The 227,498-nt window shown below is 59.9% G+C and carries 219 protein-coding genes, 4 tRNA genes, 1 rRNA gene and 3 pseudogenes; 143 read left to right on the top strand and 84 right to left on the bottom strand.

The genetic code is table 11. From position 1 onward, the window contains the following. From rrf to bfr, 50 genes are all read left to right on the top strand, one after another. Positions 1-94 (top strand): 5S ribosomal RNA (rrf, locus tag AC1D1M_RS17915); the annotation flags it as partial. 135 nt (positions 95-229) lie between these two features. Then, positions 230-1,189, top strand: coding sequence for a bifunctional biotin--[acetyl-CoA-carboxylase] ligase/biotin operon repressor BirA (gene birA, locus AC1D1M_RS17920; protein WP_046041607.1), 960 nt, complete (start codon positions 230-232; stop codon positions 1,187-1,189). Next, a complete protein-coding gene (locus AC1D1M_RS17925) occupies positions 1,179-1,928 on the top strand; it encodes a pantothenate kinase (RefSeq protein WP_477776697.1) in 750 nt (249 codons plus the stop codon). The genes birA and AC1D1M_RS17925 overlap by 11 nt, the downstream gene beginning before the upstream one ends. 7 nt (positions 1,929-1,935) lie before the next feature. Next, complete coding sequence (locus tag AC1D1M_RS17930; RefSeq protein ID WP_477776698.1) at positions 1,936-2,376, top strand: hypothetical protein; 441 nt, start codon at positions 1,936-1,938, stop codon at positions 2,374-2,376. 143 nt (positions 2,377-2,519) lie between these two features. Next, positions 2,520-2,604, top strand: a tRNA-Tyr gene (locus AC1D1M_RS17935). A 24-nt stretch (positions 2,605-2,628) separates the two neighbouring features. Then, positions 2,629-2,702, top strand: a tRNA-Gly gene (locus AC1D1M_RS17940). A 26-nt stretch (positions 2,703-2,728) separates the two neighbouring features. Continuing rightward, a tRNA-Thr gene (locus AC1D1M_RS17945) sits at positions 2,729-2,804 on the top strand. A gap of 174 nt (positions 2,805-2,978) precedes the next feature. Beyond that, a tRNA-Trp gene (locus AC1D1M_RS17950) sits at positions 2,979-3,054 on the top strand. A gap of 45 nt (positions 3,055-3,099) precedes the next feature. Then, entirely contained in the window at positions 3,100-3,468 is a 369-nt protein-coding gene (gene secE / locus AC1D1M_RS17955; RefSeq protein ID WP_007984402.1) for a preprotein translocase subunit SecE, read from the top strand. 9 nt (positions 3,469-3,477) lie between these two features. Then, positions 3,478-4,011 carry a transcription termination/antitermination protein NusG gene (gene nusG, locus AC1D1M_RS17960; protein WP_007984405.1) on the top strand — a complete coding sequence of 178 codons (534 nt, stop codon included), beginning with the start codon at positions 3,478-3,480 and terminating at the stop codon, positions 4,009-4,011. 117 nt (positions 4,012-4,128) lie between these two features. Further along, positions 4,129-4,560 carry a 50S ribosomal protein L11 gene (gene rplK, locus AC1D1M_RS17965; RefSeq protein ID WP_007933726.1) on the top strand — a complete coding sequence of 144 codons (432 nt, stop codon included), beginning with the start codon at positions 4,129-4,131 and terminating at the stop codon, positions 4,558-4,560. After that, the gene (gene rplA / locus AC1D1M_RS17970; protein WP_003186095.1) at positions 4,560-5,255 is read left to right on the top strand and encodes a 50S ribosomal protein L1; all 696 of its coding nucleotides are present in this window, start codon (positions 4,560-4,562) and stop codon (positions 5,253-5,255) included. The genes rplK and rplA overlap by 1 nt, the downstream gene beginning before the upstream one ends. A 198-nt stretch (positions 5,256-5,453) precedes the next feature. Next, positions 5,454-5,954 (top strand): 50S ribosomal protein L10, encoded by a 501-nt coding sequence (rplJ, locus tag AC1D1M_RS17975; RefSeq protein ID WP_007970413.1) that lies wholly within the window; start codon positions 5,454-5,456, stop codon positions 5,952-5,954. 75 nt (positions 5,955-6,029) lie between these two features. Next, a complete protein-coding gene (gene rplL / locus AC1D1M_RS17980) occupies positions 6,030-6,395 on the top strand; it encodes a 50S ribosomal protein L7/L12 (RefSeq protein ID WP_095059512.1) in 366 nt (121 codons plus the stop codon). A 220-nt stretch (positions 6,396-6,615) separates the two neighbouring features. Continuing rightward, positions 6,616-10,689 carry a DNA-directed RNA polymerase subunit beta gene (gene rpoB, locus AC1D1M_RS17985; RefSeq protein ID WP_108218341.1) on the top strand — a complete coding sequence of 1,358 codons (4,074 nt, stop codon included), beginning with the start codon at positions 6,616-6,618 and terminating at the stop codon, positions 10,687-10,689. Positions 10,690-10,753: 64 nt separating this feature from the next. Beyond that, on the top strand, positions 10,754-14,953 hold the full coding sequence (gene rpoC / locus AC1D1M_RS17990; RefSeq protein WP_056728978.1) for a DNA-directed RNA polymerase subunit beta': 4,200 nt from the start codon (positions 10,754-10,756) through the stop codon (positions 14,951-14,953). Between the two features lie 216 nt (positions 14,954-15,169). Continuing rightward, positions 15,170-15,541, top strand: coding sequence for a 30S ribosomal protein S12 (gene rpsL, locus AC1D1M_RS17995; protein ID WP_003186084.1), 372 nt, complete (start codon positions 15,170-15,172; stop codon positions 15,539-15,541). 108 nt (positions 15,542-15,649) lie between these two features. Then, positions 15,650-16,123 (top strand): 30S ribosomal protein S7, encoded by a 474-nt coding sequence (gene rpsG, locus AC1D1M_RS18000; protein WP_007994653.1) that lies wholly within the window; start codon positions 15,650-15,652, stop codon positions 16,121-16,123. A gap of 30 nt (positions 16,124-16,153) precedes the next feature. Next, positions 16,154-18,259 carry an elongation factor G gene (gene fusA / locus AC1D1M_RS18005; protein WP_007994652.1) on the top strand — a complete coding sequence of 702 codons (2,106 nt, stop codon included), beginning with the start codon at positions 16,154-16,156 and terminating at the stop codon, positions 18,257-18,259. Between the two features lie 30 nt (positions 18,260-18,289). Further along, positions 18,290-19,483, top strand: a complete 1,194-nt coding sequence (gene tuf, locus AC1D1M_RS18010; RefSeq protein WP_008053875.1) for an elongation factor Tu — start codon at positions 18,290-18,292, stop codon at positions 19,481-19,483. A 157-nt stretch (positions 19,484-19,640) separates the two neighbouring features. Then, positions 19,641-19,952, top strand: a complete 312-nt coding sequence (gene rpsJ / locus AC1D1M_RS18015; RefSeq protein WP_003186070.1) for a 30S ribosomal protein S10 — start codon at positions 19,641-19,643, stop codon at positions 19,950-19,952. A gap of 80 nt (positions 19,953-20,032) precedes the next feature. Beyond that, positions 20,033-20,668 (top strand): 50S ribosomal protein L3, encoded by a 636-nt coding sequence (gene rplC, locus AC1D1M_RS18020; RefSeq protein WP_003186059.1) that lies wholly within the window; start codon positions 20,033-20,035, stop codon positions 20,666-20,668. A gap of 12 nt (positions 20,669-20,680) precedes the next feature. Beyond that, positions 20,681-21,283 carry a 50S ribosomal protein L4 gene (gene rplD, locus AC1D1M_RS18025; RefSeq protein ID WP_003228735.1) on the top strand — a complete coding sequence of 201 codons (603 nt, stop codon included), beginning with the start codon at positions 20,681-20,683 and terminating at the stop codon, positions 21,281-21,283. Next, positions 21,280-21,579, top strand: coding sequence for a 50S ribosomal protein L23 (gene rplW / locus AC1D1M_RS18030; RefSeq protein WP_002555488.1), 300 nt, complete (start codon positions 21,280-21,282; stop codon positions 21,577-21,579). Before rplD ends, rplW begins: the two co-directional genes overlap by 4 nt. A 14-nt stretch (positions 21,580-21,593) precedes the next feature. Next, complete coding sequence (gene rplB / locus AC1D1M_RS18035; protein WP_008018194.1) at positions 21,594-22,418, top strand: 50S ribosomal protein L2; 825 nt, start codon at positions 21,594-21,596, stop codon at positions 22,416-22,418. A 16-nt stretch (positions 22,419-22,434) separates the two neighbouring features. Then, positions 22,435-22,710, top strand: a complete 276-nt coding sequence (gene rpsS / locus AC1D1M_RS18040) for a 30S ribosomal protein S19 (RefSeq protein ID WP_002555486.1) — start codon at positions 22,435-22,437, stop codon at positions 22,708-22,710. A gap of 11 nt (positions 22,711-22,721) precedes the next feature. Beyond that, the gene (gene rplV / locus AC1D1M_RS18045; protein ID WP_003103908.1) at positions 22,722-23,054 is read left to right on the top strand and encodes a 50S ribosomal protein L22; all 333 of its coding nucleotides are present in this window, start codon (positions 22,722-22,724) and stop codon (positions 23,052-23,054) included. Positions 23,055-23,067: 13 nt separating this feature from the next. After that, positions 23,068-23,754: a 30S ribosomal protein S3 gene (gene rpsC / locus AC1D1M_RS18050; RefSeq protein WP_008065719.1), complete on the top strand. Its 687-nt coding sequence runs from the start codon at positions 23,068-23,070 to the stop codon at positions 23,752-23,754. Between the two features lie 12 nt (positions 23,755-23,766). Continuing rightward, positions 23,767-24,180, top strand: a complete 414-nt coding sequence (rplP, locus tag AC1D1M_RS18055) for a 50S ribosomal protein L16 (protein ID WP_003228729.1) — start codon at positions 23,767-23,769, stop codon at positions 24,178-24,180. Continuing rightward, positions 24,180-24,371, top strand: a complete 192-nt coding sequence (gene rpmC / locus AC1D1M_RS18060; protein WP_002555481.1) for a 50S ribosomal protein L29 — start codon at positions 24,180-24,182, stop codon at positions 24,369-24,371. Before rplP ends, rpmC begins: the two co-directional genes overlap by 1 nt. Positions 24,372-24,373: 2 nt before the next feature. Beyond that, entirely contained in the window at positions 24,374-24,640 is a 267-nt protein-coding gene (gene rpsQ, locus AC1D1M_RS18065; RefSeq protein WP_003176419.1) for a 30S ribosomal protein S17, read from the top strand. A 23-nt stretch (positions 24,641-24,663) separates the two neighbouring features. Continuing rightward, entirely contained in the window at positions 24,664-25,032 is a 369-nt protein-coding gene (gene rplN / locus AC1D1M_RS18070) for a 50S ribosomal protein L14 (RefSeq protein WP_002555479.1), read from the top strand. A gap of 11 nt (positions 25,033-25,043) precedes the next feature. Next, positions 25,044-25,358 (top strand): 50S ribosomal protein L24, encoded by a 315-nt coding sequence (gene rplX, locus AC1D1M_RS18075; RefSeq protein ID WP_003186046.1) that lies wholly within the window; start codon positions 25,044-25,046, stop codon positions 25,356-25,358. Between the two features lie 20 nt (positions 25,359-25,378). Continuing rightward, a complete protein-coding gene (gene rplE, locus AC1D1M_RS18080) occupies positions 25,379-25,918 on the top strand; it encodes a 50S ribosomal protein L5 (RefSeq protein ID WP_003210069.1) in 540 nt (179 codons plus the stop codon). 13 nt (positions 25,919-25,931) lie between these two features. Next, positions 25,932-26,237 carry a 30S ribosomal protein S14 gene (rpsN, locus tag AC1D1M_RS18085; RefSeq protein WP_003176414.1) on the top strand — a complete coding sequence of 102 codons (306 nt, stop codon included), beginning with the start codon at positions 25,932-25,934 and terminating at the stop codon, positions 26,235-26,237. Between the two features lie 209 nt (positions 26,238-26,446). Further along, on the top strand, positions 26,447-26,839 hold the full coding sequence (gene rpsH / locus AC1D1M_RS18090) for a 30S ribosomal protein S8 (protein WP_003186040.1): 393 nt from the start codon (positions 26,447-26,449) through the stop codon (positions 26,837-26,839). Between the two features lie 12 nt (positions 26,840-26,851). Further along, positions 26,852-27,385 (top strand): 50S ribosomal protein L6, encoded by a 534-nt coding sequence (gene rplF, locus AC1D1M_RS18095; RefSeq protein ID WP_003176412.1) that lies wholly within the window; start codon positions 26,852-26,854, stop codon positions 27,383-27,385. Between the two features lie 10 nt (positions 27,386-27,395). Next, positions 27,396-27,746 carry a 50S ribosomal protein L18 gene (rplR, locus tag AC1D1M_RS18100; RefSeq protein WP_003186037.1) on the top strand — a complete coding sequence of 117 codons (351 nt, stop codon included), beginning with the start codon at positions 27,396-27,398 and terminating at the stop codon, positions 27,744-27,746. Between the two features lie 3 nt (positions 27,747-27,749). After that, on the top strand, positions 27,750-28,250 hold the full coding sequence (gene rpsE, locus AC1D1M_RS18105; protein WP_003186035.1) for a 30S ribosomal protein S5: 501 nt from the start codon (positions 27,750-27,752) through the stop codon (positions 28,248-28,250). A 2-nt stretch (positions 28,251-28,252) separates the two neighbouring features. After that, positions 28,253-28,429, top strand: a complete 177-nt coding sequence (gene rpmD, locus AC1D1M_RS18110; protein ID WP_003176408.1) for a 50S ribosomal protein L30 — start codon at positions 28,253-28,255, stop codon at positions 28,427-28,429. Positions 28,430-28,432: 3 nt separating this feature from the next. Further along, on the top strand, positions 28,433-28,870 hold the full coding sequence (gene rplO, locus AC1D1M_RS18115; protein WP_003228720.1) for a 50S ribosomal protein L15: 438 nt from the start codon (positions 28,433-28,435) through the stop codon (positions 28,868-28,870). Then, complete coding sequence (gene secY, locus AC1D1M_RS18120; RefSeq protein WP_003228718.1) at positions 28,871-30,199, top strand: preprotein translocase subunit SecY; 1,329 nt, start codon at positions 28,871-28,873, stop codon at positions 30,197-30,199. 24 nt (positions 30,200-30,223) lie between these two features. Then, positions 30,224-30,340, top strand: coding sequence for a 50S ribosomal protein L36 (gene rpmJ / locus AC1D1M_RS18125; RefSeq protein WP_002555468.1), 117 nt, complete (start codon positions 30,224-30,226; stop codon positions 30,338-30,340). Between the two features lie 130 nt (positions 30,341-30,470). Beyond that, positions 30,471-30,827, top strand: coding sequence for a 30S ribosomal protein S13 (rpsM, locus tag AC1D1M_RS18130; protein WP_009045849.1), 357 nt, complete (start codon positions 30,471-30,473; stop codon positions 30,825-30,827). Positions 30,828-30,857: 30 nt separating this feature from the next. Next, positions 30,858-31,247: a 30S ribosomal protein S11 gene (gene rpsK, locus AC1D1M_RS18135; protein ID WP_002555466.1), complete on the top strand. Its 390-nt coding sequence runs from the start codon at positions 30,858-30,860 to the stop codon at positions 31,245-31,247. Positions 31,248-31,265: 18 nt separating this feature from the next. Further along, positions 31,266-31,886: a 30S ribosomal protein S4 gene (gene rpsD, locus AC1D1M_RS18140; RefSeq protein ID WP_003176404.1), complete on the top strand. Its 621-nt coding sequence runs from the start codon at positions 31,266-31,268 to the stop codon at positions 31,884-31,886. A gap of 22 nt (positions 31,887-31,908) precedes the next feature. Further along, a complete protein-coding gene (locus AC1D1M_RS18145) occupies positions 31,909-32,910 on the top strand; it encodes a DNA-directed RNA polymerase subunit alpha (RefSeq protein ID WP_007970428.1) in 1,002 nt (333 codons plus the stop codon). Positions 32,911-32,952: 42 nt separating this feature from the next. Then, complete coding sequence (gene rplQ, locus AC1D1M_RS18150) at positions 32,953-33,339, top strand: 50S ribosomal protein L17 (RefSeq protein WP_007970429.1); 387 nt, start codon at positions 32,953-32,955, stop codon at positions 33,337-33,339. Between the two features lie 238 nt (positions 33,340-33,577). Next, a complete protein-coding gene (locus tag AC1D1M_RS18155; RefSeq protein WP_477776699.1) occupies positions 33,578-35,032 on the top strand; it encodes a catalase in 1,455 nt (484 codons plus the stop codon). Between the two features lie 148 nt (positions 35,033-35,180). Beyond that, positions 35,181-35,645, top strand: a complete 465-nt coding sequence (bfr, locus tag AC1D1M_RS18160) for a bacterioferritin (RefSeq protein WP_008053867.1) — start codon at positions 35,181-35,183, stop codon at positions 35,643-35,645. A 65-nt stretch (positions 35,646-35,710) separates the two neighbouring features. On the opposite strand, the gene uvrA is transcribed toward bfr, so the two are convergent. Further along, positions 35,711-38,545: an excinuclease ABC subunit UvrA gene (uvrA, locus tag AC1D1M_RS18165; protein ID WP_057713101.1), complete on the bottom strand. Its 2,835-nt coding sequence runs from the start codon at positions 38,543-38,545 to the stop codon at positions 35,711-35,713. 191 nt (positions 38,546-38,736) lie between these two features. Here uvrA and AC1D1M_RS18170 point away from each other — a divergent pair, with 191 nt between their 5' ends. Together AC1D1M_RS18170 and AC1D1M_RS18175 are read left to right on the top strand one after the other, a co-directional pair. Then, positions 38,737-40,134, top strand: a complete 1,398-nt coding sequence (locus AC1D1M_RS18170) for an MFS transporter (RefSeq protein WP_477776700.1) — start codon at positions 38,737-38,739, stop codon at positions 40,132-40,134. Positions 40,135-40,143: 9 nt separating this feature from the next. Further along, a complete protein-coding gene (locus AC1D1M_RS18175; RefSeq protein WP_413426437.1) occupies positions 40,144-40,662 on the top strand; it encodes a single-stranded DNA-binding protein in 519 nt (172 codons plus the stop codon). Positions 40,663-40,765: 103 nt separating this feature from the next. Here the strand turns inward: AC1D1M_RS18175 and AC1D1M_RS18180 are convergent, their stop codons facing one another. After that, positions 40,766-41,314, bottom strand: coding sequence for a cysteine hydrolase family protein (locus AC1D1M_RS18180; RefSeq protein WP_477776701.1), 549 nt, complete (start codon positions 41,312-41,314; stop codon positions 40,766-40,768). Positions 41,315-41,415: 101 nt separating this feature from the next. On the opposite strand from AC1D1M_RS18180, the gene AC1D1M_RS18185 reads away from it, so the two are divergent. From AC1D1M_RS18185 to AC1D1M_RS18195, 3 genes are all read left to right on the top strand, one after another. Continuing rightward, positions 41,416-42,408, top strand: coding sequence for a GlxA family transcriptional regulator (locus AC1D1M_RS18185; RefSeq protein ID WP_477776702.1), 993 nt, complete (start codon positions 41,416-41,418; stop codon positions 42,406-42,408). 198 nt (positions 42,409-42,606) lie between these two features. After that, positions 42,607-43,716: a DUF3182 family protein gene (locus AC1D1M_RS18190; RefSeq protein ID WP_477776703.1), complete on the top strand. Its 1,110-nt coding sequence runs from the start codon at positions 42,607-42,609 to the stop codon at positions 43,714-43,716. Next, positions 43,706-44,464 (top strand): alpha/beta hydrolase family protein, encoded by a 759-nt coding sequence (locus AC1D1M_RS18195; RefSeq protein ID WP_477776704.1) that lies wholly within the window; start codon positions 43,706-43,708, stop codon positions 44,462-44,464. Before AC1D1M_RS18190 ends, AC1D1M_RS18195 begins: the two co-directional genes overlap by 11 nt. A 135-nt stretch (positions 44,465-44,599) precedes the next feature. Here the strand turns inward: AC1D1M_RS18195 and AC1D1M_RS18200 are convergent, their stop codons facing one another. The 4 genes from AC1D1M_RS18200 to AC1D1M_RS18215 form a co-directional block, all read right to left on the bottom strand. Continuing rightward, positions 44,600-45,586, bottom strand: coding sequence for a lysylphosphatidylglycerol synthase domain-containing protein (locus AC1D1M_RS18200; RefSeq protein ID WP_477776705.1), 987 nt, complete (start codon positions 45,584-45,586; stop codon positions 44,600-44,602). Beyond that, the gene (gene clsB / locus AC1D1M_RS18205; RefSeq protein WP_477776706.1) at positions 45,573-46,865 is read right to left on the bottom strand and encodes a cardiolipin synthase ClsB; all 1,293 of its coding nucleotides are present in this window, start codon (positions 46,863-46,865) and stop codon (positions 45,573-45,575) included. Before clsB ends, AC1D1M_RS18200 begins: the two co-directional genes overlap by 14 nt. Further along, positions 46,862-47,626 carry an endonuclease/exonuclease/phosphatase family protein gene (locus AC1D1M_RS18210; protein ID WP_477776875.1) on the bottom strand — a complete coding sequence of 255 codons (765 nt, stop codon included), beginning with the start codon at positions 47,624-47,626 and terminating at the stop codon, positions 46,862-46,864. Before AC1D1M_RS18210 ends, clsB begins: the two co-directional genes overlap by 4 nt. Before the next feature lie 186 nt (positions 47,627-47,812). Then, a complete protein-coding gene (locus AC1D1M_RS18215; RefSeq protein ID WP_477776707.1) occupies positions 47,813-49,024 on the bottom strand; it encodes an MFS transporter in 1,212 nt (403 codons plus the stop codon). 205 nt (positions 49,025-49,229) lie between these two features. Between AC1D1M_RS18215 and AC1D1M_RS18220 the strand changes: the two genes are divergently transcribed. Continuing rightward, a complete protein-coding gene (locus AC1D1M_RS18220; protein WP_477776708.1) occupies positions 49,230-51,353 on the top strand; it encodes a mechanosensitive ion channel family protein in 2,124 nt (707 codons plus the stop codon). A gap of 145 nt (positions 51,354-51,498) precedes the next feature. Here the strand turns inward: AC1D1M_RS18220 and AC1D1M_RS18225 are convergent, their stop codons facing one another. Beyond that, positions 51,499-55,815: a DNA glycosylase AlkZ-like family protein gene (locus tag AC1D1M_RS18225; RefSeq protein ID WP_477776709.1), complete on the bottom strand. Its 4,317-nt coding sequence runs from the start codon at positions 55,813-55,815 to the stop codon at positions 51,499-51,501. A 309-nt stretch (positions 55,816-56,124) separates the two neighbouring features. Between AC1D1M_RS18225 and AC1D1M_RS18230 the strand changes: the two genes are divergently transcribed. Both AC1D1M_RS18230 and AC1D1M_RS18235 read left to right on the top strand, forming a co-directional pair. Continuing rightward, on the top strand, positions 56,125-57,009 hold the full coding sequence (locus AC1D1M_RS18230; RefSeq protein ID WP_223461694.1) for a sugar nucleotide-binding protein: 885 nt from the start codon (positions 56,125-56,127) through the stop codon (positions 57,007-57,009). Beyond that, positions 57,002-57,931, top strand: coding sequence for an NAD-dependent epimerase/dehydratase family protein (locus tag AC1D1M_RS18235; protein WP_477776710.1), 930 nt, complete (start codon positions 57,002-57,004; stop codon positions 57,929-57,931). The genes AC1D1M_RS18230 and AC1D1M_RS18235 overlap by 8 nt, the downstream gene beginning before the upstream one ends. Positions 57,932-58,118: 187 nt before the next feature. Here the strand turns inward: AC1D1M_RS18235 and AC1D1M_RS18240 are convergent, their stop codons facing one another. The 5 genes from AC1D1M_RS18240 to AC1D1M_RS18260 form a co-directional block, all read right to left on the bottom strand. Beyond that, positions 58,119-58,817, bottom strand: coding sequence for an OmpW/AlkL family protein (locus tag AC1D1M_RS18240; protein WP_477776711.1), 699 nt, complete (start codon positions 58,815-58,817; stop codon positions 58,119-58,121). Between the two features lie 264 nt (positions 58,818-59,081). Next, complete coding sequence (locus AC1D1M_RS18245; RefSeq protein WP_477776712.1) at positions 59,082-59,600, bottom strand: DUF3299 domain-containing protein; 519 nt, start codon at positions 59,598-59,600, stop codon at positions 59,082-59,084. A gap of 11 nt (positions 59,601-59,611) precedes the next feature. After that, on the bottom strand, positions 59,612-60,877 hold the full coding sequence (locus tag AC1D1M_RS18250) for an ABC transporter permease (protein WP_477776713.1): 1,266 nt from the start codon (positions 60,875-60,877) through the stop codon (positions 59,612-59,614). A 1-nt stretch (position 60,878) separates the two neighbouring features. Then, the gene (locus AC1D1M_RS18255) at positions 60,879-61,589 is read right to left on the bottom strand and encodes an ABC transporter ATP-binding protein (protein ID WP_477776714.1); all 711 of its coding nucleotides are present in this window, start codon (positions 61,587-61,589) and stop codon (positions 60,879-60,881) included. A gap of 130 nt (positions 61,590-61,719) precedes the next feature. After that, positions 61,720-62,310, bottom strand: a complete 591-nt coding sequence (locus AC1D1M_RS18260) for a DUF2796 domain-containing protein (protein WP_477776715.1) — start codon at positions 62,308-62,310, stop codon at positions 61,720-61,722. A gap of 135 nt (positions 62,311-62,445) precedes the next feature. Between AC1D1M_RS18260 and AC1D1M_RS18265 the strand changes: the two genes are divergently transcribed. Further along, entirely contained in the window at positions 62,446-62,787 is a 342-nt protein-coding gene (locus AC1D1M_RS18265) for a hypothetical protein (protein ID WP_477776716.1), read from the top strand. A gap of 36 nt (positions 62,788-62,823) precedes the next feature. On the opposite strand, the gene trxA is transcribed toward AC1D1M_RS18265, so the two are convergent. The 3 genes from trxA to AC1D1M_RS18280 are packed head-to-tail and all read right to left on the bottom strand — an operon-like array spanning position 62,824 to position 64,853. Further along, entirely contained in the window at positions 62,824-63,696 is an 873-nt protein-coding gene (gene trxA / locus AC1D1M_RS18270; protein WP_477776717.1) for a thioredoxin, read from the bottom strand. Positions 63,697-63,735: 39 nt separating this feature from the next. Continuing rightward, positions 63,736-64,392, bottom strand: coding sequence for a class I SAM-dependent methyltransferase (locus AC1D1M_RS18275; protein ID WP_477776718.1), 657 nt, complete (start codon positions 64,390-64,392; stop codon positions 63,736-63,738). Further along, positions 64,389-64,853: a YbaY family lipoprotein gene (locus tag AC1D1M_RS18280; RefSeq protein WP_477776719.1), complete on the bottom strand. Its 465-nt coding sequence runs from the start codon at positions 64,851-64,853 to the stop codon at positions 64,389-64,391. Before AC1D1M_RS18280 ends, AC1D1M_RS18275 begins: the two co-directional genes overlap by 4 nt. Positions 64,854-64,980: 127 nt before the next feature. On the opposite strand from AC1D1M_RS18280, the gene nrdR reads away from it, so the two are divergent. From nrdR to AC1D1M_RS18340, 12 genes are all read left to right on the top strand, one after another. Further along, the gene (gene nrdR, locus AC1D1M_RS18285) at positions 64,981-65,445 is read left to right on the top strand and encodes a transcriptional regulator NrdR (protein WP_003228656.1); all 465 of its coding nucleotides are present in this window, start codon (positions 64,981-64,983) and stop codon (positions 65,443-65,445) included. Then, entirely contained in the window at positions 65,442-66,575 is a 1,134-nt protein-coding gene (gene ribD, locus AC1D1M_RS18290; RefSeq protein ID WP_477776720.1) for a bifunctional diaminohydroxyphosphoribosylaminopyrimidine deaminase/5-amino-6-(5-phosphoribosylamino)uracil reductase RibD, read from the top strand. The genes nrdR and ribD overlap by 4 nt, the downstream gene beginning before the upstream one ends. Before the next feature lie 47 nt (positions 66,576-66,622). After that, complete coding sequence (locus tag AC1D1M_RS18295; RefSeq protein ID WP_046815884.1) at positions 66,623-67,288, top strand: riboflavin synthase; 666 nt, start codon at positions 66,623-66,625, stop codon at positions 67,286-67,288. Positions 67,289-67,319: 31 nt separating this feature from the next. Continuing rightward, positions 67,320-68,411: a bifunctional 3,4-dihydroxy-2-butanone-4-phosphate synthase/GTP cyclohydrolase II gene (gene ribBA / locus AC1D1M_RS18300; RefSeq protein WP_007984459.1), complete on the top strand. Its 1,092-nt coding sequence runs from the start codon at positions 67,320-67,322 to the stop codon at positions 68,409-68,411. Between the two features lie 91 nt (positions 68,412-68,502). Continuing rightward, a complete protein-coding gene (ribH, locus tag AC1D1M_RS18305) occupies positions 68,503-68,979 on the top strand; it encodes a 6,7-dimethyl-8-ribityllumazine synthase (protein WP_003228649.1) in 477 nt (158 codons plus the stop codon). After that, entirely contained in the window at positions 68,976-69,476 is a 501-nt protein-coding gene (gene nusB / locus AC1D1M_RS18310) for a transcription antitermination factor NusB (RefSeq protein WP_008053839.1), read from the top strand. The genes ribH and nusB overlap by 4 nt, the downstream gene beginning before the upstream one ends. 178 nt (positions 69,477-69,654) lie before the next feature. Continuing rightward, the gene (thiL, locus tag AC1D1M_RS18315) at positions 69,655-70,620 is read left to right on the top strand and encodes a thiamine-phosphate kinase (protein ID WP_477776721.1); all 966 of its coding nucleotides are present in this window, start codon (positions 69,655-69,657) and stop codon (positions 70,618-70,620) included. Next, a complete protein-coding gene (locus AC1D1M_RS18320; RefSeq protein WP_008018154.1) occupies positions 70,617-71,120 on the top strand; it encodes a phosphatidylglycerophosphatase A family protein in 504 nt (167 codons plus the stop codon). The genes thiL and AC1D1M_RS18320 overlap by 4 nt, the downstream gene beginning before the upstream one ends. Before the next feature lie 52 nt (positions 71,121-71,172). Then, positions 71,173-71,928 carry a substrate-binding periplasmic protein gene (locus tag AC1D1M_RS18325; protein ID WP_477776722.1) on the top strand — a complete coding sequence of 252 codons (756 nt, stop codon included), beginning with the start codon at positions 71,173-71,175 and terminating at the stop codon, positions 71,926-71,928. Between the two features lie 149 nt (positions 71,929-72,077). Continuing rightward, positions 72,078-72,695 (top strand): GTP cyclohydrolase II, encoded by a 618-nt coding sequence (gene ribA / locus AC1D1M_RS18330; protein ID WP_150726901.1) that lies wholly within the window; start codon positions 72,078-72,080, stop codon positions 72,693-72,695. Further along, the gene (locus AC1D1M_RS18335; RefSeq protein ID WP_477776723.1) at positions 72,692-73,111 is read left to right on the top strand and encodes an MFS transporter; all 420 of its coding nucleotides are present in this window, start codon (positions 72,692-72,694) and stop codon (positions 73,109-73,111) included. The genes ribA and AC1D1M_RS18335 overlap by 4 nt, the downstream gene beginning before the upstream one ends. Beyond that, complete coding sequence (locus AC1D1M_RS18340) at positions 73,111-73,911, top strand: cobalamin-binding protein (protein WP_477776724.1); 801 nt, start codon at positions 73,111-73,113, stop codon at positions 73,909-73,911. The genes AC1D1M_RS18335 and AC1D1M_RS18340 overlap by 1 nt, the downstream gene beginning before the upstream one ends. A 150-nt stretch (positions 73,912-74,061) precedes the next feature. Here the strand turns inward: AC1D1M_RS18340 and AC1D1M_RS18345 are convergent, their stop codons facing one another. The 5 genes from AC1D1M_RS18345 to AC1D1M_RS18365 form a co-directional block, all read right to left on the bottom strand. Next, the gene (locus tag AC1D1M_RS18345; RefSeq protein WP_477776725.1) at positions 74,062-75,921 is read right to left on the bottom strand and encodes a TonB-dependent receptor domain-containing protein; all 1,860 of its coding nucleotides are present in this window, start codon (positions 75,919-75,921) and stop codon (positions 74,062-74,064) included. 157 nt (positions 75,922-76,078) lie between these two features. Next, entirely contained in the window at positions 76,079-77,977 is a 1,899-nt protein-coding gene (gene dxs / locus AC1D1M_RS18350) for a 1-deoxy-D-xylulose-5-phosphate synthase (protein WP_477776726.1), read from the bottom strand. 91 nt (positions 77,978-78,068) lie between these two features. Beyond that, positions 78,069-78,956: a (2E,6E)-farnesyl diphosphate synthase gene (gene ispA, locus AC1D1M_RS18355; RefSeq protein ID WP_477776727.1), complete on the bottom strand. Its 888-nt coding sequence runs from the start codon at positions 78,954-78,956 to the stop codon at positions 78,069-78,071. After that, a complete protein-coding gene (locus AC1D1M_RS18360) occupies positions 78,953-79,195 on the bottom strand; it encodes an exodeoxyribonuclease VII small subunit (protein ID WP_007970180.1) in 243 nt (80 codons plus the stop codon). The genes ispA and AC1D1M_RS18360 overlap by 4 nt, the downstream gene beginning before the upstream one ends. Positions 79,196-79,285: 90 nt before the next feature. Further along, positions 79,286-80,437: a Fic family protein gene (locus AC1D1M_RS18365; RefSeq protein ID WP_477776728.1), complete on the bottom strand. Its 1,152-nt coding sequence runs from the start codon at positions 80,435-80,437 to the stop codon at positions 79,286-79,288. Between the two features lie 278 nt (positions 80,438-80,715). Here AC1D1M_RS18365 and AC1D1M_RS18370 point away from each other — a divergent pair, with 278 nt between their 5' ends. Genes AC1D1M_RS18370 through AC1D1M_RS18395 form a run of 6 tightly spaced genes read left to right on the top strand, consistent with a single transcriptional unit; the run spans position 80,716 to position 90,887 of the window. Next, entirely contained in the window at positions 80,716-81,507 is a 792-nt protein-coding gene (locus tag AC1D1M_RS18370) for a YfaP family protein (protein WP_477776729.1), read from the top strand. Between the two features lie 39 nt (positions 81,508-81,546). Then, positions 81,547-83,259: a DUF2138 domain-containing protein gene (locus AC1D1M_RS18375; protein ID WP_477776730.1), complete on the top strand. Its 1,713-nt coding sequence runs from the start codon at positions 81,547-81,549 to the stop codon at positions 83,257-83,259. Beyond that, positions 83,256-83,894, top strand: a complete 639-nt coding sequence (locus AC1D1M_RS18380; protein WP_057713137.1) for a DUF1175 domain-containing protein — start codon at positions 83,256-83,258, stop codon at positions 83,892-83,894. The genes AC1D1M_RS18375 and AC1D1M_RS18380 overlap by 4 nt, the downstream gene beginning before the upstream one ends. After that, positions 83,891-88,450 (top strand): alpha-2-macroglobulin family protein, encoded by a 4,560-nt coding sequence (locus AC1D1M_RS18385; RefSeq protein ID WP_477776731.1) that lies wholly within the window; start codon positions 83,891-83,893, stop codon positions 88,448-88,450. The genes AC1D1M_RS18380 and AC1D1M_RS18385 overlap by 4 nt, the downstream gene beginning before the upstream one ends. Then, a complete protein-coding gene (locus tag AC1D1M_RS18390; RefSeq protein ID WP_477776732.1) occupies positions 88,428-90,071 on the top strand; it encodes a DUF2300 domain-containing protein in 1,644 nt (547 codons plus the stop codon). Before AC1D1M_RS18385 ends, AC1D1M_RS18390 begins: the two co-directional genes overlap by 23 nt. A 3-nt stretch (positions 90,072-90,074) precedes the next feature. Continuing rightward, complete coding sequence (locus AC1D1M_RS18395) at positions 90,075-90,887, top strand: YfaP family protein (RefSeq protein WP_477776733.1); 813 nt, start codon at positions 90,075-90,077, stop codon at positions 90,885-90,887. Between the two features lie 68 nt (positions 90,888-90,955). Here AC1D1M_RS18395 and AC1D1M_RS18400 read toward each other — a convergent pair whose 3' ends face one another. Beyond that, positions 90,956-91,198 carry a hypothetical protein gene (locus AC1D1M_RS18400; RefSeq protein ID WP_477776734.1) on the bottom strand — a complete coding sequence of 81 codons (243 nt, stop codon included), beginning with the start codon at positions 91,196-91,198 and terminating at the stop codon, positions 90,956-90,958. 239 nt (positions 91,199-91,437) lie between these two features. Here AC1D1M_RS18400 and AC1D1M_RS18405 point away from each other — a divergent pair, with 239 nt between their 5' ends. Further along, positions 91,438-92,451, top strand: a complete 1,014-nt coding sequence (locus AC1D1M_RS18405) for a PDDEXK nuclease domain-containing protein (protein WP_477776735.1) — start codon at positions 91,438-91,440, stop codon at positions 92,449-92,451. A 305-nt stretch (positions 92,452-92,756) separates the two neighbouring features. Here the strand turns inward: AC1D1M_RS18405 and AC1D1M_RS18410 are convergent, their stop codons facing one another. From AC1D1M_RS18410 to exaC, 9 genes are all read right to left on the bottom strand, one after another. Further along, positions 92,757-93,503: a LexA family transcriptional regulator gene (locus tag AC1D1M_RS18410; protein ID WP_477776736.1), complete on the bottom strand. Its 747-nt coding sequence runs from the start codon at positions 93,501-93,503 to the stop codon at positions 92,757-92,759. Positions 93,504-93,731: 228 nt separating this feature from the next. Next, the gene (gene ppa, locus AC1D1M_RS18415; protein WP_007894323.1) at positions 93,732-94,259 is read right to left on the bottom strand and encodes an inorganic diphosphatase; all 528 of its coding nucleotides are present in this window, start codon (positions 94,257-94,259) and stop codon (positions 93,732-93,734) included. Positions 94,260-94,372: 113 nt separating this feature from the next. Then, complete coding sequence (locus AC1D1M_RS18420) at positions 94,373-95,185, bottom strand: M90 family metallopeptidase (protein ID WP_477776737.1); 813 nt, start codon at positions 95,183-95,185, stop codon at positions 94,373-94,375. A 4-nt stretch (positions 95,186-95,189) separates the two neighbouring features. Then, positions 95,190-95,846 carry a DedA family protein gene (locus AC1D1M_RS18425; protein WP_477776738.1) on the bottom strand — a complete coding sequence of 219 codons (657 nt, stop codon included), beginning with the start codon at positions 95,844-95,846 and terminating at the stop codon, positions 95,190-95,192. Between the two features lie 225 nt (positions 95,847-96,071). Beyond that, on the bottom strand, positions 96,072-96,533 hold the full coding sequence (locus tag AC1D1M_RS18430) for a GNAT family N-acetyltransferase (protein ID WP_007990572.1): 462 nt from the start codon (positions 96,531-96,533) through the stop codon (positions 96,072-96,074). A 114-nt stretch (positions 96,534-96,647) separates the two neighbouring features. After that, a complete protein-coding gene (eutC, locus tag AC1D1M_RS18435; protein ID WP_477776739.1) occupies positions 96,648-97,472 on the bottom strand; it encodes an ethanolamine ammonia-lyase subunit EutC in 825 nt (274 codons plus the stop codon). A gap of 8 nt (positions 97,473-97,480) precedes the next feature. Further along, a complete protein-coding gene (locus AC1D1M_RS18440) occupies positions 97,481-98,875 on the bottom strand; it encodes an ethanolamine ammonia-lyase subunit EutB (protein ID WP_477776740.1) in 1,395 nt (464 codons plus the stop codon). Positions 98,876-99,070: 195 nt separating this feature from the next. Next, positions 99,071-100,444, bottom strand: coding sequence for an ethanolamine permease (gene eat, locus AC1D1M_RS18445; protein ID WP_477776741.1), 1,374 nt, complete (start codon positions 100,442-100,444; stop codon positions 99,071-99,073). Between the two features lie 273 nt (positions 100,445-100,717). After that, positions 100,718-102,238 (bottom strand): acetaldehyde dehydrogenase ExaC, encoded by a 1,521-nt coding sequence (gene exaC / locus AC1D1M_RS18450; protein ID WP_150672672.1) that lies wholly within the window; start codon positions 102,236-102,238, stop codon positions 100,718-100,720. 299 nt (positions 102,239-102,537) lie between these two features. Here exaC and AC1D1M_RS18455 point away from each other — a divergent pair, with 299 nt between their 5' ends. The 4 genes from AC1D1M_RS18455 to AC1D1M_RS18470 all read left to right on the top strand — a co-directional run bounded on the left by AC1D1M_RS18455 (position 102,538) and on the right by AC1D1M_RS18470 (position 106,868). After that, entirely contained in the window at positions 102,538-104,454 is a 1,917-nt protein-coding gene (locus tag AC1D1M_RS18455; protein WP_477776742.1) for a sigma-54-dependent Fis family transcriptional regulator, read from the top strand. A 158-nt stretch (positions 104,455-104,612) separates the two neighbouring features. Next, positions 104,613-105,962 carry a UDP-N-acetylmuramate:L-alanyl-gamma-D-glutamyl-meso-diaminopimelate ligase gene (mpl, locus tag AC1D1M_RS18460; protein ID WP_477776743.1) on the top strand — a complete coding sequence of 450 codons (1,350 nt, stop codon included), beginning with the start codon at positions 104,613-104,615 and terminating at the stop codon, positions 105,960-105,962. Then, positions 105,959-106,591: a flavin prenyltransferase UbiX gene (ubiX, locus tag AC1D1M_RS18465; RefSeq protein ID WP_477776744.1), complete on the top strand. Its 633-nt coding sequence runs from the start codon at positions 105,959-105,961 to the stop codon at positions 106,589-106,591. The genes mpl and ubiX overlap by 4 nt, the downstream gene beginning before the upstream one ends. Beyond that, a complete protein-coding gene (locus AC1D1M_RS18470) occupies positions 106,584-106,868 on the top strand; it encodes a YceK/YidQ family lipoprotein (protein ID WP_477776745.1) in 285 nt (94 codons plus the stop codon). Before ubiX ends, AC1D1M_RS18470 begins: the two co-directional genes overlap by 8 nt. A gap of 132 nt (positions 106,869-107,000) precedes the next feature. On the opposite strand, the gene AC1D1M_RS18475 is transcribed toward AC1D1M_RS18470, so the two are convergent. The 3 genes from AC1D1M_RS18475 to AC1D1M_RS18485 form a co-directional block, all read right to left on the bottom strand. Continuing rightward, positions 107,001-107,642: an oxidoreductase gene (locus tag AC1D1M_RS18475; protein WP_477776746.1), complete on the bottom strand. Its 642-nt coding sequence runs from the start codon at positions 107,640-107,642 to the stop codon at positions 107,001-107,003. A 27-nt stretch (positions 107,643-107,669) separates the two neighbouring features. After that, entirely contained in the window at positions 107,670-109,388 is a 1,719-nt protein-coding gene (locus tag AC1D1M_RS18480; protein ID WP_477776747.1) for a C13 family peptidase, read from the bottom strand. Between the two features lie 115 nt (positions 109,389-109,503). Further along, positions 109,504-109,959, bottom strand: a complete 456-nt coding sequence (locus tag AC1D1M_RS18485) for a MaoC family dehydratase (RefSeq protein ID WP_477776748.1) — start codon at positions 109,957-109,959, stop codon at positions 109,504-109,506. 193 nt (positions 109,960-110,152) lie between these two features. On the opposite strand from AC1D1M_RS18485, the gene AC1D1M_RS18490 reads away from it, so the two are divergent. The 4 genes from AC1D1M_RS18490 (at position 110,153) to AC1D1M_RS18505 (ending at position 112,110) form a co-directional block, all read left to right on the top strand. Next, positions 110,153-110,515, top strand: a complete 363-nt coding sequence (locus tag AC1D1M_RS18490; protein WP_150726950.1) for a CidA/LrgA family protein — start codon at positions 110,153-110,155, stop codon at positions 110,513-110,515. After that, positions 110,512-111,228 (top strand): LrgB family protein, encoded by a 717-nt coding sequence (locus AC1D1M_RS18495; RefSeq protein ID WP_477776749.1) that lies wholly within the window; start codon positions 110,512-110,514, stop codon positions 111,226-111,228. The genes AC1D1M_RS18490 and AC1D1M_RS18495 overlap by 4 nt, the downstream gene beginning before the upstream one ends. A gap of 10 nt (positions 111,229-111,238) precedes the next feature. Next, the gene (locus AC1D1M_RS18500; RefSeq protein WP_477776750.1) at positions 111,239-111,829 is read left to right on the top strand and encodes an LON peptidase substrate-binding domain-containing protein; all 591 of its coding nucleotides are present in this window, start codon (positions 111,239-111,241) and stop codon (positions 111,827-111,829) included. A 113-nt stretch (positions 111,830-111,942) separates the two neighbouring features. Further along, on the top strand, positions 111,943-112,110 hold the full coding sequence (locus AC1D1M_RS18505; protein WP_477776880.1) for a hypothetical protein: 168 nt from the start codon (positions 111,943-111,945) through the stop codon (positions 112,108-112,110). 81 nt (positions 112,111-112,191) lie between these two features. Here AC1D1M_RS18505 and AC1D1M_RS18510 read toward each other — a convergent pair. After that, positions 112,192-112,537 (bottom strand): annotated as a pseudogene (locus AC1D1M_RS18510) (phosphatase PAP2 family protein); the annotation flags it as partial. On the opposite strand from AC1D1M_RS18510, the pseudogene AC1D1M_RS18515 reads away from it, so the two are divergent. Together AC1D1M_RS18515 and AC1D1M_RS18520 are read left to right on the top strand one after the other, a co-directional pair. Then, a pseudogene (locus tag AC1D1M_RS18515) lies at positions 112,538-112,705 on the top strand (LON peptidase substrate-binding domain-containing protein); the annotation flags it as partial. Positions 112,706-112,925: 220 nt separating this feature from the next. After that, the gene (locus tag AC1D1M_RS18520; RefSeq protein WP_477776751.1) at positions 112,926-113,294 is read left to right on the top strand and encodes a hypothetical protein; all 369 of its coding nucleotides are present in this window, start codon (positions 112,926-112,928) and stop codon (positions 113,292-113,294) included. 194 nt (positions 113,295-113,488) lie between these two features. Here AC1D1M_RS18520 and AC1D1M_RS18525 read toward each other — a convergent pair whose 3' ends face one another. Continuing rightward, positions 113,489-114,805, bottom strand: a complete 1,317-nt coding sequence (locus AC1D1M_RS18525; protein WP_477776752.1) for a bifunctional DedA family/phosphatase PAP2 family protein — start codon at positions 114,803-114,805, stop codon at positions 113,489-113,491. A gap of 191 nt (positions 114,806-114,996) precedes the next feature. Beyond that, complete coding sequence (locus tag AC1D1M_RS18530) at positions 114,997-115,695, bottom strand: DNA-3-methyladenine glycosylase (RefSeq protein ID WP_477776753.1); 699 nt, start codon at positions 115,693-115,695, stop codon at positions 114,997-114,999. Between the two features lie 189 nt (positions 115,696-115,884). Between AC1D1M_RS18530 and AC1D1M_RS18535 the strand changes: the two genes are divergently transcribed. The 13 genes from AC1D1M_RS18535 (at position 115,885) to AC1D1M_RS18595 (ending at position 128,476) form a co-directional block, all read left to right on the top strand. Further along, positions 115,885-117,156: a glutamate-5-semialdehyde dehydrogenase gene (locus AC1D1M_RS18535; protein ID WP_477776754.1), complete on the top strand. Its 1,272-nt coding sequence runs from the start codon at positions 115,885-115,887 to the stop codon at positions 117,154-117,156. 1 nt (position 117,157) lies between these two features. Next, positions 117,158-117,847 carry a nicotinate-nucleotide adenylyltransferase gene (gene nadD / locus AC1D1M_RS18540; RefSeq protein WP_477776755.1) on the top strand — a complete coding sequence of 230 codons (690 nt, stop codon included), beginning with the start codon at positions 117,158-117,160 and terminating at the stop codon, positions 117,845-117,847. A gap of 73 nt (positions 117,848-117,920) precedes the next feature. Beyond that, on the top strand, positions 117,921-118,415 hold the full coding sequence (rsfS, locus tag AC1D1M_RS18545) for a ribosome silencing factor (RefSeq protein ID WP_008022922.1): 495 nt from the start codon (positions 117,921-117,923) through the stop codon (positions 118,413-118,415). Positions 118,416-118,424: 9 nt separating this feature from the next. Further along, positions 118,425-118,892: a 23S rRNA (pseudouridine(1915)-N(3))-methyltransferase RlmH gene (rlmH, locus tag AC1D1M_RS18550; protein ID WP_003185785.1), complete on the top strand. Its 468-nt coding sequence runs from the start codon at positions 118,425-118,427 to the stop codon at positions 118,890-118,892. Positions 118,893-118,902: 10 nt separating this feature from the next. Further along, entirely contained in the window at positions 118,903-120,798 is a 1,896-nt protein-coding gene (mrdA, locus tag AC1D1M_RS18555; protein WP_477776756.1) for a penicillin-binding protein 2, read from the top strand. Between the two features lie 31 nt (positions 120,799-120,829). After that, entirely contained in the window at positions 120,830-121,933 is a 1,104-nt protein-coding gene (rodA, locus tag AC1D1M_RS18560) for a rod shape-determining protein RodA (protein WP_477776876.1), read from the top strand. 17 nt (positions 121,934-121,950) lie between these two features. Beyond that, positions 121,951-122,961 (top strand): lytic murein transglycosylase B, encoded by a 1,011-nt coding sequence (mltB, locus tag AC1D1M_RS18565; RefSeq protein WP_477776757.1) that lies wholly within the window; start codon positions 121,951-121,953, stop codon positions 122,959-122,961. Next, positions 122,961-123,968: a septal ring lytic transglycosylase RlpA family protein gene (locus tag AC1D1M_RS18570; protein WP_477776758.1), complete on the top strand. Its 1,008-nt coding sequence runs from the start codon at positions 122,961-122,963 to the stop codon at positions 123,966-123,968. Before mltB ends, AC1D1M_RS18570 begins: the two co-directional genes overlap by 1 nt. 194 nt (positions 123,969-124,162) lie before the next feature. Then, positions 124,163-125,320, top strand: a complete 1,158-nt coding sequence (locus tag AC1D1M_RS18575) for a D-alanyl-D-alanine carboxypeptidase family protein (RefSeq protein WP_108231160.1) — start codon at positions 124,163-124,165, stop codon at positions 125,318-125,320. Positions 125,321-125,407: 87 nt separating this feature from the next. Next, on the top strand, positions 125,408-125,683 hold the full coding sequence (locus AC1D1M_RS18580) for a DUF493 domain-containing protein (protein ID WP_007990615.1): 276 nt from the start codon (positions 125,408-125,410) through the stop codon (positions 125,681-125,683). Then, positions 125,683-126,330, top strand: a complete 648-nt coding sequence (lipB, locus tag AC1D1M_RS18585) for a lipoyl(octanoyl) transferase LipB (protein WP_477776759.1) — start codon at positions 125,683-125,685, stop codon at positions 126,328-126,330. The genes AC1D1M_RS18580 and lipB overlap by 1 nt, the downstream gene beginning before the upstream one ends. Before the next feature lie 25 nt (positions 126,331-126,355). Beyond that, positions 126,356-127,354 carry a lipoyl synthase gene (lipA, locus tag AC1D1M_RS18590; RefSeq protein ID WP_162130289.1) on the top strand — a complete coding sequence of 333 codons (999 nt, stop codon included), beginning with the start codon at positions 126,356-126,358 and terminating at the stop codon, positions 127,352-127,354. A 174-nt stretch (positions 127,355-127,528) separates the two neighbouring features. Beyond that, entirely contained in the window at positions 127,529-128,476 is a 948-nt protein-coding gene (locus AC1D1M_RS18595; RefSeq protein ID WP_477776760.1) for a S66 peptidase family protein, read from the top strand. Between the two features lie 20 nt (positions 128,477-128,496). On the opposite strand, the gene AC1D1M_RS18600 is transcribed toward AC1D1M_RS18595, so the two are convergent. From AC1D1M_RS18600 to leuS, 5 genes are all read right to left on the bottom strand, one after another. Continuing rightward, the gene (locus tag AC1D1M_RS18600) at positions 128,497-129,819 is read right to left on the bottom strand and encodes a lytic murein transglycosylase (protein WP_477776761.1); all 1,323 of its coding nucleotides are present in this window, start codon (positions 129,817-129,819) and stop codon (positions 128,497-128,499) included. Between the two features lie 62 nt (positions 129,820-129,881). Further along, a complete protein-coding gene (arfA, locus tag AC1D1M_RS18605) occupies positions 129,882-130,046 on the bottom strand; it encodes an alternative ribosome rescue factor ArfA (RefSeq protein ID WP_008052393.1) in 165 nt (54 codons plus the stop codon). Positions 130,047-130,176: 130 nt separating this feature from the next. Beyond that, positions 130,177-131,214 carry a DNA polymerase III subunit delta gene (holA, locus tag AC1D1M_RS18610; protein ID WP_477776762.1) on the bottom strand — a complete coding sequence of 346 codons (1,038 nt, stop codon included), beginning with the start codon at positions 131,212-131,214 and terminating at the stop codon, positions 130,177-130,179. Positions 131,215-131,253: 39 nt separating this feature from the next. Then, the gene (locus AC1D1M_RS18615) at positions 131,254-131,859 is read right to left on the bottom strand and encodes an LPS-assembly lipoprotein LptE (RefSeq protein WP_477776763.1); all 606 of its coding nucleotides are present in this window, start codon (positions 131,857-131,859) and stop codon (positions 131,254-131,256) included. 87 nt (positions 131,860-131,946) lie between these two features. Beyond that, a complete protein-coding gene (gene leuS, locus AC1D1M_RS18620) occupies positions 131,947-134,553 on the bottom strand; it encodes a leucine--tRNA ligase (RefSeq protein WP_477776764.1) in 2,607 nt (868 codons plus the stop codon). Positions 134,554-134,834: 281 nt separating this feature from the next. Here leuS and AC1D1M_RS18625 point away from each other — a divergent pair, with 281 nt between their 5' ends. Then, positions 134,835-135,155 carry a hypothetical protein gene (locus AC1D1M_RS18625; RefSeq protein WP_477776765.1) on the top strand — a complete coding sequence of 107 codons (321 nt, stop codon included), beginning with the start codon at positions 134,835-134,837 and terminating at the stop codon, positions 135,153-135,155. Between the two features lie 104 nt (positions 135,156-135,259). After that, a complete protein-coding gene (locus tag AC1D1M_RS18630; RefSeq protein ID WP_477776766.1) occupies positions 135,260-136,021 on the top strand; it encodes a YdcF family protein in 762 nt (253 codons plus the stop codon). Between the two features lie 35 nt (positions 136,022-136,056). On the opposite strand, the pseudogene lnt reads toward AC1D1M_RS18630, so the two are convergent. The 5 genes and pseudogenes from lnt to miaB all read right to left on the bottom strand — a co-directional run. Next, positions 136,057-137,493, bottom strand: a pseudogene (gene lnt, locus AC1D1M_RS18635) (apolipoprotein N-acyltransferase); the annotation flags it as partial. An 8-nt stretch (positions 137,494-137,501) separates the two neighbouring features. Next, positions 137,502-138,341: an HlyC/CorC family transporter gene (locus AC1D1M_RS18640; protein WP_027924283.1), complete on the bottom strand. Its 840-nt coding sequence runs from the start codon at positions 138,339-138,341 to the stop codon at positions 137,502-137,504. Between the two features lie 5 nt (positions 138,342-138,346). Further along, positions 138,347-138,841, bottom strand: coding sequence for an rRNA maturation RNase YbeY (ybeY, locus tag AC1D1M_RS18645; protein WP_477776767.1), 495 nt, complete (start codon positions 138,839-138,841; stop codon positions 138,347-138,349). Further along, positions 138,834-139,841 (bottom strand): PhoH family protein, encoded by a 1,008-nt coding sequence (locus AC1D1M_RS18650; protein ID WP_008022966.1) that lies wholly within the window; start codon positions 139,839-139,841, stop codon positions 138,834-138,836. Before AC1D1M_RS18650 ends, ybeY begins: the two co-directional genes overlap by 8 nt. Positions 139,842-140,044: 203 nt before the next feature. Next, on the bottom strand, positions 140,045-141,373 hold the full coding sequence (gene miaB, locus AC1D1M_RS18655) for a tRNA (N6-isopentenyl adenosine(37)-C2)-methylthiotransferase MiaB (protein WP_477776768.1): 1,329 nt from the start codon (positions 141,371-141,373) through the stop codon (positions 140,045-140,047). 133 nt (positions 141,374-141,506) lie between these two features. On the opposite strand from miaB, the gene AC1D1M_RS18660 reads away from it, so the two are divergent. Then, complete coding sequence (locus AC1D1M_RS18660; RefSeq protein WP_003185742.1) at positions 141,507-141,836, top strand: DUF1820 family protein; 330 nt, start codon at positions 141,507-141,509, stop codon at positions 141,834-141,836. Positions 141,837-141,976: 140 nt separating this feature from the next. Here the strand turns inward: AC1D1M_RS18660 and AC1D1M_RS18665 are convergent, their stop codons facing one another. The 4 genes from AC1D1M_RS18665 to AC1D1M_RS18680 all read right to left on the bottom strand — a co-directional run bounded on the left by AC1D1M_RS18665 (position 141,977) and on the right by AC1D1M_RS18680 (position 145,520). Continuing rightward, positions 141,977-142,531: a tetratricopeptide repeat protein gene (locus AC1D1M_RS18665; protein ID WP_477776769.1), complete on the bottom strand. Its 555-nt coding sequence runs from the start codon at positions 142,529-142,531 to the stop codon at positions 141,977-141,979. A gap of 224 nt (positions 142,532-142,755) precedes the next feature. Further along, the gene (hemL, locus tag AC1D1M_RS18670; protein ID WP_477776770.1) at positions 142,756-144,039 is read right to left on the bottom strand and encodes a glutamate-1-semialdehyde 2,1-aminomutase; all 1,284 of its coding nucleotides are present in this window, start codon (positions 144,037-144,039) and stop codon (positions 142,756-142,758) included. Positions 144,040-144,067: 28 nt separating this feature from the next. Continuing rightward, complete coding sequence (thiE, locus tag AC1D1M_RS18675) at positions 144,068-144,691, bottom strand: thiamine phosphate synthase (RefSeq protein ID WP_150726971.1); 624 nt, start codon at positions 144,689-144,691, stop codon at positions 144,068-144,070. Positions 144,692-144,722: 31 nt separating this feature from the next. Further along, complete coding sequence (locus tag AC1D1M_RS18680) at positions 144,723-145,520, bottom strand: hydroxymethylpyrimidine/phosphomethylpyrimidine kinase (protein WP_477776771.1); 798 nt, start codon at positions 145,518-145,520, stop codon at positions 144,723-144,725. Between the two features lie 282 nt (positions 145,521-145,802). Here AC1D1M_RS18680 and AC1D1M_RS18685 point away from each other — a divergent pair, with 282 nt between their 5' ends. The 4 genes from AC1D1M_RS18685 to AC1D1M_RS18700 all read left to right on the top strand — a co-directional run bounded on the left by AC1D1M_RS18685 (position 145,803) and on the right by AC1D1M_RS18700 (position 152,235). Next, the gene (locus tag AC1D1M_RS18685) at positions 145,803-148,187 is read left to right on the top strand and encodes a 7TM diverse intracellular signaling domain-containing protein (protein WP_477776772.1); all 2,385 of its coding nucleotides are present in this window, start codon (positions 145,803-145,805) and stop codon (positions 148,185-148,187) included. Between the two features lie 74 nt (positions 148,188-148,261). Then, positions 148,262-149,911: an acyl-CoA dehydrogenase family protein gene (locus AC1D1M_RS18690; RefSeq protein ID WP_477776773.1), complete on the top strand. Its 1,650-nt coding sequence runs from the start codon at positions 148,262-148,264 to the stop codon at positions 149,909-149,911. A gap of 117 nt (positions 149,912-150,028) precedes the next feature. Further along, positions 150,029-151,528, top strand: a complete 1,500-nt coding sequence (gene amn, locus AC1D1M_RS18695; RefSeq protein ID WP_477776774.1) for an AMP nucleosidase — start codon at positions 150,029-150,031, stop codon at positions 151,526-151,528. Between the two features lie 71 nt (positions 151,529-151,599). Then, on the top strand, positions 151,600-152,235 hold the full coding sequence (locus tag AC1D1M_RS18700) for a pseudouridine synthase (protein WP_347909298.1): 636 nt from the start codon (positions 151,600-151,602) through the stop codon (positions 152,233-152,235). Here the strand turns inward: AC1D1M_RS18700 and AC1D1M_RS18705 are convergent. Together AC1D1M_RS18705 and AC1D1M_RS18710 are read right to left on the bottom strand one after the other, a co-directional pair. Continuing rightward, positions 152,230-152,439 carry a DUF2788 domain-containing protein gene (locus AC1D1M_RS18705; protein ID WP_003228500.1) on the bottom strand — a complete coding sequence of 70 codons (210 nt, stop codon included), beginning with the start codon at positions 152,437-152,439 and terminating at the stop codon, positions 152,230-152,232. The genes AC1D1M_RS18700 and AC1D1M_RS18705 overlap by 6 nt on opposite strands. 199 nt (positions 152,440-152,638) lie before the next feature. Then, positions 152,639-153,118 carry an Lrp/AsnC family transcriptional regulator gene (locus tag AC1D1M_RS18710; protein WP_007937367.1) on the bottom strand — a complete coding sequence of 160 codons (480 nt, stop codon included), beginning with the start codon at positions 153,116-153,118 and terminating at the stop codon, positions 152,639-152,641. A gap of 437 nt (positions 153,119-153,555) precedes the next feature. Here AC1D1M_RS18710 and AC1D1M_RS18715 point away from each other — a divergent pair, with 437 nt between their 5' ends. Continuing rightward, positions 153,556-154,605, top strand: a complete 1,050-nt coding sequence (locus AC1D1M_RS18715; RefSeq protein WP_477776775.1) for a DUF6515 family protein — start codon at positions 153,556-153,558, stop codon at positions 154,603-154,605. Here the strand turns inward: AC1D1M_RS18715 and AC1D1M_RS18720 are convergent. Together AC1D1M_RS18720 and AC1D1M_RS18725 are read right to left on the bottom strand one after the other, a co-directional pair. Further along, positions 154,599-155,495, bottom strand: coding sequence for a cation diffusion facilitator family transporter (locus AC1D1M_RS18720; protein ID WP_477776776.1), 897 nt, complete (start codon positions 155,493-155,495; stop codon positions 154,599-154,601). The genes AC1D1M_RS18715 and AC1D1M_RS18720 overlap by 7 nt on opposite strands. Before the next feature lie 41 nt (positions 155,496-155,536). Next, positions 155,537-155,956, bottom strand: a complete 420-nt coding sequence (locus AC1D1M_RS18725) for a polyribonucleotide nucleotidyltransferase (protein ID WP_116263892.1) — start codon at positions 155,954-155,956, stop codon at positions 155,537-155,539. Between the two features lie 109 nt (positions 155,957-156,065). Here AC1D1M_RS18725 and hrpB point away from each other — a divergent pair, with 109 nt between their 5' ends. Next, positions 156,066-158,582, top strand: a complete 2,517-nt coding sequence (gene hrpB, locus AC1D1M_RS18730) for an ATP-dependent helicase HrpB (RefSeq protein WP_477776777.1) — start codon at positions 156,066-156,068, stop codon at positions 158,580-158,582. Positions 158,583-158,591: 9 nt separating this feature from the next. Here the strand turns inward: hrpB and AC1D1M_RS18735 are convergent, their stop codons facing one another. Next, positions 158,592-159,521: a LysR family transcriptional regulator gene (locus AC1D1M_RS18735; RefSeq protein ID WP_477776778.1), complete on the bottom strand. Its 930-nt coding sequence runs from the start codon at positions 159,519-159,521 to the stop codon at positions 158,592-158,594. A 226-nt stretch (positions 159,522-159,747) separates the two neighbouring features. Between AC1D1M_RS18735 and AC1D1M_RS18740 the strand changes: the two genes are divergently transcribed. From AC1D1M_RS18740 to AC1D1M_RS18760, 5 genes are all read left to right on the top strand, one after another. Continuing rightward, on the top strand, positions 159,748-161,238 hold the full coding sequence (locus tag AC1D1M_RS18740) for an aldehyde dehydrogenase (RefSeq protein ID WP_477776779.1): 1,491 nt from the start codon (positions 159,748-159,750) through the stop codon (positions 161,236-161,238). Positions 161,239-161,259: 21 nt separating this feature from the next. Then, a complete protein-coding gene (locus AC1D1M_RS18745) occupies positions 161,260-162,630 on the top strand; it encodes an aspartate aminotransferase family protein (RefSeq protein ID WP_477776780.1) in 1,371 nt (456 codons plus the stop codon). Positions 162,631-163,010: 380 nt separating this feature from the next. Then, entirely contained in the window at positions 163,011-163,997 is a 987-nt protein-coding gene (locus tag AC1D1M_RS18750) for an ABC transporter substrate-binding protein (protein ID WP_477776781.1), read from the top strand. A gap of 8 nt (positions 163,998-164,005) precedes the next feature. Beyond that, positions 164,006-164,809 (top strand): ABC transporter permease, encoded by an 804-nt coding sequence (locus AC1D1M_RS18755; RefSeq protein ID WP_007990681.1) that lies wholly within the window; start codon positions 164,006-164,008, stop codon positions 164,807-164,809. Further along, entirely contained in the window at positions 164,797-165,630 is an 834-nt protein-coding gene (locus tag AC1D1M_RS18760; protein WP_477776782.1) for an ABC transporter ATP-binding protein, read from the top strand. The genes AC1D1M_RS18755 and AC1D1M_RS18760 overlap by 13 nt, the downstream gene beginning before the upstream one ends. A gap of 47 nt (positions 165,631-165,677) precedes the next feature. Here the strand turns inward: AC1D1M_RS18760 and AC1D1M_RS18765 are convergent, their stop codons facing one another. Both AC1D1M_RS18765 and AC1D1M_RS18770 read right to left on the bottom strand, forming a co-directional pair. Further along, positions 165,678-166,757 (bottom strand): endonuclease/exonuclease/phosphatase family protein, encoded by a 1,080-nt coding sequence (locus tag AC1D1M_RS18765; protein ID WP_477776783.1) that lies wholly within the window; start codon positions 166,755-166,757, stop codon positions 165,678-165,680. 66 nt (positions 166,758-166,823) lie between these two features. Further along, positions 166,824-167,498 (bottom strand): YciC family protein, encoded by a 675-nt coding sequence (locus tag AC1D1M_RS18770; protein WP_116264107.1) that lies wholly within the window; start codon positions 167,496-167,498, stop codon positions 166,824-166,826. Positions 167,499-167,677: 179 nt separating this feature from the next. On the opposite strand from AC1D1M_RS18770, the gene AC1D1M_RS18775 reads away from it, so the two are divergent. The 3 genes from AC1D1M_RS18775 (at position 167,678) to AC1D1M_RS18785 (ending at position 169,685) form a co-directional block, all read left to right on the top strand. Then, on the top strand, positions 167,678-168,457 hold the full coding sequence (locus tag AC1D1M_RS18775; protein ID WP_477776784.1) for a DUF2076 domain-containing protein: 780 nt from the start codon (positions 167,678-167,680) through the stop codon (positions 168,455-168,457). A 120-nt stretch (positions 168,458-168,577) separates the two neighbouring features. Next, positions 168,578-169,057 (top strand): LabA-like NYN domain-containing protein, encoded by a 480-nt coding sequence (locus tag AC1D1M_RS18780; protein WP_007990686.1) that lies wholly within the window; start codon positions 168,578-168,580, stop codon positions 169,055-169,057. A gap of 22 nt (positions 169,058-169,079) precedes the next feature. Beyond that, a complete protein-coding gene (locus AC1D1M_RS18785; RefSeq protein WP_477776785.1) occupies positions 169,080-169,685 on the top strand; it encodes a 3'-5' exonuclease in 606 nt (201 codons plus the stop codon). Between the two features lie 136 nt (positions 169,686-169,821). On the opposite strand, the gene AC1D1M_RS18790 is transcribed toward AC1D1M_RS18785, so the two are convergent. Further along, positions 169,822-170,274, bottom strand: coding sequence for an Lrp/AsnC family transcriptional regulator (locus AC1D1M_RS18790; protein WP_007990688.1), 453 nt, complete (start codon positions 170,272-170,274; stop codon positions 169,822-169,824). Between the two features lie 165 nt (positions 170,275-170,439). On the opposite strand from AC1D1M_RS18790, the gene yedA reads away from it, so the two are divergent. Further along, complete coding sequence (gene yedA, locus AC1D1M_RS18795; RefSeq protein ID WP_477776786.1) at positions 170,440-171,372, top strand: drug/metabolite exporter YedA; 933 nt, start codon at positions 170,440-170,442, stop codon at positions 171,370-171,372. A gap of 78 nt (positions 171,373-171,450) precedes the next feature. Beyond that, positions 171,451-172,791, top strand: a complete 1,341-nt coding sequence (locus AC1D1M_RS18800) for an RNA helicase RhlE1 (protein ID WP_150726987.1) — start codon at positions 171,451-171,453, stop codon at positions 172,789-172,791. Between the two features lie 57 nt (positions 172,792-172,848). Here AC1D1M_RS18800 and AC1D1M_RS18805 read toward each other — a convergent pair whose 3' ends face one another. Both AC1D1M_RS18805 and AC1D1M_RS18810 read right to left on the bottom strand, forming a co-directional pair. Further along, positions 172,849-174,096, bottom strand: a complete 1,248-nt coding sequence (locus AC1D1M_RS18805) for a TIGR03862 family flavoprotein (RefSeq protein ID WP_477776877.1) — start codon at positions 174,094-174,096, stop codon at positions 172,849-172,851. A 280-nt stretch (positions 174,097-174,376) separates the two neighbouring features. Continuing rightward, positions 174,377-175,297 carry a histone deacetylase family protein gene (locus AC1D1M_RS18810; protein ID WP_477776787.1) on the bottom strand — a complete coding sequence of 307 codons (921 nt, stop codon included), beginning with the start codon at positions 175,295-175,297 and terminating at the stop codon, positions 174,377-174,379. 79 nt (positions 175,298-175,376) lie between these two features. Between AC1D1M_RS18810 and AC1D1M_RS18815 the strand changes: the two genes are divergently transcribed. The 3 genes from AC1D1M_RS18815 to AC1D1M_RS18825 all read left to right on the top strand — a co-directional run bounded on the left by AC1D1M_RS18815 (position 175,377) and on the right by AC1D1M_RS18825 (position 177,510). Continuing rightward, positions 175,377-175,946 carry a GNAT family N-acetyltransferase gene (locus AC1D1M_RS18815; RefSeq protein WP_477776788.1) on the top strand — a complete coding sequence of 190 codons (570 nt, stop codon included), beginning with the start codon at positions 175,377-175,379 and terminating at the stop codon, positions 175,944-175,946. A 104-nt stretch (positions 175,947-176,050) separates the two neighbouring features. Next, positions 176,051-176,920: an acyl-CoA thioesterase II gene (gene tesB / locus AC1D1M_RS18820; RefSeq protein WP_477776789.1), complete on the top strand. Its 870-nt coding sequence runs from the start codon at positions 176,051-176,053 to the stop codon at positions 176,918-176,920. Further along, positions 176,917-177,510 carry an HAD family hydrolase gene (locus tag AC1D1M_RS18825; protein ID WP_477776790.1) on the top strand — a complete coding sequence of 198 codons (594 nt, stop codon included), beginning with the start codon at positions 176,917-176,919 and terminating at the stop codon, positions 177,508-177,510. Before tesB ends, AC1D1M_RS18825 begins: the two co-directional genes overlap by 4 nt. Before the next feature lie 142 nt (positions 177,511-177,652). Here AC1D1M_RS18825 and AC1D1M_RS18830 read toward each other — a convergent pair whose 3' ends face one another. From AC1D1M_RS18830 to AC1D1M_RS18845, 4 genes are all read right to left on the bottom strand, one after another. Then, positions 177,653-178,612: an alpha/beta fold hydrolase gene (locus AC1D1M_RS18830; RefSeq protein ID WP_477776791.1), complete on the bottom strand. Its 960-nt coding sequence runs from the start codon at positions 178,610-178,612 to the stop codon at positions 177,653-177,655. Continuing rightward, a complete protein-coding gene (gene ypfJ, locus AC1D1M_RS18835) occupies positions 178,613-179,506 on the bottom strand; it encodes a KPN_02809 family neutral zinc metallopeptidase (protein ID WP_477776792.1) in 894 nt (297 codons plus the stop codon). Between the two features lie 226 nt (positions 179,507-179,732). Next, complete coding sequence (locus tag AC1D1M_RS18840; protein WP_477776793.1) at positions 179,733-180,566, bottom strand: aldo/keto reductase; 834 nt, start codon at positions 180,564-180,566, stop codon at positions 179,733-179,735. Continuing rightward, a complete protein-coding gene (locus AC1D1M_RS18845) occupies positions 180,550-182,298 on the bottom strand; it encodes an FAD-dependent oxidoreductase (protein ID WP_477776794.1) in 1,749 nt (582 codons plus the stop codon). Before AC1D1M_RS18845 ends, AC1D1M_RS18840 begins: the two co-directional genes overlap by 17 nt. A gap of 175 nt (positions 182,299-182,473) precedes the next feature. On the opposite strand from AC1D1M_RS18845, the gene AC1D1M_RS18850 reads away from it, so the two are divergent. From AC1D1M_RS18850 to AC1D1M_RS18865, 4 genes are all read left to right on the top strand, one after another. Further along, positions 182,474-183,250 carry an IclR family transcriptional regulator gene (locus tag AC1D1M_RS18850; RefSeq protein WP_477776795.1) on the top strand — a complete coding sequence of 259 codons (777 nt, stop codon included), beginning with the start codon at positions 182,474-182,476 and terminating at the stop codon, positions 183,248-183,250. Positions 183,251-183,491: 241 nt separating this feature from the next. Continuing rightward, a complete protein-coding gene (locus AC1D1M_RS18855) occupies positions 183,492-184,547 on the top strand; it encodes a Gfo/Idh/MocA family protein (RefSeq protein WP_477776796.1) in 1,056 nt (351 codons plus the stop codon). Between the two features lie 2 nt (positions 184,548-184,549). Beyond that, on the top strand, positions 184,550-185,365 hold the full coding sequence (locus tag AC1D1M_RS18860) for a sugar phosphate isomerase/epimerase family protein (protein WP_056728770.1): 816 nt from the start codon (positions 184,550-184,552) through the stop codon (positions 185,363-185,365). Between the two features lie 109 nt (positions 185,366-185,474). Beyond that, positions 185,475-186,353: a DMT family transporter gene (locus AC1D1M_RS18865; RefSeq protein WP_477776797.1), complete on the top strand. Its 879-nt coding sequence runs from the start codon at positions 185,475-185,477 to the stop codon at positions 186,351-186,353. Positions 186,354-186,416: 63 nt separating this feature from the next. Here the strand turns inward: AC1D1M_RS18865 and AC1D1M_RS18870 are convergent, their stop codons facing one another. Next, positions 186,417-187,754: an MFS transporter gene (locus tag AC1D1M_RS18870; RefSeq protein ID WP_477776798.1), complete on the bottom strand. Its 1,338-nt coding sequence runs from the start codon at positions 187,752-187,754 to the stop codon at positions 186,417-186,419. A 268-nt stretch (positions 187,755-188,022) separates the two neighbouring features. Between AC1D1M_RS18870 and quiC the strand changes: the two genes are divergently transcribed. Together quiC and AC1D1M_RS18880 are read left to right on the top strand one after the other, a co-directional pair. After that, positions 188,023-189,924: a 3-dehydroshikimate dehydratase QuiC gene (gene quiC, locus AC1D1M_RS18875; protein ID WP_477776799.1), complete on the top strand. Its 1,902-nt coding sequence runs from the start codon at positions 188,023-188,025 to the stop codon at positions 189,922-189,924. Between the two features lie 102 nt (positions 189,925-190,026). Continuing rightward, positions 190,027-190,704, top strand: a complete 678-nt coding sequence (locus AC1D1M_RS18880; RefSeq protein WP_057713206.1) for a TetR/AcrR family transcriptional regulator — start codon at positions 190,027-190,029, stop codon at positions 190,702-190,704. Positions 190,705-190,783: 79 nt separating this feature from the next. Here the strand turns inward: AC1D1M_RS18880 and AC1D1M_RS18885 are convergent, their stop codons facing one another. From AC1D1M_RS18885 to AC1D1M_RS18895, 3 genes are all read right to left on the bottom strand, one after another. Continuing rightward, positions 190,784-191,638: a shikimate dehydrogenase gene (locus AC1D1M_RS18885; protein WP_477776800.1), complete on the bottom strand. Its 855-nt coding sequence runs from the start codon at positions 191,636-191,638 to the stop codon at positions 190,784-190,786. 5 nt (positions 191,639-191,643) lie between these two features. Beyond that, positions 191,644-192,084 carry a type II 3-dehydroquinate dehydratase gene (aroQ, locus tag AC1D1M_RS18890; RefSeq protein ID WP_102672596.1) on the bottom strand — a complete coding sequence of 147 codons (441 nt, stop codon included), beginning with the start codon at positions 192,082-192,084 and terminating at the stop codon, positions 191,644-191,646. Positions 192,085-192,224: 140 nt separating this feature from the next. Beyond that, entirely contained in the window at positions 192,225-193,136 is a 912-nt protein-coding gene (locus AC1D1M_RS18895; RefSeq protein ID WP_477776801.1) for a LysR family transcriptional regulator, read from the bottom strand. Positions 193,137-193,362: 226 nt separating this feature from the next. Here AC1D1M_RS18895 and AC1D1M_RS18900 point away from each other — a divergent pair, with 226 nt between their 5' ends. Both AC1D1M_RS18900 and AC1D1M_RS18905 read left to right on the top strand, forming a co-directional pair. Continuing rightward, positions 193,363-193,791, top strand: a complete 429-nt coding sequence (locus AC1D1M_RS18900) for a DUF4160 domain-containing protein (protein WP_477776802.1) — start codon at positions 193,363-193,365, stop codon at positions 193,789-193,791. After that, on the top strand, positions 193,788-194,234 hold the full coding sequence (locus AC1D1M_RS18905) for a DUF2442 domain-containing protein (RefSeq protein WP_477776803.1): 447 nt from the start codon (positions 193,788-193,790) through the stop codon (positions 194,232-194,234). The genes AC1D1M_RS18900 and AC1D1M_RS18905 overlap by 4 nt, the downstream gene beginning before the upstream one ends. A 54-nt stretch (positions 194,235-194,288) precedes the next feature. Here AC1D1M_RS18905 and trmA read toward each other — a convergent pair whose 3' ends face one another. Both trmA and AC1D1M_RS18915 read right to left on the bottom strand, forming a co-directional pair. Beyond that, entirely contained in the window at positions 194,289-195,368 is a 1,080-nt protein-coding gene (gene trmA / locus AC1D1M_RS18910; protein ID WP_477776804.1) for a tRNA (uridine(54)-C5)-methyltransferase TrmA, read from the bottom strand. Beyond that, a complete protein-coding gene (locus AC1D1M_RS18915; protein ID WP_477776805.1) occupies positions 195,365-196,660 on the bottom strand; it encodes an NCS2 family permease in 1,296 nt (431 codons plus the stop codon). Before AC1D1M_RS18915 ends, trmA begins: the two co-directional genes overlap by 4 nt. 223 nt (positions 196,661-196,883) lie before the next feature. On the opposite strand from AC1D1M_RS18915, the gene AC1D1M_RS18920 reads away from it, so the two are divergent. Together AC1D1M_RS18920 and AC1D1M_RS18925 are read left to right on the top strand one after the other, a co-directional pair. Next, the gene (locus AC1D1M_RS18920) at positions 196,884-197,330 is read left to right on the top strand and encodes a DUF4879 domain-containing protein (protein ID WP_477776806.1); all 447 of its coding nucleotides are present in this window, start codon (positions 196,884-196,886) and stop codon (positions 197,328-197,330) included. 68 nt (positions 197,331-197,398) lie between these two features. Next, positions 197,399-197,950, top strand: coding sequence for a DJ-1 family glyoxalase III (locus tag AC1D1M_RS18925; RefSeq protein ID WP_477776807.1), 552 nt, complete (start codon positions 197,399-197,401; stop codon positions 197,948-197,950). Between the two features lie 5 nt (positions 197,951-197,955). Here the strand turns inward: AC1D1M_RS18925 and AC1D1M_RS18930 are convergent, their stop codons facing one another. Next, on the bottom strand, positions 197,956-199,206 hold the full coding sequence (locus tag AC1D1M_RS18930) for an MFS transporter (protein ID WP_477776808.1): 1,251 nt from the start codon (positions 199,204-199,206) through the stop codon (positions 197,956-197,958). Positions 199,207-199,598: 392 nt separating this feature from the next. Between AC1D1M_RS18930 and AC1D1M_RS18935 the strand changes: the two genes are divergently transcribed. From AC1D1M_RS18935 to AC1D1M_RS18945, 3 genes are all read left to right on the top strand, one after another. Beyond that, the gene (locus AC1D1M_RS18935; protein WP_477776809.1) at positions 199,599-201,035 is read left to right on the top strand and encodes a cytochrome ubiquinol oxidase subunit I; all 1,437 of its coding nucleotides are present in this window, start codon (positions 199,599-199,601) and stop codon (positions 201,033-201,035) included. Positions 201,036-201,038: 3 nt separating this feature from the next. Next, positions 201,039-202,046: a cytochrome d ubiquinol oxidase subunit II gene (gene cydB, locus AC1D1M_RS18940; RefSeq protein WP_477776810.1), complete on the top strand. Its 1,008-nt coding sequence runs from the start codon at positions 201,039-201,041 to the stop codon at positions 202,044-202,046. Positions 202,047-202,132: 86 nt separating this feature from the next. Continuing rightward, on the top strand, positions 202,133-202,300 hold the full coding sequence (locus tag AC1D1M_RS18945) for a DUF2474 domain-containing protein (RefSeq protein ID WP_477776811.1): 168 nt from the start codon (positions 202,133-202,135) through the stop codon (positions 202,298-202,300). Between the two features lie 64 nt (positions 202,301-202,364). Here the strand turns inward: AC1D1M_RS18945 and AC1D1M_RS18950 are convergent, their stop codons facing one another. Together AC1D1M_RS18950 and AC1D1M_RS18955 are read right to left on the bottom strand one after the other, a co-directional pair. After that, positions 202,365-203,489 (bottom strand): methyltransferase, encoded by a 1,125-nt coding sequence (locus tag AC1D1M_RS18950; RefSeq protein ID WP_477776812.1) that lies wholly within the window; start codon positions 203,487-203,489, stop codon positions 202,365-202,367. Positions 203,490-203,664: 175 nt separating this feature from the next. Further along, complete coding sequence (locus AC1D1M_RS18955) at positions 203,665-204,378, bottom strand: autoinducer binding domain-containing protein (RefSeq protein WP_477776813.1); 714 nt, start codon at positions 204,376-204,378, stop codon at positions 203,665-203,667. A 303-nt stretch (positions 204,379-204,681) separates the two neighbouring features. Between AC1D1M_RS18955 and AC1D1M_RS18960 the strand changes: the two genes are divergently transcribed. Further along, positions 204,682-205,458, top strand: coding sequence for a ferredoxin--NADP reductase (locus tag AC1D1M_RS18960; protein ID WP_477776814.1), 777 nt, complete (start codon positions 204,682-204,684; stop codon positions 205,456-205,458). A gap of 42 nt (positions 205,459-205,500) precedes the next feature. Here the strand turns inward: AC1D1M_RS18960 and mscL are convergent, their stop codons facing one another. Beyond that, entirely contained in the window at positions 205,501-205,914 is a 414-nt protein-coding gene (mscL, locus tag AC1D1M_RS18965; protein ID WP_477776815.1) for a large-conductance mechanosensitive channel protein MscL, read from the bottom strand. Between the two features lie 643 nt (positions 205,915-206,557). On the opposite strand from mscL, the gene radA reads away from it, so the two are divergent. Next, entirely contained in the window at positions 206,558-207,925 is a 1,368-nt protein-coding gene (radA, locus tag AC1D1M_RS18970) for a DNA repair protein RadA (RefSeq protein WP_103396481.1), read from the top strand. Positions 207,926-208,054: 129 nt separating this feature from the next. On the opposite strand, the gene AC1D1M_RS18975 is transcribed toward radA, so the two are convergent. Further along, the gene (locus tag AC1D1M_RS18975) at positions 208,055-208,423 is read right to left on the bottom strand and encodes a PilZ domain-containing protein (protein WP_477776816.1); all 369 of its coding nucleotides are present in this window, start codon (positions 208,421-208,423) and stop codon (positions 208,055-208,057) included. 160 nt (positions 208,424-208,583) lie between these two features. On the opposite strand from AC1D1M_RS18975, the gene AC1D1M_RS18980 reads away from it, so the two are divergent. The 3 genes from AC1D1M_RS18980 (at position 208,584) to yjiA (ending at position 211,997) form a co-directional block, all read left to right on the top strand. After that, the gene (locus AC1D1M_RS18980; RefSeq protein WP_477776817.1) at positions 208,584-210,650 is read left to right on the top strand and encodes a carbon starvation CstA family protein; all 2,067 of its coding nucleotides are present in this window, start codon (positions 208,584-208,586) and stop codon (positions 210,648-210,650) included. Between the two features lie 15 nt (positions 210,651-210,665). Continuing rightward, complete coding sequence (locus AC1D1M_RS18985) at positions 210,666-210,863, top strand: YbdD/YjiX family protein (RefSeq protein ID WP_007895266.1); 198 nt, start codon at positions 210,666-210,668, stop codon at positions 210,861-210,863. A 162-nt stretch (positions 210,864-211,025) separates the two neighbouring features. Continuing rightward, complete coding sequence (yjiA, locus tag AC1D1M_RS18990; protein ID WP_477776818.1) at positions 211,026-211,997, top strand: GTPase; 972 nt, start codon at positions 211,026-211,028, stop codon at positions 211,995-211,997. A 102-nt stretch (positions 211,998-212,099) separates the two neighbouring features. On the opposite strand, the gene AC1D1M_RS18995 is transcribed toward yjiA, so the two are convergent. From AC1D1M_RS18995 to AC1D1M_RS19015, 5 genes are all read right to left on the bottom strand, one after another. After that, the gene (locus tag AC1D1M_RS18995; RefSeq protein ID WP_477776819.1) at positions 212,100-212,789 is read right to left on the bottom strand and encodes a GntR family transcriptional regulator; all 690 of its coding nucleotides are present in this window, start codon (positions 212,787-212,789) and stop codon (positions 212,100-212,102) included. Positions 212,790-212,814: 25 nt separating this feature from the next. Then, positions 212,815-213,519 (bottom strand): FadR/GntR family transcriptional regulator, encoded by a 705-nt coding sequence (locus tag AC1D1M_RS19000; protein ID WP_477776820.1) that lies wholly within the window; start codon positions 213,517-213,519, stop codon positions 212,815-212,817. A gap of 69 nt (positions 213,520-213,588) precedes the next feature. After that, the gene (locus tag AC1D1M_RS19005; protein ID WP_108216408.1) at positions 213,589-214,902 is read right to left on the bottom strand and encodes a C4-dicarboxylate transporter DctA; all 1,314 of its coding nucleotides are present in this window, start codon (positions 214,900-214,902) and stop codon (positions 213,589-213,591) included. 273 nt (positions 214,903-215,175) lie between these two features. After that, positions 215,176-216,429: a serine hydroxymethyltransferase gene (glyA, locus tag AC1D1M_RS19010; protein ID WP_223461054.1), complete on the bottom strand. Its 1,254-nt coding sequence runs from the start codon at positions 216,427-216,429 to the stop codon at positions 215,176-215,178. A gap of 249 nt (positions 216,430-216,678) precedes the next feature. Further along, positions 216,679-220,527: a sensor domain-containing protein gene (locus AC1D1M_RS19015; RefSeq protein WP_477776821.1), complete on the bottom strand. Its 3,849-nt coding sequence runs from the start codon at positions 220,525-220,527 to the stop codon at positions 216,679-216,681. A 276-nt stretch (positions 220,528-220,803) separates the two neighbouring features. On the opposite strand from AC1D1M_RS19015, the gene ettA reads away from it, so the two are divergent. Together ettA and gdhA are read left to right on the top strand one after the other, a co-directional pair. After that, positions 220,804-222,468, top strand: coding sequence for an energy-dependent translational throttle protein EttA (gene ettA / locus AC1D1M_RS19020; RefSeq protein WP_477776822.1), 1,665 nt, complete (start codon positions 220,804-220,806; stop codon positions 222,466-222,468). Positions 222,469-222,771: 303 nt separating this feature from the next. After that, entirely contained in the window at positions 222,772-224,109 is a 1,338-nt protein-coding gene (gene gdhA, locus AC1D1M_RS19025) for an NADP-specific glutamate dehydrogenase (RefSeq protein ID WP_477776823.1), read from the top strand. Between the two features lie 7 nt (positions 224,110-224,116). On the opposite strand, the gene AC1D1M_RS19030 is transcribed toward gdhA, so the two are convergent. From AC1D1M_RS19030 to AC1D1M_RS19045, 4 genes are all read right to left on the bottom strand, one after another. Further along, positions 224,117-224,611 (bottom strand): GreA/GreB family elongation factor, encoded by a 495-nt coding sequence (locus AC1D1M_RS19030; protein WP_477776824.1) that lies wholly within the window; start codon positions 224,609-224,611, stop codon positions 224,117-224,119. 70 nt (positions 224,612-224,681) lie between these two features. Then, complete coding sequence (locus tag AC1D1M_RS19035; RefSeq protein ID WP_477776881.1) at positions 224,682-224,846, bottom strand: hypothetical protein; 165 nt, start codon at positions 224,844-224,846, stop codon at positions 224,682-224,684. Positions 224,847-224,897: 51 nt separating this feature from the next. Beyond that, positions 224,898-226,751, bottom strand: coding sequence for an Lnb N-terminal periplasmic domain-containing protein (locus AC1D1M_RS19040; protein WP_477776825.1), 1,854 nt, complete (start codon positions 226,749-226,751; stop codon positions 224,898-224,900). A gap of 227 nt (positions 226,752-226,978) precedes the next feature. Then, on the bottom strand, positions 226,979-227,467 hold the full coding sequence (locus AC1D1M_RS19045) for a DUF3015 domain-containing protein (RefSeq protein ID WP_007970900.1): 489 nt from the start codon (positions 227,465-227,467) through the stop codon (positions 226,979-226,981). Positions 227,468-227,498: the final 31 nt, after the last annotated feature.

The raw sequence follows: 227,498 nt of genomic DNA on the forward strand, positions 1-227,498 counted from the left end.
AACCACCTGATCCCATCCCGAACTCAGCAGTGAAACGATGCATCGCCGATGGTAGTGTGGGGTTTCCCCATGTGAGAGTAGGTCATCGTCAAGATTAAATTCCGAAACCCCAATTGCGAAAGCAGTTGGGGTTTTGTTTTTGTCCGCAGAAAAGCCATGGCTACTGGATTTCTATGCAATCGCTCGGTGCGTGGATATCATGCGGGCCTCATTGTGAGGCGAGACCTGCATGCTGACGTTGTTAAAGCTTCTTAAAGATGGCCGATTCCATTCGGGTCAAGCATTGGGCGCTGCCCTTGGCGTCAGTCGTAGCGCTGTGTGGAAGCAGCTTCAGCATTTGGAAGCTGAGCTGGGTTTGTCTATTCATAAGGTTCGTGGACGCGGCTATCAATTGTCCGCGCCATTAGCGCTGCTCGATCCTGCCGAGATAAGCGCTCAGGCGCATTCTTGCGCCTGGCCCGTCCAGGTTTACGATTCAATCGACTCCACGAATGCCGAGGCACTGCGCGCTATCGAGCGGGGGCAGGCGGCACCGTTTGTGGTGCTTTCGGAGCGGCAGACAGCCGGACGCGGGCGACGTGGTCGCAAGTGGGTCAGTCCATTCGCAGAAAACGTCTATTACAGCCTGGTGCTACGCATTGATGGTGGGATGCGTCAGCTGGAGGGCTTGAGTCTCGTCGTTGGACTCGCTGTCTTGCAGACGTTGCGTGAGCTCGGTATTGCAGCCGCTGGCTTGAAATGGCCTAACGATGTCCTTGTAGGTCAGAAAAAGATCGCGGGAATACTGCTCGAGTTGGTTGGTGATCCTGCTGATGTGTGCCACGTGGTCCTAGGGGTGGGAATCAATGTGAACATGCAGTCCGCTGATGAGGTGGACCAGCAGTGGACATCCCTGCGGCTCGAGTCGGGCAAATTGTTTGATCGCAACCAATTGGTTGCGATGCTGGGGGAGATGCTGCAGCGATACCTGGCTCGTCACCAGGCGGGTGGTTTTTTGGCCATCCAGTCGGAGTGGGAGCAAAATCACCTGTGGCAGGGGCGAAGCGTGTCGTTGATTGCCGGCGTCAATCAAATTGATGGTGAAGTGCTTGGTATTGATGGCCAGGGCGCTTTGCGCCTGAAGGTGGATGGTGTGGAGAAAGTCTTCAGTGGTGGTGAGTTGAGCCTGAGGTTGCGTGATGATTCTTGAGCTCGATTGTGGGAATAGTTTCATCAAGTGGCGTGTGCTTGCCGCTAATGCGGGGCAGGTGCTGGGTGAAGGGGTCGTCGATTCCAATCCTGGATTGCTGGAGGGGTTGGGGGCGCTCAAGGGGCTTGCCCTCACGTTTTGCCGGTTGGTGAGCGTCAGGACCGCGGAGGAAACCGCTGCGCTGACGTCTTTGCTCGGCGATACCTTTGATGTGCCGGTTGTGTGTGCAACGCCTGCGCGCGAAATGTCAGGCGTGCGCAATGGGTATGACGAGTTTGAGCGGCTGGGGCTGGATCGGTGGCTCGCAATGCTCGGAGGCTTTCATCTGGCTTCAGGTGCGTGCCTGGTGCTCGATTTCGGTACGGCCGTGACCGCTGATTTTATCGCGGGGGATGGAGAGCACCTGGGTGGTTTCATCTGTCCGGGGATGCCGTTGATGCGCAACCAGTTGCGAACCCATACCCGCAAAATTCGTTATGGGGATCTGGCGGCCGAGCAGGCTCAGGAAAGTCTTGTTCCTGGTCGCGCGACTGTCGAGGCTGTAGAGCGTGGCTGTCTGTTGATGTTGCGCGGCTTCGTGCTGACCCAGCTCGAATTGGCGCGAAGTTACTGGGGGGAGGACTTTGTCGTGTTCCTCACCGGGGGGGATGCGAGCCTGGTTGCTGAGGTCGTGCCTCAGGCCAGGGTTGTTCCGGACTTGGTGTTTGTCGGATTGGCCATGGCCTGTCCCTTGTCCTGAGGTTTTTATGCGTTGGTTGTTTCTGCTGCTGCTTGTCCTCAATGGCTTCTACTACATCTGGCATCAACAAGAGGCTCCTCTGCGCGCGAAGGATGTCACGCCTTTGAGTCTCTATCGCGGGTCTCAACAAGATATCCGCTTGTTGAGCGAAGCAAGTGACGTATCCAGGGACAAGGGTAAAGCTGTCACGACAGACAATGGCTGTCTTTATCTGGGCGGCTATACGCGCCAGGAGGCCGCGCAGGCGGTTGAGCGTCGTTTGAGCGGGATGGAGGTCAAGTTTCAGCCCCTGCCGAAAGCTGCGGCTGAAGGGGCAGGGTATTGGGTGCGTATCGCACCGGAAAGCCGGCGTCGGCTGGACGATTTGCAGCTGCAAAACCTTTCTAAAGAATTCAATGAGTTAAAACATAAAATAATGCCGTGCGAGGGGGTTGCACCCACCGAATAGTTTGCATAGAATGGCGCCCGCTCCACAGCGAACACCGGAAACGGTTAACGGTGTGAAGCAAGGTCAACGCAGCTAAGCTCAGGTTTTTAATGAGAAAAATGCTTGACAGAAGGCTGGCATGATGTAGAATGCCGGCTCGCTTAGGAGGGGTTCCCGAGCGGCCAAAGGGATCAGACTGTAAATCTGACGTCTACGACTTCGAAGGTTCGAATCCTTCCCCCTCCACCATTTTTAGCGAGAGCTGTAAGCCTCGCGGGTATAGTTTAGTGGTAGAACCTCAGCCTTCCAAGCTGATGATGCGGGTTCGATTCCCGCTACCCGCTCCAAGTTTACAGGTTTTGCACAGTGTTACGCTCTTGTAGCTCAGTTGGTAGAGCACACCCTTGGTAAGGGTGAGGTCAGCGGTTCAAATCCGCTCAAGAGCTCCATATAACAAGGCAGATATGAAAATATCTGCCTTTGTTTTAGGTGGTAGTGGTTGCGCCTGATGGTGTTTCTGAAGGTTGCCGGTGTCGTGAATGCCGGTGTTGCAGCCAAGGTTGCCTGGTAAGTGTTGTAAAGTCTTTTTCGGGTCGGCATAATGGTCGGCCTGATTTTGTTTTAGGTCAGTAGCTCAATTGGCAGAGCGACGGTCTCCAAAACCGTAGGTTGGGGGTTCGATTCCCTCCTGACCTGCCAGATTCACTCGGTGTGTCTGGCTTTCTTTTCACAGGATCTTCATAGATGACTCCTAAAGCTGAAGCTCAAGGCTCTCGTTTCGACCTCCTCAAGTGGCTTGTAGTAGTCGCTCTGGTGGTTGTTGGCGTTGTTGGCAATCAGTACTTTTCTGCTTCGCCGATCCTGTACCGCGTACTCGCATTGCTTGCCATTGCTGCCGTAGCTGCCTTTGTAGGCCTGCAGACGGTCAAGGGCAAGTCTTTCTTTGTACTGGTTAAGGAAGCGCGCACCGAAATTCGTAAAGTCGTTTGGCCAACTCGCCAAGAAACCACGCAGACCACGTTGATCGTTGTGGCTGTTGTCCTGGTTATGGCGTTGCTGTTGTGGGGGCTTGATTCCCTGCTCGGCTGGCTTGTTTCCTTGATCGTCGGCTAAGGGTGTCCCGTGGCTAAGCGTTGGTATGTTGTGCATGCTTACTCCGGTTACGAGAAGCATGTAATGCGCTCGCTGATCGAGCGCGTAAAGCTGGCCGGTATGGAAGATGGCTTCGGCGAGATTCTGGTTCCCACTGAAGAAGTGGTTGAAATGCGCAATGGCCAGAAGCGCAAAAGCGAACGCAAATTCTTCCCTGGCTATGTGCTGGTGCAGATGGATATGAATGAGGGTACTTGGCACTTGGTCAAGGACACTCCTCGGGTGATGGGTTTCATCGGCGGTACTGCCGACAAGCCTGCGCCAATCACCGATAAAGAAGCAGAAGCGATTCTGCGCCGCGTTGCCGATGGCAGCGACAAACCGAAGCCGAAGACGTTGTTCGAGCCGGGTGAGTCGGTGCGTGTCAATGACGGTCCGTTCGCAGACTTTACCGGTGTTGTTGAAGAAGTTAACTACGAAAAGAGCCGGATCCAGGTCGCAGTGCTCATTTTCGGTCGCTCTACTCCGGTGGAGCTCGAGTTCAGCCAGGTCGAAAAGGTCTAGTTGAACAAAAATCCCAACCCCGCAGCCGTAGGCTGTGGGGTTTTGTCGTCACTGGGATAAACGCGCAAGTAACCGGGGAGCCTCTCGAGGCGTTCGAACCCGTAATTGGAGTGCCTCATGGCCAAGAAGATTACCGCTTACATCAAGCTGCAAGTGAAGGCCGCTCAGGCTAACCCAAGCCCACCTGTTGGTCCTGCTCTGGGTCAGCACGGCGTGAACATCATGGAATTCTGCAAGGCTTTCAACGCCCGTACTCAGGGTCTTGAGCCAGGTCTGCCGACTCCAGTGATCATCACTGTCTACAGCGACCGTAGCTTCACTTTCGAAACCAAATCCACCCCTGCTTCGGTTCTGCTGAAGAAGGCGGCCGGTCTGACCAGCGGTTCCGCTCGTCCGAACACCGTTAAGGTTGGCACCGTGACTCGTGCACAGCTGGAAGAAATCGCGAAAACCAAAAACGCGGATCTGACTGCAGCTGATATGGAAGCAGCCGTGCGTACTATCGCCGGTTCTGCTCGTAGCATGGGCCTTAACGTGGAGGGTGTGTAATGGCTAAGCTGACCAAGCGTCAAAAGGCTATCGCCGGCAAAATCGAAGCAGGCAAGGCCTACAACTTTGTAGACGCCGCTGCCCTGCTGGCTGAGCTGTCGACTGTCAAGTTCAGCGAGTCGTTCGACGTAGCTGTAAACCTGGGTGTTGACCCGCGTAAATCCGACCAGGTCGTTCGTAGCGCTACCGTGCTGCCACACGGCACTGGCAAGACCGTTCGCGTTGCTGTGTTCACTCAAGGTCCAGCTGCTGAAGCCGCTCTGGCTGCCGGCGCTGACCGTGTAGGCATGGACGACCTGGCTGCCGAAATGAAAGGCGGCGACCTGAACTATGACGTAGTGATCGCATCCCCGGATGCAATGCGCGTTGTAGGTCAGTTGGGTCAGATCCTCGGTCCACGTGGCCTGATGCCTAACCCTAAAGTCGGCACCGTAACTCCAGACGTAGCTACCGCGGTTAAAAACGCCAAGGCTGGTCAGGTTCGTTATCGCACCGACAAAAACGGCATCATCCACACTTCCGTTGGCAAGATCGGCTTCGATGCCGTCAAGCTGAAGGAAAACGTTGAAGCCCTGATCGCTGATCTGAAGCGTATCAAGCCAGCTTCCTCGAAAGGTATTTACGTCAAGCGCGTTACCCTGAGCACCACTATGGGCCCAGGTCTGGTCATCGACCAAAGCTCGCTCGACGCGTAAGACACAGATTGGCGCAAGCGATTGCGCCAATTGAAAAATTGGGGTCCCTGCCTGGCGGGGGCTATCCAAGACCGTAGGCGACGCAAGTCTTAAACCTCAAGCCTACGCAGATGGTGCTCCCGGTTCCTTACCGAATCAGACACCAAAACGACATCCGGTTTCGACCAGATGAAACGGTAACAAGCAGGAGTTAAACCCGTGGCAATTAAACTCGAAGACAAGAAGGCCATCGTCGCTGAAGTCAACGAGGCTGCCAAAGTCGCTCTGTCCGCTGTCGTGGCTGATGCCCGTGGCGTAACAGTAGGCGCGATGACCGGACTCCGTAAAGAGGCTCGTGAAGCTGGCGTTTACGTACGTGTTGTACGTAACACCCTGCTCAAGCGCGCTGTTGCTGACACTGAATTCAGTGTCCTCAACGACGTGTTCACTGGCCCTACCCTGATTGCGTTCTCCAAAGAACATCCAGGCGCTGCTGCCCGGATCTTCAAGGAATTCGCAAAGGGTCAGGACAAGTTCGAGATCAAGGCAGCTGCGTTCGAGGGCAAGTTCCTCGCAGCTAACCAAATCGACGTACTGGCAACTCTGCCGACCCGTGACGAAGCAATTTCTCAGCTGATGAGCGTGATTCAAGGCGCTACCAGCAAGTTGGCTCGTACTCTGGCGGCAATTCGCGACCAGAAAGAAGCTGCTGCAGCCTAAGGCTCGTCAACTTCTCGCGTTTTTTGTTTTTTTCGATGGTCGCGTAGGCCGTCCCCAATATCAGGAATTAGATTCATGTCTATCTCTCAGAACGATATCCTTGAAGCAGTTGGCAACATGTCCGTAATGGAAGTTGTTGAGCTGATCAAAGCTTTCGAAGAAAAATTCGGTGTTACCGCTGCTGCTGCATCGGCTGGTCCAGCTGCTGCTGCCGCTGTTGTTGAAGAGCAAACTGAATTCAACGTCATGCTGCTGGAAGCTGGCGAGAAGAAAGTTAACGTGATCAAGGCAGTACGTGAACTGACCGGTCTGGGCCTGAAAGAAGCCAAGGCTGTAGTTGACGGCGCTCCTGCCATGGTTCTGGAAGCAGTGACCAAAGATGCAGGCGACAAAGCCAAAGCAGCTCTGGAAGAAGCAGGCGCTAAAGTCGAGCTGAAGTAAGCATCGACTTTGCTCCTCCAGCCCGAGCGTTAAGCGACAGGCTGATGGCTGGTGGCTCTTGCCACCGGCCTTTTTCCGTTATTGGCAGCCGACTGGGTCGGTGCCGATAACGTGCTGTAACCACCCGATGCGGTGGCGCAAACCATGGGGTTTGCACGATTTTCTGGCTGCTCCCGTCGGGAGGGGCCAAACAAGCAGGTGACCAAGCTGGGGAACGCTGATGGCTTACTCATATACTGAGAAAAAACGTATCCGCAAGGACTTTAGCAAGTTGCCGGACGTCATGGATGTGCCGTACCTCCTGGCCATCCAGCTGGATTCGTATCGTGAATTCTTGCAAGCGGGAGCGACTAAAGATCAGTTCCGCGACGTGGGCCTGCATGCGGCCTTCAAATCCGTTTTCCCGATCATCAGCTACTCCGGCAATGCTGCGCTGGAGTACGTCGGTTATCGCCTGGGCGAACCGGCATTTGATGTCAAAGAATGCGTATTGCGCGGTGTAACTTACGCCGTACCTTTGCGGGTAAAAGTGCGCCTGATCATTTTCGACAAAGAGTCGTCGAACAAAGCGATCAAGGACATCAAAGAGCAAGAAGTCTACATGGGTGAAATCCCCCTGATGACTGAAAACGGTACCTTCGTAATCAACGGTACCGAGCGTGTAATCGTTTCCCAGCTGCACCGTTCCCCGGGCGTGTTCTTCGACCACGACCGTGGCAAGACGCACAGCTCCGGTAAACTGCTGTACTCCGCGCGCATCATTCCTTACCGCGGTTCGTGGCTGGACTTCGAGTTCGACCCGAAAGACTGCGTATTCGTGCGTATCGACCGTCGTCGCAAGCTGCCTGCATCGGTACTGCTACGCGCGCTGGGCTATACCACTGAAGAAGTGCTGGACGCGTTCTATACCACCAACGTATTCCATGTGAAGGGCGAGACCCTGAGCCTGGAGCTGGTGCCTCAGCGCCTGCGCGGTGAAATCGCTGTCCTCGATATTCTGGATGACAAAGGCAAGGTTATTGTCGAGCAGGGTCGTCGTATCACCGCTCGCCACATCAACCAGCTGGAAAAAGCCGGGATCAAAGAGCTGGATGTGCCTCTGGACTACGTCCTGGGTCGCACAACCGCCAAGGTCATCGTGCACCCGGCAACCGGCGAAATCCTGGCAGAGTGCAACACCGAGCTGAACACCGAGATCCTGGCCAAAATCGCCAAGGCTCAGGTTGTTCGCATCGAAACTCTGTACACCAACGATATCGACTGCGGTCCGTTCGTCTCCGACACCCTGAAGATCGACTCCACCAGCAACCAATTGGAAGCGCTGGTCGAGATCTATCGCATGATGCGTCCAGGCGAGCCGCCAACCAAGGACGCTGCCGAGACCCTGTTCAACAACCTGTTCTTCAGCCCTGAGCGCTATGACCTGTCTGCGGTCGGCCGGATGAAGTTCAACCGTCGTATCGGTCGTACCGAGATCGAAGGTTCGGGCGTGCTGTGCAAGGAAGACATCGTCGCGGTACTGAAGACCCTGGTCGACATCCGTAACGGTAAAGGCATCGTCGATGACATCGACCACCTGGGTAACCGTCGTGTTCGCTGCGTAGGCGAAATGGCCGAGAACCAGTTCCGCGTTGGCCTGGTACGTGTTGAGCGTGCGGTCAAAGAGCGTCTGTCGATGGCTGAAAGCGAAGGCCTGATGCCGCAAGACCTGATCAACGCCAAGCCAGTGGCTGCGGCGGTGAAAGAGTTCTTCGGTTCCAGCCAGCTGTCCCAGTTCATGGACCAGAACAACCCGCTGTCCGAGATCACCCACAAGCGTCGTGTTTCCGCACTCGGCCCTGGCGGTCTGACTCGTGAGCGTGCCGGCTTCGAAGTGCGTGACGTACACCCGACTCACTACGGTCGTGTATGCCCGATTGAAACGCCGGAAGGTCCGAACATCGGTCTGATCAACTCCCTGGCCGCTTATGCGCGCACCAACCAGTACGGCTTCCTGGAAAGCCCGTACCGTGTGGTGAAAGACGCTCTGGTCACCGACGAGATCGTGTTCCTGTCCGCCATCGAAGAAGCCGATCACGTGATCGCTCAGGCCTCGGCCACGATGAACGACAAGAAAGTCCTGATCGACGAGCTGGTAGCTGTTCGTCACTTGAACGAATTCACCGTCAAGGCGCCGGAAGACGTCACCTTGATGGACGTATCGCCGAAGCAGGTAGTTTCGGTTGCTGCGTCGCTGATTCCGTTCCTCGAGCACGACGACGCCAACCGTGCGTTGATGGGTTCGAACATGCAGCGTCAAGCTGTACCAACCCTGCGCGCTGACAAGCCGCTGGTAGGTACCGGCATGGAGCGTAACGTAGCCCGTGACTCCGGCGTTTGCGTCGTGGCTCGTCGTGGCGGCGTGATCGACTCCGTCGACGCCAGCCGTATCGTGGTTCGTGTTGCCGATGACGAAGTTGAAACCGGTGAAGCCGGTGTCGACATCTACAACCTGACCAAATACACCCGCTCCAACCAGAACACCTGCATCAACCAGCGTCCGCTGGTGCGTAAGGGTGATCGGGTTCAGCGTAGCGACATCATGGCCGACGGCCCGTCCACCGACATGGGTGAACTGGCACTGGGTCAGAACATGCGCATCGCGTTCATGGCATGGAACGGCTTCAACTTCGAAGACTCCATCTGCCTGTCCGAGCGTGTTGTTCAGGAAGACCGTTTCACCACGATCCACATCCAGGAACTGACCTGTGTGGCTCGTGACACCAAGCTTGGGCCAGAGGAAATCACTGCCGACATCCCGAACGTGGGTGAAGCGGCACTGAACAAGCTGGACGAAGCCGGTATCGTTTACGTAGGTGCTGAAGTTGGCGCAGGCGACATCCTGGTTGGTAAGGTCACTCCGAAAGGCGAGACCCAGCTGACTCCGGAAGAAAAACTGCTGCGTGCGATCTTCGGTGAAAAAGCCAGCGACGTTAAAGACACTTCCCTGCGTGTACCTACCGGTACCAAGGGTACTGTCATCGACGTACAGGTCTTCACCCGCGACGGCGTTGAGCGTGATGCTCGTGCCCTGTCGATCGAGAAGTCCCAGCTGGACGAGATCCGCAAGGACCTGAACGAAGAGTTCCGTATCGTTGAAGGTGCTACTTTCGAACGTCTGCGTTCCGCTCTGGTCGGCCACAAAGCCGAAGGCGGCGCCGGTCTGAAGAAAGGCCAGGACATCACCGACGAAGTCCTCGACGGTCTTGAGCACGGCCAGTGGTTCAAACTGCGCATGGCTGAAGATGCTCTGAACGAGCAGCTCGAGAAGGCTCAGGCCTACATCGTTGATCGTCGCCGTCTGCTGGACGACAAGTTCGAAGACAAGAAGCGCAAACTGCAGCAGGGCGATGACCTGGCTCCAGGCGTGCTGAAAATCGTCAAGGTCTACCTGGCAATCCGTCGTCGCATCCAGCCGGGCGACAAGATGGCCGGTCGTCACGGTAACAAAGGTGTGGTCTCCGTGATCATGCCGGTTGAAGACATGCCGCACGATGCCAATGGCACCCCGGTCGACGTTGTCCTCAACCCGTTGGGCGTACCTTCGCGTATGAACGTCGGTCAGATCCTTGAAACCCACCTGGGCCTCGCGGCCAAGGGTCTGGGCGAGAAGATCAATCGCATGATTGAAGAGCAGCGCAAAGTTGCCGAGCTGCGCAAGTTCCTGCACGAGATCTATAACGAGATCGGCGGTCGTCAGGAAAGCCTCGATGACTTCTCGGACCAGGAAATCCTGGACCTGGCTCAAAACCTGCGTGGCGGCGTTCCAATGGCCACTCCAGTGTTCGACGGTGCCAAGGAAAGCGAAATCAAGGCCATGCTGAAACTGGCGGACCTGCCAGAAAGCGGCCAGATGCAGCTGACCGACGGCCGTACCGGCAACAAGTTCGAGCGCCCGGTTACCGTTGGCTACATGTACATGCTGAAGCTGAACCACTTGGTAGACGACAAGATGCACGCTCGTTCTACCGGTTCGTACAGCCTGGTTACCCAGCAGCCGCTGGGTGGTAAGGCGCAGTTCGGTGGTCAGCGTTTCGGGGAGATGGAGGTCTGGGCACTGGAAGCATACGGTGCCGCTTACACTCTGCAAGAAATGCTCACAGTGAAGTCGGACGATGTGAACGGCCGTACCAAGATGTACAAAAACATCGTGGATGGCGATCACCGTATGGAGCCGGGCATGCCCGAGTCCTTCAACGTGTTGATCAAGGAAATTCGTTCCCTCGGCATCGATATCGATCTGGAAACCGAATAACACGTGACGCGAATCGAGAGCGGGGCAGGATTGCCCGCTCTCTGCTCCGCCAGGAGGAAAGGCCTTGAAAGACCTACTGAATTTGCTGAAAAACCAGGGTCAAGTCGAAGAGTTCGACGCCATCCGTATCGGATTGGCATCGCCTGAGATGATCCGTTCGTGGTCGTTCGGTGAAGTTAAAAAGCCGGAAACCATCAACTACCGTACGTTCAAACCTGAGCGTGACGGCCTGTTCTGCGCCAAGATCTTTGGCCCGGTAAAGGATTACGAGTGCCTGTGCGGTAAGTACAAGCGCTTGAAGCACCGTGGTGTGATCTGCGAGAAGTGCGGCGTTGAAGTCGCGCTGGCAAAAGTTCGTCGTGAGCGCATGGCGCACATCGAACTGGCCTCGCCAGTTGCCCACATCTGGTTCCTGAAATCGCTGCCGTCCCGTATCGGCTTGCTGATGGACATGACCCTGCGTGATATCGAGCGCGTTCTCTACTTCGAGAGCTACGTCGTTATCGATCCAGGCATGACCACCCTTGAAAAAGGTCAGCTGCTGAACGACGAGCAGTACTTCGAAGCGCTGGAAGAGTTCGGCGACGATTTCGATGCCCGCATGGGTGCCGAAGCTGTCCGCGAACTGCTGCACGCTATCGACCTGGAACACGAGATTGGCCGCCTGCGTGAAGAAATTCCGCAAACCAACTCCGAAACCAAGATCAAGAAGCTGTCCAAGCGTCTGAAGTTGATGGAAGCCTTCCAGGGTTCCGGCAACCTGCCAGAGTGGATGGTGCTGACCGTTCTGCCGGTTCTGCCGCCAGATCTGCGTCCACTGGTCCCGCTGGATGGCGGTCGCTTCGCGACTTCCGACCTCAACGATCTGTATCGTCGAGTGATCAACCGTAACAACCGCTTGAAGCGCCTGCTGGATCTGTCCGCTCCGGACATCATCGTGCGCAACGAAAAGCGTATGTTGCAGGAAGCTGTCGACGCACTGCTCGACAACGGTCGTCGTGGCCGCGCTATCACCGGTTCCAACAAGCGTCCTCTGAAATCCCTGGCTGACATGATCAAGGGTAAGCAGGGTCGTTTCCGTCAGAACTTGCTCGGTAAGCGTGTTGACTACTCTGGCCGTTCGGTAATTACCGTAGGTCCGACCCTGCGTCTGCACCAGTGCGGTCTGCCGAAGAAAATGGCTCTCGAGCTGTTCAAGCCGTTCATTTTCGGCAAGCTTGAAATGCGTGGTCTCGCTACCACCATCAAGGCTGCCAAGAAGATGGTCGAGCGCGAGCTGCCAGAGGTTTGGGACGTTCTCGCTGAAGTGATTCGCGAACACCCGGTTCTTCTCAACCGTGCACCGACCCTTCACCGTCTGGGTATCCAGGCGTTTGAACCGGTACTGATCGAAGGTAAGGCTATCCAGCTGCACCCTCTGGTCTGCGCCGCGTACAACGCCGACTTCGACGGCGACCAAATGGCCGTGCACGTACCGCTGACGCTGGAAGCCCAGCTCGAAGCGCGTGCGTTGATGATGTCGACCAACAACATTCTGTCGCCAGCCAACGGTGAGCCAATCATCGTTCCGTCGCAGGACGTTGTATTGGGTCTGTACTACATGACTCGTGAAGCGATCAACGCCAAGGGCGAAGGTCGTGTGTTCGCGGATCTGCAGGAAGTTGACCGTGTGTTCCGTGCCGGCGAAGCCGCACTGCACGCCAAGGTTAAAGTCCGGATCAACGAAACCGTCAACGACCGTGATGGCGGCAGCGTGAGCAACACCCGTATCGTCGACACCACTGTCGGCCGTGCGCTGTTGTTCCAGGTTGTGCCAAAGGGGCTGTCGTACGACGTCGTCAACCTGCCGATGAAGAAAAAGGCGATCTCCAAGCTGATCAACCAGTGCTATCGCGTGGTTGGTCTGAAAGAGACTGTGATCTTTGCTGACCAGTTGATGTACACCGGTTTTGCTTATTCGACCATTTCCGGCGTTTCCATCGGTGTTAACGACTTCGTTATCCCGGATGAAAAAGCCCGCATCATCAATGCTGCTACTGATGAAGTGAAAGAGATCGAAAGCCAGTACGCCTCCGGCCTGGTAACCCAGGGCGAGAAGTACAACAAAGTGATCGACCTTTGGTCGAAAGCGAACGACGAAGTTTCCAAGGCGATGATGGCCAACCTCTCGAAAGAGAAAGTCATCGACCGTCATGGCGTCGAAGTTGATCAGGAATCCTTCAACTCGATGTACATGATGGCTGACTCGGGTGCGCGGGGTTCCGCAGCACAGATTCGTCAGCTGGCCGGTATGCGTGGCCTGATGGCCAAGCCGGACGGTTCCATCATTGAAACGCCGATTACTGCGAACTTCCGTGAAGGTTTGAGCGTACTCCAGTACTTCATCTCCACTCACGGTGCTCGTAAGGGTCTTGCGGATACCGCGTTGAAAACGGCTAACTCCGGTTACCTGACTCGTCGTCTGGTAGACGTTGCACAAGATCTGGTTGTAACCGAGATCGATTGCGGCACCGAACACGGTCTGCTGATGACTCCGCACATTGAAGGCGGTGACGTTGTAGAGCCGCTGGGTGAGCGCGTATTGGGTCGAGTTATCGCCCGTGACGTATTCAAGCCGGGTACCGAGGACGTCATCGTTCCTGCCGGCACCCTGGTAGACGAGAAGTGGGTCGAGTTCATCGAGCTGAACAGCATCGACGAAGTGATCGTGCGTTCGCCGATCAGCTGCGAAACCCGCTTCGGTATTTGCGCCAAGTGCTACGGCCGCGATCTGGCTCGTGGTCACCAGGTGAACATCGGTGAGGCGGTCGGCGTTATCGCTGCCCAGTCCATCGGTGAGCCGGGTACCCAGCTGACGATGCGTACGTTCCACATCGGTGGTGCGGCAAGCCGGACCTCCGCAGCCGACAGCGTTCAGGTGAAGAATGGCGGTACCGTCCGTCTGCATAACCTGAAGCACGTTGAGCGAGTGGATGGTCACCTGGTGGCTGTGTCTCGTTCCGGTGAGCTGGCCATCGCTGATGACTTCGGTCGTGAGCGTGAGCGTTACAAGCTGCCGTACGGTGCCGTGATTTCGGTTAAAGAGGGTGACAAGGTCGAAGCTGGCGCTATCGTGGCCAAGTGGGATCCGCACACTCACCCGATCGTTACCGAAATGAAAGGTACCGTGACCTACGTGGGCATGGAAGAAGGCATCACGATCAAGCGTCAGACTGACGAATTGACCGGTATGACCAACATTGAAGTACTCGACGCCAAAGATCGTCCAGCTGCCGGTAAGGACATCCGTCCTGCCGTGAAGATGGTCGACGACAACGGCAAGGATCTGTTGCTGCCAGGTACTGACGTTATCGCTCAGTACTTCCTGCCAGCCAACGCCCTGGTCGGTGTAGCGGATGGTGCGAAGATCGCGATCGGTGATGTTATCGCTCGTATCCCGCAAGAGACTTCGAAAACTCGCGACATCACCGGTGGTCTGCCGCGTGTTGCCGACTTGTTCGAAGCTCGTCGTCCGAAAGAAGCGTCGATTCTGGCTGAGGTCAGCGGCACCATTGCGTTCGGTAAAGAGACCAAAGGCAAGCGCCGTCTGGTTATCACCCCGAACGACGGTACCGATCCGTACGAAGAGCTGATTCCGAAGTGGCGTCACCTGAACGTGTTCGAAGGCGAACAGGTAAACCGCGGCGAAGTTATCTCCGACGGTCCGAGCGATCCACACGACATCCTGCGTCTGCTGGGTGTGAGTGCGCTGGCCAAGTACATCGTTAACGAGATCCAGGACGTTTACCGTCTGCAAGGCGTGAAGATCAACGACAAGCACATCGAGACCATCCTGCGTCAGATGCTGCGTAAAGTTGAGATCGCTGAATCCGGCGATTCCAGTTTCATCAAGGGCGACCAGATGGAATTGACTCACGTACTGGTAGAGAACGAGCGTCTGAGCGGCGAAGACAAGTTTGTCTCCAAGTTCACTCGCGTTCTGCTGGGTATCACCAAGGCGTCGTTGTCCACCGAATCGTTCATCTCGGCGGCTTCCTTCCAGGAAACCACTCGCGTACTGACCGAAGCGGCGGTAACCGGCAAGCGCGATTACCTGCGCGGCCTGAAAGAAAACGTGGTCGTGGGTCGTCTGATCCCGGCCGGTACCGGTCTGGCTTATCACAGCGAGCGTAAGCGCCGCCGTGATGCAGACAAGCCGTTGCGCGTAAGCGCCAGTGAAGTGGAAGCTGCACTGACCGAAGCGCTGAACTCGAGCGGTAACTGAGTTCTGCGGTAAATGAGTGTGAGGCCCTGGTCACTCCGTTCATCGAATCGAGACAATTTGTCGAGATTGGATGAGCGGGGAGGGCGGGGCCTTGCCTTGACTGGGGACAAGATCCTCTTTAGACTCTTGTACCCCTAAATTTGGCGGGAACTCGTTCCTGCCATTTTGCTTTTCTTGCAAGACAATAGCGTCGCAAGACAACAGTGGAGCTAGTAGATGGCAACTATCAACCAGCTGGTACGTCAGCCGCGTAAGCGTATCGTCGAGAAATCCGACGTGCCTGCGCTGCAGAACTGCCCGCAACGCCGTGGCGTGTGCACCCGTGTGTACACCACCACGCCGAAAAAACCTAACTCGGCACTGCGTAAAGTATGCCGTGTGCGTCTGACCAACGGTTTCGAGGTTTCCTCGTACATCGGCGGTGAAGGCCACAACCTGCAAGAGCACAGCGTGGTACTGATCCGCGGCGGTCGTGTAAAAGACTTGCCAGGTGTTCGTTACCACACCGTTCGCGGCTCCTTGGATACTTCCGGCGTTAAAGGCCGTAACCAGGGTCGTTCGAAGTACGGTACCAAGCGTCCGAAGTAATCGGCCGTTTTGCAGTTTTTAATTTTATTGAGTCGATAAGAGTAAGGTCGGGCACGTATCCACAGGATCTGTCCCGGGCTAACCTGAAGACCGTTTGAGGGCTTATCAATGCCAAGACGTCGCGTAGCAGCCAAGCGTGAGATTCTGGACGATCCGAAATACGGAAGCCAAATCCTCGCCAAATTCATGAACCACGTAATGGAAAGCGGCAAGAAAGCCGTTGCCGAGCGTATCGTTTATGGTGCCCTGGATACCGTGAAGGCTCGTAAGGCCGGCACCGATCCCCTGGAACTCTTCGAAAAAGCACTCGACGCCATCGCTCCGCTGGTCGAAGTGAAGTCGCGCCGCGTTGGTGGTGCTACTTACCAGGTTCCGGTCGAGGTTCGTCCTTCCCGTCGTAACGCTCTGGCAATGCGCTGGTTGGTAGACTACGCCCGCAAGCGCGGCGAGAAGTCTATGGCTCTGCGTTTGGCTGGCGAGCTGTTGGACGCCGCCGAAGGTAAAGGTGCTGCAGTTAAGAAGCGTGAAGACGTGCACCGTATGGCTGAAGCCAACAAGGCTTTCTCGCACTACCGCTTCTAATTTTAGCGTCACTAATTTTGCGAGGGCTTTATGGCTCGTACAACACCGATTAATCGCTACCGTAACATTGGTATCGTTGCACACGTGGATGCTGGTAAAACCACCACCACTGAGCGCGTCCTTTTTTACACTGGCAAAAGTCACAAAATGGGCGAGGTGCATGACGGCGCCGCGACCACAGACTGGATGGTGCAGGAGCAGGAGCGTGGTATTACCATTACTTCTGCTGCCATTACCGCCTTCTGGCAGGGTTCTGCGAAGCAGCACAAGGACCAGTACCGTTTCAACGTCATCGATACCCCGGGCCACGTAGACTTCACTATTGAAGTTGAGCGTTCCCTGCGCGTACTCGACGGCGCGGTCGTTGTGTTCTGTGGTACTTCCGGCGTTGAGCCTCAGTCCGAAACCGTATGGCGTCAAGCCAACAAGTACGGTGTTCCGCGTATCGTTTACGTGAACAAGATGGACCGTGCCGGTGCGAACTTCCTGCGCGTGATCGCTCAGATCAAGCAGCGTCTGGGTCACACTCCGGTGCCTATCCAGTTGGCTATCGGTTCCGAAGACAACTTCCAGGGTCAGATCGATCTGATGACCATGGAAGCGGTTTACTGGAACGATGCCGACAAGGGTATGACCCCTCGTCGTGAAGCCATCCCTGCTGAACTGCAGGAACTGGCTGAAGAGTGGCGCAACAACATGGTTGAGGCTGCGGCCGAAGCCAGCGAAGAGCTGATGAACAAGTACCTTGAAGGTGAAGAACTCACCATCGAGGAAATCAAGGGTGCTCTGCGTCAGCGTACTATCGCTGGTGAGATCGTTCTGGCTGTTTGCGGTTCTTCCTTCAAGAACAAGGGTGTTCCCCTGGTTCTCGACGCCGTTATCGACTACCTGCCGGCTCCAACCGACATTCCTGCCATCAAGGGTACTGACCCGGATGACGAGGAAAAGCAAATGGAGCGTCATGCAGACGACAACGAGCCGTTCTCGGCTCTGGCGTTCAAGATCGCTACCGACCCATTCGTGGGTACCTTGACTTTCGTCCGTGTTTACTCGGGCGTGTTGGCCTCCGGCGACGGCGTGATCAACTCGGTCAAAGGCAAGAAAGAGCGCGTGGGTCGTATGGTGCAAATGCACGCAAACGCCCGTGAAGAGATCAAGGAAGTACGCGCTGGTGACATCGCGGCCCTGATCGGCATGAAGGACGTCACCACTGGTGAAACCTTGTGCAACGCTGACAAGCCAATCATCCTGGTTCGCATGGACTTCCCGGAGCCGGTTATTTCGGTTGCCGTTGAGCCTAAGACCAAGGATGACCAGGAAAAAATGGGTATCGCTCTGGGCAAACTTGCTCAGGAAGACCCGTCTTTCCGCGTCAAGACTGATGAAGAGACTGGTCAAACGATCATCTCTGGCATGGGCGAGTTGCACCTGGACATCCTGGTTGACCGGATGCGCCGTGAGTTCAACGTCGAAGCCAACATCGGTAAGCCTCAGGTTTCGTATCGTGAGCGCATCACGAAGAATTGCGAAATCGAAGGCAAGTTCGTTCGTCAGTCCGGCGGTCGTGGCCAGTTCGGCCATTGCTGGATCCGTTTTGCTCCTGCTGACGAAGGTCAGGAAGGTCTGCAATTCGTGAACGAAGTAGTGGGTGGTGTGGTTCCTAAGGAATACATCCCGGCTATCCAGAAGGGTATCGAAGAGCAGATGAAGAACGGCGTAGTTGCCGGCTATCCGCTGATCGGCCTGAAGGCTACCGTGTTTGATGGTTCTTACCACGACGTCGACTCGAACGAGATGGCGTTTAAGGTGGCTGCTTCCATGGCGACCAAGCAACTGGCCCAGAAGGGTGGTGGTGAGTTGCTCGAGCCGATCATGGCGGTAGAGGTTGTTACGCCTGAAGACTATATGGGTGACGTGATGGGCGACCTTAACCGTCGTCGCGGCATGATTCTGGGTATGGAAGACACGGTCTCCGGCAAGGTGATCCGTGCTGAAGTTCCGTTGGGCGAGATGTTCGGTTATGCGACCGACGTTCGTTCGATGTCCCAGGGTCGCGCAAGCTACTCTATGGAATTCAAAAAATACAATACAGCTCCGTCGCACATCGTCGAAACTGTAACCAAAAAACAAGGCTGATTCAGTCCTTTAGGCAAGGAGTTAATTGTCGTGGCTAAAGAAAAATTTGATCGTTCCCTACCGCACGTCAACGTTGGCACCATCGGTCACGTTGACCACGGTAAAACCACTCTGACCGCAGCTCTGACTCGCGTTTGCTCCGAAGTTTTCGGTTCTGCAATCGTTGATTTCGATAAAATCGACAGCGCGCCAGAAGAAAAAGCTCGTGGTATCACCATCAACACCGCGCACGTCGAGTACAACTCGAAGATCCGTCACTACGCTCACGTTGACTGCCCAGGTCACGCTGACTATGTGAAGAACATGATCACCGGTGCTGCCCAGATGGACGGCGCGATCCTGGTTTGCTCGGCCGCTGATGGTCCGATGCCACAAACCCGTGAGCACATCCTGCTGTCCCGTCAGGTAGGCGTTCCGTACATCGTGGTTTTCCTGAACAAGGCTGACCTGGTAGACGACGCTGAGCTGCTGGAACTGGTCGAGATGGAAGTTCGCGACCTGCTGTCCACCTACGACTTCCCGGGCGATGACACTCCAATCATCATCGGTTCGGCTCGTATGGCGCTGGAAGGCAAAGACGACAACGAAATGGGCACTACTGCCGTTCGTAAGCTGGTTGAAACTCTGGACAGCTACATCCCAGAACCAGAGCGTGCTATCGACAAGCCATTCCTGATGCCAATCGAAGACGTATTCTCGATCTCCGGTCGTGGTACTGTTGTGACTGGTCGTATCGAGCGCGGTATCGTTCGCGTTCAAGATGCACTGGAAATCGTTGGTCTGCGTGACACCACCACCACCACCTGCACCGGTGTTGAAATGTTCCGCAAGCTGCTCGACGAAGGTCGTGCTGGCGAGAACTGCGGCGTTCTGCTGCGTGGTACCAAGCGTGACGACGTTGAGCGTGGCCAGGTTCTGGTTAAGCCGGGTTCGGTTAAGCCGCACACCAAGTTCACCGCAGAAGTTTACGTTCTGAGCAAGGAAGAAGGCGGTCGTCACACTCCGTTCTTCAAAGGCTACCGTCCACAGTTCTACTTCCGTACTACTGACGTGACTGGTAACTGCCAGCTGCCAGAAGGCGTTGAAATGGTAATGCCAGGTGATAACATCCAGATGGAAGTTACCCTGATCAAGACCATCGCAATGGAAGACGGCCTGCGTTTCGCTATCCGTGAAGGCGGTCGTACCGTCGGCGCTGGCGTCGTAGCCAAAATCATCGAGTAAGCATCTCTTTTGAGATAGCTTCGATGCTTTGAAAGGCCCCCGCTCAGCGGGGGCTTTTTTATTGGGTTGACACCCATCTGGGGCGTCTATAGAATTGCGCCTCCTTTTAACGGGCGTATTGCGCCCGGTGGGAATAGCAGCCGGAGTCTGAAATCCAATGCAAAATCAGCAAATCCGTATCAGGTTGAAGGCTTTCGACCATCGCCTGATCGACCAATCAACCCAGGAAATCGTGGAAACCGCGAAACGTACTGGTGCTCAAGTGCGTGGTCCAATTCCACTGCCTACCCGTAAAGAGCGGTTCACCGTTCTGGTCTCCCCGCACGTCAACAAAGACGCGCGTGACCAGTACGAGATCCGTACTCATAAGCGCGTTCTGGACATCGTCCAGCCAACGGATAAAACCGTTGATGCTCTTATGAAGCTTGATCTTGCGGCCGGTGTGGAAGTGCAGATCAGCCTCGGCTAAGACTCGGTCTTAGTCGTGTAACGCTCTGAAATGGGCGGCCATAGCGGGTGAAAGCCCCGTACACTCATGAGGTTTACAACATGACTATTGGTGTAGTCGGTCGTAAATGCGGTATGACCCGTATTTTCACCGAAGAAGGTGTCTCCATTCCGGTCACGGTCATTGAGATCGAACCGAATCGCGTCACCCAGTTCAAAACTGAAGAGACCGATGGCTATCGTGCAGTGCAAGTCACTGTCGGCGAGCGTCGTGCTTCGCGTGTAACAGCAGCTCAGGCTGGCCACTTCGCTAAGGCGAACGTTGCCGCTGGTCGTACCGTAATGGAATTCCGCCTTGAAGAAGGCGAGTACCAGGCCGGCGATCTGATCAACGCTGAAATCTTCGCCGCTGGTCAACTGGTTGATGTAACCGGTCAGTCCAAGGGTAAAGGCTTCCAGGGTACGATCAAGCGTTGGAATTTCCGCGGGCAAGATAACACCCACGGTAACTCCGTATCCCACCGCGTTCCAGGCTCTATCGGCCAGTGCCAGACTCCTGGTCGTGTATTCAAGGGCAAAAAAATGTCCGGTCATATGGGCGCTGAGCGCGTGACCGTGCAGTCCCTCGAAGTAGTGCGCGTGGACGCTGAACGCAATCTGTTGTTGGTCAAGGGCGCTGTTCCTGGCGCTACTGGCGGCAACTTGGTTGTACGTCCAGCAGCCAAGGCTCGCGGTTAAGGGGAAGCTGACATGCAATTAAATGTAAATGACGCTCAAGCGATCGAAGTTTCCGAACTGACATTTGGCGGCGAATTCAACGAGACGCTGGTTCACCAAGCAGTCGTAGCCTACATGGCTGGCGGTCGTCAGGGTTCCAAGCAGCAAAAGACCCGTTCCGACGTTCGTGGTGGCGGTAAGCGCCCATGGCGTCAGAAAGGTACTGGCCGTGCTCGTGCCGGTACTATCCGTAGCCCAATCTGGCGTGGCGGCGGTACCACTTTCGCAGCTCGTCCTCAGGATCACTCCCAGAAGCTGAACAAGAAGATGTACCGCGCAGCAATGCGTTCCATCCTTGCTGAGCTGGTGCGTACTGATCGTCTGGTCGTGGTTCAGGATTTCGCCGTTGAAACGCCGAAAACCAAAGACCTGCTGGGCAAACTGAACAACATGAGCCTGACCGACGTTCTGATCGTGTCCGACGCTGTTGATCAGAACCTGTACCTGGCTGCTCGTAACCTGCCACACGTAGATGTACGTGACGTGCAAGGTTCCGATCCAGTTAGTCTGATCGCATACGACAAGGTGTTGATCACCGTGTCGGCCGTGAAGAAATTCGAGGAGCTGCTGGGATGAACCAGGAACGCGTATTTAAAGTTCTGCTTGGCCCGCACGTTTCCGAGAAGGCTACGGTTCTGGCAGACAAGAAAGGCCAGTTCGTTTTCAAGGTTGCTACCGACGCAACCAAGCTGGAAATCAAGAAGGCCGTCGAAAGCCTGTTCAGCGTGAAAGTAGAGCGTGTTACTACCCTGAATGTTCTGGGTAAGAGCAAGCGCACTGCTCGCGGTCTGGGCAAGCGTAATGACTGGAAGAAGGCAGTTATCTCCCTTCAGCCAGGCCAAGATCTCGATTTCAGCAGCAGTGCTGAGTAAGGAAGGGGTGCATCATGGCAATCGTTAAATGCAAACCGACTTCCCCTGGCCGCCGTTTTGTGGTCAAGGTGGTCAACCAGGAGCTGCATAAAGGCGCTCCTCACGCACCGCTGCTCGAGAAGAAATCGAAGACTGGTGGTCGTAACAACAATGGTCGTATTACCACTCGTCACATCGGTGGTGGCCATAAGCAGCATTACCGTATGGTCGATTTCCGTCGCAACGACAAAGATGGCATCGTCGCCACTGTCGAGCGTATCGAATACGATCCAAACCGTACTGCTCACATCGCACTGCTCTGCTACGCAGACGGCGAGCGTCGCTATATCATCGCCCCTAAAGGCGTGAGTGCTGGCGACACGCTGATCGCAGGTGCCCTGGCTCCAATCAAGCCAGGTAACGCTCTGCAACTGCGCAACATTCCAGTGGGTTCCACTGTACACGGCATCGAATTGAAGCCAGGTAAAGGCGCTCAGATCGCTCGTTCCGCTGGTGCTTCGGCTCAGCTGATCGCTCGTGAAGGCGTGTACGTTACCCTGCGTCTGCGTTCCGGTGAAATGCGTAAAGTCCTGGCTGAATGCCGTGCGACCCTGGGCGAAGTCTCGAACTCCGAGCACAGCCTGCGTTCGCTGGGTAAAGCTGGTGCCAAACGCTGGCGTGGCGTTCGCCCAACCGTTCGTGGTGTTGCCATGAACCCGGTTGACCACCCACATGGTGGTGGTGAAGGTCGTACCTCTGGTGGTCGTCATCCGGTATCGCCATGGGGCTTCCCGACTAAGGGCGCGAAGACTCGTGGTAATAAGCGTACCGACAAAATGATCGTCCGTCGTCGCAAGTAAATAGAGGGATACGACAGTGCCACGTTCTCTGAAAAAAGGTCCTTTTATCGATCTTCACCTACTGAAGAAGATCGAAGTGGCGGCGGAAAAGAACGATCGCAAACCGGTGAAAACCTGGTCGCGTCGTTCGATGATCCTGCCACAAATGGTCGGTCTGACCATCGCAGTACACAACGGTCGTCAGCACGTCCCAGTTCTCGTGAACGAAGACATGGTCGGCCACAAACTGGGCGAGTTCGCCGGTACCCGCACTTATCGCGGGCACGTGGCAGACAAGAAAGCCAAGCGTTAAGGGGTTAGGAAATGGAAGTAGCCGCTAAGTTGTCGGGCGCTCGAATCTCCGCCCAGAAAGCCCGCTTGGTCGCCGACCAGATCCGCGGGAAGAAGGTGGGCGAAGCGCTCAACCTGTTGGCTTTCAGCAGTAAGAAAGCCGCCGAGATCATGAAGAAAGTGCTGGAGTCGGCCGTAGCCAACGCCGAGCATAACGAAGGCGCAGACGTTGATGACCTGAAGGTCAGCACTGTTTTCGTCAACGAAGGGCGTTCGCTGAAGCGCATCATGCCACGTGCCAAAGGCCGTGCTGATCGCATCGTCAAGCGGTCTTGCCATATCACTGTCAAGGTTGCTGACAAGTAACGGAGTCGAAGAGATGGGTCAGAAAGTACATCCCATTGGCATTCGCCTGGGAATCGTCAAGGAGCACACCTCCGTCTGGTACGCAGACGGTCGGACTTATGCGGACTATTTGCTCGCAGATCTGAAGGTGCGTGAGTATCTCCAAGACAAACTAAAAAGCGCGTCCGTAAGCCGTATCGATATCCATCGTCCGGCCCAAACTGCACGTATCACCATCCACACCGCTCGTCCAGGTATCGTTATCGGGAAGAAAGGTGAAGATGTTGAGAAACTGCGTCAGGACCTGACCAAGCAAATGGGTGTGCCTGTGCACATCAATATCGAAGAGATCCGCAAGCCGGAGCTCGACGGTATGCTGGTTGCGCAGAGCGTAGCTCAGCAGCTGGAGCGTCGCGTAATGTTCCGTCGTGCTATGAAGCGCGCCGTACAGAACGCCATGCGCATTGGTGCCAAAGGCATCAAAATCCAAGTGAGCGGTCGTCTCGGCGGTGCTGAAATCGCACGTACTGAATGGTATCGCGAAGGTCGTGTGCCATTGCACACCCTGCGTGCCGACATCGACTATGCCAACTACGAAGCTCACACCACTTACGGTGTGATCGGTGTAAAGGTTTGGATCTTCAAAGGCGAAGTAATTGGTGGTCGCCAAGAAGAACTGAAACCACAAGCACCAGCGCCTCGTAAAAAAGCTGCTAAGTAAGGGGTACGCCAAATGTTGCAACCAAAGCGTACGAAGTTCCGCAAGCAAATGACTGGTCACAACCGTGGCCTGGCATTGCGCGGTAGCAAAGTCAGCTTCGGCGAGTTCGCGCTGAAGTCTGTTGCTCGTGGTCGTCTCACCGCTCGTCAGATCGAGTCAGCGCGTCGTGCTCTGACCCGTCACGTAAAACGTGGCGGCAAGATCTGGATCCGTGTATTCCCGGACAAGCCTATTTCCAAGAAGCCACTCGAAGTTCGGATGGGTAAAGGTAAGGGTAACGTCGAATACTGGGTTGCCCAGATTCAGCCAGGCAAAGTCCTGTATGAAATCGAGGGTGTTTCTGAAGAGCTGGCGCGTGAGGCTTTCGCCCTGGCTGCTGCAAAGCTGCCGCTCGCCACCTCCTTTGTTAAACGGACGGTGATGTGATGAAAGCGAATGAACTTCGTGAAAAATCCGCACAGCAGCTGAACGAGCAACTGCTCGGCTTGCTGCGCGACCAGTTCAATCTGCGTATGCAGAAAGCAACTGGCCAGTTGGGGCAGTCTCATCTGCTCTCGCAAGTTAAGCGTGACATCGCTCGCGTGAAGACTGTGCTCAACCAGCAGGCAGGTAAGTAATCATGGCTGAAGCCGAAAAAACTGTCCGTACGCTGACTGGCCGTGTTGTCAGCGACAAGATGGACAAAACCATCACCGTTCTGATCGAGCGTCGCGTTAAGCACCCGATCTACGGTAAATACGTTAAGCGTTCGACTAAGCTGCACGCGCACGACGAAACCAATCAGTGCCACATTGGCGACAAAGTCACTATTCGTGAAACTCGTCCTTTGGCCAAGACCAAGTCTTGGGCGCTGGTTGATGTTCTCGAACGCGCTGTGGAAGTCTAAGGACTAGGGGTCGGAGAAATTATATGATTCAGACTCAATCCATGCTCGATGTGGCCGATAACAGCGGCGCTCGCCGCGTTATGTGCATCAAGGTGCTGGGTGGCTCCCATCGTCGTTACGCTGGTATCGGTGACATCATCAAAGTTACCGTCAAGGAAGCAATTCCTCGCGGTAAAGTGAAAAAAGGCCAAGTGATGACTGCTGTTGTAGTCCGCACTCGTCACGGCGTACGTCGTGCTGATGGCTCCATTATCCGCTTTGATGGCAACGCTGCTGTTCTGTTGAACAACAAGCAAGAGCCGATCGGCACCCGTATCTTTGGGCCAGTGACCCGTGAACTTCGTACTGAGAAGTTCATGAAGATCGTCTCGCTCGCCCCAGAAGTGCTGTAAGGAGATCCGACATGCAAAAGATTCGTCGTGACGACGAGATCATCGTGATCGCCGGCAAAGACAAAGGTAAGCGCGGTAAGGTGCTGAAGGTTCTTGCTGACAACCGTCTGGTTGTTGGTGGTCTGAACCTGGTCAAGCGTCATACCAAGCCTAACCCGATGTCGGGCGTACAGGGCGGTATCGTCGAGAAAGAAGCGCCACTGCACGCTTCCAACGTCGCCATCTTCAACGGCGAAACCAACAAGGCTGACCGCGTTGGTTTCAAAGTAGAAGACGGTAAGAAAATTCGTGTCTTCAAGTCGACCCAAAAAGCGGTTGATGCTTGAACACTGCTAGGTAGAAGACCATGGCACGACTAAAAGAGATTTACCGGAAGGAAATCGCTCCGAAACTTAAGGAAGAACTTAAGCTTTCGAACGTGATGGAAGTTCCGCGCGTTACCAAAATCACCCTGAACATGGGTCTGGGCGAAGCGATCGGCGACAAAAAAGTCATCGAGCACGCTGTTGCTGACCTGGAAAAGATCACCGGCCAGAAAGTCGTTGTGACCTACGCTCGCAAATCCATCGCTGGCTTTAAAGTCCGTGAAGGTTGGCCGATCGGCGTCAAAGTGACCCTGCGCCGTGAGCGTATGTACGAGTTCCTGGATCGTCTGCTGTCGATCTCCCTGCCTCGGGTTCGCGACTTCCGCGGCCTGAATGCCAAGTCCTTCGATGGTCGTGGCAACTACAGCATGGGCGTGAAAGAGCAGATCATCTTCCCGGAAATCGACTACGACAAGATCGATGCTCTCCGCGGTCTGGACATCACCCTGACCACCACTGCCAAGAACGATGATGAAGGCCGCGCTCTGCTGCGTGCGTTCAAATTCCCGTTCCGCAACTGATTGGAGTAGGACCATGGCCAAGATGAGCATGAAAAACCGCGAGCTGAAGCGTCAGCTCACGGTTGCCAAGTACGCCAAGAAGCGTGCAGCACTGAAAGCTATCATCGTTGATCTGAACGCAAGTCCAGAAGCGCGTTGGGAAGCTACAGTAGCCCTGCAGAAGCAGCCACGTGACGCAAGCGCCTCGCGCATGCGTAACCGCTGCCGCCTGACCGGTCGTCCACACGGCGTTTACCGCAAGTTCGGCCTCGGCCGTAACAAGCTGCGTGAAGCTGCCATGCGTGGTGACGTACCGGGTCTGGTTAAAGCCAGCTGGTAAGTACTGTCAAAGTCTCGGTGTCCAGGATCGCAAGATCCTGACCACCGGTGGCCTTGAATCTGGATCAAGCCCCTTTTGGGGCTTGATTCATTTCCGGGGTGTGTCTAGAATACCCGGCTCGCCTGAGCCCGTGTTTTTCATGCTCGGAGATTCTCGGCGACACGTAATAGCCGCAAGGCTAATTTTTTTGTATTAGGAGCGTCTAGCCCATGAGTATGCAGGACCCGTTAGCGGACATGCTAACTCGTATCCGTAATGCCCAGATGGCTGAAAAGTCCGTCGTAAGCATGCCATCTTCCACGTTGAAGGTAGCTGTTGCCAAAGTCCTGAAGGACGAAGGTTACATTGCGGGTTATCAGATCAGCAGCGAAATCAAACCACTGCTGTCCATCGAGCTGAAGTACTTCGAAGGCCGTCCGGTTATCGAAGAAGTGAAGCGCGTTAGCCGTCCAGGCCTGCGTCAGTACAAGTCCGTCGATGATCTGCCAAAAGTTCGTGGCGGTCTCGGTGTGTCTATCGTCTCCACCAACAAAGGTGTGATGACGGATCGTGCTGCGCGCGCTGCCGGTGTCGGCGGCGAAGTTCTTTGCACTGTGTTCTAAGGGGGGATAAGCATGTCTCGCGTCGCTAAGAACCCCGTTAAGCTGCCAGCCGGTGTCGAAGTAAAATTCGCAGGCCAACAGCTTTCGGTGAAGGGTGCCAAGGGTACTCTTGAACTGAACATCCATTCGTCCGTTGAGATCGTTGAAGAGGCTGGTGAGCTGCGTTTCGCTGCTCGCAATGGCGATCAACAAACTCGCGCAATGGCCGGTACCACGCGTGCGTTGGTAAACAACATGGTCCAAGGCGTAAGCCAAGGCTTCGAGCGCAAGCTCCAGCTGGTCGGTGTTGGTTACAAGGCGCAAGCAAAAGGCACGGTTTTGAACCTGGCCCTTGGCTTCTCGCACCCAGTGGATTACGAACTGCCGGAAGGCATCACCGCTGAGACTCCTAGCCAGACCGATATCCTGATCAAGGGCATCGACAAGCAGCTGGTAGGTCAAGTGGCCGCTGAGATCCGCGACTTCCGTCCACCAGAGCCGTACAAAGGCAAAGGTGTGCGCTACGCGGACGAAGTCGTCCGTCGTAAAGAAGCCAAGAAGAAGTAGGGCATAGCAAATGACCGACAAAAAAGTTACTCGACTGCGTCGCGCTCGCAAAGCACGCCTGAAAATGCACGAACTCGAAGTCGTGCGTCTCTGCGTGTTCCGCTCGTCGCAGCACATCTACGCCCAGGTCATCTCGGCCGACGGCAACAAAGTCCTGGCAAGCGCCTCGACTTTGGATAAAGAACTGCGTGATGGTGCCACCGGCAACATCGACGCGGCCACAAAGGTTGGCCAGCTGGTCGCTACGCGTGCTAAGGCCGCTGGCGTCTCGCAAGTGGCTTTCGACCGCTCTGGCTTCAAGTACCACGGCCGCGTTAAAGCGCTGGCTGATGCTGCTCGTGAAGCTGGGCTGGAGTTCTAAGTTATGTCAAATAACGACCAAAAGCGCGACGAAGGCTACATCGAGAAGCTGGTTCAAGTTAACCGCGTAGCCAAAACCGTTAAAGGCGGCCGTATCTTCACTTTCACCGCGTTGACCGTGGTTGGTGATGGTAAGGGCCGTGTTGGCTTCGGCCGTGGCAAGTCGCGTGAAGTGCCTGCTGCGATCCAGAAGGCAATGGAAGCTGCTCGCCGCAACATGATCCAGGTTGATCTGAACGGCACCACTCTGCAGTACGCAATGAAGTCCGCTCACGGCGCTTCGAAGGTGTACATGCAGCCTGCTTCTGAAGGTACCGGTATCATCGCTGGCGGCGCTATGCGTGCTGTCCTCGAAGTTGCTGGCGTTCAGAACGTTCTGGCCAAGTGCTACGGCTCGACTAACCCGGTAAACGTGGTTCACGCCACTTTCAAGGGTTTGAAAGCAATGCAGTCTCCTGAATCCATTGCCGCCAAGCGTGGCAAAAGCGTCAAGGAGATCTTCTGATCATGGCTACCGTAAAAGTAACGCTGATCAAAAGCATGACCGGCCGTATCCCTAACCACAAACTGTGCGTTAAGGGTCTGGGTCTGCGTCGCATCGGTCACACTGTAGAAGTCCAGGATACTCCCGAGAATCGCGGGATGATCAACAAGGCTTACTACATGCTGCGTGTCGAGGGTTAATCGATGAAACTCAATGATCTGAGTCCAGCGCCGGGTTCCCGTCGCGAAAAGCATCGTCCGGGCCGTGGTATCGGTAGCGGTTTGGGTAAGACTGGTGGCCGTGGTCACAAAGGTCAGACCTCTCGCTCCGGTGGCACCATTGCTCCAGGCTTTGAAGGCGGTCAACAGCCGCTGCATCGTCGCCTGCCGAAGTTCGGTTTCGTTTCCCTGAAGGCCATGGACCGCGCAGAAGTGCGTCTGTCCGAGCTGGCTAAAGTGGAAGGCGACATCGTCACCGTGCAGTCCCTGAAAGATGCCAACGTGATCAACGTCAACGTACAGCGTGTGAAAATCATGCTGTCCGGTGAAGTGACTCGCGCTGTCACTATCGGCAAGGGAATCGGCGCCACCAAAGGTGCGCGTGCGGCTATCGAAGCAGCTGGCGGCAAGTTCGAGGAATAAATGGCTAAGCAAGGTGCTCTCTCTGCGCTCGGCAAAGGCGGTATGTCTGAACTCTGGGCTCGTCTGCGTTTTCTGTTCCTGGCGATTATCGTCTACCGAATAGGCGCACACATCCCGGTTCCAGGTATCAACCCGGACCGACTCGCGGACCTGTTTCGACAGAATGAGGGGACCATTCTTAGCTTGTTCAACATGTTTTCCGGCGGCGCGCTGGAACGGATGAGCATCTTTGCACTGGGGATCATGCCGTACATCTCGGCATCGATCATCATGCAACTGATGACCGCCGTCAGCCCGCAGCTGGAGCAGTTGAAGAAGGAAGGTGAAGCTGGCCGTCGCAAGATCAGCCAGTACACCCGCTACGGCACTGTCGTCCTCGCTCTCGTCCAGGCCATTGGCATGTCCATTGGTCTGGCGGGGCAGGGCGTTGCGTTCACTGGTGACTTTGGCTTCCATTTCGTCGCGGTATCCACGTTTGTGGCTGGTGCGATGTTCATGATGTGGCTGGGTGAGCAGATTACTGAGCGTGGTGTTGGCAACGGTATCTCGATGTTGATTTTTTCGGGTATCGTCGCCGGTCTTCCGAGAGCGATCGGGCAGTCTTTCGAGTCTGCACGTCAGGGTGATATCAACATCTTCGCCCTGGTTGCCATCGGTTTGCTGGCAGTAGCGATTATCGGTTTCGTGGTGTTCATTGAGCGTGGTCAGCGTCGTATTGCTGTTCACTACGCCAAGCGTCAGCAGGGCCGCAAGGTCTTCGCTGCGCAGACCAGCCACTTGCCGCTGAAGGTGAACATGGCCGGTGTTATTCCGGCTATTTTCGCGAGCAGCATTTTGCTGTTCCCGGCTTCGTTGGGTGCCTGGTTCGGTCAGTCTGAAGGTATGGGCTGGTTGCAGGACATCTCGCAGTCGATCGCTCCTGGTCAGCCGTTGAATATTCTGCTGTTTAGTGCAGGGATTATTTTCTTCTGCTTCTTCTATACGGCGTTGATGTTCAATCCGAAAGACGTAGCGGAAAACCTGAAGAAGTCCGGTGCCTTTATTCCGGGCATCCGTCCAGGTGAGCAGTCAGCGCGCTACATTGATGGCGTTCTGACTCGCTTGACCATGTTCGGTGCTCTTTACATGACGGCCGTCTGCCTGTTGCCCCAGTTTCTGGTGGTTGCAGCCAACGTACCGTTCTACCTTGGCGGGACCTCGTTGCTGATCGTCGTCGTGGTTGTGATGGACTTCATGTCCCAAGTACAATCGCACCTCGTTTCGCACCAGTACGAATCCCTGATGAAGAAAGCCAACCTGAAGGGTTACGGCAGCGGCATGCTGCGCTGACCCATAAGGTTCGAGGAGTTGGTGATGAAAGTTCGTGCATCGGTGAAAAAGCTGTGCCGTAACTGCAAGATTATTCGCCGCGAAGGTGTTGTTCGAGTAATTTGCAGCGCGGAACCGCGTCACAAACAGCGCCAAGGCTGAGTGTGATTGTGCTTCAAGCCCGGCAGCTAGTGCGCTGCCGGGTTGATTATTTGTTATTACAGCGATATTATCTCGCGCCCTATTTCTTGGCTTCCGGGGCGTAGGTAGCTGTCAATTGGAGTCCCACTGAATGGCCCGTATTGCAGGCGTTAACATTCCAGATAACAAGCATACTGTTATCTCGCTGACCTACATCTATGGTGTTGGTCGCACTACTGCACAGAAAATTTGTGCAGAGACTGGGGTAAACCCAGCAGCAAAGATCAAAGATCTGAGCGACGAGCAAATTGAACAGCTGCGTGGCGAAGTGGCGAAGTTCACCACTGAAGGTGACCTGCGTCGCGAAATCAACATGAAAATCAAGCGCTTGATGGACCTCGGTTGCTATCGCGGTCTGCGTCATCGTCGCGGTCTTCCAGTACGCGGTCAGCGTACCAAGACCAACGCGCGTACCCGTAAAGGTCCGCGTAAGCCGATCCGCAAGTAATCGCCCCAGCGAATCGACAGGAATTTAATCATGGCAAAACCTGCTGCTCGTCCTCGTAAAAAAGTTAAAAAGACAGTGGTTGATGGCATCGCCCACATCCATGCATCTTTTAACAACACCATCGTGACCATCACCGACCGTCAAGGTAACGCTCTTTCCTGGGCTACCTCCGGTGGTTCGGGTTTCCGCGGTTCCCGCAAGTCCACCCCGTTTGCTGCTCAAGTAGCTGCTGAACGTGCTGGTCAAGCTGCGCTGGAATACGGCCTGAAAAACCTCGACGTCAACGTCAAAGGTCCAGGTCCAGGTCGTGAATCCGCAGTCCGCGCTTTGAACGGCTGTGGCTACAAGATCGCCAGCATCACCGACGTGACGCCAATCCCGCACAACGGGTGCCGTCCGCCGAAGAAGCGCCGCGTGTAATCCAGGAGATTGTAAAGAATGGCTCGTTACATTGGTCCAAAATGCAAACTCGCTCGTCGCGAAGGCACCGATCTCTTCCTGAAGAGCGGCGTGCGCGCGATCGAATCGAAGTGCAACATTGAAGCAGCACCTGGTATCCACGGCCAGCGCCGCGGTCGCCAGTCCGACTACGGCACCCAACTGCGTGAAAAGCAGAAGGTCCGTCGTATCTACGGCGTTCTCGAGCGTCAATTCAGCGGCTACTACAAAGAAGCTGCTGGCAAGAAAGGTGCAACCGGTGAAAACCTGCTGCAACTGCTCGAATGCCGTCTGGACAACGTTGTATACCGTATGGGCTTTGGTTCGACTCGTGCCGAATCCCGTCAGCTGGTATCGCACAAGTCGATCAGCGTAAACGGTCAGACCGTTAACGTTCCGTCCTACCAGGTTCGTGCTGGTGACGTGGTCGCTGTTCGCGAGAAAGCAAAAAATCAACTTCGCATTGTCCAAGCTCTCGATCTGTGTGCCCAACGTGGCCGCGTAGAATGGGTAGAAGTAGACACTGAGAAGAAGTCGGGCGTTTTCAAGAACGTTCCAGCTCGCAGTGATCTGTCCGCCGACATCAACGAAAGCCTGATTGTCGAGCTCTACTCCAAGTAAGGGCTAGAAAATAGGTGCATCCATGCAGATTTCGGTAAATGAGTTCCTGACACCCCGCCACATTGATGTGCAGGTTGTCAGTCCAACCCGCGCCAAGATCACTCTCGAGCCTCTCGAGCGTGGCTTTGGCCATACCCTGGGCAACGCGCTGCGCCGCATCCTGTTGTCCTCAATGCCCGGCTGTGCAGTAGTCGAGGCCGAGATTGACGGTGTGCTCCACGAGTACAGCGCCATCGAAGGTGTACAGGAAGACGTAATTGAAATCCTGTTGAACCTTAAAGGTCTGGCTATCAAGCTGCACGGTCGTGACGAAGTTACGCTGACCTTGTCGAAGAAGGGTTCGGGGGTGGTTACCGCTGCCGATATTCAGCTGGATCATGATGTCGAGATCGTTAATCCCGATCACGTAATCGCTAACCTGGCGTCTAACGGCGCCCTGAACATGAAGCTCGTAGTAGCTCGTGGTCGTGGTTATGAACCGGCAGACTCGCGTCAGAGCGATGAAGACGAAAGCCGCAGCATCGGTCGCTTGCAGCTTGACTCTTCGTTCAGCCCGGTTCGCCGTATCGCATACGTGGTGGAAAACGCCCGTGTCGAGCAGCGTACTAACCTGGACAAGCTGGTTATTGATCTGGAAACCAACGGTACTCTGGATCCTGAAGAGGCAATTCGCCGCGCTGCAACCATCCTGCAACAGCAGTTGGCTGCGTTCGTCGACCTCAAGGGTGACAGTGAGCCAGTGGTTGTCGAGCAGGAAGACGAGATCGATCCGATCCTGCTTCGCCCGGTTGACGATCTGGAACTGACTGTACGTTCGGCTAACTGCCTTAAGGCGGAAAACATCTACTACATCGGCGACCTGATTCAGCGTACCGAAGTAGAGCTGTTGAAGACTCCGAACCTGGGCAAGAAATCCTTGACTGAAATCAAGGACGTTCTGGCCTCCCGCGGTCTGTCCCTCGGCATGCGCCTCGACAACTGGCCGCCTGCAAGTCTTAAGAAGGACGACAAGGCGACTGCCTGATCGTCGTAATCACCGAACGTAGTGTTTGGTAAGGAATGAACCATGCGTCATCGTAAAAGTGGTCGTCATCTGAGCCGCACCAGCTCGCACCGCAAGGCCATGTTCCAAAACATGGCGGTGTCGCTGTTCGAGCACGAGCTGATCAAAACTACTCTGCCAAAAGCTAAAGAACTGCGCCGCGTTGCTGAGCCGCTGATCACTTTGGCCAAGACAGATAGCGTTGCTAACCGCCGTCTGGCTTTCGACCGTACTCGTTCGAAAGCTATCGTTGGTAAGCTCTTCAACGACCTGGGCAAGCGTTACGCTACCCGTGAGGGTGGCTACCTGCGCATCCTCAAGTGCGGTTTCCGCGCTGGCGACAACGCGCCTATGGCGTACGTCGAGTTGGTTGATCGTGCTACTGCTGGCGAAGCTGTATCTGCCGAGTAAGACGTCAGTCTGAAACAAAGAACCGGGCCTAGTGCCCGGTTTTTTGTGCCTGTAAGAAACGCGCCTTTTGTACAAGCGTCTCCTTCGTCTGTGTCGTCATCATGTGATGGGGATGATCATTAGTATTTTTCTATCGATGTCTGCAAGTTAATGAATTTGTAGGTGTCATATTGATGATCAATACTCCTTCTCAGCCGATTAGCCGGCAGTTCAAGACCGACAGAGGAAGGAAGATCGCATGAGCCAAAACACAACGCTTACCACCGCCAGTGGCGCTCCTGTTGCCGATAACCAGAATTCCCGCTCCGCCGGCCCTCGCGGCCCGCTGCTGCTCGACGACTTTCACCTGATCGAGAAGCTTGCCCACTTCAACCGTGAAAACATCCCTGAGCGCCGTGTACACGCCAAAGGCTCGGGTGCCTACGGTACGTTCACCGTGACGCGCGATATCACTCAATACACCAGCGCGAAGCTGTTTGAGGCAGTCGGTAAGCAAACCCCGACTTTCCTGCGGTTTTCCACCGTGGGTGGAGAGCGTGGTTCGGCCGATACCGAGCGTGATCCGCGTGGCTTTGCCTTGAAGTTTTACACCGAGGAAGGCAACTGGGACATCGTTGGCAACAACACCCCTGTGTTCTTCATTCGCGATCCACTGAAGTTTCCGGACTTTATCCACACCCAGAAACGTTTGCCGCAAAGTAACCTGAAGAGTGCCCAGGCGATGTGGGACTTCTGGTCGCATTCGCCCGAGGCGCTGCACCAGGTCACCATCCTGTTCTCCGACCGGGGTATTCCTGACGGGTACCGACACATGCACGGCTTTGGCAGCCACACTTACAGCCTTATCAACGCTCAAGGTGAGCGTCACTGGGTGAAGTGGCACTACAAGACCAAACAAGGGATCAAGAACCTTGCTCCTGCCGAGGCGGCGCGCCTGGCGGGTACTGATCCGGATTACGCCCAGCGCGACTTGTTCAATGCCATCGAGCAGGGTGATTTCCCGAAATGGCGCGTGTGCATTCAGATCATGAGCGAGGCTCAGGCGGCGGCGCACTACGAGAACCCGTTTGATGTCACCAAGACCTGGTCGCAGAAAGAGTTTCCACTGATCGAAGTCGGAGAACTGGAGCTCAATCGCAATCCGCAGAACTACTTCGCGGAAGTCGAGCAAGCGGCGTTCGGTCCCAGCAACATGGTCCCTGGCGTTGGTCTGTCGCCGGATCGTATGCTGCAAGGGCGGGTCTTCGCCTATGCGGACGCTCATCGCTACCGTGTCGGTACCAATCACCAGCAGTTGCCAGTCAACGCTCCGCGGAGTCCGGTCAACACTTACCAGCGCGATGGTTCGATGGCTTTTGGCAGCAATGGCGGCTCGACGCCGAACTACGAGCCGAACAGCTACGTCGAGTCGCCGAAGCAGGCGCCTCGTTACGCAGAGCCGGCGTTGGCCCTCAGTGGTGCCGCCGATCGTTACGACCACCGTGAAGACACGGATTACTACAGTCACGCCGGCGCGTTGTTCCGCTTGATGACTGAAGAGCAGAAATCACTGCTGGTCAGCAACATCGCCGGTGCGATGGCAGGTGTGTCGAGTGATGTGGTTGACCGTCAGTTGCAGCATTTCTACAAGGCTGACCCGGCGTATGGAGAAGCAATCGCAAAGCTGCTCAACGTACAGCTTAACGAAGTCTAAATGAGAAGCAGAACCGCCCTTGTTTGGGTGGTTTTTGCGTTATTTTGGCCGGTTTTCTCAGAATATCTTCGCTTTTATTGCGTCTTCAGAGTGACGATAAGGGCATGTTGGTTCAAACTACAACTTTCAAGCAGGGAGATGTAGGGCGATGCAAGGCCACCCAGATGTGATCGATTACCTCAATACGTTGCTGACCGGCGAGCTGGCCGCGCGTGATCAATATTTCGTGCATTCGCGGATGTATGAGGACTGGGGTTTCACCAAGCTCTACGAACGAATCAACCACGAGATGGAAGAGGAAGCAGGGCACGCCGATGCCCTGATGCGCCGGATTCTGATGCTCGAAGGCACGCCGCGCATGCGTCCGGACGATCTCGATGTCGGCACCACGGTGACAGAGATGCTCGAAGCGGATTTGCGCCTGGAATACAAGGTCCGTGCTGCGCTGTGCAAGGGCATCAAGCTCTGCGAGCAGCACAAGGACTATGTCAGCCGCGAAATGCTGCGGGTTCAATTGCATGACACTGAAGAAGATCACACCTACTGGCTCGAGAAGCAGTTGGGTCTGATCAAGTTGATCGGGCTTGAGAACTACCTGCAATCCCACACCTGATTGCTGCGAATACAAAAAAGCCCCTGTCACTGATGAAGTGACAGGGGCTTTTTCATGGGGCCCGGTTAAGCCCGATCGCGCTCCAGCAGCGGCTTGAGGTAGTAACCGGTATGGGATTGCTTCATCTCTGACACTTCTTCCGGTGTGCCGACGGCAATGATCTGCCCGCCCTTGGAACCACCCTCCGGACCCAGGTCCACCAGCCAGTCAGCGGTCTTGATCACGTCCAGGTTGTGTTCGATCACTACCACTGTGTTGCCGTGGTCGCGCAGGCGATGCAACACGTCCAGCAGTTGCTGGATATCCGCGAAGTGCAGCCCGGTGGTGGGTTCGTCGAGGATGTAAAGGGTCTTGCCGGTATCGCGCTTGGACAGCTCGCGGGACAGTTTCACCCGCTGGGCTTCACCGCCAGACAGCGTGGTCGCCGATTGCCCCAGCTTGATGTACGACAGGCCGACGTCCATCAACGTTTGCAGCTTGCGCGCCAGGGCCGGTACGGCATCGAAGAACACCCGCGCTTCCTCGATGGTCATCTCGAGGGTTTCGTGGATGCTCTTGCCCTTGTACTTGATCTCCAGGGTCTCGCGGTTGTAACGCTTGCTCTTGCACACGTCGCAGGGCACGTAGATGTCCGGCAGGAAGTGCATCTCGACCTTGATCAGGCCGTCGCCCTGGCAGGCTTCGCAGCGGCCGCCCTTGACGTTGAAGGAGAAGCGCCCCGGCCCGTAGCCCCGGGAGCGGGACTCCGGTACGCCGGCGAACAACTCGCGGATCGGTGTGAACAATCCGGTGTAGGTCGCCGGGTTGGAACGCGGTGTACGGCCGATCGGGCTCTGGTCGATGTCGACGACCTTGTCCAGGTGCTCCAGGCCCTTGATGCTGTCGTGGACGGCCGCTTCAAGGGTAGTGGCGCCATTCAGCGCTGTGGCGCTCAAAGGGAACAGGGTGTTGTTGATCAGCGTCGACTTGCCGGAGCCGGACACGCCAGTCACGCAAGTCAGCAGACCAATCGGAATCTCCAGGTCGACATTGCGCAGGTTGTTGCCGCGCGCGCCCTTGAGCGAAAGCGTCAGCTTCTTGTTGCGCGGCGTGCGCTTGGCCGGGACTTCGATCTTCACCCGGCCCGACAGGTATTTGCCCGTCAGCGAGTCCGGGTGCGCCATGACCTCGGCAGGCGTGCCTTCGGCGACGATATGCCCGCCGTGCACGCCAGCGCCCGGGCCGATGTCCACCACGTAGTCGGCCAGACGGATCGCGTCTTCGTCGTGCTCGACCACAATCACAGTGTTACCGATATCGCGCAGGTGCTTGAGGGTGCCCAGCAGCCGGTCGTTATCGCGCTGATGCAGGCCGATGGAGGGTTCGTCGAGGATGTACAGGACGCCCACCAGGCCGGCGCCAATCTGGCTGGCCAGACGAATACGCTGCGCTTCACCGCCGGACAAGGTGTCTGCACTGCGATCCAGCGACAGATAGTCAAGGCCGACGTTGACCAGGAACTGCAGGCGTTCGCGGATTTCCTTGAGGATCTTGTCGGCAATTTCGCCACGCCGACCGGTGAGCTTCAGTCCGCCAAAATAATCGGACGCATCGCCGATCGGCAGGTTGGTCACTGCCGGCAGGGTTTTCTCGCCGACCCACACGTGCCGCGCTTCACGCCGCAGACGGGTGCCACGGCAATCCGGGCACGATTGGGTGCTGAGGAACTTGGCCAGTTCTTCGCGCACCGATGCCGATTCGGTTTCGCGGTAACGGCGTTCCAGGTTCGGCACGATGCCTTCGAACGGGTGCGAGCGTTTGACGATATCGCCACGGTCGTTCAGGTATTTGAAGTCGACGTTTTGCGAACCGCTGCCGTGCAGGATGAATTTCTGCTGATCGGCTGGCAGTTCGTTGAACGGCACTTCCAGGCTGAACTTGTAGTGCGAGGCCAGTGAGCCGAGCATCTGGAAGTAATAGACGTTGCGCCGGTCCCAACCACGAATCGCTCCTTCGGCCAGGGTCAGTTCGCCGTTGACCAGGCGCTTGATGTCGAAGAACTGCTTCACCCCCAAACCATCACAGGTCGGGCAAGCGCCGGCCGGGTTGTTGAAGGAAAACAGCTTGGGTTCCAGTTCGCTGATCGCGTGGCCGCAGATCGGGCAGGCGAAGCGTGCGGAGAAGATCATCTCTTCACCCGGTTCGTCGTCCATCGGCGCCACCAGGGCAATGCCGTCCGCCAGTTTCAGTGCGGTCTCGAAGGATTCGGCCAGGCGTTGTTGCAGGTCGGCGCGGACCTTGAAGCGGTCGACCACGACATCGATGGTATGTTTTTTCTGCTTGTCGAGCTTGGGCGCTTCGTCCAGTTCATAGAGCTTGCCATTGATTCGGGCGCGGACGAAGCCTTGTGCGCGCAGCTCTTCGAAAACCGACAGGTGTTCGCCTTTGCGCTCGCGGATGACCGGCGCCAACAGCATCAGCTTGCTGCCCTCCGGTTCGGCGAGGACCAGGTCGACCATCTGGCTGACGGTCTGCGCTTCCAGCGGGATATCGTGATCCGGGCAGCGGGGAATACCCACGCGTGCATAAAGCAGACGCAGGTAGTCGTAGATTTCGGTGATGGTGCCGACCGTCGAGCGCGGGTTGTGCGAGGTCGACTTCTGTTCGATGGAGATCGCCGGCGACAGGCCTTCGATGGTGTCGACGTCGGGTTTTTCCATCATCGACAGGAACTGCCGGGCGTAGGCCGACAGCGATTCGACGTAGCGGCGCTGACCTTCGGCGTACAGGGTGTCGAAAGCCAGGGACGACTTGCCGGAGCCAGACAAGCCGGTGATGACGATCAGCTTGTCCCGTGGCAGGGTCAGGTCGATGTTCTTCAGGTTGTGGGTTCGAGCCCCACGAATCAGGATCTTGTCCAAGGTGGCCTCGCTTGGCGGGCGTCGAAAACGTAGGAGTATACGGCCAAATACTGGATGGATGCACACTATCAAGCGAGTGGGCTAGTGTCTTACATGAAGAGTGTGTCAGCAATGCGCGTCAAAGCGTCGCGATATACCCTGCCAATCGATGGGACTGGTAGAATCGCCGCCGGTTCACATGAGGTTTTTCCATGCACGATCCCCACAGCGAGCGCATGAGTGGTAGCGAGACCCGCGCGGCAAGCGGTCTGGCCCTGGTGTTCGCCTTCCGTATGCTTGGCATGTTCATGGTGTTGCCGGTACTGGCGACCTATGGGATGGATCTGGCCGGAGCCACGCCGGCCCTGATCGGTCTGGCGATTGGCGCTTATGGCTTGACCCAGGCAGTATTCCAGATTCCGTTCGGTTTCATTTCCGACCGCATCGGTCGTCGCCCGGTGATTTACCTGGGCCTGATCGTGTTTGCCCTCGGCAGTCTGCTGGCAGCCAATGCCGACTCGATCTGGGGCGTGATCGCCGGCCGGATCCTGCAGGGCGCCGGAGCGATTTCCGCGGCGGTCATGGCCCTGCTGTCCGACCTGACCCGCGAGCAGCACCGGACCAAGGCCATGGCCATGATCGGCATGACCATCGGCCTGTCGTTTGCGGTGGCCATGGTGGTCGGCCCGCTGCTGACCCGCGCCTTCGGACTGTCCGGATTGTTTCTTGCTACCGGAGGCATGGCGCTGTTCGGCATCGTGATCGTAATGTTCATGGTGCCGCGCTCCACCGGCCCGTTGCAGCACCGCGAGTCCGGTGTCGCGCGCCAGGCGCTGATCCCGACGCTCAAGCATCCGGACCTGCTGCGCCTGGACCTGGGCATTTTTGTCTTGCACGCGATGTTGATGTCCAGCTTCGTCGCCTTGCCGCTAGCGCTGGTCGAGAAAGCCGGGCTGCCTAAAGAGCAGCACTGGTGGGTGTACCTGACCGCGTTGCTGATTTCTTTCTTCGCCATGATCCCGTTCATTATCTACGGCGAGAAGAAACGCAAAATGAAACGAGTTTTACTCGGCTCCGTCGTGACGCTGATGCTCACTGAGCTATTCTTCTGGCAGTTCGGCGACAGCCTGCGGGCTCTGGTGATCGGTACGGTGGTGTTCTTCACCGCGTTCAATCTCCTGGAAGCTTCGTTGCCGTCGCTGATCAGCAAGGTTTCACCGGCAGGTGGCAAGGGCACGGCGATGGGGGTTTATTCCACCAGCCAGTTCCTTGGGTCGGCATTGGGCGGCATTCTTGGCGGCTGGCTGTTCCAGCATGGCGGTCTGTCGGTTGTGTTCCTCGGATGCGCCGGTCTGGCTGCCCTCTGGCTGGCCTTTGCTGTTACCATGCGCGAACCTCCCTACGTCACAAGCCTGCGCTTGCCGTTGTCGCCCGAGGCGATCCGCGAAGCGGGTCTGGTCGAGCGCCTGAAGGCGGTCGTAGGGGTAACAGATGCAGTCATCGTCGCAGATGAGGCGGCGATTTACATCAAACTGGACACCGAACTATTGGATCGCACCACCCTTGAGTGCCTGGTGAACAACCCGGCCGGGGCAGCGTGCGTAGCCTAGGAGAACGTTATGGCCCGTGGGGTTAACAAAGTCATATTGGTCGGCACTTGCGGCCAGGATCCCGAAGTTCGCTACTTGCCTAACGGTAATGCCGTGACCAACCTGAGTCTGGCGACCAGCGAACAGTGGACCGACAAGCAAACCGGTCAGAAAGTCGAAAAGACCGAATGGCACCGTGTTTCGATGTTCGGCAAAGTGGCTGAGATCGCCGGCGAATACCTGCGTAAAGGTTCGCAGGTTTACATCGAAGGCAAGCTGCAGACCCGCGAGTGGGAAAAAGACGGTATCAAGCGTTACACCACCGAAATCGTGGTCGACATGCAAGGCACCATGCAACTGCTGGGCGGCCGTCCACAGGGTGACCAGCAGGCTCAGGGCGGCGGTAACAACTACCAGCAGTCCGCGCCACGCCAGCAGGCTCCACGTCCACAGCAGTCGGCGCCGCAACAGTCGCGCCCGGCTCCACAGCAGGCCGCTCCTCAGCCGGCTCCGGATTTCGACAGCTTTGATGACGATATTCCGTTCTGAAGCAGCTGCCAGCCTCAAGCTACAAGCGGCAAGCTGAAACACAAAACCCGCACTTCGCTTGGAAGTGCGGGTTTTTTATGGGCGGTGGAATTTAATCGCAGACTCAGGCCGCGAGGAAGTCGTTGGTCGACATCACGCTGGCATATGCAAACGCCAGGGCCGCCATGAACGCCGCATGAACCTGCGCCGCTGGAACCGTCACGCCATTGAATTCCAGGTCACGGGTGGCACAGGCGTCGTGGATCACGGTCACCGTGTAGCCAAAGTCCGCTGCCGCACGGGTGATGCCGTCGACGCACATGTGGCTCATGCTGCCCACGACCACCAGTTCCTTGATGCCTTGCTCGTCGAGGATCGATTTCAGCTCGGTTTCGCGGAACGAGTTGACGAAGTGCTTGAGCACCACCGGTTCGTCGTCGCGGTTGATAACTTTGGGGTGCAGCTTCGCGCCTTCGGAGTTCGGGGTGAAAAACGGCGCCTCTTCGGAGGTGAATTCGTGGCGGATGTGCACCACCGAATCACCGGCGTCACGGAAGGCCTCGATCAGGCGTGCGGCGTTGTCCGCGGCGGCGTCGGCACCGACCAGCGGCCACTTGCCTTGGGGGAAGTAGTCGTTCTGGATATCGACTACGATGAGCGCTTGCTTGGCCATGACTGTTTCCTCGAAGTGTGTGTTGGTGTGGAATGAAGTATTGGCTCTGGCAGGCGATCCGAGGATTGGCCGCACCGACAATAGAAGGGGGAAAACTGACAATGGACGCAGAAAGGGCAATCGCCGAACTCGGTGTGCCGATCTATCCCGGCGCGCAGATGGCGGCGGTGCATGGGTTGACGGATTTGTTCGGGGTGGCCAACCGGATCGCCGCCGAGCATCAGTCTGCGCAGTTGCCGCTGTTGCGGGTCAGCCATTGGCAGGTCGAAGGCGATCAGCCACCGGTTCGGATCTTCGACAGCCATCCTGGCCCGGAGCGTGCTCTGGTGGCTGTGTTGATTCCGCCGTCGATCGGCGGTTTTTCCGAAGGCCAGGCGCCACAGGGATTGATCCGCTGGTTGCGCGAGCAACATGCCAGCGGCGCGACACTGGGCGGGGTTTGCGTGGGTTCTATCCTGTTGGCCGAAAGTGGTCTGCTCGACGGTCGCAGCGCCACCACTCACTGGACCTCGGCCAAAGCCTTCGCTGAACGTTATCCGGCGATCAGGCTCAAGGCCGACACACCGATTGTCGATGACGGCGACCTGATCACCACCGCCGGGCTGATGGCCTGGTCCGAACTGGGTTTGCGCCTGGTCAACCGGTTGCTGGGACCGAGCATTGCCACCAATACCGCACGTTTTCTGGTGGTGGAGCACAGCGACAGCGCCAGCGAGTGCGGCAGCAACTTTGCGCCGATCCTCAGCCATGGCGATGCGGCGATTCTCAAGGTGCAACACTGGCTGCAAAGCACCGGGGCGACCGATGTATCGCTGGCGGCGATGGCCGAAAAGGCAGGCCTGGAAGAACGCACCTTCCTGCGACGATTCCGCGCGGCCACCGGGCTCAAACCCACCGAGTACTGCCAGCATCTGCGAGTCGGCAAGGCCCGGGAAATGCTCGAGTTCACCAACGGCACCATCGACCACATCGCCTGGACCGTGGGTTATCAGGACCCCGGGGCGTTTCGTGCGACGTTCAGGAAAATCACCGGGCTGGCGCCGAGTGATTATCGGACGCGGTTCGGGGTGACGCCGGGGGCCGCAGCACGGTAAGTGGTGTACTGCAAATCCAGTGTGGGAGTCGTGCAAAATGCCGGAATCCCGAAGGGTGTCGTGCAGAATAAAACAGGCCACATGCCATCACTTCTAACGCAACAGGCTGACTTCAAAGACGTTTCCCCTTAGGACGTCTTGGCCTGATCCCTGCACCCCTTCAACTACATTCAGCAAGCGTCGATTGAAGGGGGATGCATGACCCCAACAAACCGCAAGAAACTGGTGGTTGCCCATTCGGTGCTCGCCGACGCGCCACTGCATGAAGTCGAAACCAACCGTGCGCTGGCCCGCTGGCTGGCGCAGATTTTGGGGCTCAAGTACGGCGGCAGTTACGACCCGCAGTTGCACGACGGGCGGGACCTCTACCTGTTGCCGACCCAGACCCTGGTGGGCGCTGCGGCTGCCCGGCAACTGGGGGTCAAGGGGCCGGAGGATTTGTGGGGCGGTTATGTCGACCACGACTTCATATGCACCAAAGCCATCAGTCACGGATTGCTCAATCGCCACGCCCATGCGCCGCCAGGCTGGGCTCCGTTGTTTTCCGAGCGGGTGCGCAGCGTGGTGCTCGACGGTCTCAGCGTATTCTCCCTGAAGGATGCGCGCCCGGCGGCGGAGCATCTGTTGTACACCGGGCCGATCCGCCTGAAACCGATTCATGCCTGCGCCGGACGTGGTCAGGAAGTGATCAATAGCCTCGACGAGTTCGATGAAGTGCTTGCCAGGCCAGAGGCTGAGGCGACGTTCACTGAAGGCGTGGTGCTGGAACAGGATCTGGACCAGGTGATCACCCACAGCGTCGGCCAGAGTTTTATCGGCGGCAAGGTACTCAGTTACTGCGGTGATCAATACTTGACCGAGGACGCTCAGGGTGAGCAGGTGTATGGCGGGTCCAACCTGCTGGTGGTGCCGGGTGACTACGACGAATTGCTGAAGCTGGATCTGCCGGAAGACGTGCGCCTGGCGATCCATCAGGCACAGGTGTTCGATAACGCGGCGGATGAAGCCTATCCCGGCTTTTATGCCTCGCGGCGCAATTATGACATCGCCCAAGGCCTGGACAGTAACGGCCAGTCGCGCAGTGGTGTGCTCGAACAGTCCTGGCGCATGGGCGGTGCCAGCAGCGCCGAGGTGGCAGCCTTGCAGAGTTTCGTCAACGATCCGGGGATGTGCGCGATTCGTGTGTCTTCGGTGGAAACCTACATCGATCAGTCGTTGCCGGCAGACGCCATCGAGGTGTACCGCGGGCCGGCGCAGACCAGTGACTTTCTCCTCAAGTACGTGACGGTCAAATCCCATGACGGCTAGAAGCGAATCCATTCAGATCGACATCGACGACGAACAGATGAGCGGGACTTTTCTGAGCCCCAAATCGAAAGTCCCCGGCGTGCTCTTCGTGCACGGTTGGGGCGGCAGTCAGGAGCGGGATCTGGAGCGCGCCAAAGGCATCGCCGGGTTGGGCTGTGTCTGCCTGACCTTCGACCTGCGCGGGCACACTGGCGGCACCGGCATTCCATTGTCCCGGGTGACCCGCGAAGACAACCTGCGCGACCTGCTGGCAGCCTATGACCGCTTGCTCGCGCACCCGGCCCTCGATACCTCGGCGATTGCCGTGGTCGGCACCAGTTACGGGGGTTATCTGGCCTCGATCCTGACCTCGCTGAGGCCGGTGCGCTGGCTGGCGCTGCGGGTGCCGGCGCTGTATCGCGACGAGCAATGGCTCGCACCGAAACGCGACCTGGACAAGCTGGATCTGCGTGATTACCGAAGCACCCTGGTGCGTGCCGACAGCAATCGTGCCTTGCATGCCTGCTCGCAATTCACCGGGGATGTCCTGCTGGTGCAGTCCGAGACCGACGACTACGTGCCCCATTCGACAATCATGAGTTACCGCGCGGCCTGCCAGCAGACGCACTCACTGACCCATCGCATCATCGACGGCGCCGACCACGCCTTGAGCGACCCGGTTTCACAGCAGGCGTACACCTCGATCCTTGTCGGCTGGATTACCGAGATGGTGGTGGGGGAGCGGTTGAGCATTATTCAATCCCGGTGATTTGCGGTGTGCTTGCGGACGCCATCGCGGGCAAGCCCGCTCCCACAGTGTCCGAGTCGTACACAAAATATATGTATACCGCTAAACCTGTGGGAGCGAGCTTGCTCGCGATGGCGGTCTTGGAAGCACCACAAATTATTTGGGTTTTTTCTCGATTCGCAACGCCTTGGCCTTGGCCTCCACCAGCAAATACATCACCAGGGCAATCAACAGCGGCAGGATGAAATAAATCGCCCGATAGGCCAGCAGTCCCGCCACCAGGCTGCCCCGCGAAACCTCGTGTTGCAGCAGCGCCACGAACACCGCCTCGAGCACGCCGAGCCCTGCGGGGATGTGTGTGATGACCCCGGCGATGGCGCTGATCAACAGCACGCCCAGTACCAGTGGATAATCCAGTTTGCTCGGTAGCAAGGTGAAAATCACCGCCGCCATCAGCGACCAGTTCAGTGCACCGAGGGCCAGTTGCAGCACCGCCATGCGCAGCGATGGCAAGTCAATCTCCATGCCGCGAATCGCCCACTCCCGACGTTTGCCAAACCGGCACGCCGCCAGGTACCCGGCGCTCAGCAGCAATAACAAAACCCCCACGCCTTGCAGCGCACTACTGCTGAGTTTCCAGCCCGGAGGCATGTGCACCAGCCCGCTGCTGAACACGGCGCCGGCAATTATCATGTAGCCGAACCAGTTGGTCGCCAGGCTCAGGCCAAGGATTTTCGCGATGTTGCTCTTGCTGACCCCGAGCCGCGAATACAATCGGTAGCGCATGGCGATGCCGCCGACCCAGGCGCTCAGATTCAGATTGAAGGCGTAGCTGATGATCCCCACGGGCAGGATCTGCTTCCACGTCAGGTTCTGGCGGATGTAGGTGCGGCCAATCAGGTCGAAGCAGGCGTACACCAGAAAACTCACCAGGGTCAGCCCCGAGGCAATGATCAGCGTGCGTACTTTGAAATCGGCCAGGTTATCGAACACTTCGTTCCATTCGATGCGCTGGGCGAGCGTCGCGAACAGCACGATCAGCATCAGGAAAAACAGCATCGTCAGCGGTCGTTTCCAGCGACGCCAGTGGGACTTGCCGGAGCTTTTGCCGTGAGAGGCCGCGTGGGTCTCAGCGCGGTTCATGGTCAGCGCTCCAGGTTGGCGGGTGGAAGGGTTTCAGGCGAGGTTTATGCGCCGGCAACCAACCGGCCCACGCCGGAAAATGCCGCAGGAAGTGAAACACCAGAAAACCGATGGTCATGTGCCAGACACGACCTCGTGGCGCGATGTCGGCAGACATGGCCTTGCAATGGTTATCGCTGAGGTCTTCCAGGCGATCGAACAGATGACGATTGAAGGCTTGGTCGCGGATCAGCAAGTTGGCTTCGAGATTCATCGACAGGCTCAACGGGTCGAGGTTGCTGGAACCGACGGTGCTCCAGTCTTCGTCCACCAGCGCGACTTTGCCGTGCAGCGGTCGGTCGCAGTATTCGTAGATTTTCACCCCTGACTTGAGCAGGTAGTCATAGGTCATGCGTGCGGCGAGCCTGGCCACCCGCATGTCTGGTTGACCCTGCAGGATCAGCCGCACATCCACGCCTCGGCGGGCCGCGTTGCGGATCTCGCGCAGCAAGCGGAAACCGGGAAAGAAGTAGGCGTTGGCGATCACCACTCGGCGCTGTGCCTGGCGCAACACCTGGCGGTAAACCTCTTCGATGTCGGTCGGGTGTTCTCCGTTGTCGCGGTACACCAGCCGCACCTGGCCATCGTGATCACTGAAGGCCAGTTCCGAACGCCGCTGCCGACGGCGTTGCCACCAGTATTTGGCGTGCACCGGGCGACCGCATTGCAGCAGGGCAAAGTGATGGATATCGGCAACGGCCGGACCCTGAACTTCTACGGAATAGTCCTGCTTGGCCTCGGGGCCGAAGTCGGCCAGGTGATCGGCGGAAAAATTGATCCCGCCGACGAACGCGACGCTGCCATCCACCACCACGATTTTGCGGTGCAGGCGCCGGAACCAGTTGGTGCGGAGGCCCAGGCGTTTCGGTGCCGGGTCGAATATTTGCAGGTGCACGCCGGCGGCAGTCAGGGCGGTGAGGAAGCCGGTACTCAGTTCGCCGCAGCCAAAGCCGTCGATGCTGACGGTAGTGCGTACGCCACGCTGAGCGGCTTCGATCAGGATCTGTTGCAGCTCATTGCCGACCTTGTCCTCGAACAGAATGAAGGTTTCCAGCAGGATTTCACTTTGCGCCCGGCGCAGGGCTTCAAACACCCGGGGAAAATACGCCTCGCCATTTTCCAGCAACTCGACCCGATTGCTGCCTTGCCAGCCGTATTCGACATCGACCGCTGTCGGCTCGCGGGTGGGCGGAGCGGGGATGTGATCCAGCGTGGTTTTTTCCATAGACTGGCTGCTCATAGCTCGATCTCCACCGACAGCGGAACGTGGTCGGAAAGGTGCGACCAGGGTCGGGTGGTCAGCACGCGCGGATGGCTGGCCTTGAGGTTGCGCACGTAGATGCGGTCCAGGCGCAATGCCGGCAAGCGCGCGGGGAAACTGCGCGCCGGTTTGCCATGCTGCGCGGCGAAGACTTCATGCAGACCGATGGGCTTGAGCAACGCATCGGCGCGCTGGCGCCAGTCGTTGAAGTCCCCGGCGACAATCACCGGGGCGTCGTCGGGCAGGGCCTCCAGGCGTTGGGCGAGCAACTTCAGTTGCGCTGTGCGGTGGGTTTCGCGCAGCCCCAGGTGCACGCAAATCGCATGCACTTCCTGGCCATCGCCGGGCAAGCGCAACACGCAATGCAGAATTCCGCGGTTCTCGTGGCCGCTGATGGACACATCGAGGTTGTCGTGGCGGATGATCTGGAACTTCGACAACAGTGCATTACCGTGATCGCCCGTCGGATACACCGCATTGCGGCCATAGGCGAACTGCGGCCACAGGCTGTCGGCGAGGAATTCGTATTGCGGCATCGCCGGCCAATTGGTGTAGCGCTTGGGGTGCTGTTCGTGGGTGCCGTGGACTTCCTGCAAAAACACCACATCGGCAGACACACTGCGCACCGCTTCACGCAGTTCCGGCAGGATGAAACGCCGGTTGAGCGCGGTGAAACCTTTATGGGTGTTGACCGTCAGCACCGTGAAACGACAAGTGACGGACGAACCCTGTACCCGCATGTCGGTTGCGTTTGAGTGTGCGGGAATATCGGTGTGATTCGCTGTCATGTCGCCTCCCGCCTGACGGCTCCTGTCTTTGGATGACTCTGGGGCGGCGACGAAAGTTTCGATGGGGCGGCGGACGGTAGATTTTCTACAGTGCACCACTGAACAACTGTGGGAGCAAGCTTGCTCCCACAGGGTTTATCAGTGGCCAGTGATAACGCGGGCAGGGCCATCAGCCGGTTCGGCATAGACCGGGCCGAGGCGATCAAGACGTCCACTCCACGCGGTCAATGCCAGTGCCAGCAACACCACCAGACCACCGATCCACGCGGTGTGAATCAAGCCCATGTGGGCGACGATCAGGCCACCGCCCCAGGCGCCACCGGCAATGCCGAGGTTGAACGCCGCGATGTTCAGGCCGGATGCTACGTCCACCGCCTGCGGGGTGTGATGCTCAGCCTGACGCACCACATACACCTGCAACCCCGGCACGTTGCCGAATGCCACGGCGCCCCAGACCAGCACGGTGGCCAGCGCGAGCCAAGGATTGCCGGCAGTGAAGGTCAGCACGAACAACACGGCGGCGAGCAGGGCGAAGATGATTTTCAGGGCGCTGATCGGGCCGCGCTTGTCCGCCAGTTTGCCGCCCCAGATGTTGCCGACGGCCACGGAGATGCCGTAGACCAGCAACACCAGGCTGACGGTGCTGGCACTGAAACCGGAGAGGTCCTGAAGAATCGGCGCGAGGAAGGTAAAGGCAATGAACGAGCCGCCGTAGCCGACGGCCGTCATGGCATACACCAGCAACAGGCGCGGCTGCTTGAGCACCTGCAATTGTTGCAACAACGATGCGGGTTTGCTGTGGGCGATAGTGTTCGGCACGTAGATCAGGCTGCCAACGAAGGCGATGACACCCAGTGCCGAAACGGCGAGGAAGGTTTCACGCCAGCCGAAATGCTGACCGATGAATGTCCCCAGCGGCACGCCGGTGACCAGCGCCACGGTCAGGCCGGTGAACATGATGGCAATCGCGCTGGCGGCTTTTTCCTTCGGCACTAGACTGGTGGCGATGGTCGAACCGATCGAGAAAAACACCCCATGGGCCAGGCCGGTGACGATCCGGGCGAGGATCAACGACTCGTAGCTCGGTGCTTGCCACGCCAGCAGGTTGCCGAGGGTGAACAGCACCATCAGCGACAACAACAGTAATTTACGCGGAACCTTGCCGGTGAGGGCGGTCAGCACCGGCGCGCCGACGGCAACGCCAAGGGCATACAGGCTGACCAGCAGGCCGGCGGATGGCAGGCTGACACCGAGGTCAGCGCCAATGGTGGGTAACAGGCCAACGATGACGAACTCGGTCGTCCCGATGGCAAAAGCGCTGAGGGTCAGCGCGAGCAGGGCAATGGGCATGGCTGCAACTCCGGTGCAATGATGTGATGGAGCGCAGTGTCGGGATTTGGCTCGTTCAGAAAAATACAGGGATGGACATTTGATATTTGCCTTGGGCGCAAAGATCGCGAGCGCGGGTGTTAGTCTGTGGCGAGGGAGCTATATCCGAACTTGCCCGGCATTTCTCGATCAGTTCCATACAGACACAGCCAAAGGAGCGGGTGCTTTGATCAGGCTCAAGACCGCGATACTGCTGGGAGCGTTGCTGTTTCTGGGCAGCGAGCAACTGGAAGCCGCCGCGATACCGGTGCTGCCGGCCACCGCGACCGCCGCGACGCCGCTGGCACACCCCGAACCGCTGGTGCAAGGCGGGTTACTGGGGGCCATCAGTTCAAGCATCGACGAGGTCCAGACCAAACTCGATCTCAACGAAAACCTCGTCGACGCCTGGCGCCTGCGTGCCGACCGCGCGGCCGATGAAATGGATCAGTTGGTCAATCAGCCTTCGGCCCGTTCGCCGTGGAGTGTCGCCGGCGATTTTCTGCTACTGACCTGCGTGTGGGCAGCCGTGTTTGCCTGTCTTTGGCTGTTCGGGCGATTGTTGGCCAAACGCCTGTGCAAGCATCGCCTGCTGCTCAGCCGCGAGCGTGGCCAGGCCCTGCTCGGTTACGTATTGCCCTATACCCTTCCCGCGGTGGTCAGCCTGCCCCTGACGATTTATGCCAGCCAGTTTTTGCCGGTATCGGCCGGTCGGGCGCTGGCGCTGTGTTTGGCTTATGCCGCAAGCGCGGGGATATTTTCCGCGTCATTGGTGATGTCGCTGATGGTGGTGTTCAATGCCGGCCACAAGCGCCGGGCGGTGCAGATCATCCGTGAGAAGAGCCCGCGACCGCTGTTCGGTATCGGCTTTCTGGTGGCCTTGAGCGATGCCCTGACCAGCCCGCAGATCGCCCATCAACTGGGCAACAATCTCACCAGCAGCATCGCCGTGTTCACCGGCTTGGCAGCGTCGATATCCTTCGGCTTGCTGGTGATCCGCATGCGTCGTCCGGTAGCTCATGTGATCCGCATCCTGCCGCTGGCCCAGCGCCTCGGTCAGCCGGCGTTGCGTGAAACACTGCGGATATTTTCCGGGCTCTGGTATTGGCCGATCCTGTTGATGGTACTGGTTTCGATCATCAACCTGATCGGCGCCGGGGCGGACAACCAGAGAGTGCTGCGTAGCGCCTTGTTCACCACGGTATTGCTGATTGCCACGGTGTTTCTCAGCACCACGCTGCACCATCTGTTCAAGGCGCGCAGCGAAGCGGACCTGCGCCGCAGCGGCGCCTACAAGGAGCGTTTTCTCAACTTGTCCCATGCCTTGCTGCGCATCGGCATGGCCGTCGTGTTCATCGATATCCTTGGGCGGATCTGGGGCGTGTCGCTGTTCGAGTTTGCGGTGAGCAATGCCGTGGGCCGGGCGATCAGTGATTCCCTGAGCCACATCGGTCTGATCCTGCTGGTGACCTGGATGGTCTGGGTGGTGCTCGACACTGCGATTCAGGAAGCCCTGAAACCACCCACCAACAAGCGCTCGGCGCGTCAGCCGAGTACGCGGGTGAAAACCATCCTTCCGCTGCTGCGCAACGCGATCAAAATCATCCTGGTGGTGATTTGCGCGATCACCACCATGGCCAACCTGGGGATCAACGTCGCACCGTTCCTGGCCGGTGCCGGGGTGATCGGCCTGGCGATCGGTTTCGGTTCCCAGCAGCTGGTGCAGGACGTGATCACCGGGCTGTTCATCATCATCGAAGACACCCTGTCCATCGGCGACTGGGTGGTGCTTGATTCCGGGCATGCCGGCACGGTCGAAGGTCTGACCATCCGCACCTTGCGCTTGCGCGACGGCAAGGGTTTCGTGCACTCGGTGCCGTTCGGGCAGATCAAGGCCGTGACCAACCAATCGCGGCAATTCGCCTATGCGTTTTTCTCGGTGCAATTCACCTATGACACTGATGTCGACAAGGCCATCGAACTGATCCGCGAGGCCGGGCATTCCATCAGCAACGACCCATTCCTGCGCTACAACCTGCAAGGACCGCTGGACGTGTTTGGCGTCGACAAGATGGACCTCAACGGTGTGGTGCTGACCGCGCAATTCCGCACGGTATCCGGTGGTCAATACGCGGTGAGCCGCGCCTTCAACCAGCGTTTGAAAAAGCTTGTGGATAACTGCCCATGGGTGAACTTTGCGCAGACTTATCCACAGCAGGCGCTGGTGCCGAGGCATCCGGTCGAAGCGCCGCTGGAGATCGAGCCAGAGCATGCTGCTGTGCTGATGCCGGATCGGCCGCGTTCTCAGTAAGTCTGAGAGATTTTTGGTGGCTGTAATGGCCCCATCGCGAGCAAGCTCGCTCCCACAGGGTTTTGTGCTGGCACATCAATCTGTGCCCTTGCCCAGATCAACTGTGGGAGCGAGCTTGCTCGCGATGAGGGCAGACCAGACACCGTCAATGCCGGATCAATTTGCCGCGCACCTCGGCACTGAGTTGCTGATCCAGCTCCCCCCAAAACTGTTGATTGCCGGCAATCTCGGCAGCAACCGGCAAACCATCGCGATACACCAGCCGATTGCTCGCCAGTGCCGGGACTTTTGCACCGGGCAATAGCGTGCCGGCGAGGTTCAGCGGATCGACTCCGCACACCGCGACCAGGCTGCCGTCATGGGGCCGACGCCGAACTTCGCGCAACAACGGAATCGCCTCGGGCAGGGCGAATTGCTCGCCCGCCAGGCCACTGACAAACCGCCCGCCGCGAATCTCGCCCCGGGCCTCCAGGCGATGGAACGTGCGCAGCAGTTCGCGCCAGCTCGGCAGCCAGTCCGCCTCACGTTCCAGCAAACGCCAGAACACCACGCCGTAGCGGCGCAGCAAGGTCATGGCGATGTGTTCAAGGGTTTCGGCAGGCGTCAGCGCGGGACGCTGGTTTTCCAGCACGGGCTCGGCAGGTGCGCGTCGCAACAGGGCCCAGCGTCCGGCGTCGTCCATGCCACCGAAGAATGCCCCACGTCCACGCCGACTGTTGCGCGGCTGGCGCTTGCTGGCCGGGGTGATCAGTGCGCGCAATCCGGCGAAGCTGTCGGCGTTCACCAGCCCCGCGCCCACCAGTTCCTGCAGGGCGATTTCCAGCTCCGAACGCAGCAGGTGGGCCTCATGGATCAGCTCATCGAAAAACAGCGCGCCATGCTGGCTGAGGGCGGCGTGGACCTTTTGCGTTTTCGGCGACAGTTCGCTGACCGGCGTCTGTTCGGTCAAGCCGCTCCAGAGGCTGACCCGGTTGCGCGGCAGCAACACAATCGGCGTGCTGCGCAGCGCGGTGCTGGCGCTTTTGTTGTGCGCAGTCAGGCGCGTCCACACCAGTCTGCCACTGCGGCACAGTTCATCGAGCCAGGTCGCCGAGTAGTCCTTGATCCGTGCAGGCAGGATGTCGCTGTCCCAGGCTGAAGCGGCGGCGGGGTAGCCTTCGAATTGCGCAATAACGGTCGGCAAAACCGCCGCGCCCTGGCCCTGGCTTGCGCTCGACACATGCTGCCAGTCGAACAAAAATCGCATGAAATCCTGCAACGCCACCGGTTCGATTTCCCGACGCAGGCGCTTGACCGTATAGCGGTGAATCCGCGCCAGCAAATGTCGCTCGCACCATTCTTCCCGGGTGGTGCCCGGGGTGAAGCGACCACGCAGCACGTAGCCTTCGCGTTCCAGTTGCGCCAGGGCTTGATTAACTTGCGTAGCGGGCAAGCCGAGTGGTTTGGCAATGCGATCGAGCGCTAGCGGCCCGAAGGCGCTGAGCCGTGCGCGGATCAGTTCGAGGATGGCATCGTCGGGTTCCCAGGCCTCGTCGAAGTCCGGCAGCGCTTGCAGCAGTGGCGTCAATTCGGCCTGTGGATAAATCGCCCGCAGGCAGGTCAGGCGCTCCAGCGCCAGCCACAACGATTGCCCGGCGTTGATCTGCAAACGGCTCGCGCGCCCGCTGTCGGCCAGGGTTGTGAGCCAGTCGAGCCACTGCGGATTGGCGCCGGCTTCGGCATCGGTGATGCACGCCAGGCTCATCAAGGCCTCGTGCATTTCATCGACAGCGGAGGGTGCCGGCCAAGCTTCGTCGCTCACGGCGGCAATCGCCTCGGCGTCCAGCGCCCCGAGATCGTCGGTGGATTGCGGATCGCTCCAGCGCCGATTGAGCACCGCTTGGGTGCGGCGCTCCTCCAGCGGCGCGTCGTCGAGAAAGGTGTAAGGCCGAGCGCTGAGAATCTCCGCTGCCAGCGGCGAAGGCGCCGGCAAGTCGCGGCTGATCAGGTGAATGTCACCGCGTTCCATGCGCCGCAACAAGGCCAGCCAGCCTTCAGTGTCCATGGCTTCGTGCAGGCAATCGTCGAGGGTTTGTTCCACCAGCGGATGGTCGGGAATCTCCCGTTCGCCGGCGAGGTTTTCCACGCAGGCGATCTGATCGGGAAACACACTGGCGATCAGGTCTTCGCTTTTCATCCGCTGGATCTGCGGCGGGACTTTGCGTCCGCCGCTGTAGCGCGGCAGCGCCAGGGCCACGCCGGCATTCCAGCGCCAACGCACGCCGAACAGCGGTGCGTCGAGCACGGCCTGGATCAGGATGTGCTCGGCGCTGTTACTGTGCAGGTAGCGCCAGACATCGTCCAGTTCAAAACTGTGGCTGGTGGACAGCGACAGCACGATGGCGTCTTCGCTGGCGGCGGCCTGCAATTCGAAGTTGAAGGTGCGGCAGAAACGCTTGCGCAGGGCCAGGCCCCAGGCACGGTTGATGCGGCTGCCGAACGGCGTGTGAATGACCAGTTGCGTGCCGCCGGACTCGTCGAAAAAGCGCTCCATCAGCAGTGTGTCTTGCGATGGCAGGGCCCCCAGCGTTTGCCGCGCACGGGCCAGGTAATCCACCAGTTGTTCGGCGCTGGCGACGTTCAAACCCAGGGTACCGGTCAGCCAGTCGAGCGCTGGCTGCACATTGCCTGGCGCAGCCCCCAGCAGGTCGTCGAGTTGTGCCTGCAAGCGTGCCACCGCCGAGGACAATTCGGCGCTGCGCCCCGGTGCTTCACCGAGCCAGAACGGAATGGTCGGCGGCTGGCCCTGGGCGTCCTCGACCCGGACTTTGCCGGTTTCGACCCGCAGGATTCGATAGGACGTATTGCCCAGCTGGAAGACATCCCCGGCGATGCTTTCCACCGCGAAGTCTTCGTTGACGCTGCCAATGTTCAGCCCTTGAGGCTCCAGCAGCACGCTGTAGTCGGCGTTGTCCGGAATGGTCCCGCCACTGGTCACCGCCGTCAGTTTCGCGCCCCGGCGACCGCGCAGGGTCCGGCTCACGGCGTCGCGGTGCAGGTAGGCACTACGGATGCCCTGACGCCCGTTGTAGCCCTCGGCGAGCATGTGCAGCAGCGCTTGATAGTGTTTGTCGTCGAGTGCGGCGTAGGGCGAGGCGCGGCGCAGCATCTCCAGCAGCGCTTGCTCCGACCATTCCTGGCAACTGACCTCGGCGATGATCTGTTGCGCCAGCACGTCCAGCGGCGCTTGCGGGATCAGCAAGGTATCGAGTTCGCCCCGGCGCACGCAGTCGAGCAGCGCGGCGCATTCGATCAGGTCGTCGCGGGTGGTGGCGAACAAACGGCCCTTGGGCGTGCTGCCCACCTGGTGCCCGGAGCGGCCGACCCGTTGCAGAAACCCGGTAATCGAACGTGGCGAGGCGATCTGGCACACCAGGTCGACGTCGCCGATATCGATCCCCAGTTCCAGCGACGCCGTGGCGATCAGCACTTGCAGGTCGCCGCGCTTGAGCCGCTGCTCGGCGTCCAGGCGAAACTCCTTGGCCAGGCTGCCGTGGTGGGCCGCGACGGCGTCCTTGCCCAGGCGTTCGCTCAGGTGACGGCTCAGGCGTTCGGCCAGGCGCCGGGTGTTGACGAAAATCAGCGTGGTCCGGTGTTCCCGGGCGAGGGCGGCGAGACGGTCATAGACCAATTCCCAGACATCATTGGCCATCACTGCCGATAGCGGCACGGGCGGCACTTCGATGTCCAGGTCGCGGGGGCGGGCGTGGCCGATGTCGACGATCTCGCACGGGCGATCGCGGCCGACCAGAAAACGCGAGACGGCTTCGACGGGTTTCTGCGTGGCTGACAGACCGATGCGCAGCAGCGGCTCGGGGCAGAGTGCTTGCAGGCGTTCGAGGCTCAGGGCCAGGTGGCTGCCGCGTTTGCTGGCGGCCATGGCGTGGATCTCGTCGACGATCACCGTCTGTGCGGTGCCGAGCATCTGCCGGCCAGAGTCGGAACCGAGCAGCACATACAGGGATTCCGGCGTGGTCACCAGAATGTGCGGCGCTGTTTTGCGCATTGCCGATCGGTCTTTTTGCGGTGTGTCACCGGTGCGCACGGCGGTGCTGATCTGCAATTGCGGCAGGCCCATCTCGCGCAATTGCTTGGTAATGCCGGCCAGCGGGGTTTGCAGGTTGATCTGGATGTCGTTGGACAGCGCCTTGAGGGGCGAGACGTAGACCACCAGGGTGGCGTCGGGCAAGCCTTCGGGGCTTTCCAGGCCGCGGTGCACCAGGTCGTCGATGACGGCGAGAAACGCGGTGAGGGTCTTGCCGGAGCCGGTGGGCGCGGCGACCAAAGTCGAGCGGCGCTGGCGGATCAACGGCCACGCCCGGGCCTGGGCGGCGGTGACCGCTGCGAACGTGTGACTGAACCAGGCGCTGACGGCAGGGTGGAAGCCGCTCAGGGCACTGTCTGCGGGGATGGGCAGGTTCATGCAGCAATTTATGCGGGTGAGGGGCGCAAGATGCAAGTACCACTCAAGATCTTCACCGCCTTCCAGTGCCTCATCGCGAGCAAGCTCGCTCCCACAGGGGATCTTCGGTTCACATAAATCCAATGTGGGAGCGAGCTTGCTCGCGATGAGGCCAGTCCAGGCACCGCAAAAGTCGGACATCTACACTTTACGGGTGACGGTTGCGCACTAAACCCGCAAAATGCAACGATTCCGGCAATTACCAACGACATCGCCTGGGGGCGTTGTCGATAAAGCCATCGTTCCAATCAGACTGGGCCTGCTGACTCTATGCGAATGCGCCTTATGTTACTGGGCGGCGGAAATGCCCTTGGGCAGGCGCTGATTCGCCTCGGTGCGGAGGAAGACATCGGTTTCCTCGCACCCCGCCCGCCCGAAGACGGCTGGGATGCCGCGAGCCTGACACAACTGCTCGACGACACCCGTCCCGATGCATTGATCAACCTTGCCTACTACTTCGACTGGTTTCAGGCAGAGGCGGTGAGCGAACAGCGTCTGGCCGGCCAGGAGCGTGCGATCGAGCGTCTGGCGGAACTGTGCCAGCACCACAACATCGTTCTGCTGCAACCTTCGAGCTATCGAGTGTTCGACGGCTCCCGTGCCACGGCTTACAGCGAAAAAGACGAACCCGTTCCACTGGGCTTGCGCGGTCAGGCGTTGTGGCGGATCGAACAAAGCGTTCGCGCCACCTGCCCGCAACACGTGTTGTTGCGTTTCGGCTGGCTGCTGGACGACAGTCCGGATGGCACCCTTGGCCGCTTCCTCGCCCGTGCCGAACAACCCGAAGAACTGCTGATGGCCGACGACCGGCGCGGCAATCCGACGCCGGTCGACGATGCCGCCCGCGTGATCATTTCAGTGCTCAAGCAACTCGATTGTGCCGCGCCGCTGTGGGGCACCTACCACTACGCCGGGCATGAGGCGACCACGCCGCTGGCGCTGGGGCAGGCGATTCTGACCGAAGCCCGCAGCCTGCATCCGCTGGCCATCGAAGCCCCGACCGCCCAGGCCCACGCCGCGCGTCCGGATGCTGCCGAAGAGCCGCAACACGCGGTATTGGCCTGCAAAAAAATTCTGCACACCTTCGGGATCAAACCACGCGCCTGGCGTGCGGCGCTTCCCGGTCTACTGGACAGGTTCTATCGCCATGGCTGACGGCCCCGTTTTGATCACCGGTGGTGCCGGTTTCATTGGTTCACACCTGACTGACGCCCTGCTTGCCAAGGGCCACGCGGTGCGGATTCTCGATGACCTGTCCACCGGCAAGCGCAGCAATCTGCCGCTGGACAATCCCAGGGTCGAACTGATCTTAGGCGACGTGGCCGATGCGGCTTTGGTTGCCCAGGCGATGGCCGGATGCAGCGCCGTGGCGCACCTGGCGGCCGTGGCTTCGGTGCAGGCCTCGGTGGACGATCCGGTGCGCACGCACCAGAGCAACTTCATCGGCACGCTTAACGTCTGCGAAGCCATGCGCCAGGCCGGGGTCAAACGCGTGCTGTTTGCCTCCAGCGCAGCGGTGTATGGCAACAATGGCGAAGGTGAGTCGATCGACGAAGACACGCCCAAGGCGCCGTTGACGCCTTACGCGGTGGACAAACTGGCCAGCGAGCATTACTTCGACTTCTACCGCCGCCAGCATGCGCTGGAGCCGGTGATTTTTCGCTTCTTCAACATCTTCGGCCCGCGCCAGGATCCGTCCTCGCCGTACTCCGGGGTGATCAGCATTTTCAGCGAGCGCGCGCTAAAGGGCTTGCCGATCACCGTGTTCGGCGATGGCGAGCAGACCCGGGATTTTGTCTACGTCGAAGACCTGGTCGACTTGCTGGTGCAGGCCATCGAGAAGCCCCAGGTCGAAGTCGGTGCGGTCAACGTTGGCTGGAACCAGGCGACGACCCTCAAGCAAATGCTCGAAGCGCTGGAAGCCGTGGTCGGCAAGCTGCCACCGGTGAGCTACGGCCCGGCGCGCTCCGGTGACATTCGTCACTCCCGGGCGAACAACCGGCGTCTGTTGGAACGCTTCAGTACCACAGAGCAGACACCGATGCGTGTGGGGCTGGCGCGCTTGCTGGGGCGATAGATCGCTTCCATGCGGACATGAAAAAGGCGCCTTTTTACAGGCGCCTTTTTCACGGCCGGAATTTACCTTACAGCTTGTGCAATTCCTGTGGCGAGGGAGCTTGCTCCCGTTCGACTGCGTAGCAGTCGCCGTCAGATTTTGAATCTACTCACCACCAAGCCTCATTCACCACCACGTGAACGTTCGTTTAGAACTTGTAGCCAAGACCCACCATGTACACAAACGGATCGACGTCGACGTTGACCTTGGCACGGGTGCCCGGTGCAATGGCGTTGTTTTCCACGGTGGCGCGGGTGTCGATGTCGATGTAGCGCACCTGGGCGTTGAGCATGACATGTTCGGTCAGCATGTAGTCGGCACCGACCTGCCAGGCCAGACCCCAGGAGTTCTTCGCGTTGAAGTTGCTGAAGCCGGCGGACTTGGCTTCGCTGCTGAGGCTTTCGTCGTAGATCCAGGTGTAGTTGATGCCACCGCCGACGTACGGCTGGAAGGCCGACTTCGAGTCCAGCGGGTAGTACACCACGCTCAGGGTTGGCGGCAGGTGTTTCAGGGAGCCGAGTTTGCCGTTGGCGGCAGGCAGGGCGGTACCTTTGAGTTTCACGTCATGCTCGAACGGAGTGGCGGCGAGCAGTTCGATCCCCCAATTGTTGGTGAGCATGTAGGCGAAGTTCAGGCCCAGCTGCGTGTCGCTGTCCATGGTCGCCTTGCCGCCCAGGTTGGTACCGGCCAGCGGACCCTGATCGACCTTCACGCTGGAGCTGTCGGCTTTCGGGTTAACGGTAATGGCGCCCGCACGAAGGATGATGTCACCGGCCTCATGGGCGTGGGCGAGCGGGGCTGCGAGCGCGAGGGCAACCAGCGAAGCGCTGAGCATGGACTTGTTCATGGGGGGCTCCAAAGGACGTTAAAAATGTTCGATGTCCAATGGTAAGGTGCCTAACGAATCGGTCTTTTGATGCAGCTCAATGAAAGTGGGGTGGGAGTGATTTTTGTGGTGTCGCTGATGGCCTCATCGTCGGATCGCCGCCCGGAGCAAGCTCGCTCCCACAAGGAATTGTGGAGTGCTGAAGATTTGTGTTTCAGCACCTTACCCTGTGGGAGCGAGCTTGCTCGCGATGGCGGACTGACAGTCGATACAAAACCACCGGACTCACTCCGGCAGTTCATACAGGTAAATCTTGTCCGCCTCCATCTGATACCCGGCATCCGCCAGCTCGCTGGTGGACGCCTTGACCTGCAACGCGCCTTCGATCCAGTAAGGCTGATACAACTCGTCGAGCTTCACGCCGACTTCGCTTTTGACGTGCACGATCTGGTTCGACGGCGGTGGCGGCACATGGATGCAGGCGCCGAAATACGGCACCAGCAGAAAATCTGTGGTACGTCCTTCCTCGCTCACTTCCAGCGGCACGATGTAGCCTGGCAAGCGAATGTTCTGGCCATCGAGGGCCTTGACCACCGGTGCGTTGGGCAGGTCTTGCTTGGCGGCGGGTGCCGACTCGGCCGACAGTGCATTGCTCATCTGCGAGAGATCATGCAGCGGCGTCATGTTCGGCACTTCTTTCGGCGCATCCGGCGGGATCATCTCCGACCAGGTCAGGTCTTTTGGCTGTGCCGCCCACAGGGGCAGGGCGACCAGCATCAACAGCGCAAGTACAGCGCGGGGCATGTTCAACGTCCTCATAAACGGATCGACAGGCCATCGGCCAGGGATTGGCGATAGGCGCGCCAGGCCGGCACGCTGCCCATCAGCAGCGCGGCGATCAGGATGCCACCGAGCAGCGTCCATTCATATTCGCTCGGCCAGGACAGTGGCAGGAACAGGCCGTAGTTGGCTTGCACATAACCCTGGGCCGCGGCGATACACACGTACAGCAACGCCACACCGGCGATCACGCCCGACAGCGCCAGGGCAAAGGCTTCGAGCACCAACAGCGTCGCGATGTGCCACGGTCGCGCACCCACCGAGCGCAGGATCGCCATTTCCCGGCGTCTTTCATTGAGGCTGGTGAGAATGGCCGTGAGCATGCCGATCAACCCGGTCAGCACCACAAACAGCGAGACCACGAACAAGGCTTTTTCTGCGGTGCCCATCAGGCTCCACAGCTCTTGCAACGCCACGCCCGGCAGGATCGCCAGCATCGGCTCACCGCGGAATTCGTTGATTTCCCGTTGCAGGGCAAAGGTCGAAATCTTGTTGTTGAGGCCGAGCATGAACGCGGTGATCGCTTGCGGCGTGAGGTCCATGTTGCGCGCCTGATCGGCCGTGATGCGACCCTCACCCCGGGCCGGCACGCCGTTGTGCCAGTCGATGTGAATCGCTTCCATGCCACCAAGGCTGATGTGCAGCGTGCGGTCCACCGGTGTGCCGGTGCGTTTGAGAATGCCGACCACGGTGAACGGCTTGTCGTCGTGTTTGACCAGGCTGATCGCCGCCACGCCGTGGGCCAGCACCAGTTTGTCGCCGAGTTTGTAGTGCAGCGCATCGGCCACTTCGGCGCCGAGAACCACTTCGAACGGGTCGGTGGCGAAGGCCCGGCCATCGGCCAGTTCCAGGCGTTGCTGGCGTCCATACTGGTAATGCTCGAAGTAGGCTTCGGTGGTGCCCATCACCCGGTAGCCGCGATGGGAGTCGCCGAGGGACATCGGGATTGCCCACTTCACTTTCGGGTTGCTGGCGAAGTGTTCGAAGCTGTCCCAACGAATGTTGTTGGTGGCATTGCCGATGCGGAACACCGAATACAGCAACAGGTTCACCGAGCCGGAGCGGGCGCCGACGATCAGGTCGGTGCCGCTGATGGTGCTGGCGAAACTGGCCTTGGCTTCGGTGCGCACGCGCTCCACCGCCAGCAACAGGCACACCGACAAGGCAATGGCGAACGCTGTGAGGATCGCGGTGAAGCGGCGGTTAGCCAGGCTGGCCATGGCTAGACGAAACAGATACATCTCAGACCTCGGACGGGGTGGCGGCGCGATTGAGTTCGGCCAGCGACAGGTTGTGGTCGAACAGCGGTGCCAGGCTCTGGTCGTGGCTGACGAACAACAGGCTCGAGCCGGCTTCGCGGCATTCGGCGAACAACAGGCGAATGAAGTTCTCGCGGGCGTCGTAGTCGAGGGCCGAGGTTGGCTCGTCGGCGATTACCAGTTCCGGTTGACCGATCAAGGCGCGGGCGGCGGCGACCCGTTGCTGCTGGCCGATGGACAACGAATCGGCGCGGCGACCGAGGATGTTTGCATCCTTCAGACCCAAGTGGGCGAGCAGCGTCGCTGCCGCTTTGTCGACGCTGCCGTGGCGTTGTTTCGCCCGTTCGGCGCGCAGTTTCGAGAAGTGGCAGGGCAGTTCGACGTTTTCACGCACCGACAGAAACGGCAGCAGGTTGAACTGCTGGAAAATGTAGCCGGTGTGATCGACACGGAAGTGGTCGCGGGCGCCGGCCGAGAGTTGCGTCAGCTCCTGGCCGAGCAGGCGGATGCTGCCGTGATCAGGTTTTTGCACGCCGCCGAGCAAGCCGAGCAGGGTGGTCTTGCCACTGCCGCTGGGGCCTTTGAGGAACAGGGTTTCCCCGCGCTCCAGGCGAAACGCCGGGATGTCCAGCAGTGGCGGGTGACCGGGCCAGCTGAAGCCCAGGTCGGACAGTTCGATGAGTGCTTGGGTCATTTAGCCGATTTCATGGGTGTTGATTGACCTGTGTAGGAGCTGCCGCAGGCTGCGATCTTTTGATCGTTGAAGGTCAAAAGATCGCAGCCTCGTTTCACTCCGCAGCTCCTACAGGGGGGCTTCAGTGAATTCAGAATTTCAGCGCAGCAGCTTTGGCCGTCACTTCAACCCCTTGCTGCCCGCTCGGGCCGATCAGTTGTACCTGAATTTTTTGGGTGGCCGGGAAGCTGGTGAAAATATTCGTCAGGTCCAGGGTCTTCAACGCATCTGGCGTGGCGCAGGTGAACTGATAATGAGCGTGGATTTCGCTGTGATCATGGTGATGTTCGTGACCGTCTTCGTCCTTGGCGTCTTCATCATGGTCATCGTCGACATCGGGCTCGTCACCGAACAACGGGCTTTCCAGTTCCTGGTTTTCCACCACGCAACCGGCGGCTTTCGGCAAGTTGAACAGGGCCAGTGGTTTTTCCAGCTGAGCACGTGTGGCGGCGACTTTGGCTTTGTCGGCATCGCTGGTGGCGACATGCTCGAAACCCACCAGGTTCATGGCCGGACTTTCCAGTTCCAGCGACAGGGTCTGCCCGTCCAGCGCAGCGTTCAGACGTCCCACGCCATGTTCGTGGGCACCCAGGCTGCCATGCTCATGATCGTGCTCGTCGGCGGCATGGGCGACAGCCAACGGCAACATGGCAAACGGCAGAGCGAGAAGCAGACGACGCATGGCGAGTCTCCGAAAAGTAAAATGAAGAAAATGTTATGTAATCTTATAACGTAAGTGCGGAGAGTTTGACTGCCTGCTTGGCGTTGCACAAGTCCCATGGGAGCATGCGGGGAAGAAAAGTGCGGGAGCAGACCTATGTTGCGAATTCGCGGAAGCATCGGCGACTGGCCGGTGGATTTGACCCTGGAGATGGACGACGTGGACTGGGCGCGATTCGGGGCACATTTGCAGGTGGAAAAATCCGAGGTCAACGCGCCAGCGGCGAAACCGCTGAATCAGGATGATGCGCTGTGGCAGATCGCCAGGGATTTGCTGCGCAAGGCCGGGCAGCTCAGCGGACCGGATCTGCTCGATCAACTGGAAGGATTGACCGGCAGCGCGGCGGCGGGCAAGCGCCTGTTGGTGCGCCTGCGCCACAGTCCGGACGTGAAGGTGGTGAGCGGCGGGGATACGCCGCTCTACAGCTGGATCGAGTAGACCGTAAAAAGATCGCAGCCTGCGATCTTTTGATTTTTAATAGAGAGCCGCAAACAACTTGCGGCGGTACGTGCTGACCAGCGGGTGGTCATTACCCAGCAACTCGAACACCTGCAGCAAGGTCTTGTGCGGCAAGCCTTCGCTGTAGCTGCGGTTGCGGATGAATAACTTCAGCAAAGCATCCAGCGCGGCATCGTACTGCTGACGGGCCAGTTGCTGGATCGCCAGTTGATAGACCGCCTCATCGTCCAGCGGGTCTTTCGCCAAGCGGGCTTTCAGGTCGGCGGCATCCGGCAAGTCCTTGGCCAAACCGAGAAACTTGATCTGTGCCTTGGCGCCGGCCAGCGCGGCCTTGTGCTCGTCGCTCTTGACCGCATCGAGCACGGCTTGCGCTTCGCCCAGTTCACCGCGCTCGGTCAGGCAGCGGGCGTACAGGATCAGCGCCTTGGCGTTGGTGTTGTCTTCACCCAGCAGCACTTTGAGCAGGGCTTCGGCGTCGGCAAAACGACTTTCGTCGAACAACGCCTGGGCCTGTTCGAACGGATCGGCGGCGGCTGGCGGCGGCATCTGCACATGGGGTTCGAGCAGGGCGCGGACAGCGGATTCCGGCTGGGCACCGGCAAAGCCGTCGACAGGCTGGCCGTCCTTGAACAGCACCACGGTCGGCAGGCTGCGGATGCCGAAGCGGGCGACGATGTCTTGCTCGATGTCACAGTTGACCTTGGCCAACAGCAACTCACCCTGATAGCTCTCGGCAATGGTCTGCAACATCGGCATCAGCACTTTGCAGGGCGCGCACCATTCGGCCCAGAAATCCACCAGCACCGGTTTGTGGAAAGAGTTCTCGATCACCGACTGGTCGAAATCGGCAGTCGTGGCGTCGAAGATGTACGGCGTTTCCTGACTCATGGGGGATCTCGTAAAAGCGTGAATGGGGCAACTATACGGTCAGGCGCGGGCAGCGTGGTAGAGGCTCACATGCCGAAACTCGTGGGGCTCGGCCAGGTCCGGCAGGGTCATGGCTTCGAGCATTTCGATGCGCCGGTACAACGGATGGCGAAAATCCCGCACTCGGGAATCCGCCACCAGCGCCTCTCGGCCGCGGCTGAGGAACTGGTCGAGCAGTGGCAGGTTGGCCCGGTCGTACAGCACATCCGCCACCAGGATCAGATCGAAGCGATCAGCCTCGGCGAAAAAATCCGTCGAGTAGTTGAGCTCTACGTCATTGAGCTCGGCATTGGCCCGACAGGCGGCAATCGCCAGCGGGTCGAGGTCGCAGGCCAGCACTTCCAGCGCGCCGGCCTTGGCAGCGGCAATACCCGCCACCCCGGAACCGGCACCGAAATCCAGCACCCGCTTGCCTTCGACCCAATGCGGGTTTTCGGCCAGATAGCGGGCCACGGCCAGGCCGCTGGCCCAGCAGAAACTCCAGTACGGTGGCTCGTGCAGGATGCGCCGGGTTTCTTCCGGGCTGAAGGCGCGGTCCATGTTGTCGCCGTCGATCAGCCACAGTTTTAAATCGGTTGCCGGCAACGGGCAGGCCACCAATTGTGCATCGCCGAGCAATTCAGCCAAGGCCCGTTGCAGGTCGAGCGGTGCACTCATGGGGCTTTGACGAATTGCAGTTGGCCAAGGGCCTGGGTGGTCGGCTGGGTAATCAGCTGCGACGGCAGGTGCAGGATCAACTGGCCGGACTGACTGGCGCGGCCGCGCAGTTCCACGCGGGCACCGGCCGGGAAGGCTTCCGGATTGAATCGCAGGTGAAACGGCAGCACCTGGTTGTTGCCGATCAGGCTGGAGCTGGCGAGCAATTGTTGCGGACGGTCTTTATCGTCGATCACCAGCAGCGCCAGCTCGACTTCGGCGCCGGCCGGCACACCCTGCAACGTGCCGCTCAATTCGCGCTGATACGCGGGCAGCGGGCCAAGTTCGGCGGCCTCCCGGGCTTTCTTCTGCGCTTGCTGCGGCGCCGGGCCTGGCGTTGGCGGCTGGGGCTTGGGTGCGTCGCTGCCGCAAGCCACCAGCAGGCTGAAAACACTGAGCAAAATGAGCGGACGTAACGACATTGGTGACTCCATAAACCTGAATTCCATGGATCAAGTGATCATCCCGTCTGTATACCGCAAACCCTATGGCTTGTCTTGCCACCGGGATGCGCTACCATGGCCCTCCCTTTTTTTGTTGCCTGCCACCATGCACTGTCCCTTCTGCGGTGCCAACGACACCAAGGTCATCGACTCGCGTCTGGTCGCCGAGGGCGAACAGGTGCGCCGCCGGCGTGAATGCCTGGCCTGCGGCGAGCGTTTCACGACGTTCGAGACGGCTGAGCTGGTGTTGCCGCGCCTGATCAAAACCGACGGCAGTCGCCAGCCGTTCGACGAAGAAAAACTCCGCGCCGGCATGCAGCGTGCGCTGGAAAAGCGCCCGGTGAGCGTCGAGCGCCTCGAATCGTCGCTGGTGCACATCAAACACAAACTGCGCGCCACCGGCGAACGCGAGGTCAAATCCCTCGTGGTCGGCGAACTGGTGATGGCCGAGCTGCAGAAGCTCGACGAGGTCGCCTACATCCGCTTCGCTTCGGTATATCGCCGCTTCCAGGACCTCAACGAGTTCCGCGAAGAGATCGATCGCCTGGCCCGTGAACCGGTGAAAGAATGACCACGCCCGCAGAACTTGCCATCCTCGACGCCCATTTCATGGCCCGTGCCCTGGAACTGGCGCGCAAGGGGCATTACACGACGCACCCCAATCCGCGGGTCGGTTGCGTGATCGTGCAGGGCGGGCAGATTGTCGGCGAAGGCTGGCACGAGCGCGCCGGTGAACCCCATGCCGAAGTCCATGCCTTGCGTGCTGCCGGTGAGTTGGCCCGTGGTGCCACTGCCTATGTGACGCTTGAACCTTGCAGCCACCACGGCCGCACGCCGCCCTGTGCCGATGCGCTGGTGAATGCCGGTGTGGCGCGGGTGGTCGCGGCGATGCAGGACCCGAACCCGGAAGTCGCCGGTCGCGGTCTGCAACGCCTGGCCCAGGCCGGTATCGTCACCGAAAGCGGCGTGCTGGAAGGCGAGGCGCGCCAGCTCAATCAAGGTTTCCTGAAACGCATGGAACACGGCTTGCCGTTCGTGCGGGTCAAATTGGCGATGAGCCTCGACGGTCGCACGGCGATGGAAAGTGGCGAAAGCCAGTGGATCACCGGTCCGGCCGCACGTTCGGCGGTGCAACGCCTTCGTGCCCAGGCCAGCGTGGTACTGACCGGCGCCGACACGGTACTGGCGGACAACGCGCGGTTGACCGTACGCGCCGATGAGCTGGGTCTGGACGCCGAACAAACGGCACTGGCCATGAGCCGTCTGCCGCTGCGGGTGCTGGTCGACGGTCGCCTGCGGGTGCCGCTGGATGCACCGTTCTTCAAGGCCGGCCCGGCGCTGGTCGCCACCTGCGTGGCGGTGGAGGAACAGTACGCCAACGGCCCGGAATGCCTGATCGTGCCGGGCTATGACGGCCAGGTCGATCTGCGTCAGTTGCTGGTAGAGCTCGCCGCCCGTGGGGCCAACGAAGTGTTGGTCGAGGCCGGTCCGCGTCTGGCAGGCGCGTTTGCCCAGCTCGGGCTGGTGGACGAGTTCCAGATTTTCATCGCCGGCAAGTTTTTGGGCTCCTCGGCGCGGCCGCTGCTGGACTGGCCGCTCGCGCAAATGAAGGATGCGCCGGAGCTCAAAATCACCGAAATTCGTGCCGTTGGCGATGACTGGCGAGTCATCGCCATTCCTTTGCCAGCAGCAAGCGTATAATTTCCGGCCATCGCGCAAGCTTTGGCTTTGTTCTCGAGGAGAACCTCATGTTTACCGGCATCATCGAATCCATCGGCAGTATTCGTGCATTGACCCCAAAGGGCGGTGATGTGCGGGTACACGTCGAAACCGGCAAGCTCGACCTGAGCGACGTCAAACTGGGCGACAGCATCGCGGTCAACGGCGTGTGCCTGACCGCCGTTGAGTTGCCGGGCAATGGCTTCGCTGCCGACGTCAGTCGCGAAACCCTCGACTGCACGGCCATGAACGACCTGAAAAGCGGCAGCCCGGTCAATCTGGAAAAAGCCCTGACCCCGACCACTCGCCTCGGCGGGCATCTGGTCAGCGGTCACGTCGACGGCGTGGGCGAAGTGGTTGCCCGTACCGAGAACGCGCGCGCCGTGGAATTCCGCATCCGCGCGCCGAAGGACCTGGCCAAGTACATCGCTCATAAAGGCTCGATCACCGTCGACGGCACCAGCCTGACTGTGAACGCAGTCGATGGCGCCGAGTTCCTGCTGACTATCATTCCCCACACCCTGAGCGAAACCATCATGGCGTCGTACCAGCCAGGCCGCCGGGTGAACCTGGAGGTGGACTTGCTGGCCCGTTACCTGGAGCGCTTGCTTTTGGGCGACAAGGCCGCAGAGCCGACTGCCGGCAGCACTATTACCGAAAGCTTTCTGGCCCAAAACGGCTACCTCAAATCCTGAAGCTCAAATTTCGAAAGAAGGGGGGTGCCTTGTGGCGCTCAATAGCATCGAAGAACTGGTTGAAGACATCCGCCAAGGCAAGATGGTCATCCTCATGGATGACGAAGATCGCGAGAACGAAGGCGACCTGATCATGGCCGCCGAGTGCTGCAAGCCCGAGCACATCAATTTCATGGCCAAGCACGCCCGTGGCCTGATCTGCATGCCGATGAGCCGCGAGCGTTGCGAACTGCTCAAGCTGCCGTTGATGGCGCCGCGCAATGGTTCCGGTTTCGGCACCAAGTTCACCGTATCGATCGAAGCGGCCACCGGCGTGACCACCGGCATCTCCGCCGCCGACCGCGCGCGCACCGTGCAAGCGGCTGCCGCCCGTGATGCCAAGGCCGAAGACATCGTCAGCCCGGGCCACATCTTCCCGCTGATGGCCCAGGCCGGCGGCACCCTGGCCCGCGCCGGCCACACCGAAGCGGCGTGCGACCTGGCGCGCATGGCCGGTTTCGAGCCGAGCGGCGTGATCTGTGAAGTGATGAACGACGACGGCACCATGTCCCGTCGCGCCGAACTGGAAGCGTTTGCCGCCGAACACGACATCAAGATCGGCACCATCGCCGACCTGATTCACTACCGGATGATCCACGAACGTACCGTTCAGCGGATTGCCGAGCAGCCACTGGACAGCGAACTGGGCCAATTCAACCTGGTGACCTATCGTGATTCGGTGGAAGGCGATGTGCATATGGCGCTGACCCTGGGCAACGTGTGTGCCGAAGAACCGACCCTGGTTCGCGTGCACAACATGGACCCGCTGCGTGACCTGCTGATGGTCAAGCAGCCGGGCCGCTGGAGCCTGCGGGCCGCCATGGCCACGGTTGCCGAGGCCGGCAGCGGCGTGGTGCTGTTGCTCGGTCACCCGCTCGATGGCGACGTGTTGCTGGCGCATATCCGCGAAACCGCCGATCACGCCGCGGTGAAAAAACCGACCACCTACAGCACTGTCGGTGCCGGTTCGCAGATCCTGCGCGACCTTGGCGTACGCAAAATGCGCCTGATGTCGGCGCCAATGAAATTTAATGCGATATCCGGTTTCGATCTGGAAGTTGTAGAATACGTGCCCTCCGAATAATGACCGGTTGTTTCCGGCCTTGAATTCGCGGTTCAAATATCACCGAGGGACGCGTACGAGACGCGTCCCGGCTCTTTAAGAGATCTATCGAATGACCCTGAAGACCATCGAAGGTACCTTCATCGCCCCTAAAGGCCGCTACGCTCTGGTAGTAGGCCGTTTCAACAGCTTCGTCGTTGAAAGCCTGGTCAGCGGTGCAGTTGATGCGCTGGTTCGCCACGGCGTGAGCGAAAGCGACATCACCATCATCCGCGCGCCTGGCGCCTTCGAAATTCCGCTGGTTGCGCAGAAAGTCGCCCAGAAAGGCGAATTCGCGGCAATCATCGCCCTGGGCGCGGTCATTCGTGGCGGCACTCCGCACTTCGAATACGTGGCTGGCGAGTGCACCAAGGGCCTGGCCCAGGTGTCCATGGAGTTCGGTGTTCCGGTCGCTTTCGGCGTCCTGACCGTTGATTCCATCGAGCAAGCCATCGAACGTTCCGGCACCAAGGCCGGCAACAAAGGTGCTGAAGCTGCCCTGTCCGCTCTGGAAATGGTCAGCCTGCTGGCGCAGTTGGAGGCCAAGTGATTAGCGACGAAAGCGATCGTTTCAACCCGCGCGATCCAAAGCCTGCGGATGCCGGAAAGCCATCGAAAAGCGTCAAGCGTCGCGAAGCCCGTCAGCTCGCGACCCAGGCACTGTACCAATGGCACATGGCCAAGCAGTCGCTGAACGAGATCGAAGCGCAGTTCCGGGTCGATAACGATTTCACCGATGTCGACGGCGCGTACTTCCGTGAGATCCTGCACGGGGTTCCGCAGTTCAAGACCGAAATCGACACCGCGCTCACGCCATGCCTGGACTTGACCATCGAAGAGCTGGACCCGGTTGAACTGGCGGTTCTGCGCCTGTCCACCTGGGAACTGCTCAAGCGCGTCGACGTGCCGTACCGTGTTGTGATCAACGAAGGTATCGAACTGGCCAAGGTCTTCGGTTCCACTGACGGCCACAAGTTCGTCAACGGTGTGCTCGACAAGCTGGCCCCGCGTCTGCGTGAAGCTGAAGTCAAGGCGTTCAAGCGCTAACCAGCGCTTGGATCTAGTGTCCTGTCTCGCCGATACGTTCGTTTTTTAGCGAGTGACTGGTGTTGTCAGACAAGGCGCCGCGACGAGTCATAGCGTGCTATGGCGAGGAGCGGCAACGCAGTATGGCGACACCAGACGCCGCTAAAAAATGAACAGTATTGGTGAGACAGGATACCCAATGGGTGAGTTTGAGCTGATCCGCAATTTCTTCGCCGCCGCGCCTTGTGCGCAGGGCGGCGAAGGCGTTGCCCTCGGGATTGGCGATGACTGCGCCTTGCTGGCTGTTCCCCCCGGGGAACAGATGGCGATCTCTACCGATACGTTGGTGGCCGGCGTGCACTTCGCCGATCCCTGCGATCCGTTTCTGCTCGGTCAGCGCTCGCTGGCCGTGGCCGTCAGCGACCTGGCCGCCATGGGCGCCACCCCGGTTGCCTTTACCCTTGCCCTGACCTTGCCGACGGTGACCGCCGATTGGTTGCAAGCCTTTGCCCGTGGTTTGAACCAGATGGCGCAAAGCTGCGGTGTGGCGTTGGTGGGCGGCGATACCACCCGTGGGCCGCTGAGCCTGACCATGACCGTGTTCGGGCGCGTGCCGAGTGGCTTGGCGTTGACCCGCAGCGGTGCGCAACCGGGCGATCTGCTGTGTGTCGGTGGCGACCTGGGCAATGCTGCCGGTGCCTTGCCATTGGTGCTCGGCCAGCGCACGGCCGAAGCGAGTATTGCCGAGCCATTGCTGGCGCATTACTGGTCGCCGCAACCGCAACTCGGTTTGGGTCAGGCGCTGCGTGGCAAGGCCACTTCGGCAATGGACATCTCCGACGGTCTGCTCGCTGATTGCGGGCATATCGCGCTGGCCTCGAAGGTCGGTATTCAAGTCGAGCGAGACCGCCTGCCGCTCTCCAAAGCGCTGGTCGACTTTCTCGGTCAATCGGACGCACAGGTTGCGGCCCTGAGCGGAGGCGACGATTACGTCCTGGCTTTCACCTTACCGTCCGTCGAGTTGCCGCTATTGCTGGCCGACGGCTGGCCGATCCATGTGATTGGGCAGGTGGTGACGGGGCAGGGTGTGACACTGCTGGACGCCGATGGCAAAGACATCACCCCGCAAACCCGGGGTTATCAACATTTTCGGGAGTCACCGTGACAGATCATCCCAAACAGGTCCCGGCGGAAAACGTACCGCCGTCGGTCTGGCGTAATCCGTGGCATTTTTTGGCGTTCGGCTTCGGCTCGGGCACCTTGCCAAAGGCGCCCGGTACTTGGGGGTCGTTGGTTGCGCTGCCCTTTATCCCGTTATGGCAGATGCTGCCCGACTGGGGTTACTGGCTGATGCTGGGCATCACCATGCTGTTCGGCTTCTGGCTGTGCGGCAAGGTGGCCGACGATTTGCGGGTACACGACCATGAAGGCATCGTCTGGGACGAAATGGTCGGGATGTGGATCACCCTGTGGCTGGTGCCAGAAGGTTGGCAGTGGTTGCTGGCGGGTTTCTTGATGTTCCGCTTCTTCGACATCCTCAAGCCGTGGCCGATTCGCTGGATTGACCGGCATGTACATGGCGGCGTCGGCATCATGCTCGATGATGTCCTGGCCGGGGTGTTCGCCTGGTTGGCGATGCAGGGACTGGTGTGGTTTTTCGCCTGACCGGGGGGGCCAGGCGTTGATCAGGAGAACGGTTAATCGGGGGGAAGCACGGATGGCTCTACGCGGATTGATGGCGATGGCGTTCGCGATGTTTTGCTCTTTTGTTCAGGCAGACGGAGGAAATGCTCCGCCGCCGGCGGTGATTCATCTGGCCAGCGAAGCCTGGGAAGACTACACCGCTGCTGACGGTCATGGACTGGGTTGGGACGTGCTACGGCAAGTGTTCGAGCCGGCGGGGGTCAAGGTCGACATCCGCACAGAGCCCTACGTGCGTTCGCTGGGCCTGGCCGAACGTGGCGAAGTCGATGCCTGCGTCGGTTACTATCGTGACGAATCCGAGGGTGTGCTCTATCCCCATTGGAACTTCGACACCGATCACATCTATGCCTTGGGCCTGGCCAGCAGTCCGGTACCCACCCCGGAAACCCTGGGCAATTATCGGCTAGCCTGGGTCCGCGGCTACGATTACCAGCATTACCTGCCCAATGTGCGCCACTTCGATGAAGTGCTGCGGCGTACCGGCATCGAGTCGATGCTGACCCACAATCGTGCTGACTTCTATATCGACGCCCTGACCGAAGTCGATGACGTCATCAATCGCGCCAAGGATCCGTCCCAGCTGCGGCGCACCCATATCGCAGAGTTGCCGCTGTACCTGTGCTTCGCCAAGACCTCGAAGGCGCGCAGTCTGATGGCCCTGTTCGATCAGCGCATGGAGCAACTGGTGAAAAGCGGCGAGCTGAAACCGATTTTTGAACGCTGGAAACAGCCGTATCCGTTTGATTCGAATACTTCCCAGATCCGATGACCGACACAGAACCCTGTGGGAGTGTCTTCAGGGCGTATATCAAACATTTTGATAGTTATCGCCGATAATTCAGCCTAAGCGTCCTCCGGAACCTGCTGTTACAATGCCGGCTCTGCGAATCTTCAGACTTTTAGATCAGGAGCACACCGGTGCCTGTCGTTTTTGTCGCCGCTTCCAAGCTGCCAACRCCTTTTGCGCAATTCACCATGCACGGCTTTCTCGATGAGGCCACCGGCCGCGAGCACGTTGTGCTGAGCCTGGGTGAATTCGCCGACGGTGCCCCGGTACTCGGCCGGTTGCACTCCGAATGCCTGACGGGCGATGCCCTGTTCAGCCAGCGTTGCGACTGCGGCTCGCAACTGGAGGCCGCCTTGCAGGCCATCGCCCGCGAGGGTCGTGGCGTCTTGCTCTATCTGCGTCAGGAAGGCCGGGGCATTGGCCTGCTCAACAAGATCCGCGCCTATGAGCTGCAGGACGGTGGCGCCGATACCGTTGAAGCCAACGAGCGTCTGGGCTTTGCCGCCGACCAGCGTGACTACGCCATGTGCCTGCCGATGCTGGAGCACCTGGGCGTGAAGTCTTTGCGCCTGATGACCAACAACCCGCGCAAGGTCAAAGCCTTGACCGACATGGGTATCGTGGTCGCCGAGCGCGTGCCGCTGCACACCGGCCACAACCCGCATAACCGACTCTATCTGGCGACCAAGGCCAGCAAGCTCGATCACATGATGGGCAATGAGCATCAGGGCGAGGTAGACCGGGCGTGACCCGCGGTCAGGTTCGGCGGCGACTGTCCGTCAACTGGTGGCAGTACCTGGCACTGGCCTTGTTGCCGCTGTTTGTGATCAATGCGGTGTTCGGCCAGAGCGAAGCCATTCTGCCGGTGCTGGCGATGCCGTTGTTCATCGCCGGAGTCGCCTCGATGTTTGTCAGCCTGAAGTTCTTCGGCGCCTACAAACACGCGTTGATCGCCACCCAGAAAGCCCTCGATACCCCTGAAGAACCTGGTGCCTGGATCAGTCTGGCGGCCAAGCGGCGCACGGCATTCCTCGCCGCCGGCTTGCCGGCCTGGATCGGTGCCCTGGCGGTGTTCGTCGGTCTTGAAGCGGTGCCGCTGATGCTGCTGGCGCTGTCGACCGTCGTGCTGTTCTACCTCTACCGTATTCCGCGTCAACTCGGTTGATGCGCGCGCGTTGGCTGGCGGTGTTGCTGCTGGCCGCCAGTGGCTCGGCATTTGCGGTCGAACGGGTTGTCAGTCTCGCACCGTCGCTCTCTGAAATCGTCGTCGAACTGGGTTCCGCCGACCTCCTGGTCGGTGTTCTGGACGCCGGTGAACGCCCCGCCGAACTCAAGAACCTACCCTCCGTTGGCCGCTATGGCCAGTTGGACATGGAGCGCCTGCTCAGCCTGAAACCCGATCTGTTGCTGTTATGGCCCGGTAGCGTCGGCCCGGTCCAGCGTGACCAGCTCAAGCGCCTGAGTATTCCCACCTTCGTCGCCGAACCCCACAGCCTGGACCAGCTCACCGCGCAGATCGAGGCCATTGCCGCTCAGCTCGGCCGGCCTGAACGCGGAATTTCATTGGCCGGCGATTTACGCCAACGGCTGGATGAATTGCGTCAGCGCTATCGCCGGGACAGGCCTTTACGAGTGTTCTATCAGGTCTGGGATCGACCGCTGTATACGGTGGGCGGCGAGCAGATCATCAGCGATGCGCTGGAGGTCTGCGGTGCCCAAAATGTGTTTGCCGACCTGAAACTGTCGGCACCGCAAGTCAGTGTGGAAGCCGTGCTGCAGCGTAATCCCGAGGTGATACTGGCTAGCGATCAGGCGCAGCTTGATGCGTGGAAGGTCTGGCTGCAGGTGACGGCGGTGAAGCAGGGCCAATTGCGTTTGGTGACAGATAAGGGCCTGGAGCGACCGAGCGGACAGATGATTGAGGCGACTGCAAAGCTATGCCATTTGATTGCGCCAGACCGCTGAGACCGAGGTGCCTTCATCGCGAGCAAGCTCGCTCCCACAGAGTTCTGTTTTGATCACAAATCTGTAATCCAACCCAAAACCTGTGGGAGCGGCGGTGCGGCGATCCGACTTGCCCGCGAAGGGGCCGGTCCAGACAGTACAAATCTCGGATCAGATTCCAGGCGTCCAGGTCACCCCGAACATCCACGCCCGACCTTCCTCGCGATACCCATACTGGCTACCTTGGAAGCTGTACAACGCCCGGCTGTAACCCTTGTCCAGCAGGTTATCGACCTTCAGCTCCAGCCTGATTTCACGATTGAGCTCCCAGCTGCTGCGCAGTCCCAACAAGGCATAGCCGCCGAGTGGCTGTTGATTGTTCAGATCGTCATAGCTGCTGCTGACCGCTTGCCAACTGGCGCCGAGGCCCAGGCGGTCGAATTGCCGATCCAGGTCCAGGCTCAAGGTTCGCCGCGCGCGACGGGCCAGGGTGTGGCCCGTGTCGCGATCGCGTGGGTCGATGATCGCCACGCCGAGGTTGCTCTGCCATCCGAACAGTTCCTGTTTCAGCGCTGCTTCGAAGCCGTTGATCCGCGCCGAGGCTACGTTTTCCGGGCGCGAGTTGCTGCCGAAGATGATCGCGTCTTCAAGGTCGGTGCGATACAGCGACGTCTCCAGGCGACTGCTCTCGGTCAACTGGCTGCGCCATTGCAGCTCATAGCTTTTCGAGGTTTCAGGCTTCAGGTCCGGGTTGCTGAAGTCGGGGTAGTACAGATCATTGAACGTCGGCGCGCGGAAGCCTTCGCTGTAGGTCAGCAACACTTCGTTGTCCGGGTTCAGCGGCAGGGTAAAGGTGCCGCTCCAGGTGTTCTGGCTGCCGAACTGCTGGTTATCGTCGTGACGCAGGCCCAACTCCGTGGAGAAACTGTCGGCCCGATAGCGGTGCTGGATGTACGCTGCTCGGTTCCAGCGACTGTCCTCATCGAACGAGGTGCTGCTGTTGATGCGGTCTTCATACCAGTCACCTCCGAGCAGCAAACTGTTGCGCTCGTTGAGCGTCAGGTCGTTCTGCCAGTTCACCGAATCGCGGTAGGTGTTGAACACGCTGCGCTCATCGCTGAGCTTGTCGAGGGTCTTCTCGCGGTTTTCGCTGTGGCCGAATTCAACACGGGTTTTCCATACTTCATTGATGCGCGCGTCAATGTAACTGCTGACACTGCTTACATCGAATTCGTTGTAGGGCTGCTGTTGAACTGAATCGAACGGACTGTCGAACTCGCTCTTGCCACGGTTATCCAGCAGGTTGGCGCCGATCTCGATGTCATCGCTGAGCGCGTGGCTCAAGCTCAGGCTGAGCGACTTGTTGCGGTATTCGTCATGGTCGCCGTCGCTGGGGAATGACTCATGGGTGCGATTGATTCCAGCGGTTTCATCGAGGCTGGCGCCAAGGTTGAAGCGGGTTTTTTCATCACCGCCGGACAAACCGATGCTGCGCTCCCAGGTCTGATTACTGCCAAAACCCATGTGCAGTCGAGGTTGCAGGCCCTGTTCGCCGCCGCGACGAGTGAAGATCTGGATCACCCCACCAATCGCATCGCTGCCATAAATCACCGAACGGGAGCCGCGCAACACTTCCACGCGCTCGACCTGGTCGATGTTGATGTGTTGCAGGTTGCTGTCACCGGAGGTCGAACTGCCGATGCGCTGGCCGTCCACCAACACCAGGCTCTGGGCCGACTGGGTGCCGCGGATGTAAACGCCCGGCAGGCTGCCGCGCCCACCAGTCTGCGAGACTTGCACGCCCGGAACCCGACGCAGCAGATCAGTGACGCTATCGGGTTGCAGGCGATCGATGTCTTCGCGGGTGAACACAGTGTTGGCGGCGCTGCTGTCGTTGCGCGCTTCGACCTGGCGGTTGGCGCTGATCAACACGTCGGGCAGCTTCAGGGCCTGGTCACGTTCGAAAGTGTCGGCGAGGGTGTTGGTGGTGGGCAGCAGAAATAGAGGCAGGGCGAGGCGGGAGAACTTCATTGGTAGTCCGATGGTGCTTTGATGCAAATACAATTTTGATAGACGCTGAAAACCACTGTGGGAGCGAGCTTGCTCGCGATAGCGGTGCATCAGTCAGCATCTGAGTTGACTGACAGGCCGCTATCGCGAGCAAGCTCGCTCCCACAGGGTTTTGCGTTTAGATGTTGAGCAGTTGCAGGCGCTCACGAATGGACGCTTCGATTCCCGCCTCATCCAGACCGCACTCAGCCAGCATTTGCGCAGGCTTGGCGTGTTCGACGTAAATGTCCGGCAAGCCCAGGTGCAGCATCGACTTGAGGATGTTTTCGCGGGCGAGCAATTCGCTGACCGCGCCACCGGCGCCGCCCATGATCGCGTTTTCTTCGACGGTCACCAGCAGTTCATGGCTGCCGGCGATTTCGCGAACCAGCGCTTCATCCAACGGCTTGACGAAACGCATGTCGACCACGGTCGCATCCAGCGTCTCGGCGACTTTCAGGGCTTCGGCCAGTTGCACGCCGAACACCAGCAGGGCGACTTTGCTGCCCTGGCGGCGGACTACACCTTTGCCGATCTCGATCGGTTCGAGGTCTTTCTCGATAGTAGCGTTCGGGCCATTGCCGCGTGGATAACGCACCGCCGCCGGGCCTTCGTACAGGTGGCCGGTGGTGAGCATCTTGCGCAGCTCGTTTTCATCGCTCGGGGTCATCACCAGCATGCCGGGAATGCAGCGCAGGAACGACAAATCGAAGCTGCCGGCGTGGGTCGGACCGTCTTCGCCCACCAGGCCTGCGCGGTCGATGGCGAACAGTACGTCGAGATTCTGCACCGCGACGTCATGCACCAACTGGTCGTAGCCGCGCTGCAGGAAGGTCGAATAGATGGCCACCACGGGTTTGGCGCCTTCGCAGGCCATGCCGGCCGCGAGGGTGACGGCGTGCTGCTCGGCAATGGCGACGTCGAAGTAGCGCAGCGGGAATCGTTCGCTGAAAGCGACCAGGTCGGAGCCTTCCTTCATCGCCGGGGTAATCCCGACCAGACGCGGATCGGCCGCTGCCATGTCGCACAGCCATTCGCCGAACACACCGGAGTACTTCGGCCCGCTAGCCTTTTTCGGCGCGGCGGCCGGGGCGTCCAGCGGTTCGAGTTTGGTGATGGCGTGGTAACCGATCGGGTCGACTTCCGCCGGGGCGAAGCCTTTGCCTTTCTTGGTGACGACGTGCAGGAACTGCGGGCCTTTCAGGTCGCGCATGTTGCGCAGGGTGGCGATCAGGGTTGGCAGGTCGTGGCCATCGATCGGGCCGATGTAGTTCCAGCCCAGCTCCTCGAACAGCGTGCCGGGAACCAGCATGCCTTTTGCGTATTCTTCAGTGCGACGGGCGATTTCCCAGGCACCGGGCAGGCGCGACAGCACTTTTTTGCTGCCCTCGCGCATGCTTGCGTAGGTGCGGCTGGAAAGGATCTTCGCCAGATAGTTCGACAAGCCACCGACGTTGCGCGAGATCGACATGTCGTTGTCGTTGAGGATCACCAGCATGTTGGCGTCCACTTCCGGCGCATGGTTCAGCGCCTCGAACGCCATGCCCGCGGTCAACGCGCCGTCGCCGATCACTGCGATCGCCTTGCGGTCACTGTTTTGCAGGCGGGCGGCAATTGCCATGCCCAGCGCGGCACTGATCGAGGTGCTGGAGTGGCCGACACCAAAGGTGTCGTACTCGCTCTCGGAGCGGCGCGGGAAGGCAGCGACGCCGTCCTTCTGGCGCAGGGTGCCCATGCGCTCGCGACGACCGGTGAGGATCTTGTGCGGATAAGCCTGATGACCCACGTCCCACACCAGCCGGTCGTCCGGGGTGTCAAAGACGTAATGCAGTGCGATGGTCAGCTCGATCACGCCCAGGCCGGCACCGAAATGCCCACCGGTCTGGCCGACCGTGTAGAGCAATTCCAGGCGCAACTCATCGGCCAGGGTTTCCAGCTCGGCTTCGCCTAACCGGCGCAGGCCGTCCGGCGTGTTCGCGCGGTCGAGCAGGGGCGTGGTCGGGCGCTTGCGGGGAATCTCATGAAACGTCGTGGGCATCAGGCGAATCGTTATAGGTATAAAAGATGCGGCAGTTTACCTGATGCATCGGTCTCTGCCCACGCGTTGGTTTTTTTTGGCGGATTCGCCGTCAGCTGCGGCGATCGACGATATACCGGGCCAGATCGCGCAACGGCTCGGCCGCCGCGTCAAACGGTCGCAGTGCGTGCAGGGCCTGGTCGCGCAGCTCCAGGGCGTAGGCCTTCGCGGCGTCGAGGCCGAGCAGGGCCGGGTAGGTCGGCTTGTCTCGGGCAATGTCGGCGCCCTGGCGTTTGCCGAGGGTTTCGGTATCGCTTTCGACGTCGAGAATGTCGTCCTGTACCTGGAATGCCAGACCGATGGCCTGTGCATAAGTCTGCAGGGATTTGAGTTCGTCCTTCTCCGCACGGCCGCTGGCCAGGGCGCCGAGCTTGACGCTGACCTCGATCAACGCGCCGGTCTTGTGCCGGTGCATGTACTCCAGGGCTTTCTGGTCGAGCTTCAGGCCGACCGAACCGAGGTCGATGGCCTGACCGCCGACCATGCCCGCCGGGCCTGCCGCCAGCGCCAGGGCGCTGACCATTTGCAGGCGGATTTCGGCATCCGACGCGCTCAGGCGTGGATCGAGCAGGGCGCTGAAGGCCAGGCTCTGCAAGCCGTCGCCGGCGAGGATCGCGCAGGCTTCATCGAATTTCTTGTGGGTGGTCGGCTGGCCGCGGCGCAGATCGTCATCGTCCATCGCCGGCAAATCGTCATGCACCAGCGAATAGGCGTGGATTAGCTCCACCGCACAGGCCGCGCCGTTGGCTTGCTCGGGCTTGCCGCCCAACGCTTCACACGCGGCGTAGGCCAGCAGTGGACGCACGCGTTTGCCGCCATTCATCACGCTGTAGTGCATGGCTTCGTACAGCCGCGCCAGCTCGGGGCTTGGCGCCGTGAACAGGGTTTCCAGAACCGCATTGACGCGGGCCTGGCTGGTTGCCGAGTACGCTGCAATCATTCTGGCTGATCCGCGTCGAAGGGTTCCTCGGCCAACTCGCCATCACGCTCGAGCAGCACCTGAACCTTTTGCTCGGCCTGGGCCAGCGCCGCCTGGCAATCGCGGGTCAGACCGATGCCTTGCTCGAAAGCGGCCAGCGAGTCCTCCAGCGACAATTCGCCATTCTCCAGACGCTCCACCAGCGTTTGCAGGTCGGCGAGGGACTGTTCGAAATCCAGTGCAGCTTTTTTGCGGGCCATGGCGGCGATTTCCGGTTGACGTTAAACCGGCGCGACACTAGCAGATAGGGGGGGCAGGGGCAAATGAGCGGGGTGTTTGGTGCAAGGGTTTCAGCGCTCAGGATGCGCTTGGTCGGGATATTTGATCTGGTAGCGAGTACTGCGCCCGCCACCCGGCAGGCGTTGCAGGCAATCCTTATCCAGCAGTTCGGCCAGATGCCGGGTCGCGGTCGCTTTGGAGACTTTCGCCACGGCTTGATACTGCGCCGCACTGATCCCGCCTTCGAATCCACGCTCCCCTCCGTCCAGCAAGCGATTCAGTACTTTGGTCTGCTCGGTCGACAGCTCGGACTCCCGGTGCGCCTGCCAGAAGCGCGCTTTGCCCAGCACGGATTCGATCCGTGCCATGGCCTGTTGCAGGCTGCGCAATAGAGTTTGCAGGAACCATTCGAGCCAGACCGTAATGTCCGTGTTGGATTTCTGGCAGGTTTCCAGCACCCGGTAATAGCCAGATCGATCCTCGAGAATACTCGCCGACATGGCATAAAAACGGATCGCCTGAGCCTCGCCTTGAGCCAATGCAAGGTCGGTGATCGTCCTGGTCAGGCGACCGTTGCCGTCGTCAAACGGGTGGAGTGTGACAAACCAGAAGTGTGCGATGCCAGCTCGCAGCAAAGGGTCGGGCTCGGACTGATTTCGGCTGGTTTCAAACCATTCGAGGAAGGCATCGAGTTGGCGCTCAAGGCCCAGGCGAGGCGGTGCTTCGAAGTGCACGGTCGGTCTGTCGAGACGACCGGAAACCACTTGAATTGGATCGTCGCCGCGCAAAGCACCTACACGAATGCTTTGCGCGGCCAAGCCGATTTCCTGTTCTGGAAACAGCCACTCATGCCAATCCAGCAATCGTTCAAGTGTCAGCGGCTCGGCGAAATGCTGGGTAGCATCGAGCATTAATTGCGCGAGCCCTTCACTGCGTTTGCTGACGTTGTCGCCATCATTGAGCTCCAACCCCAATCGCCGCGCCAATGAAGAACGAACTGAACCGACATTCAGCTGTTCGCCTTCAATCGCCGACGAGGTGACGATGTTCTGCAGCAATGCATCCAGTTCACTTTGCGCGCTCAGCGAACTGCCCACGGAGCTGGCCATGCCCATTAGCCGACCTTGAGCTTGAACGCACTCGCGTAACAAGGGCGCCAGGCGTTCGGCATTCCAGGTGAAACCCGGCCAATCAGGCTGCTGCCATATCCATTGAGGTGTCATGAACTTGATGCTCTAAGTGGGGGTGAGCCGATTAGACAGGCTATTCGGCTCACATAATGAGCCGAATATGGCTCGTATTCGGCTCACCGTCCACCCGTTACCGTGATTCCCACCGCAATTTCGGAGCCATCCGATTGTTAAAAAACAACCAACTGGCTAACCTTTGCGCCATCTACGACCCAATAGTCACGGGTCTTTCAGACGAAACGCAGTATTCACATCTGTAACGCGCCCAGGATCAGGCGCAAGGTTTCGTCATGCATGGCAGGAGGCGTCGCATGCGCTCATTTCTTTTGCTGCTGATCGGGTTGGCTGTCGCGCCCGTGACTCTGGCCGCGCCGAATGCCGAGTTATCGGAACCGGTGGGCGGCTGGCGTTACAACGGTTTGCTGGACCGCAGCGAAAACCCGCAAGTCGCCTATCCCACGCCACCCATCGACCGGGGCGTGCAGCGCAATCGCACGATGATCGAAGGCCAACTGAAGGCCCTGGGCACCCAGCGAGGGCCGCACACCTTGGCGGTCAACGGCAATCCGCTGAATCTTTATACCGACGAGCAAGGGCGTTTTGCCCGGCCCTATGCGTTTGGCGCCGGCTCCAACAGCGTCGAAGTGCGCAGCGCCGAAGGCCAGTCCCTCAAGCGTGTTCAATTCTATGAAGCCAACAACCTGCGCACCCCGGCGCGGATTCGCGTGGTGCTGGGTTGGGATGATCCGAAAGCCGAACTCGATCTGCATATTGTCACGCCCGATGGCCAGCATGCCTTCTGGGCACACTCGGCTTTGACCAATGGCGGCGGCCTCGACCCTGACGGCGTCGATGGCCCGGGTCCGGAAATGTTCACCATGACCGCACCGCTGCATGGCACCTATCTGGTTTACGTGAACTATTGGGGCAACTTCGGCAGCGGCGGCTATAACTTCGATGAGACCAGCAACCAGAACGAGGTGATTACCTCGCAGATCAACCTGGTGCTCAACGAAAACACCGTCGATGAAAAACGCGAGACATTCATCGTGCCCCTGCGCGCAATCGGCGACCTGCTGCTGGTCAAGACTTTCAACTACTAAGCATCCCCGCTCCACGGATGAACATCGGGTTTTGTGAACATGAGTGATAGCACTGTTACCCCAGCCGCTGGCGCACCCACGGCCAAACCTTCCCTGCATTGGCCGACGCTGCTGATCGGGATATGCCTGGTCATTGGCGTGGCCGGTGGGCTGGGGTGGTTCATGCACAAGCCCAAGGCCCCGGCGCCTGCGTTGGCCAGTGACAAACTGGGTATGAGCCGCCCGGATGGCTTGCTGGAAACCCGTTCCCTGAGCCAATTGCCCAAGGACCTGCTGGCCGTGCCGTTCCTCAAGGAAACCCTGACCGAAGATTTCGTCTTCTATTACGAAACCCACGCCGATCGCCTGGGGTTGATCGGCAGCGTGCGGCGGATCATCTACGAACACGACCTGAAACTGCAGGACACCTTGATCGAGCAGCTGCTCGATCAGCCTGCCGACGTTGCGTTGTGGCGCGGGGCGGATGGGCGGCTCAAGGATTTCCTGCTGGTAATGGACCGCAGTGGATTGGCCAAGGTACTGGAGCCGCTGGCCAAAGTGGCGCTGGACGACTCGCAGTTGAGCAAGGTCGCAGACGTGAAGGTTGGCAGCGAAGACGTGACGCTCTATCAACTCAACTACAACGCGAGCAAGGCGCTGCTGTTTGCGTCCCATGGCGACAAATTGGTGGTGCTGTCCAATCCGGCGAAACTCTACGATCCGCAAAGCGGTGCAACGGAGGAACAGGGCAGTGTGTCGACCACGGCCATTGCGGCGCTGCTCAATGGCGAAAAACTGTTCCCCGAAGCCTTCGGCCTGCCGCCTCGTGCGCCGGAAGTGAAACAACGTCTGTCGGTGAATGCCAGCGTGCTGGCGATGGGTTACCAACGCTTCATTCCGAACTTCGCCGGCCTGCGCTTCGACATGGACGACAAGGGCTGGCACAGCTTTCTGGCCATGGACGAACTGGAGAATCAGCCGGACTTCGATTTCAAACCGATCTGGCAAGCCATGCCCATGGGGGCCAGCGCTTGCGTGGCGTTGCCGCTGGCTGCCGAACAACAGAAACCGCTGCTGGTGAAACTCGGTGCCGAGGAGAAGGTGGCCCAGGCGCTGACCGGACACATGGCCGGCGCGGCAGGCCTGTGCTGGTATGCCGATTCGCGGTTGTACACACCCTTGCTGGTGGCCAGTCTCAACGATGACGACAGCGGCAAACTCGATGGGGATTTGGGCAGCCTGTTCGGCTCGATGGTCGGTGCCTACGAGAGCAATGTCGAAGACGGTGCCTTCCCGGTGGTGGAAAAACAGGAAGGCCAGAGCCACCAGTGGCAACGACAGGTCAGCTCCAGTTTCGGTCCCTATGCGGCCAGGGAAGCTGAAGACCCTGACGCCATCACCGGCAAGGCATTCATGAAAGTCAGCCTGGCGCGGCATGGTTCGACGTTGCTGTTTTCCCTCGACGACAGGCTGGTGGACAAGGCCCTCGGCACCCTCGATAAACGCTTCCCGCCGATGGCCGACGTGGTACCGAAAGACCTGTTGATGCCGGTCTATTTCGGCCCGGATTCCATGGCGCAACTGATGCAGCAGGAAACCCTCGACAGCCTGCCCCAGGATATGGAACCGGTGTTCTACAACGCCGCGCAAACCTATCTGATTCCGAAACTGCGCAAGCTCGGCGGCTACGGCAAATATGCGCTGACCTTGCCCGAAGGCAGCGAGCCAGATGGCCACTGGCAGTGGTTGCCGCTGGAGTGGAAAGCCCTGTGACGGCATTGATCCGCAGTCTCGGCCTGCTGGCGTTGTTGCTGAGCGCGGGTGCTCGCGCTGTCGAGGCACCATCGCTCGACCCACAGCAATCCCAGGTGTTTCGTGCCTGGTTCGTACGCATCGCCCAGGAGCAACTGAGCCAGGGCCCGAGCCCGCGTTGGTATCAGCAAGACTGCGCCGGGCTGGTGCGCTTCGCCGCTAACGAAGCGTTGAAAGTCCATGACGACAAATGGCTGCGCAGCAATGGCCTGTCCAATCGTTACCTGCCGCCGGAACTGCAACTGAGCGACGCCCAGCGCGGTCTTGCCCAGCAATGGCAGCAGGGCGGCGGCAAGGTCGGGCCGTACGTCAATGCGATCAAATTGATCCAGTTCAACAGCCATCTGGTCAGCCGCGATGTGTCTCAAGCCCGTCCTGGCGACCTGATGTTTTTCGATCAGGGCGACGACCAGCACCTGATGATCTGGATGGGCCGCTACATCGCCTATCACACCGGCACCAGCACACCCACCGACAATGGCATGCGTTCGGCAAGCCTGCAGCAACTCATGACATGGAAGGACACCCGATGGATACCCGACGCAGCCAACCCCAACTTCATCGGCGTCTATCGACTGAATTTTCTTTCCCAATGACCGGTGCCCGCATGCTGCGTTTTCTGTCTCTGATGTTGGTATTGGTACTGCCTTTCTCGGCAGTAAACGCCGAAGACTCGGTCCCGTCCAGCGGCTATGCGCCGGTGGCCGGCGAGAGTTTTTTCCTGCTGGCCGACAGCAGTTTTGCCAGCGATGAGCAGGCGATGGTGCGCCTTGAAGCACCGGGCCGCGACTATCGCCGGTTTCGCATGGAGCCCTACGGCGGTGCCGACATTCGGGTGTACCGCATCGACAAGCCGCTGGATTTCCTCAAGCGCCAAAAGAACCTGCATCGGGTGGTCAGCGATGGCCAGTTCAAGGGTGAAGGGCTGTCCAACACTCTCGCTTACCTGTGGGACAACTGGTATCGCAAATCCCGTCGGGTGATGCAGCGGGCGTTTTCCTACGAGTCGCGTAAACAAGTCACCGAGCAAGTGCCGGAACTGAAGATGGGCAATGCGATGGCCGCGCCAACGCCCTACGATGCGCAGCCGCAATTCGCGCTGATACCGGGTTTGCCGGTGGTCAGCCAGTTCCGTTATCCGTTGTGGCAGGCCAAGCCGATCCAGCCGCCTGCAGGAGTGAACCTGGCCGGCTCTTCCAGTGAGTTCGTCAGCGTCGCGCCGGGCAACGTGTACATCCCGTTGGGCAATCTCAAACCGGGTCTTTATCTGGTCGAAGCACTGATCGGCAAGTACCGCGCGACCACCATGGTGTTTGTCTCCAACACCGTGGCGGTGAGCAAGATCGCCGGTGACGAATTGCTGGTGTGGGCCGCGCGCAAACACGAAGGCAGCTCGGTGCCGAAGGTCAATGTGCTGTGGACTGATGGCCTCGGCGTGATGAGCAGCGGCGCCACGGATACCGACGGCTTGCTGCGCCTGAAACACGTCAGCCCCGAGCGTTCGTTCGTGATCGGTGAAGACGAAGAGGGCGGGGTGTTCGTCTCGGAAAACTTCTACTACGACAGCGAAATCTACGACACCAAACTCTATGCCTTCACCGACCGGCCGCTGTATCGGCCGGGGGATTGGGTGTCGCTGAAAATCGTCGGACGTGAATTCAAGAACGCGCGAGACTCGGTGCAACCCACCGCTGCCGACGTCAGCGTGACCGTGCTCGATGCGACCGGCACGGCGCTGCAATCCCTCGATTTGAAGCTCGATTCCAGGGCCGGCACCCAAGGCCGTTTCCAGTTGCCGGACAACGCCGTGGCTGGTGGTTATGAACTGCGCTTCAACTACAAGGACCAGGCCTACAGCAGCGCCTTCCGCGTCGCGGAGTACATCAAGCCGCACTTCGAAATTTCGCTCAATCTGGCCAAGCAGGATTACCGCACTGGCGAACCGGTCAAGGGCAGCCTGGTGCTGCTGTACCCGGACGGCAAGCCGGTGGTCAATGCGAAACTGAACCTGAGCCTGCGCGCCCAACAACTGTCGATGGTCGACAACGAACTGCAATACCTCGGGCAATTTCCGGTGGAGCTGACCAGTACCGAATTGACCACCGACGCCAAGGGCAACGCGTCCCTCGACTTGCCGGCCGCCGACAAACCGAGTCGCTACATGCTCACGGTGTTTGCCAGCGACGGCGCGGCGTATCGGGTCAAGACCACCAAGGAAATCCTCATCGACCGTGGCGCGGCGAATTTCCGCTTGAGCGCGCCCCGGCGCTTCAGCGCGGTGGGTGACAAGGTTGCGTTCAGCTACACCCGCGAAGGCGAGCAGGCCGACGCCGTTACGCCGGGCAGTTATGGCTGGGTACGCCTGGAGGACCAGAGCACCGGCGAAGGCAAACTCGCGGCAACCGACAAAGGTTTCACCCTGGCCTTTGACCGGCCGGGCACCTACAATCTGACACTCAAGGATGATCATGGCCGGGTGGTCGGCGCCACCGGTCATTCGGTTACCGGCGAAGGTGTCAAAGCCGTACCCGGCACCGTGGAAATCGTCCTCGACAAGCCCGAGTACGTCGCAGGCGATGAAGCGCTGGCGCTGATCACTTTCCCCGAGCCAGTGAGCGATGCGCTGCTATCACTGGAGCGCGACAAGGTCGAAGCCACTGCGCTGCTGTCCAAGGGCGGCGACTGGCTGAAGATGGAAAAACTCAGCGATACCCAATACCGCGCGCGCATCCCGGTGAAGGACGGTTTCGCGCCGAACCTGACCTTCTCGGTGCTGTACACCAAGGGCGGCCAATACAGTTTCCAGAACGCCGGCATCAAAGTGGTCACGCCACAGATCGACGTGGCCATCGCCACCGACAAAGAAACCTATCAGCCGGGTGAAACCGTCTCTGTAGACCTGAGCACCCAGTTCGCCGGCAAAGCGATCCCCGCGCACCTGACGGTCAGCGTGGTCGATGAAATGGTCTACGCCCTGCAACCGGAAGTCGCGCCGAGCATCGACCAGTTCTTCTATCACCCTCGGCGCAACAACGTGCGCACCAGTGCCAGTTTGTCGTTCATCAGTTATGACGTCGCCTTGCCGGGCAGCCCCGGTGCACCGGGCAAAGCCAATCGCAGTGAGCGCGGCGTGAAGGTGCTGGAGCGACCGCGTCGCGAGGATGTCGATACGGCGGCGTGGCAACCTGAATTGCTGACCGATGCCAACGGCAAAACCCGCTTCACTTTCAAGATGCCCGACTCCCTGACCCGCTGGCGTATCACCGCCAGAGCCATCGCCGATGGCGGACAGGTCGGGCAGAAGAAGCAGTTCGTACGCTCGGAAAAACCGCTGTACCTGAAGTGGAGCGGGCCGAGCCGATTCCGCGCCGGCGACAAACCGGACCTCGGCGTATTTGCTTTCAGCCAGGCCGAGAAACCGGTCAAGGCTGAACTGGTGACCCATTTCGCCGGCAACGAACAGCGTGTGTCTGTGACCCTGAACAGCGGCATCAACTACATCCCGCTGCCGGCCTTTGAGCTGGCCAATGGCGAGTGGAGCGCCGAGCTGGTACAGGACGGCAAAGCCGCTGATGCCCTGGCGGTGCGCCTGACCGCGACTGGTGAAGGCTGGCAAGTGACTCAAACTCAGAGTCTCGACGTGACCAGCGGCGATACTCCGCTGACACTGCCGGCAGATGCGACAGATATTCGCCTGCGCCTGGACGACAGTCCGCAAGCGTTGTTCCGTTCTGCCCTCGACGATCTGTTGAGCTACCCCTACGGTGGCGTCGAGCAGACCGCCAGTCGCCTGTTGCCGTTGAGCATCGCTTACCCGACGCTGGCAGCGAATCCGCAGATCCGCGACCGCCTGCGCCTGATCATGCAAAACAGTCGCCTGCGCCTGGTGCAAATGGCCGGCCCTTCGGCGTGTTTCACCTGGTGGGGCATGGACGGTGAGCCGGATGCGTTCCTCACCGCCTACGCCTATTACGCCGACTGGCACGCCAGCCAGGTGCTGGAGCTGAGCCTGCCGCCGGAGCATTGGCAGCGGGTGCTGGAGGTCTACGCCAAGCAGGCGAAGAACACGCCGCTGTTGCAGCGGGCGCTGATCCTGTCGTTTGCCAAACAGATGCAGTTGCCGGTCAACACCTTGCTCAGTGGCTTGATGGACGACCTGGCGAAAGCAGGCGAGGGCACTGCCGCGAACCTGATGGAGGACGGCGAAGACAGCCTCGTCATGAGCGATCCGGATTCCGCCTTGGGGCTGGCTGCCGCGCGGGTGCTGACGGCCTCGCTGGCCAGGCAAGCGAAGGTCGCTTTGCCGGATGCGTTCAATCGGCAACTGGCCGACGCGCAGCAACGTCTGGCGGTCAGTTCCCAGCCGTTTGCCGAAGCGCTGAATCTATCGCTGCAACCCTTCGATCAAGCTCACGCCCAGGCCTTGCTGCAACGTCTGTTGCCGCAGCAATCGACCCTGGAACGTGCGTTGGCGTTGACCTGGCTGCAACGCAGCATCGAGCAGGCATCGCCCACCATTGCGTTGGCGCCGGGTGAAGGCTGGAAGAAGCAGTACGGGGTTTCTGGTGAGATGTATTGGACGTGGCAGGGGCCTGCGCCTGTGCCGACGGTATTGACGTTGACCGGGGTGCAAGAGCGTCCGCTGCGCGCCTCATTGAGCTACCGGAGCCAGCAGCCGGCAATCGATCCGATGGCCGTGACCATCACCCGTCGCCTGTCGCGACTGATGCCGGGGGGTGAGGCCTTCACCTTCAAACTTGAAGCGGTCGGCAGCGCGCCGCTGTCCAGCGACAACCTCTATCTCGACGAAGTGATCGTCACCAGCAAAGCCGCCAAGCCGTTGCGTTACGGGATGCTGGAAGTGCCGTTGCCACCGGGCGCCGATGTCGAGCGTACGACCTGGGGCATCAAGCTCATGGGCAAGGCCGGCACCGAACCGACATCGCTGGAGAAGGCGCGTTTCGAACCGGGGCAAATGGCTTATGCCGTTCCGGTCGATGCCTTGAGTGGCGAATTACGCCTGCGGCATTTGGTGCGTTTCTCGCAGAAGGGGCAGTTCAACTTGCCACCGGTGCGTTTCACTCAGGTTTATGCGCCGCAGCATCAGGCGATGGAACAAAAGGCAGCCCTTGGCCAGGTCACGGTTCACTGACGTGCACAGGCTGCTGATAGGTTGGTTGCTGTGTTTGATCCCTGTGCTGGCAGCGGCGCAGGACGAACCTTTGCGCCTGGCCTTCAAGGGCGATTTGTTGTCGCTGAGCCGAACGCAGGTGATCACCCGCGAGCCGTTGCCGCAGACGTTGCAGACGCCGCTGGGCAGTGTGTGGAAGTTGTTCGTCTACGCCTGGCTGGTGGACACCGGCGCGCGTGAGCCGGCTTATGAGTGTCGCGGCCAGTCGAAGGAAGAGGTTTATTGCTGCGCGGCGGGTGGCAAGATCGAGCGTGATCAGGCGTTGGTGAAGTCATGCGGTTTGTACTTTGAGCCAGCACGACTGGGCATCACCGATGCAGGTTGGCGGGCGTATTGGCAAGCGCACCAAGCACCGCAATGGCTGCTGGATTTACCGGCGCTGCAACCGGCCACACGGGTTTCGGTGGCGGATCTTTTGAAGATGTTGGCTGTGCTGCCGGCGCAGGATCAGGCCCGGCGTGTGCTGCTCGATGTGATGCTCAATGCCGCCGATGGCCATGTCGTCGGCGAACTCGGAAGCCGTCTGCGGGTGAAGACCTGGAGCTGGTTGGCGGATCAGGATGCCGCGACACGCCAGGGCGGTTTTGCCGGTTGGACGGCGGATGGCACACCGGTCTGGGCCGGAGGACGGGGCACCAGTCAGCGGGTACTGCGTGATTACGCGCAGGCATTGTCTACGGTGATTCCTGTTGCATGGCCTGAGGATGCAGGGCAGTGCGTAGAGGTCGACCTGTTCTCCCGCTATCCACTTCGGCGCGTGCTGTCAGGGGACACCGCGGTGACTTCCGGAACATTACAGGGTGACTATCGTGTTGAATTCGCCAACGGTAATGCGCTGGATATCCACAGCGATGGCGAACTGTTTCTGCTGAACGACAAGCTCGTGGCTCGTCTGGATCGCGAAGAGTATGTTGCCCGTGTTCTCCTGCGCGAAGCCAGCGCCGAACCGGTCGAGGCCGCCAAAGCCCTGGCCGTGGCCATCCGCACCTACTTGCTGCAAAACGCCACGCGCAGCGGTGAATGCCTGAGCATCGACGACAGCAGCAGCCGTCAGCGGGTCGCACCGCGTCCGGCGTCGTCCGAGTCTCGCGACATCGCCGCCTGGACCAGCGACCTGGTACTGGCCGGCAGCACCGTCACCTACCATTCCGATCAACCCGGCCCGGACAAGCTGTCCTGGCAGCAAGCCGTCGAACAGGCCCGTGCCGGCCAGCGCTACGACGCCATCCTGCTGCATTCCTACCCACGTGCCAGTCTCAGTCGCTGGGACAACCCGGTCGCGTCCTGCGAAGCGTTGCCCGCCGCACAAGAATGGCTGCAGAAACAACGGCGTGGCTGGCGCTCAAAGCTTGAAAGCGAAACCGGCTACAACGAAGTCAACACCTTCGCCGTATGCCGCCTGGCCTTCGGCCGCCCCTATGTTGACCGCGAACGGCAGCGTATCTACGTGCGTGGCGCGCAGAGTCTGCAAGACCGCCTCGATCTGACCCACGAATACCTGCACCTGGCCTTCGAAGCACACCCCAACGGCCAGGATGAAACCTACATCGAAGGGCTCGCCCGCCACCTCTTGCTGGAATAGTCCATGAAACTCCGTTATCCACAGGTCTTGCTGTTTCTCTGTTCGCTGGTGGCGTTGCCATCGGTGATGGCGGCTGACAGCGTCAAACTCGATACCCCCGCAGGCGGTTGGCGCACCGGTGCATCTGAAGGTGAAGGGGAAAACTTCCAGCAGACCGTTAACTACCCGGCCTCGTCGGTGAATACCCCGACAGGGCAGGCCAACACCGCTCGCATCAGCGGGCAGATCAAAGCCACAGCCAAATCCACAGAACCCGGTCGGCTGATCGTCAACGGGGTGAGCATGCCGCTGAAAATCGACCCGGCCGGCCGTTTCGATCGCCCGTTCTCATTCCCCAACGGCAGCAACAGCGTCGAGGTTCGCAGCCCTGATGGTCAGCAACGTCACCGCACGCAATTGCTCAACAGCAGCGGCGGCGCGACCCCGGCCAAATTGCGCGTTTTGTTGTCCTGGGACAGCGACAACACCGACCTCGACCTGCACCTGATCACCCCCGACGGCGCGCACATCTGGTACGGCGACCGCGTCGCCCCCAACGGCGCCGCGCTCGACGTCGACGTCACCACCGGCTTCGGCCCGGAAATCTTCGCCATGCCCGCGCCGATCAAGGGGCAATATCTGGTCTATGTGAACTACTTCGGCGGCGGCTACAGCAGTGATGAGGAGGGGCAGGAAGACGCGGTGCAGGCGCTGACCACGGCGCAGGTGACGGTGATTACCGAGGAAGGCACGCCGAGCGAGAAGATGGAGACGTTCCTGGTGCCGATGCGTGCGGTGGGGGAGTTGACGTTGGTGAAGTCGTTCAGCTATCCGTGAGGTTGAGGTACAACATGCGCAGGGTTTGCACACGATTGCGCCCGTGATTCTTGGCGCCATATAGGGTTTCATCCGCCTGTGAAAGCAGGCACGAAAGGTCGTAGCCCGACTCGCGGTTGAAAACGAGCGGGACAATATCGACCCCGCCAACTGACCAGCACTACACCCAGCGCCGCCAGCAGCATCATTGCACCCAGATAAGCCAGAGGAAGCTCGCGGGTTTCACGCCACCAGGCATGACAGGTCAACAAACCCATCAGAATGAAAACGAAGACCGAGACTACCAGCAGGGTCGGGATGTGCAGATCCATTGCGTAGGTTCCCGTTGAGCTTGAACGCGAAGTCCGACCGGCAGAGCTTCTTCCGGGGTAAGGGGAGCGGTTTTTGGACGGGGTGGATTCAGCATCGGTTATTTTGGCTTTGCACGTGTTCTCTGAGCGGGATGGAGGCCTATTAGCGTTGTTTCATGCAGACATACATTGTGAATGTTCTTGCGTCGGTATCAGGAGTAATTGAAGGGGCCCTCCCACTGACATGGAAATGTCCTGACGTGAATGATCTCCGTAGCAATATCTCCCTCGATACAGCTTTCAGCGAAATTACCCAGCTGATTGTGACCGCACGACATCGCGCCATGCAGGCGGTCAACACCGAACTGATAGAGCTGCACTGGCAAGTTGGAGCCTACATCAGTCGCAAAATTGAAGCGGCGGAGTGGGGTGATGGGGTGGTGGCTCAATTGGCCACTCACCTCGCTCGCACTCAGCCCGGACTGCGGGGCTTTACCCGGCCTAATTTGTTTCGTATGCGTCAATTTTTCGAAGCGTACAGACATGACGTAAAAGTCTCAGCACTGCTGAGACAATTGCCCTGGACACACAACATGATCATCCTCAACCAGAGCAAACGCCCGGAGGAACGTGAGTTTTACCTGCGCATGGCGATCCAGGAAAAATGGTCAAGCCGGGAGCTTGAGCGTCAGTTCAAGGCTGCTCTGTTTGAACGTTCAGTGGTCAGCCCGGCAAAAGTCTCAGCACCGCTGCGACAAATTCATCCCCAGGCCCTGGACGTGTTCAAGGATGCCTACATGATCGAGTTTCTGGCTCTGGAGCGTGGTCATGCAGAGACAGATTTGCATGGAGGCCTGCTGTACAAACTCAGGGATTTTCTGATCGAACTGGGCAGGGACTTCTGCTTTGTGGGATCGCAATATCCGTTGCAGGTAGGTGGGCGTGACTTTGCGCTGGATCTGTTGTTTTTCCACCGTGGGCTGAACTGCCTGGTGGCGATCGAACTTAAGGTCGGGCGCTTTGAGCCGGAATACTTGGGGAAGATGGATTTTTATCTTGAAGCGTTGGACCGCAATGTCCGCAAACCACATGAAAACCCGGCGCTCGGCGTATTGCTGTGCGCGAGCAAAGAGGACGAAATCGTCGAGTACGCCCTGAACCGCTCACTGTCACCTGCCTTGATCGCGGAGTACCACACCCAATTGCCAGACAAGAAACTGTTGCAAGCCAAGCTGCAGGAGTTTTATGCGCTGAATACGGAAGGGGTTGGGTGATTTTTGTCGTTGTTCACTTTCTTTCAGGCATAAAAAAGCCGGCTTGTGGCCGGCTTCTCGGGGACTGGCTTGGATCATTTTTGGTAAACCGCGCCAGCCTTCAAAACGTACACCCGGATCTTGCGTCCGGCTGTGGGACCTGGTGAGAAAGTCATCTGTCAGGCCAGTGCATCTGAGCCGCAGGGCGGGTCGATGCGCAAATGTGGGGCGCAGCATACGCAGGTTTGATGGAAATTCCCAGCGGGAAGTGCCGGGCAGAGCCGTTTGGCCACCCGGGTGGACGGCCGATGGGTATTCTGGAGCGCTTAAAGAAACGGCACCGCCGGCCGTCGTTTGTTCAGGGTCGACCACCAGAACACCCAACCCAGCACCCTGATGTTCTGCTCTTCGATTTGTGCGGCTCTTAAGATCTCATCCGGGTACTCGGCGCGATTGTGGCTGCGCAGTCGCAGGGAGTTGCCCGGTAAGCGGTGCAGGTACTTGATGCGCAGCATGCCGTCATGTTCGATGGCGTAGATCTCGCCATCGATAATCTGGGTCAGGCCACGGTCAATCGCCAGGGTCGAACCGTCTTCAATTTTCTCGCCCATGCTGTTACCGCTCATGAGCGCGCAGATGGCGTCGGCGTGGTTGATTTCCAGGGAATCGAGGTGGCTGCGGGGCAGGCGGATGGATTGCTCGGGGTCTTCTATGACGTGGGTTTTGTTGGAGTCCGGGGCGGTAAAAGCTTCTTTGTAGAAAGGCAGTTCGACGTCGACAGGCTCGATGACCGTGTAGACACCGCGGATGGTCTGGGCATCGAAAGTGTTGCCGGATTCGTCAAGCAGGCGCAGGTGTTGGGAGTCTTTCGTGCCTTCGCCGGTTTTCAGCCAGTCGCTGCTGACGGAGAGTTTTCTGGCGACTTCTTCCATGCAGTGGGCGGGCACACCGCGGGTGTACCAGTTATGTACATTTTGCGGAGCCGTATCCAGGAATTCGGCAAATCCGGTGGTCGTGATGCTCGCTGCTTCGAGGAGCGCTTTGAAGCGTGGGCCGCTAGTGTTCTTTTTCATGAACGCGAGTCTACTGGCGGCTAACAAGGGTTTGAATAAACGCCTCGTTCAAATTTCGCGGGAAATTTACGACTGGATGTAAGACGCTCTTGGGGAGTTTTAAACAAGTAAAACCAAGATCGAGGCAGGTTAAACGTTATGTTTAACGTGCTTTTCAAGCGCCCACAAAAAACCCCGGTTCAACCGGGGTTTTTCTTGAAGCTTGCCGCTTGAAGCTCGCGGCTGCTCTTAACCTTTATAGGCAGCAACCGACTTGGTGATCGCGTCGCGGGCGGCGTCTGCACCGGCCCAGCCTTCGATCTTCACCCATTTGCCTTTTTCGAGATCTTTGTAGTTCGCGAAGAAGTGCTCGATCTGCTGAATCAGCAGCGCTGGCAGATCGGTGTATTCCTTCACGTCGACGTACAGCTGGGACAGCTTGTCGTGTGGGACTGCGATGACTTTGGCATCGCCGCCGCCGTCGTCGGTCATGTTCAGGATGCCGACCGGACGAGCGCGGATCACCGAACCTGGAGCAACCGGGTAAGGGGTTACGACCAGCACGTCGAGGGGATCACCGTCGTCAGCCAGGGTGTTCGGGATGTAACCGTAGTTGGCCGGGTAGAACATTGGGGTGGCCATGAAACGGTCAACGAACAGGCAATCGCTGTCTTTGTCGATTTCGTATTTGATCGGCGCGTGGTTGGCCGGAATCTCGATCGCGACGTAGATGTCGTTCGGCAGGTCTTTGCCAGCCGGAATCTTGCTGTAGCTCATTGGGCGTTGCCCCCGTTAGTTGACCAAAAACACTTGGCCGGATTGACCAAAAAGTGGCGGCGATTATAGGCATATTCCTGTATCGACGCCATGGACCAGAAGTCGTATGGCGCTCACTGGTGTGCCTGATAGACAGGATCATGCGCCTGAAGTTGCTTCAACCTCGTCAGCGGGTCCTGGCGATAGAACAGCTTCAACTGCTGGTACACCTGTGGATAAGCCTCGTGCAGCAAATCCGGGGCGCTGAAGAAGTATTCGCTGGTGACGGCGAAGAACTCGGCAGGGTTTTCGGCGGCATACGGGTCGATGGCGGTTTCAGCATCGGGATTGCGTTCCAGTTGCCGGTCGAGGTCGTCGTAGGCCTCTTGCATGACCTTGGCCCAGTCGCTGACGCGCATGTCGGCATGCAGCGGCGGCAGGCCGTTGGCGACGCCGTTGAGCATGTCGAGTTTGTGTGCCAGTTCGTGGATCACCAGGTTGTAGCCTTCCCAGCCACCACTGGCCATCACGCCCGGCCAGGCGAGGATGATCGGGCCTTGCTGCCAGGCTTCACCGCTGTGCTCACCATCCCATTCGTGCTCGACACCGCTGGCATCGCGATGGCGCTGGGGGCTGAGGAAGTCATCGGGGTAGAGAATGATTTCGTGGAAGCCCTGATACCAGTTCAGGTCGCCGAGGTGCAGCAGCGGCAGTTGCGCCTGGGCAGCGAGCAGCAAGCGCTGCTCCTGATGCAGTTCGACTCCGGGCAGGGCGGTCAGGTGCTTGTCTTCGAGGAACAGCACGCAGGCTTCGCGCAGCCATTGGTCTTCGGCGACGCTGATGCCATCGAGAAAACTCAGGTGATGGCGCACCCGTTGCCACATGTCATCGGCAATCGGGTGCTTTGCCAGGGTGCGCCGGCGACGCCAGGCGCTCAGGGACCACATCGTGTCAGCGCGATGCGGCTTTGGAGTTCGAACCCGCAAGGCGGTTACGTACCATGCCAATGATCATCGGCACCAGCGAGAGCAGGATGATGCCGACTACCAGCAGCGACAGGTTCTTCTTGATGAACGGCACATTGCCGAAGAAGTAACCGAGCGTCACCAGCCCGCCAACCCACAGGACAGTGCCGAAGACACTGAAGGCAAAGAAACGCGGATAAGGCATTTTTCCCACACCGGCGACGAACGGTGCAAAGGTGCGGATGATGGGCAGGAAGCGCGCCAAGGTCACGGTTTTGCCGCCATGCTTGTCGTAGAAATCGTGGGTCTGTTGAAGGTAGTCGCGGCGGAAGATCTTCGAGTCCGGATTGCTGAAGAGTTTTTCACCCGCCGTTCGTCCGATGATGTAGTTGGTGCTGTCGCCCAGAATCGCCGCCAGCATCAGCAGGCCGCCGAGCAGTACCGGGTCCATGCCGCCACCGGCCGCCACGGCGCCGGCGATGAACAGCAGGGAGTCGCCCGGCAGGAAGGGCATGACCACCAGGCCGGTTTCACAGAAGATCACCATAAACAGGATGGCGTAGATCCATGCCCCGTAGTTGGTTACAAGCATGTCGAGGTAGACGTCGAGATGCAGGACAATGTCGATCGGGTTGAAATCCATGGAAAGCACCTGTGGTAACGGCCCGACTCAGCAGGCCTGTGCGGATGACTTCGCGTAAGACTACGGATAAGGGTAGTTTTTCTTACAAGCCGGGGAGTTCGGGATTATACGAGGCGAGAGGTGAAAATCGCGTCGAGATTGTAGCGGGGAATGTCATGACAAGACCGATGGCATGATACCGGACATATGAGAGCGAGCCTGCTCGCTCCCATATGTGTAGGTGATTCAGAGTTCGTCGCTGATCGGCAGCACGTAGTTCTTGAATTCGGTGTCTTCCTTGAATCCGATGGACTCGTAGGTTTTCTGCGCGACTTCGTTGTTGCTGCTGGTGGAAACACGCATGCGCACGGCATTGGTTTCCTTGGCCATTTTTTTTGCGGTGCGGATCAGGTTGTCGGCCACCAACTGGCGGCGGGCGTCCTCGGCGACATAAATATCGTTGAGGATCCACACGCGTTTGAGCGAAAGCGAGGAGAAGCTCGGGTACAGCTGACAGAAACCCATCAGTTTGTTGCTGTCGTCATCGGACAGCGCCAGGTAGATCACCGACTCCTTGCGACGCAGGCGTTTTTCGAGGAACGCCCGGGACGAGTCCGGATACGGCAGGGAACCATAAAACTCGCGATATTTGACGAACAACGGGGTCAGCAGGTCCAGGTGTTCGAGGGTCGCTTGAATAATCCGCATGGTAGGTCTCGTCTTCAAGTGGCTGTCTTACGTCTCTGACGGCGATGGGAAACCCTTGGCGGCCGCGCCACGATCCTGCCTGAAACTGGTACGAATGTGCAATGCGCAAGCGGTTCAGGCATTCGGCGGGCCGAGCAGGAAATTACCTTTCATGTCGGCTCCCGCGTCCGACTCCAGTGTCTGAACCTGTGCTTCATCCTTCAGATTGACCCCTGACAACTGCCGCCGGCAGGCTTCGCGCATCAAATACAGCAAACGGTGTGCCGCCATGCCGTAACTCAGGCCTTCGAGCCTCACGTTGGAGATGCAATTACGGTAGGCATCGGTAAGGCCGACCTTGGGATTGTAGGTGAAATATAAACCCAGGCTGTCCGGGGAGCTGAGGCCAGGGCGTTCGCCGATGAGGATTACGGTCATTTTTGCGCCAAGCAACTCACCGACTTCGTCAGCGACCGCCACGCGCCCCTGTTCCACCAATATCACCGGCGCTACCGTCCAGCCTTCGACCGCAATCTGTTCTTCGAGGCGCGCCAGAAACGGCAGGGTATGGCGATGAACGGCCAACGCCGACAAGCCGTCGGCGATCACAATCACCAAGTCGACCCCGCCAGGATGTGCCGAAGCATATTCACGCAGGGTCTGCGCCGATGTATCACTCAGTTTTCGTCCCAGGTCCGGGCGTTGCAGGTAACTGTTGCGGTCGATCGCTGCGCTGTGCAGCAAAAGGCTTTCGTGTCCGCGTTCGGCCAGTTGTGAACTGAGTGCCGCATGATCGAATGGCAAGTGCACCGCATCCCGTGCCTGAGCATGGGCGTATTGGAAGTCCAGTTGTGCGCGGGTGGGAATGCTGGTGCCGGTTCGGCCCAAGGCAATTCGCGCCGGCGTCAGTCGCCGCAGTTCCAGCCATGGGTTGTGGGGATCGAAGGGTAGTTTATCCATATCAACACTCATCCCAGTTGCGCCAATGCCTGGCGGAAGGCCGGCGGCAGGCTGCTGCCAAACAGAACCCGGCCGTCCGCCTGGGTGAATATGCCCATTTTCGCCAGCCACTGCTCGAACTCCGGCGCAGGCTTCAGCCCCAGGGTCTGCCGGGCGTAGAGCGCATCGTGGAACGAGGTGGTCTGGTAGTTGAGCATGATGTCGTCGGAGCCGGGGATACCCATGATGAAGTTGATCCCGGCGACGCCCAGCAGGGTCAGCAGGGTGTCCATATCGTCCTGGTCGGCTTCGGCGTGGTTGGTGTAGCAGATGTCGCAGCCCATGGGCACGCCCAAAAGCTTGCCGCAGAAGTGGTCTTCCAGGCCGGCGCGGATGATCTGTTTGCCGTTGTACAGGTATTCCGGGCCGATGAAGCCGACGACGGTGTTGACCAGAAACGGGTTGAAATGACGCGCGACGGCGTAGGCCCGGGTTTCGCAGGTTTGTTGATCGACGCCATGGTGGGCGTTGGCCGACAGGGCGCTGCCCTGGCCGGTTTCAAAGTACATCAGGTTCTGGCCCAACGTGCCGCGATTCAGACTCAAACCGGCGTCATAGCCTTCCTTCAATACACTCAGGTTGATGCCGAAACTGGCGTTGGCCGCTTCGGTACCGGCGATCGACTGGAACACCAGATCCAGCGGGACGCCGCGATTGACCGCTTCGATCGACGTGGTGACATGGGTCAGCACGCAAGCCTGGGTCGGAATCTCGTAGCGCTGGATGATCGCGTCGAGCATCTCCAGCATGGCGCAAATCGAGGCAATGCTGTCGGTGGCGGGGTTGATGCCGATCATCGCGTCGCCATTGCCGTGCAGCAGACCGTCGAGAATGCTTGCGGCGATGCCGGCCGGTTCGTCGGTGGGGTGATTCGGTTGCAGGCGTGTGGACAGTCGACCGCGCAGGCCCAGGGTGCCGCGAAACTGTGTGACCACGCGGATTTTTTGCGCCACCAGCACCAGATCCTGCACGCGCATGATCTTCGATACCGCGGCAACCATTTCCGGGGTCAGGCCGGGGGCGAGGGCGCGCAGGACCTGTTCGTCGGCGGCATCACTGAGCAGCCAGTCGCGAAAGCCGCCGACGGTGAGGTGACTGACGACCGCGAAGGCTTGTTTGTCGTGGGTGTCGATGATCAGACGGGTAACTTCATCGGATTCGTAGGGGATCAGCGCTTCGTGCAGGAAGTGGCTTAGCGGAGTGTCGGCCAAAGTCATCTGTGCCGCGACGCGCTCGCCGTCATTAAGGGCTGCGACGCCGGCCAGAAAATCTCCGGAGCGCGCCGGGCTGGCCTTGGCCATCACTTCCTTGAGGTTGTCGAAGCGGTAAGTCTGGGCGCCGACGGTATGGGCGAATGCGGCCATGGGGCGGTGTCCTCCTGATCAATTTAAAATGCGATCTGCTTTTCTGTGGGAGCGAGCTTGCTCGCGATAGCAGTCTTACATCCGCCACATGTGCTGAATGACACACCGCCATCGCGAGCAAGCTCGCTCCCACAAGGGAATTGCATGCACTTCAATAATGCAGGCGCCGGGCAGCGGGCCCGGCACCGGTGCAATTCATATACCTTCGAGCATAGCGTCTGCCGGTGCTTCGGAACGTTGCTTGGCGGTCAACTGGAAGTACAGGTAACCGGCAGCCATGAAGCCGAGGAAAATCAGGCCGATCAAGGTGTTGAACCACGCCATCGCCACCAGGCACACCACCGCCAGAAACAGCGCGATCCCCGGCACGATCGGATAGCCCGGCGCGCGGAAGGTGCGCTCCAGGTTCGGTTCGGTTTTACGCAGTTTGAACAGGCTCAGCATACTGATGATGTACATCACGATGGCGCCGAATACCGACATGGTGATCATCGCCGCCGTCAGGGTCATGCCTTGCAGGTTGACCAGACCGTCGCTGTAGATCGCTGCGATGCCGATCACGCCACCGGCCAGAATCGCCCGGTGCGGCGTCTGGAAGCGCGAGAGTTTGGCCAGCCCTTTGGGCAGGTAACCGGCGCGAGCCAGGGCGAAGAACTGCCGGGAATAGCCAAGAATGATCCCGTGGAAACTCGCCACCAGGCCGAACAAACCGATCCATACCAGCATGTGCATCCAGGTCGAATTGTTGCCAACCACGGCTTTCATCGCCTGAGGCAGAGGATCGTTGATGTTCGACAACTGGCGCCAGTCTCCGACACCACCGGCCATCACCATCACGCCGATGGCCAGGAACACCAGGGTCAGAATGCCGCTGACGTAGGCCTTGGGGATGGTGCGTTTCGGGTCCTTGGCTTCTTCGGCAGCCATGGCCGCGCCTTCGATGGCAAGAAAGAACCAGATCGCGAAGGGAATGGCGGCGAAAATACCGGGAATCGAGCCCATCGTGAATTCATTGGCGCCCGACCAGCCATTGAGCACAAAGTTGCTGAAGCTGAAGCCCGGGGCGACAACGCCCATGAACACCAGCAATTCGGCGACGGCCAGCACGGTGACCACCAACTCAAAGGTGGCCGCGATGCTGACGCCGAGGATGTTCAGGCCCATGAACACGAAATAGGCGCCAACGGCGGCGATCTTCGGGTCCAGTTCCGGGTATTGCACGTTGAGGTAGGCGCCGATGGCCATGGCGATGGCCGGTGGTGCAAAGACGAATTCGATCAGGGTGGCGATGCCGGCGATCAATCCGCCTTTCTCGCCAAAAGCCCGGCGGCTATAGGCAAATGGCCCACCAGCGTGGGGAATCGCAGTCGTCAGTTCGGTGAAACTGAAGATGAAGCAGGTGTACATCGTCGCCACCATCAACGCGGTGACGAGAAAACCCAGTGTGCCTGCGGTGCCCCAGCCGTAACTCCAGCCGAAGTACTCGCCGGAAATCACCAGGCCGACGGCAATGCCCCATAAATGCAGGGTGCCGAGTGTGGGTTTGAGCTGTGTGGAAGAAGTAGTCATAAGTCCTCTCTAATTTTTATTGTTCGATCTTTTGGACTTTCGGTTAAGACGGGTTGGGTGCAAATCCTGAATGATGGGTAGGCAAAGCCCGTGCCAGAGCGGCCAGGCCTTGAGTGTTGAGTCATTTAGGACGGCATCGCGAGCAAGCCCGCTCCCACATTGGACTTGTGTCGGTTACCTGATGCGGGTTTACACAAATCCCCTGTGGGAGCGGGCTTGCTCGCGAAGGCGGTAGAAAGGGCGACACAGAAACACCTGTGTCGCCCCCGGTTTTTAGAAGAAGCCCAGCGGATTGATGTCGTAGCTCACCAGCAGGTTTTTGGTCTGCTGATAGTGGTCGAGCATCATCTTGTGGGTTTCACGACCGACGCCGGACTTCTTGTAACCACCGAACGCGGCGTGCGCCGGGTACAGGTGGTAGCAGTTGGTCCACACCCGGCCGGCCTTGATGGCACGGCCCATGCGGTAGGCGCGGTTGATGTCGCGGGTCCAGAGGCCGGCACCCAGGCCGAACTCGGTGTCGTTGGCGATAGCCAGGGCTTCGGCTTCGTCCTTGAAGGTGGTGATGCTCACCACCGGGCCGAAGATTTCTTCCTGAAACACGCGCATTTTGTTGGTGCCCTTGAGCAGCGTCGGCTGGATGTAATACCCGCTTGCCAGGTTGCCCTCGAGTTTTTCCACCTTGCCGCCGGTCAGCAGTTCGGCTCCTTCGCCCTTGGCGATTTCCAGGTACGAAAGGATTTTGTCGAATTGTTGCTCGGATGCCTGGGCGCCGACCATGGTGTCGGTGTCCAGCGGGTCGCCACGTTTGATTTGCAGGACCTTCTTCATCACCACTTGCATGAATTCGTCGTAGATCGACTCTTGCACCAGCGCCCGGGAAGGGCAGGTGCAGACTTCGCCCTGGTTGAAGAATGCCAGCACCAGGCCTTCGGCGGCCTTCTCGATGAAGGACGGTTCGGCCTTCATGATGTCTTCGAAGAAAATGTTCGGCGACTTGCCACCCAGTTCAACAGTGGACGGAATGATGTTTTCGGCGGCGCATTTCATGATGTGCGAGCCGACCGGGGTCGAGCCGGTGAAAGCGATCTTGGCGATGCGCTTGCTGGTGGCCAGCGCTTCGCCGGCTTCGCGACCGAAACCCTGGACGATGTTCAGCACGCCGGGTGGCAGCAGGTCGCCGATCAGTTCGAGCAGCACGGTGATGCCCAGCGGGGTTTGCTCGGCGGGTTTGAGTACCACGCAGTTGCCAGCGGCGAGAGCCGGGGCGAGTTTCCAGGCGGCCATCAGGATCGGGAAGTTCCACGGGATGATCTGCCCGACCACGCCCAGCGGTTCATGGATGTGATAGGCCACGGTGTTGCCGTCGATTTCGGCAGCGCTGCCTTCCTGGGCGCGAATGCAACCGGCGAAGTAGCGGAAGTGGTCGGCGGCCAACGGGATGTCGGCGTTGAGGGTTTCACGCACGGCTTTGCCGTTGTCCCAGGACTCGGTGATCGCCAGCAGCTCCAGGTTCTGTTCGATGCGGTCGGCGATTTTCAGCAGCACCAGCGAGCGCGCCTGGGCGGACGTGGCGCCCCAGGCATCGGCAGCGGCGTGGGCAGCGTCCAGGGCCTTGTCGATGTCTTCGGCCGTGGAACGGGGGAATTCGGCAATCGGTTGGCCATTCACTGGCGAGGTATTGGTGAAGTACTGACCTTTGACAGGCGCGACGAACTCGCCGCCGATGTAGTTACCGTATTTGGCTTTGAACGAAACGATAGCGCCTTCAGTACCGGGGTGAGCGTAACGCATGGTGGTCTCTCCTTGCTTTTGTGCTTATAGGGAGTCGCGCATGTGCGCTTGCTTTAAGCGTAGAGCAAGGGCCGGGCCAGTGCCTTGCATGTCAGGTAAATCAAGGCCTTGCGAGGTTTTTGTCGGACGGGCGGGCAGCGCCTGTGACGCTTCCGGTACAGCCATGGTGACACTTTGTACCCTTTGTGGCACAGCTCGTGACCAACCGGTCCTGCAGGCATTGCAATGCGGGCCGGGCTGGAGGATGCTCGGCATCACCTCATGCACGGGACGCCGAGCCCCGGGGAGAATAATAAGAAATGCACGACAATCATTTGAGTCGCCATGCCCAGCAAGTATTGACGGTGACTCAGGGCAAGACCCACCTCCACGGTCCTGGCAGTGATCCGTCCATCGCCCGTTCCTGGCTGCGCTGCCTTGAGGACTATCACCTCGATCCGGCCCTGAGCATCGCTCCGACGGTGCTGGAACATGGCCGTGTCCTGGAAAGCCGCGAGCGCTTGCAGCAAGTGCTGCACATCGCCGGCAATGAAATGACCAGCCTGCATCAACAACTCTCCGGCGCCGGCCATGCAGTGCTGCTGACCGACGCCCGCGGCGTGATCCTCAATTGCGTCACCGCGCCCGCCGAACGGCAGATTTTCGAGCGTGCCGGGCTCTGGCTCGGTGCCGACTGGAGCGAGGCCTGCGAAGGCACCAACGGCATCGGCACCTGCCTGGTGGAGCGTCAGTCGCTGACCATCCATCAGGACGAACACTTCCGCGGCCGCCACACCGGCCTGACCTGCTCGGCGAGCCCGGTCTTCGATCCCCATGGCGAATTGCTGGCAGTGCTCGACGTGTCGTCGGCGCGGCGCGATGTGTCGCGGCAAAGTCAGTTCCACACCATGGCGCTGGTCAATCTGTCGGCGAAAATGATCGAGAGCTGCTACTTCTTGCGCTGCTTCGACAACCAATGGTTGTTGCGTTTTCACTTGCAGGCCGAGTCCGTCGGTTTGTTCAGCGAAGGGTTGCTGGCGTTCGACGGGGAAGGGCGCATTTGCGCGGTCAACCAGAGTGCGCTGAATTTGTTGGGACATATTCGAGGCGGCTTGCTGGGTAAGCCGGTTGAGGCGTTTTTCGATTGTTCGCTCGATGAGTTGCTCGGTCGCGCGAGCACCAATGCCGCCGCCAGTTGGCCGTTGCGCACCCGTGATGGTCGCAAGCTGTTCGCGGTATTGCGTGGTGAGGCACGGCGGTCGCTGCCTACTCCAGCGGTGCCTGCTCCCAAGGTTGCACAAGCACCGCGCCTGTCGGGCATTTGCCTGGATGACGCGACGTTGCAGGCGGACTTCCGCAAGGCCTTGCGCGTCTACGAGCGCGACGTGCCGCTGCTGATCAACGGCGAAACCGGGTCCGGCAAGGAGGCTTTTGCCAAAGCGGTGCACCACGCCAGCCAGCGGGCAGAAAAAGCCTTCGTCGCCCTCAATTGCGCGGCCATTCCCGAAAGCCTGATCGAAAGCGAGCTATTCGGATATCGCGGCGGCAGCTTTACCGGTGCGCGCAAGGAGGGCATGCGCGGCAAGTTGCAACAGGCCGACGGCGGCACCTTGTTCCTCGATGAAATCGGCGACATGCCACTGGCCATGCAGACGCGCTTGCTGAGGGTGCTGGAAGACCGGCAAGTGGTGCCGATCGGCGGCGAGCCGGAATCGGTGAATGTGCGGATTATCAGTGCCACTCACCGTAACTTGCTGGATCGCGTGCAGGACGGCAGCTTCCGTGAGGATTTGTATTACCGGCTCAACGGGCTGGAAGTCGCGTTGCCGGCCTTGCGTGATCGTAGCGACAAATCCCGGTTGCTCGATTTTTTGCTGGCCGAGGAGGCGGGCGCAGAAACCGTGTTGATCGATGGGCCGGCGCGGGAGGCCTTATTGGGGTTCGCCTGGCCGGGTAACGTGCGGCAGTTGCGAAATGTGCTGCGTACGTTGGCGGCACTGTGTGAGGACGGGCGGATCGGTCTGGAGGATTTGCCGGCGATGATTCGTTCGGCCAGGCCGGCGGTGGCGCAGGCTTTCGAGGAGCCATCGGAGCATCCGCTGGAAGATGCCGAGCGGCTGGCGTTACTCACGGCGCTGGAGCAGACGCGCTGGCATATGACGCACACGGCGGAGCAGCTGGGGGTCAGTCGAAATACCCTCTATCGGAAGCTGCGTAAACACGGTATCGCCCGCTAAATCGTGTCGCGCCCAATCGCGAGCAAGCTCGCTCCCACAGGGTCTGCGCATACCCTGTGGGAGCGGGCTTGCCCGCGAAGGCGTCTTCAGATCTGAAACACAAGGTGCGATTTTCCCCTCCCTAAGCTAACCTGCGGCCATGTTTTACGAGGTCGACTATGCACATTCATATTCTTGGTATCTGCGGCACTTTCATGGGGTCAATGGCGGTTCTGGCCAAGGAACTGGGCCATCACGTGACGGGCTCCGATGCCAACGTCTATCCGCCGATGAGTACTCAGCTGGAGGCTCAGGGCATCGAGCTGACTCAAGGCTACGACCCGGCGCAACTCGACCCGGCGCCTGATCTGGTGGTGATCGGCAATGCCATGTCGCGGGGCAATCCGGCGGTGGAGTACGTGCTGAACAAAGGCCTGCCTTACGTCTCCGGCCCGCAATGGCTGGCGGATCACGTGCTGCAAGGTCGCTGGGTACTGGCGGTTGCCGGTACGCACGGCAAGACCACCACCAGCAGCATGCTGGCCTGGGTGCTGGAGCACGCGGGCATGGCCCCGGGCTTCCTGATCGGCGGCGTGCCACAAAACTTCTCGGTGTCGGCGCGCCTGGGCGATACGCCGTTCTTCGTCATCGAAGCCGACGAGTACGACAGTGCGTTCTTCGACAAGCGCTCCAAGTTCGTGCATTACCGTCCGCGCACGGCAATCCTGAACAATCTCGAATTCGATCACGCGGACATCTTCCCGGATCTGCCGGCCATCGAGCGACAGTTCCATCACTTGGTGCGGACCATCCCGAGCGAAGGCCTGGTGATTCATCCAACCACTGAGCCGGCGTTGCAGCGCGTTATCGAGATGGGTTGCTGGACCCCGGTGCAAACCACCGGTGCTGGCGGTCAGTGGCAGGTCAAGTTGCTCAGTGACGATGGCTCGAAGTTCGAAGTGATGTTCGAAGGCGTCGCCCAAGGTGTGGTCGAGTGGGACATGACTGGCCAGCACAACGTCGCCAACGCCCTGGCGACCCTGGCTGCCGCACGCCACGTCGGCGTGGTGCCGTCCATGGGCATCGCCGCGTTGAGCGCCTTCAAAAGCGTGAAGCGCCGGATGGAGAAAGTAGCGGAAGTCCGTGGCATCACCATCTATGACGACTTCGCTCACCACCCGACTGCCATTGCCACCACGCTCGACGGCCTGCGCAAGCGCATCGGCGATGCACCGCTGATTGCGATCATCGAGCCTCGTTCCAACTCCATGAAGCTCGGCGCGCACCGTGACGGATTGCCAGAAAGCGTGGTCGATGCCGATCAGGTGATCTGGTACGCACCGGCCAACCTCGGTTGGGACCTGGCCGGCACTGCGGCGCGGTGCACTGTGCCGTCGATTGTCAGCGATTCCCTGGAAGGCATCATCGAGCGCGTGAAGAGCCAGGCCCAACCCGGTACTCACGTGGTCATCATGAGCAATGGCGGCTTCGGCGGCCTGCACGGAAAACTGGCCGAGGCGCTCAAATGAACAACGGCCCGGACCGCATCACCCTGGCGATGACCGGCGCTTCAGGCGCCCAGTACGGTTTGCGCCTGCTCGACTGCCTGGTGCGGGAAGATCGTGAAGTGCACTTCCTGATTTCCAAGGCCGCGCAGTTGGTGATGGCTACCGAAACCGACGTCACGCTGCCGGTCAAGCCGCAGATGATGCAGGCGTTCCTCACCGAATACACGGGTGCTGCCGCCGGGCAGATTCGGGTGTACGGCAAGGAAGACTGGATGTCGCCGGTGGCTTCGGGCTCCGGCGCGCCAGCGGCGATGGTGGTGGTGCCGTGCTCCACGGGCACGTTGTCGGCCATCGCCACGGGTGCCTGCAACAACCTGATCGAACGGGCCGCCGACGTGACGCTGAAAGAGCGCCGCCAGCTGATTCTTGTGCCCCGTGAAGCGCCGTATTCGAGCATTCACCTGGAGCACATGCTCAAGCTGTCGAACATGGGCGTGACAATCCTGCCGGCATCACCGGGCTTTTATCATCAGCCGCAAACCATCGACGACCTGATCGATTTTGTCGTCGCACGGATTCTCAATCTGCTGAATATTCCTCAGGACATGTTGCCGCGTTGGGGCGAGCATCATCTGACCAGCGATGAATAAGCTGCTGGTAGTTGTGCTGGCACTGCAGTTGGCCGGTTGCGCGACGGCGCGCACCCTCGATGCAGCCAAGCCGGGGGCGCCGATTGTCTATTCGGGTACTCGTCTGGATTTGTACGCGATGAACGGTGGGTGTTGTGCCAAGGACCGATTCGGAGCCGAAGCGCCGAGCTATCCGGGTGTCGACCTGCCGGCGAGTGCGTTGCTCGACACGCTGCTGTTGCCGCTGTCGTTGTTGACGGTGATTGGGGTGAGCTTTCAGGCGACGGGTGGATTGTAAGAGAGCACTTCGCGCTCTATCGCGAGCAAGCTCGCTCCCACAGGTTTTTCAGCGATTACAAAATTTGTGTACGACACAAAATCCTGTGGGAGCGGGCTTGCCCGCGATGAGGCCCGCTCAGGCACCATAAAATTACTTGCCCAACTTCCTCAGCTCATCCGACTCGACAATCCTGACCCCGTCCTGCTCTTCCAGCGCCAGACGCCACATCGCGCGAGCCAGTTGGCAGGCTTCGATACCATGGTATTTGCCAGGGATCAGCCGAGACAACGGCCCGGCGACTTTCTCGCCCAGGCGTGGTTCGGTGCGTTCGCCCAGCAACAGCGAAGGGCGGCAAATAGTCAGCTGCGGCCAGTCCTGCGCGCGCAATGCGTACTCCATCTCGCCTTTGACCCGGTTGTAGAAAATCGAGGATCTCCGATCAGCTCCCAGAGCACTGATCACGATCAGGTGCCGTGCGCCCATCTCCCGGGCACGTTTTGCGAATGCCACTACCATGTCCAGGTCCACTGCGCGAAACGCCTGTTCCGAGCCAGCCTGCTTGATCGTGGTGCCCAGGCAGCAGTAGGCGATGTCGACACGGCCGTTCAACTGCGGCAGAAACACCGCCGGGTCGCCGACCGGGTTGTCAAGGTGGGGATGCTTGGCCAAAGGCCGGCGTGACGGTGCCAATACCCGCGAAATCGTTGGCTCGTTAAGCAGGCGATCAAGCAGATGTTCACCGGTCAAACCGGTGGCTCCGGCGAGCAGCACGTGCTGAGGCGTCAAGTACATAGTGTTTCCCCCTTGATACTATTCAGCTTAGTTGCTGTTTGCATCCTTGCTTTCCATCGCTGCACTTTGCAGGGCTTTTCGTGCCTGTTGTTTGCGCAGTAGTTGCCAATGCGAGAGGACGGTTTTTGGTGCCCAGATCTGTGGTTCGGATGCTTCGAAGCCGTCTGCCAGCTCACGTTCGGCGACAGTGGCCTTGGCCAGTTTGAAGGCTTGTTCCAGATCATCGGTCTGGTTCAGGGCCTGGGCGAACAATGCATCGCCGAAGTAAGTGAAGTTGGCTTCCTCCGAGCAACCGAAGGACACTCGGTCGGCCCGCGAGGCCGTCATGATCAGGGTCCGTTCATCTTTGAGGGCGGGGATGAAACCGCCGGAGTAGCAGGACGAAATCACGATGATCTTGTCGCGGTTTTTCAATGGAGCGAGAACAGCAGCCATTTCGTCGGCTGGCAGATCGGCCAGCTCCATGCGTGGCTGGTCAAGCACCAGCTCGTGTTCGCTGGTGCCATGGCTGGTCAGGTAGATGAAAATCAGGTCTTCCGGCCCGCTGCGTTCAGCCAGTGTCAGGGCGGCGCGGCGCAGGTTTTCCCGAGTCGCCATCGGGCGGTCGGCGAGGTGATCACGATGGTTCACCAGGCGGATCTGGCCAAAGGTGCCGAACCGGGTGGTGAGCATGTTGGCGACGTAGTCGGATTCGCGCAGAAACACGCTTTGTTTGCCATCACCACCCAGGGTCAACGAATACAGCTCCACCGCCGGGGTCGAGGATGGAACGTTGGCCAGCGCCGTGTCGAGCAAGCGCCCCTGGGCCAGCAGGCCGAGCTCCAGAGTGTCGGGCAATAATTTGCCCTCGGCGTCGCGTACGCGCTGGCCGTTGATCCAGGTGCCGCTGAGCACGGTGCCGTCGGTCAACACCAATGTGCCGCGCCCCTGGTAACTGTCGTTGTCGAACTGGCCGGTGTAAAAACTGCCGTCAGACAGGTTCAGTCTGCCCTGGCCGGAAAAGCGCCAGTCATTGAACTGGCCGATGTAATGGCTGCCGTCAGTGCCGATCAACTCGCCCTTGCCGTTCAACGAGCCTTCCTTGAACTGACCAAGCCAGACATCGCCGTCGGCGTTTTCGTAGCGGCCTTTACCGTGCAGTTGATTGTTCTTGAAGCTGCCGACATAGATATCGCCGTCGGCGCTGTTGAAAGTCCCGTTGCCTTCCAGTTGGCCGTCGACGAAGTGCCCGGTGAACTGATTGCCGTTGCCGTCACCGCGCTGTCCTTCGCCATTGGGTTTGCCGTGGGCGAACTGGCCCTGATAGGAACTGCCGTCTTCGAGTTCGAGGCGACCCAGGCCAGCGTATTGATCGGCCTTGAACTCTCCGCGATAGCTCATGCCGTTTTCTTTGAGGGTGCCTTCGCCGTTGCGCCGGCCGGCTTTGAAGCCGCCGCTGTAGCTGCTGGCGTTGGTGGTCAGTGCCCCCTGACCGTCGAACAGACCCTGATTGAACTGCCCGCGATAGACCTCGCCATTGCTGCCATGCCATTCGCCCTGGCCATGCCACTGACCCCTGTCGAATTCGCCGGCGTACCAGCTGCCGTTCGGGTAGTCGATGCGCCCCTTGCCTTGCAGCAAGCCATTGACCAGGTCACCGCGATAGCGTCCGCCGTCGGGCAGGCGTGCGTCGGGGGCCAAAGGCGATTCGCCGTCGCCGCAAGCGGTGAGCATCAGGGTCAAGGCAAGGAGTGCAAGTGGGCGCATAGCGGATTCCGGGCAATTAGGCGAGGGAGTATGCCGCAGCTATGTGTCCTTAATATAGGGCGAGGCACCGCAAGAGGGCGCGAAACAGCAGGAGCTGCTTCGCATCCCGGAAGGTTTATACGAAGCACAGGGACAGGGGTTCGGCGATGTACGCCGGCTTGTCCGAACCTTCGATTTCCAGGGTGGTAGTGGCCTTGAGCAGCCATTGGCCGGGTTTTTTCTCGGTGACTTCGGTCAGGTCGACCTTGAGTCGCACTCTCGAATTGACCTTGACCGGCTGAATGAAGCGCACGCTGTCGAGGCCGTAGTTGACCACCATCTTCAAGCCTTCGGGCATGACGAGGATGTCTTCCATCAGTTTCGGGATCAGCGATAACGACAGAAAGCCGTGAGCGATGGTGCTGCCAAATGGCGTTTGCGCGGCCTTGACCGGGTCGACATGGATGAACTGAAAGTCTCCTGTGGCTTCGGCGAACAGGTTGATGCGGTCCTGGTCGATGGTGAGCCATTCGGAACGTCCAAGCTCCTTGCCGACATAATCTTTGAGCTCTGCAACTGGAACATAGGGCATTGAGACTCTCCTTGGGTTCATCGGTTTTATAGTTTTGAGTTGGGGGGATTTGACCTCCCGGCTTACCACTTTAGATCAACATGGCCAAACGCTCCGGTCAACTGACCATGCTTTTGGCGAATGCCGGTCTATAGCACGAGCATGCTTATAATGCCCGGCCAATGCGGGTGACGGATTTTGTGGGAGATCAACAATGTTGCTACGGGGTCTGACGTGGCTGGTGCTGTTCCAATTGCTCGGCACGGCGATCAATCATTTGTTTTTGCCTGTGCTGCCGGGGCCGATTGTGGGGTTGCTGCTGTTGCTGGTGTACCTCATCTGTCGCGGACAGGTCGGCGAGCCACTGAACCTGGCGGCCAGCAGCCTGCTGCGCTACCTGCCGCTGTTGCTGGTGCCGCCGGCCGTGGGCGTGATGGTCTATGCCGCCGATATCGCGGCGGACTTCTGGGCCATTGTCGGTGCGCTGGTCTTGTCGCTGCTGCTTTCGATGGCCTTCGCCGGGGTGCTGATGCAGCGCATGGTCAAGCGTCATGCTCAGCCTGAGGACGGCCAATGATCTTCGACTGGCACGGCGCCTGGGCGTCAGTGATTCATCATCCATTGTTCGGCATTGGCATTACCCTTGGCGCCTATCAACTCGTCCTGGCGGCATTCGAGAAAACCCGCTGGATCTTTTTGCAACCGGTGCTGGTCTCCATGTTGTTGGTGATCGGCGTGCTGGTGGGCTGCGGCCTGACCTACGCCGAGTACCGCAAGAGCACCGAGATCCTGAGCATCCTGCTCGGCCCGGCCACTGTCGCGCTGGCGGTGCCGCTTTACCTCAACCTGCGACGGATTCGGCAGTTGTTCTGGCCGATTTTTACTACGCTGGTGATAGGTGGTGTCGTGGCCACGGGCATGGGCGTGCTGCTGGGCTGGTGGTTCGGTGCCGAACACATGATCCTGATGACCATGGCGCCGAAGTCGGTAACCTCGCCGATCGCTATGTTGGTGGCTGAACAGATCGGTGGGGTCGCGGCGCTGGCAGCGGTGTTCGTCTTGATTACTGGCGTGATCGGGGCGATTTTCGGTCCGGCCCTGTTGACCCGCCTCGGCGTGCATAGCCCGGAAGCCAGGGGCATGGCACTGGGCATGACGGCCCACGCGGTCGGCACGGCGGTGGCGATGCAGGAAAGTGAAGAGTGCGGCGCCTTCGCGGCGCTGGCGATGAGCCTGATGGGTGTGGCCACGGCGGTTCTCCTGCCGCTGGCGGTGTCGATGGTGGTGTAAGGAAATGTCTATGAGTCTGCCGCTTTTTCCGTTGAACACAGTGCTGTTCCCAGGTTGCATCCTCGACTTGCAGATCTTCGAAGCGCGCTATCTGGACATGATCGGCCGCTGCATGAAGCAGGGCGGCGGATTCGGCGTGGTGTGCATCCTTGAGGGTGAAGAGGTCGGGATCGCCCCGGCCGGCTACGCGCTGGTGGGCTGCGAAGCGCTGATCACCGATTTCAAACAGCAGGAAAACGGTCTGCTGGGGATTCGGGTGCAGGGCGGTCGGCGTTTTCACGTTTTGCGGACCGAAGTGCAACGAGATCAGCTGACCGTCGCCGAGGTCGAGTGGCTGGAAGACGAGCCGGAGCAACCGCTGCAGGACGAGGACGCCGATCTGGTGGCATTGCTCAAGGCCCTGGCGGAACACCCGATGGTTGAAGCCTTGAACATGGGCACCGAAGCGACCGGCCAGCAGTCGCTGGCCAATCAGTTGGCGTACCTGTTGCCCTTCGCTGAACTGGACAAGATCGACCTGCTGCAACTCGATGATCCGCAGCAACGACTGGATGCGATTCAAGCGTTGCTGGATGAATTGCAGGGCGAGTTGTTTGCCTGAGCAGCATTTGGCAAAACATCAGCAGGTTTGCCAGCATTGCTGAACATCTGTGGGTTATTTAGTTTGTGGTCGTCCACATGACGTGGGCCAATTCATTAAAAGGAGTTAACACAATGACTATCTATTTACACGAACGCTCCGCCTGGGAAGCCGCTGCAGTAGGCTACTTGCTCAAAAATGTCAGTGCTGGTCAGTCTTTTGAAGACACTGCTGAAACTGCGTGCCAGTTGGCTGACGCATTGATTCTTGAAATGCGTAAGCGTCAGTGGAGCTCGAACTAAGTCCACGCGACTGACGCCCTCGGCTAATGAGCCGGGGGCTTTTGTGGGGCGAATCAATGTGCAACCACCCACCAGATACGCATACCGCAACACGAAGACCCCGAACAATTCCACCAGCGCCGGCAACACCAGCCACCAGACTTTTGGCGGCAGGGCGTTGAGCGGCTCCTTTCGCTGAACCAGCTATAGGCTGGCTACACAGACACACGCTGCCAACATCGCGCCGGCCATGACATCGGTTGGTCAGTGCGCGCCGAGGTACATCCACGACAAGGTAATCGCCATGGCCGGCGAGCGTAAGGAGCGGCGCAAAAGAACCCGATGCGTGGCCGCTGAGCAGGCTGTAACTGGTCAATGGATCGCTCAATACTTCCTGGCGCTCATGGGCAAAAAGCTGTTTGGTTGCGGTGTTAGCCAATACCGTGCAATTGGGACTGAAGCGACCGGGCAACAGTCGCTGGCCAATCAGTTGGCGTACCTGCTGCCGTTTGCCGAAGTTGACAAGATCGACTTGCTGCAACTTGATGATCCGCTACAACGACTGGATGCAACTCAGGCGTTGTTGGATGGGTTGCAGGGGGAGTTGTTTGCCTGATTAACAATGGTAAGTCGTCGATTGTTCAATTGAGTGTTGTTATTTGGTTTGATCTTCAATTTATTAGTTGGTTATTCAGGTGGCGGTCAGTTCGCTTGGTGGGTCTTTGTATTGAATTTTAATAAGTTTGGAGAGTGGTTTGTATTGATCGGTAAAGTTTAAGTGATTATATTTGCTTCGTCTGCATGAGGCAGGCATTACATATATAAAGGATTATTTTATGAAAGATTTAAGTGGCGATGAGCGTACGTTGTGGGCGCTGTGCTTTTCCCGGATTATGGTCCGGTATGTTTTCGCAAATGCACCGCAGGCCGAAGTTGAGTTCGCGGCGGACTCGGCAGCGAATGCGGCGAATGCGTTGATCCTGGTGCGACGTTCGGGATTGAATGCCGGCCGCGATAGATTTGAGCAGCAGCTCTGGGATGATTATGTGGGGGAGGCGATGATAAAATTCTCCACGGAAGTTCGTTGGAAGCTGGAAGACTATGTCGTCGTCGCTGGGAAAGTTTCCAATCAAGCCGATATAGCCATTGCGAAATATCGTGGCGTTGAAGAATCAGATTTACCAAGTTTCCCGTTCGGGGGCTAAAGTTTAATATAAGTTGTCGGGGTGCGCTGTTGCTTAACTTCAAGGCGATTCTTGATTGACCTGCTGTGATTGGGTGAATCGCCGAGAAGTTGTTTGCCTGGCATTATTGAAAAGGTCACAGCCTTTGGCAGCTTCTACAGGGCGAACACCCCATTCATGTAGGTGCGACTGAGGGCTGGGATCTTTTGCTTTATCTAGTACGCATACCGCAACATCGTATGCGGTAAATGCCGCAACACGAAGAAGCCGAACAATGCCAGCAACGCCGGCAACACCAGCCACCAGACCTTGGGTGGCAAGCTGTTGAGCGGTTCCTTGCGCTGGATCAACCACAGGCTGGCCGCACAGACACATGCCGCCAGCATTGCGCCGGCCATGACATCGGTCGGCCAGTGAGCGCCGAGATACACCCGCGACAAGGCAATCGCCATGGCCGGCAAACAGGCCACCAGCAACCAGGTCAGGCGCATCCGCGGCGGCTGTCCGCGGCCGGCCAGTACGGCGAGGGTCAGAAACAGCGCAAAAGAGCCAGACGCGTGGCCGCTGGGCATGCTGTAGCTGTTCAGCGGATCGCTCAGCACTTCGGGGCGCATGCGGGCAAAGAACTGTTTGGTCGCGGTGTTCGCCAATGCCGTGCAGAGCAGGGTGCTTCCGGCGAAAATCGCCGGGCGCCATTGGCGCATCAGCAACAGCAAACCTGTCAGCAGCGCGCTGAACAACAGCATGTTGCGGAATTCGCCAATCAGCGTGAAGACCACCGCCACCTCATCGAGCATCGGACTGCGATGCTCCTGCACTAGTGTCATCAGCCCTTGATCGAGGGCGCTCAGGTGCGGATAGCCGATGAACAACCCCGTCAGAATGAGAAAACTCATGCCAGCGATCAACGCTGTAGCCCTGCGATGCTGGCGCAAGCTGCTGGTCGCGCTCAACCCCACCATGACCGCAATGCTGCCGACAACGATCCCGGCCTGAGTCCAGAAACCTTCAGGCAGCGGCAGGCGAATGGCCGCGCCGGTAGCCCAGCCAGGCAGCAGATAAGCCACCGACCAGCCCGCACCGGCCAGCAGGCTGACGGCGATGAAGCGTGGGAAGGGCATGTCGCACATGCCGGCGACCATGGGCAGCATCGGGCGTAATGGCCCGATAAAACGCCCGACCAGCAGGCTGGCGATGCCATAGCGCTGGAAATAGGTCTCGGCCCCGGCAATCCATTCCGGGTGATGGCGCAAACCGGGCAGGCGTCGGATGTTCTGATGAAAGTGCCGTCCAAGGAAATACGAAACCACGTCGCCCAACACACCGGCGAGGAAGCCCAGCAGCAAGGTTTCACTCAGCGGTAACGCACCGCTGCCGGCCAGCACCGCAACGGTGAACAGTAAAACCGTGCCGGGGACGATCAGCCCGGCAATCGCCAGGCATTCCACAAACGCCACCAGAAATATTGCCGCCGCCAGCCATTGCGGGTTGACCGTCAACCAGCCGGTCACGCTATCGAGCCATTGGCCCATATAAACCACTCCATTGAATTCAATTGGCCCTTGGTGGGCAAACGCAAATTTTCGTAACGGCGCCGAACCCTGTGGGAGCGGGCTTGCCCGCGAATGGGCCCTTCCAGACGATATTATTGTCGCCTGACACACCGCCTTCGCGGGCAAGCCCGCTCCCACAGAGACTCACTTTTACTTCAAGTCCGGATAAGTCAGGACAGCACAAAATAATCGCGACCCTCGACCTGGCCCCGTCTTAGCGGGTTGCGCGTGCAATAAGCCGCGTAGGCAGCGTCGACAAAGCGGTACATCAGGTGTTCATCGCGCCCGTGGGGAATGCCCAGGCGTGTGGTCTGGATGATGTGGGCGGGCGTCTGGCCGACGTGCTCCACCAGCAGCACTTCATGGTCAAAGCGTTTGGCGTCCCACACCGGCACTTTCAGGCCCAGTGCCTTGCAGAGCAGGGTTTGCCCGGCGCAGAGTTTTTGTGACGGGCGAGGGTGGCCCTGGGCATCGGGATTGTTCAATAGCATCTGTGCCAGGCTGCCCGGCCCACTCAATTCATCGACCCACGGGTAAGCGGATTTGATCAGCACCGCGTTACCCGGCCCTTGGGCACTGAAGTTCAGCGAATCACCGCCCCGGGCGTAATACATATAAATGTGGCCACCATCCAGAAACAACGCCTTACGCTTTTCTGTGTAGCCGAGGGAGGCGTGGCTGCCTTTTTCCGCGCAGTAATAGGCTTCTGTCTCGATGATTCGGGCGCTGAGCCACAGGTCGTCGACCCGATGGCGTATGACTTTACCCAGTAAATCCCGAGCCAGAATTTGCGCGTCGCGGTCGAAAAACGCGTCCGGAAGGCCCGTGGGCAGGCTCGCAGCGGACGCTCGAACAGTCAGGTTGGACATGATGAACGACGTTTATCAGGGCTGATTGAGTCGTGATGATAACAATTTGCAGCTTAATCCCGGCTGAACGTCGGCAAATTGCCCTCCATTTCGACCATCCGCCCGTCACCGCTGTTAGTCGGTGGGCGCGACAGCTATAATCTGCCGCTTTACTCTTTACCAAGACCTAATCAAAGACCACGCCAGACCATGACTGAGTCCGTTCTTGACTACATGACCCGCCTGGGTTGCGCTGCCCGCGAAGCTTCCCGCGTGATCGGCCGTGCCAGCACCGCGCAGAAAAACCGCGCCCTGCAGGCCGCCGCCAATGCGCTGGACGCTGCTCGTGCCGAGCTGACGGCGGCCAATGAGCTGGATTTGGCCGCCGGTCGCGCCAATGGTCTTGAGCCAGCCCTGCTCGAACGCCTGGCACTGACCCCGGCGCGTATCGACGGCATGATCGTCGGCCTGCGTCAGGTGGCAGCCCTGCCGGACCCGGTCGGCGCGATCCGTGACATGAGTTTCCGCCCGTCCGGTATTCAGGTCGGCAAGATGCGCGTGCCACTGGGCGTGATCGGAATCATCTACGAGTCGCGGCCGAACGTGACCATCGATGCCGCGAGCCTGTGCCTGAAGTCCGGTAACGCGACCATCCTGCGTGGCGGTTCCGAGGCGATTCATTCCAATCGAGCCATCGCCGCCTGCATTCAGCGCGGTCTGGCCGAGGCCGGTCTGCCGGCCGCCGTGGTGCAAGTGGTCGAAACCACCGATCGCGCTGCCGTCGGCGCGCTGATCACCATGCCTGAATACGTCGATGTCATCGTGCCGCGCGGTGGCCGTGGCCTGATCGAACGCGTCAGTCGTGATGCCCGCGTACCGGTGATCAAGCACCTGGACGGCATCTGCCACGTTTACGTGAGTGAACACGCCGATCTGGCCAAGGCCCAGCGCATTGCGTTCAACGCCAAGACTTACCGTTATGGCATCTGCGGTGCCATGGAAACGCTGCTGGTCGATCAAACCGTCGCCAGGGATTTCCTGCCAGCGATGGCGGCACAGTTTCGCGAAAAAGGCGTCGAGCTGCGCGGTTGCGAGCGTACCCGGGCAATCATCGATGTCGTGGCCGCTACCGAAGAAGACTGGAGCACCGAATACCTGGCGGCGATTCTGTCGATCCGTGTGGTCGACGGACTGGGCCAGGCCATCGAGCACATCAATCATTACGGTTCCCATCACACCGATTCGATTGTCAGCGAACACCAGGGCGACACCCGGCGTTTCGTGGCTGAAGTCGACTCCTCGTCGGTGATGATCAATACCCCGACGTGCTTCGCCGATGGCTTCGAATACGGATTGGGTGCCGAGATCGGCATTTCTACTGATAAGCTGCACGCCCGCGGCCCGGTGGGCCTCGAAGGGCTGACCTGCGAGAAGTACATCGTGGTCGGCGACGGGCAGTTGCGCGGACAGGAGCCGGTCTGACTTGGGCGACTTAGACCCGTCAGCCCCGGTCGCCGTCAGCGAGCCAGCTCCTCGCCGCATTGGCGTGCTGGGCGGAACGTTCGACCCGGTGCACATCGGCCATTTGCGCGGTGCGCTGGAGGTCGCCGAAACCCTGGCGCTCGATGAACTGCGTCTGACACCCAGTGCCAGGCCGCCCCATCGGGACAAGCCGCAGGTGTCGGCGAAAGACCGTCTGGCGATGGTCGAGTGTGCGGTGGCCGGTGTGGCGCCGTTGGTGGTGGACGCCCGCGAATTGCAGCGGGACAAACCGTCCTACACCATTGATACCCTGGAGCTGATGCGCGCCGAACTGGCCGCAGATGACCAGGTTTTTCTGCTTTTGGGCTGGGACGCTTTTTGCGGCCTGCCCACTTGGCACCGCTGGGAAGAGTTGCTCCAGCATTGCCATATCCTGGTGTTGCAACGCCCGGATGCCGACAGCGAACCGCCGGATGCCTTGCGCAACCTGCTGGCGGCGCGCTCGGTGAGCGACCCGCTGGCCCTCAAAGGGCCGAGCGGACAGATTGCATTCGTCTGGCAGACACCGCTCGCGGTATCCGCCACCCAGATCCGTCAACTGCTGGCCAGCGGTAAGTCGGTACGTTTCCTGGTGCCCGACGCGGTCCTGGCCTACATCGATGCGCACGGACTCTACCGTGCGTCGAACTGAATAGGAGTGCCTCAAGGCACGTGGCAACAACGTGTATTGAAGCGCCCGAACATACGAGCAAAACGAGTTTTATATGACGAACAACGACGTAAACAAAGTTAAGCGCAAAGGCACGTTCAAGAGTGCCCCGCTGCCTGAGAAGGTCCTCGCTGCCGAGCCTCCTAAAGGCGACGAGCTGGTCAAGATCGCCGTAGCCGCCCTGGAAGACGTCAAGGCCCAGGACGTGCTGGTGATTGATGTTCGCGACAAGCAGAGCATCACTGACTACATGATCATCGCCACCGGTACCTCCAACCGCCAGATCGGCGCGATGCTGGACAAGGTTCGCGAGGCCGTCAAAGCCCTGGGTATCAAGCCGCTGGGTGAAGAAGGCAAGGGCGACAGCGACTGGGTTCTCCTGGACATGGACGACGTGATCGTCCACATGATGACCTCCAACGCTCGTCAGTTCTACGACCTGGAGCGCCTGTGGAAAGGTGCCGAGCAGAGCCGTGCCGCCGATGGCAAACACCACAGCCCTGAAGTTGGTCACGAGCATTTCAACAAGCTCAACAAAGACCAGGAATAAGGGACCGCTGTGCGACTGCGACTGATCGCCGTCGGTTCACGCATGCCCAAATGGGTGGAAGAAGGCTGGCATGAATATGCCAAGCGTCTTCCGTCCGAGCTGGCGCTGGAACTGGTGGAAATACCGCTTAATACCCGTGGCAAGAACGCCGACGTGGCCCGTTTCATCCGCCAGGAAGGCGAAGCCATGCTGGCCAAGGTCGGGCCGAACGAGCGGATTGTCACACTCGAAGTCCATGGCAAGCCCTGGAGCACCGAGCAACTGGCGGTCGAGCTCGATCGCTGGCGGCTGGATTCGCGCACCGTCAACTTCATGGTCGGCGGCCCCGAAGGGCTGGCGCCGGAAGTCTGTGCCCGGGCTGACCAGCGCTGGTCGTTGTCGCCGCTGACCTTGCCGCACCCGCTGGTGCGGATTCTGATCGGCGAACAGTTGTACCGTGCCTGGACCGTGCTGTCCGGTCACCCTTACCACAAGTAGTTCTGCCCTCATGTCCCAGCCGATCCGCATCAAGGACCACGAAAAAGACGCCCGTCTGGTGCGTGGCCGCGTCGTGTTCGGGGCAATCGCCGTGGTGGCGCTGATCTGCGTACTGATCGCGCGCCTGTATTTCTTGCAAGTGATCCAGTACGAGTACCACTCGACCCTGTCGGAAAACAACCGCGTTCATGTGCAGCCGATTCCACCCACTCGTGGGCTGATTTTCGACCGCAATGGCGTGGTGATTGCCGACAACCGGCCCAGCTTCAGCCTGAGCATGACCCGCGAGCGGTCCGGCGACTGGCAGCAGGTGCTCGACGTGATCGTCGAAGTGCTGGAGCTGACGCCCGAGGACCGGGTGATCTTCGAGAAGCGCATGCGTCAGGGGCGCCGGCCGTTCGAGCCGGTGCCGATCCTGTTTGAGCTGACCGAAGAGCAGATTGCCCGCATCGCCGTGAACCAGTTCCGCCTGCCGGGCGTGGAAGTGGTCGCGCAACTGGTTCGTCACTATCCCCAGGGTGCGCACTTTGCGCACTCGGTGGGTTACATGGGGCGGATCAACGAGAAAGAGCTCAAATCGCTGGACCCGGTCAGTTATAGCGGCACCCATCAAATCGGCAAAACCGGCATCGAGCGCTTCTATGAGCCGGAGCTGCATGGTCAGGTGGGTTACGAGGAGGTCGAGACCAACGCTCGGGGCCGTGTATTGCGGGTGCTCAAGCGCACCGAACCGGTTTCCGGCAAAGACATCGTCCTGAGCCTGGACATCAAATTGCAGGAAGCCGCCGAAGCTGCGCTCGGTGGTCGTCGTGGCGCGGTGGTAGCGCTGGACCCGAAAACAGGTGAAGTGCTGGCGATGGTCAGCCAGCCGAGTTTCGACCCGAACCTGTTCGTCACCGGCATCAGCTCCAAGGCCTATTCCGAGCTGCGCGACTCCATCGACCGGCCGCTGTTCAACCGCGTACTGCGCGGTCTGTACCCGCCGGGCTCGACCATCAAGCCTGCTGTGGCGATTGCCGGTCTGGATTCGGGCGTGGTGACTGCCTCGACCCGGGTGTTCGACCCTGGCTACTACATGCTGCCCAACTACGATCACAAGTACCGCAACTGGAACCGCACCGGCGATGGATTTGTCGACCTCGACACGGCGATCATGCGTTCCAACGACACCTACTTCTATGACCTTGCCCACAAGCTAGGGATCGATCGGTTGTCGTCGTACCTGTCCAAGTTCGGTATCGGTCAGAAGGTTTCCCTGGACATGTTCGAGGAGTCGCCGGGTCTGATGCCGACCCGCGAATGGAAGCGTGCGACCCGCCGGCAGGCATGGTTCCCGGGCGAAACGCTGATTCTCGGGATCGGTCAGGGCTACATGCAGTCGACCCCCCTGCAGCTGGCCCAGGCCACGGCGCTGGTGGCCAACAAAGGCATCTGGAACCGTCCACACCTGGCCAAGACCATCGAAGGCGAGAAACCGGTGGATCAGAACCCTATGCCGGACATCATCCTGCGCGACCCGTCGGACTGGACCAAGGTCAACCACGGCATGCAGCAGGTTATGCACGGTGCCCGTGGTACGGCGCGCAAGGCTTCGATCGGCGCGCAATACCGCATCGCCGGCAAGTCGGGTACGGCCCAGGTGGTCGCGATCAAGCAGGGTGAAAAGTACGACCGTTCCAAGGTCCAGGAACGTCACCGTGACCACGCCTTGTTCGTCGGCTTCGCGCCGGCCGACGACCCGAAAATCGTGGTGTCGGTGATGGTCGAGAACGGCGAGTCCGGCTCCGGCGTCGCCGCGCCGGTGGTGCGTCAGGTCATGGACGCCTGGCTCCTGGACCAGGACGGTCGGTTGAAGCCCGAATACGCCAGCCCTATCAGTGCAGAGGCCACCGCCCGTGATGAATAACTTCGATCGCATGCTCTCCAGTGAGGATGTGATGCGTCGCCGTGCGACGCTGCTGCAACGCCTGCACATTGACGGCCCACTGCTGATCCTGCTGCTGACCCTCGCCGCCGGCAGCCTGTTCGTGTTGTATTCGGCCAGTGGCAAAAGCTGGGATCTGCTGGGCAAGCAAGCCACTTCGTTCGGCATCGGCCTGGTGTCGATGATTGTCATCGCCCAGTTCGAGCCGAGATTCATGGCGCGCTGGGTGCCGCTGGGCTACGTGGTCGGGGTAATGCTGTTGCTGGTGGTGGACATCATGGGCCACAACGCCATGGGTGCCACCCGCTGGATCAACATTCCCGGCGTGGTCCGCTTCCAGCCCTCGGAATTCATGAAGATCCTGATGCCGGCAACGATTGCCTGGTACTTGTCCAAACGCACCTTGCCGCCCCAACTCAAGCACGTGGGCGTCAGTCTGATGCTGATCGGCGTGCCATTCATTCTGATCGTGCGTCAACCGGACCTTGGCACTTCGCTGCTGATCCTGGCCGGTGGCGCTTTCGTGCTGTTCATGGGTGGCTTGCGCTGGCGCTGGATCCTCAGCGTGCTGGCCGCCGCCGTGCCCGTGGCGGTTGCCATGTGGTTCTTCATCATGCACGACTACCAGAAGCAGCGGATTCTGACGTTCCTCGACCCGGAGAGCGATCCGCTCGGTACTGGCTGGAACATCATCCAGTCCAAGGCCGCCATCGGCTCCGGCGGTGTGTTCGGCAAGGGGTGGTTGCTGGGCACCCAGTCGCACCTGGACTTCCTGCCGGAAAGCCATACCGACTTCATTATTGCCGTATTGGGTGAAGAGTTCGGCCTGGTGGGGATCTGCGCGCTGTTGCTGATCTACCTGCTGTTGATCGGCCGCGGCCTGGTGATTACCGCCCAGGCGCAGACATTGTTCGGCAAGTTGCTCGCGGGCAGCCTGACCATGACGTTTTTTGTTTATGTTTTCGTCAACATCGGTATGGTCAGTGGCCTGTTGCCGGTGGTAGGGGTGCCGTTGCCGTTCATTAGCTACGGAGGAACTTCGCTGGTGACGCTGCTGTCAGCGTTTGGGGTTTTGATGTCGATCCATACCCATCGCAAGTGGATCGCGCAGGTTTGAATAAGGTGAGATTTTCAATGCAAGTAATGCGTGGCTGGGCGACTCGATACGCGCCATGGGTCGGCCTGGTAAGCATCCTTGGCACCGTGCAGGAAGCGTTGGCCGGCGACTACGAGGGCTCACCCCAGGTGGCCGAATTCGTCGGTGAAATGACCCGCGACTACGGTTTCGCCGGTGAACAATTGATGGGCGTGTTCCGCGAAGCCGAGCGCAAGCAGTCGATTCTGGACGCCATCTCGAAACCCGCCGAGCGGGTCAAGCAGTGGAACGAATATCGTCCGATGTTCATCACCGATGCGCGCATAGCCCGGGGTGTGGATTTCTGGCGTCAGCACGAAGCGGTGTTGGCCCGTGCCGAGCAGGAATACGGTGTGCCGGCCCAGGTGATTGTCTCGATCATCGGCGTTGAAACCTTTTTTGGCCGTAATACCGGAAATTTCCGGGTGATCGATGCCTTGTCGACCCTGGGTTTCGACTATCCTCCCCGTGCCGAGTTTTTCCGCAAGGAATTGCGTGAGTTCCTGCTGCTGGCTCGCGAAGAACAGGTCGATCCGTTGACGCTCAAAGGCTCCTACGCTGGCGCAATGGGCTTGCCGCAGTTCATGCCGAGCAGTTTCCGCGCCTATGCGGTGGATTTCGACGGTGATGGCCATATCAACATCTGGACCAACCCGGACGATGCCATTGGCAGTGTCGCCAGTTACTTCAAGCGTCATGGCTGGGTCGCTGGCGAACCGGTAGTCAGCTCTGCCGATGTCCGTGGCGATCAGGTCGACGAGGGTTTGACCTCAGGAATCGAACCGACGAAAACCGTCGGGGAGTTGCGAGCCCTGGGGTGGTCAAGTCATGATGCGCTGCGCGATGATATGCCGGTTACTGCTTTCCGCCTGGAAGGCGACAATGGCCCCGAGTACTGGATGGGCCTGAAGAATTTTTACGCGATCACGCGTTATAACCGCAGCGTGATGTACGCCATGGCCGTACATCAACTGTCTGAGCAGCTGGTCCAAGCACGGGGCGTCAAGTAATGCGGGCATTGCCTATCAATAAACCCCTGAAGCTGATGGCATTTGCCGCGTTGGCAGTGCTGGTCGCCAGTTGTTCGACCAGCCGTGCGCCGGCCCAGAAATCCACCACCGCCGTGCGCTCGACGCCGGGGCTGGACATCAATCGCGCCCACAAGGATGGCGCACCGTGGTGGGATGTCGATGTTTCGCGCATCCCGGACGCCACGCCGACCCTGCACACTGGCCCATACAAGGCCAGCCCGTACTCGGTATTGGGCAAAACCTATTTCCCGCTGCAAGAATCCAAGACCTACGCGGCTTCGGGCACGGCGTCCTGGTACGGCACCAAGTTCCACGGTCAGAACACCGCCAACGGTGAAGTGTATGACCTGTACGGCATGAGTGCCGCGCACAAGACATTGCCACTGCCGAGTTACGTTCGGGTGACCAACCTGGACAACAACAAGAGTGTGATCCTGCGAGTCAACGACCGCGGACCGTTCTATTCGGACCGGATCATCGACTTGTCCTACGCAGCCGCCAAGAAGCTCGGTTATGCCGAAATCGGCACTGCGCGTGTCAAGGTCGAAGGCATTGATCCACAGGCGTACTGGGCCGCCAAAGGCCGTCCGGCGCCTTTGATGCTCAACGAGCCGCAAGTCGCGCAGAATAGCGCCCCGGTGATCACGGCTTCGGCCGGCACCGTCGAGCAATGGACGCCGCCGCCGCAGCAGCACGCGGCCGCGGTGGTGCCTGTACAGCTTGATGCAAAAAAAAACGCTTCTGTACCAGCCTCTGGCCAGTATCTGCAGGTGGGCGCGTTCGCCAACCCGGACGCTGCAGAACTCCTGAGATCGAAGCTCAGCGGGATGGTGAGCGCTCCGGTGTTCATCAGTTCGATCGTGCGCAATCAGCAGACCCTGCACCGGGTTCGCCTGGGCCCGATTGGATCGCCGGGTGAAATCCAGCAGGTGCAGAATAGCGTGCGCCTGGCCAACCTGGGTTCGCCAAGTGTTGTGACTGAGTAAGACTTTGAGCAATACGTAGAACTTGATTGACGGTTCGCTTGCCATTGGGGGCGGACCAGGTTGTTGACTCGTTAAAGAATAAAAGCCCGGCAAAGGGTGACTGGAGTTTGCAACTGAACACACGATGACTCGTTAGAAAGTCATTTGATTAGTTTTGCCTTCGGGCAGTTTCCATTAGCGATTTCGAGAGACGGATGAACATCACCACCTTTGCCAAACGCCTGTTCCTGCTAGTCCCGCTGCTCCTCTCACCTGCCGCGTTCGCGGTCGAGATGATGCCGTCGCCACCGCAACTGGCCGCCAAGGCCTATGTGCTCATGGATGCCAGCAGCGGCAACGTGCTGGTCGAGAACAACGGTGACCAGCGTCTGCCGCCGGCCAGCCTGACCAAGCTGATGACCGCGTACATCGCGACCCTGGAAATCCGTCGTGGCCAGATCGGCGAAAACGATCCGGTGACCGTCAGCGAAAACGCCTGGCGTACCGGCGGTTCGCGGATGTTCATCAAGGTCGGCTCGCAGGTCACCGTCAGCGACCTGCTGCACGGCATCATCATCCAGTCGGGCAACGACGCCAGCGTCGCGCTCTCCGAGCACATCGCCGGCAGCGAAGACGCCTTCGCCGACCTGATGAACAAGACCGTCGCCGACCTGGGCATGACCAACACCCACTTCATGAACCCGACCGGCCTGCCGAACCCTGAGCACTATTCGTCGGCTCACGACATGGCTGTGCTGGCCCGCGCGATCATCCACGAAGACCCGGCTCACTACGCGATCTACTCGCAGAAAGAGTTCTTCTGGAACGGCATCAAGCAACCCAACCGCAACCTGCTGCTGTGGCGCGACAAGACCGTCGACGGCCTGAAAACCGGCCACACCGACGAAGCCGGCTACTGCATGGTGTCTTCGGCCGTGCGTGATGGCATGCGCCTGATCGCCGTGGTGTTCGGCACCAACAGCGAAGTGGCTCGTGCCGCAGAAACCCAGAAACTGCTGACCTACGGTTTCCGCTTCTTCGAAACCCAGACCTTCTATCAGAAGGGCGCCGAACTGGCCCAGGCACCTGTCTGGAAAGGCTCCACCAATCAAGTCAAGGCCGGCCTGGCTGAAGACTTGACCATGACCCTGCCGAAAGGCCAGCTGAAAAAGCTCGCTGCCAGCATGACCATGAACCCGCAACTGATCGCGCCAATCGCCAAGGGCGACGTGATCGGTAAAGTCGAAGTGAAACTGGACGACAAGGTCGTGCACAGCGCTGATCTGATCGCTCTGGACGCTGTCGAGGAAGGTGGTATCTTCCGCCGCATGTGGGATAGCATCCGTCTATTCTTCTACGGCTTGTTCAACTGAATTTAGTGTGCACCTGCATGGCCCCGCGCTGATCCAGCGTGGGGTCATGCCCGTCGCCACGGCTTACGCTTACGAGGCCGTTACGCCATGACCGATACCGAAGTAAAGGCGCCAAAGATCGAATTCCCGGTCACTGACTATCCCGTTAAGGTAATCAGCGATACCGGTGTGGGCAACAAGGACAAGATCATCAAGATCGTCGAGAAGCACGCCAAGATCAACGATGAGCGTGTTGACGAGCGCCAGAGCAGCAACGGCAAATACACCACCATTCAGTTGCACATCGTCGCGACCGACCAGGACCAGCTGTACAACATCAACAGCGAACTGCGGGCCACCGGTTTCGTGCACATGGTGCTGTGATGGCTGGCACGCTGGGCTTTCGCGAGCTCGGCCAGATGGCTTACGAGCCGGTCTGGCATGCCATGCAACGCTTCACCAATGAACGCGGCAGTGATGCCGCCGACGAGATCTGGCTGGTTGAGCATCCTCCGGTGTTCACCCAGGGCCAGGCCGGCAAGGCCGAACATTTGCTGCTTCCCGGTGATATTCCGGTGGTGCAGGTCGACCGCGGTGGTCAGGTGACCTACCACGGTCCCGGCCAACTGGTGGCTTATCTGCTGCTGGACGTGCGCAAGCTCGGGTTTGGCGTGCGCGATCTGGTCAGCCGGATGGAGCAATGCCTGATCGAACTGCTGGCCAGTTACGGCGTCACCGCCGTGGCCAAGCCCGATGCACCGGGTGTCTACGTCGACGGGGCGAAAATCGCCTCGCTGGGTCTGCGGATCCGCCACGGCTGTTCCTTTCATGGCCTGGCCTTGAACGTGGACATGAACCTGGAACCGTTTCGACGGATTAATCCCTGCGGCTACGCCGGGCTGGCGATGACCCAGCTGAGCGATCACGCAGGATCGATTGAATTTGCCGAGGTAAGTGCCCGGCTGCGCGCGCAGCTCGTCAAACACCTCGACTATGCTGAGCAGACGACCCTGACGGGCGGAATCGACTGATATGACTACTGATGCAGTGCAAACCATGATCCCGACGCTCGATGTCACCGAGCGCCCGGCCCCGCGTCCCAAGGTAGAAGCCGGCGTCAAGCTGCGCGGCGCCGAAAAGGTTGCACGCATCCCGGTGAAGATCATTCCGACTACCGAATTGCCGAAGAAGCCGGACTGGATTCGTGTCCGCATCCCGGTTTCGCCGGAAGTCGACCGCATCAAGGCCCTGCTGCGCAAACACAAGTTGCACAGCGTGTGCGAAGAAGCCTCCTGCCCGAACCTGGGCGAGTGCTTCTCCGGCGGCACCGCGACCTTCATGATCATGGGTGACATCTGCACCCGTCGTTGCCCGTTTTGTGACGTCGGCCACGGCCGTCCGAAGCCACTGGACGTCAATGAGCCGGAAAGCCTGGCCATCGCCATCGCCGACTTGCGTCTGAAGTACGTGGTGATCACCTCGGTGGACCGCGACGACCTGCGTGACGGCGGTGCCCAGCACTTTGCCGACTGCATCCGTGAAATCCGCAAGCTGTCGCCGAACGTGCAGCTCGAGACCCTGGTCCCGGACTACCGTGGCCGCATGGACATCGCCCTGGAAATCACCGCCGCCGAGCCGCCGGATGTGTTCAACCACAACCTGGAAACCGTGCCGCGCCTGTACAAGGCTGCACGTCCGGGTTCGGACTACCAGTGGTCGCTGACCCTGCTGCAACGCTTCAAGCAGATGATGCCGCACATTCCAACCAAGTCCGGCCTGATGCTGGGCCTGGGCGAGACCGACGAAGAAGTCATCGAAGTCATGAAGCGCATGCGCGAGCACGACATCGACATGTTGACCCTGGGCCAGTACCTGCAACCGTCCCGCAGCCACTTACCGGTGCAGCGTTTCGTGCACCCGGACACCTTTGCCTGGTTCGCCGAGGAAGGCTACAAGATGGGCTTCAAGAACGTTGCCTCCGGTCCGTTGGTACGCTCCTCGTATCACGCCGACGAGCAGGCCAAGCTGGTCAAGGCCGAGCTGATGTCGTCCTGATTGACGCAATGAAATGAAAGGCGCCCGCACGGTGTTCAGCCTTGCGGGCGTTTTTTTGCCTGGCCTATGGCAACGGCTGTTTTTTTCTGCAACCTGCGGGGCAACGGTTCCTCTTCTGTTTGTCCCCGTTCCTGACTACTGTGTGCTGAAGATTTCACGCAGGGAGATTCACGGATGACCGCTCGACCGACCCACACCCTTTGCCCTCATGCTCCCGTCCCGGCACTGCCGTCGGAAGGTATGATCGGCGTTATCGCACCCGCCGGTCCCGCGCCGCTGGACACCGACAAGGCGGTGCAATGGATGCGTGCACGGGGTTATTCACTGAAAGTGTTTCCCGGGGTCTACGAAAAAAACGGCTACCTGGCCGGTAGCGACGAGGTGCGACTTGGCGACCTGCATGCAGCGTTCGCCGACAGCGAAGTGGATGCCATCATCTGCCTGCGCGGCGGTTACGGCACGCCGCGGCTGCTCGATCGTATCGATTTCAAGTTGCTGCGTGACAACGCCAAGCCGTTCGTCGGCTACAGCGACATCACCGCGCTGCATTTGGCGATAAGTCGTTATGCCGGCTTCGTGACCTTTCATGGTCCGATGCTCAATGCCGACCTGCTGGGTGACAAGCAAAAACCTACGGAGCCTTCCTTCTTCAACATGCTGCGAGGGCAGGTGAGGGCGGGAACAGTACTGGCTCATCCGGTGGCCTACCCGCTGACCACGATCGAGCCTGGCGTGGCCAATGGGCGCTTGCTCGGTGGCAATCTGGCCATGATCGCCGCGACCATGGGCACGCCTTACGAGATTGACGCCGAGGGTGTCATTCTGTTTATCGAGGACATCAACGAGCCGCTGTATCGCATCGACCGGTTGCTGACCCATCTGCGACTGGCAGGCACGTTGCACAAACTGCGCGGCGTGTTGGTCGGGGATGTGGCGGGGGTGGAGGTGGCAGCGCTGGACAGGTTGCTCAAGCAGACCTTCGAGCCATTGAAGATTCCGGTGTTGTCCGGGTGGCGTAGCGGCCATTGCGATCCGAACCTGACGCTGCCCATGGGGGCGTTGGTCAGGCTGGATGCGGGGAATCAGGAATTGATGCTGGAGCAGGATGTGGTAATCAGGTAAGTCGCGAATATCTTTTGCTTTTAACGGTTACGCAACCCTTCCAGCAACTTGTGCGTCGGATAGCCATCCGCCGGCCAGCCAAACGACTGCTGGGCGCTGCGGATCGCCTTGCGGGTGTTGGCGCCGATGATCCCGTCGGCGGTGCCGGCATCGTAGTTTTGTGTGCTCAGCAGGTTTTGCAATTCAATCCGCTCGGTACGGCTCAGTGGCAGATCATCCTTTGGCCACGTGCCGCTGATCAGGCCTGCGCCATTGAAGCGTTCGGACAACAGGCTCACCCCCAGGGCGTATGAAGACGAGTTGTTGTACTTGAGGATTGCCCGGAAGTTATCGAGCACGAGGAACGCCGGGCCACGGTAACCGGCCGGCAGCAACAGGGCTGCGGACAATTGCTCGGAGCCGGCCGGGACCTGGCCACCGTTGGGCAGGGTAATGCCCAGTTGCCGCCATTCGGCGACGCTCTTGCGAATCGTGCCATCGGCCAGCACGTAGTTGAACCCGCTCGGCAGCTGGACTTCAAAGCCCCACGGCTGGCCTCTCTGCCAGCCTGAGCTTTGCAGGTAATGCGCGGTCGAGGCCAGGGCGTCGGCCGAGCTGCCCCAGATATCGCGGCGTCCGTCACCATCGAAGTCCACGGCATGGGTGTTGTAGGTGGTCGGGATGAACTGGGTCTGGCCCATGGCACCGGCCCAGGATCCGAGCATCTTCTCGGGTTCGATATCGCCTTGTTGCAGGATTTGCAGGGCGGCAATCAATTGCGCGTGGGCGAAACCGGGGCGACGCCCTTCGTAGGCCAGGGTCGCCAGCGAGTTGATCACCGACTTGCTGCCCTGGAACTGGCCAAAGTTGCTTTCCATTCCCCACACGGCCACCAGAGCCTGACGATCGACGCCGTAACGCTGCTCGATGCTTTGCAGGATGTCGGCGTACTGGTTGATCAGCGACTGGCCTTTGCGTACCCGCAGCGGCGACAAGGCGCCGTCGAGGTATTCCCACACCGGTTTTGCGAATTCCGGTTGGCTGCGATCGGCACGAATCACGCTGGGGTCGAAGCTGACATTGGCGAAGGCGCGATCGAACAGATCGGCGCGGATACCGGCGGCCAGGGCATCCTTTCGGAAGCTTGCCTGCCATTCGGCAAAGGTCTGGGTTGGCTGGATGTCGAGGTTCTCACCGGTCGGAACCACAGGCGGAACAACCGCCGGGGCGGTGGCGACAGGAAGAGTCTGAAGCGGCTGAGCGTCGGCTGCGGTCGGTTTTTCCGCACAGGCGACTAGCAAAACAAGGCTGGAGGCAGCGATCAATTGGCGCAAGTGCCAACGACGGGAAAGACAAAAGGGCATGCACGGGTCCAGGGAATACGGATCAGGTGCAGACCTTAACATGTTGAGCGGATGCTTGCCTTTCAGGCCGCCAGAAAGTAAGAAGCCTCCCAGCTGTCAGACTGGAAGGCTTCGCGGCGGTAACTGCCTTTGCCCTTGGCGGGGCGTTCCTGGCGGCTGCGGAACAATGGCTGGGCGATGATGGATTTGGCCTTGTTGGGGCCATGCGTTGATGGCTTTTTGCTCATGATGATGCCTCGCAAGTGAGTGGTTTTTGCGGGGCAAATCATCGGCCGAAGTTGAGGGGATGTCTAGTCCCTACATTGTGTAGGACCTTCCATTGATCTTGATAGCGATGTGGTTTCTGTGGCGAGGGGGCTATTCAGCGGGCAATGTCAGACGCTGCCCGGCCATCAACAACGTCAACCGGCTCAAGCTCATCCATGGCGAACCGGCTGCCTGGCCCTTGATCTGGGCGTCGATGCGCTGCGCTTCGAGCAGCAGTTGCGCCCAGCGTTGGGCCGAGTAGCGTTGCAGGGCTTTGCTCACCAACGGTTTACGTTTGTCCCAGACCGGAGGTTTGGCCTGACTGAAGGCCTTGTCCAGCGGCGTCCCCTGGCTGTATTGCAGCGAAATATTGGCCAGCAGGCGCAACTCCCGGGCCAGGGCCCAGAGAATCACCGGCGGCTCGACGCCTTCACCGCGTAACCCTTCGAGCATGCGCAAGGCATGGGCCGCTTCACCATTGAGCACCGCATCGGTCAGGCCAAAGACGTCGAAGCGCGCACTGTCGGCCACCGCAGCCTGCACGGTTTCAATGGTGATCTGACCCCCTTCGGCCATCAGTTTGAGCTTTTCGATTTCCTGGGCGGCGGCCAGCAAGTTGCCCTCGACTCGTGCCGCGATCAGCTCAACGGCGTCCTGGCTGGCGGAAAGCCCGGCCTGGGACAAACGTTGGCGGATCCAGCTTGGTAACTGGGCGACATCGACTGGCCAGATTTGCACGAACTGGGTTTGCTGTCCTTCGACCAGCGCTTTGCCCCACTTGGTTTTCTGCGCGCTGCCATCGAGTTTCGGCAGGCTGATCAGCAGTATGGTGTCATCGGCCGGACGCGAGCAGTACTCGATAAGCGCGGCGGCACCTTTGTCGCCGGGTTTGCCGGAAGGCAAGCGCAGTTCCAGCAGGCGCTTTTCGGCGAACAGCGACATGCTGGCACCGGCTTGCAGCAGCGTCCCCCAGTCGAAACTGGCGTCGGCGGCAAACACCTGGCGTTCATCGAATCCCTGCTGACGGGCGGCAGCGCGAACAGCGTCGGCCGCCTCCTGGCACAACAGCGGGTCATCGCCGCTGATGATGTAGACCGGCGCAAGGGCGCCTTGCAGGTGTTTGGCGAGTTGGGCGGGGGCGAGCTTCATAAGAGAGGGCGAACGGAGCGCCTGAGCGCCCCGTAAGTCTTACTGCTGCGGCAGTTCGATAGGCGACTGACGCGGGGTATCCGCTTCAGCCTTTTTTGCCGCTTCCAGTGCGGCGGTATCAGCCTTGGCCTTGGCTTCGGCAGTCTGCTGCAACTGATCCAGTTGGCCAGGGCTCACTTGTTGCAGGCGCAGCATCATGCGTTGAACCAGCTCGCGGCGGGCTTCTGTCCGGGCCGTTGCGGCTTCCTGGTCGGAACCCACCAGGTTGTTGCCGTCGTGCATGTAGATTTTCTGCACTTCAAGCTTGTCGCTTATCAGTGGCAGGTCACCGCGACCACGGATGTCGTAGTTCAACACGGTGGTCACCTGGTATTCGCCAGCACGACCGGCACCGGCGTAGCTGAGGATGCGTTGGCTTTCCTGCTCATTGGTCAGCACCAGTTTGTAAGGTGCGCCGTTGTAGACCTTGACGCCGCTGCCTTCCAGTACCTGACGCAATTGGGTCACGGTTTGGCCATAGGCGTTGCGGGCACTCAGGTCGAGTTCCTTGATCGCCAGTTCGTCGGTGCCGGTGCCGCGCAGCTGGAAACCGCAGGCGCTCAACAGAACCGCGAGGCCCATCACCAGCAGATTGCGTTTGATCATCTTGTTGCTCCCCTTGAAACCATGTGGGCCGATCAAGCGGCCCGAAAGGTTTTACTCGGCGCCAGGCTCACCTGGCGCCTGATCCAATTAGCTGGCGACGATATTGACCAGTTTTCCGGGCACTACGATCACTTTTCGAATGGTCAGACCGTCGACGAAGCGCAGAACGTTCTCGTTGGCACGGGCGGCTGCTTCGACTTCTTCACGGCTGGCACTGGCCGGCATTTCAATGTGACCACGCAGTTTGCCGTTGACCTGAATTACCAGTTGCAGGCTGTCCTGTACCAAAGCGCTGTCATCCACCACCGGCCAGCCGGCGTCGATCACAGGATCGGCGTGACCCAGTTGATTCCACAGCTCGTGGCTGATGTGCGGCGTGATCGGAGCCAGCAGCAGAATCACGGTTTCCAGACCTTCGTGAATCAGTGCGCGATCCTGTTCGGTGCCTTGTGCGGCTTTTTCCAGCACGTTCATCAGCGTCATCACCTGAGCGATGGCGGTGTTGAATTTGTGGTTCTGGCCGACGTCCTGGCTGGCCTGCTTGATGGCCAGATGGATTGAGCGACGAACGGCTTTCTGTTCGTCATTCAGGCTGGCGACGTCCAGCTTGCCCGGCAGGCCCTGAGTGACGTGCGCTTGAGCCAGACGCCAGACGCGCTTGAGGAAACGGTGTGAACCTTCTACGCCGGAGTCAGACCATTCCGCGCTCATGTCCGGTGGCGAGGCGAACATCATGAACAGGCGGCAGGTGTCTGCACCGAACTGGTCAATCATCGACTGTGGGTCGACGCCGTTGTTCTTCGACTTGGCCATTTTTTCTGTGCCACCGATTTCCACCGGCAAACCGTCAGCTTTCAACTTGGCGCTGATCACCTTGGCTTTGCTGTCACGCTCGAGCTCGACGTCCGCCGGGTTGAACCAGGTGTAAGCGCCGTTGGCTTCGCGACGATAGTAAGTCTCGGCGATCACCATGCCCTGGGTCAGCAGGTTCTTGAACGGCTCGTTGGAGCTCACCAGGCCTTCGTCACGCATCAATTTGTGGAAGAAGCGCGCATAGAGCAGGTGAAGAATTGCGTGTTCGATACCGCCGATGTACTGATCCACCGGCAACCAGTGGTCGGCCGCCGATTTTTCGACCAGGCCGCCTTCAAAGTGCGGCGAGGCGTAGCGGGCGTAGTACCACGAGGACTCGACGAAGGTGTCCATGGTGTCGGTTTCACGCTTGGCCGGCGCGCCGCATTTCGGGCAGCTGCACTCGTAGAACTCGGGCATGCGCGCCAGTGGCGAACCGGCACCGTCAGGTACGACGTCTTCCGGCAGCACGACAGGCAGTTGATCTTCCGGCACCGGCACGTCACCACAAGTGTTGCAGTGGATGATCGGGATCGGACAGCCCCAGTAACGCTGACGGCTGATGCCCCAGTCGCGCAGGCGGAACTGGGTACGCGAGGCGCCCAGTTCTTTCTTGATCAGCGCAACTTCGATGGCGTCGAAGGCACCCGCGAAGTCGAGGCCGTCGAACTCGCCGGAATTGATCAGCGTGCCGTACTCGCCGTAGGCGTCTTGCCATGGCGCCGGGTTGCTATCACCGGAACTGGTGCGCACGACCGATTTAACCGGCAGGTTGTACTTGTGGGCGAATTCGAAATCGCGCTCGTCGTGGGCCGGAACCGCCATCACCGCACCGTCGCCGTAGTGCATCAGCACATAGTTGGCGACCCATACCGGCAGTTTTTCGCCGGTCAGCGGGTGCTCGACGAACAGGCCGGTCGGCAGACCTTTTTTCTCCTGGGTGGCGACGTCGGCTTCAGCCACGCTGCCGCCCTTGCATTCAGCGATGAACGCTTGCAGCTCAGGATTGTTGCGGGCGGCCAGGGTGGCCAGGTGGTGTTCTGCGGCCACGGCAACGTAGGTCGCGCCCATCAGGGTGTCCGGACGGGTGGTGAAGACTTTCAGCGCGCCGGTTTCGCCGATGGAATCGACGTTGTACGGGAACTGTACTTCCATGCCGCGGGACTTGCCGATCCAGTTGCGCTGCATGGTCTTGACCTGTTCAGGCCAGCCAGTCAGTTCGTCGAGGCTCTCCAGCAGCTCATCCGCGTAGGCGGTGATCTTGAAGTAGTACATCGGGATTTCGCGCTTTTCGATCAGCGCGCCGGAACGCCAACCGCGACCGTCGATCACTTGCTCGTTGGCCAGGACGGTCTGGTCGACCGGGTCCCAGTTCACTGTGCCGCTTTTTTTGTAAATCACACCTTTTTCGAACAGGCGAGTGAACAGCCATTGTTCCCAGCGGTAGTAATCGGGCTTGCAGGTGGTTACTTCACGCGACCAGTCCACCGCCAGGCCCAGGCTGCGCAGTTGGGACTTCATGTAGGCAATGTTTTCGTAGGTCCACTTGGCGGGCGCTACGTTGTTCTTCATCGCGGCGTTTTCCGCCGGCATACCGAAGGCGTCCCAACCCATGGGTTGCAGAACGTTCTTGCCTTGCATGCGCTGGTAGCGGGAGATCACGTCGCCGATGGTGTAGTTGCGCACGTGCCCCATGTGTAGTTTGCCGCTGGGGTAAGGGAACATCGACAGGCAGTAATAAGTCTCCTTGCCTGGCTGTTCACTGACTTCAAAGGACTTTTGCTCGTCCCAGAACGACTGGGCGGCGGCTTCGATTTCACGGGGCTGATATTGTTCGTGCATGGCTACTTTTGAACTGAATAGGGGTGGCCTAATCCTCTTCAATGCAACGCTGGACGCTGATCACGCCAAATTGGCGTTTTCGATGCCCAGCCGAGCTGGAAGTGGAGTTACAGGAAGCGCCGTAGCATACATGACCGCACTCTGCCGAGGGAAACCCTGATTGCTGCCGCGCGTCCTGCGAAAACCGCTGCGAGGGCCGTTGGTCGCGGCGTTCAGCCGGTTTGTTCATGGAAGCTAAGCTCTAACTGGGGAGTAGGTCTTATCTTCCAATGAGGTGAGGGATGGTTGAGTCACAGCAAAAAGCTACAAAACCGGAGCTGTACGAAAGGCTGATCGATCGTTTGGCCTTGGCCCTGGATGCGGCAAGGACCGCTGGCCGGTTGCGCGACGAACACCCTCTGGAACTGGAACTGCGTGGTCTGAGCCCCGCAGAGTTTGCACTGGTCAAGGCGTATCTGGATCGCAGTGAGCGTGAGACACACGGATGCTTGTCAGAGGCGGTAAAGCAACTCGACGCACCACGTTCGGCCAAGATCATCTGGCTCAAGGACAAGGTTCCCGGCAGAGACGCGGTAAAGGTCCGGTCTTTCCAGTTCAAATAGGGCACAGAGCCATGCTCCATGCATTTTTGAAACATAGTCCTTCCGTAATGATTGTCGCATTGCGCCAACCCACTTAGGCTTCGGGCATCTCCGGGAGATGCTCAATGCCTTTTCGTTATTTCGTAAAACAACTTCTTTTGCCACCCGGCATTCTATTGCTGCTGCTTTTGCTTGCCTGGTGGTTGCGCCGTTCAAGGCCAAGGCTTGCCGGTGCGTGCTTTGCGCTGGGTCTGGGCGGCTTCTGGCTGATGAGCCTGCCGGTGGTGGTGCAGTGGAGTGCAGGCCTGCTCGAGCGGGAGCCACCGCTGGCCCGCGATGAATGGGCAGTCCTGGGGCAGCGCGCGGATGCGATCGTGGTCCTCGGATCGGGGCGCGAGCGCGGTGACGTGGCGTGGGGCGCTGACCAGCCCACGGGCGTCGGCCTGGAACGCCAGCGCTTTGCCGCGCGGCTGGCCAAGGTTTCCGGCTTGCCGGTATTGACCAGCGGCGGCTTGCATTACGGCACGCCGCCCAGCGAGGCGCAGATGATGGCTGACTCCTTGCGTGACGATTTTGGCGTGAGCGTGCGCTGGCAGGAAGGGCGCAGCCGCACGACCTGGGAAAATGCGCAGTTCAGCGCCGAGGTGTTGCTGCCACAGGGCATCAAGCGTGTGGTGCTCGTGACTCACGCCTGGCATATGCCACGAGCGGTCTGGAGTTTCCGCAAGGCCGGGTTTGAGGTGGTGCCGGCGCCGGTAGGGTTTCTGGGTGGGGATAACTCGCGGCCACTGGGTGGCTGGATGCCGGAGTTCAAGGCGATCTGGCAGAACGGGCAATTGATGAACGAGGCGGTGGGGCAGATCGGTTATTCGCTTTTTTACCGGTAAAGATCAAAAGATCGCAGCCTGCGGCAGCTCCTACAGAGGTACGGCGTGAGGTTGTGCATCGGCACCACTTCGCCATACAGGATGCCGCGTTCGAACTGCGGGATCTGATCGGTAATCTGGCCGAACGGGTTGATCAGGCCGGACACGCCGTTGTTGGTAGCGCGGATCATCCAGCGGCCGGCCTCCAGTGCGCGCATCTGCGCCATCTGCAGGTGTTGCAGGGGGCCGATGGAGGTGCCGAACCAGGTGTCGTTGCTGATGGTCAGCAGCAGGTCGCTGCGGGCGGCAAGGCTGGCGGCGAACTCCGGATAAACCACTTCATAGCAGATGAACGGCGCGATCTGATAACCCTTGGCCTGCAGCAACGGCTGGTCAGCCGGGCCACGAGCGAAGTCTGACATTGGCAGATCGAAGAACGCGATCAGTCCGCGCAGCATATCCTGCAAGGGCACATATTCACCAAACGGAACCAGTTTTTGCTTGAGATAGGTGCCGTCGCCTTCACCGGTAGCGGTGATGCCATTGAAGAAACGCTTCTCGTGGCGTACCTCCATGCGGACCGGGACGCCGGTAATGAACGCCGATTTACGTTCGGCCGCGAAGCTGCCCATCATGTTCAGGTAGCCCTCGGCGGATTCCTTGAGCACCGGGATCGCCGTTTCCGGCCAGATGAGCAAATCGGCTCGTTTGGAGCTGAAACTCATGTCGCGGTACAACGCCAGTTGCGCGTTGAGCTGCGCCGGGTCCCACTTCATGCTCTGCTCGATGTTGCCCTGAATGGCTGCGACGCTCAGTGGCGGGCCCGACGGGCTGGTCCAGGCGTGGTGCTTGAGCGCGATACCGACCAGCCAGGGGCCGACCAGCAGCAATGCGCCGGCAGCGATGAAGCCTTTGCGTCCCGTGCGAACCAGGCGCAAGCCGTTGTAGATCAACGCGGCCGTCAGGGCCAGGGTAAAGGAAATCAGCCACATCCCGCCGATGGGGGCGAGCCCGGCCAGCGGGCCGTCGAGCTGACTGTACCCGGAATACAGCCACGGGAAACCCGTCAGGAACCAGCCGCGAAACGCTTCCTGGGCGACCCACAGCGCCGCGAAGGCCAGGGCATCGGCCAGCGGCGCCTCATTGCGACGCAGCCAGCGCGCCCAAACCCAGGCGGGCAGGGCAAAGAACCAGGCAATCGCCGCCGTGAAGAGCAGCATCAGGAAACCGGCCAGCAGCACTGAAGCGCCGCCGAAATGGTGAATGCTGTAGTAGATCCAGCTGGTGCCGGCACCGAACAGGCCGAAACCGAAGCACCAGCCGCGACCCAATGCCTGACGTGGGCTCAGTTCGCGCAGGCCGGCATAGAACAGGCCGACGGCGAGCAGTGCCAGTGGCCAGATATCGAACGGCGCCAGGGCCAGGGTGGTGATTGCACCGGCCGCCACGGCCAGCAGGTTACCGGGCCAGCCGGGGCGGGTTGTCCAGCGCATTTCAATCCTTAGCGAGCAATGGGCGTCAGGCGAAGCAAGTGAATCCGACGGCTGTCGGCGTTCAGGATGCGGAAGCGGTACGGGCCGATTTCAGTGATTTCGTTACGTTTTGGCAAATGCCCGAACGCGCTCATCACCAGGCCGCCAACGGTGTCGAATTCATCGTCGGAGAACTCGCTGTCGAAAAACTCATTGAAGTTCTCGATCGGCGTCAGGGCCTTGATCAGGAAATCACCGCTGGGCAGCGGCTTGATGTAGCTGTCTTCTTCGACGTCGTGTTCGTCTTCGATGTCGCCGACGATCTGTTCCAGCACGTCTTCGATGGTCACCAGGCCTGCCACGCCGCCGTACTCGTCGATGACGATGGCCATGTGGTTGTGGTTGGCGCGAAATTCGCGCAGCAGCACGTTAAGGCGCTTGGATTCCGGCACGAAGGTGGCCGGGCGCAGCAGGTCCTTGATGTTGAAACTGTCGCCGTTCTCCTTGAGGATCAACGGCAGCAGGTCCTTGGCCAGCAACACGCCCATCACGTCATCGTGGCTTTCGCCGATCACCGGGTAGCGGGAGTGGGCCGAGTCGACCACGGCAGGCAGGAACTCGCGGGGTGTCTGGGTCGCCTTGATGCTGACCATTTGCGAGCGCGGGACCATGATGTCCCGGACCTGCAGGTCAGCCACCTGGATGGCGCCTTCGACGATGGCCAGCGCTTCGCTGTCCAGCAGTTTGTTCTGGTGTGCATCGCGCAGCAGCTCCAGCAGCTCCTGGCGGTTTTTCGGCTCGTGGGCAAAAGCCTGGGTGAGCTTACCCAGCCATGACTTCTGCCCGTTGCTCGATCGATCTTCGCTCATAGCGATTACTCTGAATCCTTTGTTGTTTCGGTAGGGGATAAATCGGCTTCGTCGTCCGCGTACGGATCGGGAAAGCCCAGTTCTGCAAGCAACGTTCGTTCCAGTGCTTCCATTTCTTCGGCTTCGTCGTCATCAATATGGTCGTAACCAAGCAGATGCAAGCAGCCGTGAATCACCAGGTGTGCCCAATGGGCCTTGAGTTCCTTGCCTTGATCCAGGGCTTCACGCTCGACCACGGCCACGCAGATCACCAGATCGCCCAGCAGCGGGATGTCGAGGAACTCATCCGGCACGTCGGCCGGGAATGACAAGACGTTAGTTGCGTAATCCTTTTGCCGCCAGGTGTGGTTCAGCTCGCGTCCTTCGGCTTCGTCGACCAGACGAATGGTCATCTCCGAGTCGGCGGTGCGCTGGCGCAAAGCCAGTTCGCACCACTGGCGGAACTCGGCTTCGCTGGGGGCGTTGGCTTCGGTGGCGATTTGCAGGTCAAGCTCAAGCATCGCGGCGGCTGTCCTTGGCGGCGGCATCATCGGCCGCTTTGGTTTCGAAGCGCTCGTAGGCTTCGACGATGCGCTGCACCAGTGGATGGCGCACGACGTCCTTGGGCTGGAAATGGGTGAAGCTGATCCCCGGCACATCCTTGAGCACTTCAATCACGTGGTGCAGGCCGGACTTGGTGCCGCGTGGCAGGTCGACCTGGGTGATGTCCCCGGTGATGACGGCCGTGGAACCGAAGCCGATCCGGGTCAGGAACATCTTCATTTGCTCGACCGTGGTGTTCTGGCTTTCGTCGAGAATGATGAAGCTGTTGTTCAGCGTACGGCCGCGCATGTAGGCCAGCGGCGCGACTTCGATCACCTGGCGCTCGATCAGCTTGGCGACGTATTCGAAGCCGAGCATTTCGTATAGCGCGTCGTAGAGTGGGCGCAGATACGGGTCGATCTTTTGCGACAGGTCGCCGGGCAGGAAGCCGAGTTTTTCACCCGCTTCGACCGCCGGACGCACCAGCAGGATGCGGCGGATCTGCTCGCGCTCCAGCGCATCGACCGCGCAGGCCACGGCCAGATAGGTCTTGCCGGTACCGGCCGGGCCGATGCCGAAGTTGATGTCGTTACCGAGGATTTCCTTCACGTAGCGCAGCTGATTCAAGCCGCGGGGGCGAATCATGCCTTTTTTGGTGCGCAGGGCCACGGACGGTTCGGCGGGGGAGTGGTTGTCCAGCTGTTCGACGGCCGATTCCTGCAGGAACAGGTGCACCATGTCCGGCGACAGCTCGGTACCCTTGGTTTCCCGGTACAGGCGGCGCAGGAGGTTTTCCGCGGAGGTGGTGTGTTTGGGTTCACCGATCAGCTCGAACTGGTTTCCGCGGTTGCGGATCTCGATGGTCAGGCGCTGTTCGATCAAGCGCAAATGCTCGTCGAATTGCCCGCACAGATTGGCGAAGCGGCGAGCTTCAAAAGGCTCGAGGATGAAACGATGTGGTTCTATGGGTGCGTTCAAGGTCGTATTTAGCCGCCCTGGGGCAATAGTGATGAATCAAGGATAGCGCCAGTGGCGTGGGCGCGAAAGCTCTTAAATAACCAACGTCGTACGCAGTCCTTGTGGGAGCGAGCTTGCTCGCGATGACGGCCTGACATTCAACAAATGAGTTGTCTGGCCTGACGCTATCGCGAGAAAGCTCGCTCCCACAGGGAAATGCGGTGTTACTGGATCAACGAACCCCGCAGCGAGTGCGGCTGCGCGGCATCGATGTGCACGTCCGCGAACTGGCCGATCAGGGTCGGATTGTCGCAGCGGAAGTTGACGATACGGTTATTTTCGGTCCGGCCTTGCAGCTCGCCCGGGTCCTTTTTCGAGTAATCGGTCACCAGGATGCGCTGGATCGAGCCGACCATTTGTCGGCTGATCTCGAAACCTTGCTGATTCAAGCGATGTTGCAGCGCGTTCAGACGTTCTTTTTTCAACGCTTCCGGGGTGTCATCCGCCAGGTCGGCGGCCGGTGTGCCCGGGCGTTGGCTGTAGACGAACGAGTAGGAAAAGTCGAAGCCGACGTCGGCAATCAGCTTCATGGTTTGCTCGAAGTCTTTCTCGGTTTCGCCGGGGAAACCGACGATGAAGTCCGAGCTGATGCAGATCCCCGGCACGGCGGCCCGCAGCTTGCGCAGTTTGGATTTGTATTCCAGCGCGGTGTGGTTGCGCTTCATCGCGGCGAGGATGCGGTCCGAGCCCGACTGCACCGGCAAGTGCAGGTGCTTGACCAGTTCCGGCACGTCGGCGTGGGCCTGGATCAGGCTGTCGGAGAACTCCAGCGGATGCGATGTGGTGTAGCGGATGCGGTCGATGCCGTCGACCGCGGCGACCACGCGGATCAGCTCGGCCAGGTCGGCCAGGCGCCCATCATGAGTGGTCCCGCGATAACCGTTGACGTTCTGCCCCAGCAGCGTCACTTCGCGCACGCCGTTTTCGGCCAGGTGAATGATCTCGGCAATCACGTCGTCGAACGGCCGGCTGACCTCTTCGCCGCGGGTGTAGGGCACCACGCAGAACGTGCAGTACTTGCTGCAACCTTCCATCACTGACACGTAAGCGCTCGGGCCGTCGATGCGCGGCTCGGGCAAATGGTCGAATTTTTCGATTTCCGGGAACGAGACGTCGACTTGCGGCAGCTTGCTGATGCGCGCGGCGTCGATCATTTCCGGCAGGCGGTGCAGGGTTTGCGGGCCGAAGACCACGTCGACGTACGGTGCACGATCGCGGATGGCCGCGCCTTCCTGGCTGGCCACACAGCCACCGACGGCGATCACCATGTCCGGGTTGGCCAGCTTCAGTTCGCGCCAGCGGCCGAGCTGGGAGTAGACGCGATCCTGGGCGCGTTCGCGGATCGAACAAGTGTTGAGCAGGATCACGTCGGCGTCTTCAGCGCGGGCGGTGACTTCCAGGGCCTGATGTTCGCCCAGCAGATCGACCATGCGCGAGCTGTCGTACTCGTTCATCTGGCAACCGTGGGTTTCGATGTAAAGCTTCTTGGCCATGGAGAGAGTCATCACCTGATTCAAAGAACCGCGCATTATAGGGAACATGTCCCGTGGTTCCTACCGTTGCGCGTCCGACGGCTGTGCTATAGTTCGCGCCCTCATTTTTACCCCGATGTGTTACCCGCCCACCATGACCAAACGTGAAGCTCCAATCTACAAGGTGATTTTCCTCAACCAGGGCCAGGTGTTCGAAATGTACGCCAAGCAGATCTATCAAAGTGATCTGTGGGGCTTTCTGGAAGTGGAAGAGTTCGTCTTTGGCGAGCGCACGCAAGTGGTCGTCGATCCGAGCGAAGAAAAGCTCAAGGCTCAGTTCGAAGGCGTGGTGCGCAGTTTTGTGCCGATGCATTCGATCGTGCGTATCGACGAGGTCGAGCGTCTGGGGACCCCGAAAATCAGCGAAGCCCGTGGCGCGGTCGGCAATGTCATGCCGTTTCCGATGCCGATGCCTGAGAAGTAAGTCTCAAGACCGAGTCGCCCCCAATCGCGAGCAAGCTCGCTCCCACAGGGAATTGCGGCGCACACAGGTTTTGTGAGCGCCAGAGATCAAATGTGGGAGCGAGCTTGCTCGCGATGGGGCCAGTCAGATCAACACAGAAGTCAGGGCAGTGGCGAAAACGGCGTACGCCCGTCAGCGCTCTGCAATTCCATCAGGTATTTACGGAAAATTTGCCCGAGCACCTGGGTGGCGACTTCGAGTTCTTCGCGGGGCATCTTTTCAGTGACTTCGTCGGCGGTGTCCAGGGCATCTTCGGCGCCGTTGACCGCTGCCATCTTCAGCAGGATATACGCCTGGACGTTATTGGCCGGCACACCTTCGCCGTGGAAGAACATGGTGCCGAGCTTGAATTGCGCCTGGGCATGGCCTTGCAGCGAGGCTTTTTCGAAATAGCTCAGGGCTTGATTGAGGTCGCGCGGCGCGTTTTTGCCTTCGTAGTAGAACTCACCCAACTCGTATTGCGCTTGCGCATCCCCCTCATCCGACGCTTTCTGGCAGGCGGCGAGCGCCTGTTCCAGGTCTTGCGGCTGGGTATTGAGGGTGCAGCGACCCATCGCTGGGATTAACAACGAGTTGCCGCCTGCTTGTGCTTGCGCGAGCAGTGGCTGAAGAAGCAACAGGCAGCCCAGTGCAAGGGTGCGGCCGGTGCGGTTCATGGGAATCGACTTACCTCTGAAGGGCGCGCGGACCCATCGAGGGATCCAATAAGCGCGCATTATGAAATAAGCAGGGGCAACCTTACAAAGTCTTTACTCGTTTTTCTGCTACGCGGGAAATATATCACCCGTTTTGCGGGGGATTTTTGCTGAAAGTGTAGGAATACAGGCAGGCGCGTAGGCGAAAGCTGACGCTGGCAATGGCCAACGTCAGCAATTGAGCGTTACTTCAAGGCCGCGAAGGCGCGCTCGGCGGCGTCCAGGGTCAGCTTCAGTTCGGCTTCGCCGTGGGCGATCGAGGTGAAGCCAGCTTCGAAAGCACTTGGTGCCAGGTACACGCCACCTTCCAGCATCAGGTGGAAGAAGCGGCCGAACAGGGCTGCGTCGCTGGCCATGACGTCATCGAAGGTGACGATGTCGTCGGCACCGCTGAAGTACAGGCCGAACATGCCGCCGGCTTGTGTGGTCACGAACGGAATGCCGGCCGCATCGGCGCGCTGTTGCAGGCCGTCGAGCAGGCGAGTGGTGTAGTCGGTCAGTTCGGCGTGGAAGCCCGGGCGGCTGATCAGGCGCAGGGTGGTCAGGCCGGCGGCCATCGCCAGCGGGTTACCGGACAGCGTGCCGGCCTGGTAGACCGGGCCCAGCGGGGCGATGCGCTGCATGATTTCACGCTTGCCACCGAAGCAGCCGACTGGCATGCCGCCACCAATGATCTTGCCGAAGGTGGTCAGGTCCGGCGTCACGCCGTAATACGCCTGGGCGCCGCCGAGGGCGACACGGAAACCGGTCATCACTTCGTCGAAAATCAGCACCACGCCGTGCTTGTCGCACAGGGTCCGCAGGCCTTCGAGGAAACCCGGTGCCGGCGGCACGCAGTTCATGTTGCCGGCCACTGGCTCGACGATGATGCAGGCCACGTCCTGGCCGACTTCGGCGAGCATGGCTTCAACGGCATCGATGTCGTTGAACGGCAGGGTCAGGGTGTGTTTGGCGAACGCCGCCGGCACACCGGCCGAGCTCGGTACACCCTGGGTCAGTGCGCCGGAGCCGGCCTTGACCAGCAGGCTGTCGGAGTGACCGTGGTAGCAGCCTTCGAATTTGATGATGCTGTCGCGGCCGGTGAAGCCACGGGCCAGGCGAATGGCGCTCATGGTTGCTTCGGTGCCGGAGCTGACCATGCGCACCATTTCCATCGATGGCACGAGCGAGCAGACCAGATCGGCCATCTGCGTTTCCATCTCGGTCGGGGCGCCGTAGGACAGGCCGTGTTCCAGCTGTTTGCGCACGGCGTCCAGCACCTCCGGGTGGCTGTGGCCGAGGATCATTGGGCCCCAGGAACCGACGTAATCCACATAGCGCTTGTTGTCTTCGTCGGTGACGTAGGCGCCTTCGGCGTGCTTGAAGAACAACGGCGTGCCGCCGACGCTCTTGAACGCGCGAACCGGCGAGTTCACACCACCGGGAATGTGTTTCTGGGCATTGGCAAACAGCGTTTCGGAACGAGACATGATCGGGCTCTCAAATCAGATTTAAAGCTTAAATAGAAAACAATTCATTGAAGGCGCGGGCGCGGCGGGTCACCTCAGCCGTGCTCTCGGCACCGAACAGGCCGTGTACCACCGCCAGCAGATCGACGCCGTGGGCCACCAGTGGTGCGGCGTTATCCAGGGTGATGCCGCCGATCGCGCAGATCGGCAAGTGCAACTGCTTGCGGGCCTGGTCGAGCAGGTCGAGGCTGCAGGTCGGTGCGCCGGGCTTGGTGTTCGAATTGAAGAAGCGGCCGAACGCGACGTAGCTGGCACCTTCTTTGGCAGCCTGTTCGGCCAGTTCGAGCTGCGCGTGGCAGGTTGAGCCGATGATCGCCTGGCGCCCGAGCAGTGCTCGGGCCGGAGTCAGTGGGCCATCGGTCTGGCCCAGGTGCACGCCCACGTTCAGGCGCGCCGCCAACTCGGCGTCGTCGTTGATGATCAGCTGCGTCTTGTAACGTTCGCACAGCCCGCGCAAGGCTTCGGCCTCACGCAGGCGGCGGGCCTCGTCGCTGCTCTTGTCGCGGTATTGCAGCAAGGTGACGCCGCCTTCCAGCGCCGCCTCCACGTACTTGAGCAACTTACCGTCCAGCAAATGGCTGTCGGTAATGGCGTACAGGCCACGTAGTTTCATCGGACAAGCCTCACCGCATTACAAATAGAAGTTACGAACAGAAATCCAGTGGCAAACGGCGCGGCACAAACTGGCCTTTGCCCAGCTGCTCGGCATCACGCAGGGTGCGCCATGTGTAGTTAAGCGCGGTCTGTACGGCACTGGCGAGGTTTTCGCCCTGGGCCAGACGACCGGCCAGCGCACTGGCCAGGGTGCAACCGGAACCATGATAGCTGCCCGGCAAGCGCTGGCAGGTGAAGGTTTCGCGCTGGCCGTCGCGGCTGTACAGGCGATTGTGGATTTCGGTTTCGTCGCCATGGCCGCCGGTAATCAGCAGGTGTTTGACGAACGGCAAGAGTTTTTCAGCGCACTCGTCCGCGGTGCCTTCGGGCAGTTCGGCGAGGATGCGGGCTTCGGGAAGGTTGGGGGTCGCAATGATCGACAGGGGCAGCAGGCGTTCGCGCATGGCGTAGCCGACTTCGTCCTTGCCCAGGCGTCCGCCGCCGCCAGCGCGCAGCACCGGGTCGCAGACCACCGGCAAGTGCGGGTACGCCGAAAGCAGTTCGACCACAGTGTCGACCATTTCCAGTGAACCGAGCATACCCAGTTTGACGGCCGCGACTTCGGAGTCGTTGAGCACGGCATTGGCCTGGGCCAGTACCCACTCACGGTCGAGGACGCGGAAGTCAGTGACATTGACGGTGTCTTGCACGGTCAGGGCGGTGACGGCCGGAGCCGCATGGCAACCCTGAGCGAGCAGGGCTTCGATATCTGCCTGCAAGCCGGCGCCACCACTTGGGTCGTGGCCGGAGAGACAGAGGACAACGGGGCGAGAGCTGTAGATATTCATGGTGCGCGAGCTTACCACCAAACAACGTTTTTCGGGTGTAGCGACATCCAGTCCGGCTGTTCCCTCGCTACAGTGAATTGCCTGCCTCTTAATATGTTCTGGTGGTATCGCTGAAATGCCCGTTCTAGAGCCTTTGTAGGAAAAATTTCAATGGTGTTTAATGGCTATCAACGGCTATGCTAGAGTGGATCCAAACCAATAACAGGTGATACCGGTTTTCCGTCTGCTCAAAAGGAATGGGGGGCTTCCTGACAGAACCGGACAGGCCACGCTGGGGCTTCAATGCACTATTTGCTGATGTTGCTGTTGTGTTTGCCCCTCCTGGCAAACGCCGTCGAGTTCGATGAGTCCACTCAAAGCCTCCCCTTGGGCCGTACCCTGCAGGTCTATGAGGACGCAGGTGGTCAGGCGACCATCGCGGATATCCGAGCGCAAGCGGCGGCCGGCAACTTCAAACCGCACCACAAAGACACGCTCAACGCCGGGTACTCGCGTTCGGTGTTCTGGCTGAAAATCGACCTGCATTACCGTCCGGCCAATCCGGCGGCGCAACGGACCTGGCTGCTGGAACTGGCCTATCCGCCCCTCGATCATCTCGATCTCTATTTGCCCGATGCGGCCGGCAATTATCAGTTGGTCAGGCAGACCGGCGATGCCTTGCCGTTCGCCAGCCGCGAGATTCGTCAGAACAACTATTTGTTCGACCTGACGTTCAAACCTGACCAGGCCGAAACCGTATTCTTGCGATTGCAAAGCGAAGGCTCGATCCAGGCACCGGTCACGTTGTGGTCGAGCACCGCCTACCTCGAAGAGCAGCCCGTGCGCCTCTACGTACTGGGGCTGATCTACGGCGTGCTGTTGGGGATGCTGGTCTACAACCTGTTCATTTACCTCAGCGTGCGCGACACCAGTTACCTCTACTACATCTTCTATATCGCCTCGTTCGGCTTGTATCAGCTGTCGGTAAACGGTGCGGCCGTGCAGTATTTCTGGCCGGACAATCCGTGGTGGGCCAACGCCGCGACGCCGTTTTTCATCGGCTGTGCGGGGCTGTTCGGCAGTCAGTTCGCCCGCAGTTTCTTGCAAATGGCTACCCACAGTCGCTGGCTCGACCGCTTGTTGCTGGCGCTGGTTGCTTTCAGTGCGCTGGTGGTCGGCCTGTCATTGATGACCAGCTACGCCCTGGCCTTGCGCCTGGCCACGGCCCTGGCGCTGACATTCACCATGGTGATTTTTGCCGCCGGGATCTTTGCCTGGTTGCGAGGCCTGCGCGTGGCGCGGTATTTCATCATTGCCTGGTCGGCGTTTTTGCTCGGCGGCATCGTCAATACGCTGATGGTGCTGGGCTACCTGCCGAATGTGTTCCTGACCATGTATTCCAGCCAGATCGGCTCGGCCATCGAAGTGGCGTTGCTGTCCCTGGCGCTGGCCGACCGTATCAACGACATGCGCGAGCAGCAGGCGCAAACGCTATTCGACGCCAGCCAGAAGCTTGAAGTCCTCAACCAGCAACTGGCTCGCAGCAACAAGCTCAAGGATGAGTTCCTTGCCACCCTGACTCACGAACTGCGCACGCCCATGAACGGGGTGATCGGTTCGCTGGAGCTGATGCAGACGGTCGAAATGGATCCGGAGCTTGAGCAGTATCAGCAGACGGCTGCGGGATCGGCGCGGGACATGATGCGCATGGTCAACGGCATCCTCACCCTCACCGAACTGCAGGCCGGCAAACTCAAGGCCTCGGCCGACACCTTCAGCTTGCGCGGCATGGTCGAGGCACTGCGCACGCAGTTCGAGGGCAACGCATCGAGCAAGTCGCTGGACTTCAAGGTCGATGTCGCGCCAGGTGTGCCGGATCGCGTGCACGGCGACAACGTCAAGATCGCGCAATGCCTGGAATGCCTGCTGGATAACGCCATCAAGTTCACCCGGATCGGCGGCCTGGCCCTGCGGGTGACCGGCAAGGCCATTGAGCCCGACCGGCTGGCGTTGACCTTTGCGGTGATCGACACGGGCATTGGCTTCACCGACTTGGGGGAGGCCACGATGTATCAACGGTTCTTCCAGCTCGACGGCTCGATGACCCGTGAATACGGTGGACTGGGTGTTGGCCTGGCGATTTGCCGACAGTTGGTCGAATTGCTGGGTGGACGCCTGACTCATCGCACCGAGCCAGGACGCGGCAGTCGGTTTCAGCTTGATGTGGAAGTCGGGCTGCCGGTGGCCGAACGTCCGGTGACGCCGTTGATGCCCCGGGATTTTCCGCGCCTGCGCTTGCCTCAGGATTGTGCCGTGCTGTTGGTGGATGACAACAGTATCAGCCAGTTGGTGATGCGCGGCATGTTGCTCAAGCTGGGCTTTCGCGTGCGTACGGCCGACAGCGCCGACGTCGCGCTCGATCTCTTGCAGCGCGAAGGGTTTGACGCGGTGCTGATCGATTGTCAGTTGCCGCTGCAGGACGGTGAGTCAGTGTGCTGCCAGATCCGCGCGTTACCCGGTTATGCCGAGCTGCCGTTGTTCATGATCGCCTTGGGCGGTGACCGTGAACGCTGCCCCACGGGCGCGGTGATTGATCACTTGAGCAAACCGGTGAAATTCGAAGACTTGCAGGCCTCGCTCTACCGTCGTGTGCTTTGCTCGGAACAGGGCGAAAGCGCCGACAGTTAGGCGGGTATGACACTTTGATCGACCGAGGGGCGGTGCTTAACTGAAGTCCCTTGGCCGACCAAAGGAGCCCTGTCATGAACCTGCATCAGTTCGCCGAAACCCACGAAGTCACCAACCAGCCGCCGTCACTGGATGGCGCCAACCTGTACCGCATCGACTTGCCGTTGCAGGAATGGTCGCGGCGGTTCGGGGCCGGTTGGGCCGAATCGCGGATCGACGCCTACGGCGCACTGGCCGGTGGCCCGTTGATGGAAGACGGGTTCCTGGCCAATCAGAACAAGCCGGTGTTCAACAGCCATGACCGGTTTGGTCATCGCATCGATCTGGTGGAGTTTCATCCGTCCTATCACCAATTGATGCGCACGGCGGTCGAGCACGGCTTGACCTCGCTGCCCTGGGCGCACCCACAGGACGGCGCCCATGTCGCCCGCGCTTCGATGTCGTATCTGCACAGCCAGGCCGAGGCCGGCAGCGGCTGCCCGCTGACCATGACCTTCGCCAGTGTGCCGGCCATGCGCCTGCAACCGGACCTGGCGGAAAAGTGGCTGCCGAAAATCCTCGCCACCGAATACGATCCGCGCAACGTCGGCATGGCCCACAAGGCCGGGGTTACCATCGGCATGGCCATGACCGAGAAGCAGGGCGGCACCGATGTGCGGGCCAATACCACCAAGGCGTATCCGGTCGGTGCCAGCGGTCCGGGCCAGGCCTATGAACTGGTCGGGCACAAATGGTTTTGCTCGGCGCCGATGTGCGACGCCTTCCTGACCCTGGCGCAGACTGACAAGGGCCTGACCTGTTTCCTGCTGCCGCGCCATCGTCCGGACGACATGCGCAATCAGTTCTATATCCAGCGCCTGAAGAACAAGCTCGGCAATTGCTCCAACGCCTCCAGCGAAGTGGAGTTCCGGGGCGCACTGGCGTGGATGATCGGTGAGGAGGGCCGGGGCGTTCCGACGATCATCGAGATGGTCGCCATGACCCGCTTCGATTGCATGGTCGGTTCCAGTTCGCTGATGCGTCAGGCGCTGACCCAGGCCAGCCATCACTGCGCTCACCGTTCGGTTGGCGGCAAACTGCTCAGCGAACAGCCGTTGATGCAGAACGTGCTGGCGGATCTGGCGCTGGAAAGCGAAGCCGCCCTGGCCTTGAGCCTGCGCATGGGCCGGGCGCTGGATCATCTGGACGACTCACAGGAAGCCAAATTCGCCCGGCTGGTGACGGCGGTGGGCAAATACTGGATCTGCAAGCGGGCGCCGGCCATGATCAACGAAGCGGCCGAATGCATGGGCGGCGCGGGTTATGTCGAAGAAAGCATCCTGCCGCGGCTATACCGCGAGGCGCCGGTGAATTCGACGTGGGAAGGTTCCGGCAACGTGCAATGCCTCGATGTACTACGTGCCCTGTCGAAAGAGCCGGGCGTGCTCGATGCGCTGTTCAGCGAGTTGGGCGATGGCCATGGCGACAAGCGCCTGGCGGCGCACATCAGCCAGTTGCAGGCAGCCTTCAAGGACACCAGCGACATCCAGTACCGTGCCCGGCAATTGACCGAAGACATCGCCTTGGGGCTGCAGGCGAAGTTGTTGCTGGAAGCCGGGAATGCGGTGGTCAGTGATGCGTTTATTGCCAGTCGTCTGGATGGTGGCGGCCGAGTGTACGGCGCATTGCCACGCGGCCTGGACGTGGAAGCCATTGTCGCTCGCTCGACTCCACAAGGCTTCTGATTGGTTAGAAGATCGCAGCCTTCGGCAGCTCCTACGGGTGCACGACGAGCCCTTGTAGGAGCTGCCGCAGGCTGCGATCTTTTTTGGCTGTTCCCGTGAAGCGACGATGCAGGCAAGATGAAGGTCTGCAAGTCAGAACACAGGATGCTGATCGTGACCGAAGCTTTTATTGTCGTTCAAACCGCCGAGCAAGCCGTGGATCGGCTTGCACTCTTGCACAATCGTGCAACCACCGCGCTGAGTCAGGCGCTCAAGCGCTATCTCAAGGACCGCGTCGAGCCTGATGCCGAGCAGCGAGCGTTGTTCCGTTATCCCGAATTGCGCCTGACCTACCTTTGCCAGGGCGAAGTCCCGCAGACCACCCGTGCCTATGCCAAGGTCCAGTTGCCGGGCACCTACAGCGTCACCGTCACCCATCCATCGGCGTTCCGTAAATACCTGCTGGAACAGCTGGTTCCGCTGATGCACGATTTCACCGTGACCGTGGAAGTCGGTGTCAGCGAACAGAACATCCCGTATCCGTATGTGGTCGAGCAGGGCGATGAACTGGCGGGTTCCGGCGTCACCGCTGCCGTGCTGGCGCGAGTGTTCCCGAGTACCGACCTGTCGGCCGCGACCGACGGCATTGCCGACGGTTTGTACGACTGGGAAAACACCGATCCGCTGCCACTGGCCCTGTTCGATGCTGCACGGGTGGATTTCTCCCTGCGCCGCCTGGTGCATTACACCGGCAGCGACTGGCGGCATGTGCAGCCGTGGATTCTGCTGACCAACTATCACCGCTACGTCGACCAGTTCATCGTCCATGGCCTGGAGCAACTGCGCACAGACCCGCGTTTCGTGCGCATGGTGCTGCCGGGCAACGTGATCATCGAAAAAAGCATGGATCACGACGAAGCCTCGGCAATTGCCGCTGGCGTAGTCTGGCACCGTTATCAGATGCCGGCCTATCACCTGATCGCCAGTGACGGCCACGGTGTGACTTTGGTCAACATCGGCGTCGGCCCGTCCAACGCCAAGAACATCACCGACCACCTGGCCGTGCTGCGCCCGCATTGCTGGCTGATGATCGGTCACTGCGGTGGCTTGCGTCAGTCGCAGACTATTGGCGATTACGTGCTGGCCCACGCCTACATGCGTCGCGACGGTATTCTCGATCGGGTGGTGCCGCCGAACATTCCGATTCCAGCCCTGGCCGAAGTGCAGCTTGCGCTCCAGCAAGCGGCGGCCAACGTCACCGGCGAGAAGGGCGACGAACTGAAGAAACGCCTGCGTACCGGTACCGTGCTGACTTACGACGACCGTAACTGGGAACTGCGCTGGGCCCAGGAACGACCGCTGATCAACCTGTCCCGCGCCGTGGCGGTGGACATGGAAAGCGGCACCATCGCCGCCCAGGGTTATCGATTGCGGGTGCCCTACGGCACGTTGCTGTGCGTCTCGGACAAGCCGCTGCACAGTGAAATCAAGTTGCCGGGCTCGGCGAACGCCTTCTATGAGCGCGCGGTCAGCCAGCATTTGAAGATCGGTATCGAGGCGGTGGATCTGTTGCGCACCGAACTCAACTCGCTGCACTCGCGCAAACTGCGCAGCTTCGACGAGCCGCCGTTCCGCTAACGGTTGTCATGGTCATTTGGCGGTCAGGGCACTAGCATTAGCAGCCCTGACCGTTAGATGTTCTCTTCGCCATGTCCCGTCCTCAACGCCCCGTTTCCCGCCGCCCTGGCGCGAAACCCTCTCCTTCAGCCCCGCGCCGTGTCGCCAAGGCACCACCGGCCGAGCCGAAGCTGATCCTGTTCAACAAACCTTTCGATGTGCTGACGCAATTCAGCGACGGCGAAGGGCGCGCGACCCTCAAGGATTACATCGATGTACCGGGAATCTATCCGGCCGGACGGCTGGACCGCGACAGCGAAGGCTTGTTGCTGCTGACCAACGACGGCCAGCTTCAGGCGCGGATCGCCGACCCGAAACACAAGCTGGCCAAGACCTATTGGGTGCAGGTCGAGGGCGAGCCGGACGCCGAGCAGTTGCAGCGCTTGCGTGACGGCGTCGAATTGAATGACGGCATGACCTTGCCCGCCGAGGCGCGGCAACTGGACGAGCCCGAGCTGTGGCCGCGCAATCCGCCGGTGCGCTTTCGCAAAAGCGTGCCAACCAGTTGGCTGGAGTTGGTGATTCGCGAAGGGCGCAACCGCCAGGTGCGGCGCATGACGGCGGCGGTCGGGTTACCGACCTTGCGTCTGGTGCGGGTCAGAATCGGCGACTGGACGATCGAAGGGCTCGATCAGGGCCAGTGGAAGGAAGTACCGGCGCGTTTATAAGGCGCCGGATTCGATCAGGCCGATCACCACGCTCTTGATGATGAACGCCGCCACGCCCAGGCCCAGCACGAAGAACAGAATGAACGAGCCAAAGCGCCCGGCCTTGGACTTCTTCGCCAGATCCCAGACGATGAAACCCATGAAAATGATCAGGATCGAGACCAGTCCGGTCATCATCCACTCTTCGAAAACGGCAGGATCCATCGAACATCTCCAGCGCGGGTGCGGCTAAAAGGGCGTGGGGAGTATACGCCTGCGCGGGTTCGCGCTGTATTGACCTGCGTCGGTGTGTCGCAGTCATTCGTCCCCTGTGCCGGCCCCATCGCGAGCAAGCTCGCTCCCACAATGAATCTCCAGCGCATGTGAGATCCCTGTGGGAGCGAGCTTGCTCGCGATGGCGTCTTCAGCTACGCAGATGAGTCAACGGCAGTTCGGTGCTGTTCAAAACCTGATTCAACACAAAACTCGAACGTACGCTGGTCACGCCTTCAATCCGCGTCAGATGCCCCAGCAGCAGTTTCTGGTAGTGATCCATGTCCGGCACTACGACCTTGAGTTGATAGTCGGCATCCATCCCGGTCACCAGGCTGCATTCGAGCACTTGGGGCAGGGTGCGGATGGCCGCTTCGAAATTCTCGAAACGCTCCGGCGTGTGACGGTCCATGCCGATCAGCACGTAAGCGGTCAGGCTCAGGCCGAGCATCTTGCGGTCGAGCAGGGCAACCTGGCGGGAAATGTAGCCGTCGTCTTCCAGTTGCTTGACCCGCCGCGAGCACGGCGAAGGGGACAGGCCGATGCGCTCGGCCAGCTCCTGGTTGGAGATGCGTGCGTCGCGCTGCAATTCCGCCAGAATACTCAGGTCATAACGGTCGAGCTTGCTCATCAAACGGTCCTTTGTCGTAACTATTGCGGAGGATTATGTATCCTGGGTTAAAAATTGCGCAAGTGATGTTTAATTCAGCAATCTTCGCAATCCTCTGCCGGCGCTCCCGGCCTATTCTTATCACCAGAATCACTGCTCGGACAAACAGTCCAGTGCGGCTCGCCGAATCAGGCCCGCCGCGGTCGCCACCCCCACCGGGGATGTGCCGGCCCCCGAGCTACACACTGTCCAGAAGACGGCGTGAGGTGAGCCGGCGCCACAAGCGTCGAGCCAGGACGAAGTTCTCTAAGGGGAGGCCGACGGGTCTCCCCTTTTTCTTGTGCGGAATTTGCCCCCCGACCCTCAATAAATAAGTTGCGTGACTGATAACCTGTCGCAGAACCGGCCACTGCTTTCCCAGTCTTATGTACAGGCCCTAACCCGCAATGAGGAAAAGCATGAAGTCGCGCATCTGGCGTTTGGCCGGCGTTGGTTTGCTGTGTGTCAGTGTCACCGCGCAAACGATGGCCGATGAGCCGCAAAACCGTGGCCATGATGGCGGGGAACACGGCCAGGGTGGGCATCAGGGCGATAACCAGGGCCATGGTGGCAGCAACCAGCCGCATCCGCAAAACGGCCAGCAGCAGAATCAGCCCCGGGCGCAGAACAACGACAATCGCCAGTACGATCACAACGGCCAGAATCAGCATCAGGACAATGGCCAGTGGCAGAACCGTCCAGCGCCGGATTTCAACAGCCGGGTGCGCTCGCCGCCACCTCCGCCGCAGATGCCGGCCACTGACATGCCAATCCAGCCCCGGCCCGACACCGTGCGCCAGACCCAGCAGCCGCAGCGCGGTTACTACCAGGACCAGCCACGTCGTAACGATTACAACCAGCGCTGGAATGGCTACACAGTCGCACCGTCCTATAACAATCACATGCAGGGGCGCCCGAGTGGATACGGTAACAGCTGGGGGCCAGGCCCCAGGTATCGCCCCGGCCAAGTGATCGACCGCTTCCCCGAACGCAACTTCCGCGTGCCTTACCGTGGCATGGATTACTTCTATTCCGGCGGTTACTGGTATCGCCCGCTCGGTCCGCGCTATGAAGTGGTGGAGCCACCGCGCGGAATTCGCGTCAGATACCTGCCCGATTACGCCCAGCAAGTGTGGATCGGCGGGGCACTGCTGTTCCTCGCGGCCGGTTCGTATTACGCCTATCAGGAAAGCACTCAGGACTACGTTGTGGTCGAGCCGCCGGTTGGCCAACCGCAGTCGCAACCACCGGCCGGCAGCAATGGTTATGACGTGGAGGCGTATCCAGCCAACGGTCAGTCGCCGGAGCAGATCAGCCGGGATGGCTATGAGTGTTATCAATACGCGGTGCAGCAGAGTGGTTTCGATCCACGAACCGCTACTTACCAGCCAGACCCGTCGGTGGTGCAAGCCTACCGACAGGCGCAGGGCAACTGCCTGAGCAGTCGCGGTTATCAGGTGACTTACTGAGCCCGGGCGGCTTTCACCACTTCCCGTGGGTCGGCGTGCACCAGCACTTCGGCGCGCGGGTAGGCGTTGTGAATGGCCGCGGCAGCCTGATCGCTGATGCCGTGGGCGACTGACAGTGTCAGTTCCCCCGGCAACTCCAGATGCAACTGCACAAACCACTGGTTGCCGGAGATCCGCGTGCGCAGGTCATGCGCCCCCAACACACCGGGCACGCTACACGCCAGCTCCAGCATGTGCTGGCTGACATCCGGCGGCAGTTCTTCATCCATTAACACCGCAAAACTCTCCCGGGCGATCTGCACCGCGCTCCAAAAGATATAGGCGGCGATGCCCAGGCCAAACCAGGCGTCGACCTGATTCCAGCCAAACCCGGCCAGTACCAGCGCCAGCAGAATGCTGCCGTTGAGCAGCAAGTCCGAACGGTAGTGCAGCGAGTCGGCACGCACGGCGTTGGAGCCGGTTGCCTTGACCACCCGATGTTGCAACATCAGCAAGGCCAGGGTCAGGGCGAGCGAGAACACAATCACACCGATGCTGATCCACGGCGCGCCGACCGGTTGGGGATGTTTCAGCCTTTCGTAGGCCTGCAACGCAATCAGTACCGCACTGCCGCCAATGAACAGCGCCTGGGCCATGCCCGCCAATGACTCGGCCTTGCCGTGCCCGTAGCGATGATCATTGTCGGCGGGGCGCAGGGCGTAATGCACCGCCAGCAGGTTGAGCAATGACGTGACGCCGTCGAGTGCCGAGTCGGTGAGCCCGGCGAGCATGCTCACCGAGCCGCTCAGCCACCAGGCGATGGCTTTGGCGACGATCAAGGTGCACGCCACCGCCACCGAGGCACGGGTTGCCAGCCGCAGCAGGCGGGCGTGTTCGGAGCTGGAGGTCATAGCGGCCATCGTTCCTTGGAGAGTCCTTTTGCGCGCAGGGATTATGCTGCCGGTTGCAGGCCGAACATCGCCAGTTGCTGGGTGCTGCCTTTGCTCTGGATCAGGCGTGGATCGTCCAGGGGGAAGCTGCGACCCAGCTCGCTTTCCAGAATAGTCTGCAACTTGCGGTTATCGACCTTACCGTCGGCACCGATGGCGTCCTTGAGCTTTTCCGGGTCGACCTGCGCGGTCTTGCCCGGCTCGAAATAAATCGCGCCGGTGGCGAAATCCACGGCAAACGCGATCAGGCCGGGGATGATGTAGAACAGCAGGCCAACGGCGTCGAGCGCGGCGATGGCCGGGTCGATCTTGCCTTCGATCTGGCCACGGCGATCGGGGTAGAAGATCGAACCGCAGGCTGTCACTTGAGTCAGCAAGGTTGCGACCAGAACACCGCCAATCAGGCGAAAGGGAGCACGCATATGAAATCTCCTGGGTAATCTCAAAACGAAACGTCGTCGGTATGAATTAAGACCCTGACGAACGCCTGACAGTTCGCCGTTATACTCGGCCCTCTGTTTTGGAGCCAGCATGATTTCTTTGCCGATCGATGAAGTTTTACCCGCCCTGCGTGAAGCCCTCGCTACACGCCACGAAGCCGTGCTCGAAGCTCCGCCCGGCGCCGGTAAAACCACCCGCGTACCTTTGGCCTTGCTCAACGAGCCGTGGCTGGCCGGGCAGACCATCCTGATGCTCGAACCCCGCCGGTTGGCCGCACGCGCAGCGGCGGAGCGGCTGGCCAGTGAGCTGGGGGAGAGGGTCGGCGAAACCGTGGGCTATCGCATTCGGCTCGACAGCAAGGTGGGCCCCAATACCCGTATCGAAGTGGTCACCGAAGGCATCCTCACCCGGCGTTTGCAGGATGACCCTGCGCTGGAAGGCGTGGGTCTGCTGATCTTCGATGAATTTCACGAACGCAGCCTCGACGCTGATCTGGCGCTGGCCCTGAGCCTGAATGGCAGAGAGCTGTTCCGGGACGATCAGCCGCTGAAAATCCTCTTGATGTCCGCCACGCTCGAAGGCGAACGCTTGGCCGGGTTGCTCGACGACGCGCCGATCCTGCGCAGCGAAGGGCGCATGTACCCGGTGGCGATGCGCTGGGGCCGACCGTTTCAGACCGGTGAATTCATCGAGCCGCGGTTGGTGCAGACCATCCTTGAAGCCTTGAACGACGAGACCGGCAGCGTGCTGGTGTTCCTGCCGGGGCAAGCGGAGATCCGCCGCGTGAATCAGCAATTGGCCGATGCTTTGGGCGACAACCCACAGGTTCTGCTCTGTCCGTTGCACGGTGAACTGGACCTGGCCGCGCAACGGGCGGCAATCGATCCGGCACCGGCGGGCAAGCGAAAAGTGGTGCTGGCCACCAACATCGCCGAAACCAGCCTGACCATCAATGGTGTGCGCGTGGTGATCGATGCCGGGTTGGCGCGGGTGCCGCGTTTCGACCCTGGCAGTGGCATGACCCGCCTCGACACCCAGCGCATTTCCAAGGCCAGCGCCACCCAGCGCGCGGGCCGAGCCGGGCGACTGGAGCCGGGCGTGTGTTATCGCTTGTGGTCCCAGGACCAACACGAGCAACTGGCGGCCTATGGCAGTGCGGAAATCCTCTCGGCGGACCTCGCTGGGCTGGCCTTGCAACTGGGACGTTGGGGCGTGACGCCCGGGCAACTGGTGTGGCTCGACGTGCCGCCGGCCGCCGCTTATGCACAGGCCCAGGACCTGCTCGAACGTCTGGGGGCTCTGGAGGGTGAAGCGCTGACCCGTCACGGCCAGGCCATGGCCGAACTGCCGGCGCATCCACGCATCGCGCATTTGCTGTTGCGCGGCCAGGCGCTGGGGCTGGCCGACATGGCCTGTGACGTCGCTGCGCTGCTCGGCGAGCGCGATATCTTGCGCGGCGGCGGGGCGGACTTGCACAGCCGACTGGTACTGCTGTCGGGCGAAGAGCGCGCCGCACGTGGTGCTCAGGGGGGCGTGCAGCGCGCACGGCAACTGGCGCGACAGTATCGTGGTTACCTGCGCGGCAAGGCCTCGGAACCGGTCAGCGATCCGGATCATCCGCGCTGGCTCGGCGCGTTGCTGGCGCTGGCCTATCCCGACCGCGTCGCCCAACAACGGCGTGCCGGTGGTGCGGAATATCGCTTGGCCAACGGCCGTGCCGCACTGTTCGCCGAGGCCGACAGCCTGATGAAGCAAGCGTGGCTGGTGATCGCCGATCTGGGCAGTCGCCAGGGCCAGCGTGAGGAGCGGATTTATCTGGCGACGGACTTCGATCCGGCGCTCTTCGATTCAGTGCTGGCCGAGCAGGTGCACTGCGTCGATCAACTGGATTGGGATGAACGTGAAGGCGTACTGCGGGCCGAGCGTCAGCGCAAGGTTGGCGAACTGATCCTCAGCCGTGAACCGCTGACGGGGCTCGACGAAAGCGCTCGCAGCCAGGCGTTGGTGAATCTGGTGCGGCGCAAAGGCCTGGAGCTGTTGCCGTGGACCCCGGAGCTGCGTCAGTGGCAGGCGCGGGTTGCGTTGTTGCGGCAACTGGACCTCGCCGGCAAGGGCGAGAGCGAGTGGCCGGATGTCAGCGACGCGGCGTTGCTCAAGAGTCTGGAGCACTGGCTGATGCCGTATCTGGGCAAGGTTTCGCGGCTCAGTCACTTCGCCAATCTGGACCTGTCGAGCATCGTCCACAACCTGCTGCCGTGGCCGCTGCCGCAACGACTGGACGAACTGGCGCCGCATCATTTGAGCGTGCCGTCGGGTTCATCGATTCGCCTGGACTACAGCGAACAGCCGCCGATCCTGGCGGTGCGTTTGCAGGAGTTGTTCGGCCTGGCCGAGACCCCGCGCATCGCCGGGGGCCGGCAGGTGGTCAAGCTGCACCTGCTGTCCCCGGCACGGCGGCCGGTGCAGGTGACTCAGGATCTGGCCAACTTCTGGCGCAGCACCTATGCCGAGGTGAAGAAGGATTTGAAGGGGCGTTATCCAAAGCATTACTGGCCGGATGATCCGCTGGTGGCCGAGGCCACCGCACGGATAAAGCCGCGCAAGTAATCGCAGCTCCTACGAGGCCTGGGTTGACCTTTCGGATTTCGCCGTGAGTTGTTCGCGGCAATAGTCTGCAAACAACTGCGCCGGTTTGGTCAGTTGCCCACGCTTGAGCCATGCCGCCACCAGCCCGGAACCGGTGACGTCTTCGGCGATGTCCACGCACACCACTTTCTGTCCGTCGTAGGTGCACTCCGAATGCGGCTTGGTCACCAGGATCGAGAACCCGAATCCCTGGCCAACCATGCCCCGCACCATCTCGATCGATGGCGAGCCGAAAGCGATGCGTGGCGTCAGGCCTAGCTCATCGAACAGGCTGACGAAGTAGGTCCGGCTCGGCTGCACATCCAGAAGGATCATCGGCTCCAGGCACAAATCCCGTAGCGACACCTGCGCCTGCTGGGCAAAGCGGTGATCCGCCGGCAGCAGCGCGTAAGGTCGTTGCGCCGGCATCAGCGGTTCGGTTTCGATGGTGCCGTCGAGGTCATGTTCATAGAGGATCGCCAGATCGAAGGCACCGGAGGTCAGGCCCTGTACCAACTCCTGCTGCTCGCCGTCGCGGATGCGGATTTCTACCCCCGGGTACAACGCCGAAAACCCGGCGATCAGTTGCGGCAGGTACAGCGGCGCGACGGTTTCGAAACAGCCGATATCAATCTGCCCGGACACTACATCGTTGTCGGCCAGGGCGTTTTGCTCGAACTCCTTGGCCATGCGAAGCAGCTCCTGGGCCTTGCGGTAAAAGCGGGCGCCGCTGGGGGTCAACGACACGCCCTGGGCGTGATGGCGGATCAGCAGTTGCACGCCGAAGCTGTCTTCCAGCCCTTTGATGGCCGTGGAGATCGAAGGCTGGGCGATGTACAGCTTGCGCGAGGCCTCGGCGACGCTGCCGCACTCGACGGTGGTGATGAAGTATTTCAGTTGACGCAGATTGTAGGCAGCCACAGCAAACCTCGGGGGAGAACGGATCAGGCATCCTGGCAATTTGCGCGCCACCCCTATCCGCTCGGGCAGCGATTTGTTGTGTTTGAACAATAACCACATGCCGCGCCAGAAGGGAGATTGGCTACGTAGTTTTTTCTTGGCCTGCGAACACATTTTTACTGGTTTTCCACCGCTTGGGCCTGAGCGACTATCCAATACACAAGAATGTCCAACGGAGCATCTGAACGTGTTCGAGCTTGAGTATTGGCAACGCAAGGCCGCTTCCCTGCGGTTTCCCGACCAGGCCGTGATCGACGGTCAGCGCCGCGCGGCGCAGTCGGGGCAGACTTTCGCCGCGATCAACCCTGCCACCGGGCAATGCCTGGCCAACGTTGCCGCCTGCGGCGAAGAAGACGTGAACGCGGCAGTGCACAATGCGCGGCAGGTCTTCGAGGCTGGCACCTGGGCTGCGCGCTCGCCGACCGAACGCAAGCAAGTGCTGTTGCGCCTGGCCGACTTGATCCTCGAAAACCGTGAAGAGCTGGCGCTGCTTGATTCGCTGAACATGGGCAAACCCGTCGCCGATGCCTACAACATCGACGTGCCGGGTGCCGCTGGAGTGTTCCGCTGGTACGCCGAAAGCCTCGACAAACTCTACGATCAGGTCGCGCCGAGTGCGCAGGACGTGCTGGCAACCATTACTCGCGAAGCCCTGGGCGTGGTGGCAGCCGTGGTGCCGTGGAATTTCCCCCTGGACATGGCCGCGTGGAAACTCGCCCCGGCCCTGGCCGTCGGTAACTCGGTGATCCTCAAACCGGCCGAGCAGTCGCCGTTTTCCGCCCTTCGTCTGGCTGAGCTGGCGCTGGAGGCGGGGATTCCGCCAGGCGTACTCAACGTACTGCCGGGCCTCGGCGAGCAGACAGGCAAGGCTCTGGGCCTGCACCCGGACGTCGATTGCCTGGTGTTCACCGGCTCCACCGAAGTCGGCAAATATTTCATGCAGTACTCGGCCCAGTCGAACCTCAAGCAGGTGTGGCTGGAGTGCGGCGGCAAGAGCGCCAACCTGGTGTTTGCCGATTGTCAGGATCTGGATCTGGCGGCCGAGAAAGCCGCTTTCGGCATCTTCTTCAATCAGGGTGAAGTCTGCTCGGCCAACTCGCGGTTGCTGGTGCAGCGCTCGATCCATGATGAGTTCGTCGAACGCCTCAAGGCCCAGGCCGAGCGCTGGTTGCCGGGCGATCCGCTGGACCCGTCGAGCGCCGCCGGGGCCATCGTCGACAGCCGTCAGACTGCGCGCATCATGAAGTTCATCCAGCGGGCCGAGCAGCAAGGCGCGACCAAGGTTTGTGGCGGTCGGCAGTCGATCTTCAATGGCTCGGACAACTTCATCCAGCCGACGATTTTCACCAGCGTGACGCCGGACATGCCGCTGTTTCGCGATGAGGTATTCGGCCCGGTGTTGGCGATCACGGCATTCGACGACGAGGCCCACGCCTTGCAGTTGGCCAACGACAGCGTCTACGGTCTGGCGGCCTCGCTGTGGACCGACGACCTCAATCGCGCCCACCGTGTGGCGCGACAATTGCGGGCCGGCACGGTGTCGGTCAACAGCGTCGATGCGCTGGACGTGACCGTGCCTTTTGGCGGCGGCAAGCAGTCGGGTTTCGGCCGCGATCTGTCCCTGCATTCATTCGATAAATACACCCAGTTGAAGACCACCTGGTTTCAATTGCGCTGATAACAAAACGGAGAACTGGCGATGACCACATCACGTGACACCCGCGACTACCAGGCCGCCGACGCTGCGCACCACATCCATGCGTTCGTCGATCAGAAAGCCCTCAACGAAGAGGGGCCACGGGTGATGGTCCGTGGCGAACGCCTGCACCTGTGGGACAACGATGGCCGGCGCTACCTCGACGGCATGTCCGGGTTGTGGTGCACCAACCTCGGTTACGGGCGCAAGGACCTGGCGGACGCGGCGAGCCAGCAGCTGGAACAGTTGCCGTACTACAACATGTTTTTCCACACCACCCACCCGCAGGTGATCGAGCTTTCCGAACTGCTGTTCAGCCTGCTGCCGGGGCACTACAGCCACGCGATCTACACCAACTCCGGCTCCGAAGCCAACGAGGTGCTGATCCGCACGGTGCGTCGTTACTGGCAGGTGCTCGGCAAGCCCGAGAAGAAAATCATGATCGGCCGCTGGAACGGTTACCACGGTTCGACCCTGGCTGCGACGGCGCTGGGCGGCATGAAGTTCATGCACGAAATGGGCGGCATGATTCCGGACATCGAGCACATCGACGAGCCGTACTTCTTCGCTCACGAGGGCAACCTGACGCCAGCTGAATTCGGTCTGCGCGCGGCACAGCAACTGGAAGCGAAAATTCTCGAACTGGGCGCGGACAAGGTCGCAGGCTTCATTGCCGAACCGTTCCAGGGCGCCGGCGGCATGATCTTCCCGCCGGAAAGCTACTGGCCGGAAATCCAGCGCATCTGCCGCAAGTACGATGTGCTGCTGTGCGCCGATGAAGTGATCGGCGGCTTCGGTCGTACCGGCGAATGGTTTGCTCACGAGTACTTCGGTTTCGAGCCGGACACCCTGTCCATCGCCAAGGGCCTGACTTCGGGCTACATCCCCATGGGCGGTTTGATCCTGTCGAAGAAAATGGCCTCGGTGCTGGTGGAGCAGGGTGGCGTGTTTGCCCACGGCCTGACCTATTCCGGGCACCCGGTGGCGGCGGCGGTGGCGATTGCCAACCTCAAGGCCCTGCGCGATGAAGGTGTGGTGACGCGGGTCAAGGACGACATCGGCCCGTACCTGCAACAGTGCCTGCGCGAAGTGTTCGGCAAGCACTCGCTGGTGGGTGACATCCAGGGCACCGGCATGGTCGCGGCGCTGCAACTGGCCGAAGACAAGTCCACTCGCAAGCGTTTCGCCAACGAGAACGACATCGCCTGGCGCTGCCGTACGATTGGTTTCGAGGAGGGGGTGATCATTCGTTCGACCCTGGGCCGGATGATCATGGCGCCGGCGTTGATTGCCAGTCGTGAAGAGATTGATGAGCTGATCAGCAAGACCCTGAAAGCGGTGGATCGTACGGCGCAGGAATACGGTCGGCTCTGACATCACCTGAAGGTCCTTCGGMCCTTATCGCGAGCAAGCTCGCTCCCACATTCGATTTGTGTCTGACACGGATCCCCTGTGGGAGCGAGCTTGCTCGCGATTGCTATTGCACATTCAACACATTTCCCAAGTCTTGCACCCACCCTGTGCATTCCTGTCTACAACGCCTTTTAACGGTGCGCGCTAACGAGTTTTTTCATCGTTCGCATCCACATATTTCCTCATTTTCCTATTCCCGCCCTTGGGCCAACATCGATCTCGCCAGCCAACCCAATGCTGCCCGCCGAAGGGTCCATCAGAGACCACAGGCCGCAGCTGCACCCGGGCCACTGGCCGTACTGCCCATGACAAAACTAAATCAACAGCTTTGGGAGTGCTCCATGATCAAGTCCTTGCTTACCCGCGTTGCCCATCCACTGGCGATCACCGCCATCGCCGCGACGGTCGCCACCAGCGCCCAGGCCGGCACCCTGTCCATAGGTCATACCACCTGGGTCGGCTACGGCACCCTGTACCTGGCCCAGGACCTTGGCTACTTCAAGGAAAACGGTTTGACCGTCGAGTTGCCGGTGGTCGAAGAAGCGGCGATGTACATGGCCGCACAAGCTTCCGGCGAGTTGTCCGGCTCGGCGTCGACCATCGACGAGGTGCTCAAGTACCGTCCGCAATTCTGCTTCAAGGCCGTGGCCGCGCTGGACGACAGCCATGGTGGCGACGGCGTGCTGGTGGGCAAGGACGTCAAGAGCCTGCAGGAACTCAAGGGCAAGGCCGTTGCGGTCAACGAAGGTTCGACCTCGCAGTTCTGGCTGTCCTATCTGCTGAAAAAACACGGCATGAGCATGAGCGATATCACCGTGCAGAACATGACGGCCGACGACGCCGCCACCGCGTTCATCGCCGGTCGCGTACCGGCCGCCGTGACCTGGGAACCGCACCTGTCGATGGTGCGCGACAAGAAGCAGGGCAAGGTGCTGATCGACAGCAGCAGCACACCGGGCGTGATCGTCGACGTGGTGGCGCTCAACTGCACCGTCATCGAAAAACAACCGGAAGACGTCAAGGCATTGGTGGCCGGTTTGTACAAAGCCGTGCAGTACACCAAGGATCATCCGCAGGAAGCCTACAAAATCATGGCCAAGGGTGTCGGCGGTTACCTGGCCGATCCGAAGGAACTGGAAGCGGCCGCTCAGGGCGTGCGTTTCTACGATCAGGCCATGAGCGAAAAACTGCTGGGCGCGCCGGGCAAGCCGGGTGACAGCGCACCGCTGATCAAACTGGCCAACGAGACCGCCAGTGAGCTGCAAGGCAAACCCTACAACGTCAGCAATGACGACCTGATCGACAACCGCTTCGTCACCCCGCTCTAGGAGGCTGCATGTTCAAGCGCAATTCATGGCTGAGCCGCTGCATCACGCCCAAGACCGGATTGCCGGTCTCAGTGATCTGGAGCGCGAGCGGCCTGGCCTGGGTGCTGTTGGTCGGCCTGTGGGCCGGCTTGTCTTACGGCGGCGTGGTGCCGGGCATGTTCCTGCCGACGCCGGGCGCGGTGGTCGAGGCCGCCGTACGCCTGGGTCGCGACGGCACCCTCGGCCAGCATGTGTGGGCCAGCGTCGAAGTGGTGATGGTCGGGTTCATTGTGTCGTCCCTGGTGGCAGTGCCGCTGGGTTTGCTGATGGGCAGCTTCCGCATCGTCCAGGCCTTCCTTGAGCCGCTGGTGAATTTCATTCGCTACCTGCCAGTGACCTCTTTCGTGCCGCTGTTCATCCTGTGGATCGGCATCGGTCTGGAGCAACGGGTGTCGGTGATCATTTTCGGCGTGTTCTTCCAGCAACTGGTGATGATCGCGGACGTGTCCAAAGGCATCTCCAAGGACCTGATCAACGCCTCCTACACCCTCGGTTCGAACCGTCGTGATGCGGTGCTGCACGTGATCGCCCCGGCTTCCCTGCCAGGTGTGCTCGACACCCTGCGCGTGACCATGGGCTGGGCCTGGACATACCTGGTGGTGGCTGAACTGGTCGCCGCTTCCAGTGGCCTGGGTTACCTGAGCCTCAAGGCCATGCGCGGCTTTCAGGTGGATGTGATTTTCCTCGCCATCGCGATCATCGGCCTGCTGGGCCTGGTCACCGATCAACTGTTTCGTTTCCTACGTCTGAGGATCACCGCATGGGCTCAGTAACCGCCGCCACTCATCGTTTTACCGCCCCTCAGGCTGCCCCGGTGAACGCGCCTCGGCTGCAAGTGGACAAGGTCAGCCTGCGTTACAAGAAACCTGATGGCGGTACCTTTACCGCGTTGGAGGAAGTGTCGTTCGAGGTGCCGGACCAGCAATTTGCGGTACTGGTCGGACCTTCGGGTTGCGGCAAGTCGAGCCTGCTGTACCTCACCGCCGGCCTGGCCGAACCGACCTCGGGCGAGATTTACGTCGGCGGCCAACAGGTGGAAGGCCCCGGTGCGGATCGCGGCATGGTGTTCCAGAGCTACACGCTGTTCCCGTGGCTGACCGTGCGGCAGAACGTCGAGTTCGGCCTCAAGCGGCGCGGCATGCCAGCGGCGCAACGCAAGGACATCGTCGATTACTACGTCAACGAAGTGGGCCTGAGCGGCTTTGCCGACAACTACGCCAAGCAGTTGTCCGGCGGGATGATGCAGCGTGTCGCCATTGCCCGCGCGCTGGCCAATGACCCGCAGATCCTGCTGATGGACGAACCCTTCGGCGCCCTCGACAGCCAGACGCGCCTGCAAATGCAGCAGCTGTTGTTGCGGGTGTGGGGCAACAGCAAGAAGACCGTGTTGTTCGTGACCCACGACATCGATGAAGCGATTCTGCTCGGCGACCGGGTGTATGTGATGGGCGCCAGACCCGGGCGGATCAAGCAGATCCTCGATGTGCCGATCGAGCGTCCACGCAACCTGGACATGGTCATGGAGCGCTCGTTCATCGAGATGAAGCGCGAGATCTTCGGGCTGCTGCATGATGATCTGGAGGAGGTGCATTAAGGCTGATTGCGGCCAGGCACCATCCCACAGGTTTTGCATCTGGAGGGTTAGGGCGTTGCGGGTAGAAGGAACCGCGCAATCACCGGCAGGTGATCGGAGATACGCAATGTATCGTCTTGCCTCACCATAGCCTCGACCCGTTTGATCCGCGGACTGTAGAACAGGTAGTCGACGGTCCGGTCCGGGCCGTTCAGCCCAGGGTCGTTCGGGTAGTGGGTCAGCCAGCGTTCGCGGTCGATACCACTGGCTTCGTTGTTGGTCGGGATCATCGGGTACTTGTCCCACAGCACGTGCAACGGGCTGTCGGCGGAGTAGGGTGCGCGTTGCGCATCGGGCAGGCGTCGATACTGGCCTAGCGGCAACAGGTTGAAATCCCCACCGATCAGCCACGGCGTGCCACGGCTTTCGAATTTATCGAGGGCCCTGGCCACGGCGTTCACCTGGTTTTGCAAGTCGTTGTCGGCTTGGGTGGCGCGGTCCAGATGGGTATTGAGCACCGCTATCTGCCCGCCATCACTCAACGGCAAATAGCTCACCAGCAAGGCGTCCCTGGGGTTGAACTGGCGGCTGAGCGGATTGCCCGAGGCGATTGGCAGTTGCAGGCGTTCGGTATGTTCGATCTGGTAACGGCTCAGAGTTGCCAGTTGCCGGCCGACACTGCCGAAGATGTGCGGGTTCGGCACGAAGTCGGCTTTCCAGTCGAAGGCGCTGGTGCCACACGGATACAAATCGGCGAGCCGTTCTTGCAGCAGTTTGAACTGGTGCTGGTAATCGCTGGCCTTGGCGCCGTCGTCCAGCTCCTGTAGCAGCACGATGTCCGGTTGTTCGTCGCGAATTACCCGCGCCACTTCATCGAGGCTGAAGGCCATGTCTTCCGCTGTGGGGCGTTCGTCGGTACCGGCGGCCAGGTCACTCCAGAACACGTAACGCTTGCCGGCCAGGGACTGGACGTTCCAGGTCATCACCTTCAGCGCCTGCCCGGGGACCAGGGTCGGGGCCTGGGCACTGCAACTGACGGGCAACACTTCTTTGGCATCGGGGCGCCAGGTCAGGCTGTAGATCATCGCGGCGATCAGGCCGATCACGATCAGCAGGCCCAGCAGGGTGTAGCGCAGTAGACGGGTCATGGCTCGGCTTATTAGCGTTACAGGATTGTTCCCGAGCATACCCGAGAGCGATGGTCGCGCCCAAGGTCAGAGCGAGCTGTCATTTCTCTCAGGCAACGGGTTGATCAGCATGAACAGACGGAACAGCACCACGCTGGTAAACAGCTGCAGGAAACTGTGGGCGCTGTCGATCAGCACTGAAACCACCGGGTTCTGAGGTTCCGGGTACGCCGCCAGCGTCACGCCTTTGAGCAGCCACAACGGCCCCATCACACACAGAATGCACAGCAGGATGCGCAAGAAATGCCCTTGGGTCATGCGCAGGCTTTCCTTCATGGCCGCCAGCGGCGCCAGGCCGCGCAACACCAGCAGGTATTCGCCAAACGCCAGGGTCACCATCAGGTAGATACCCGGCAGGAAATACAGCGACAGGCCAAGCAGAATCAGCACGGTATTGAGCGCCGTCAGCAGGGCGAAGCGTGGCCACAGGCTTGCCGCCATCGCCAGCAGGTCGCGGTTGCGCGGCGACTCGCCCCGGCTGCGGGCGTCGAGAAACAGAATCAGCGCGGCGGTGTACAGCGGGTACACCAGCAAGCCGACGATCACGCTGATGCCGGGGAAACTGTCTGGCTCCGTGGAGTGGTCGACCACTTGTTGCAGCAGAGCCTCAAGCATCACCAGCGGCAGGCACAGCTGCACGATCTGGCCCAGATTGCGCTTGAAGAAATACAGGGAGTCACGCAGGACATCTAACGGATTCATCAGTTGGTATCGCAGGTTGGATGCAGTGGCTCACTTTAACCGATGAAGTGCTCGGGGACGCAAACGTAAACGTTCGGTAAAGGTCATTGAAACAACTTGTTTCAGCCTCCATTAAGGTCGAGCACCTTATTCTCAGTGGAAAAGGGCAACGATTTCCCCCGGCAATCTAAGAGGTCGCCATGAACAGCGAAGAACAAACCCTGATCGATGGACTGTTTTCCCGGCTGCAACAGGCCGAAACGGACTCAGCCCCGCGCGAGGCCCAGGCCGAGGCGCGGATCAAGGAACACCTGACGCGCCAGCCCGCGGCAGGTTATTTCATGACCCAGGCGATTCTGGTGCAAGAGGCAGCAATCAAGAGCCTCGACGAGCAGAACCAGCAACTGACCCAGCAAGTCCAGCAATTGCAGGCCGAACTGCAACAGGCCAAGGCCCAGGCGACCCCGGCTCCTGCGCAGAGTAGTGGTGGCTTTTTGTCGAGCATCTTTGGTGGCAGCTCTCGTGAGCCGCAGCCCGCGCCAACCCAGAGCGTACCGCCATCGAGCGGTGGCTGGCGTGAGCCGGGACGCTCGTCGTTCGGTTCGCAACCGCCACAGCAGAACTTCGGCGCGCCGCCGCAAAACTTTCCACAGCAGGGCTATGCACCGCCGCCACAGCAGGCTCCGGCAGCGGGCGGCAGCAGTTTCCTCGGTGGTGCGCTGAAAACCGCCGCCGGCGTGGCAGGTGGCGTGATGCTGGCCCAAGGCATCAGCAGTCTGTTCCATCACAATCAGCAACCGGAAGTCGTTGAAGTCATCAAGGAAGAGCCGGCCCAGGTCAATGACCAGGGCAACAATGGCTGGGGCGATGACCAGCGCATGGCTGGCAACGACTCCTACAGCAACGATCAGGGCGGGTTCAGCGACGCTGATTACAGCGATGACTCGCTCTTCGGCGGCGACGACGACTCCTTCGTCTGACACGCCATTCGTCCGGAGCGCGCCTGCGCKCCGGGCCGATTATTCGCGGAACAATCCTTGAGGCTGGCATACTGGGCGACTTTTCGGGCCTGGTGCCTGATTCAGCCTTGAGGAAAGCCGGTGAAAAAAATCGCAGTGTTCGCCGATGTCCAGAACCTCTACTACACCGTGCGTCAGGCTTATGGTTGCCACTTCAACTACGCCGCACTGTGGGCTGACATCAGCAAACAGGGCGAGATCGTCGAAGCCTACGCCTACGCCATCGACCGTGGCGACAGCAAACAGCAGCAGTTCCAGCAGATCCTGCGCAACCTCGGTTTCACCGTGAAGCTCAAGCCGTACATCCAGCGCAGCGATGGTTCGGCCAAGGGCGACTGGGACGTGGGCATTACCCTCGACATCATGGATGCCGCCGACCATGTCGACGAAATCGTCCTGGCCTCCGGTGATGGCGATTTCGACATGCTGCTGGAACGCATCATCAGCAAACACGGGGTGCAAGCGGTGGCCTACGGCGTGCCGGGCCTGACCGCCAACTCGCTGATCCGCGCCGCCAGCCGCTACGTGCCGATCGAAGGCGCGTTGTTGCTCAAGAATTGATTTTTACGGAGTTGAACCAGGTTTGGAACGCATAGCAGTCATCGACTTTGAAACCACCGGGATCTCCCCGAGCAGCAGTTGCCGGGCCACGGAAATCGCCGTGGTGATCCTTGAACAGGGGCGCATCGTCGAGCGTTACCAAAGCCTGATGAACGCCGGCGTGCGCGTCCCGGGCTTCATTGAGCAACTCACCGGCATCAGCAACGCCATGCTGCGCACCGCACCCTCGGCCGAGCAAGTGATGAACGAAGTGAATGAGTTCGTCGGTACCACGCCATTGCTGGCGCACAACGCGGCGTTCGACCAGAAGTTCTGGGACTTCGAACTCGGGCGAATCAAACGCACCCGCTTGCAGAACTTTGCCTGCTCGCTGCTGCTGGCCCGCCGCCTGATGCCCGCTGCGCCGAACCACAAACTCGGCACCCTGACCACGTTCGCCAACCTGCCCCACACCGGCAAGGCCCACCGGGCCATGGCCGATGCCGAGATGGCGGCGAACCTGACGGCGCACCTGGCCGAGGAGTTGCGGCACAAGCATGGCTTGCGCGAGCTGTCCCATGACTTGCTGTGCAAGTTGCAAAAGGTGCCGGCGGCGAAAGTGGGCGAACACCTCAAGCGCTATCGCTGATCTCGAAAACACCGCAAATCCCCTGTGGGAGCGAGCTTGCTCGCGATGGCGGAGTGTCAGTCGATTCACCTGTTGAATTGTAAATCGCTATCGCGAGCAAGCTCGCTCCCACAGTGGGTGCTTCTGTGTTTCGGAATTATTTGCCATTCCCTTCAATGTGCCCCAACGGCACCCGTTTCTCTATTGCACTCGACAACACAATCGACGTCTTGCTGAACCCGAACGTGGCAATCCGGTTGATCAGCTCTTCCAGCTCCGGCATCGAGCCCACCGCTGCTTGCATGATCACGCACGGGTCGCCGGTCACCCGATGGCATTCAGTCAGTTGCGGGATTTTGATCAGGTCGTCGTAGGCTTTCTGGTTGCCGTGCTGGTTCAGGCGCAGTTCGATCACGCACTGGATCGGCAGGCCGAGCTTGGCCATGTCGACCTTCGCCTGATAGCCGGTGATCACACCGCTGGCTTCGAGCTTGGCCACGCGCTCGGCCACGGCCGGGGCGGACAGGTTGACCTTGCGCGCCAGGTCCGCGTAGGACGCGCGACCGTTTTCCAGCAGGGCGCTGAGCAGCATGCGGTCGTACTTATCCATCGGGGTGACTCCTGAAAATGGCCGACTTTCGAAAACACGGTTTATAGCGCTGAACTCCGTGATTTGAAAAGTGTACTGGCGCTTTAAACAGGTTTTGTAACTTATTTTCCGAAGCTGGCCTTTCTAGAATAGCCGTTCACTTGTCCTTGCCTGTGAGCTGCCCCCATGTCCGGCCTTCGTCGCTTTCCCTTACCCTTGATCGCTGCCTTCTTCGCCTTGTATGTGATTTGGGGCTCGACCTACCTGGTGATCCGCATCGGCGTGGAGTACTGGCCGCCGTTGTTGCTCGCCGGTATCCGCTTCGTCATCGCCGGGACCTTGATGTACGCCTTTCTGCGCTGGCGCGGGGCGCCGGCGCCGACCTGGGCGCAATGGAAAGCCGCCGGGATCATCGGCATTTTGCTGCTGGCGTGCGGCAACGGCGCGGTGAGCGTGGCCGAGCACACGGGCGTGGCCTCCGGGGTGGCGGCTTTGGCAGTGGCGACGGTACCGCTGTTCACCTTGCTGTGCGGATATTTCTGGGGCGCGCGTAATACCCGTCTCGAATGGGCCGGGATTGTGCTCGGGCTGATCGGCATCGGCATGCTCAACCTGGGTTCCAACCTGCAATCGAGCCCGCTGGGCGCGGCGTTGCTGATTTTTGCAGCGGCGACCTGGGCGTTTGGCTCTGTTTGGAGCAAACACCTGCCGTTGCCTCAGGGCGCGATGGCCAGTGCTGTGGAAATGCTGGTGGGCGGTGTGGTGTTGCTGATTGCCAGCGCAGTCAGTGGTGAACACCTGGAAAAGGTGCCGCCGCTCGAAGGTTGGGCCGCATTGGCGTATCTGACCGTGTTCGGTTCGATCATCGCTTTCAACGCCTACATGTACCTGTTGAAGCACGTGCGTCCGGCCGCTGCCACAAGCTATGCCTACGTCAACCCGGCGGTGGCGGTGTTGCTGGGGATCGTGTTCGTCGGCGAAACCATCGGTATCGAAGAAGCCCTGGCGATGGCGGTGATCATCAGCGCCGTGGTGCTGATTGGCCTGCCGCAGTGGCGTCGCACGCCAGAGCGGCCAGTGGTGGCGACGGCGGTGCCGACAGAATCCCGTGTGAATTAGGGTAAACTGCGCGCCATTGCATCTTGTTTTGCACACTTGTTTTGAACAACCCGCGCTGAATTTTCCTACGGTACTCCCATGACTTTCGCCACCCTTGGCCTGATCGAACCCTTGCTGCGCTCCCTCGAGACGCTCGGCTACCAGACTCCGACGCCGGTTCAGGCGCAAGCCATTCCGGCGGTGCTGGCCGGTCGCGACCTGATGGCCGCCGCCCAGACCGGCACCGGCAAGACCGCCGGTTTCGCCCTGCCGCTGTTGCAACTGCTGGCCATGGAAGGGCCGAAAGTCACCGCCAACTCGGTCCGCGCGCTGATCCTGGTGCCGACCCGCGAGCTGGCCGAGCAGGTTCACGAAGCCGTGCGCCAGTACGCCGAGAACCTGCCGTTGCGCACCTACGCGGTATACGGTGGCGTCAGCATCAACCCGCAAATGATGAAGCTGCGCAGCGGTGTCGATCTGTTGGTGGCGACCCCGGGCCGTTTGCTCGACCTGTTCCGCCAGAACGCGCTGAAGTTCAACCAGCTGCAGACCCTGGTGCTGGACGAAGCCGACCGCATGCTCGACCTGGGCTTTTCCGAGGAGCTGGCGAACATTTACCGCGCGCTCCCTAAGAAACGTCAGACGCTGTTGTTCTCCGCGACCTTCTCCGATGACATCCGCCTGCTGGCCGGGCAGATGCTCAATGACCCGCTGACCATCGAAGTCAGCCCGCGCAACGTCGCGGCCAATACCGTCAAGCAATGGATCGTGACGGTGGACAAGAAGCGCAAGCCGGAACTGTTCGTGCACCTGATGCGCAAGGGCAAGTGGAAGCAGGTGCTGGTGTTTGCCAAGACTCGCAACGGCGTGGATGCGCTGGTGGATAAACTCCAGGGCCTGGGCATCAACGCCGATGGCATCCACGGCGACAAACCCCAGGCGACTCGTCAGCGCGCACTGGATCGTTTCAAGGCGAGTGAAGTGCAGATCCTGGTCGCCACTGACGTAGCCGCCCGTGGCCTGGACATCGAAGACTTGCCGTTGGTGGTCAACTTCGACCTGCCGATCGTGGCCGAAGATTACATCCACCGCATCGGTCGCACCGGCCGCGCGGGTTCGACTGGTGAGGCAATTTCCCTGGTGTGTGCTGATGAAGTGAATCTGCTGTCGGCCATCGAGATGCTGACCCGTCAGACCTTGAAGCGGCAGAACGAGCCGGATTTTGAGCCTGAGCACCGCGTGCCGGACACCGATGCCAGTGGCCAGGTCGTCAAGAAACCGAAGAAACCGAAGAAGCCCAAGGCTTCCGGTGGTGGCGGTGGTAAACGCAATCTGGGTCGGTGGGTTGATAGCGGAGAGGTTGCGCCGGCAGAGCCTTCGATCAAGCCTGTGCGCAAGGTGCCGGTGTTCAATACCGGGCCGCGTAAGCGTAAGCCTTAAAGAAGCAGCGGCAAGCGGCAAGCTACAAGCGGCAAGTTAGAGCCGTTAGCTTGCCGCTTATAACTTGCCGCTGCTCCTAAACCATTCCACCATCCCCAACCCCGCCGCTCGCCCGCTGGCGAAACACGCGGTCAGCAGATAGCCGCCGGTCGGCGCTTCCCAATCGAGCATTTCCCCGGCGCAAAACACGCCAGGCAGTTGCTTGAGCATCAATCGCTCATCCATCGCCTCGAACACCACACCGCCCGCGCTGCTGATGGCCTCGTCCAGTGGACGGGTTTTCACCAGTGTCAGTGGCAATGCCTTGATCGCGCTGGCCAGCAAGGCCATGTCGGCAAAGCAGTCGGCGCTGGTCAGTTCACGCAATAGCGCCGCTTTGACCCCATCGATGCCCAACTGACTGTGCAAATGCTTGGCCATGGATCGCGATCCCCGTGGCTTGCTCAACGCCGCTTGAACTTTATCCACAGGCCGGCCGGGCAACAGGTCCAGATGAATGGTTGCCGAGCCGTGCTGGATGATCGCCTCGCGGATCGGTGCCGACAGGGCGTAGATCAAACTGCCTTCGATTCCGGTGGCGGTAATCACACATTCGCCGAGCCGCGGAACGTCATCGTTAAGGCCGATGGCGATGTTTTTCAGCGGCGCGCCGGCGAATTTGCTGACCATCAATTCGCTCCAGGCCTGCACCTCAAAGCCGCAATTGCTCGGTTGCAACGGCGCCAGTCCTACGCCGTGTTGCTCCAGTGGCAGCATCCACGCGCCGTCCGAGCCCAGCCGCGACCAACTGCCGCCACCGAGGGCGAGCAGGGTGGCATCGGCCTGCACGGTTTTTTCACCTTCCGGGCTGTCGATGCGCAAACCGCCGCGCTCGTCCCAGCCGAGCCAGCGGTGGCGGGTGTGGATAACTACGCCACTGTCGCGCAGGCGCTTGAGCCAGGCGCGTAGCAGCGGCGCGGCCTTCATGTCGGTGGGGAATACCCGGCCGGAGCTGCCGACGAAGGTTTCGATGCCCAGGTCATGAATCCACTGGCACAGCGCTTCGGCACCGAAGCCGCGCAGCAGCGGGGCGATCTGCGGGGCGCGTTCGGCGTAGCGCGAGAGAAACGCCGGGTAGGCTTCGGAGTGAGTGATGTTCATGCCGCCGACGCCGGCCAGGAGGAATTTTCGTCCGACCGAAGGCATGCCGTCGTACAGGTCGACCTTGATCCCGGCCTGGCTCAACACTTCGGCCGACATCAGACCGGCGGGGCCGCCGCCGATGATGGCGACGTGAGGGGAGAGGGCTGGCGAGGATTGGGTCATGGAATGCGCTGCGGTCTGGCGGGATAAGCCGGGCATTCTAGCAGCCCGAATCCTTGTGGGAGCGAGCTTGCTCGCGATTGCGGCGTGTCAGATACATGGATGTTGGATGTGCCGACGCCATCGCGAGCAAGCTCGCTCCTACAGGGGGCGGTGGTGTTTGCTAATGCTGGTCAAAAAACAGCCAGCGCTCTGTAGCCTATACGCAGTGTGGGCTGTAGGCCCTTTCACTCAGGTTATCCACAGGCAGTTCCACAGGCATTGTGGGTAAAGCATCCACAGCTCAGTGACAACCTGATGACTGCCAGACGCGCTGCGCGCTGTGATGGAGGATGCCGTGACGGCGGGCCAGGGCCTGGCGGTCCTTGCTGTAGCCGCCGCCAATCACCCCGACCAGCGGAATGTCACGGCCCAGGCAATGGCGCATCACGCTTTCATCGCGGGCGGCGACGCCATCGTCTGTCAGCTTCAGATAACCCAGGGCGTCGTCCTTATGCACATCGACCCCGGCGTCATACAGCACCAGGTCCGGTTGGTAGAGCGGCAGCAGGTAGTTGAGTGCATCGTCCACCACCTTCAGGTAATCGGCATCGCCCATGCCATTGGGCAGTGGAATGTCCCAATCACTTTCGGCCTTGCGTGCGGGAAAGTTCTTTTCGCAGTGCAGGGAAACGGTCACCGCCTCCGGAGTGTTGTGCAGTATTCGAGCAGTCCCGTCGCCCTGATGCACGTCGCAATCGAAGATCAGCACCCGGTTCACCCGACCACTTTCCAGCAGGTAATGGCTGATCACCGCCAGGTCATTGAAGATGCAGAACCCGGCCGGGTAGTCGTAGTGCGCGTGGTGGGTGCCGCCCGCCAGGTGACAGGCCAGGCCATGCTCCAGCGCCTGCTCGGCCGCCAGCAATGAACCGCCGACCGCCCGCACCGTACGCCGGGCCAGGGCTTCGTTCCAGGGCAGGCCGAGGCGGCGCTGGTCTTCGCGGGATAATTCGCCACTCATGTAGCGCTCGATATACGAAGGGTCATGGGCGAGGGCGAGAATCTCTGCGGGACACAGCTCCGGGCGCAGCAAGTCGGCGTCGCGGGTCAGGCCACTGTCCACCAGGTGGTCGCGCAAAAGGCGGAACTTGTCCATGGGGAAGCGGTGGTCCGCCGGAAACTCGGGACTGTAGTCTTCGTGATAAATCAGCGGGAGCGGCATGATGATTTCATTCAGGAATGAGAGAAGGATCCTACCAGCGTTGTAGACTTGCAGCATGCAAACGGAGGGGCGGTGAGCAATGGAGCCAATACTGGAACTCGAAAGCGCGCGACTTCTGTTACGCCAGTGGCGCGACGAAGATTTGCCGGAGTTTGCGGCGATGTGTGCCGATCCGCAGGTGATGCGCTATTTCCCGGAAAGCTTGAGCCGGCTGGAAAGCGCATCATTGATCGGGCGAATCCGTGGTCATTTCGCCGAGCATGGTTATGGTCTCTGGGCCTTGCAGCGAAAGGACTCTGGCCAGTTCATCGGGTTTACCGGGCTCAACGTGGTCGGATTCGACGCGCCTTTCACCCCCGCCACGGAAATCGGCTGGCGCCTGGCCCGCGAGCACTGGGGCCTCGGTTACGCCAGTGAAGCGGCGTGGACCGCTCTGCGCTGCGGGTTCGACCGCTTGCCGCTGAAAGAGGTCGTGGCCTTCACGACGCAAACCAACCTGCCGTCAGAGAAAGTCATGCAGGCCATCGGCATGCACCATGATCCGGCGGATGACTTCGATCACCCGCGACTCGAAGCCGGTCATCCGTTGCGTCGGCATGTGCTTTATCGCATCAGCCGCGAGCAATGGCTGCAAACCTTGCATGGATAACCTGACACGGACGTTTACAATGGCCCTCATGGGCCCGGTCCAGAAACTGAATCGACCGTTGCAGCCAAGGCTGCGCGGCAATGTTTTGCGTGAGGAGCATCTGAATGAGCCAAGTGTTGGATGATCTGGTCGACCTGCTGACCCTGGAACCGATCGAAGAAAACCTGTTCCGTGGCCGCAGCCAGGACCTGGGTTTTCGTCAGCTGTTCGGTGGTCAGGTGCTCGGTCAGTCGCTGTCGGCGGCCAGTCAGACGGTTGAAGAGGCGCGCCATGTGCATTCGATGCATGGCTATTTCCTGCGTCCGGGCGATGCCGGGTTACCGGTGGTGTATCAGGTTGACCGGGTGCGTGACGGTGGCAGTTTCAGTACGCGCCGGGTGACGGCGATCCAGAAGGGTCACCCGATCTTCACGTGCAGTGCGTCCTTCCAGTACGACGAAGAAGGCTTCCAGCACCAGAGCGAAATGCCGGTCGTGGTCGGCCCGGAAAATCTGCCCTCGGAGCTGGAAATCACCCAGCAACGCGCGCATCTGATCCCCGAAAAAATGCGCGAAAAGTTGTTGTGCCCGAAGCCGATCGAGTTCCGCCCGGTGACCGAGAAAGATCCCTACAACCCGCTGCCCTCCGACCCGGTCAAGTACGTCTGGTTCCGCGCCGACGGGGCTTTGGCCGATTCGCCGGCGCTGCATAAATACCTGCTGGCCTATGCATCGGACTTCGGTCTGCTGGTCACGTCGATGCAGCCCCACGGCAAAACGGTGTGGAACAAGGACATGCAAGTGGCCAGCCTCGATCACGCGCTGTGGTTCCACCAGGATCTGCGTGCCGATGACTGGCTGCTTTACGCGATGGACAGCCCGTGGGCCGGCAACTCGCGCGGGTTCTCCCGTGGCAGCGTATACAACCGTGCCGGGCAACTGGTGGCTTCGGTCACCCAGGAAGGCTTGATCCGTCACCGCAAGGATTGGGCATGAGCCTGGCCGACGTACGTCACTGGGTGTTCGACATGGACGGCACCCTGACGGTGGCCGTGCACGACTTCGCGGCGATTCGCGTGGCGTTGGCGATCCCTGCCGAACACGACATCCTGACTCACCTCGCCGCACTGCCAGCCGATGAAGCGGCGGCCAAACATGCGTGGCTGCTGGAGCATGAGCGGGATCTGGCCCTCGGTTCGCAACCGGCACCGGGCGCAGTGGAGCTGGTGCGCGAGCTGGCCGGGCGCGGTTATCGCCTGGGCATTCTCACGCGCAATGCCCGGGAGCTGGCACATGTCACGCTGGAGGCCATTGGCCTGGCCGACTGCTTTGTGCTGGAGGATGTATTGGGCCGCGATGATGCACCACCCAAACCGCATCCAGGCGGGCTGCTGAAACTGGCCGAAGCGTGGAAGGTGCCGGCGAGCGAGATGGTGATGGTGGGCGACTACCGCTTCGATCTCGATTGCGGGCGAGCGGCGGGTGCACGGACTGTGTTGGTGAATTTGCCGGATAATCCATGGCCGGAATTGACTGATTGGCATGCGGCGGATTGTGTCGAGTTGCGGCAGATGTTGTCGGCTTGAAGAGTTTGTCGTCTGCTAAATCGCCATCGCGAGCAAGCTCGCTCCCACAATAGATCTGTGCGGACTCAATATTGAGGAACACCAGAGAACCACTGTGGGAGCGAGCTTGCTCGCGATGGCGTCAGTTCAGACACCCCGAACCTTATTGCCCGAACAAAGCCTTCTGCCCCTCCGGTGATGTAAACATCCCGTCACCGTTATGCCCAACCCCGGGTACTTCAATCAGTTGCTGATTCAACCCTTGCGGTTGCAGCCGCTTCAGATAATCAAAGTAAAAACGCCCGCGGGCCAATCGAGACGGCCCTTGCGCCCTGGCCTCACAGCTCTTGTCCAGCGCCGGATGATTCGGGTCGGTGTCCTGCTGCCCCAGCAGATAAACGACTTCACGCTTGAGGTAACTTTCCTGCAACTGCGCGGCGGTCTGCCCTTCGGCGTAGGCCGGTAAATCCGTCAGCCCGTACTTCCAGCGATTGAAATCCGGGCAACCGGCGTGACTGAACGCCACGGGTCGACGCTCATCGAAATAAGCATAGGAGGACGGATTGGCGATCACGTAGCGCACCTCCACGCCGGCCGCATCGAGCTCGGATTGCGCGTGACCGAGCAATGCATAGCGCTGAACCACCTGCGCGCCGCCGGAGTGCCCGGCGATGACGATTTGCTTCACATCCGGAAACTGCTGACGGTCACCCAACCGGGCGATGATTTCGTCGAGCGCCGCGTAGGAACTCAGCCGAAACGGTGCCGTGGATTCACCGCCAGCCATCCATTCATTGCCTTGCCAGCGCAAAACGGTGTCGGCCACCGGATGGACCGCAACGTCGGTTTCATTGAGGAATTGCGGGGCGATCACCAGGGTCGTTGCGCTTTGCCCGGCCAGTTCGGCCGCGTGCTCACCGCTTTGCAGATAGGTTTGCGCGTTGCGCAGGCGACCGTGGAGGATGATCAGCACCCGTTCGATTTTTGCCGGGGCGGGGCTGATGCCCACCGCGATTTCACCTGATTTCAACAGCAGGCGCCCAGAGCTGAGTTCCTTGACACCATGCTCGGCGGCCTGGGACGTTGCGCAAGTAAACAGAACAACCAACAACCACTTTTTCATCTACAGATTTTTCGCCGCAAAGGTATCGCACTGGCCAACCTGGCCTTGGGCGAAACCGGTTTTGAACCAGCGCACCCGTTGCGCCGACGTACCATGGGTGAACGAGTCCGGGACTACACGGCCCTGACCCTGCTGCTGCAAACGATCGTCGCCGATGGCGTTCGCTGCGTTCAGTGCTTCTTCGATGTCGCCCGGTTCCAGCCAGTTCAGGCGCTTCTGCGCATTGTTGGCCCAGACGCCGGCCAGGCAATCGGCCTGAAGCTCCTGGCGAACCAGCAAACCACCGTCGCCCTCCATCTGCCGACCCTGCTGGCGCGCTGCCTGAATTTTCGCGGAAACCCCGAGCAAGGTCTGCACATGGTGTCCGACTTCGTGAGCGATCACGTAGGCCTGGGCGAAGTCGCCCGCGGCGGAAAAGCGTTGGGACATCTCCTGGAAGAACGCCATGTCCAGGTAGACCTTCTGGTCGGCCGGGCAATAGAAGGGGCCGGTCGCCGAGGAGGCCAGACCGCAGGCCGAATTCACGCGGTTGCTGAACAACACCAGGGTCGGGTCCTTATATTGGCGGCCGGCTTGCTGGAATATCGCGCCCCAGGTGTCCTCGGTATCGCCGAGGATCGAACGCACGAACTCCGCGCTTTCATCATTGACCGGCGGTGCCTGGCGACTCTGGTTGGTGGCGGGTGCCGATTGCTGGTCCATTTGCCCGGTCAGTTGTCCGAGGATTTGCAACGGATCCTGGCCGGTGATCCAGCCGATGCCGACAATCAGGAGGATCGCCGTCAGGCTCAGGCCTTTGCCACCGCCAAAACGCATGCCGCCGCCACCGCCGTCAACATCATCGCCACGGGCGTCGACCACGTTGTCGCTGCGTCGGCCTTTTTTCCATAGCATGTGGGAATCCTCTTCTGTTCCGGGTAAAGCTCCGTGCGATGAGTGTTGCTGCCAAGTGGGAGCGGCGCCAGTCCGGTCGTCCGTCTTTTTCTGGTGCACAGGCTGATTCCCGGCCACCCGCGAAAGGCTGCCGAGAACATTTCAGGTTTGTATTGAACACGGATATCCCGTCGAATTCCGTCCTGCGATGGGTTTTTATCGAGAGGGCGATCGCCGGTCTTGCGGATTATTCGTCGAATGCATCCCACACCGGTGCAAAGTCAGGGCTGACCTGACGCTCGCGTTTGGACAGGCTGGCGATCAGGGCACGGTCTTCATCATCCAGTCGCACATCCAGCGCCGCGAGATTGGCCAGTTGATTGGACTCGCTGCTGGCCTTGGGAATCGCGGCCACGTTGGGTTGATCGAGCAGCCATTTGAGCGCGATCTGGGTCGGCAGTACGCCGTGTTTCGCGGCGATCTGCCGGATGGCCGGAATCTGCGACACCTTGTTGCGCGCCAGTGGCGTGTAGGCTGTCACCGCCAGATCGTGTTGACGGGCGTAGTTGAGCAGGGCGTTTTGTCCGAGCAGCACGTGGTACTCGACCTGGATCGCTGACAGCGGCGCCCCCAGTTCTTCGACGACTTTGCGCAACAAGGGCAGTGGAAAATTCGCCACGCCAATGTTGCGCGCCAGGCCTTGCTCCCTGAACGACACCAGGGCTTCTATGGTGCGCGGCAAATCCCAATCGGTGGTTGGCCAATGGAGCATGAACAGGTCGACGTATTCGCTGCGCAGGGCATTGAGGCTACGGTCCATGGAGTGACGCATGGCGTCGGGTTGCAGTTGGTCCCACCAGACTTTGGTCGTGACGTGGATCTGCTCGCGGGGTGTCGGACTGTTCGCCAGCGCCTGACCGACAGCGTCTTCGTTGTTGTAGGCCGCTGCCGTGTCGACGTGCCGGTAACCCAGGGCCAGAGCCTGCTCCACGGCACGGGTGCATTCCTCGCCAAGCATTGGCCAGGTGCCGAGGCCGAGTTTCGGCATGTTCAAACCCTGTGCGTTAACGATGTGCTGCATGGTCGATCTCCTTTTCATAAGCAGTGACGCCTGCAATGTGGCGCGCGGCGATGTAGCCGAAGGTCAGCGCCGGGCCGAGATTGATGCCGCCAGCGGGGTAGTGACCGCCCATGATGCTGGCCATGTCGCCGCCCGCCGCGTACAGGCCGGCGATGGGTTGCGCCGCGCCATCCAGGACCTGGGCATGTTGGTTGACCTTGAGCCCGGCAAAGGTGCCGAAGCAGCCCGGCTGGACTTTCACGGCATAGAAGGGGCCTTGTTCGATCGGCGCGACGCATGGGTTGGGTCGTTGCAGTGCGTCTCCCTGCTTGCGGTTGTAGGGCGTGGAACCACGACCGAACTGCGGGTCCTCGCCGTTGCGCGCGTGGCGGTTGTAGTCCGACACGGTGCTGCGCAAGCCGTTCGGGTCGATGCCGCAGGCTGCAGCCAATTCCTCAAGGGTGTTGCCGGTTTTCAGATAGCCGCTGCGGATGAAGGATGACAGCGGCACCGGAAATGGCCGAGAGATACCCAGGCCATATCGACGCTGAAAGCCATGGGTGCAGATCAGCCACGACGCCACTTCTTCACCCGGCGGGGCGGCGGCGACCATGGCCGTGACGTAGTCGTAGTAGCCGTTGGCTTCATTGACGAAGCGCTGGCCGTTGCTCAGCACACCGATGATGCCGGGTTTGCCACGCTCGATGATGTGCGGGAAGTGTCCCGTGCTGCCGTCGCCGTGCGGCACTTGCGAAACCGGCGCCCAGGCGACGGTAGACGCCATGTCGGTATTCACCCGGGCACCGGCACTTTCGCCCAGGCGCAGACCATCGCCGCAAACGCCGAGGGGCGGCAAGGCCAGATGCTCATGCCCGGTCGGTGTGCGGGGGAACAGTGCCTTGCGACGTTCGATGTCATTGGCGAAACCACCGGCCGCGAGCACCACGGCCTTGCGTGCATGGATGCGCACCGAGCCTTTGGCAGTGCTGACCACGGCACCTTGTACCTGATTGTTTTCGCGCAGCAAGCGGATCACGGGTGCAGACTCCCAGAGCAACACGCCGAGGTCGTCCGCGGATTTTGCCAGGCGCGCCACCAGTGCCACGCCGTTGACCAGTTGCATCGCCCGGCCATGGACGGCGAGGTCGAGCAGGTGACGGCTGAAGCGCCGCGTGACATGCCAGGCCGCCGACAGTGAACGGGTCAGGTTGAGGAATGCGGTGAGATCCGCCCCCGCCATGATCGGCATGCCCATGAAGGATGTTTCCCGCATGGTTTTGCGCAGACGCTTGAGCAACGTGCCGACTTTTCGTGCGTCGTAAGGGGCGGCGATCACCGAGCGTCCACCGGTGCCTGCCCCGGGCGTGTCGCCATGAATGTCGGCAATGGCGTTGCCGTCGGAAAATTGCAGCGAGGTGAACTGTTCGAAGAACGACACCATCCGCGGACCGGCCTCCAGGAAAGCGTCGATCATCGTCGGATCAAAGCGCTCGCCCAGTTCGTGCTTCAGGTAAGTGCGCGGCAGTTCAACGTCTTCGACAATGCCCGCGCGCCGGGCCAACGGGTTACAGGGCACCCAGGCCCAGCCACCGGACCAGGCGGTGGCACCGCCGAACACCGGGTCCTTTTCCACCACTATGACTTTCAGCCCGTGCCACGCGGCGGTCACGGCCGCCGACAGTCCCGCCGCACCGGAGCCAACGATCAGCACATCGCAGTCGATGTCGGGAAGAAAGTGCGCTTCGGCAGGCATTGTTTGAACTCCGGTGTTTTATTGTTTTAGAATCTGGTTCCAGAAAATATAAGAATCAGATAAAGCCAAACAAGTCTGGAGGGCGTAAAGCGGGCGGTTATCGAACGCTCAGTTCCAGATTTCGCATTCGTGCGGTTGTCTTCTAGAATCGGGCAAATTTTGTGTGGAAGCGACCATGGCCGGTAGTCAGATCGAACGTGTTTTCAGTGTGCTCGAAAGCCTCACCAGCGATCCCCGTGGCCTGCCGATGCAGACCCTGGCGGAGCAACTGGACATCCCCAAGAGCGCGACCCATCGCCTGCTGGCCGAGCTGATTCGCTTGGGCTATGTGCGGCAGAATCCGGATAATTTGCGTTATCACCTCTCGACCAAACTGGTGGCGATGGGCTTTCGTTACCTGTCGAGCTGCGGTGCCGATATTGTGCAGCCAGTGCTTGACCGACTGGCTCAGGAAGCCGGCGAGCTGGTGCGCCTCGGGGTGATCGACGGCGAGCGTCAGACCTGGATCGCCAAATCCCAGGGCGCCCGCTCCGGTCTGCGTTACGACCCGGACATGGGCCGCGATGCGCCGTTGTTTTACACCGCGTCGGGGCATGCGTGGCTGGCGTGCATGAGCGATGCCGAAGCCTTGTCGCTGGTGGAACGGCAGGGCGCGCAGGTGCCGGAACATGTGGGACCGAATGCGCCGCGCTCGAACATCGAATTGCTCGAACGCCTGCGTCTGGCGCGGGAGCAGGGCTACGCCTGGGTCGAGGAAAGTTCGGCGGTCGGCACTTCGGCGATTGCGGCAGTGGTGCGCCATCCCGCCGATGGACGGGTGATCGGCGTGCTTAGCATCGCCGGGCCGAGTGCCCGGATGCCGGGGGCGCGGCTGCATGAACTGGCACCGTTGTTGCTGGCGTACACCGAGGAGTTGTCGGCGGCGAGTTTGGCGTCGGAGTTGTTTGCTTAAAACCCTCGCAAAAAACCTTTGTAGGAGCGAGCTTGCTCGCGAAGAGGGAGTGTCAGTCGACATCCATATCGCATGACACACCGCCATCGCGAGCAAGCTCGCTCCTACAGTGCTCTGTGTTCAGCTTGAGAAGCTGTGCGCTGTTCGAACACTTTCAGGATAGGTCCGTGTAAGAATCTGGAATCAGGTTCTAAATTATTGGAATTCATCGTTCCAATAACACTCACAAGAGGACCGCATCTTGAATTCGCCACTTCGCATCGCCCTGATCGGTGCTGGCAACATGGGCCAGCAGCACTACCAGCACCTGCAATCCCTGACTGAAGCGACGTTGTGCGCCGTGGCCGATCCCGGACCGCAGGCGGTCAGTCTTGCGGCGCAATGGGGCGTAGCCTGTTTCGCCGATCATCGTCAGATGCTGGAGCAGGCGAAGCCAGACGCTGTCATCGTCGCCAACCCGAACACGCAGCACGTCGGCACGGCCCTCGACTGCCTCGCGGCCGGCGTGCCGGTACTGCTGGAAAAACCGGTGGGCGTGCACCTGGATGAAGCCAGGGAACTGGTGGCTGCCTCGAAGGCGAGTGGCGTTCCGGTACTGGTCGGACATCACCGTCGCCACAATCCGCTGATCGTCCGCGCCCACGAACTTGTCCACAGCGGCGCATTGGGTCGGTTGACCACGGTCACGGCGCTCTGGCAGTTGCGCAAGCCCGACAGCTATTTTGAAACACCCTGGCGCCGCGAGGCCGGCGCGGGGATGTTGTTGACCAACCTGATCCACGACCTCGATCTGCTGCGGCACTTATGCGGTGAAGTGCGTCAGGTTCAGGCCATCACCAGCAACGCCATTCGCGGGTTTGCCAATGAGGATTGCGCGGCGGTGTTGCTGCAATTCGACAACGGCGCACTGGGCAGCCTGACCGGCTCCGATGCGGTGGCGGCGCCCTGGAGCTGGGAGCTGGATTCGGGGGAGAACCCGGTGTATCCGCGTCATCCTGATCAGCCGTGCTACTTGCTGGCCGGAACGGGTGGGGCGCTGAGCATTCCGCAGCTTAAACGCTGGCACTACAGCGAAGTAGACGGCGGCTGGCATCAACCGTTGCTGGCAACCCAGGAAAGCTTCAGTGCCGATGAAGCCCTGCGTTTGCAGTTGCAGCACTTCGTGCGCGTTGCGCGCCGGGAGGTCGAGCCACTGGTGAGTGCCGCCGATGCCGCGCGTACGTTGGCGCTGATCGAAGCCATCCGCGAAGCCGCCGAAACCGGGCGTGCCTGTGCGCCATCGTTGATCGAGGGTTGAGCATGAGCGAACGTATCTTCTCCCTGGCCAGCCTGACCGTGCTGGAGTTGTCACCGCCCGACATGGTCGAGGTCGCCGCGCGGGCCGGTTACAGCCATGTCGGCTTGCGTCTGGTACCGGCGACCCCTGAGGAGCACCATTTTGCCCTGGTGGCCGACCACGAATTGCGGCGCCAGACCCTGGCGCGTCTGCGCGATACTGGTATTCGGGTGCTGGACGTCGAAATCCTGCGGCTCAAGCCGGAAACCGTCGTCGCCGATTTCGAAAGAATCCTCGCGGTGGGTGCCGAGTTCGGCGCCAGTGAGTTGCTGGTGGCCGGAAACGATCCTGACGAACAGCGGCTGACGCAGCATTTTGCCGAGCTCTGTGATCTGGCGGCAGCCTATGGACTGCACCCGCACCTGGAGTTCATGCCTTGGACCGATGCGCGCAATCTTCAACAAGCCACGCGTATCGTGGAAAACGCCGGGCGTGAAAACGGCGCCGTGCTGGTGGACGCCTTCCACTTCGATCGTTCGGGATCGCGGCTGGAAGATCTGGTCAAAGTTGCTCCCTCACGGTTACGGTATGCACAGTTGTGTGACGTCGCAGGACCACGGCCGGCCGATATGGCGGAGATCTTGCGTCAGGCGCGTAACGAACGGCGTTTTCCCGGCGATGGCGATTGTGATCTGCGGGGGTTGTTGGGGAGCTTGCCGGCTGACATTCCGTTGAGTCTGGAGATTCCCACCGTGCAGTTGCTGGAGCAGGGCGTGAGTGGATTGGACCGGGCGCAGATGGCGCTGGATAAAACCCGGGAATTGTTGGCGCAGCTCTAATCGGTGCTGCGCACCTATCGCGGGCAAGCCACGCTCCCACAGGTTCTATGCTGACTGGATGGACGCGTGGTTTGCCCGTGATGCTTTTGATTTCAAGTAAGGAAACCCCATGACCGTCAGCACCCCGCTTTCCGGCGTCAATCAGCCCTTCAAAGGGATCCTGCTGATCGTTGTCGCAACCTTCCTGTTTTCCAGCCACGATGCCTTTTCCAAATACCTCTCCGGTTTCTATCCCATTGTCATGGTGGTCTGGGCGCGCTACGTGGTTCACACCTTGTTGATGGCCGGGATTTTCCTGCCGCAATCCGGGCTGCGGGTCCTGCGTACCAAACGGCCATTGCTTCAGCTGATCCGGGCGCTGTGCTTGCTGGGCACCAGTCTGTTTTTCACCACGGGGCTGATGTACATCCCGCTGGCCGAGGCCACGTCGGTCAACTTCCTTGCTCCGGTACTGGTCACCGCGCTGTCGGTACCGCTGCTGAAGGAGCGAGTGACGCGGGGGCAATGGCTGGCGGTGATTTGCGGTTTTATCGGAGTACTGATCATCGTTCACCCTGGGGGCGATTTGTTTACCCCGGCGGTGTTGCTGCCGTTCTGCTCGGCGCTGTTTTTCTGCTTCTATCAACTGCTGACGCGCAAGCTCAGCGAGATCGACAGCCCAACCACCAGCAACTTTTTCGCAGGCTTGTGCAACACGCTGGTGATGAGTGCGCTGGTACCGTTCTTCTGGCAGACGCCGAACCTGGTACATGGCGCGATGATGCTGGCGCTGGGCGCCTGCGGGATGACGGCACACCTGTTCCTGACCCAGGCTTTCCGCCTCGCGGCACCGGCACTGCTGGCACCGTTCAGCTATTGCCAGATCATCTTCGCCGGCCTGCTGGGCTGGCTGCTGTTTTCCCATACGCCGACCCTGACCACCGTGCTCGGCATTGCCGTGATCTGCTGCAGCGGGTTGGCAGCGGCCTGGCAACAAAGCCGCCGCTAAGCTGCGGCAAAACGCAGACAATAAAAAGCGCAGGCCCGAGATCGGGCCTGCGCCGAGGGAACATCAGTCTTCTATTTTCGGAATCTTGCGCGGTGCCATGAAGTACATCCAGGTCAGTGCAATGAAGTACATCGCCGGAATGATGGTGAACAGCACGGTGTAGTTGTTGTTGGTGATGGTCAGGATGTGGCCGACCAGTTGAGTCATGAACATCCCGCCAATCGCCGCACACATGCCGCCGAAGCCGAACACCGTACTCATCATGTGCTTGGGCGTGTAGTCCATCACCAGGCTCCAGATATTCGCGGTCCAGGCCTGGTGWGCGCCGACGGCCAGGGAGATGGCGAATACGGCGACCCACAGGTTGCTGGAGCCGGCCGCCATGATCACGCCGATGATGCAGCAGGCGAACAGGAACATGGACATCAGTCGCGCCTTGATCGGGTTGACTCCGCGACCGATCAGGAACGAGGAGAGGATGCCGCCGCCAACGCTACCGAAGTCGGCAGTGAGGTAAATGATGATCAGCGGGATACCCATCTGGGTGACGTTGATGCCCAGGTTGTATTGCTGGTTGAGGAACGGCGGCAGCCAGTACAGGTAGAACCAGAACACCGGCGCCGTCATCGAGTAGGCGAGGGCGAAGGCCCAGGTGCCACGCATGCGAAGGATTTTCGAGAACGGCACGCGGGTTTGTTCCGGTTCGACTTCGTTCTGGATGTAGTCCAGCTCCGACTGTTTGACGCTCGGGTGGTCTTCCGGGTTGAAGTACTTCAGGCCCCAGAACAGCAGCCAGATCCCGCCCAGTGCCGACATGCACAGGAACGCGGCCTGCCAGCCCCAGACGTGCAGGATCAGTGGCAGCAGCATCGGGGTGAACATCGCACCGACGTTGGTGCCGGCGTTGAAAATGCCGGTGGCCACGGCACGCTCGCCAGCCGGGAACCACAGGCGCGTGGTTTTCACGCAGGCCGGATAGTTCGCCGCTTCGGTCAGGCCGAGGATGAATCGGCAAACCATGAAGCCGACCGCCGAAGTGGCCAGGCCGTGGGCGCCGGTCGCCAGGCTCCAGAGCAGCACCGCGCAGAAGAACACGCGTTTGACGCCGACCCGGTCGATCAAGCGGCCTTGCAACACGAAACCGATGGCGTAACCGACCTGGAACCAGAAGTTGATGTTGGCGTAATCCATCGCCGTCCAGCTCATTTCCTTGGCGAGGATGGGCTGCATCACGCCCAGGGCGGCGCGGTCGATGTAGTTCAGGGTAGTGGCGAAAAACACTAGCGCCAGCATGCCCCAACGGGTTTTGCCGACCGCCATGGCGCCGCGGATTTTGTCGCCGATGCCACCGGCAGTGACGTTCATGGCCGGAGCCATGCGTGAGCTTTGGGAAGGAATCATGTGTACCACCCGTTTTTTGAATTTGTTATTTGGTGTTTTGGACATCGCGGCCGGTGCTGCGTGTCCGGACTTAATGTGAGGACGATGTTGCGCAGTGAACAAAAAATCGTCAATTCGCTATCGGCCATTGTGTTCGATAATCGAACACAAAACTAACTGGGTAGTACACTTTAAATTGCCCTATGGACAACCCGGCTCAATAATCCGCTCACTCTTTTAAAAGCGGCGCAAATTCCCTGTAGCCGAAGCCTCCACCGGGAGCCGAAATATGCAGCGTTCCATTGCCACCGTATCCTTGAGCGGTACCCTGCCGGAAAAACTCGAAGCCATTGCCGCCGCCGGTTTCGACGGCGTCGAGATTTTCGAGAACGACCTTCTCTACTACGACGGCAGCCCGCGGGAAATTAAACAGATGTGCGCCGATCTCGGGATCGCCATCACTCTGTTTCAACCGTTCCGCGATTTCGAAGGCTGCCGCCGCGATCGATTGTCGCGCAACCTGGAACGCGCCGAGCGCAAATTCGACCTGATGCAGGAGCTGGGCACTGACCTGGTGCTGGTGTGCAGCAACGCCTCGGCCGAGTCCATCGGTGATGAACAGGTTCTGGTCGACGACTTGCGACTGCTGGCTGAGCACGCCGGGGCACGTGGCCTGCGCATCGGTTACGAAGCGCTGGCCTGGGGCCGGCATGTGAACACCTGGCAACAGGTGTGGAACATCGTGCGTCAGGCTGATCACCCAAGCCTTGGCGTGTTGCTGGACAGCTTTCACACCTTGTCGCTCAAGGGCGATCCAAGTGCTATTGCCGAGATTCCCGGCGACAAGATTTTCTTCGTGCAAATGGCCGACGCGCCGATCCTGGCCATGGACGTGCTGGAGTGGAGCCGGCATTTTCGCTGCTTCCCGGGCCAGGGTGAATTCGACTTGCCGGGGTTCCTCGCGCCGATCATCAAGAGTGGGTACACCGGGCCATTGTCGCTGGAGATCTTCAACGACGGTTTCCGCGCCGCACCGCCACGGGCTAACGCCGCCGACGGCTTGCGTTCGTTGCTGTATCTGGAAGAGAAAACCCGCAAGCGCCTGGCGCAGGAAGCCAAGCCCGCGGCCAACGCCGAGATTCTGTTCGAAACGCCCAAGGCCAGCGAGTACAACGGCATCGAGTTCCTGGAGTTTGCCGTGGACGAGAGCCTCGGTGCCAAGCTCGCCCATTGGCTGGAGCGACTGGGTTTCGTCAAGGCCGGGCAGCATCGTTCCAAGAGTGTCAGCCTGATGCGCCAGGGCGATATCAACCTGATCCTCAACTCCGAGCCTTACTCGTTCGGTCACAGTTTCTTCGAGGCCCACGGCCCTTCGTTGTGCGCTACTGCTGTGCGGGTCAAGGACAGCGCCAGTGCGCTGGCTCGAGCCGTGGCCTACAAGGGCCAGCCCTATCGCGGGCTGGTCGGCCCCAATGAACTGGAACTGGCGGCGGTGCGTGCGCCGGATGGCAGCCTGATCTATCTGGTGGACCAGGATGCCGACGTCTACGGCACCGACTTCAATCTGCTGGCGGATGCGCCGGTCAGCGGTGGCCTCAAGCGCATCGACCACATGGCCATTGCTCTGCCGGCCGACAGCCTCGACAGCTGGGTGCTGTTCTATAAGAGCCTGCTGGATTTCGAGGCGGACGATGAAGTCGTGCTGCCGGATCCTTATGGTCTGGTGAAGAGCCGCGCGTTGCGCAGCCGCGACAGTTCGATCCGCCTGCCACTGAACATTTCCGAGAACCGCAATACCGCGATCTCACACGCGCTGTCGAGTTATCGCGGCTCCGGTGTGCATCACATTGCGTTTGATTGTGATGACATCTTTGCCCAGGTCAGCCGTGCAAAAGAGGCGGGCGTGCCGCTGCTGGATATCCCGCTCAACTACTACGATGACCTGGCGGCGCGGTTCGATTTCGACGACGAGTTCCTCAGCGAACTGGCCTACTACAACGTGTTGTACGACCGCGATGCCCAGGGCGGTGAACTGTTTCATGTGTACACCGAGCCGTTCGAGGGGCGATTCTTCTTTGAGATCATCCAGCGTAAAAACGGTTATGCCGGCTATGGCGCAGCCAACGTCGCGGTGCGCCTGGCGGCCATGGCCAAATCCCGTAGCGGCGCATTGCGTCAGGCGAAGTTGTAGGAAATTCGTAAACGCGGGATTAAACGTGGGTCGCGCGGCTTCCTTCACCGTGTCGCGCGGCCCATAATCGCCAGCCTGTGCAGTGATGGCCGTGAGCCCGCAATGACAATGACCTCAGAACTCCCCGCAGCCTCCGTAGAACCTGGTGCCGAGCCGCGCAAGAGTCGCAAGAACAACCCGGAAAAGACCCGCGAAAACATCCTGCAGGAGGCGATTGTCGAATTCGTCCAGCAGGGGCTTTCCGGTGCTCGCGTCGATGCCATCGCCGAGCGCATCCACACCTCCAAGCGCATGATCTATTACTACTTCGGCAGTAAGGAACAGCTCTACGTCGAGGTGCTGGAGAAGCTTTATGGCGATATCCGCAACACCGAAAATCGCCTGCACCTGGCGGAGCTGGCGCCGGTCGAAGCCATTCGGCGGCTGGTGGAGTTCACCTTCGATCACCATGATCGCAACGTCGATTTCGTGCGCATCGTCAGTATCGAGAACATTCACAACGCCGAGTACGTGAAGCGTTCCGATGCGATCAAGGCGATGAACAACACTATCCTCGATTCACTGGGCGAGATTCTGCGTCGCGGCGCCGAGCAAGGGCTGTTCCGTACCGGTCTTGATCCGCTGGATGTGCATCTGTTGATCAGTTCGTTCTGCTTCTATCGCGTCTCGAACCGCCACACCTTTGGTGAGATCTTTCAGATTGACCTGCCGGACGAACGCATCAAGCAGCGTCATCGGGAGATGATTTGCGAGTCGGTATTGCGTTATTTGCAGGCTTGAAAAGATCGCAGCCTTCGGCAGTTCCTACGTAAATCGCATTGATCTGTAGGAGCTGCCGAAGGCTGCGATCTTTTGATTTTCAGTCATTCATGCTCTGGAAATGCTCAAGCATCCGCTGGGCATCCGGCACCACGCCGCTGAACAACTCGAACGCCTTCACCGCCTGAAACACTGCCATGTTGCCGCCGTCCAGCGTCCGGCAACCGAGGGCGCGGGCGTTGCGCAGCAGTTCGGTTTCCAGCGGGAAGTAAACGATCTCCGCCACCCACAATTCGGTCCGCAGCAACTCGACCGGCACCGGCATGCCCGGCAGTTTTTTCATGCCCATCGGCGTGGTGTTTACCAGGCCGTCAGCCTGGGCCGTGGCGCTCGGCAGGTCATGCCCGGCGACCGCCCGACCGACGCCGAAATGCTGATTGAGGTTGTCGGCCAGATCCTGGGCGCGGCGGATGTCCACATCGAAAATGCTCAGCTGTTGTACGCCTTCGCTCAACAACGCGTGGGCCACCGCCGCACCTGCGCCGCCAGCGCCCATCTGTACGACACGTTCAACGGCAACGCCCTTCAAGCCTCGGCGAAAACCCTCGGCAAAGCCCAGGCAATCGGTGTTGTGGCCGATGCGTTTTCCATCCTTGAGCACGACCGTGTTGACCGCACCGATACCGCGGGCCTCCGGCGAGAGTTCGTCGAGCAGCGGGATGATCGCCTGCTTGCATGGAAAGGTAATGTTCAGCCCGGTGTAGTTCATACGCTCGGCAGCCATCAACAGGTCGGGCAGGGCGTTGCTGTCGAGTTTCAACTGATCAAGATCAATCAGGCGATAGAGGTAACGCAGCCCCTGGGCATCGCCTTCGTGCTCGTGCAGCGCTGGCGTGCGGGAAGCCTGGATGCCGGCGCCGATCAGCCCGGCCAGTATCACGTGGTTCTGAGTCACGGCGATCACCCCTTCAAACGATGACTGAAGTGTTCCAGCGCCAGGCGATAGCCATGACTGCCAAAACCGGCCATCACCGCCGTTGCAATGGCGGATACGAACGAGTGGTGGCGGAAGGGCTCGCGGGCGTGAACGTTGGACAGGTGGACTTCGATCACCGGCAGTTCGCTGGCGACCAGGGCATCGCGGATGGCGACCGAGGTGTGAGTCCACGCGGCAGGATTGATGACGATCCCGGCACAGCGACCGCGGGCCGCGTGAATCCAGTCGAGCAATTCGCCTTCATGGTTGGTCTGGCGAAACTCCACTGCCAGGCCGAATTCTTCGGCGGCACGTGCGCACAGGGCCGAAATGTCTGCCAGGGTTTCGTGGCCGTAAGTCGCCGGTTCACGGGTGCCGAGCAGGTTCAGGTTCGGGCCGTTGAGCACCAGAACAATAGGGGACATCGGAATCTCTCCACTTATTATTTTTGGAATCGGCCGAGGACTTCAGCCTGTGGAGATAAATTGTACTAACTAGTTAATTTGGTCAATTGAAGTGACGACGCACTGACTGTTTGTGGGCGGTGATCGGACACTTTCGCAGGTCAGCGCGGCAGGTGCTCCACAAGGAAATCGATAAACGCCCTCAATCGCAGCGGCACATGACGACTTTGCGGGTACAGCAAGGTAAACGGCCGCGAGCGCCCGCCATAGGGCTTGAGCACTTCCACCAGCGAGCCGTCGGCCAGTTCCTTTTCCACGATAAAACGATAGGTCTGAAACAACCCCGCCCCGTGTTTGGCCAAGGTGACACCGCCCAGTACGTCGTCGGAACAGCTGAGGCTGCCCTCAGCCAGAATCTCCCGGGACACGCCTTCATCGTTGAACAACCAGGCAATGCGCCGGCCGCTACTGGGCAGTTCGTACTGAATGCATTCGTGGTGTTCGAGGTCGTCGAGGGTTTGCGGAGTGCCGGCCCGTTTCAGGTAGTCGGGGCTGGCGATCATCACCAGGGCGGCATCTTCCAGCTGTCGGGCGATCAGGCCGGAATCCGGGATGGCTCGCACACGAATCGCCATGTCGTAGCCTTCGCCGACGAAATCGATGTTGCGATTGCTGATGTGCGACTCGACCTTCACCGCCGGATAGCGCGCCCGAAACTCGGGCAACAGCGGCAGGATTCGATGATGCGCGTAGGTGGTCGGAATACTGATGCGCAAAGTACCGGACGGCACTTGCTGCTGGCCCATTACCTCGCGCTGGGCCTCGACCAGTTGCGCAAGGGCCTGGCGGCACTCCTCGTAATAGCGGCGACCACTGTCGGTTAGCTTCACGCTGCGGGTGGTGCGCGCAAACAGGCGCACGCCCAGGCGTTCCTCCATGCGCGACACCGAACGGCTCACGGCAGCGGGGGTGACACCCGCCACCAGCGCCGCGGCAGTAAAACTGCCGGCCTCGGCGGCCAGGCAAAACAGCTCAATGCTGCCCAACTGAAGATCGTCGAATTGTCGCTGCATGATTGATGACACCGGGGATCAAATGAAAGAACTGAATCAGTATTTATCAGGTGCCAGCGCCGTAATGAAAGGATTTCTTACCATTTTGCGTGGTGTTCCGCAGGGCCGGGAAACGCCAGGACGCTAGCCTGAGGACGCAAGAAATGATTCGACGGCCAATGCCAGCGGTCGGATTTTCCAGGGAATGCCGGATCCTCGGATTCATTAACCTAACGGATGGGTTAGCATGAAGGTATGCAATTACAAAGGACTGTCGGTAGTGATCATGTTGCGAGACGAGCATTGTCCGCCTCATGCGCATGTGGAGGCGGGTACGTGGAGTGCGAGATTCAGGTTCAGCTTTTGGCACAACGGTGTCGAGCTCTGGGATGTAGTTCCGCTATCGCGTCGGCCACCGTTGGCGGTGCTTGAGGGATTGCGCCAATCGCTCCAGCAACCTGCCCATTTGCGGCGCGCCCGGGGCATCTGGTGGCGAAAATTACAAACGGCCTGTCTTGATAATCAACTGTGGGACTGGCAAAGCAACGAAGTCGTTGTGGTGAAAAGGGTTGTCAGTACCACCAATATGATTGGATCGGCTTGCTACGAACCTGAATCGAACAAGACGTTGCTGTCCCTGATAGGTACACAGGAAAGTGTGGAGATCGAGTTATGAAAACGATAAAAGCCAAGGTTCAGGCCGATAGTCCCGTTACGGAAAGTAGCCTGGACAAAGCCATTGAACGTGGCGAACTACGTAGAAAAAATAGCTTGCAAGCGACAGCGGTTACCTACTTGGCCCCCTGTCTGGCCGTCAGCTTCGAAGACGGCAGCGGCGTATTGTTGCCCGTGGCCAACTATCCGGAGTTCGATGATTTTGAGGGCGGGGACTTCGCCAGTCTGACTGTCGGCTACGCGGGTACTGCCCTGTGCCATGAAGGCAAGGACCTGCATGTATCCATCGCCGGGATGATTTCTGCGAGCAAGCCGCTGATGGCCATGGCGGCCTCGGTTGTCGCTTCGCGCAATGGTCGCCAGAGCAGCGCCGCAAAGTCTGAAGCCGCGCGGGCCAACGGCAGGAAAGGCGGGCGCCCGCGCAAGGTCGATGTTGTCGTGTAAGTGTCCACAAAAAAGCCGTCGTGAAGACGGCTTTTTTGTGTCTGGCAGGAGCCATCAACGCCGGGTCAGCATCACCCCGGATTCCATGTGATGGGTCCACGGGAACTGGTCGAACATCGCGCACCGGGTGATGCGGTGGGTGTCGTGCAGTTGGGCGATGTTGGCTGCCAGGGTCTCCGGGTTGCAGGAGATGTACAGGATGTTGTCGAAGCGCCGGGTCAGCTCGCAGGTGTCCGGGTCCATGCCGGCGCGTGGCGGGTCGACGAACACGCTGCCGAACTCGTAGCTCTTGAGGTCGATGCCGTGCAGGCGACGGAACGGGCGAACTTCGTTCAGGGCTTCGGTCAGCTCTTCGGCGGACAAGCGCACCAGGGTGACGTTATCCACCGCGTTTTCGCTGAGGTTGCTCAAGGCCGCGTTGACCGAGGTCTTGCTGATTTCGGTGGCCAGCACTTTGCGCACGCGGGTGGCGAGGGGCAGGGTGAAGTTGCCGTTGCCGCAATACAGCTCCAGTAAATCGTCGCTGCGATCGCCAAGCGCGTCGTATGCCCAGTTGAGCATCTTCTGGTTCACCGTGCCGTTGGGCTGGGTGAATGCGCCTTCGGGCTGGCGATAGCTGAAGGTGCGGCCGCCGACTTCCAGCTTCTCGACCACGTAATCGTGACCGATGACTTCGCGCTTGCCCTTGGAACGGCCGATGACGCTGACGTTCAGGTCCGCCGCCAGTTTCGACGCCGCTGCGTGCCAGTGCTCGTCCAGCGGGCGGTGATAGCACAGGGTGATCATCGCATCGCCGGCCAGGGTGGTCAGGAACTCCACCTGGAACAGCTTGTGGCTCAGGGGCGCACTGGCTTGCCACGCTGCCTTCAGTTGCGGCATCAACTGGTTGATGCGCAGGCTGGCAATCGGGAACTCTTCGATCAGGATCGGCGTGCGTTTGTCTTCCTGGGAAAACATCGCGTAGTGACGCTCGCCGGCTTCACGCCACAGGCGGAACTCGGCGCGCAGGCGAAAGTTTTTCAGCGGCGAATCGAAAACGGCTGGCTCCGGTGCATCGAACGGGGCCAGCAGGTCACGCAAGCGCGTGACCTTTTCTTCGAGCTGAACGGCGTAGGCCTGGGAATCAAAAGTCATGCGTTGAACCAACCCAGCTTGATCACAAACAGAATCGACAGGATCACCAGCGCCGGGTTCAGCTCACGGCCACGACCGGACATCAGCTTGATGGCGGTCCAGGAAATGAAACCGAAGGCGATGCCATTGGCGATGGAATAAGTGAACGGCATGGCCAGCGCGGTGATCACCACTGGCGCGGCGACGGTGATGTCGTCCCAGTCTATTTCGGCCAGTCCGGATGTCATCAGCACGGCGACGAACAGCAGGGCCGGTGCAGTGGCGAAGGCTGGAACACTGGCGGCCAGTGGCGAGAAGAACAGCGCCAGCAGGAACAGGATCGCCACGACGATGGCAGTCAGGCCGGTGCGACCACCGGCACTCACGCCAGCAGCGGACTCGATGTAGCTGGTGGTGGTCGAGGTGCCCAGCAGGGAACCGGCCATGGCTGCAGTGCTGTCGGCGATCAGCGCGCGACCCATTTTCGGCATGTGACCGTCTTTGCGCATCAAACCGGCGCGCTTGGCGACGCCGATCAGAGTGCCGGAGTTGTCGAACAGGTCGACGAACAGGAAGGCGAAGATCACGCTGACCAGACCGATGTCCAGTGCACCCTTGATGTCCAGTTGCAGGAAAGTCGGGGCCAGGGACGGCGGCATCGACATCACGCCGCCGAACGGGGTGAAGCCCATCACGATCGAAGCGATGGTCACCACCAGAATGCCGATCAGCACCGCACCGCGCACGGCAAGGGCTTCGAGGGCGACGATCAGGGCAAAACCGAGGGTGGCGAGGATCGGAGCCGGTTGTTTCAGGTCACCGAGGCCGACCATGGTCGCCGGGTTGCTGACCACGATACCGGCGTTGTGCAGGGCGATCAGCGCCAGGAACAGGCCGATACCGGCAGCAATCGCCGAGCGTAGCGGCAGCGGGATGCTGTTGATGATCCATTCACGGATGCGGAAGATCGACAGCAGGAAGAAGCACACCGCCGAGATGAACACCGCACCGAGCGCCACTTGCCAGGTATGGCCCATGTGCAGGACTACGGTGTAGGTAAAGAAGGCGTTCAGGCCCATGCCCGGTGCGAGGGCAATCGGGTAGTTGGCGATCAGGCCCATGGTCGTCGAGCCGATGGCGGCGGCCAGGCAGGTGGCGACAAACACTGCGCCCTTGTCCATGCCGGTTTCGCCGAGGATGCTCGGGTTGACGAACAGAATGTAGGCCATGGCCAAAAAGGTCGTGACGCCCGCCAGAATCTCGGTCCGCACGTTGGTGTTGTGTGCCTTGAGTTGAAACAGCCTTTCCAGCATGTCTGCTCCCCGTGGCGCGCCGGGCGCCGTGAATGTATCGACCTCAACAGCAAAGCACAGGCAGCAGAACGCGCCTGGAATTTACTGTGGGCCGGAAAAAGCCGCGCATCATACCAGTAGCTTGGGAATATGGCTGCTTATGGCAGTGATCGTCGTCGATGTTTTGCGACAAAGCCAAGTGCGCCATACTGCGCGCTGGTTTTTTTGGGTGGAAAGGTCCTGAATGAAAAGGCGTCTGGTTAGCGTGCTCGGCGTATGGATGGCGTTGCTTCTCGGGGCACAAACGGCCACGGCGGTATCGGCTGCGCCACTGACGCAATTGAAAGTGCTCAAAGTCGCATCGCCGTCCTGTGGTGTCGAGAACATCGACGAAGGGCAAACCCGGACGCGCTGCGATCACAATGGCCCGAACATCACGGTGTACGTGCTGGAAGTGGGTTACGGGCGTGAGGCCCATGTCGCCCTCGACGGTTTCGAGGTGAACGGCACACGGACACCGGTTTGCGCATTCAAGAACGGCAACCTGACCAGTTGCACCCCCGGGGAAAAAACCGTCGGCTATTTGTACGCCCTCGATCTGGCTGGCAAGCAGGAAGGCACGCTGACCTTCAGCAATACCTCGATCAACGCGCCTGGCAATACGATGTCGACGCAACTATTCATCAAGTAACCACACGTCTCGAACAAGGGTCAGGAAAGCTGACTACGCTTAAAAGATCATTCTGTGGACAATACCTGATGACCTTTAGAGCCTTGATTGCCCTCGCCGAGGGCACCGATGACCTGCAAACCGTGACCCTGATCGACGTACTGCGCCGCGCCAAAATAGAAGTGGTGGTGGCCAGTATCGAAGGGCGGCGCATGCTCACCTGCGCCCGGGGCACTCGTTTGACGTCCGATGCGATGCTGGTGGACTTGCTGGCGCAGCCCTTCGACCTGATCGCCTTGCCGGGTGGAGCGGTGGGTTCGCAGCACCTGGCAGCCCACCAACCCCTGCAACAATTGATCAAGGATCAGGCGGCAGCCGGTCGCCTGTTCGCCGGTATCGCCGAAGCGCCCGCCGTGGCGCTGCAAGCCTTTGGTGTATTGCGTCAACGGCGCATGACCTGCCTGCCCTCGGCCAGCCATCAACTGTCGGGCTGTACCTTCGTCGATCAACCGGTGGTGGTCGACGGCAATTGCATCACCGCCCAAGGCTCGGCTGCCGCTTTGGCGTTTGCCCTGGCGCTGGTGGAGCAACTCTGCGGGAAAGCCACACGTACGGCGGTGGAGGGGGAGTTGTTGGTTTAGCCTGCTTAGACTTTCGCCTCTTCCTTCTCTTCATCTTTAGCCACGTGCATGCGATCGCGGCTCGCCAGTGTCGGGAACAGTTTGACCCACACCCCGGTTACCACCAGCGTGCCGATCCCACCCATGACCACTGCTGGCACGGTGCCGAACCAGTGGGCGGTCAGGCCCGATTCGAATTCGCCCAATTGATTCGAGGCACCGATGAACAGACCGTTCACGGCGCTGACCCGTCCGCGCATTTCATCCGGGGTTTCCAGTTGAACGAACGAGGCGCGGATCACCATGCTGATCATGTCTGCCGCGCCCAGCACTACCAACACCGCGAGGGAAAACCAGAACGAGGTCGACAGACCGAAGGCGATGGTTGCCACGCCGAAGACGCCCACGGCGGTGAACATCACCCGCCCGACGTTTCGCTCCACGGCAAACCGCGCCAGGAACAGCGACATCAGCAGCGCACCCACTGCCGGTGCCGAGCGCAACAGGCCCAGCCCCCACGGGCCGGTCAGCAGGATGTCCTTGGCGAACACCGGCAGCAACGCCGTCGCACCACCCAAAAGCACAGCGAACAGATCGAGGGAGATCGCCCCGAGAATGTCCGGACGACTGCGGATAAAGCGAATGCCCGCCAGCAGTGAATCCAGAGTGGCCTTGCCCTTGTTCAGCGGGGTTTGCCGGGCTGGCAGGTTGAGCATCAGCGAACAGGCGATGACATACAGCAGCACCGTCGGGCCATACACCCAGACGCTGCCGAAGGCGTAGAGCAAACCGCCGAGGGCCGGGGCGACGATGGTGGCTGATTGCTGAGCCGATTGCGCGGCGGCGACCGCACGGGGAAACAGCGCGCTGGGCACGATGCTTGGCAGAAGGGCCTGAGTGGTCGGCATTTCAAAGGAGCGGGCGGCACCGAGCAGAAAGGCCAGGATAAAGATCATTTCCCGGGTGACATGATCGGTGGCGCTGCCGATGGCCAACGACAGGGCGATCAATGCCTGCAGGAACTGGCATATCGCCGCGACCTTGCGCCGGTCATAGCGGTCGGCGACGTGCCCGGTGTGCAGCATGAACAGCACGCGAGGGGCGAACTCGACCAGGCCGACCAGACCCAGGTCGAGCACGTTGCCGGTTAATTGATACAGGTTCCAGCCGATGGCCACGGTGAGCATCTGGAAGCCGCTGGCGGTAAACACCCGGGCCAGCCAGAACGCGAGAAAAGGGCGATGGTGACGTAACAGCAAGGGCTCTTGGCTGGGCATCTGCGGGGAAATCTGGGGAAAGGGGAACGGCGAGATTATCACCAACCTGTAACAGGAAGTTGCCGTGACAAAAAAATTAGTTAGCCAGACATCGACTTTCTCCAGGCTTCCACTGGGAATGTGTTGCTGGCGATGACAAAAGCCGTGAGGCAACTTGTCACGCGGCAAAAGACCACGCGGTTCATCCCCGAAATTGGGACTACTCTTTCAACGTTGATTGATCCAGATCAAAACCCACAAAAGGAATTGATCCGGCGGCCGCAAGGCCAGATTCCCTGCGTTGTGATGCGTGCAAAAAAAGAACAAACAGAGATTCGCCACACTCCATATCCGTGGGGGCCGTGGGTGCAGGCTTCCAGCCAGCAGCCGTACTACCTGACAGAGGAAGACTTATGTTCGGTTTAGAGGCACTTGATCTCGCCCGAATTCAGTTCGCGTTCACCATCTCGTTCCACATCCTGTTTCCGGCCATCACCATCGGCCTGGCGAGTTACCTGGCGGTACTCGAAGGCCTGTGGCTGAAAACCCATAACGACACTTACCGTGACCTCTACCATTTCTGGTCGAAGATCTTTGCCGTCAACTTCGGCATGGGGGTGGTTTCCGGCCTGGTGATGGCCTATCAGTTCGGCACCAACTGGAGCCGTTTCTCGGACTTCGCCGGTTCCGTGACCGGGCCGTTGCTGACCTATGAAGTGCTCACGGCATTCTTCCTCGAGGCCGGGTTCCTCGGCGTCATGTTGTTTGGCTGGAACAAGGTCGGGCGTGGCCTGCACTTCTTCGCCACCGTGATGGTGGCCATCGGTACATTGATCTCGACCTTCTGGATTCTTGCCTCCAATAGCTGGATGCAGACCCCGCAGGGCTTCGAGATCGTCAACGGTCAGGTCATACCCACCGACTGGCTGGCGGTTATCTTTAACCCGTCGTTCCCGTATCGCCTGATGCACATGGCCACGGCAGCCTTCGTCGCCACAGCCTTCTTCGTCGGTTCTTCCGCGGCCTGGCATTTGCTGCGCGGCAAGGACAACCCGGCGATTCGCAAAATGCTCTCGATGGCCATGTGGATGGCATTGATCGTCGCGCCGATCCAGGCTGTCATTGGTGATTTCCACGGTCTCAATACGCTTGAGCATCAGCCGGCAAAAATCGCCGCGATCGAAGGCCACTGGGAAAACAAGGGCAACGAGGCGACTCCGCTGATCCTGTTCGGCTGGCCGGACATGAAGGAAGAAAAAACTAAATTCGCCGTCGAAATCCCTTACCTGGGTAGCCTGATCCTCACGCATTCCCTGGACAAGCAGGTGCCGGCGCTCAAGGAGTTCCCGCCTGAAGACCGACCGAATTCGACCATCGTGTTCTGGTCGTTCCGGATCATGGTCGGCCTGGGCTTCCTGATGATCTTCACCGGATTGTGGAGCCTGTGGCTGCGCAAGCGTGACAGCCTCTACACCTCGCGGCCGTTCCTGTACCTGGCGCTGTGGATGGGGCCGTCCGGCCTGATCGCGATCCTCGCCGGCTGGTTCACCACGGAAATCGGCCGTCAGCCGTGGGTGGTCTACGGCCTGATGCGCACGGCGGATGCGTCGTCCAACCATAGCTTCACGCAGATGAGCATCACCCTGATTCTGTTTGTCGTGGTTTATTTCGCGCTGTTTGGCGCCGGTCTTGGCTACATGATGCGCTTGGTGCGCAAGGGGCCGAAGACCGACGAAGGCAAGGAAACCAACGACGGAGGCCCCGGCCAGAAACGCACTCCGGCCCGTCCGCTGTCCGCAGCTGACGACGATCACGCCGATGCCGGCCACAGCCTGACCAAGGAGATTTGAATCATGGGTATTGATCTTCCGCTGATCTGGGCCGTGATCATCATCTTCGGCATCATGATGTACGTGGTCATGGACGGTTTCGACCTGGGCATTGGCATTCTCTTCCCGTTCGTTCCGGGCAAGACGGATCGCGATGTGATGATGAACACCGTCGCCCCGGTCTGGGACGGTAATGAAACCTGGCTGGTGTTGGGCGGCGCAGCATTGTTCGGCGCCTTCCCGCTGGCCTATTCGGTGGTGCTCTCTGCGTTGTACCTGCCACTGATCCTGATGTTGATCGGGTTGATCTTCCGCGGTGTGGCCTTCGAGTTCCGCTTCAAGGCCAGGGACGACAAGCGCCACCTGTGGGACAAGGCGTTCATCGGTGGCTCGGTCACTGCGACGTTCTTCCAGGGCGTTGCACTCGGCGCGTTCATCGATGGGCTGCCAGTGGTCAATCGGCAGTTCGCCGGTGGTTCACTGGACTGGCTGACACCGTTCACGATGTTCTGTGGTGCGGCGCTGGTGGTGGCGTATGCGCTGCTCGGTTGCACCTGGCTGATCATGAAGACCGAAGGCAAGTTGCAGGAACAGATGCATGACCTGGCACGGCCATTGGCCTTCGTGCTACTGGCGGTGATCGGCATCGTCAGCATCTGGACCCCGTTGGCCCACACGGATATTGCCGCTCGCTGGTTCACCATGCCGAATCTGTTCTGGTTCATGCCGGTGCCGATCCTGGTGCTGGTGACGATGTACGGACTGATCCGTGCCGTGGCCCGCAACGCGCATTACACGCCGTTCCTGCTGACCCTGGTGCTGATCTTCCTCGGTTACAGCGGGCTGGGTATCAGCCTGTGGCCGAACATCATCCCGCCGTCGATCTCGATCTGGGATGCCGCCGCGCCGCCGCAAAGCCAGGGCTTCATGCTGGTGGGCACGCTGTTCATCATCCCGTTCATCCTGGGTTACACCTTCTGGAGCTACTACGTGTTCCGCGGCAAGGTCACCCATGAAGACGGTTATCACTAGCCCTGTGCACCGCGAACCTGCTCCGGGCGGCGTTCCGACGATGGCCTCATGACGGACGCCCCCCACCTTCATTGGAGGATTAAACAATGAGCGGAAAACACACCCTGCACGACATTGAAGAAGCCGAAAAAAAGCCGCTGTGGCAGCGGCTCGGCTGGTTGGCCCTGATCTGGGGCGGCAGCGTGGGCGCCTTGTTCATCGTCGCCAGCCTGATGCGTCTATTCATGAACGCGGCCGGTCTGACCACACACTGACATCCCTCCCGTGGCCTCAGGGCACGGATTTACGACCCTCCGACCGGAGGGTTTTTTTTGCCTGTTACTTGCGCGCCTTGAGGATGACGAATTTCGGATTGGCTGCCACTTGTTCGACGCCCCGGAACAAGCGCGCCAGCTTGCTGTGGTAACCCAGGTGACGATTGCCGACGATGTACAGCGCGCCGCCCACGACCAGCGCTTCGCGCGCCTGCTGGAACATCCGCCAGGCCAGGAAGTCGCCCACTACTTGTTGCTGGTGAAACGGTGGATTGCACAGCACGACGTCCAGCGATTGCGGTTCCTGGCCGGCCAGACCGTCACCGGCTCGCGCGTTCACTTCCCGTTCACCCAGCGCTGCGCGCCAGTTTTCGCAGGCCGATTGCACGGCCATGAATGACTCGTCCACCAGCGTGTAGTGGGCCTCGGGGTTTTGCAGGGCGCTGGCAATGGCCAGAACGCCATTGCCGCAACCGAGATCGGCGACCCGCGCCGAGCCAAGGTTTTTCGGCAGGTGTGGCAAAAACGCCCGGGTGCCGATGTCCAGGCCTTCGCGGCAAAACACATTGGCGTGGTTGAGCAGTTCAATAGCCGGTTCGTCGAGTCTGTATCGCGTTGGGTAAGGCGATGCAGCTGGAGTTTTGTCTTGAGCCGTGGCAATCAATAGCCGCGCCTTCTTCACCGCCAACGAGGCTTGCACGGGGCCGATGTAACGCTCCAGCAAATCGCCTGCCGCCCGGGGCAGATGTTTGATCATGGCCGCGGCTACCACTTCGGCGCCGGGTGCCAGTTGGCCTTGCAGGCGGATCAGTTGTTCTTCCAGCAGTGCCAGGGTTTTCGGTACGCGGATCAGCACCCGGTCGAACGGCCCCACAGGGGCCTCGCTGGCGGGGACGCTTGGCACCGCATCAAACGCCAGGCCGTTGCGCACCAGGTTCTTTTCCAGACCCTGGAAAGCCAGGAACGAATCACCGCTGCTGACCACCTTCACCTTGCCCGCCAGGCTGGCGGCCAACGCGCCGAAACTGTCATTGAGCACCAATACCCGGGTGTCCGACGCCGGCTGCTGTTCGGCCAGATGATTGAGCAGGTATTCATCGGCCGCATCGAAAGCTTGCAGCGGTTCGTTCTGCTGTTCGGGCTGGCGGATCAGGTCGAGGCTGGCGAAGGGTGTTTCGAGCAAAGGCATGGGGCGGGGCTCTGGGTAATCAACGGATGTCCCGCTGCCCGAAGGCGTTGGAGCGGGTGGAGCCGTCCGAGTGCACTGCGTCGTGAAGGTCTTCACGCCATCACTCAGGAAGGACCGCAAATGGTACGGTTTTTTTGCCTGGATTACCCGCAGGTTTTCCCGGAATCGGGCGCTTTCAGATGGCTCCGGACCGGGCCGCGGCGATGACTGCCGCAATCTTGTTGTTGACGCCGAGCTTCTCGATAGCCCTGTGCACATGAAAGTTGACCGTGCGCTCACTCAAATTGAGGATCCTGGAAATTTCATAGGCCGTCTTGCCTTCGGCCGACAGTTTCAATACTTCGAGTTCCCGCCGTGACAAAGGGGGGGCCTGAGGGCGAGCCGGTTTTTTCGGTTGCATTGCGATCACCAGAGCGTGCAAATGGCGACTGATGAACACCGAGAATCCAAGATTCTCGTACAGCTCATAGGCTGAAATCGGGCAATGGCTTCTGGCCAGGCTGAGAATACTGCACAGACCGGTTTCCTCATCGTGGATCGCTTGGGACCAGCCATGCCGCAGACCGTGTTGCTGCAGCAACTGCCATAACCATGGCGTCCTGGAAAAAAGCTCTTCGCTCCAGAGAACAGGCAACATTGAATGGTTGCAGTGCGCCACTACTGGATCTATTTGCGTGGCGTTGTTTTTTTCATATTGAATATTCCACTCATGGGGGAAATTGTTCAGGTTCACCGTACTGGTGCCGACCCCGAATGAGTTCGAAGTAATTGAAAAGCCACAAAATTTATATCCAAGGTTTCTAGCGAAGTTGAGCGCGATTCGATAGGCAGTATTGATCTCTTGCGTATGCGCCAATTGTTTGAGCTGTGACTCCTTCCAGATCTCCATACAATGATCTCCATCAGTGTGTCTTCTGGGTGCAATTTTGGATCCAATATCCGGCACGTCACGAAGTGTAGGACAGTTCCTACTGTAAAGGTTCGACAATTTTGCTCTTTTGAGTGCTGGAAAAGTGTGTTCCAGGTTCTTAGGCAATCGATGCGTTATAAAATGCCATATGGCATTTTATAATCATGGTTGTGTGTCCATTTAGCAAACAGTCACTAGTGCATATTAATGTCACTACAAATTGTCGGTGTTTACGCTGCTTTCTTTGCGGGACACTGGGGTATCTTTTGATTGGAGCCCTCCATGTCCGTCAGTGAAGAAAAATTTACGCGCCAGACCTTGCTCGAGGTTCATCCGCTGACCCCGAATCTGTTTACCCTGCGCGCCACGCGGGATGCAGGGTTTCGTTTTCGGGCGGGGCAGTTTGCCCGATTGGGTGTCACCAAGGCTGACGGCAGCACGGTATGGCGCGCCTACTCCATGGTGTCCTCGCCCTTTGACGAGTTCCTCGAGTTCTTTTCCATTGTCGTACCGGGCGGTGAGTTCACCAGTGAGCTCAGTCGCCTGGGCGTTGACGATACATTGCTGGTCGACCGCCAGGCCTTCGGCTACTTGACGCTGGACCGTTTTGTCGATGGACGCGATCTGTGGTTGTTATCCACAGGCACGGGCATCGCGCCGTTCCTGTCAATACTCCAGGATTTCGAAGTCTGGGAGAAATTCGAGCGGATCATCCTGGTCTACAGCGTTCGCGAAGCCCGGGAACTGGCTTATCAGGAGCTGATCGCGGGACTGGCGCAACTTGAGTATCTGGCGGAGTACGCACACAAGCTGCAATTCATCGCCACGGTTACTCGTGAACAGCATCCTGGCGCATTGAACGGACGGATCACCACGCTGATTGAAAACGGCGAGCTGGAGCGCGCCGCAGGTGTTGCGCTGATGCCTGAGCATTCACGGGTCATGCTGTGCGGCAACCCGCAGATGATCGATGACACGCGCAAGCTGCTTAAACAGCGGGACATGCACTTGAGCCTCAGCCGGCGACCCGGCCAGGTGGCGGTGGAAAACTTCTGGTAAGAAAAACGGCGCCTCAAAGGCGCCGTTTTTTTGCTAGAGCAGTCAAGGCCGGTTGTTTTGGGCCTTGAGCAAGTCGCGGATCTCGCCCAGCAACTCTTCTTCCTTGGTGGGAACCGGCGGCAGGCTAGGGGCCACGGCCTCTTCGCGCTTCAGGCGGTTGATGGCCTTGACGCCCATGAAGATTGCAAAGGCGACAATGACGAAGTCGATGATGGTCTGGATGAATTTGCCATAGGCCAGCACCACCGCAGGAATGGCGCCGTCTGCTGCCTTGAGCGTTATGGCCAGATCACTGAAGTCCACGCCCCCGATCAGCATCCCGATTGGCGGCATGATCAGGTCACCGACAAACGACGTAACGATCTTGCCGAAGGCCGCACCGATGATGATGCCGACGGCCATATCGACCACGTTGCCTTTGACCGCGAAGGCCTTGAACTCGTTTAGCACGCCCATAGGTTATTTCCTTGTTACAGATGAGGTAGATGAACGCAGTGTAAATCAGCAAATCGCATCCTGCTCGAATCAACTGCCTGCTGTGCTTGCCAGCCATCGACCCTGGTGGTGTTGAAAAATTCACTGATTGATCGCATCTGAGGGGCGGCCAGGCCTTCTGCGGAGTTCGCATACGACATTTTTTTCAGCGAAATGGCGTCGTTTGTGTGGGCGAGCCAAGGTTGAGAGACCATCCCTGAATCGGAGCGTTAAAGATGATCGGGCAGTTAGTGGTCGGGAGGCTCTATTGAAAATTAACTGCAGTTGCAGTGATATGAACTGTTTAGTTGGTTTTGGGTGTCTGACAAGTTGCGTGTTTCCCTGAATCAATGCTGCGTTTTGTGTGAATGTTTTCGGAGTTGTGCAAAAAGTATGTAAATGAATAAAGTTTGTATAGGTTTTCAAAGCGTGCGATATGGCATGTCACTAGAGTTTGTTGGCCGAGTTGAGCAAAAAAACTTATACAAGGTTTTGTATGGTGGGTGTCTCTCAATATACCTGTATTTTATGTGGTTATTTGAAATTATCAAAGAGGTTGCGAAATATCTGGCCGCACTCACGCGCCCTGGCTGAGCTATCATCGCGTTTTTTTCCGGGAGTTCCGATGGCCAAGGCCAAGCGCATGTACGGCTGCACCGAATGCGGCTCAACCTTCCCCAAATGGGCCGGCCAGTGCGGTGAGTGCGGGGCCTGGAACACGCTCACCGAAACCATGGTGGAAAGCGGCGGGGCAGCCGCCCCCAGCGGTCGTACCGGCTGGGCCGGCCAGCAGGCGCAGATCAAGACCCTGGCCGAAGTCAGTGTCGAAGAAGTTCCGCGTTTCTCCACCGCTTCCAGCGAGCTGGACCGGGTTCTGGGGGGGGGGCTGGTGGACGGCTCGGTGGTGCTGATCGGTGGCGACCCCGGCATCGGCAAGTCGACCATTCTGTTGCAAACCTTGTGCAACCTCGCCAAGAGCATGCCGGCGCTGTACGTCACCGGTGAAGAATCCCAGCAGCAAGTGGCCATGCGTGCGCGGCGCCTGGGATTGCCTCAGGATCAATTGCGGGTCATGACCGAAACCTGCATCGAAACCATCATTGCCACGGCCCGTCAGGAAAAGCCCAGGGTGATGGTGATCGACTCGATCCAGACGATCTTTACCGAGCAACTGCAATCGGCACCGGGCGGTGTATCCCAGGTGCGTGAAAGCGCGGCGTTGCTGGTGCGTTATGCCAAACAGAGCGGTACGGCGATTTTCCTGGTGGGCCACGTCACCAAGGAAGGCGCGCTGGCTGGCCCTCGGGTGCTGGAGCACATGGTCGACACCGTGCTGTATTTCGAAGGTGAGTCCGACGGGCGCCTGCGTCTGCTGCGGGCGGTGAAGAACCGCTTCGGTGCAGTCAATGAACTGGGCGTTTTCGGCATGACCGACAAAGGTCTGAAAGAAGTCTCCAACCCGTCGGCGATTTTTCTGACCCGTGCCCAGGAAGAAGTCCCGGGCAGTGTGGTGATGGCAACATGGGAAGGTACGCGGCCGATGCTGGTGGAGGTTCAGGCACTGGTGGACGACAGTCACCTGGCCAACCCGCGTCGGGTCACGCTGGGGCTGGATCAAAACCGGCTGGCGATGTTGCTGGCGGTGCTGCACCGTCACGGTGGCATTCCGACCCACGATCAGGACGTGTTTCTCAACGTGGTCGGCGGGGTCAAGGTGCTGGAAACGGCGTCCGATCTGGCGTTGATGGCGGCGGTGATGTCCAGTTTGCGCAACCGGCCGTTGCCCCACGATCTGCTGGTGTTCGGTGAGGTTGGGCTTTCCGGTGAGGTGCGTCCGGTGCCGAGCGGTCAGGAGCGTTTGAAAGAAGCCGCCAAGCACGGCTTCAAACGGGCCATCGTGCCCAAGGGCAATGCGCCGAAAGAGGCGCCGGCTGGGTTGCAGATCATTGCTGTCACTCGTCTGGAGCAGGCACTGGACGCATTGTTCGAATAACTTGCAGGTTGAATACAAACCCTGTGGGAGCGAGCTTGCTCGCGATAGCATTGATTCAGACAATCTCTTTATTGACTGAACGGCCGCCATCGCGAGCAAGCTCGCTCCCACAAAGATTTTCGGTGATGGCTAGATCTCGATCAGCGCACCTAGTTCTCGCTCCAGTTCCTGCGGATCAGCGAGATTGAGCTCGATCAATCGCCGCAAGCGTTCGATGGACTCCAGACTGATGTGCAGGCAGACAAAGCCGAGTTGGCCATGGTCGTCGTGGGCGAGTCGCACATCCATGGTAATGTCGGCCTCTTCGCTCAGATGAATGTCGACCAGAAAATCCTGCTGCGGATTGCCCAACCACGGATCGGGTCGCTCAATCAGTAATCCCTTGAGCGACAGATCAATCAACTTCACCGGCCAGGTGGATTCGCCCTGACTCAGCTCGGTCCGGGCATCGAACGCAATACGTTTGAAGCGGCGACGTTCGGCAGGGTGCTCGCTCATGGCGCGATCCTCGTAGATTTACGCTGACTATAGACCTGCATTCTTGAAGGCGGCCAGCGCGTGCAGGCGTCTAGACCAATGTCGGGGTATGGCCTTTGTCGTCAGGAGCGCTAAACTCGGGGTGGCTGTCTTTCTTGTCCACTCTGGCTGGAATAATAAAATGAAAAATAATAATAGCCCGCTACGCCATTTGCCTTGGCTGGTGCTGGCAATCGTAGGTGCGTGCGCCCTGGGTGTCGTGGCATTGCGCCGAGGCGAGGCAATCAACGCCTTGTGGATTGTGGTCGCTGCCGTGGCCATCTATCTGGTCGCCTATCGCTACTACAGTCTGTTCATCGCTCACAATGTCATGCAACTCGATGCGCGACGGGCCACTCCCGCTGTGCTCAACAATGACGGTCTGGACTACGTTCCGACCAACAAACACATTCTCTTCGGCCACCACTTCGCGGCCATCGCTGGCGCTGGTCCGCTGGTCGGCCCGGTATTGGCAGCGCAGATGGGCTATCTGCCCGGCACGCTGTGGCTGATTGCCGGCGTGGTGCTGGCCGGTGCGGTGCAGGACTTCATGGTCCTGTTCATGTCCACCCGCCGCAACGGCCGGTCCCTCGGCGACATGGTCCGTGAGGAAATGGGCCGCATCCCCGGTACCATCGCGCTGTTCGGTTGCTTCCTGATCATGATCATCATCCTCGCGGTGCTGGCGCTGATCGTGGTGAAAGCCTTGGCCGAGAGCCCTTGGGGCATTTTCACGGTAATGGCGACCATCCCGATCGCGATGTTCATGGGCATCTACATGCGCTACATCCGTCCGGGTCGTATCGGCGAGATCTCCGTCATCGGCGTGCTGTTGCTGCTCGGTTCGATCTGGCTCGGCGGGCAGATTGCCGCGGATCCGGTGTGGGCCAAGGCGTTCAGCTTTACCGGTATCCAGATCACCTGGATGCTGATCGGTTACGGTTTTGTCGCGGCGGTATTGCCGGTGTGGCTGATCCTGGCGCCCCGTGACTACCTGTCGACCTTCCTGAAAATCGGCACCATCGTCGCTCTGGCCATCGGTATCCTGGTGACCATGCCCGAGCTGAAAATGCCGGCCCTGACCCAGTTCGTCGACGGCACCGGTCCGGTATGGAAGGGCGGGCTGTTCCCGTTCCTGTTCATCACCATCGCCTGTGGCGCGGTATCGGGTTTCCACGCGCTGATCTCTTCCGGGACCACGCCGAAACTGCTGGATAACGAAACCAACGCCCGCTACATCGGTTACGGCGGCATGCTGATGGAATCGTTCGTGGCGATCATGGCGATGGTCGCCGCGTCGGTGATCGAACCGGGCGTGTACTTCGCCATGAACAGCCCGGCCGCCGTCGTCGGCGGGGATGTGGTGGCGGTAGCGACAGCGGTCAGCAACTGGGGCTTTGCCATCACGCCGGAAGCGCTGCAGGCGGTGGCCCATGACATCGGTGAAACCACCATCCTGGCCCGTGCCGGTGGTGCGCCGACCCTGGCGGTCGGTATTGCACAGATCCTGCACAGTGTTCTGCCGGGTGAAAACACCATGGCGTTCTGGTACCACTTCGCGATCCTGTTCGAAGCGCTGTTCATCCTGACGGCGGTCGACGCCGGTACCCGTGCCGGGCGTTTCATGCTCCAGGACTTGCTCGGCTCGTTTGTGCCGGCCCTGCGCCGCACCGAATCCTGGACCGCCAACCTGATCGCCACCGCCGGTTGCGTGGCCATGTGGGGTTATCTGCTGTACCAGGGCGTGATCGATCCATTGGGCGGCATCAACACCCTGTGGCCGCTGTTCGGTATCTCCAACCAGATGCTGGCCGGTATCGCGCTGATGCTTGGCACCGTGGTGCTGATCAAGATGAAACGCCAGCGCTACATCTGGGTAACCTTGCTGCCGGCGGTATGGTTGCTGATCTGCACCACTACGGCGGGCTTCATCAAGCTGTTCGATGCCAACCCGGCGATCGGCTTCCTGTCGCTGGCGAAGAAATACAGCGATGCGCTGGCCAACGGTCAGATCCTCGCCCCGGCCAAGGACATCACCCAGATGCAGCACGTGATCTTCAACGCCTACACCAACGCGACGCTGACCGCGCTGTTCCTGTTCGTGGTGTTCAGCATCCTGTTCTTCGCGCTCAAGGTCGGTATCTCCGCCTGGGGCAGCAAGGAGCGTACGGATAAAGAAGCGCCATTCCAGGCGCTGCCGGAAGCGTGATCGAGGATTTGCACCATGTTCAATGACCTGAGTCGCCTCGGTAAATACCTCGGTCAGGCTGCGCGCCTGATGGTCGGCATGCCCGACTACGACAACTACGTCGAGCATATGCAGACCAAACACCCGGACAAACCGGTGATGAGCTATGAGATGTTCTTTCGGGAGCGTCAGGAAGCCCGTTACGGTGGCAAGGGTGGGCCGAAGTGCTGTTGATCCGGTTGTCGGATTAACGGCAATACCTGTGGGAGCGAGCTTGCTCGCGATGACGGACTATCAATCAACAGTGATGTTGAATGTTAAGCCGCCATCGCGAGCAAGCCCGCTCCCACATTTGTTTTGTGTACTTTTTTGATTTTGTGCAACAGGAGATCCAGCGTGTCCTCTCCCATCCCCGTAACAATCCTCAGCGGCTTCCTCGGCGCCGGCAAGACCACCCTGTTGCGTCACCTGCTCAAGGCCGAGCACGGCCTGAAAATTGCCGTGATCGAGAACGAGTTCAGCGATGCCGGTATCGATACCCAGTTGTTGGGCGATGAGCCGGTGCAAGTGATGACGCTGTCCAATGGCTGCGTCTGCTGCACCATCCATACCGACCTGACCAAAGCGCTTTACTTGTTGCTGGAGCGTCTGGATAGGGGCGACATCGCCTTCGACCGCCTGGTGATCGAATGCACCGGTCTGGCCGACCCTGCGCCCGTGGCGCAAACCTTTTTCATCGACGAAGAGTTGCGCGAGCGCTATATCCTCGACGGCATCATCACCCTGGTCGACGCGGCACATGCCGATTTGCACTTGGCCCAGACCATCGCCCAGGCGCAGATCGGTTTCGCCGACCGATTGCTGGTGAGCAAGCGCGATCTGGTAGACGAGCCGACCTTCACCGCATTGAGCGAGCGCCTGACCCGCATCAACCGTCGCGCCCCGATCCGCGTGGTCGACCACGGCAAGATCGACCTGGCCGAGTTGCTCGACGTGCGCGGGTTCAACCTCAATGCCGATCTTGGTGGCGGGGTAAATTTGCGCCCGGTGAGCAAAGCGCCGTCCATCGACCGGATTTCCAGTCTGGTGCTGCGTACTGAAAAGCCGCTGGATATCGATAGGCTCAGCGAGTTCATGAACGAACTGCTGGAAGACCATGGCAAGCAACTGCTGCGCTACAAAGGTGTGTTGAATATCCTCGGCGAATCGCGTCGCATGGTGTTTCAGGGTGTGCTGAAACTTTATGGTTTCGACTGGGATACAGAGTGGGCTGAAGAGGAAGTGCGCGAGAGCGTGATCGTGTTCATTGCCGATGATTTGCCGGAAGGAAAGATTCGCGAAGGGTTTGCGCGGGTGGCGGCGGATTAAAGTCAGAAATTGCAGTGAGCCTTAAGCCGCCATCGCGAGCAGGCTCGCTCCCACATTTGAAGTGCAGTTCCCTGTGGGGGCAAGCCTGCTCGCGAAAGCGGACTAACCTGCGGCACAGTTTTGGCCCAGTGCCGATGCAGGACTCAGCAACAAATCTTCCAGGTCATCCAGATGCCGGTTGAGCGCGACTTGCGCCGTCGCGGCATCTCCTCGCTCCAGCGCATCCAGAATCTCCATGTGCACTTGCCCCGCGCAATAATCCTTCTGCTGTAGATCAAACTGCGCAATCGCCAAGGAAGTCAGCGGTACCAGGCTCTCAAGAAAATGCGCTAGCGGTGCATTCCCCGCCATTTGTGCCAACTGCAGATGAAATTCTCCCGACAAACGAATCGCCCGGCCACGCTCGGCGCATTGACGCTCGTTTTCGACCAGGGTCCGCAGGCGCTTCAAGTCTTGCGCGCATGGACGCTGACAGGCCAGCCGCACCAGCATGATCTCGGCCAGACGCCGGGCATGCAGTGTCTGCCGGGTCTGCTCGGCATCAAGCTCGGCGACGCGGGGACGATGGTTGACTCGAAGGATGATGATCTGCTGATGGGACAGTCGCTTCAGCACGTCACGCATGTCGCTGCGTCGAGCACCGAACATCTGCGCCAGGCTTTCTTCCGTAAAGCGACTGGCCGAATGGATGCGCTGTTCGAAAATGGCATCGAGGACCCGTGAATACAGATCATCCACCGAAGGGCGGACGGGCAGGGTGGCGAGCGTTTGTGGCGAGGCAAAGCTGTTCATGGCCAATCTCCAGTTCGAAGAGGTTTCAACTGCCGAGGTTGTCTTCCGGGATGTTCAGTTCGATGCCCATGCGCTGGCCTTCGCACAAAATATGTCGACGCATCTCGGCACTGGCCTGGGCGCTGTTCTTGCTACGGATCGCCCGCACCACGGCTTCGTTTTCTTCAAGGCGTTCAGCCAGGTGCTCCGGGGAGTTGTGCAACACCTCGGCGCTTTGCTTGAGGGCATTGCTGGTTTGCTGGACCACGCTCTGGAAGATCGGGTTCGACGTCAGCGTGAACAGCTCTTCGTGGAACGCGATGTAGGCGCTTACGCCGGCTTCACTGTCATTGGCCTCCAGGGCTTCGCGCATGTCCATCAGGGTCAGGCGCAGTTGCCCGACCTCCTTACTGCTGATGGACTGCGCCACGAGGCCGACGATGAACGGCTCGAGGGTGTAGCGCAGTTGCAGCACGTCTTCCAGGCTCGCTGCGGCCACTGCACTGTCATGCGCCTGGCTGTCGGCGAGATTGGCTTCGAGCACCACCACGCCTTTGCCCGGCATCGAACGCACCAGGCCAAGGGTTTCCAGGACAATGACCGCCTCACGCAGGCTCGGGCGGCTGATGCCCAGTTGTTCGGCCAGTTCGCGTTGCCCCGGCAGCATTTCGCCGGAGCGCCACTGACCGCGGGCCAGTGCGGCCCGAAGTTTTTCCACGACTGAATTTACAACGGTCGACGAGGTAATCACTGTTCGCTCCATGAGCATCTAAAAGTGGTGAAAGTGTGCCGGCCAAGGTGGGGCCGGCACACCGATGATTCAGAATTCCTGCTGATGCGCCGGTGCGACCGGTTTTCGCGGTTGGAAGGTATAACCCGCCTGGCCGGAAAGTACCTTGTTCGCCCGCTGCACATCGATGTCCTTTTCCCACCGCGCGATGGCGACGGTCGCCACACAGTTGCCGATCAGGTTGGTCAGCGCCCGGCCGATGCCCATGAACCAGTCCACGGCCAGCACCAGCACCAGACCCACCACCGGAATTGCCGGAATGGCTGTCAGGGTGGCCGCCAGAATAACCAGCGCCGAGCCCGGAATGCCGTGGGCACCTTTGGAGGTGATCAACGATACCAACAGAATCGTCAGCAGGTCGGTCATCGCCAGCGGCGTGCCGGTGGCATTGGCGATGAACACAATGGCCAGGGTCAGGTAGATCGAGAAGCCGTCGAGGTTGAACGAGTAACCGGTAGGAATCACCAACCCGACCGTCGAACTGCCGATGCCCAGATGCTCAAGCTTGCGCATGATTTGTGGCAGCACGGCATCGGAGGACGCGGTGCCCATGACGATCAACAGTTCTTCGCGCAGGTACTTGAGCAACGGCCACATCTTCAGGCCAGAGAGGCGCATCACCAGGCCGAGAATCAGGGCCACGAAGGCAGTACAGGTCAGGTAGAACAGGCCGACCAGGCTGCCCAGGTGTTGCAGCGAGTCCAGACCATATTTGCTGGTGGTGAAGGCGATCGCGCCGAACACGCCGATCGGTGCCAGTCGCACGATCATGCCCATGATGCGGAAGATCACGTGGCTGAGTTCATTGATCAGCCGCGAAATACCCGATGCCGCCTCGCCCACCAGATTCAGTGCACTGCCAAACAACACTGAAAACAGCAGGACCTGCAGGATATTGTTATCGGCAAAGGCACCGATCACCGAAGTCGGAATCAGGTCCATCAGGAACTGTGTGGTGGTGTGCATGTGCTGACCGCGCTGGGCAATGTCGCCCATGTCGGCTGCGGAAAGCTGCTCCAGATGAATGTTCGCGCCGCTGCCGATGCCGGTGCTGAAGGCGAACACCAGACCGATCACCAGGGCGATGGTGGTCAGCACTTCAAAGTAGATCACCGATTTCAGGCCGATACGGCCGACCTTCTTCAGGTCGCCGGCACCGCTGATGCCGCTGACCACTACGCAAAACACAATCAGGCCGATGAGCATTTTGATCAGCTTGATAAAACCGTCACCGAGCGGTTTGAGCTGAGCTGAGTATTCGGGAAGGGTCAGCCCGCAGACGATGCCGAGCACCAGTCCGAGAACCACTTGGAGGAAGATTGAACGCGAGCACCATCTGAGCATGGGAGGAATCCTGGTCGGTGTTCTGGCTGCCGTGTGCGGGGCACATCAGATTCAGAACTTAATTATTGTGGTCTTACCGGTATGTCCAGTGCAGGCGCAGTCTAGGCGCTGTTTTTGGGTGTTCGCAAGTAAAAATTAGAAAATTGGCATGACCGGTCTTACCAGTTGGTGAGTGAGCCCGGTTTAGAGCCTTTCCCCCGGCTGAATAAAAAACGGGCGAAAAAAAACCGGCCATCTCTGGCCGGTTTTTATAGCTACGGTTTAACGGGCTGATTAAGCGCCGTACACCGGCAGCTTCTTGCAGATGGCCTTGACCTTCTCACGAACGGCATCGATCACCGCTTCGTTGTTCAGGTCAGCCAGGATGTCGCAGATCCAGCCGGCCAGTTCCTTGCACTCTGCTTCCTTGAAGCCGCGAGTGGTCACAGCCGGAGTGCCGAAGCGCAGGCCTGAGGTGACGAACGGGGAGCGTGGGTCGTTTGGCACGGAGTTCTTGTTCACGGTGATGAACGCTTTGCCCAGAGCGGCGTCGGCGTCTTTACCGGAGATTTCCTGCTTGATCAGCGACAACAGGAACAGGTGGTTCTGAGTACCGCCGGAAACCACGTCGAAGCCGCGTTCGATGAACACGCCGGCCATGGCCTGGGCGTTCTTCACCACTTGTTGCTGGTAAACCTTGAACTCAGGCTGCAGTGCTTCCTTGAAGCAGATCGCCTTGGCTGCGATCACGTGCTCCAGTGGGCCGCCCTGGGCGCCCGGGAATACCGCGGAGTTCAGCTTCTTCTCGATGTCGGCGTTGGCGCGAGCCAGGATCAGGCCGCCACGTGGACCGCGCAGGGTCTTGTGGGTGGTGGTGGTCACGACGTCAGCGAATGGAACCGGGTTCGGGTAGACGCCAGCGGCTACCAGACCAGCCACGTGGGCCATGTCGACGAACAGGTAGGCACCTACCTTGTCGGCGATTGCACGGAAGCGCGGGAAGTCGAGGATCTGCGAGTAGGCAGAGAAACCGGCCACGATCATTTTCGGCTTGTGCTCGACAGCCAGGCGCTCGACTTCGTCGTAGTCGATCAGGCCGTTGGCGTCGATGCCGTACTGGATGGCGTTGTACAGCTTGCCGGAGGACGAAACGCTGGCACCGTGGGTCAGGTGACCACCGTGGGCCAGGCTCATGCCCAGGATGGTGTCGCCAGCCGACAGCAGGGCCAGGTAAACGGCGCTGTTGGCTTGCGAACCGGCGTGCGGCTGAACGTTGGCGTAGTCGGCGCCGAACAGCTCTTTGGCGCGATCGATAGCCAGCTGCTCTACGATGTCTACATACTCGCAACCACCGTAGTAGCGCTTGCCCGGGTAGCCTTCGGCGTACTTGTTGGTCAGTACCGAGCCTTGAGCTTCCATCACCGCAGGGCTGGTGTAGTTTTCCGAAGCGATCAGCTCAATGTGCTCTTCCTGGCGCTGAGCTTCTTGCTCCATGGCGGCAAAGAGATCGGCGTCGTACTTGGCAATAGTCAAATCACGGCTGAACATGGCGGTCCTCAAGGATCGGGGGCGGAAAAGGGGGGCATTCTAACCCAATGGCTTTTGGAAGGCATATGAAACGACATCATGTCGCAGACAAGTGGTGTTCATGCGGGGGTTAGCGGTGATCATGCCGGCCCAATCGCGAGCAAGCTCGCTCCCACAGGGCTCTCGGTTGTACACAAAGTGTACGAACACTGTAGATCCACTGTGGGAGCGAGCTTGCTCGCGATGAGGCCAGTAGCCGCGCCGCAAATTTCAATCAAACATGAACAGCGCATCATTGCTGAACTGCCCTTCGAACCGACCCGCCGGCATCGGACGGCCGAACAAGTAACCCTGCACCTCGTCGCAACCGTGCTCCCTCAGAAAATCAAGCTGCTCGTGGGTTTCCACGCCCTCAGCGATCACCGCCAGGTTCAGGCTGTGGGCCATGGCAATTATCGCCCGGGCGATCTGCGCATCCTGCTCACCCGACGGCAGGCCGTCGACGAAGGTGCGGTCGATCTTCAGTACGTCGATCGGGAACTGCTTGAGGTAGTTGAGCGATGAGTAACCGGTACCGAAATCGTCGACCGCAATGCTCAGACCGAGGTTTTTCAGGCCATCGAGGATCTGCATCGCCTCGCTGACTTCGCGCATCAGGATACTTTCGGTGAGTTCCAGTTCCAGGCACGCCGGCGGCAGGCTGGTTTCCTTGAGGATGGTGGCGATTCGCGTGCCGAGCTGGCCGTCGGAGAACTGCCGCGCCGAGATGTTCACCGACACCTTCGGCACCCGTACCTTGGCCTGGTGCCAGGCTTTGAGTTGGCGGCAGGCTTCGCTGATCACCCAGTCGCCGACATCCACCACCAGCCCGAGCTCTTCGAGCACCGGAATGAAATCCCCCGGCGGCACCAGGCCGCGGCGTGGATGGCGCCAGCGCAACAGTGCCTCGGCACCGGTCAGGCGCTTGCCGTCGCCGCTGAACTGCGGCTGGTAATACAGCACGAATTCGTTTTGTTCCAGGGCATGGCGCAAGTCACTTTCCAGTTCCAGGCGCTCCAGGGCGCTGGCGTTCATGTCCGCCTGATAGAACTGGAAGTTGTTCTTGCCACGCTCCTTGGCGTGGTACATCGCGGTGTCGGCGTTCTTCATCAACTGGCTGAGTTCGTTGCCGTCCTGCGGGCTCAGGGCGATACCGATACTGGCCGTGACGAAGAACTCACGGCCCTCGAGCACGAACGGTTTCACCAGGCTGGCGAGAATCTGTTCGGCCACATGAATTGCCCGGTTCAGGGCGATTTCACGGTTGGCTCGCGGTTGCAGGAGCAAGGTGAATTCGTCACCGCCCATACGCGCCACGGTGTCGTCATCGACGACGCAACCGAGCAGACGCGTGGCCATTTCCTTGAGCATGCGGTCGCCGGCGGCGTGGCCGAGGGAGTCGTTGATCGGCTTGAAGCGATCAAGATCGAGGAACATCAGCACCACCCACGACTTCTGCCGTTCGGCCGATTGCAATGCCGTGTGCAGGCGATCCTGGAACAGCGATCGGTTGGGCAGGTGGGTCAGGGCGTCGTAGTAGGCGAGGCGGTGAATCCGTTGCTCGCTGGCCTTGCGCTCGCTGATGTCGCTGAAGAAACACACATAGCTGGCCAGGTCGCCTTCGTCGTCGAGTACGGCGGTGATCCCGACCCAGGCCGGGTAGTGCTCGCCGTTGCGGCGCTTGAGCCAGACTTCGCCTTCCCAGGTGCTGTGCTGGCCCAATTGCTTGAGCACGTAGTGCAGGTGGGCTTCCTGTTGGTCGTCGACGGTCAGCATGTTCGGCAACTGGTCGAGGACCTGCTCCACGGCATAACCGCTGACACGACTGAAGGCTTCGTTGGCCTGGACGATGTAGCCGGCCGGGTCGGTGATCAGGATCGCCGAGGTCGAGTGTTCGAATACCGTGGCGGCCATGCGCAAGTCTTTTTCGGCCCGGCGTTGCTGGCTGATGTCGCGGCCGACGCCGAGCACGCCTTCGAACGTACCGTGTTCGTCCCAGACCAATACCAGGCGCAGTTCGATCGGAATCTTGCGCCCGTCGGCCCGCAGGCAGTCGAACAGGAACAGTTGGGTTTGCACCTGGCTGCGCAACAGCGCGAGTTGGTCCGGTTGATCCAGCGCTTTGCTGACCCGGTCCATCAGGTGGTAGATGCCGGTCAGTTGTTGCGGATTGGCAATGGTCGATTGCCAGCCGTTCTGGAAAATCCACTCGGCGTCGTAACCCAGCACCGCTTGCACCGAAGGGCTGACGTAATTGAGGTTAAGGCGGCTGTCGGTGGAGAAGATTACGTCGCTGATGCTTTCGGCGAGCATCCGGTAGCGCTGCTCGCTGTCGCGCAGGGATTCGCTGGCTTCGATCTGGTCGGTGATGTCCTTGGCCACGCCGATGATGCGCGTGACTTGATCGTCCTTGTCCCGCGCCAGTGCCTGCTCGCGAATCTCGAAGCGTCGCCACTGGCCGTCCCGATGGCGGAAGCGCAGCTGGCACTGCATCAATTGGCGATAACCGGCCTGGCGCTGGACCTGGCGGGAGCGATGGTAATAGTCGGCGTCTTCGGGATGCAGGAGGATTTCCCAGAAGTACTCGCCCATCTGGTGCAGTTCGGTACGGTTGTAACCCAGGGTCTGGCCCAGATGGTGGTTGCTGTAGATCATGCGCTGGCTGATCACATCCTGCACATACAGGTGATCCGGTACGGTGCGCACCACGTCCGACCAGAACCCTTCGCGCTCCTGCAATGACAGTTCGATGAGCTTGCGGCTGGTGATGTCGGTGATGCTCAGGATCACCGCTTTATAGTCGTCCTGGGTTTGCGGCAGGCGCAGCACCAGCCACAAATGCTGGTCGCGACCGCTGGCATCCTTGAGTTTGAATTCCAGCTCAAGCTGTTGCTGCTGGTTGAGCACCGCGTCGAGCACCTGGTTGCCGATGGCGGAACCGTCCTGCGGATGGCCGTCGATCAGCAGTTTCCAGGCTTTGTCGGCGCTATCGACATTAAGCAGTTGCAGCGCGACCTGGTTGACCTCGGTGATCCGCAGTTCCTTGAGCAATGGCCGGCGTTGCTCCGGGATCGCCAGCCACGCGTGCAGTTGTTCTCTGCCCTGCCGTTTTGCCTTGTCGAAAAAGACCTTGAGCCCGGACATGTCCAGGACACACAAAGCCACGCCGGTGCCTTCGAAAATGTCCTGATAACGCCGGCGGCCTTCGCTCAATTGGCGCTGACGCCGGCGCATGTTCAGCAAGGCGATGAACGGCAGCATGGAAAACGCCAGGCCCAGCAGGCATTTGCCGATGAACGCCGGTAGCAGTTCTTCCAGCACGCGCTGACGGTCGAACAAGCCGCGCAGTTGCCAATCGCTGCTGCTCAGCGGAACCGTCAGCACGCTGTTGGCGACATCGTCCTCGGTCAGCATGCCCGGATTGACCGAGGGCAGCGTTTCGTCGCGGCTTATGATCTGGTGATTGATGCGGTTCTCCACCAGCCACAACGGGCGGCCGCCGGCCTCACTTTGCTTGGTCAAGGACGAAAAGAAGGTGGGCGTCAGGCGCAAGGCCCAGTAGCCGCGGGAACTGCCGCTGGCCTGATGCAACAATAAATACACCACGGAGCCGTCGGTGGCATTGCTGAAATAGTGCGCCTGGGCGTGGCTGCGGCGTACCAGTTCACCCAGGTAGTCGCTGTCATCGCTGTCGGGAGCGCTGTCACTGATGACTCTTCCCGAGGGGCTGAGCAAAGTCAGGCTGCGCAGATCCGGCAGCGACTGTTGCAGCTTGCGCAGCAGGGCCTGCAGCTCATCGGCGTCCTGCGGTTGCTCGACGATCGGCAACAGGTTGAGGGCGATCTGCGCGTTGAGCGCCATGTTCAGGCTGACCTGCGCGGCCAGATCGGCGGTGTAATCGATGGTGTATTGACGCTGGTTTTTCTGGGTTTCGCGCAACTGATCGAGCAACTGCCAGAACAGCAGGGCCAGCAGCAATAATGCGAGTGTCGCCAAGGTGCCCTTCAAGGTCCCGCGCAGGGGGGGGCCAGGCTCTGTGGCCGGCGCACTGGAAGTCAGAGGCGGAGGGACTTTGGACAAGCTGTCATCCTGCGGTTTGGCTGGACTGGCGCGACGTGCACTATAAGCCGGACGCCCGAAGGGCGGCTAGCATGCCTTGAGTTGTGGCGAAGTGCCAGCCCCTGTCCGTCGGCTGGACTGCCACCGGTCATTAAGGTAGCTTTGCCGGTTACGCGGGAGCGTTCCAGCTCCTAGACTCAGACTTTTTCAGCGTCGCCTCTTACGGACGACGCGCACGGTCTGGCCGGGCATTGCCTGCGCTCCAATCATTCATCAGTCACTGACCCTAGGTTCTCCATGGCTCAATACGTATTCACCATGCATCGGCTGGGCAAAGTTGTTCCGCCGAAGCGGGAAATCCTGAAAAACATTTCTCTGTCCTTCTTCCCTGGCGCCAAGATCGGCGTACTCGGCCTCAACGGTTCGGGTAAGTCCACGCTGCTGAAAATCATGGCTGGCGTCGACACCGAGTTCGAGGGCGAAGCCCGTCCGATGCCGGAGCTGAACATCGGCTACCTGCCGCAGGAACCACAACTGGATCCGACCAAGACCGTGCGTGAAGTGGTCGAGGAAGCGGTCAGCGTGATCAAGGACGCCCAGGCGCGCCTGGACGAGGTCTACGCGGCCTACGCCGATCCGGATGCCGACTTCGACAAGCTGGCGGCCGAACAGGCCAAGCTCGAAGCCATCCTGCAAGCCAGCGACGGCCATAACCTGGAGCGTCAGCTGGAAGTTGCCGCCGATGCGCTGCGTCTGCCGGCCTGGGATGCCAAGGTCGAAGTTCTGTCCGGTGGTGAAAAGCGTCGTGTGGCCCTGTGCCGCCTGCTGCTGTCCGCACCGGACATGCTGCTGCTCGACGAACCCACCAACCACCTGGACGCCGACTCCGTTGCGTGGCTCGAGCACTTCCTGCACGACTTCCCAGGCACTGTGGTAGCGATCACGCACGACCGTTACTTCCTGGACAACGTTGCCGGCTGGATTCTGGAACTCGACCGCGGTGCGGGCATTCCATACGAGGGCAACTATTCGGGTTGGCTGGAAGCCAAGTCCGATCGTCTGGCTGCCGAATCCAAGCAGCAGTCGGCCCACGAAAAAGCCATGAAGGAAGAACTGGAGTGGGTGCGCAAAGGCGCCAAGGCCCGCCAGTCGAAATCCAAGGCACGTTTGCAACGCTTCGAAGAAATGCAATCCCAGGAATTCCAGAAGCGCAGCGAGACCAACGAGATCTACATCCCGGCCGGTCCGCGCCTGGGCGACAAGGTCATCGAATTCAAGAACGTCACCAAGGGTTACGGCGATCGCGTGTTGATCGACAACCTGTCGTTCTCCATGCCTAAAGGCGCCATCGTCGGCGTGATCGGCGGTAACGGTGCCGGTAAGTCGACCCTGTTCCGCATGTTGATGGGCAAGGAAACGCCGGATTCGGGCAGCATCGAAGTCGGTGAAACCGTGCAGCTTGCTTGTGTGGATCAGAGCCGCGAGGACCTGGACGGCAGCAAGACCGTGTTCCAGCAGATCTCCGACGGTTCCGACCAGATCCGCATCGGCAACTACGAAATCCCGTCGCGTACCTACGTCGGTCGCTTCAACTTCAAGGGCGGCGATCAGCAGAAGTTCGTCAAGGACCTGTCCGGTGGTGAGCGCGGTCGCTTGCACCTGGCCCTGACCCTGAAAGAGGGCGGCAACGTCCTGCTGCTCGACGAACCGTCCAACGACCTCGACGTTGAAACCCTGCGTTCCCTGGAAGAAGCCCTGCTGGACTTCCCGGGCGCCGCCATTGTGATCTCCCACGACCGGTGGTTCCTTGACCGCGTCGCGACTCACATCCTGGCGTACGAAGACGACTCGCAAGCGGTGTTCTTCGAAGGCAACTACACCGAGTACGAAGCCGACCGTAGAAAGCGCCTCGGCGAAGCGGCTGCCCAGCCGCATCGTGTACGCTACAAGAAGCTGGCCTGATTTCGGGTTGGTTGCATAAAGAGCGGAGCCTTCGGGCTCCGTTTTTTTTGCCTGTGTTTTTTCAATGATTCTGCGGCGCGGCTATCGCGAACCTGCTCGTGATAGCCGGTTTGCTGATGGTGCAGGATTTGAATTGTGAATCCCCATTCAGGTGCAAATATGCTCAAAAAACCGGATTAATTTATATCCTGTGCACCATTTAATTTCATAACTGCGACATTTTGCGCTGTTCCTGTGCGCGAATCGTTTGTTACAGTCCGGCTCAATCTCCTCCAACGACAATAAATTTGCCGAGACTTTTCCATGATCGAATCCGTCGAATCCTTCCTTGCGCGCCTGAAAAAACGCGACCCGGATCAACCCGAATTCCACCAGGCTGTAGAAGAAGTCCTGCGCAGTCTGTGGCCGTTTCTTGAAGCCAACCCGCATTACCTGACCTCGGGCATTCTGGAGCGCATCTGCGAGCCGGAGCGGGCGGTGGTGTTTCGCGTGTCGTGGGTCGACGATCAGGGCATGGTCCAGGTCAATCGCGGTTTCCGCATCCAGATGAACAGCGCAATCGGCCCGTACAAGGGCGGCCTGCGTTTCCACCCGTCAGTAAACCTGGGCGTGCTGAAATTCCTCGCCTTCGAACAGACCTTCAAAAACTCCCTGACTTCATTGCCCATGGGCGGCGGCAAGGGCGGGTCGGACTTTGACCCCAAAGGTAAAAGCGACGCGGAAGTCATGCGCTTCTGCCAGGCCTTTATGAGCGAGTTGTACCGCCACATTGGTGCCGACGTTGACGTGCCGGCCGGGGACATCGGTGTCGGCGCGCGGGAGATCGGTTTCCTGTTCGGCCAGTACAAGCGCCTGAGCAACCAGTTCACCAGCGTGCTGACCGGTAAAGGCCCAAGCTACGGCGGCAGCCTGATTCGCCCGGAAGCCACCGGTTTCGGTTGCGTGTACTTCGCCGAAGAAATGCTCAAGCGCCGCGGTTTGGCAGTCGAGGGCAAGCGCGTGGCAGTCTCCGGCTCCGGCAACGTTGCGCAATACGCCGCGCGCAAGGTCATGGACCTGGGCGGCAAAGTGATTTCGCTGTCCGACTCCGAAGGCACGTTGTATTGCGAAAGCGGTTTGACCGAGGAGCAATGGCTGGCGGTGCTGGAACTGAAAAACGTACAGCGCGGGCGTATCCGTGAACTGGCCGGCCGTTTTGGCCTGGAGTTCCGCGCAGGTGAGCTGCCATGGAGCCTGAGCTGCGATATCGCGCTGCCTTGTGCGACGCAAAACGAACTGGATGCCGAAGCCGCTCGCACCTTGCTGCGCAATGGCTGCATCTGCGTGGCCGAAGGCGCGAACATGCCGACCACCCTTGAGGCAGTGGACCTGTTCATCGAAGCCGACGTTCTGTTTGCGCCGGGCAAGGCATCCAACGCCGGCGGTGTGGCGGTGAGCGGGCTGGAAATGTCGCAGAACGCCATGCGCCTGGCGTGGACCGGTGGCGAAGTGGACAGCAAGTTGCACGCGATCATGCAGTCGATTCACCATGCTTGTGTGCATTACGGCGAAGAGAACGGCCGGGTCAATTACGTTAAAGGCGCGAACATCGCCGGCTTCGTGAAGGTCGCCGATGCCATGCTGGCCCAAGGCGTCGTTTAGGCGAAGCCTACGCCGGTTCGATACGAATCACTTCTATCAGTTGATCCCCGGCGGGGCGCTGCCACAGCACTTCGTCGTTGAGTCGTGCACCGAGCAGTGCCCGACCCAGCGGCGAACTCCAGTTGATCAGGCCGTGGGCTGCATCGGCCTGATCTTCGCCCACCAGTTGTACCCGGCGTTCGGTGGCATGTTCGTCGGCGTAAGTCACCCAACTGCCGATTTGCACTTTCTCGGTCGAGGTCGCAGCGAGTACGACCTGAGCGCTGCCCAGGCGCTGCTTGAAGTAACGCAGATCACGTTCGAGATCGGCCAGGCGCTGTTTGTCCGCCTGCTCGCCTTTTGCCGATTGCTCGGCATGCAGGGTTTGCAGTTCGGCGACTTTGTCCTGCAACAGCTTCAGGCCTTGCGGTGTGACGTAATTGGGCTGCGCGCTGACCTGCCGTTCGACAGGCTGATCGGCTTGCGCGGTGGCGTTATCTTCATTGACGAAGGCACGGCTCATGGAGTTCTCCCGGTATAGGGTTTGGGTCATGGTCGCAGGCATCTGGTTTCACTGGATGTCTGAAAGCGACTTACGGCGAGCGATAGGCCCGGACGGCGTCCTGATCCTTCTGTTGCTGCCAGGCTTTGTCCCGTTCCTCCAGATGACTGTTGCGCTCATCCCCGCGGTCCTGGATACGCCGCCCATAGAGAAAGTCTAGAAGTGGATTCGTCGGGTGGTTGTGAAAGGTGTGCATGCATTATGTCGAGCGCCACACAACCCCTGTGGGAGTTGCGTTGCATTCGGGTCAGTAGTGATACCACTTCAGCTCAAGCATCACTTCGTTCTCGGGCGTCGCCAAATGGCTGAACTCGCGCCGGGCGCTCAAGCGCAGTCCGAGATTGCGGGATATTTCCCATTGCTGATTCAGGCTCAGACTACGACGCACTTCGCCATTGCTGAAAAAATCCCCCTTGGCTTCCAGGCTCAAGTTGCCCAGCGGGTTTTTCCACAGCACACCACTGTTGAAGCCAGCGGCCGGTGCGATGAACGCGGCGAAGTCGTTGTTGTGCTCGATACGCACGGTGCCCAGGGCAAAGCCGAGCAGATCGTCGCCCAGTTGCCAGGTGCCGCCGCCGCCACCGTTGACGTGGCTGACCAGGGTCTGGTCATCGTGCTTGCCCGGCACCCGCTCCAGACCACCTGTGACTTGCCATGACAGCGGTTGCAGCAGCTCGTTACGCGGGGTCAGGGAGCGAATGGTCGCCAGGTCCAGTTGCTGCATTTGCCAGTCATTACCTTCGTACTGGCGCAGTTTCAATTGCAGGATTTCGATCTGCGCGCCAAGGGGAAAGCTTTTGTTGTTGTCATTGAGGTCGTGATAAGCCATACGCAAGCCGTACTCGCCAAAGGCCTTATCTCCACGGCTGCCGAGGCCGAGCTGCCAGGTACGGGACTCGTGACCGTCTTCAGGCAGGCCCGGTTGCGGGATATCCAGCTCCGGTGCCGGGTTCTGGTTGATTGCCCGCAGCAGTTCGAAGCTGCGCTGGGCGCGCGCCGGGTCGCGTTCCTGGCCGTTGGCGCGATAACGCTCCAGACGATAGGCCGCATCGATGATCAGCGCCTGACGGTCGCGGGGTTGTGCCTTGAAGGCCGGGTCCTGCAATTGTTTCTGATCGGCGCTGACTTTCAGCACCCATTGCTGCTCTTCAGGGTTCAACGGCTCGGCGCGGCTGAGCAACTCACGCTCTCGGGACGGACGATACTGGATGGACTCCACCAGTCCGGCATTTTTCACGGCTTTGACCGTGTCGGTCGGGATGGCGGTGAGCGGGAATTGCTCGGTCAGGCGCAGGCCCGGGCGGGCCACTTGCAGCAGTTCCAGCAAGCGGTATGAGCAGTTTTCGTCGAAGAAGAAATAGTCGAACTTGATCTGCTTCAGCTCCCAGACGTGCTCGACCATGCGCGCGGTTTCCTGCTGGGTCAGGTTCAGGCGGTATTCCCACAGGTCGCGGTTTTCCAGGCTGCGGTATTCCGAGAGCTTTTCCTGATAGGGCACCATCGCGAACAGGCCGGGATAGCCGCCCATCAGGCCTTTCCAGGCATAGAGGATGCTGTTGTCCGAGCCCTCGATGTAGGCGCCGAAGTTGATCGCGTAACTGAGCAGCGAAGTCTTGTCGCTCTTCACTTCGGCCTGATCGATGCGCAGCAGGGTGTGGCCAAACATCGAGGACGGGCTGTTCAGGTAAGCCGCCGGAAATATCATCACCGCACTGTCGGGCGAGACGTCCTTGAACCATTGTTTGAATTCAGCGCAGGCCGGCGTCGGCAGTCCGCTCAGGCTGAGTTGTTCTTTCAGCCAGCGGGTGCGGGCCGGGTAGACACATTGCGCGTGCTTTTCACCGGCACTGGCCGGGGCGTACAAGGCTTGTACAGTCGCCGCCAGTTCATGGTCCGGATGTTCATTGCCGTCAGCGGCGAGGAAGAATTTCCGGTCGCTGACATAACTGCGCCAGCCGCCGAGCTTGGCGGTTTCGTAATGGCCCAGGGATATCCAGAAAGGGTCGTTGGCCAGTTGCTGCAAACGTTGTGGGTCGATTTGAGGCGCGGCGGACAGCGGGGTGCAGACAAACAGCGCCAGCCAGGCAAGGCGTTTGAGCATAGATGGCAACTTAACTCGAAAAAAAATAAGCCCTGTGGGTGCCATTTACCTGTAGGAGCTGGCTTGCCAGCGATGGCTTCAACGGCGCTGTGTTTATCCAGTAAACACGCGTGATCGTTAACGACCATCGCTGGCAAGCCAGCTCCTACAGTCAAGCGGTATTACCCAAAAAGAGGCAGGTCCAAAAAACAAAATCCGCTTCCCGAAAGAAGCGGGGCGGGTCGAGCTTAAGCTTGAGTCGCGTACTTGGCCAGACGAGGGTCGGCTTTGAGCACGGCCAGGGTATTGGTATGCACGTCTTCGGCAGTCACGTCAGCCTTGCTGAAGATCTGCTGGAAGTGCTCGTGAGTGACGGCGGCGAAGTGAGCACGGTCTTCCGGCGCCACGCCCAGTACCACGGCATAGGTGGTCAGCGCCTCTCCCTGACCTTTGGCCATGTCTTCGGACAGCTCGTTCATCATGCCATTCATGGCAAACCAGGATTTGCCGCCATAGGTCAGCGACGCATTGGTCGCGCAACCGTTGGTGCCGGAGGTCATGCCGAAGGTTGCGTTGCCGGAGGTGCCGTTGGTGGTGGATGCCAGGAAGTGAGCTGGAGTACCACGCTGACCTTCGAACAGCATGTTGCCCCAACCGCAATCCGGGCCGCCCGGCGCCTGAGCCATGGCGTTGATGGATACAGCAGTGAAGAGAGTACCGAGAAGAATCCGTTTCATAGCTTTGTTCTCTTTATGTGCATACCAATGG

The organism is Pseudomonas sp. P1_F7 (genome assembly GCF_056405655.1).

Coding starts and splice junctions, on each gene's coding strand:
- mrdA (WP_477776756.1), top strand. CDS start 118,903: ATGTCCCAGCCGATCCGCATCAAGGACCACGAAAAAGACGCCCGTCTG.
- AC1D1M_RS18275 (WP_477776718.1), bottom strand. CDS start 64,392: ATGAGTGCACCGCTCGACCTGCAACGGGCCTTGGCTGAATTGCTCGGC.
- AC1D1M_RS19045 (WP_007970900.1), bottom strand. CDS start 227,467: ATGAAACGGATTCTTCTCGGTACTCTCTTCACTGCTGTATCCATCAAC.
- rplP (WP_003228729.1), top strand. CDS start 23,767: ATGTTGCAACCAAAGCGTACGAAGTTCCGCAAGCAAATGACTGGTCAC.
- AC1D1M_RS18935 (WP_477776809.1), top strand. CDS start 199,599: ATGTTCGGTTTAGAGGCACTTGATCTCGCCCGAATTCAGTTCGCGTTC.
- AC1D1M_RS18930 (WP_477776808.1), bottom strand. CDS start 199,206: ATGCCCAGCCAAGAGCCCTTGCTGTTACGTCACCATCGCCCTTTTCTC.
- AC1D1M_RS18535 (WP_477776754.1), top strand. CDS start 115,885: ATGACTGAGTCCGTTCTTGACTACATGACCCGCCTGGGTTGCGCTGCC.
- AC1D1M_RS18425 (WP_477776738.1), bottom strand. CDS start 95,846: ATGGATTTCAACCCGATCGACATTGTCCTGCATCTCGACGTCTACCTC.
- clsB (WP_477776706.1), bottom strand. CDS start 46,865: ATGAGCAGCCAGTCTATGGAAAAAACCACGCTGGATCACATCCCCGCT.
- AC1D1M_RS18980 (WP_477776817.1), top strand. CDS start 208,584: ATGAAAAATAATAATAGCCCGCTACGCCATTTGCCTTGGCTGGTGCTG.
- AC1D1M_RS18975 (WP_477776816.1), bottom strand. CDS start 208,423: ATGAGCGAGCACCCTGCCGAACGTCGCCGCTTCAAACGTATTGCGTTC.
- birA (WP_046041607.1), top strand. CDS start 230: ATGCTGACGTTGTTAAAGCTTCTTAAAGATGGCCGATTCCATTCGGGT.
- AC1D1M_RS18430 (WP_007990572.1), bottom strand. CDS start 96,533: ATGCGGATTATTCAAGCGACCCTCGAACACCTGGACCTGCTGACCCCG.
- AC1D1M_RS18775 (WP_477776784.1), top strand. CDS start 167,678: ATGAACAGCGAAGAACAAACCCTGATCGATGGACTGTTTTCCCGGCTG.
- AC1D1M_RS18255 (WP_477776714.1), bottom strand. CDS start 61,589: ATGACCCAAGCACTCATCGAACTGTCCGACCTGGGCTTCAGCTGGCCC.
- rpmJ (WP_002555468.1), top strand. CDS start 30,224: ATGAAAGTTCGTGCATCGGTGAAAAAGCTGTGCCGTAACTGCAAGATT.
- AC1D1M_RS18790 (WP_007990688.1), bottom strand. CDS start 170,274: ATGGATAAGTACGACCGCATGCTGCTCAGCGCCCTGCTGGAAAACGGT.
- rpsD (WP_003176404.1), top strand. CDS start 31,266: ATGGCTCGTTACATTGGTCCAAAATGCAAACTCGCTCGTCGCGAAGGC.
- AC1D1M_RS17930 (WP_477776698.1), top strand. CDS start 1,936: ATGCGTTGGTTGTTTCTGCTGCTGCTTGTCCTCAATGGCTTCTACTAC.
- AC1D1M_RS18155 (WP_477776699.1), top strand. CDS start 33,578: ATGAGCCAAAACACAACGCTTACCACCGCCAGTGGCGCTCCTGTTGCC.
- AC1D1M_RS18385 (WP_477776731.1), top strand. CDS start 83,891: ATGACCGGTGCCCGCATGCTGCGTTTTCTGTCTCTGATGTTGGTATTG.
- AC1D1M_RS18280 (WP_477776719.1), bottom strand. CDS start 64,853: ATGTCGTTACGTCCGCTCATTTTGCTCAGTGTTTTCAGCCTGCTGGTG.
- rplF (WP_003176412.1), top strand. CDS start 26,852: ATGTCTCGCGTCGCTAAGAACCCCGTTAAGCTGCCAGCCGGTGTCGAA.
- AC1D1M_RS18895 (WP_477776801.1), bottom strand. CDS start 193,136: ATGCAGCGACAATTCGACGATCTTCAGTTGGGCAGCATTGAGCTGTTT.
- AC1D1M_RS18190 (WP_477776703.1), top strand. CDS start 42,607: ATGACCCCAACAAACCGCAAGAAACTGGTGGTTGCCCATTCGGTGCTC.
- AC1D1M_RS18830 (WP_477776791.1), bottom strand. CDS start 178,612: ATGAAAAAGTGGTTGTTGGTTGTTCTGTTTACTTGCGCAACGTCCCAG.
- AC1D1M_RS18480 (WP_477776747.1), bottom strand. CDS start 109,388: ATGCGCCCACTTGCACTCCTTGCCTTGACCCTGATGCTCACCGCTTGC.
- rpmD (WP_003176408.1), top strand. CDS start 28,253: ATGGCTACCGTAAAAGTAACGCTGATCAAAAGCATGACCGGCCGTATC.
- AC1D1M_RS18530 (WP_477776753.1), bottom strand. CDS start 115,695: ATGTCCAACCTGACTGTTCGAGCGTCCGCTGCGAGCCTGCCCACGGGC.
- rpsJ (WP_003186070.1), top strand. CDS start 19,641: ATGCAAAATCAGCAAATCCGTATCAGGTTGAAGGCTTTCGACCATCGC.
- AC1D1M_RS18770 (WP_116264107.1), bottom strand. CDS start 167,498: ATGAATCCGTTAGATGTCCTGCGTGACTCCCTGTATTTCTTCAAGCGC.
- AC1D1M_RS18600 (WP_477776761.1), bottom strand. CDS start 129,819: ATGCCCTTTTGTCTTTCCCGTCGTTGGCACTTGCGCCAATTGATCGCT.
- AC1D1M_RS18700 (WP_347909298.1), top strand. CDS start 151,600: ATGTCCCGTCCTCAACGCCCCGTTTCCCGCCGCCCTGGCGCGAAACCC.
- AC1D1M_RS18250 (WP_477776713.1), bottom strand. CDS start 60,877: ATGTATCTGTTTCGTCTAGCCATGGCCAGCCTGGCTAACCGCCGCTTC.
- AC1D1M_RS18945 (WP_477776811.1), top strand. CDS start 202,133: ATGAGCGGAAAACACACCCTGCACGACATTGAAGAAGCCGAAAAAAAG.
- AC1D1M_RS18145 (WP_007970428.1), top strand. CDS start 31,909: ATGCAGATTTCGGTAAATGAGTTCCTGACACCCCGCCACATTGATGTG.
- AC1D1M_RS18765 (WP_477776783.1), bottom strand. CDS start 166,757: ATGACCCGTCTACTGCGCTACACCCTGCTGGGCCTGCTGATCGTGATC.
- AC1D1M_RS18865 (WP_477776797.1), top strand. CDS start 185,475: ATGACCGTCAGCACCCCGCTTTCCGGCGTCAATCAGCCCTTCAAAGGG.
- fusA (WP_007994652.1), top strand. CDS start 16,154: ATGGCTCGTACAACACCGATTAATCGCTACCGTAACATTGGTATCGTT.
- rplQ (WP_007970429.1), top strand. CDS start 32,953: ATGCGTCATCGTAAAAGTGGTCGTCATCTGAGCCGCACCAGCTCGCAC.
- AC1D1M_RS18690 (WP_477776773.1), top strand. CDS start 148,262: ATGAACCTGCATCAGTTCGCCGAAACCCACGAAGTCACCAACCAGCCG.
- AC1D1M_RS19035 (WP_477776881.1), bottom strand. CDS start 224,846: ATGCACACCTTTCACAACCACCCGACGAATCCACTTCTAGACTTTCTC.
- AC1D1M_RS18345 (WP_477776725.1), bottom strand. CDS start 75,921: ATGAAGTTCTCCCGCCTCGCCCTGCCTCTATTTCTGCTGCCCACCACC.
- AC1D1M_RS18640 (WP_027924283.1), bottom strand. CDS start 138,341: ATGAGCGAAGATCGATCGAGCAACGGGCAGAAGTCATGGCTGGGTAAG.
- AC1D1M_RS18760 (WP_477776782.1), top strand. CDS start 164,797: ATGGGCTCAGTAACCGCCGCCACTCATCGTTTTACCGCCCCTCAGGCT.
- AC1D1M_RS18720 (WP_477776776.1), bottom strand. CDS start 155,495: ATGACCTCCAGCTCCGAACACGCCCGCCTGCTGCGGCTGGCAACCCGT.
- AC1D1M_RS17925 (WP_477776697.1), top strand. CDS start 1,179: ATGATTCTTGAGCTCGATTGTGGGAATAGTTTCATCAAGTGGCGTGTG.
- AC1D1M_RS18880 (WP_057713206.1), top strand. CDS start 190,027: ATGACAATGACCTCAGAACTCCCCGCAGCCTCCGTAGAACCTGGTGCC.
- AC1D1M_RS18420 (WP_477776737.1), bottom strand. CDS start 95,185: ATGTGGTCCCTGAGCGCCTGGCGTCGCCGGCGCACCCTGGCAAAGCAC.
- AC1D1M_RS18195 (WP_477776704.1), top strand. CDS start 43,706: ATGACGGCTAGAAGCGAATCCATTCAGATCGACATCGACGACGAACAG.
- AC1D1M_RS19030 (WP_477776824.1), bottom strand. CDS start 224,611: ATGAGCCGTGCCTTCGTCAATGAAGATAACGCCACCGCGCAAGCCGAT.
- AC1D1M_RS18200 (WP_477776705.1), bottom strand. CDS start 45,586: ATGAACCGCGCTGAGACCCACGCGGCCTCTCACGGCAAAAGCTCCGGC.
- yedA (WP_477776786.1), top strand. CDS start 170,440: ATGTCCGGCCTTCGTCGCTTTCCCTTACCCTTGATCGCTGCCTTCTTC.
- AC1D1M_RS18905 (WP_477776803.1), top strand. CDS start 193,788: ATGAAAACGATAAAAGCCAAGGTTCAGGCCGATAGTCCCGTTACGGAA.
- AC1D1M_RS18265 (WP_477776716.1), top strand. CDS start 62,446: ATGTTGCGAATTCGCGGAAGCATCGGCGACTGGCCGGTGGATTTGACC.
- rpsM (WP_009045849.1), top strand. CDS start 30,471: ATGGCCCGTATTGCAGGCGTTAACATTCCAGATAACAAGCATACTGTT.
- AC1D1M_RS18815 (WP_477776788.1), top strand. CDS start 175,377: ATGGAGCCAATACTGGAACTCGAAAGCGCGCGACTTCTGTTACGCCAG.
- trxA (WP_477776717.1), bottom strand. CDS start 63,696: ATGAGTCAGGAAACGCCGTACATCTTCGACGCCACGACTGCCGATTTC.
- AC1D1M_RS18705 (WP_003228500.1), bottom strand. CDS start 152,439: ATGGATCCTGCCGTTTTCGAAGAGTGGATGATGACCGGACTGGTCTCG.
- nrdR (WP_003228656.1), top strand. CDS start 64,981: ATGCACTGTCCCTTCTGCGGTGCCAACGACACCAAGGTCATCGACTCG.
- AC1D1M_RS18995 (WP_477776819.1), bottom strand. CDS start 212,789: ATGAACAGCTTTGCCTCGCCACAAACGCTCGCCACCCTGCCCGTCCGC.
- AC1D1M_RS18685 (WP_477776772.1), top strand. CDS start 145,803: ATGCACTATTTGCTGATGTTGCTGTTGTGTTTGCCCCTCCTGGCAAAC.
- mpl (WP_477776743.1), top strand. CDS start 104,613: ATGCACATTCATATTCTTGGTATCTGCGGCACTTTCATGGGGTCAATG.
- rpsC (WP_008065719.1), top strand. CDS start 23,068: ATGGGTCAGAAAGTACATCCCATTGGCATTCGCCTGGGAATCGTCAAG.
- ispA (WP_477776727.1), bottom strand. CDS start 78,956: ATGATTGCAGCGTACTCGGCAACCAGCCAGGCCCGCGTCAATGCGGTT.
- rplC (WP_003186059.1), top strand. CDS start 20,033: ATGACTATTGGTGTAGTCGGTCGTAAATGCGGTATGACCCGTATTTTC.
- AC1D1M_RS18395 (WP_477776733.1), top strand. CDS start 90,075: ATGAAACTCCGTTATCCACAGGTCTTGCTGTTTCTCTGTTCGCTGGTG.
- secE (WP_007984402.1), top strand. CDS start 3,100: ATGACTCCTAAAGCTGAAGCTCAAGGCTCTCGTTTCGACCTCCTCAAG.
- AC1D1M_RS18860 (WP_056728770.1), top strand. CDS start 184,550: ATGAGCGAACGTATCTTCTCCCTGGCCAGCCTGACCGTGCTGGAGTTG.
- AC1D1M_RS18325 (WP_477776722.1), top strand. CDS start 71,173: ATGGCTCTACGCGGATTGATGGCGATGGCGTTCGCGATGTTTTGCTCT.
- rpsG (WP_007994653.1), top strand. CDS start 15,650: ATGCCAAGACGTCGCGTAGCAGCCAAGCGTGAGATTCTGGACGATCCG.
- AC1D1M_RS18175 (WP_413426437.1), top strand. CDS start 40,144: ATGGCCCGTGGGGTTAACAAAGTCATATTGGTCGGCACTTGCGGCCAG.
- holA (WP_477776762.1), bottom strand. CDS start 131,214: ATGAAGCTCGCCCCCGCCCAACTCGCCAAACACCTGCAAGGCGCCCTT.
- rpsL (WP_003186084.1), top strand. CDS start 15,170: ATGGCAACTATCAACCAGCTGGTACGTCAGCCGCGTAAGCGTATCGTC.
- AC1D1M_RS18410 (WP_477776736.1), bottom strand. CDS start 93,503: ATGAAAAAGAACACTAGCGGCCCACGCTTCAAAGCGCTCCTCGAAGCA.
- AC1D1M_RS18955 (WP_477776813.1), bottom strand. CDS start 204,378: ATGGAGATCTGGAAGGAGTCACAGCTCAAACAATTGGCGCATACGCAA.
- AC1D1M_RS18525 (WP_477776752.1), bottom strand. CDS start 114,805: ATGGGCCAATGGCTCGATAGCGTGACCGGCTGGTTGACGGTCAACCCG.
- AC1D1M_RS18240 (WP_477776711.1), bottom strand. CDS start 58,817: ATGAACAAGTCCATGCTCAGCGCTTCGCTGGTTGCCCTCGCGCTCGCA.
- AC1D1M_RS18185 (WP_477776702.1), top strand. CDS start 41,416: ATGGACGCAGAAAGGGCAATCGCCGAACTCGGTGTGCCGATCTATCCC.
- ypfJ (WP_477776792.1), bottom strand. CDS start 179,506: ATGCTATGGAAAAAAGGCCGACGCAGCGACAACGTGGTCGACGCCCGT.
- rodA (WP_477776876.1), top strand. CDS start 120,830: ATGCGTCGCCGTGCGACGCTGCTGCAACGCCTGCACATTGACGGCCCA.
- AC1D1M_RS18805 (WP_477776877.1), bottom strand. CDS start 174,096: ATGACCCAATCCTCGCCAGCCCTCTCCCCTCACGTCGCCATCATCGGC.
- mltB (WP_477776757.1), top strand. CDS start 121,951: ATGCAAGTAATGCGTGGCTGGGCGACTCGATACGCGCCATGGGTCGGC.
- AC1D1M_RS18950 (WP_477776812.1), bottom strand. CDS start 203,489: ATGCCTTTGCTCGAAACACCCTTCGCCAGCCTCGACCTGATCCGCCAG.
- rplK (WP_007933726.1), top strand. CDS start 4,129: ATGGCCAAGAAGATTACCGCTTACATCAAGCTGCAAGTGAAGGCCGCT.
- AC1D1M_RS18660 (WP_003185742.1), top strand. CDS start 141,507: ATGACCAAACGTGAAGCTCCAATCTACAAGGTGATTTTCCTCAACCAG.
- AC1D1M_RS18985 (WP_007895266.1), top strand. CDS start 210,666: ATGTTCAATGACCTGAGTCGCCTCGGTAAATACCTCGGTCAGGCTGCG.
- ybeY (WP_477776767.1), bottom strand. CDS start 138,841: ATGCTTGAGCTTGACCTGCAAATCGCCACCGAAGCCAACGCCCCCAGC.
- rplD (WP_003228735.1), top strand. CDS start 20,681: ATGCAATTAAATGTAAATGACGCTCAAGCGATCGAAGTTTCCGAACTG.
- AC1D1M_RS18925 (WP_477776807.1), top strand. CDS start 197,399: ATGACCTTTAGAGCCTTGATTGCCCTCGCCGAGGGCACCGATGACCTG.
- AC1D1M_RS18580 (WP_007990615.1), top strand. CDS start 125,408: ATGACCGATACCGAAGTAAAGGCGCCAAAGATCGAATTCCCGGTCACT.
- rplR (WP_003186037.1), top strand. CDS start 27,396: ATGACCGACAAAAAAGTTACTCGACTGCGTCGCGCTCGCAAAGCACGC.
- AC1D1M_RS18440 (WP_477776740.1), bottom strand. CDS start 98,875: ATGGCCGCATTCGCCCATACCGTCGGCGCCCAGACTTACCGCTTCGAC.
- AC1D1M_RS18630 (WP_477776766.1), top strand. CDS start 135,260: ATGCCTTTTCGTTATTTCGTAAAACAACTTCTTTTGCCACCCGGCATT.
- AC1D1M_RS18625 (WP_477776765.1), top strand. CDS start 134,835: ATGGTTGAGTCACAGCAAAAAGCTACAAAACCGGAGCTGTACGAAAGG.
- rpmC (WP_002555481.1), top strand. CDS start 24,180: ATGAAAGCGAATGAACTTCGTGAAAAATCCGCACAGCAGCTGAACGAG.
- ppa (WP_007894323.1), bottom strand. CDS start 94,259: ATGAGCTACAGCAAGATTCCGGCTGGCAAAGACCTGCCGAACGACATC.
- rpsH (WP_003186040.1), top strand. CDS start 26,447: ATGAGTATGCAGGACCCGTTAGCGGACATGCTAACTCGTATCCGTAAT.
- AC1D1M_RS18745 (WP_477776780.1), top strand. CDS start 161,260: ATGACCACATCACGTGACACCCGCGACTACCAGGCCGCCGACGCTGCG.
- AC1D1M_RS18260 (WP_477776715.1), bottom strand. CDS start 62,310: ATGCGTCGTCTGCTTCTCGCTCTGCCGTTTGCCATGTTGCCGTTGGCT.
- rpsK (WP_002555466.1), top strand. CDS start 30,858: ATGGCAAAACCTGCTGCTCGTCCTCGTAAAAAAGTTAAAAAGACAGTG.
- hemL (WP_477776770.1), bottom strand. CDS start 144,039: ATGTCTCGTTCCGAAACGCTGTTTGCCAATGCCCAGAAACACATTCCC.
- rplV (WP_003103908.1), top strand. CDS start 22,722: ATGGAAGTAGCCGCTAAGTTGTCGGGCGCTCGAATCTCCGCCCAGAAA.
- ubiX (WP_477776744.1), top strand. CDS start 105,959: ATGAACAACGGCCCGGACCGCATCACCCTGGCGATGACCGGCGCTTCA.
- AC1D1M_RS18400 (WP_477776734.1), bottom strand. CDS start 91,198: ATGGATCTGCACATCCCGACCCTGCTGGTAGTCTCGGTCTTCGTTTTC.
- AC1D1M_RS19005 (WP_108216408.1), bottom strand. CDS start 214,902: ATGCTCAGATGGTGCTCGCGTTCAATCTTCCTCCAAGTGGTTCTCGGA.
- AC1D1M_RS18520 (WP_477776751.1), top strand. CDS start 112,926: ATGAAAGATTTAAGTGGCGATGAGCGTACGTTGTGGGCGCTGTGCTTT.
- ribD (WP_477776720.1), top strand. CDS start 65,442: ATGACCACGCCCGCAGAACTTGCCATCCTCGACGCCCATTTCATGGCC.
- AC1D1M_RS18755 (WP_007990681.1), top strand. CDS start 164,006: ATGTTCAAGCGCAATTCATGGCTGAGCCGCTGCATCACGCCCAAGACC.
- AC1D1M_RS18900 (WP_477776802.1), top strand. CDS start 193,363: ATGAAGGTATGCAATTACAAAGGACTGTCGGTAGTGATCATGTTGCGA.
- cydB (WP_477776810.1), top strand. CDS start 201,039: ATGGGTATTGATCTTCCGCTGATCTGGGCCGTGATCATCATCTTCGGC.
- hrpB (WP_477776777.1), top strand. CDS start 156,066: ATGATTTCTTTGCCGATCGATGAAGTTTTACCCGCCCTGCGTGAAGCC.
- rpoB (WP_108218341.1), top strand. CDS start 6,616: ATGGCTTACTCATATACTGAGAAAAAACGTATCCGCAAGGACTTTAGC.
- AC1D1M_RS18340 (WP_477776724.1), top strand. CDS start 73,111: ATGCGCGCGCGTTGGCTGGCGGTGTTGCTGCTGGCCGCCAGTGGCTCG.
- AC1D1M_RS18170 (WP_477776700.1), top strand. CDS start 38,737: ATGCACGATCCCCACAGCGAGCGCATGAGTGGTAGCGAGACCCGCGCG.
- AC1D1M_RS18490 (WP_150726950.1), top strand. CDS start 110,153: ATGTTGCTACGGGGTCTGACGTGGCTGGTGCTGTTCCAATTGCTCGGC.
- AC1D1M_RS18505 (WP_477776880.1), top strand. CDS start 111,943: ATGACTATCTATTTACACGAACGCTCCGCCTGGGAAGCCGCTGCAGTA.
- AC1D1M_RS18235 (WP_477776710.1), top strand. CDS start 57,002: ATGGCTGACGGCCCCGTTTTGATCACCGGTGGTGCCGGTTTCATTGGT.
- miaB (WP_477776768.1), bottom strand. CDS start 141,373: ATGGCCAAGAAGCTTTACATCGAAACCCACGGTTGCCAGATGAACGAG.
- secY (WP_003228718.1), top strand. CDS start 28,871: ATGGCTAAGCAAGGTGCTCTCTCTGCGCTCGGCAAAGGCGGTATGTCT.
- AC1D1M_RS18225 (WP_477776709.1), bottom strand. CDS start 55,815: ATGAACCTGCCCATCCCCGCAGACAGTGCCCTGAGCGGCTTCCACCCT.
- AC1D1M_RS18710 (WP_007937367.1), bottom strand. CDS start 153,118: ATGAGCAAGCTCGACCGTTATGACCTGAGTATTCTGGCGGAATTGCAG.
- AC1D1M_RS18840 (WP_477776793.1), bottom strand. CDS start 180,566: ATGCAGCACATCGTTAACGCACAGGGTTTGAACATGCCGAAACTCGGC.
- AC1D1M_RS18915 (WP_477776805.1), bottom strand. CDS start 196,660: ATGCTGGAAAGGCTGTTTCAACTCAAGGCACACAACACCAACGTGCGG.
- AC1D1M_RS18800 (WP_150726987.1), top strand. CDS start 171,451: ATGACTTTCGCCACCCTTGGCCTGATCGAACCCTTGCTGCGCTCCCTC.
- AC1D1M_RS18500 (WP_477776750.1), top strand. CDS start 111,239: ATGAGTCTGCCGCTTTTTCCGTTGAACACAGTGCTGTTCCCAGGTTGC.
- rplW (WP_002555488.1), top strand. CDS start 21,280: ATGAACCAGGAACGCGTATTTAAAGTTCTGCTTGGCCCGCACGTTTCC.
- tesB (WP_477776789.1), top strand. CDS start 176,051: ATGAGCCAAGTGTTGGATGATCTGGTCGACCTGCTGACCCTGGAACCG.
- thiL (WP_477776721.1), top strand. CDS start 69,655: ATGGGTGAGTTTGAGCTGATCCGCAATTTCTTCGCCGCCGCGCCTTGT.
- AC1D1M_RS18180 (WP_477776701.1), bottom strand. CDS start 41,314: ATGGCCAAGCAAGCGCTCATCGTAGTCGATATCCAGAACGACTACTTC.
- gdhA (WP_477776823.1), top strand. CDS start 222,772: ATGATCGAATCCGTCGAATCCTTCCTTGCGCGCCTGAAAAAACGCGAC.
- AC1D1M_RS18845 (WP_477776794.1), bottom strand. CDS start 182,298: ATGCCTGCCGAAGCGCACTTTCTTCCCGACATCGACTGCGATGTGCTG.
- amn (WP_477776774.1), top strand. CDS start 150,029: ATGAAGGTCTGCAAGTCAGAACACAGGATGCTGATCGTGACCGAAGCT.
- AC1D1M_RS18810 (WP_477776787.1), bottom strand. CDS start 175,297: ATGCCGCTCCCGCTGATTTATCACGAAGACTACAGTCCCGAGTTTCCG.
- AC1D1M_RS18365 (WP_477776728.1), bottom strand. CDS start 80,437: ATGACACCTCAATGGATATGGCAGCAGCCTGATTGGCCGGGTTTCACC.
- thiE (WP_150726971.1), bottom strand. CDS start 144,691: ATGAAACTACGTGGCCTGTACGCCATTACCGACAGCCATTTGCTGGAC.
- AC1D1M_RS18615 (WP_477776763.1), bottom strand. CDS start 131,859: ATGATCAAACGCAATCTGCTGGTGATGGGCCTCGCGGTTCTGTTGAGC.
- arfA (WP_008052393.1), bottom strand. CDS start 130,046: ATGAGCAAAAAGCCATCAACGCATGGCCCCAACAAGGCCAAATCCATC.
- rplL (WP_095059512.1), top strand. CDS start 6,030: ATGTCTATCTCTCAGAACGATATCCTTGAAGCAGTTGGCAACATGTCC.
- AC1D1M_RS18295 (WP_046815884.1), top strand. CDS start 66,623: ATGTTTACCGGCATCATCGAATCCATCGGCAGTATTCGTGCATTGACC.
- AC1D1M_RS18960 (WP_477776814.1), top strand. CDS start 204,682: ATGTCCGTCAGTGAAGAAAAATTTACGCGCCAGACCTTGCTCGAGGTT.
- AC1D1M_RS18495 (WP_477776749.1), top strand. CDS start 110,512: ATGATCTTCGACTGGCACGGCGCCTGGGCGTCAGTGATTCATCATCCA.
- AC1D1M_RS18375 (WP_477776730.1), top strand. CDS start 81,547: ATGAGTGATAGCACTGTTACCCCAGCCGCTGGCGCACCCACGGCCAAA.
- AC1D1M_RS18455 (WP_477776742.1), top strand. CDS start 102,538: ATGCACGACAATCATTTGAGTCGCCATGCCCAGCAAGTATTGACGGTG.
- aroQ (WP_102672596.1), bottom strand. CDS start 192,084: ATGTCCCCTATTGTTCTGGTGCTCAACGGCCCGAACCTGAACCTGCTC.
- AC1D1M_RS18920 (WP_477776806.1), top strand. CDS start 196,884: ATGAAAAGGCGTCTGGTTAGCGTGCTCGGCGTATGGATGGCGTTGCTT.
- AC1D1M_RS18485 (WP_477776748.1), bottom strand. CDS start 109,959: ATGCCCTATGTTCCAGTTGCAGAGCTCAAAGATTATGTCGGCAAGGAG.
- dxs (WP_477776726.1), bottom strand. CDS start 77,977: ATGCCCACGACGTTTCATGAGATTCCCCGCAAGCGCCCGACCACGCCC.
- AC1D1M_RS18245 (WP_477776712.1), bottom strand. CDS start 59,600: ATGCCCCGCGCTGTACTTGCGCTGTTGATGCTGGTCGCCCTGCCCCTG.
- ribH (WP_003228649.1), top strand. CDS start 68,503: ATGACCCTGAAGACCATCGAAGGTACCTTCATCGCCCCTAAAGGCCGC.
- ettA (WP_477776822.1), top strand. CDS start 220,804: ATGGCTCAATACGTATTCACCATGCATCGGCTGGGCAAAGTTGTTCCG.
- leuS (WP_477776764.1), bottom strand. CDS start 134,553: ATGCACGAACAATATCAGCCCCGTGAAATCGAAGCCGCCGCCCAGTCG.
- rplX (WP_003186046.1), top strand. CDS start 25,044: ATGCAAAAGATTCGTCGTGACGACGAGATCATCGTGATCGCCGGCAAA.
- AC1D1M_RS18370 (WP_477776729.1), top strand. CDS start 80,716: ATGCGCTCATTTCTTTTGCTGCTGATCGGGTTGGCTGTCGCGCCCGTG.
- AC1D1M_RS18850 (WP_477776795.1), top strand. CDS start 182,474: ATGGCCGGTAGTCAGATCGAACGTGTTTTCAGTGTGCTCGAAAGCCTC.
- AC1D1M_RS18210 (WP_477776875.1), bottom strand. CDS start 47,626: ATGCGGGTACAGGGTTCGTCCGTCACTTGTCGTTTCACGGTGCTGACG.
- AC1D1M_RS18825 (WP_477776790.1), top strand. CDS start 176,917: ATGAGCCTGGCCGACGTACGTCACTGGGTGTTCGACATGGACGGCACC.
- AC1D1M_RS18595 (WP_477776760.1), top strand. CDS start 127,529: ATGACCGCTCGACCGACCCACACCCTTTGCCCTCATGCTCCCGTCCCG.
- rplO (WP_003228720.1), top strand. CDS start 28,433: ATGAAACTCAATGATCTGAGTCCAGCGCCGGGTTCCCGTCGCGAAAAG.
- rplE (WP_003210069.1), top strand. CDS start 25,379: ATGGCACGACTAAAAGAGATTTACCGGAAGGAAATCGCTCCGAAACTT.
- AC1D1M_RS18575 (WP_108231160.1), top strand. CDS start 124,163: ATGAACATCACCACCTTTGCCAAACGCCTGTTCCTGCTAGTCCCGCTG.
- AC1D1M_RS18360 (WP_007970180.1), bottom strand. CDS start 79,195: ATGGCCCGCAAAAAAGCTGCACTGGATTTCGAACAGTCCCTCGCCGAC.
- lipA (WP_162130289.1), top strand. CDS start 126,356: ATGATCCCGACGCTCGATGTCACCGAGCGCCCGGCCCCGCGTCCCAAG.
- AC1D1M_RS18725 (WP_116263892.1), bottom strand. CDS start 155,956: ATGCGTGCTCCCTTTCGCCTGATTGGCGGTGTTCTGGTCGCAACCTTG.
- bfr (WP_008053867.1), top strand. CDS start 35,181: ATGCAAGGCCACCCAGATGTGATCGATTACCTCAATACGTTGCTGACC.
- quiC (WP_477776799.1), top strand. CDS start 188,023: ATGCAGCGTTCCATTGCCACCGTATCCTTGAGCGGTACCCTGCCGGAA.
- AC1D1M_RS18470 (WP_477776745.1), top strand. CDS start 106,584: ATGAATAAGCTGCTGGTAGTTGTGCTGGCACTGCAGTTGGCCGGTTGC.
- AC1D1M_RS18230 (WP_223461694.1), top strand. CDS start 56,125: ATGCGAATGCGCCTTATGTTACTGGGCGGCGGAAATGCCCTTGGGCAG.
- rplN (WP_002555479.1), top strand. CDS start 24,664: ATGATTCAGACTCAATCCATGCTCGATGTGGCCGATAACAGCGGCGCT.
- AC1D1M_RS18570 (WP_477776758.1), top strand. CDS start 122,961: ATGCGGGCATTGCCTATCAATAAACCCCTGAAGCTGATGGCATTTGCC.
- eutC (WP_477776739.1), bottom strand. CDS start 97,472: ATGGATAAACTACCCTTCGATCCCCACAACCCATGGCTGGAACTGCGG.
- rsfS (WP_008022922.1), top strand. CDS start 117,921: ATGACGAACAACGACGTAAACAAAGTTAAGCGCAAAGGCACGTTCAAG.
- trmA (WP_477776804.1), bottom strand. CDS start 195,368: ATGACTTTTGATTCCCAGGCCTACGCCGTTCAGCTCGAAGAAAAGGTC.
- exaC (WP_150672672.1), bottom strand. CDS start 102,238: ATGCGTTACGCTCACCCCGGTACTGAAGGCGCTATCGTTTCGTTCAAA.
- rpsE (WP_003186035.1), top strand. CDS start 27,750: ATGTCAAATAACGACCAAAAGCGCGACGAAGGCTACATCGAGAAGCTG.
- rpsN (WP_003176414.1), top strand. CDS start 25,932: ATGGCCAAGATGAGCATGAAAAACCGCGAGCTGAAGCGTCAGCTCACG.
- AC1D1M_RS18665 (WP_477776769.1), bottom strand. CDS start 142,531: ATGAACCGCACCGGCCGCACCCTTGCACTGGGCTGCCTGTTGCTTCTT.
- lipB (WP_477776759.1), top strand. CDS start 125,683: ATGGCTGGCACGCTGGGCTTTCGCGAGCTCGGCCAGATGGCTTACGAG.
- AC1D1M_RS18715 (WP_477776775.1), top strand. CDS start 153,556: ATGAAGTCGCGCATCTGGCGTTTGGCCGGCGTTGGTTTGCTGTGTGTC.
- AC1D1M_RS18750 (WP_477776781.1), top strand. CDS start 163,011: ATGATCAAGTCCTTGCTTACCCGCGTTGCCCATCCACTGGCGATCACC.
- rpsQ (WP_003176419.1), top strand. CDS start 24,374: ATGGCTGAAGCCGAAAAAACTGTCCGTACGCTGACTGGCCGTGTTGTC.
- mscL (WP_477776815.1), bottom strand. CDS start 205,914: ATGGGCGTGCTAAACGAGTTCAAGGCCTTCGCGGTCAAAGGCAACGTG.
- eat (WP_477776741.1), bottom strand. CDS start 100,444: ATGACTACTTCTTCCACACAGCTCAAACCCACACTCGGCACCCTGCAT.
- AC1D1M_RS19040 (WP_477776825.1), bottom strand. CDS start 226,751: ATGCTCAAACGCCTTGCCTGGCTGGCGCTGTTTGTCTGCACCCCGCTG.
- glyA (WP_223461054.1), bottom strand. CDS start 216,429: ATGTTCAGCCGTGATTTGACTATTGCCAAGTACGACGCCGATCTCTTT.
- AC1D1M_RS18475 (WP_477776746.1), bottom strand. CDS start 107,642: ATGTACTTGACGCCTCAGCACGTGCTGCTCGCCGGAGCCACCGGTTTG.
- rplA (WP_003186095.1), top strand. CDS start 4,560: ATGGCTAAGCTGACCAAGCGTCAAAAGGCTATCGCCGGCAAAATCGAA.
- rplB (WP_008018194.1), top strand. CDS start 21,594: ATGGCAATCGTTAAATGCAAACCGACTTCCCCTGGCCGCCGTTTTGTG.
- AC1D1M_RS18215 (WP_477776707.1), bottom strand. CDS start 49,024: ATGCCCATTGCCCTGCTCGCGCTGACCCTCAGCGCTTTTGCCATCGGG.
- radA (WP_103396481.1), top strand. CDS start 206,558: ATGGCCAAGGCCAAGCGCATGTACGGCTGCACCGAATGCGGCTCAACC.
- AC1D1M_RS18680 (WP_477776771.1), bottom strand. CDS start 145,520: ATGAATATCTACAGCTCTCGCCCCGTTGTCCTCTGTCTCTCCGGCCAC.